This window comes from Croceitalea dokdonensis DOKDO 023, assembly GCF_001306415.1.
Taxonomy (GTDB): Bacteria; Bacteroidota; Bacteroidia; order Flavobacteriales; family Flavobacteriaceae; genus Croceitalea; species Croceitalea dokdonensis.
Window position 1 is genome coordinate 172,062 of the sequence record NZ_LDJX01000003.1, and the last position, 230,686, is coordinate 402,747.

Here is a 230,686-nt window from a genome sequence, read left to right on the forward strand (position 1 = left end):
TAGGGATTCTAATTATGCACAACGCACACCTGCATTAACCGCCTTTACACCTACGCTACCAAGACAACTTGGTTTAGAGGTAAGTGTCGGATTTTAATCTTAAAAGCTACCCAAATGACAAAAATTAGAAAAAGTGTACTCGGAATAATTCTGATAGTACTTCTATGGAGCTGTCAATCTGAAAAAACCAAGCAAATTGAGGCCGATTGGCTTATCGCCAATATTACCGTAATAGATGTGGAAACTGGTGATGAATTACCAAATTCCTATGTCGCGATTATCGGGGATAGTATTTCTGCGGTGCTTGATGAGCAGGTTACAATACAGGATACCACCAAGGTAATAGATGGTACCGGAAAATATCTTATACCCAGTTTTTGGGACATGCATGCCCATGTAAGTTTTAACCACAAGTATCAGCAAGGTCTGTTGGTCGCCAATGGAGTTGCAGGCGTTAGAGAAATGTGGGGCAAAATGGATATCATAGACTCGATTAGGCAAGAAACCAAAAAAGGTAACATGATTGCCCCGGAGATCTACACGTCTTCGGCAATAATTGGGGGAGACCCCCCCTACTGGCCAGGTTCCGACATTGTAGGAAACGCAGAACAAGCAAAATCAGTGCTTCAAAACCAAGCTAATGAGGGTGTTGATTTCTTTAAAATATATAGTCTGCTCAACAAAGATGCTTATATGGCTATTGCCGAAGAGAGTAAGCGTTTGGGAATACCTTTCGCGGGACACGTACCTGAATCGGTTTCGCTCTTCCAAGCCATAGATGCGGGACAAGCAACCACCGAACACTTGATGCGATTTATTCCTTCTTGCTCCACCGCTGAGGAGGAATTTTATGGAACCGCTGGCCTGTCCAGCTTTGTAGCTGAAAAGATTGAGCGTTCTTTGGAGACATTTAGCCAAGAAAAGTATGATAGCCTAGTTCAAAAATTAGCCAAAAGTGACACATGGCTAGTTCCTACCATGGTAACGAAAAGGGGTATCGCCATGGCTACTGATACAATTTTGCTTAGCGTTGATCCAGAAATAAATCCTCTAATCAAATTTATGCCTGCCCATTCCGTAGCGGTATGGAAAATGATGCCACAATTTGCCGAAATGAAATTTGGTGATGGTTTTTTTGAAGCCAATAGGAAAAGATATGAAAAGGAAATGAGCCTACTTGGTGATATGCAAGATAAGGGCGTCAAGTTTTTGGTCGGTACCGATTACGCCAATCCACATTGCTATCCTGGTTTTTCAATGCATACAGAGATGCAGCTCTTGGTCGAAGGAGGCTTTAGCCCTTTCGAGGCATTACAGGCAGCCACTTATAATCCCGCCCTCTTTTTCAAAAAAACAAATGAAATGGGTACGGTCGCAGATGGAAAAGTTGCCAATTTAATTTTGCTCAATGGAAATCCGCGTGAAGATATTGGCAATACCGAAACAATAGAGGCTGTTTTTCTTCGTGGCGTTTACATGGACAGGAATCGTTTGGACGGACTAATTGAAGAATCAAGGGCCTTAGCTGAAAAGGAAATCAATGAAGTGGAGTTACCAGGAGGGATGCCTATTCACATGCACATGCACTAATTTTCGTTGGAAATAACAATAAGTTAAGGATATGGTATTAATGCGTTTTACGCGGCTTATTTGATATTGAAAAAACAAGTTTAAGATATTTCGATGAACTCTTATACCTCTATATCCGCCAGTACCTAAAAATGTTTAAATGGAGAAAAACACCCAGAAAAGCGATTCATTAGGTAATCATCCATACGATTTCCCACTTGCGGCTAAAATACCTCAGGAGGTCTTGGATAAAGAAGTGGAAAAACTGGAAGGGCTTAAAACCGCACCACTACATAAAAAGCTTTTAGGCTATGCAAAAATGGGTGGTCCAGGCTTTATGGGCGCTGCGATTACCCTTGGAGCCGGAACTTTGACCGCTTCTATGTTGTCCGGGGCGGAGTTTGGGTATAAGACACTTTGGATTTACTGGGTGGCTATGGGACTCTCCTTGTTCATGATGGCGGCTATGGCTCGTTTCACATCCTTCGGGAAGGAGCCTTTCATAAGAACCCAAAACCGATATCATGGCCGTATCATTGGTTCGTTCCTAACCGCCTTTATAGGTCTAGGCGCTGTAGCGGTCATCTTCAATTCAGGTCAGTACAGTTTGGGTACCAATATTTTGGAAAGTATGACCCCGCTTATTGGGTTTGAGTTTCCACGGCAATACAATTGGGTTGTTTATATGGGCATAACCACTTGGCTGACCCTTAGCTACGGAAAAGGTTCAAAGGGTACTAGGTTGGTTGAAAATTTCATGAAGATTTGCATAGGTATAATGATTTTATGCTTTGGGGCCACCTTGATTTTGGTAGGAATAGACTGGAATCAATTTTTTAAAGGCGTTTTTGTGCCTTGGTTGCCTTCCGGAAGCGCTGGGATTGACCTGTTCATAGCATCTTCCGCAGCTGCGGTCGGAGTGGCCGATTGGATGTTTTTTCATTATTCAGGATTGGCCCGTGGATGGGGGAAAAAACACGAAAGTTTACAACGTTCCGACTTTTCAATGGGCCTTTTCATTCCCTTTGTATTGATAAATTTCTTGGTAGTGGCGGTTTTCGCGCAGACCCTTTATGGCGAAGGCACCATTCCCCAGACTGCTGCGGAGCTTTCCAAGGCGCTTGAACCTTTATTGGGTGCAGATGCTGCAATGTTGGTATTTTATATTGGCTTCTTATCAGTTCCAATATCCTCTAGTGTGGGCCTCGGTATACTTTCCGGACTTGCGTTTCATGAAGCGTTTGGATGGAAAATGGATACCTCTTCCTGGCGTTGGAAATTAACCGTTTTACTTCCCCAATTTGGATTTTTGGCTGTTTGGTATCCCAATCCTGTTTGGCTGGTCATCATAATAGGTGCTTTTCTGTCGTTGACCAACAATGTTGTGGGTTGGTCGGTCTATCTCCTCTTGAACGATAAGAGGGCTTTGGGAGATAAAAGAAGTTCTTCCCGTTTCTGGAACACGGGGGTCTTGATACAAATCACCTTATTGAACATGGTGGCAATTTTATATGTTTTAAATCGATTGGGATTATGGATTTAGATAAAAAGTACGGCTTGGCCACGTTGAGGGTTTGGGGGTTAATTTTAAACTTCATGATGAATTTCTTGACCTTGTTTGGAGCTGCTAATTATTTGCGCGGTGATACGGATGCAACGGTTATGATCGTGGGGATTATCGGGACCATAATTTGTATAACGGTTCTTTCCAAACCCCAAAATTAAAAATGAATACATGGATTTAAAGAAATTATTGCAGAGCTCTCCCTTTCATCGCTTACTCGGATTGAAATGGATTTCCTCAAATATGAACGAGGTCGTATTAGGTGTCGATTACAAGAAAGAATTGGATGGTAGCGACGAAGGAGTGAACATACACGGAGGGGTTATAGCCTCCCTTATTGACGTATCGGCTTGCTTTGCCATGATGAATGCAATTGGTGGTGATGCTCCAAACATGAACTTGGAGGTACATTATACCCTAATGGCGGCCTCGGGAGATTCTTTGAAAGCCACGGCCAAGACACTTAAAGTAGGACGAACAATCGGAATCGCTGATGTCATAGTGACAAATCAAGATGGAAAGCTGATTGCCGTTGGACGTTCCACACTAGCAAACGCAGCACCATCTCGGGATAAATTAACGAAATAGAAATACTAACCTTTAACAAAAAACATAATGAAAGCGATAGTACTGCACCAACACGGCGGCGTCGAAGAATTCAAATTTCAAGAGGTTCCAACACCAGAATTGGGCCCTAAGGATGTAAAGGTAGCCATTAAAGCGGTGAGCCTTAACTTCCTTGATATTCTCGTCCGAAGGGGTAGTCCCGGACTCCATGTAGAATTCCCGCACATTGGAGGTGGCGACATGGCTGGAGAAATAGTTGCCACAGGGAATGGAGTTTCTGAATTCTACGTGGGTCAACGAATTTTGGTTCAAGCCATATATACCCAAGAAAATGGGAGGCCCGCACTTATGGGCGAACAGGGCAACGGAGGACTATGTGAATACATGGTGTTGCCCAAAGAACACATCATACCCATAGCCGATAGCTTAAGCTATGAAGATGCAGCCTGTTTGCCCGTGGCTTATGGAACAGCATGGCGCATGTTGATGACCCGCGGTAAGCTGACCAAAGAAGATAGCATATTTATTTTGGGTGCAGCGGGTGGCGTAGGTACCGGATGCCTCCAAATCGCAAAAATGGTGGGATGCAAGAAGATTTTTGTTGCGGCAGGATCTCAGGAAAAATTGGAATTACTTAAAGAGCTAGGAGCGCATGAATTAATAAATTATAAAGAGGAACCTGAATTTCACAAAGCAATAAGGTCTAGAAATGATGGAAAACCTGTTGATGTAGTTGTAAATTATGTAGGAGGCGAAAGCTGGGCCACAAGTTTAAAATGCCTTAAAAATGACGGTCGTTTGTTAACCTGTGGTGGTGCCGCGGGATATTGGCCCAAAACAGATCTCAGATATATTTTCGGTAAGGAATTGAATATAATCGGTTCCGATGGATGGACCATGCAAGACCTAAAAGATTTGATTAAGGCTACGGAAGAGGGGCGTATCAAACCCGTTATAGATAGTGTGATGCCCTTCTCCAAAATTGCAGAGGCCCACCAGCGGATTGAAAATCGAGAAGTCATTGGAAAAATTGTGCTCACACCTGATTTTGATTGAATAACATGGATGCGATTCAGTCAAATAATTTAGGCACACTTTTTTATGGAGCAGTCCTACTCTATCCTAATAAGGTCGCCATTGTCCAAGATGAACGCTCAATCACATATAGCGAACTTCAACATCGGACGTTAAGACTAAAATCATATTTGACCGAGCTCGGCATAAGGAAAGGAGATAAGGTTGCTATCTTGGCCGAAAATGATTTTCGTTTCGCTGAATGTCTTTTTGGTATTATGCAGGTGGGAGCAATCGCCGTGCCAATCAACATAAAGATGGGTGAAGAAATTCTGGACTATATTCTCGAGAATTCAGAAACCAAGTATTTAATATGTACCAAAACCTTTGAGGATTATGCGAAACACGCAACATCAAATAAATTAGATTTAATAGGCTATTTGATTCTTGATAATCAGGAACTGTATGAGCAAAAAATATATCAAAAAGCACAACTGGATATAGTTGTAAGGGTTGAACCCGAAGATACTGCATTGATTATGTATACCTCGGGATCCACGGGTAAACCAAAAGGTTGTCAACTAACCCATGGTGGAACCCTTTGGATGATAAAAACAACAGTACACAGTTATTTCGTGGACAACACGGATAGTTCTTTGATTACAGGTCCATTATACCATGCCAATGCGCTTTGGTGTACATTTTATCCCATGATATTTTGTGGTGGAACGGTTTACGTTCGTTCTGGTTTTGAAGCGATGGACGCGCTAAAATCCATTGCCAAGTTCAAACCAACCTATATCGCTGGGACACCAGCTATGTTCGCTTTGTTGTTGCGAAAAATTGCTGAGAAGGAAATCCCAAGTTCGTCAATGGCCTGTTTACGTTTTCTGGTCTTTGGGTCAGCTCCTGTTTCACAAAAATTATTGAATGACATCCAAGCTCAATGGGATTGCGATATATTGGAAGGTTACGGTTCCACCGAGGCAGGTATCGTCAGCTGTTTGCCGCGATGGGGAATGAAAAAAATTGGAAGTATAGGCATTCCTTTTAAGGATGTGGAAGTTAAAATCATTGATACCTCTACAGGGGGAGAATGCAAAGTTGGGGAGGTGGGTGAATTGTATATCAAGTCCCCAGCTCTGTTGTCTTGCTATTACAAAAATCCAACGGCTTTCGCAAAAAAGATGAAATCAGGTTGGTTTACATCGAACGATTTGGTCGTGATGGATAGCGATGGCTATCTCTATTTTAAGGGCCGAACCGATGATATGATCAATTGTGGAGGAGAAAATATTTTCCCAAAAGAAGTTGAACAACTGCTGTTGAAACATCCCATGGTAGCGGATGTCGCTGTTCTTCCGGTTAAACACCCACTGAAAGGTAGTGCCCCAGTAGCATGGGTGGTATATAAAGATAGTGAAGAACCATCCGAAAAAGGCATAAAAGATTATGCCCTTGAAAATGGACCGGCGTACGCACATCCTCGACGTGTGTTTTTTATAGATGAACTACCGCTCAATGGAACAAAAAAGGTGAACTACAAAGAGTTGGAAACACTTACCAAAGAAGAATTGCCACATGGACTTTAGCACAAATATTTCAATGGGATTTTTTTATGGGATTTTTGTTATTCCAATAATGATTCAGAAAATCTGTGAGCTTCCAGATAAGCTTCATATTCACATCACAGGATTATTTATTGACAAAACCCAGGTTGGGTACCAATCTAAATATAAAATAAGATGATAAAATCCTTAGACCATTTTGTGCATTTAGTGCTCAACTTGGATAAAGCAAGAGAACACTATATAAAATTAGGATTCAATGTTAGACCAGCATCACAACATTTAGAACTGGGCTCTTCAAACTGCGTGATTCAATTTCCGAAAACCTATTATGAGCTGGTCGACCTTTCTGAGGGTGAAAAATGGTTGAGCGATCCATATCTGAATCGATTTAAGTTAGGTGAAGGCTTGGCACATGTTTCCCTCGATAGTGAGAACCTCGTTTCGGATAGGGCTCGATTAATTGAATTAGGTTATGAGCCCGAGCCAATTGTAAGTGCTAGGAGAAAGATTACCATGCCAGATGGCGCTGTTGATGAAACCGATAGCGACTGTTTTTATGTATGGAGAAAAGACAACCCTTATTTGTCCCTTTTTACCAGTATTCACAATAAACCCGAGACAATATTCATTCCCGAATTCCGTCAACACCCAAATAAAGCCATTGCCTTAAAGGAATTGGTCTTTATTACAACAAGGCTAGAGGAGGATATTGTTTATTTCACGGACCAATATGGCAAATCTCCAGATGAGATTAGTAATGAGGGTTTTAGCTTGGTTGGTAGACGTGGCGATGTTGCTAAAGTGATGACCCCAAGTGTTTTTGCAAAAGAGTATGGTGACATCGCGCATTCAGAATTGGGTCCGTTATCTGGCATTCCCAAAGTAGTTGTATTCAAAAGCCATGATTTATCAAAAACCCAACAGTATTTTGAAAATAGTGGAATTCCGTTTAAAAAGCTGGCAAGCAGTATTGCGGTGCATGAAGATAATGGGATGGGAGCAGCAATGATTTTTACATAATGGTATGAAGCAAATATTAGACCCATATGAAATTACAGGAGGTGGTACGGCCTATGTCTACTTGGATGGTAAACCTTTTTTGAATTTTGGCGGAAATAATTATCTGGCCCTGAATTCAAGAAAGGAACTTAAGCAGGCAGCTTTAAGGGAACTTGAAAAAACCAACGGCTATTCCATGCACTTACCCGATGCCTACGGTGCCAAAGAAGAAGCTTTTATGTCAGTTGAGGAAAAAGCGGCCCTCTTTTTTGACACCGAAGCAGCTGTCTATTTACCTTCGGGGTATTTCATTGCACACGCTGCGATGTCGGGTCTAGAGGGCCTATATGATGCCATTGTCATTGATGAATTGGCCCATTGGTGTACACAGGATGCTGCAAATTTATCGGGCCATCCCGTTCTCTATTTCAAGCATAACGACCTCAAAGACCTGGAAAAGGTATTAACAGATTTACCAGCTAGTTATAGGCCTCTGATTGCAACGGATGGATGTTTTGCTACAACGGGAGAGATTCCACCAATCAATGTTTATGAAAAACTGGCCAAAGAAAAAATGGGTGTCGTATATGTCGACGAATCACATTCCATTGGCGTAGTGGGGGAAAATGGTCGTGGTGCAAAGGAGTTCTGCAGGGCTGGTGATAGTGTTCATGTTGGTGCTACGTTGAGTAAAGGGATTTGCGGCCAAGGTGCGGTATTCATCGGCACTCATGAAATGGTCAAAAAAGCAAAAACTTCTACGGTTTTAAGGGGTTCTTCAAAAGGGTCTCCCATCTCTGCCGCGGTATCCGCAACGGCCTTGGAAATTGTTAGGAAAAATCCGAAACTGGTAAAAAGTCTTTACGACAAGACCAAATATTTAAAAAGTAAGTTAAGTGTTGAGTTAGTCAGTGAAAACTCCCCAGCACCAATAGTTTCCTTTTCGCTGGGGAGTTTCAAAAAAAACCGTGCACTTCAAGAATTCTTATTCAAGAGAAACATTTACGTATTACATTCTAACTATATCGCTTCAGGACCGTCAGGTATAATCAGACTTTCCATTTTTGCCGATCATCAAACTAAAGACCTAAATATTTTTATTGAAGCCTTAAACGATTTTTTGAACAAAGATTCTTTTACGAAATGACGAAAGCCAAAACACTTTATTTCGATAATGCGGCAACTACGATGATGCGGCCTAAAGTACTATCCTTAATAGCTTATGTAATGAGGGAAAACTATGGAAATCCGTCCTCCGCACATTCTGAAGGTCAAAAGTCAAGGAATATCATTGAGAAGGCAAGAAAAGCCATTGCCAGGGAACTAAGAGCAAAACCTAAAGAAATTATCTTCACATCAGGTGGTACCGAGGCTGACAACATGATTCTTTATACCGCAGTAAAGGACCTCGGCGTTGAAACCTTGATAACAAGCAAGATTGAGCACCATGCGGTTCTAAATACCTGTGAAATGCTGGGGAAGAACTTTGGGGTATCAGTTGAATATGTTGATTTGAATTCCTTTGGAAATATCGACTACAATCATTTGGAACGACTGCTAAAAGCGGATAAGTCGATTAAAATGGTAAGCTTGATGCATGTGAACAACGAAATCGGAAATATTACGGACATTCATGCTGTAGGTGATTTATGTTCAAAACACGGTGCTTATTTTCATTCTGATACGGTACAGTCCATCGGGCATTACAAATTCGATCTGGAAAATACCCCTATTGACTTCTTGACCGCTTCGGCACATAAATTCCATGGTCCAAAGGGAGTTGGTTTTGCATACGTCAGGACGGGTATTCCCATTTCGGGAATGATATTTGGTGGATCACAAGAATCTGATCTTAGGGCCGGTACGGAATCCTTACATAACATAGCTGGCATGCATTGTGCTTTTGACATTGCTTATAAAAATCTTTCCATTGAAAGAGCTCATGTGCAAGGTTTGAAAGAATATTTCATTGAAGGATTGATAACCAACATTCCGGAGATTTCTTTTAATGGCCTTTCTTCTGATATCACAAGAAGTACCTACACCTTGTTAAACGTAAGCCTGCCGTTAGAACATTCAAGAGCGGCCATGGTAATGTTCCAATTGGACATGAAAGGAATTATCTGTTCAAAGGGTAGCGCATGTTCAAGTGGTAGTTCAAAAAGTTCCCATGTCTTAGAGCAAATTTTACCTGAAGGTGAATTAAGCAAGCCATCCTTACGCTTTTCATTGTCATATCAAAATACCAAAGAAGAAATCGATTTCCTTATAAAGGAACTCTCAGAAATTTTAAAATCCATAGCATGATGAAAAAATTAATCGCAGTGTTGATTCTAGGTTATTTGTCCATAAGTGTACGTGGTCAAGACTCCTTAAACTTGAAGATAGCCGAACAGGTTGAAGTAATTGAACACCTTGTTAGGGAGCCCATGTTTGTTGAACATCCTTCCGGGAGTTTATTTGTTAGTGGTTATAGCAATAAGACAGCCACTCCCCACTTGTGGCGCAGTGATGATAAGGGTAAAACATGGAATATATTGGATGTTGGTACCCAATCAGAAGGTGCCGATGGAAATTCGGATGTTGATCTTGCTGTAGATAGCCAAGGTACTCTGTATTTTATCACAATGCGTTACACGACTTTTCCAGAGAACATGGATGATTTTGATTTCATGAAAGCTAAAGGAAAACATATAGCCGTTGGTGTTAGTAAAGATGAAGGCAGTTCTTGGAAATGGAAATATATTTCTAAAGAGGATTATGATGACCGGCCATGGATAGTTGTGGATTCGGACCATGGAGCACATATCATCTGGAACAATAATAAAGGAGTACATTATGTCAAGAGCAAGGATCAGGGAGAAACCTGGTCGGAAAAAATGACCATTTCCCCCAAAGGTGGTTCTAGTCATTTTGCAGCAGGCGAAAATGGTCTTCTTGCTGTACGTGTTTCAGCCTTATCAGCTTCAGCTACAATTTATAGTTCAGGCACTGATTTTGTCAGTATAAGTAAGGACAATGGCGACACATGGAATTCGGTAAAATTACCCGGCAAACGTTCTTGGAAAGGAGAAAGGTCAAATGGGGTGGATCGATGGGTCGATCCATTAGCTTGGGATGATAATGACATACTATATCATATGTGGTCAGAAAATCAAACCCTTTACCTTGGTGTGTCTGAGGACTACGGGCAAAACTGGAATATTATTGAAGTCCTAAAAAATGAAGACCAATTGTATTTCCCCTTTTTAAGCATTAAGAACGGTACTTTGGCTTTCTCATGTCTTTCTGGATATGATAACGATATACGTCATCATGCCGGGGTGATAAATCTCGTTGGAAACGAATACAATGTAAGTGCAATTGAGCCATTAAAATTAGAGAATCTTAAGGGAAGGTTTGGTTCGGATACGCTGTCCCACGGTGGTGAATACTTTCCAATTCAAGTTTTGAAGGATGGTGACCTTGGAATGGTAACTACAATCCAGGACTATGGTAAAAATCAACTTGGGTTCACTTGGTGGAGATTGAAAATAGAATTGGATTGAGGTTTTTTAAGAAATATTGGGTCCTTATCATGTATTTTGCAATGTAAAACATATTGCATAAAAAAAATCGAATGAGGATTTAACTCAAGGTCCATATTTGTTTCTTAAAAAGAACGTTTTATGGAACTACAGAAAATTGGATATTATTTTTCCTATTGCCGATAGATATTTAGAAGAAAGGTTTATAATCAATTTATAAGGAGTTCAATTCTAACTGATAGGAATCGAGTATGTTGTTTGGTAAGGACTTGAGGTAAATTTGTGTTGTACTTAACTTATTGTGACCCATCATAGCGGAAATTGCCTCTAAAGGAACTTTTTTGAACATAGCATGTGTTGCAAAACTATGTCTGGATACATAGGAGGTCAAACGTTCTTCAATACCACACTTTTTAGCTATTTCTTTCAGCCCAACATTATATCTTCTAAGTTCCCATTGAGCATCTTTGTATTGTAACTCTATTGTGTCCCTATAGATTATAGGTAATAAAAAACCAGATGGATTAGGATTTTCCAGATAGTATTGAATTATGGGTTTAATCTGATTTGTAATGATTATATCATAGCGCTTTCCTGTTTTCCGTCTTTGGAATTTAACACGACCATCGATTATATTATCTCTTTTTAGAAATGCCATATCAATAAAGGACATACCCAACATAAGATAGGAAAGAATAAAATAATTACGATAGTGAAAAAAATTGGAACCTATCTCAGTTTTCATTTCAAGTATTTTCTTTATGTTTTCAATCTTAATAGCTCTTTTTTCAGTCGGCTTGGTTTTGATTGTATAGTATTTAAAAGAATATAGAACTTCATCCACCATGCCCTCCTTGATTCCTTTATTATAAATGGCCTTTATCGTTCTCATATATGATGCAATTCCATTAATGGTATTGCCTGGTTTCGATAAATGGTGCCTTTCAAACCGTTTTAGGAATTCAAGATTGAGTTCATTGAATTTTAAATCTCGGTTATTGGTAAACACCTTTAGTCTTCCTATAATTCCGGAATAGTTTCTGGCGGTGCCAATCCTTTTTTCTCTTATAAGCTCTTCAGCCTTTTGAAGACCGAACTCATAGAACGAGTTTAACCTTTTTCTATTAACGATTTTATCGGCAATATCTTTTGCGGTAAGTCTGTCCAATTGGTCATTATCGGCCAGTCTATTAATTACTTCTTGTGCCTTGAGTTGTTTTTTTAATAAAAGGGTATTCAACAAGTGAACCGAATCAACATCTGGAAAATTTCTTTTTACTTTGCATCTGTGATTATCCCAATATTCCTCTGGCACATAATGGCCTGTTTTTATCGAAGTAGTTTTTCTGAAATGGGTAAGCCTCAAAATAATAGGAAAACATCCATTTTGGGTCATTCTACGGGTGTCCAAACTTAGTTTTATACTCGTGTTCATGAACATAAGTTATAAAAAAATTTGCACGCAATTTGCACGCAAAAACTTGGTTTCAATTGATTTGATTTGACTACAAGAATTATTAAATACTTGATATTCAATAAAATATGTAATTTTTAAAATTTGCTTATACCCCATTTGGCGACGCTGTTAAAATTCAACAAAGAGGCACAAATATTATTTTTTGCGACAAAATTCTCCATTGTTTACAGGGGTTTCCTCTCCTTTTGTCGCAATTACTAAAAAATTACATTTTGTTTATTTTATAATTATATGATATTCAGTTAATTAAACAGAGTAACATCGCTTTAGCGTGTTACCCTCTTGCTTTACATTCTTAGTCCTGCAAGTAGGACAAAAATTGCAAACCTAAAGTGCCTTTCACATCAATCATATTAAACCAAAACAGTCAAAATTTCTTTGACTCATAATATTTAGAGAAAATCAGATCAGAAGAAATATTATATAAATTTATTTGGTATTAATTGAAATCAAAATGTGAAAAGAACTAAAATATGCGTATAAAACCATCCTATAAAAGGGAAATTAGTGAAATACTGAAAGAGTCCACGAATAGTACTCTTGACAAAATACCATTTCTACATTTTGAAATTGTTTAATTTAACAATCATTTTAAATCCGACTATGTGATAGTCAATTTTACTACGGAGACTTTCTTCTTATATTAAATTATACTTAGAAAAGATATTTTTTGCATCAAATTGCAAAACCTATTCTGAATCGCTTAATTTGGATTTTTTAGGTTAAAAGATAAAATTGGAAGAAGGTTTTTTAAACATCAATATTTGGTATGCGGCGCTAATAATTGTCTTCTACCTGTTCAGTCAATCGAAACTATTAAGGAGTCATTCTTCGGTAACCAAGTTTATTCCATCAAGTCTCATCATTGGTCTGGTTGTATCTATTGTAATCAATGCTATTCCCTATAAAATTGAATTTGAGTCATTTTCAACAATTGCATTTCATATTTTCAATTTGAGTGTCATTTCAATGGGATTAACATCAACCGAGAATGATGGAACTAAAACAAAACATAAAACTATTTGGGGCGGAATTTGGATGACTGCAATCTTCACCGCTATTTTATGCCTACAGTCAATAACTGGTTTTGGTAGTGTTACCTTGTTCAATGCTTTTGGTGAGAATAGTTTTTTTGAGGGCTACGGACTTTTATCTGGTCACGGGTTTGCACAAGGTTCAGGGCACTCTATGTCTATAGGTAGTATTTGGGAAAGTAAATACGATTTAAAAGGTGCCATCTCAATAGGATTAACCTTTTCAGCAATCGGGTATTTGATAGCTGTAGTAGTTGGCATACCATTCACGAAATGGTTTTTAATGAAAAGTAATCCGAGCTTAATTCATGAGAAAAATGACGAACCCTTAGTACTTGAAAGTGAAATGGAGGAGAATGGTAGAACAAAAATTTCTGATTATACTTCTAATATTCTTGTTCTTGTAATCATCTATATGTTAAGTATTTTTATTGCTTTCTTCTTGAGAGATGTTGTTTTAAAAGATTGGCTTCAAGAATATAACTTCGCCCAAACCCTTGCTAATATTATTATGGGATTAATTTTTGTCATCGGTTTGGCAATGGCCATTATTTTCAAGGCAATTTTATTTAAAATTAAAGTGAATTCAGTTTTAAATAATCAGATTCAAAAAAGATACACGTCATCATTAATCGATTTATTAATTATATCAACATTCTTGTCAATTAAGTATGCAATTATTTCAGATGTTGGTATTCCAATCATAATGGTAATCGTCTTTAATACCCTGATAACCTGTTTCGCATTCTACATGATTCATAAAAAGAGTAGGGCTAATTACTTGAGTGAAAGAGTAGCGGCTTTATTGGGTACTACATTTGGTTCTTTAGCAAATGGCCTAATTCTCTTAAAAATTTTAGACCCAAAAATTAAGTCTCCTGTGTATTATGAATTGGCTTTAATGAACTTTTATTCAGCATTTACCCTCGGTCATATAATGCTCATCATATTTGCAATAGGCGAATGGAATTACTTAGGCGCTATTACTGGAATCTATTTTATTACTTTGATATTGAGTCTAATTGTAGCTCGTTTCGTTGAAGTGAAATTAAATAATTAGGTTATCCTAAATCTTTATGTAGATCTAAAATAAAATGCTAATGAGTCGTTATCTAATCCTCATTGGTAGTTATGCCAGTTCCCCTTCTAGTGATTTTACTTTCTGTCCATTATACATTTTTCTGCTTGATTAAGAATAATGTACAATCTATTCCGAACAATCTACCTTCCTTAAGATTAAGTAATCTTATAGGTTTGTATGGCTTTAAGGAGCACAACACCCAATCAAATACAAGTTATTACCATGGTAGCAAAGAAGGTAAAAATTGCCCAAATTTCTAATCTTAAAATTAAGGCACCTACACACGCATTAGTAAAAAATACCGATTTGGTGATTACGAAACACGAACACGGTATTTCTGTACTTTATGGACATTGTCTTCATAGAGGTGCTTTGATGTCTGATGGTTATGTTGAAGGCCATAACCTGATATGTGGTGTTCATGGATGGGATTATAGGGTAGATACTGGCGTCTCAGAATATAATAACAAAGAGGTGCTTCATAAATTTCAAGAAATTATTGAAGGTGATGACCTTTATGTTGATGAAAATGAGATTCTTGCATTTGAAAGGGAGAATCCACAGCCATTTGACCGTGAATCGTATTTAGGAACTTATGCAGATACACATCCTGAAGATACGGAACCGTATACCGGTTATATTAAGGAATTGGCCCAAAATGGATTAAAGAACATTGGGCATCACGGATTTTCGGCATCTATGGGGGTTGATAGAAATACCTTACCAAAATGGAACGATATCCAATTTCTTCCAGCTCAATTGGCCACAAGGCCTTTATTGGATGAAGAATCCGTAGCAACAAAAGTGGTGATTGGTCCTAACTCCAAAAAACCACTACACCTAGATATACCACTTTTTGTCTCTGACATGAGTTTTGGGGCATTATCCAAAGAAGCAAAAATAGCATTGTCTAAGGGCGCGGAATTAGCAGGAACAGGAATCTGTTCTGGTGAAGGTGGTATGCTACCAGAAGAACAAGCAAGTAACTCTAAATATTTTTACGAATTGGCATCTGCTCAATTCGGATTTTCTTGGGATAAATTGGATAATGTACAAGCTTTTCATTTTAAAGGAGGTCAAGGTGCAAAAACAGGAACGGGCGGGCATTTACCAGGTAGTAAGGTTAGTGCTGAGATTGCTGAGGTAAGAGGTTTAAAAGAAGGAGAGACAGCTATTTCACCAGCTGCAAATCCTAATTTTCATTCGGTTGAAGATTTTAAAATGTTTGCAGAAAAAGTGCGTGAACGCACTGGAGGGATTCCTATCGGATTTAAAATTGCAGCCAGCCATATTGAAAAAGATATTCAGTTTGCATTGGACGTTGGCGTCGATTATATCATTCTCGATGGTCGTGGAGGCGGAACAGGTTCTGCGCCAACAATTCTGAGAGACCATATTAATGTACCAACTATTCCCGCATTAGCTAGAGCCAGAACATATATGGATAAGGTCGGAGCAAAAGATGTTACTTTAATAATTACAGGCGGTTTACGTGTTGCCGAAGATTTCGCCAAAGCCATGATGCTAGGAGCTGATGCCATAGCGGTATCCAATTCGGCATTACAAGCCATTGGTTGTTTGGGTATGCGGGCTTGTGGAACTAATAATTGTCCTGTTGGTATTGCTACTCAAAAAGAATCGCTACGTAGTCGATTGATTATAGATGCATCTGCAAAACAATTATACAACTATTTTAATGCAACAAATAGTCTCATAAAAGTGGTGGCTAGGGCTTGTGGCTATGATAATATTTCGAAATTCAACACTAATGATTTGTCCACTTTTAATAGAGATATTCATGAACTAACAGGTATCAATTATGCTGGCGTTAAATCATAAGACAATATTGATTCTTTTGTATCTCTTTATGAGCTGCAATATGGTTGCACAAGTAGCACCACCAACCATCATGCCTGGGCTTGCGGCTACATATTCTACTAAACTTGATGCCGTAGGAGTTAATGCGAGATTATATTATGCAGCAGACCATCATTATTGTTTCGGACCAGAAGTGTCTTATTTTAAGAAAACCTTTGAAGAAGGTGAATTATCTTTATTTGAAGCGAATGCCAACCTGCATTACATTATAGATTTAAAAGATGGTTTAGGTTTTTATCCTTTAGGAGGAATCAATTATTCTCAAGAAACAGAAACGCTTAATGATGAAATGGAACAACATTCTAAAGATGCCTTTGGATTAAATGCAGGTGCTGGGTTCCATTATGCTAACGGACGTTTTCTGTTTTTCGCAGAATATAAATATGTTATAAGTGAATTAGATGACCATTTTTTATCCATTGGCGCCTTGATTAACTTTTCATTGGCTAAAGAGCCTAAACAAAAACATTAATAAATAGAAAAAAAAGAAGCTGAACAATGCAGGAGAAAAAAATTATTTGGCATAAAGTATTATCAAACAAAAAGGAGTTACCAGAGGGTCGGGTGAAAACAGTTACTGCTGACCACAAAGGTATTTGTCTTACACATTATAAGAGTAAATTCTCTGCGTTGGACAATCGTTGTCCACATCAAGGTGGTCCATTAGGGGAAGGGTCTATTGAGAACGGTATGCTCCGCTGTCCATGGCATGGCTGGGATTACGACCCGTGTACAGGCCAATCACCAGGAGGCCATGACGATAGTATTGCCACCTTTGCTGTCAAAGAAGAAGATGATGCTATTTACGTTGGTGTTGAAGAAGAGGCGCCACATGAGGAAACCATTTCTGATGTCATGATTGAAACCATGGTGAATTGGGGAGTTAATACGGTTTTTGGAATGGTGGGGCACTCCAATTTAGCAGTTGCGGATGCGATGAGAAGGCAAGAAGAGAAAGGAAATCTAAGATTTTTTGGTATTCGTCATGAAGGTGCTGCTGCCTTTGCAGCTTCGGGCTATGCGAAACTAACGGGTAAGCCGGCGGCTTGTTTTGGTATTGCTGGGCCAGGTGCTACAAATATGTTTACAGGAATGTGGGATGCGAAGGTAGACCGAGCACCTATGCTTGCACTTTCTGGGCAGGTAAATACACAAGTGGTTGGTACTGGTGCTTTCCAAGAAGTTGATTTGGTACATGCATTTTCTAGCGTAGCACAATTCAATCATGCGGCACACTTAAATTCCGACCACAGCGAACTGATGTCTTTGGCTATTAAAAATGCGCTTATTAAAAGAGATGTTTCACATATTACTTTTCCTGATGAAGTGGCATTTACTAAAAAGCCTAAACGCGCAAAAGCACAAACTCCAGAAAATAGAATTACATCGTTTAAGATTGCTCCTCCCAAAGAAATGACGGAAAAGGCGGTGAGCCATATTAAGTCATCCAAACGTCCTGTGATTATTGTAGGTCACGGAGCACGATTTGATATGGAAGCGATAATAGCATATGCAGAAATACTTAATTGTCCCGTAATTACCACCTTTAAAGCGAAAGGTTTAATCGCTGATAACCATGATTTAGGCTGTGGCGTTTTAGGAAGAAGTGGAACACCTATTGCTTCTTGGTTTATGAATGAAGCAGATTTACTCATCGTATTTGGCGCCTCGTTTTCTAATCATACTGGAATTACTCCAAAAAAGCCCATTATTCAAGTAGATTTTGACCCAATGGCCTTGAGTAAATTTCATAAAGTAGATGTAACACTCTGGGGAGAGATTTCCGAAACGATTATGCTTCTTACGGAACAAACAGATGGTAAAACAAAAACCACCGACCAGCGTCCAGAAATTGCAAAGCGTTGGAAATTGTGGAAAGAAGAAAAACGGAGTCGATTAGAAGATTCAAGTGCGATGGGTCTAAGTTCTATTGCTGTTTTTGAAGCGATGAACAAGATAACGCCAAGTAACGCAGTCATTGCGGTTGATGTTGGAAACAACACCTATTCTTTTGGGCGTTATTTTGAACCTAAAAATCAAGCTATCTTGATGTCCGGATATCTAGGGTCAATAGGTTTTGCTTTACCTGCCGCCATTGGAGCTTGGGCTGCTGAAGGACATAAGCGTCCTATATGGTCAGTTTCAGGTGATGGGGGTTTAGGCCAGTATTTAACTGAAATTACGACTTTGGTGAAATACAATATGAACGTAAAACACATCGTATTAAATAACTCGGAGTTAGGCAAGATTGCCAAGGAACAACGTGCTGCCAAAGTTGATGTCTGGCATACATCGTTAAAGAATCCAAGTTTTGCTCTGTTTGCTGAAAATTGCGGTGCTTTGGGAATTAGGGTTGATAAGTTAGAGGATTTAGAACCTGCGATGGAAAAACTCACAAATCATAATGGTCCGGCACTACTAGAAATAATAACCGATGTGAACTTAATATAGGTATAGACAACCCTATTACTGAAATTGTAACAGAAGTGGTATACTCCAAACTCAATCATACATCTAGAACATGATCACTATAATCAACATATTTTTAAATGCTCTCGGAATTTATTTTCTATTGGGATTACTATTCGGATTGTACTTTGTTTTAGCAGGTGCAACCAAAATGGACCCCTTAATGCTAGAAACCAAGAAGAAAGTTCGCTTTCTAATTTTACCAGGTGTCATAGCAACATGGCCTTTACTTATTGGAAAAATATTCAAATCAAAAACGCTTTAATTATGACTTCGGGATTACGAAAAGCACATCGATATATTTGGCTGATTTTAGTAGTAGGTATTCCTATAATCATTGTTTTTGCTATAAAGGACCTGCAATTTACAGATACAAATACAGTGCAAATCACTACTGAAGAGTTTACCAAGAAAAACGCAAAACCAGATTTCGAAAATGAAATCTTTAAGGTAGCTTTTTATCAGAATGATATAGAATTGATTTTAAAGAAACCATTGAAAAATGCTTCTTCTGCAGTCTATGCAATTGATGGTAATAATGTGAAAATGGTTTTAGGCCAATTGACTACCCCTGGAAAATATCAATTTGACGTCAAAAATACCCCTAAGAACATTATGGTTTATGATGAGATAAAAGATAGTTTAATCACCAAAACTAATTTTTAATGGGACTTTCTTATAAAGTAGTTCTTTGGAACAATTACAAAAAAAACTACGATAAAATAATTGTGCTTGGCATGCTAATTTATCTTGTAGCATTTGCCGTACTTACAGTAGTTCTTAATCCAGAGACAACAGTAGAAACCCTTATTCTAAGAGCGTTTGGTTCCTTAGCCATTGTCATGCTGCACATTATATTGGTAATTGGACCATTATGCAGATTAGATAGTAAATTTTTACCGATACTATATAACAGAAGACACTTAGGAGTAAGCATGTTTATAGCGGCCCTGGTTCATGGTGTTTTCGCGATAATACAATTCCATAGTTTGGGAAATGTGAATCCGATTTATGCTGTTTTTACTTCTAATATGGACTATGGCTCACTCACAAATTTCCCTTTTCAGGTTTTAGGTTTTTTAGCGCTGCTGATCCTATTTGTGATGGCATCAACAAGTCACGATTTCTTTTTGGGCAATTTGTCTGCCAAAGTGTGGAAAAGACTGCATATGATGGTGTATATAGCCTATGCGCTGATAATATCACATGTTTTTTTAGGGGCATTTCAGCAAGAAACATCACCATTCACTATCGGTATTTTGATTTTGGGTTTTCTTATTGTAGCTCTATTGCATTTAGTTGCAGCGTATAAAGAGCGTAAGGTTGATGTTGAAAATACAGTTGAAAAAGAAGGATGGTTAGAAGTGTGCAAGATTTCTGAAATTGAAGAAGATAGAGCCAAGATTTTTACCATTGCAAATGAACGAGTCGCTATATTTAAGTATGACGGAAAGCTGTCCGCCATAAACAATGTTTGTAAACATCAGGGTGGGCCTTTAGGTGAAGGTAAAATAATTGATGGTTGTGTAACTTGCCCATGGCACGGATACCAATATTTGCCACATAACGGACAATCGCCACCACCATTTACTGAAAAGGTTGCAACTTATCAATTAAAGGTGGCTGATGAAATGGTTTATATACATCAAGAAGCTTTTGAAGAAGGAACCGAAGTAGAACCCTGTAACTATTAAAGCCATGAAGAAAAATGACGAGTTTTACGTTTCGTACATAGAAGGTAGTTTGGGAGAAAAAACAAAGAACAGGCTCAAGAAATTTGTTTTTGCTGCCATACTTTTTATTGTTGGTGCAGCATTGGTGTTTGCACTATCTCAAAAAGAGTTCAAAAATAGTTCATTTGAATTGTCTTCAGACACAAAGATTATTGGTATTTATCATGAGAATCCCTACCCGATGCTTCGGGTACAGCTTGCCGAAAACACCTATAAAAATGTCCTCTTGTTAGGATTTGGAAAATTAAGCGTCAATCCATATTTAAAAGAACTAAAGTCTGAGGTAGGTGATTTGAATGGAAAAAAAATATCGATAGAAGGAAATCTCATTTATTACAATGGGAAAACACTAATCCAAATTACCGATAAAGAAAAAGTTTTCTTGGAAGCACAGACTGCATTTAATATTCCGAAAAATGAATTACTAAGCGAGATGACTTTGGAAGGTGAGGTTGTAGACCCAAAATGCTATTTCGGCGTTATGAAACCAGGTAATGGTAAAATTCATCGCAGTTGTGCGGTCCTTTGTATTTCAGGAGGTATACCACCTGTTTTGGTTGCTACAGATGCCAATAATTTATCCGAATATTATTTATTGACGGATATCAAGGGAAACCCAATTCATAAAGACATATTACCTTTTGTTGGTAAACCTTCAGAAATTAAAGGCGTTGTTGAGAAAAATGAGGATTGGTACACTTTTAAGATAGATGTGTCTAACATAAAATTATTAGATACCCCATCAAACATATATTATGATATTAGTATGCAATAATCAAACAGCGTTCGCTTCACAATGTTTTTAAGCTATTTAAACGAATTAGATAAGGGAAGTTTCCATATTGCAGATTTTTGCTGTAAAGATTCCTTGCCGTTACTCAAGAAAAAAGGGTATTATAAATTTATGTGGGCTTTAGATAATGATGTTCGTCTAAATGTGGACGGGTATGATCTCATTTTAAATAAAGGCCAATTAATTTTTTGTACACCATCTGATAAGGTTACCATGGAGATAGGTCAGACGGGTTGCATTTCTTATGTTTTTAATCGCGAATTCTACTGTATTCGAGACCATGATTATGAGGTATCTTGTTATGGATTATTATTTTATGGTTCGAGTCAGCCGAGGGTTATTTCTTTAAATGAGAAGGACTCCAATAGCTATATAATGATGAATCAAATCATGATAGAGGAGTTTATCACCAAAGATCATGTGCAGGGAGAGATGCTGCGCGTTGTTCTAAAACGAATGTTGATCAAATCAACACGTTTAGCAAGAAATACAATGCCAAATCCAGAATTGCCTGATTTTAAAGTTGACTTAATTCGCCGGTTTAATGTGTTGGTCGATGACAATTTTAAAGAAAAGCACCAAGTCTCTGAATATGCTAAAATGTTAAATAAATCTCCAAAAACATTATCCAGTCTTTTTAAAAAATATAGCGACAAAACAGCACTTACTTTTATCAATGAACGGATTCTTTTAGAAGCAAAACGTCTGTTGTTATACTCTGATAAAACATCCGAAGAGATATCCTATGAACTAGGCTACAAGGAGTCTGGTCATTTTTCAAAGTTTTTTAAAAATCAAGTAGGTAAAACCCCAATTGAATTCAGAAAAGCGGCAAGGTCCAAAGCTGAATAAGAACAATATACAAGGACTTCAGGATAATCTACATGTTATAGAACATGGTTTCAAACTAAATTTGATTTTGTTGAGTAATTCATTGAAGAAAACTGTTGAATAAATGAAAATTTACAAGGCAATATTAATTTCAGCTTTTCTTATCATATGTTCCTGTCAGGAAAAGCAAAAAAAGCCGAACACAAAAACACAGGTATTAGAAGACAATAAAGTTCAAGAGAACAAGGATGACAAGCATTGGTCTTATATGGGCGAGACAGGGCCCGAACATCGGGCCGAACTCGAGAAACAATCTGATTGTAACGGTGATCAACAATCCCCAATTGACATCATTGATTTTGATGTAACAAAAGACCCTTCTTTAAGTCCGATGAGTTTTCATTATTCCAGCAATGTTAAGCTGCATCAGATAACCAATAATGGTCATTCTATTCAATATAACTTTGAGGCGGGAGATTATATTAGGGTTAATAATCAAAAGTACGAATTGGCCCAGTTTCACTTTCACGAAGCCTCCGAACATACCATAAATGGTGTGCGTTACCCTTTAGAAATGCCTTTGGTGCACATTGGTGATGAAAAAAAAATTGCTGTTTTAGCCATTATGGCGCCCGAAGGTGCCAATAGTGAACCTTTTGACTTTCTTGAAAAATACTTGCCGATTAAAATGGGACAAACAAAGCAAATTAATACTGGTTTTAATCTTAGCATGAATTTACCTGAGGATAAAACCTATTACATGCATAAAGGCTCGCTAACCAACACCACCTTGAACCCAAAATGTAAGTTGGTATATATTTAAAAACCCTATTACAATCTCAAAAGAACAGATAAACAAATTAAAGGTCTTAATGCCCAAGAATAATTATAGAACTGAACAAGCCCTTAACGGAAGAAAAGTTAAGATATATACAAAGCAATAATCATAATCTACAAATTAGCTCGATAAATAACGGATAACACTTTAGGCAATAATGACTATAACGACAATTACGATTAATCACTTAAACCAACTAAAGAAGCTGGTAGAAAACCTTACGGATAATCAACTATCGGAAACCCTAACCGTACTAAACAACGCAACGATAGGTGGACATGTAAGACACATTCTGGAATTCTACATGTGTTTGTTTGAATGCGCCAATTCGAAACATTTAAACTACGATAATCGAAAGAGAGATGGAAAGATTGAGATAAGTACTGAAAAATGTGCCTTGACTATCGAAAACCTGTTGAATCAGATGAAAAAACATCAAAAGGACTTTGAGATAAAACTCTCTGCTGATTATGGTACCGGTCAAGTAAGTAAAGCAGTTTCAGTACAAAGCACGTTTTTCAGGGAACTTCTATACAATATTGAGCACCTTGTACACCATTTGGCTATTATTAAAATAGGGATACAATCCTTGGAATCTAAAGTTGAAATATCAGATGATTTTGGTATTGCAGCATCTACAATAAGAAATAGAAAGTTATGTGTACAGTAAGTTACGTGCCTTTGGATGTAGGGTACGTGCTCACCTCTAATAGAGACGAGAATCCCGCTCGCCAAACCAAAGTTCCGAATAGAATTCATTTAAAAAATGGCACGGTCATTTACAGCCCTCTCGATGTTTTAAAAGGGGGATCGTGGATCGCAACCGATGAAGATGGGAGAACCGCGTGCTTGCTCAATGGAGCGTTTTTAAAACACAAACCTGAACTCACTTATAGAAAAAGTAGAGGTCAAATTGTTTTGGATGCTTTTAATGCCAAAGACTTTAATACCTATGTAAAATCTATTTTTTTAGAAGGCATCGAACCTTTTACGCTCTTGTTGATAGAACCCCATGGTATTCAAAAGCTTGTCTGGGATGGTGTTCAAAAGCATATTGATCGGCCATCAGTTAATGAGTACCATCTATGGTCGTCTGTTACCTTATACAATTCCGATGAACATGGTAAAAAAGAGGCGTATTTCTTCGAAGAAATGAGCAGAAGTGGAAGCAGTATAGAGCAAATTCTTCAAGTGCATGGCAAAGATAAGGTCACCCCGTTTATATTGAATCACTCAACCTTACAAACGGTGAGCATTACTCAAGTAATTTATAACGGGCAAAAATCAAGTTTAAAATATGTTTTAAAAGATAATACCAATGAAACATCCAATTCTCTTTCTCTTATTTGCAGTTAGTGGAATCTCCCTTTTAGCGCAAGACACAACGAAAAGTTCAATATTTAATATGGAAGATGGTATCATGGTACAGGGCTATGATATAGTCAGCTATTTTAATGAAAAGCCTTTAGAAGGCAAGGCTTCTATTACTAAGAGATACAAAGGCGCTACCTATCAATTTCACACGGAAACTAATTTAACTGCCTTCAACGCGAATCCTGAAAAGTATATTCCAGAGTTTGGTGGTTATTGTGCCTATGCTATGGGGGCTAGAGGAGAGCTAGTTGATATAGACCCTGAAACTTATAAGATTGTAAACGGGAAGCTATATCTTTTTTACAACGCCTATTTCAACAATACCTTAAAAAAGTGGAATAAAGATGAAACCAATCTTTTGAAAAAAGCGAATACAAATTGGAAAGAACTTTTATAAAATGAAAAATAAAAAAATCTATTATTTGGAAAGAGCAGCAGCTTTTATTGCTGCCATTATTTTTATACAAACCCTGTATTTCAAATTTACTGGCCATCCAGATAGCGTTCATATTTTTACAGAGATTGGCGGAGAGCCATACCTTCGAATAGGGTCTGGTGTAATTGAACTAATCATCGCCTTATTATTGTTTTATAGAAAAACCTCTCTAATAGGTGCTATATTAGGCCTAGGGGTAATGATAGGTGCTATTGGGCAGCATCTGTTAGTGCTCGGTATTGTTGTTAATAATGACGGTGGAACCCTGTTTATACTAGCGCTAGTTACTTTCATTTGCTGTCTTATCGTTATTGTAATCAAGAGAAACGTTTTAATGGAGTACCTTAAAAAAGTTAGAAGCTGAGGATGCTTTCATTAAAATATAAACCTTGGTATATTAAACTATTCAATGTGGAATATTGGCCTAGTTGGTTTTTCTATATTCCGGTTTGGATTCAACATACATGGCTCGCTATAAAAACAAAAAATTTATTCTTCTTTTTAAGCACAAACCCAGCCATTGATGGTTTTATCCTAAGTGATTCCAAGTTCAAAACGCTACAGCTTGTTCCTGAGGCATATAGGCCAAAAATGTTATTCGTAAATACTACCGTTTCTGACAGTGAGCTATTTGAAAGCATGAAGAGTGCTAACATCAATTTTCCAATAATACTTAAACCAGATATTGGTTTTAGAGGATTAAAAGTTAGTAAAATTGACAATATTGACATGCTCAAAGCAGCTTTGACTGATTTGCGCGTTGATTATATTATTCAAGAATATATTGAAGCCCCTTTAGAGGTAGGGATTTTTTACTACAGATACCCGAATGAAATCAAAGGGCACATTCCTTCGGTAACTGTAAAAGCATTTCTAAAGATAACAGGCGATGGAAATCATTCACTTGCTGAATTGGTCTATCAGAATCCTCGTGCTCTTTTACAAAAAGACATCCTTTGCAAAAAGTTTAGCAAAATATGGAATTCTGTTATCCCAAAGGGAGTGGTCCTTACTCTAGAAGAGATAGGAAACCATAATAGAGGAACCAAATTCATCAACGGTAATGATTTGGTCGATGATGCTTTATTGGAAGTGTTTGATAATTTAAGCCATAGTATGAAGGAATTTTACTTTGGAAGGTTTGACATTAAGGTGGCATCAATTGAAGCACTTAAAAAAGAGGGGGATTATAAAATCCTTGAGGTAAATGGGGTAGGAGGAGAACCTACACATATTTATGATTCCAATACAAGTGTTTTTAAGGCTTGGAAAGACTTATGTTTTACTTGGCGTGTAGCAGCAAAAATTGCCGCAATAAATTTTGAAAAGGGTATTGAAAAACCGACTTACCGTAAGGCCAGAGCAAAATGGGATTTGTACGCGTCTTATAAGACAAAGCTTTATTCTTAATGAATTTCCGTAAGGATATAAGTAAAACCCATATTTGCCAAAACTATACTATATGACATTCATAAGTTATTTTCTAATTGGACTTGCAGCAGCTTTAATTGGTGCTTTGCCACTTGGAACGACCAATGTTGCTGTAATTAATACAACCATAAAAGAAAATTTACAGAACGCAATGAAGATTGTTTTCACTGCGGCGCTAGCAGAGTTACTTCTCATTTTAATTGCCATCAATTTTAATACCCAAATAGAACTTTTTATCTATATGAATATATGGATACAATATACAATCGTAATCATTCTACTGATTGTTGGAATCATATTTGTTAAAGGCAGAAAAGAATGTGTAAAAGATGTAAATGAAGAATGTATTTACATTAAAAAAAGAAGATTTCACATTTCAAAGCAACTTTTAGGATTCGTCTTAGGTTTAGTTAATCCATCTGTATTGGTTTTTTGGATACTAGTAATTACTTTTTTGAATAAGCATATGGTTCACCTAACTATGGACATTGAATACACGCTTCTGGTTTTGTTTTTTGCTGGTGCTTTTTTAGGAAAAGTAATAACACTTTATGGGTACGGTAGATTTAGTTATATGTTAAGGGTAAGAGTAAAAAACATTACGACCACTATCAATAGAGTAATAGGGGTTTTATTGATTTGTATTTCAATTTTTCAGGTTACTAAATTAGCTTACTCTTAATTTTAGGTTTCATGTAATTTTTTGAATAAAGTTGTCGACTAGTTGTTTAATTAATTGCTAGTGAAAGCATTAAACTTCTCGCTTATTAAGCGCCGTTAATTGAAAATCAGTGAATTGAACTTCTTTAAAGATTTTCTTATTTCTTTTATGTAGCCCTACAAAACGAACGTTTTATGGAACTACAGAAAATTGGATATTATTTTTCCTATTGCCGATAGATATTTAGAAGAAAGGTTTATAATCAATTTATAAGGAGTTCAATTCTAACTGATAGGAATCGAGTATGTTGTTTGGTAAGGACTTGAGGTAAATTTGTGTTGTACTTAACTTATTGTGACCCATCATAGCGGAAATTGCCTCTAAAGGAACTTTTTTGAACATAGCATGTGTTGCAAAACTATGTCTGGATACATAGGAGGTCAAACGTTCTTCAATACCACACTTTTTAGCTATTTCTTTCAGCCCAACATTATATCTTCTAAGTTCCCATTGAGCATCTTTGTATTGTAACTCTATTGTGTCCCTATAGATTATAGGTAATAAAAAACCAGATGGATTAGGATTTTCCAGATAGTATTGAATTATGGGTTTAATCTGATTTGTAATGATTATATCATAGCGCTTTCCTGTTTTCCGTCTTTGGAATTTAACACGACCATCGATTATATTATCTCTTTTTAGAAATGCCATATCAATAAAGGACATACCCAACATAAGATAGGAAAGAATAAAATAATTACGATAGTGAAAAAAATTGGAACCTATCTCAGTTTTCATTTCAAGTATTTTCTTTATGTTTTCAATCTTAATAGCTCTTTTTTCAGTCGGCTTGGTTTTGATTGTATAGTATTTAAAAGAATATAGAACTTCATCCACCATGCCCTCCTTGATTCCTTTATTATAAATGGCCTTTATCGTTCTCATATATGATGCAATTCCATTAATGGTATTGCCTGGTTTCGATAAATGGTGCCTTTCAAACCGTTTTAGGAATTCAAGATTGAGTTCATTGAATTTTAAATCTCGGTTATTGGTAAACACCTTTAGTCTTCCTATAATTCCGGAATAGTTTCTGGAGGTGCCAATCCTTTTTTCTCTTATAAGCTCTTCAGCCTTTTGAAGACCGAACTCGTAGAACGAGTTTAACCTTTTTCTATTAACGATTTTATCGGCAATATCTTTTGCGGTAAGTCTGTCCAATTGGTCATTATCGGCCAGTCTATTAATTACTTCTTGTGCCTTGAGTTGTTTTTTTTATAAAAGGGTATTCAACAAGTGAACCGAATCAACATCTGGAAAATTTCTTTTTACTTTGCATCTGTGATTATCCCAATATTCCTCTGGCACATAATGGCCTGTTTTTATCGAAGTAGTTTTTCTGAAATGGGTAAGCCTCAAAATAATAGGAAAACATCCATTTTGGGTCATTCTACGGGTGTCCAAACTTAGTTTTATACTCGTGTTCATGAACATAAGTTATAAAAAAATTTGCACGCAATTTGCACGCAAAAACTTGGTTTCAATTGATTTGATTTGACTACAAGAATTATTAAATACTTGATATTCAATAAAATATGTAATTTTTAAAATTTGCTTATACCCCATTTGGCGACGCTGTTAATCAGAGGGTCCTTGGTTCGAGCCCAAGAGGGGGAGCATTGCTACGGAAAGCCTTTCGAGAAGTCGAGGGGCTTTTTTTGGTTTCTGCGTTTTCTGGGCGAGAAGCCTGTCCTGAGCGAGGCACGAGCCGAAGGGAGCCCAAGAGGGGGAGCATTGGTACGGAAAGCCTTTCGAGAAGTCGAGGGGCTTTTTTTGTTTCTGCGTTTTCTGGGCGAGAAGCCTGTCCTGAGCGAGGCACGGGTAGCAGGGTAGAAAAGGGATGCCCGCAGCTATGTGAAACGTATGGAGAAAAAAGGGGAGCACACACGAGTATGGCTCCCTTTCTATAAATCATATGAACGCTATTGTTTGTTCTGCTGATCTCTAATGGTATCCTTTTCGATATCGAATTTGTTGGTATCGATATTCACATTGCCCGTCGGATTGGTAGGGTCACTCTGTTCTTTTTTTCGTTTAAACTTCCTTTTATCTTTAATAATTCCCATAATAGGTATGATTTAATAGTTAATAAATATTTTCATTGTTTCTGACTATTCCATAGTCGATATCATTGGTAGCGTTCTGATTCGCTATTGTGATGGTAAACTTCTCGTTATTAAAATCTTTGACATAAAGCCTATCGTCCTTGGAAAATAGTTTACGCCCTGCTCCATTTAAGGTCTTTAATTTTAGAGGTGTTTCAGTAATTGTAATCAAAGCAATTCTATCTGCTTCGCTCAATGCTGTTGGCACCACCTAAGCCAAAATCCAACGATGGTCATTTTTTTCAGAAGATTCAAGAACCCTAAATTTCTGATTGGCCTTGCGGTATTGAATGGAATCAACTGGTGCAAAAAACGTTGCGCCCTGAAAATCCTCAAATGTTTCTAATAGACCATCATCGACCAAAATAACATCGAGCGGTTGAAATTTTGGATTCCTCCGAATGACATCTCCCATGGAATAAAAATTGCTCGGTACCATGTCAGTTGATACGGTATTCTTAAGGTCCTTTTACAACGTATCCGTTGCTGCGAACCTATTGTTTTGTTTCCTTTTAGTGGTTTGATAACAGCCACTTATTACAAAAAGCACAATTATGGTTAGCATCGAACATTGGCGAAATAGCGGTAACATCTTGTTTGAACCCTAATCAAAAACTTTTACTGCGGTAGCAGAACACTTTCGATGCCATGTACCACCCCGTTTTTAGCTTCCAGATCAAATATTGTCAGTTTGGATTGAAATCCGGTTTCGTCATTAATGAAGACTTTGCCATCTTCTAGGGTCAATGCAACATAGCCTCCATTTAAGGTCTTCAATCTTAAAATATTTTCATTCAGACGTATAGTGGATATGAGGGTTTCCAAATCATATTCTTCCACAATCAAATGATAGTTCAATAAATGCTTCATTTCATCCGTCCCAGCCGGAGTTTGCAAATTTGCCAATTTGGCCTCGGTGATACGATTAAAAGCTTCATTGGTAGGGGCAAAAACGGTCAACTCATCAATACTGTCAAGCTTTGTGGCCATACCAGCTGATTTCAGTGATTTATGAAAGGTGTCAAATTCCGTTCGTCCACTTAAAATACCGAGTACCGATCGGGCATCATCCAAAGTAAAATCGGGCTTCAACCCTAATAGTTCTTCTTCCATAATCGGAGTTTTATCGTCAACGGACCGTGAGATTTCAGTTTTTTTGGTGCGGTTACATGAAATCGTTACAAGTCCAACTATTATCAAGACCATCAGTGATTTCGGAAAATTCTTGTGCATTGTTTTTCTTTTTCTGCCAAAGTAACTTGGATTTGAGGATGGGAATGATGCAAAGCCTTTAAATCTTAGCTCAATTACAACAAGGCGAGATTCTTGTTGCTTAAACAGGTACCGCCATCATATCAGTTTATAATCAAACGGATACAGCACGCCATCGGGCATCTTAGAAATTAACTTTGAGAACAATAGGTGAATAGTTCATCTATTGCCTATAAATCGTAAAAACTTTTAATATGAAACTGGAAAATAAAAGAATAGCCATATTGGCTACGGATGGATTTGAGAAATCAGAACTTTTTGAGCCTTTGAATGCTTTGAGGAACGAGGGGGCCCAAGTGGATATAATTTCCACCAAAGAAGGAAGTATAAAAAGTTGGGATGAAAACAATTGGGGAGAAGCCGTAAAGGTCGACAAATTGGTAGAAAATGCCAACGAGGCCGAATATCATTCATTGGTGCTACCTGGTGGAGTGGCCAACCCCGATAGCCTGCGCACCAATGAGGGTGCCCTAGAATTTGTACGCGATTTTTTTAAAAACAGCAAGCCCGTCGCTGCCATATGTCACGCCCCTTGGTTGCTCATCAGTGCCAATGTGATAGAAAATAGAAGGGTAACTTCATATCACAGCATAAAGGACGATGTGGTGAATGCTGGAGCGAATTGGGTCGATGAAGAAGTTGTGGTCGACGAAGGTTTGGTCACGAGCAGAAACCCCAATGATTTGCCGGCATTTATTGACAAGGTCATCGAAGAAACCAAAGAGGGCAAGCACGAAGAACAAGAGGTGAACGCATAATTTTAAGATTCATGGTTTTCCATGATGTGGTAGTGGTTGGTAACCGATGTGCCCAGTGGCACATCGGTTTTTTGAATTATGTTGGTTTGCATCAACAACAGTTTTAATACGGTCAATGGCAGTGTATGTTTCTCAAGAACTTTACCAAAACGATAAATCTAAATGAAAATAGCGGTATACAGTGCACATGAGTTTGAGATTCCTTTTTTGCGTGAGGCCAATGACGACGGTCACGAGTTACATTTTGTTTCCGAAAAGTTGAACATCCAAACCGTTGGGCAGGCCAAGAATTGTGATGTGGTGGCCGTTTTTTCTTCCGATGAGGCCTCAAAAGAAGTGATTGCCAAATTAGCCGAATTTGGTGTTGAATTAATAACGACCCGTTCTGCCGGGTTCAATCATATTGACTTAAAATCCGCCAAGGAATGGGGAGTTAGGGTGGTCCACGTTCCTGAATATTCCCCACAAGCCATTGCCGAGCATTGTATGGCTCTATTGCTGGCCCTTTCGCGAAAGTTGATACCATCGTATGAGCGCATTCGCACCTATGATTTTTCGCTCAGGGGATTGACCGGGTCGGAAATCAACAAAAAAACGATTGGTGTTCTAGGAACGGGTAATATCGGTTGCAGCTTAATTAAAATACTCAACGGATTTGGGTGTACCCTATTGGCTTATGATGCAGAAGTCAATGACAAGGTAGCTGAAATGAAAAATGTCAACTATGTTGAACTAAACGAGGTGTTCGCCCAAGCGGATGCCATTTCCCTTAATCTACCATTGAACGAGGGCACAAAGCACATCATTGATTCAGCGGCCATTGAAAAAATGAAGAACGGGGTCATCTTGATCAATGCTGGTCGTGGTGCATTAGTTGATACCCAGGCCGTAATCGATGGTATTAAATCAGAAAAAATAGGAGGTTTTGGAATGGATGTTTACGAGCATGAGAAAGGGTTTTTTTACGAAGACCATTCCGAAGAAGTTTTCAAAGATGACCTGTTTGCCCGCTTATTGACCTTTAAAAATGTTGTGGTTACGGCACATCAGGCGTTTTTGACAGAGACCGCTTTGAAAGAAATTGCTGAGACGACCATGAAAAACATCAGCGATTTCGCGAAAGGCCGAATCCCAGAAAATAAAATTGAACATCACCAGTAAATAATAGAAATCATGGTAGCAAATTATGAGAGCTGTATCAAGGCCTGCCAGCAGTGTTTTATCGACTGTCAAAATTGTTTGGCAGAAATGGCCGGAAAAGAAAGTATGAACGATTGTCCACAATGTTGCATACAGTGTATCGAGGCCTGTTTGGTCTGCATAAAGTTCATGGTTTCCGACAGTGCCTTCAGCAAGGCATATTGTGGGCTATGTGCAGAGGTGTGCGAATGGTGCGCCCAACAGTGCAACCAGCACGAACATGAACATTGCAAGGTTTGCGCAGCTTCATGTTTGGTCTGTGCAGAAGAATGCAGAAAACATGCCGCCTAAAGAAGTTCTAATTTTAAAATACAGTACGATGAAAAAAACAGATTATACAAAAGAAGGAAAGGGTATACATAAAGTACGACAATTACTAGGAAGTGCTCGGGTGTTTATGATGGCCACAAATTTGGAAAAGATTCCTTTTTCAGTTTGCCCAATGACTTTACAAGAAATGGACGATAAAGGCGACCTTTGGTTTTTTACGCCCAAAGACAGTGACCATTTTAAGGATATTGAACGGGATAACCGTGTTCAATTATTGTTAGTGAACGAAAATCAACAGCAGTACCTATCCATTTATGGCAATGCAACCCAAGTTATTGATGTAAAAAAATTGGATCGACTTTGGAACCCAATGTTGCGGGCTTGGTTCAGTGGTAAGGAAGATCCGAATTTGGCGCTTTTGAATATCAATATGGAAAGTGCCTACTATTGGAACAGCGACCAGAATAAGTTGGTCTCCCTCTACCATTTAAATGAGACGGCGCGTACCGGAAATCATTCAGAAATGGGCGAAAAAGGGCATATTAATCTACAACAACATTGATTCAATGGCGATATTAGGAAATATCATCAAGGGGGTCATCCACGCTACGGATATGGTTTCCCTGCAATTTGATGCGTCGAAAGACCAGCAATCGGTGCTCATGGATTTGTTGCGTACCGCTCAGGATACTAAATTTGGTAAAAAATATGATTTCAAAGGCCTATTGGAATCCGATACGATTGAAAAGGATTTTAGGGCAAAAGTTCCTTTTTTTGACTATGACCAAATTACCAAAAACTGGTGGCACTGGGTTCAGGCGGGCGAAGAGAATGTTACTTGGCCAGATAGTCCCGATTATTTTGCATTGAGCTCTGGCACTACCGGAAAAACAAGCAAAAGAATACCCGTCACCGACGCTATGGTAAAGTCCATTCGTAAGGCGGGAATCCAACAAGTTCTTGCACTTCGCAATTTCAATTTACCCGCTGACTTCTTTGAGAAAGAAATTCTCATGCTGGGCAGCTCAACCGACCTTGACGAAAACAATGAAGCTTTAGAAGGTGAGATAAGCGGTATCAGTGCCAGTAATATTCCGTTTTGGTTTCAAGGATATTATAAGCCCGGAAAGGAAATCGCACAAATTGATGACTGGGACCGACGTGTAAAGCGCATTGCCGAAAAGGCCCCTGAATGGGATATCGGTGCATTGAGCGGTATTCCTTCATGGATGGAACTAATGCTCCAAAAAGTTATAGCGCATCACAAATTGAACCACATACATGACATATGGCCCAACCTTCAGGTCTATACTTCGGGTGGAGTGGCCTTTGGGCCCTATGAAAAGAGTTTCAATGCCCTGTTGGGAAAACCCGTTACCGTTATTGACACCTATTTGGCTTCCGAAGGTTTTATCGCTTTTCAGCAACGACCGGATACCGATGCCATGAAACTGATTACGAACAACGGCATTTATTTTGAATTTGTACCCTTTAAACCGGAATACATCAATACCGATGGTTCACTAAAGCAAAATTCACCATCATTGACCCTGGCAGAGGTAGAACTGGACCAAGATTATGTTCTGGTCATTAGTACGGTTGCAGGAGCTTGGCGCTATCTAATCGGAGATACCATAGAATTCACTGATATCGAACGTGCAGAAATAAAGATAACCGGCCGTACCAAATTTTTTTTGAATACCGTTGGTTCGCAACTGTCGGTAGCGAAACTCGATGATGCCGTTCAGCATCTTGAAAAGCAGTTTGACGTTGAGATTCCAGAATATACTTTATGTGCCAAGCGCATCGGGAAGGACTTTTATCATTGTTGGTATTTGGGCACCGAATCCGAAACTGATGACAACGAACTGGCCAGAGTATTGGATGCCTTTCTGAAGAATGCCAATAAAAACTACAAAGTGGCCCGTTCCAAAGCATTGGAAGGTGTAAAGGTTAAGACCGTTTCTCCGAACGTTTTTCACGAGTGGAGCGGAAAGAACAAAAAAAAGGGCGGTCAGGTAAAGATGGAACGCGTCATGGGTGAAGAACGTTTTTCTGAGTGGGAAACCTTTGTGAAATCTACTTGATTGTATATGCCACAATAAGTAACCTTTTTGGTTCAAATAAGGACACCAAGGTATTACCATGTAATGATAGAAAATGTATTATAATGATTTAAAAAAGAAAGAAATGAGTGATAAAAAAAGTAAAAAGTCAGAAATAGCAAAAATGAACAATGGTGGAGCCGAGGACAAGGGTCAAAAAAAATCCGAGAAATCTTCAAAGAAAAATGGCAATAATTTTAGGATAAATGATAATATGGTGGGCGAGAATGAATAGAAAGATGAGGGGGGGGTAGCTTTAGGTATTGGTGGTTTGATTTAAAATAATTGCTGCCTAATCACTGCCCTCTTCACGCTCTTTGACCAAAACCATAATTTCATCGGGAGACAAGTAGTATTTCTTGATTCGTTGCTTATAGGTGTCCGATATATCGGCTTGATTCAATATGAAGGCTTTTGTTTTTAAGATATAGTCCTCCATGCCTGAGGCAACCGCGTAGGTGTCGGCTGCACGCTCCGCTTCTTTGATGTAACTGTCAGAAAATAGATAGCGTATGCCGAACCAGATAAGATTTACGCTACTGCGGTTTTGATAATCCCTGATATGGCCCAGTTCGTGGCCCAGCCATCCAATCACAATTTCTTTGTCCACATCAATGGTTTTGAATTTCTTTCCTGAAATTTCAATATAGGGGTCAATTAAAATCAGGTATTTTCTTTTTTGACGCGACTTAAATAGGCTCCAAAAAACGGGCTGGGCCAGCATGGTCGATTTTTTGATGCCGTCTTTGAAACGAAACTCGATTGGGGTATCCTTAAGCTTAGGATAAAAGGACAATGCCATTTTGGCCTCTTTTTCAATAGCTTGGGGTATAAGGTGTTGTGCGCTCATTGATTTTACGCTTATCATGAATAGTATTAGAATTAAATAATTCACTCTTTTTGTGCTTGAATAGCTGTTATAACAATGGGCTGAAAAATTTGGCCATGCCTTCCATAAATCGTTGCCATAGGGGCCTGTTTTTAAATGTTTTATAATCCAGCCTATTGCAATTGGAACAAATACGATCGAATTCGGCTTTGATCTGTTCAGTCAATTCGCCATCATAGAGCAGTGCATTGGTCTCAAAATTATGCTCAAAACTGCGATAGTCAAAATTTCCCGATCCTACAGATGCAATTTCGCCATCAACTATAATCATCTTGCTGTGTGAAAAATCAGGTCTAAGGTGTATTTTCACTCCTACTTCCAGTAATTGTTCAAATCGAGAGAACATACTGAATTTGGCCATGCGCGAATCTGATTTTTCGGGAACCAACAATCTAACCTCAATACCACTTAGTGCAGCAATTATCAAAGCCTGTAGTATAGAAGTACCTGGTATAAAATAAGGATTGGCAATACAAATGTATTTTTCGGCAGAATTGACCATGGCAATATATTGCTGCATGATGGCCGGTTGTTTTGAATCGGGACCCGCGGCGGCAATTTGTACAATATGGCTACCTCGAGGTTCGACATCTGGAAAATAGGTCTTGCTCATCAAAAGGTCTTCATCACTGGCAAAATGATAATCCTTCATAAATATTCGATGAAGGCTGTTCACTGCCGGACCTTCAATTTTTACGTGCAAATCCTCCCAGATTCCGAGATCCGAAATGGGTTTAATGTATTTATCACTGACATTGACCCCACCCGTAAAGCCGACATGTCCATCCATGATCAGTATTTTTCGATGGTTTCTATAATTTAAGGTGAAAAGGAGGTTGCCAAAGCGAATGGGCATCATTGGGTACACCTGAACGCCAATCTCTTGGAACTTTTTTTTGAATTTCCCCCGGAAGGAATAACTGCCGAACGAATCGTAAATCAGACGTACTTCAACCCCTTCTGCTATTTTTTTCTTGAACAGTTCAAAAAAACGTTCGGTCAGCTCACCCTCAGAAAAAATATAGTATTGCAGATGAATGAATTTTTGCGCCTTTTGCAAGGCCTCAAAAATACTTTCGAAGGTTTCCGCCCCCCCATTGAGCACGGTGACCTTGTTACCGTCATAAGGAGTCAAAAAGGTACTGCTCTCAATCAACTTGGCAAGTTTCGCCACTTTGACTTGTTCAGGTTCCTTCCGATTGGCTTGTTCACTTAAGTCTTTGTATTTTTCATCAAACAGTTTTCGTTTTTCGGTCTGTTTGAGGCGAAAGAATTTGAACTTTCTACGATTAACTCCAAAAAGGTAATACAAGATGGGTCCAGCAAAAGGCAATAACAAAATGGCCAACAACCAACTTAACGATTTCGTGGGTCGGCTGCCGTGAAGTATAATGCTGATAATGCACCAGAGCGTCAGTACCGCATATAGAATCCACCAGAACGTATTCATTTATTTTTCCCTTTTGTCTTAATTTGCAAGATAAAGAATCAGTGAGCTACAAATGGTAATCCGGAGCAATTGGGGCAGTAAAGAATCGGATAACGACAATTGAAACAATGATAAAAAATTAATTTGCCAACTAACTTAAAGATATGGGTGTGATTGCAAAAAACAATAGAAAATTGACCATTTACTATCATTCTGGAACGTCTATAGGGGAGCAAACCTTGGCCTATGTGCAAGCTTCCAACAAAAAATTACATGAGGTGGACATTGCAAAGACCAATGTTACCGGTACACAGTGGACAGAATTGGCCAATGGCTTAAATACCAACGTTTCTGAACTTATCAATACGGAACATCCAGAATTCATCAATACCTATGGGAAAGAATCGCCAAGAATGCAAGAGCATGACTGGCTAAAAGTACTAGGGCATGAACCGCAGCTGCTTAAATTTCCTATATTGATTGATGGTGAAACCTACCTACAGATCAAAAGCGCTGCCCAATTCAAGGAGTATCTGGAACCCGATAGTGCAGGTATTGATAAAAAACCGTTGAGCGACCAGTTTACAGATAAAGACAGTGCCTAGTAGAAAAGGTAGTAAACTACTTCAAAAGAGTTTGGGAATGTACTATTGGGGCAAAAATATTTAGCGAACCACGCGTTTTATCAATCGCGTTTTTTAAAACTGGGCCGCTGTCTCCATACATCTTAATTTTTCCTCGACGATGGTGATTTGTACCTCAACATCACCAATATTTTCTAAATCGTGGATGGCTTCTTGGTAGCATTCGCGAAAATAGGTTTCACCTCGGTCAAATCGTATCATATCAATGGCACCATTTACATTTCTGGACAACAGTAGGCCATCTGTCAAACAATTGCAGCTATAAGTTTTGCTGTGCCGTCTAAAGGGAAGCCTTTCGCCTGGCTTCAGGTTAATTTGCCATAATTTAAATTCCTTGTTCTCGAACAAGGGTCTTCCTATTTCTTCACTAATTTGATTTTGATGTACTTCCAATAGCGTTTTTGGGCTCCAGCAATCAAAATTCCCGACAGGATTGATATTGGTTATGACCATAATTTAAAGCATTGATTACGCCTGTCTTTTGTTCAAAGTAAAGCGTCCGTTATTCTTAAAAAAGGCGCAAAACTAAAAAAAAAGCCCTTTCTAATTGTGCGAAAAATTCCTTAAAAATGAAAGTATTAACATTATTTAGTATTTTCAAAGTATGCTTTTGAGCTGCTAGGGCTTTACTTAGAATTTGTTTAGCCTTTAGGGGCGTTATTAATGCAACACTATAGTTGGGTTCTGCCGATGGGATTGCTTTGACTTTTCTACATTTTTGTGCTGTGAATATGTACTAGATGCCAGGTAATAAAAGGCAGCCAGTAGGGCTACCGATAGACCGGCACTAATGGTACTTCCGTTCATGGAAAACAACAAAAAGATACAGCCCAAATACCCAGAGTAGGAAGCAATATGGTTTTTGGAGCTTGGTACCCTGGACCATCCCCTGAAAACGGATATTTTCTGGATGAAACAAGCGCTACGCATATTTGAGCATAACTACCGTCAATTCCTGGAAAGATAAAGATACCGGGTCCGACCATGCTCCCTACCCCAATAAAGATTTTTGCGGTAACCGCCATGTTTCGGTGAAGTTGAGGATTTTTAAAATCGTTTTCCGTTTCCATCGAACGTTGTGAAACTATTTTTCCACCTTTCTATTGGTTGATTTTTATTGAAAATTTTAAAACGAAGAAAGTACATCAACCCGTTGTGCATTTTGAATGCTTTTTAGATTTAAAACCGCCAGTTGGAGTTTTTTCTGGAAGAAAAAGTATCGAGAACAAGGTTCCATGGCTAAAATTCTGATTCTCGATACTATTTTCCGATACTTCGTATCAAAAAATCACTCGAATCGACGAATTTTCATCAAAATGCACAATGGGTTATATCACAACAATACTTGGCATGGATGCAGTCAACCGTTTTTTCTGATTGAATTGTTGGCCGAAGAAGAGCCATGACCCAATTATCGAGATGCCATATCGCTGTTTATCCGAAGGCTGATGCTACCGAACCGCCGTCGATACGTATGTTGCTTCCATTGATGTAACTGGCGTGTTCTGAACAGAGAAATGCCACCACCGATGCAACCTCTTCGGGTTTGCCACGACGTTGCATGGCAATGTGAGGCCGTTTGTTTTGGGCAAACCATTGTACAGCTTCTTCCATGGAGCTATTTTTTTCTTTGGCCAGTTCTTCCATCATGGCATCGGTCATTGGTGTCTCAATAAACGCCGGAGAGATACAATTAAAAAGAATGTTTTCTTTGGAATATGATCGCGACAAACATTTGGACAGATTTATGATCCCCGCTTTGCAAGCATTGTATGGGCTTTCTTCATCATAGGGCTGAAAGGCATTTTCGGAAGCTACGAGAATCATACGGCCCCATCCTAATTTCTGCATTTGGGGAATAAAGGCCCTGGCGACCCTAACGGCTCCCATTAAATCAACTTCAATGGTCTTCATCCAATCATCATCGGTCAACTCCAGAAAATCCCCCGCCGCACCCCTGGCTCCGGCAGAATGAAATATGATATGGGCACCCCCAAATTTTCTAACTACTTTTTCGGCCAGACGCAAAACCTCTTTGTTGTCTGAGATATCACACCCCATGGTTATCACCTCGGCTCCATGTCTACTGCGCTTTTTCACATCTTGGGCCGCATCGATCAGCGCTTGGCCTTCTTCCTTGTCAGTTAATACGATGTTGACTCCTTCATGTATTAGAAATTTTGCAGTTTCCATCCCAATACCCGAGTCGCCTCCGGTAATCAGTGCTGTTTTTCCTTCTATTTGTAAATCCATAGCATTATCTATTATTGTATTGTGCGATTTTCTTAGTTAGTCATGGTTTGGTTATTTTATTGGGCCTACTGGCCAGAATATCTGGCTAGCCGTTCTGTGTAAAACCCGGGTAGCAGGTCATTCCCCCATCTACAAATAGGGTAGTGCCGTTGATGTAATCAGATTCATCGGAAGCTAACCAACTGGCAACGCTGCCAATATCGGAGGGTTCGCCAATTCTACCATAAGGTATCAATTTGAGCATTTTTTTCTTTCCCTCTTCGGTACTCCAGACATCTTTGTTGATATCGGTTTTTATCGCTCCAGGGGCAATACTATTGCACCTTATCTTCTTTGGCGCATATTCTTGGCATATACTCTGCATAAGCATTTTGAGCCCCCCTTTGGATGTAGCGTAATTGGCACGACCGGCCCATGGTATCACTTCATGAACGCTACTTATGCAAATGATTTTTCCCAACGCATTTGATAGCTCTGGGCGCATTCCCCTTTTCAAAAATTCTTTAATGGCAGCTCGGGCGGTCAGAAATTGTCCGGTGAGGTTCACATCAATGACCTGCTGCCAGTCTTCCAATTTCATTTCGTGAAGTGCATGATCTTGTTGAAGTCCGGCGTTGCCTATGCTGATATGCACCGTGCCAAACTCAGCTACGGTCTTTTTAAAAAGTTCAGAAACATCGGCTTCTTTGCTCACATCACCACCAATCACCAAGGCTTCTCCGCAATTGGAATTTTTTGCAATCCAATCTGCCGTTTCTTCGGCGCCTTCTTTGTCACTGTGGTAATTGACCACCACATTGGCACCTTCTTGTCCTATGGCCTTTGCGATGGCCGAACCGATTCCATTACTGGACCCGGTGACGATGCAGGTCTGTCCTGCTAATCTATCGTTGGGTTTTTGCATTTTTTTGTTTTAGGGATAAGATAATCTTAAGAAGGTTCTAAAGAAGAATACGAACCTTTTAGGAGAAGCATTTTGAGTGATTGCGTCAAATAATTTTTAGCGATAAGCAAAAATCTTTCAGGGTTAATCAAAGCGGCTCGGTAAATCTACCTTGTGACAATAATTCACAAATAGAAATCATATTATGGAAACAATGAAGACCGCTATTGGAATCAAGGGAGATAATCGTGAAGCTGTGGTAAATATGCTCAAGCAGTTATTGGCTGATGAGTATATTATGTACACCAAGTACCGTAATGCACATTGGAACGTTGAAGGAATCGACTTTCACAGCAAGCATGTGTTCTTTGAGGAAGAATATGGCAAACTTGAAGAAACCATTGACAGCGTAGCAGAGCGTATTAGAATGCTCGGATTTTACTCACCCGGAACCATGCAACAGTTTTTGGAGCTTTCTGCGCTCAAGGAAAATGGGCCAGAACAAAATGATAGTGCCAGTTTCATGGAGGTATTACTCCAAGATCATCGCACGATCATTACATTTATTCGTAAAAGTATCGGTGAAAATGCTGAAGCTCACAACGACGAAGGTACGGCCGATTTCATTACTGCCATTATGCAAATGCATGAACAGATGGCTTGGATGCTTCGTTCATCGTTGAAAAATTTTGACTAGTGGCATTAGGTAAAAAAGCTAAAACGGCAGAGGAAAACCTTTGCCGTTTTTATATAAAATACACACTATGATCGTAAAACAGTCCAACAAAGGATGGCGCATGATATACCAGGCGGCACACGGTCTGTTGGCCGGAAAAATAGCTAATGAACTGGCGCACCGTTTGCGTCCCGAGCATTGGTTGGAAACCTTGACGGCCATTATTGAACATGACGATCACCAACTTAATTTTGATGAGAAAATGTATTTGAATGAAATAGGTGTGCCCATAGATTTTGTGCCAGAAAATACTCCAAACGAAAAGGTGACGGAACGCGCTCAAAGAATTTATAAAAAGGCACGCATAAAGTCTAAATATACGGCAATGTTGGTGTCCCTCCACTTAGAGTTTCTTTATGGGGACATGGAAGATAAGGAAATGCGGGAATTTTTAAAAACGATTGGTAAAGACCGGCAAAAATTTCAAAAATTGTATGGTCTGGAGGCAAAAAAAGTACAATCTACTTACCAAATATTACGATTTTGTGATCGCTGTTCGTTGATTTTGTGCAAAGAAAGTTTGCCTACCAACCAACGTTCTTTAGAAATTAATACCTCTATAGAGGGCAAGACGTATTACATCTACCAATCAGAAAAAGGGCATGTGATGATCAATCCTTGGCCATTTGAAAAGGAAAATTTCCTAGTAGCGGTGGAGGAATTGTTGTTGCAAACGGCAAAATTTAAAGACAACCAAGAACTGCAGACTGCCCTTAAGGGAGCAAAGACGGTATTGCTTTCATGGAATTTTAAAAAGGAATAATCCATTAACTAGTATAAATGTCCAAATCAAAGGAAGAAATCTATAACGAATTTAACGATGTGGTCAATATGGCCCCCAGCGAGCTTGAAGATTGGTTGCAGACCGATAAATCTAAAGGCGTAGGGCAAGACAGTGGCGACGGAGAGGCCATAGGCCATAAAAGTGGAAAGAAAATCATTGCGATAAAGAAAAAAAACAAAGAAGATTTGACCCAAGCCGACTATGATCACATGAACAAGGTAATCGGTTATGTAAAACGGCATAAAGCACAAGAGCCCGAAGGTAATGTTAGGGAAACTGATTGGAGGTACAGTCTACAAAATTGGGGGCACGACCCTTGTAAGTGAATGGTTCACCTTAAAGAAATAAAAAATGGACAAATGGTTTGAGTTTTCATTGAATGGGTTGTTGTCCATTACATTGACCGCGGTAGGAACTTACGTTGCGGTCATTCTTTTTACCCGCCTAGGGGGTAAACGAAGTTTTTCCAAGATGAGCAGCTTTGATTTTGCCATAACCGTTGCCTTAGGTTCAATGGTGGCGACCACGGTCCTGTCCAAATCGGTAAGTCTTTGGCAGGGTATGACCGGACTAGCCGTTCTTTATATACTTCAATTAGGTACCGCCTACCTACGCAGGTATCCCGTGGTATCGGCCATCACGGATAATCGCCCCATGTTTTTAATGAAGGGGGCGACTGTCCTCCATAAAAATTTAAAAAAAGCCAAGGTTACCGAATCAGATTTGCGGGCCAAACTTCGTGAAGCCAATGTTTTGGAACTTTCACAAGTGCGTGCCGTAATTTTTGAAACAACAGGCGATATTGCGGTATTGCATTCGGCCAATACCCAACAAAAGATACAGGATTGGATTATTCAAGGGATTGAGGAATAACCTCTTCGATATTGTATTTTTCTGAATTTTTTTTAATCACAACAACTGTTTAAACAAAAAAAAACCTGTTACAAACCAGTGGTCCGTAACAGGTTAATTGCTTTGTAAATACTAATCAGTCAGAAGATACCGCAGGATACTCATCAAAAATTTCATCTACATACTGGGTGATTTTTGCTGAGGTGTCATTTTGGTAAATAGCCTCCTCAGCGGTTCCTGACCAGAGTCTGTTTTTGGTCTTGCGGTCAATGATGTCTACGATGAGTGTTCCTACTTCATAATTTGAATAATCAACATCGTACCCAACAAATTCACCGTAATTACTGTACCCATAGTAATAATAGGGGTCATAAAAGGGACTTACTGGATATCTTGTGGTATAAGGATAAGTGGCATAAACTGCGTCAACATCACGCATACGTTCTTTATCAAACTTAGTGGTCAATAACACCAACAAATCCGGATTTTCGCGATTTAGGGTATACCCAAGTTCTTTCATATTGTCATTCATGGCCCTGATCACTGATTTGCCAACCTTATCTTTCTGTCCGGCCAAATTGTCGGGAACTTCAAAATTTGTATTGGGCAAATAGGCAAAGCTCTGGTAATTGCCCAAGTCTTTTTCTGTCATCTTTGTAGTGGTCAGGGTAGGCCCGCAGGCAATTACAATTGCGAATGTGGCCATTCCCAAAACCCATAATTTCATTTTTTTCATAGTACATATATTTTAAGTTAACGTTCCTTAAGATACGCCTGGAGTTTAGCATCACTTGATCATAACGGGATAATTATTGATAATAAAACGTTTTACCTTCCACAGGATAAAAAAATCCGCCCGTTAGGGGCGGATTGGGCGCTCATGCGTGAGTGTATATATTATGCTGTCGCAGCTACCTGGTTTTGGCGGTCTTGATAATATTTAGGACTACAATTATATTTTTCTTTGAATATTTTGGAAAAGTAACTTCTACTGGTCAACCCTACCGTATAGACAATTTCAGATATGTTAAGGTCGGTGGTTTTAATTAGATTCTCAGCGGTTTCTACCCGTACGTTTCGGATATAGTCAGACACCGTGCGGTTATGTAACAATTTAAAGCCCTCTTGCAGTTTTGCTGGTGACATACCCCCTTTTTTGCTCAGGTAGGCTAAACTATAGTTTACCTCGGGATAATTTTGGATAAATACCGATAGTTGATGGATGGTATCCATTTCACTTCTGGTGAGCGATCCGTAATTGTTCTCCGCATTATTCATATCTCTGTTGTGTTGCTCTATTTCTAGGGCCAACATGGTATGTGCAATACCTTTGATCAATAGCCTGCGAACAATGCCATGTTGCTTTATGCTTTCCAAATGCTTTATTTTTTCCGCAATTTTTAAATTGTAAGATCCTATATAGGCAAAGATTTCCGAGTCACCCTTAGGTATAAAGGTTTGTAAAAGCTGCTGTTGTAAAAGGTTGACCGCTTCATTTTCCGCTTTGCTAGAATGCGTATTCACGATAATATTGGAGAGTTGAACGGGCTGGTCCTTTCTAAAAAATAAACAAGAACTTTTGCTGGGTTCACTGGCAAAAATACCGGTCTGAAATTGGTTGAGGGCCCTTTGTTTTCCATATAATCCAAAACTGTGGCTTACTTGGCCCCCGGCGCAGTATAAAAAATAGATAGGGTTGGTCACGGGCGTATTTCTAACCAGTAAGGTGTCTTGTTTAAAAATCACATCATACTGTATGAAAGAAATATTTTTGTTGATGGACATTCCAGTAATTTCCCCATCTACCATTTCATTGTCCATTTTTAAGGTATACTCTTTATCATTGGATTGCAGTGTTCCCCCCAGTTCATTCCCAAGGTGAACTATTAATTGCTCTATGTGTGATGTTTTTAATTCTATTGTTTTCATGTTGTCCTTTATTTTACGGTTAATTGTTATTTTTCTTTTAGTGCTATAATTATGGTCACTGCGGTTGCCAAGAACAGAAACAGGTCTGCATAAATACTTATGTCGCTAATGAAAAAACTGGTTATCCAACATCCAAACAAAAGCAAAGCTGTTATTTTAAGAAATATCAAGAATTTCAATAGATTATGGTTTAGTAAGACAATGGGAAGCTCAAAATTAACTTTAGGAATCTGGGTCACTTCCAATTTGGTTGGTCATGCCCATGATAAAATTGCTGATGGTGACGTCTTCTTGCGTTTTAGAAATTGTTTTTGGCCTCACCTGACCTATGCGTGAATTGGTTCTGTAATCAGTGCTGTTTTTTTCCATGATATTCTGTTATAGGGTTTAACTAAATTTTCTTGTCTTTTTCTTTTTACAAATTTCAATAAATCAACGCTTTAGCTTGTTATACAATTTCTTCATAGTGTTATATGATTCTTAGAAAACTACCTATTTATGACACAATCCCTATAAATGTTAATGTGTTTAAACTAATACTGGCCTCATCATTGCCATTTGCTGTACATTGATGCAATGGCTACGATTGGGCGTAGCATCATATTAGAATTCATGTATTATGGAAATGGATAATTTGGATTACGGGATTATTGGCAACTGTAACAGTGCCGCGCTCATTTCCAAAATGGGCAGCATCGACTGGTGTTGCCTTCCTGAGTTTGATTCGGCTTCGGTGTTCGCAAAATTACTGGACAATAAGATTGGGGGAAGTTTTGGTTTTGACGTAGATGAGGAGTATACCATTAGCCAAGTTTATGAAAAGGATACCTGCATTCTAATCACCAGTTTCAAAAAAGAAGACGCCTCTTTTGAGGTCCACGATTTTATGCCGAGGTATTTCTTGGGGGAGCAGGAGCATTGTTCACCACCAGAAATTGTGCGGTATATTAAACATATAGCCGGTAAGCCCCGCTTTAAGATAATCTACGACCCAAAACTGGAATACGCCCGTGGGGAGACCAAAACCTATGTCAAAAAAGATTTTCTGGCCAGTTTAACAAAGCAGGAAAAGTTTGACACTGTTTTTCTATACACCTCTTTTGATAAGGATAAGGTGGTCAATGGCAAGGAGATTACAATGATGGAAGATGGTTTTTTTCTTCTTGGATATAACGAAAAAGTTCTCTTGCCCACGGTAAAAAAAGCATATGTGGAGCTTGAGCGGACCAAAGCGTATTGGCTCAATTGGTCACAACGCACCGCTACCTACCAAAAGTTCAATACGGAAATTAAACGGAGCGCCCTTACTTTAAAGCTTTTGAGCTTTGACAAATCCGGGGCCGTCCTTGCAGCGGCCACCACCTCCATTCCGGAGGTCATTGGGGAAGAACGTAATTGGGATTACCGGTATTGTTGGATAAGGGACGCCTCAATGATGATTAAAGTCATAAGTGCCTTGGGGCATAAAGGTATGGTAAGGCGCTATCTTGATTTTATTATTAGCCTTATGCCGGATAAGGATGAGAAGCTACAAATTATGTACGGCATCCACCAAGAAAAAAAACTAACGGAAAAGACCTTGGATCATTTTGAGGGTTACAAAGGTTCAAGGCCAGTGCGTGTGGGCAATGCCGCATATGAACAAGTTCAACATGATATATACGGTATACTTATGGATGTTATCCATAAATTAATGACCCAGTTTTCCATTGGTTTAAAAGATGGGGAAAATCTTTGGGGCATCACTAAGGGCATCGTTTGGATCGTAGAGCAACATTGGAAGGAACCGGACAAGGGTATATGGGAGTTTCGGTCAGAGAAAAAGCATTTTACCTTCTCAAAAATTTTATGCTGGACGGCAGTCGATCGCGCTCTGAAGGTGGCCCGTCTACTGAACAAAACCCATAAAATGGAAAAATGGCGGCCCTTGGAAGCGGCCATAAGGCAAGATATTATGGAAAATGGTTGGAATGAGAACAAGCAGGCCTACACGCAGTCTTACGGGTCTGAATACATGGACGCATCCATACTTTTAATGGAATCTTATGGCTTTATTCCGGCCGATGACCCTAAATATATCAGTACGGTACATGCCGTAGAAAAAGACCTTTGCAGGGATGGTTTATTATATCGCTATACCAATAGCGACGACTTTGGTAAACCTTCCTCATCATTTACCATCTGTACCTTTTGGTTCATCAATAGTCTTTTTAAAATTGGGGAGAAGGAGAAGGCGTTGGGGCATTTTGAGCGATTATTGAAACACGGCAACCATTTGGGCCTTTTTAGTGAAGATATAGATTTTAAGACCAAACGCTTGCTGGGCAATTTCCCACAAGGGTACTCCCATTTGGCATTGATCGAATGTGCCGTTAATTTCTCTGAACAAACCAAAGAATCGCTGCTTAGAAAAGAATTGCGCTAGTCCAATATTTATGCCCTGCCCAACCCCACACCTTTACCTGAATATTATCCGGATTAAAACAAAAGCCATTTCGGTCAACCTTGGAAACAGGAACTTTGTAGTTTACCAAAATAAATTAACCTTATGTTTGAAGTCTTTTCCAATGCCGATGCATGGGTAGCCTTGGTGACCTTAACTTTTCTTGAAATTGTTTTGGGTATTGACAATATCATATTCATTTCCATTGCGGCTGATAAACTGCCTGCCGAACAAAGAAATAAAGCCACCAATTTAGGCTTGGTCATGGCCATGGTACAGCGCATTTTGCTATTAATGGGCGTATCTTTTTTAATTGGCCTCGGGGAACCCTTTTATATCCTAGAAACCTCATGGATTTCTATGGGAATTAGTTGGCAAGCCCTGATACTTTTCTTTGGAGGGCTTTTCTTGCTGTACAAGAGCACCTCGGAAATCCATGATAAGTTGGATAACTCTGGGGAAGGGGAACGGCAACTACAGGCTAAGAAAATCACTTCCTTCCGTAGTGCCATCGTTCAAATTATGTTGATTGACTTTATTTTCTCCATAGATTCCATTTTAACGGCAGTGGGCATGACCAACGGTATTGGTGAAAATCCCAATGATGCACTGATTTTAATGATTTTGGCGGTAGTCATTTCTATAATGGTCATGATGCTGTTTGCCAACACCATTCGGGTTTTTATCAGCAAGCATCCCTCCATGCAACTGTTGGCCCTGTCTTTTTTGATTTTGATTGGTTTTATGCTGGTGACGGAAGCGGCACATTTGTCGCATACAATCATCTTTGGTCAATCGGTGGGGGCAATACCTAAAGGGTACCTTTATTTTGCCATTTCCTTTTCACTACTGGTAGAATTCTTAAACATGCAATGGAGAAAAAGAACCGTGGTCACAGAGCAAAATGGGAAAGAGCATGGGTAATGAGGCCCAACAAACAAAATGCAATAGAAAATGGAAATTTTAAAATATCGTTCAGTTTTTCAATCTAAAAGAGGTAACAAAGGCGCGCTACTCATTTTAATGGTCTTAATGTGCGGTTGTGACGCTTCTAGAAAAGTAGTTGAAGAAACCGTTCTTTATATCAATGAGCGTGAAAGCAACCCCATGAAAAATAGCCATGAAGACTTGGAAAGGATACCGTTATTGTGGCAAAATCCTGAGGAGCCATCAACAATTGTTATAGATGCCCCAATATGGAGCAAAAAGGAAGCTCAAAGATTATTGCAACGAAAAAAACGTTCGGCCAAACACAATCGCCAATACGGCACCGCCGTGAGCCCTGTAGCCCTAAAAATCGTGGAGAATTATGAAAATAGTGAAAACAAAGAACCAGGCGGACACTGCTTGGCCGCTTGCAGGTCAAGATTTTTGACAGCTTATAAGGATGTTCACGGTACCTCGGTATATAACGATCTGCCCAGCGACATGGCCACTAAATATTACAGGGCCGATGAGGTCTTTGATCATTTGTATGCCTCTACCTTTGGGGCGCACAAAGGGTGGCGTACCCTTCCCAAAAAATATCGGGGTCGTGGGGGTGCGGGAGCTGTTGCACATGCGGGTATGGGTACCCTTGTAGATTGGTTTGGTATTTGGAGTGGAAAGTTACGCCCGGGTGCCATTATGCAGGTATGGAAACGCAAATCGGACTACAACAAGGTAATCCGTGGTAAACGGGGAAATAATTTTGATCCGTTCGGTCACTCATTTATTTTTTTGGGGTACGAGCGCGACACGGCGGGCAAGATAATAGGCCTCAACATTGCAGACCAGGGATACCAGAGCTATAGGCCATTACGTCCCCGAGATTATGAGGTATGGTGGGGGGCTAACCTAAATGTATAAGTTAAACAATCAAGGAAAAAAGCAGTGATAGAACTATGTATTTAGTGAGTTTTCGCAAGTTGATCAACAGGCCCAGTTTGGTTTTTGGCATATCTGCAACCCTTTTTGCCCTAGCAATGTATGGTCTTTCCTTTCAGTCCATTTTAAAAAGAACGCAATTGGAGACCTATCGGGAGTTCCTTGATTTAGGTTTGCATGATGCCCTTGTAGTATCAGATAGCGTGTGCAGTGCGGAATGGAATGCCCTCGGAATTAAAAAGATTCCAGGTCCAAAATCATATACCGATGCCAAGATAGAGGTTTACACCCTTAAAAAAGAATTGGCCGAGCAACACCGCGCGGGAACTATTTCCTTGGATAGTGTTAAAGGCCTGTTTGCAGAAAATTTATTGAATACGGTCATTCCATACTGGTACGGTACACCATGGAGCTTTGAGGGGCATACGGCCATTCCCAATAAAGGCAAAATTGCCTGCGGCTATTTTATTTCCACCACGCTTAGGGACATGGGGCTCATGCTTAATAGATACAAATTGGCTCAAAAGGGGCCTCTGGAGGAGGCAATGAGCATTGGTTGTGGAGCCCCGGTTACCACTTTGGTCACTAAAAACCACAATGAAGCCATTGCCGCGGTTGAAAGTTTGGTACAAGACGGTATTTATATTATTGGTTTTGGCGCGGGACATGTAGGGTATCTGCTACAAAGAGAAGGGTTATTGTACGTCATTCATTCCAATTACTTATATCCGGGTGTCGTAGAAATAGAATGTTTGCGGAATTCAAGGGTTTTCCAAAGTTTTTCCACCTTTCACATCGTCAATGTATCACACAATGATTTTTTGATACTAAGGTGGTTAAATTCCCTTGCCATAGAGCAGTGAATGCAATAAATGGCCCATACGTTTTGTGCCTTTGCCAAGGCTGCTATTCTTTGGGTTAAAAATGATGGTGTCTCGGTTACCCTCAGCAAATGATTTACAATAATTTCCCTCTATATCTAAAGATGTAAATATGGGATTATGGATATTTATTTTGGGGACTGCGGTTGTAGTCATTTTCATAGTGGTCATCTCCCGGAAACAAAAAAAGGTTTTGTCCAAAAAGAAAACTGAAAAAAATTTGCAACAGTTTAAAACCTATGCCTTTCTACCAGAGCGTATGATAAGTTGGCCAGATTTGGAAAAGGAAAATGATACGGATGTATCAGAACTGGCAGTGAATACGGTAAACAAAAATATGATCAGTTTGGGATATGAACTTAACTTGACCAACCCAGACCTGCTGGTATTGTTAAAAACGGGCAAAGTACGGGCCAACAAACCTGTATATGCCTCCTTTCCATATTCGGCAACGCTACCTACCCATCCCGTCTATTCCGCCTTTTCTTACAGGGGGTATCAAATTTTTAATGAAATTAAAGGGTACAACACCGCTCCTGCTACCGATGGTGTTTGGCTGCGAATAGATATCGTGGAACAAAAAAACAAAGAGGTCCTCTGGACGGCCGCTTCCAACGAGGCCATCTATTTTAAAAAAAAACCAGAGGAACTTATTGCTTATATAAATGAAATGTTCAAAGCTTATCCCCAATCCAAAAATTAAGACGGCCTTTACCTTGTTGTCTTGCTAAAATCCCCTTTTCCGTTGTTAAAAAAAGGGATCAAAAAAGCTGTTTATAACAGCAATTAACTTACAGCTTCCCCAGTATTTGGGGAGTTCAAAATTTTTTTTTATGAAAAATCCCAAAGTTGCCTTTCTTTTATTGTTGGTATTTATCACAATGCATGTCACTGGCCAAAAGGCTAGCAGCATTTACGAATGGAACTGGAGAAAAGATGGTATTTGGTTAGGTACCGGGATGGGTGCGTCCATTGCCGGATTGCTCGTTGGAACCCAAAAAACGCCTTATACAGAAACGGAATTGAACCATCTTGAGAGAAAGGACGTATTGGTGCTAGACCGTTGGGCCGCAGGCTACTATTCAGAATCTGCAAGTGTAGCCAGTGATTATCCATTTTATGCATCCTTTGGGGTACCTTTTTTTTTGCTATTGGACAATAAGGTAAGTAAAGAGTCTGGCACTGTTATTGGGCTTTATCTGGAAAGTCTGTCTACAACATCCGCATTATTTACCCTAACCGCGGGTTTGGTAGATAGACCTCGGCCCTTGGTGTTCAGCGAGGATGCCCCTTTGGATAGAAGGCTTAGAAAAACAAGTAAGCGATCTTTTTACTCCGGTCATGTGGCCGCATCCGCGACTGCGCTGTTTTTTGCGGCGAAAATCTATAACGACTTTTATCCTAATTCCCCCCTAAGGCATTATTTCTGGGTGGCGGCCTTTAGCGTTCCGGCGACCATAGGTTACCTACGCGTAAAAGCTGGAAAGCACTACCTGTCGGATATTGTGCTTGGTTATGCATTAGGTGCCCTAACCGGTTATTTGGTTCCTGAACTTCACAAGAAGACAGACAACCGCTTTAAGTTAAACGGTAGCACAGAAATGACGGCAAACGGGCAACTGTTCACCGGCTTGGTATTACGTTATTCCTTTTAGGCATAGTTTTCCCTTGTGCAGTATTTATACATTTTACCTGCGGATAAAACCGCGCCAATACTAATCGTAAAATAAAGACCAATGAAAAAATCAAATTACCCAGTAGCCTTCTCCCACATAGGAATTACCGTGCCGGATATGAAAAAAGCGGTTAAATTCTATGGGGAGGTAATGGGTTGGTATATCATCATGCAACCGTCTACGGTAAAAAAAGAAAAAAAGACGGCAATAGGCCAGATGTGTATTGATGTTTTTGGCGATGATTGGGAGGAATTTGAAATTGCCCATATGGCTACCTCCGACGGAATCGGAATCGAGTTGTTTTCTTTCCCGCAGGGTCAAAAAGAGGCACCTCAGTTCAATCCGTTCAATACAGGACTTTTTCACTTTTGCATTCAAGACCCTGATATTGAAACCTTGGTGGCCAGGATTGTTTCCTTAGGTGGAAAACAGCGAATGCCCATTAGGGAATATTATCCCAATGACAAACCCTACAAAATGTGCTATGTGGAAGACCCTTTTGGCATTGTGTTTGAAATCTACACCCATAGTTATGAACTCACCTATTCCTCCGGGGCCTATAAGAACTAAATTCTAAAACAGGACACACGCCATGCCAAACAGTGGCTTAGTAAAGCTTCCCAAGCCTGGAAAGCTAGATCTGGTTTTACGGGCAAACATCAATCCTTTAGAGTCAATAGGTTGGTTTACAGTACTTAATTTTGGGGTAATATGGAAAGGCTTAGGGACTAATCAAAAATAACGCGTCCAGAGCGTCTTTAATTTAGGTACCTATTCCTAAACAAAAATAATAACCTTAAAATAGTAATATGATGAAAAAAAGAACACAACAATTAATGATTGCGACACTGATGATATTTCTCTGCACTTTTACGGGTAAGGCCCAAGGCAGTAAGCAGATTTTTTCTGATATAACAAATACAGAAGATTACAGCACCTGGACCTTAACCCACATGGATAGGGACATTTCTACCTTCATCAATTTGGTGGCTTTATCGGGACTGGAACCTTCTTTGTTAATGATAGATAAAGGGCATACTGCTTTTATTCCTACCAATAGCGCTTTTAATGAAATGGAAATTAAGGAGTATTTGCACCTTACAAACCCAGAAAACAAAGATGACTTAATCGCCTTTGTTAAGCTACACTTTTTGCCTAACAAAGTAATGAAATATGATTTTAACGATTCACAGGTAATTGACAAGCAGGGTTCAGAGAACATTTCCGTTAATGTGGACGAACCTTACGGGGCCGTTTATATTGGAGGCGCAAGAATCGTAAAGGAGGATATAGAGACTTCTAATGGTGTGATACACATTGTGGACCGGGTTATTATGCCTTATGGCACCTTAGATATGGGAAAATAAGAGTTTGTCCAATCAACCTAAAGTCTAAAGTCCCATCAGATATTTCTGTTGGGGCTTTTTTTTGCCTTGGGTTTGCAGCCTTTTGGATACCTGGCGCATTTTCACCGTGCCGATGTTATTTAGGTTTTAACAGCAGTACATGCTCCTATGCCATATTTACCCGGATATTACTAATTTTTTTTGCTAAGCGGGCAAGTACACACAAAAAGTGGCCCCTTTGCCCTTTTCACTTTCAGCTACGATATGGCCTTCGTGGGTCTCGGCAATTTTTTTGCAGATGGCAAGCCCTATGCCCGTACCTGAATACTCGTGCTTTTGATGTAATCGCTCAAAAAGGCCAAAGATTTTTTCAGCGTGGACATTATCAAACCCAATACCATTGTCCATTACCGAAACACGGTAATATTTGCTGTGTTTTTTTTCGAATTGTTCGGAAATCTTTTTTCGGGATATCCTTTTACAGTCAACAACAATTTTTGGTGTTTCGCTCGTAGTTCTATATTTAATTGCGTTTGAAATCAGGTTGTTCAACAATTGCTCTATTTGAAAGGGTATTCCCTTGATGACGGGCAACTGGCCAACAGTAATTTCGGTACCCGATTCTTGAATGCGTTCTTCAAGGGTGTCCAACACTTTATTCATTGTTTCACCTAGGTCAAGTTTTTCAAAATCGTCCCTAGTGGTATTGAGCCTTGAATAGGCCAAAAGGTATTTGATTAAGGTCTGCATTCGGTTGGCGGCATTGGCGACCTTTTCAAAATAGGTCTTACCTTTTTCAGAAAGATGCTCCAGTTCGGTATCGGCAATTCTTTCAATGAACAACTGAATTTTTCGAATAGGTTCTTGAAGATCATGGCTTGCTACGCGATTGAACGCCTCAAGCTCAGCATTAGAACGTAAAAGCTCTTTGTTTTTTTGCCTTAATTCTTCTAGTCGGTTGACCCTTTCGGTAATATCCTGGACCACGCCTATGGATATCTCTTTTCCATTGCGTTCCATTTTTTGACCGTTGACATGTACATATTTCACCGTACCGTCTTTGGTGATAATGCGATGCTGGTGTGTTCTGGCACTTCCCAAGCCCAAGGTCTCATCACGTATCTCTCCATAGATCTCTAAGTCGTCTGGATGTACAAATTCAACATATCTTTCGAAGGTCATTTCAAAATCATTGGGTTCATGGCCCAGTATGCGGTAGAAATTGTCAGATACCCAAGCCTCGTTCTTGCTAAGGTACCCCACATAACTGCCGATATTGGCAACTTCCTCTGCATCTTTAAAGATTGAATTTTGTATGGCCAGCTGTTCGTTCAACGATTTAAGCCTCTTGGTTTTTCTTCGTTCTTCGGTAATCTCCCGGGTCGTTACCGTCACCCCATCGTTCAACTTAATGGCCGTGGCCCGGAACCACATTATTTGCCCCTCTTGCTCGTATTTGGTTTCATAGTTCATCTCACGGTCTTCCTCAATGCAAGTCACCAATTTTTCAAAGACGCCACTTTTAAAGATTGTGGGGTATATCTCAGATACTTTCTTATGTTTTACCTCCGCGGGAATGTCACCCGTTATCTCATTGATGGCATCATTGATAAATAAAATCTCAAAGTCCATAATCTTGCCTTCGGCATCACGAATGGATTTAAAGTGCATCACCACATTAGAGGTGCTTTTGAAAATATTTCCCAGAAAGGCACGATTGTCCAAAAGCTCCAAATTCTGTGCTTCAAGCCGTTCTGTAAGTTCCTGTTGTTTTTTCTGTGTTTCGTGGTATATCGTGGTATCGGTCGATGTGGTCAATACCCCATTGTTTAATGGAGTGGCAATAGTTGCAAACCAGGTTTGTTTGCCTTCGTAGTCAAAACGCTTTTCGAACTGACGGATTTGCCTTGTTTTTGCTACCATGGCAAGTTCATCAAAGATGCCATTTTCAAAATTTATGGGTAGTAAATCGGACATCAATCGGTTTTGAACCTGTTTGACATCTTTGTTCAGCACCGTTTCAATGGCCTTGTTACTGAACTCTATATTAAAATCTATGATGTTGCCATTGGCGCCGTACCTTGGCGTAAAGTAACTGATGACGTTGTCTGTATTTTTAAGTACACTCTCCAAAAAAAGCTGTGTCCGTCCACTTTGTTTTCGTTGTTTGTTGATTCGCCAAAACGAAAATAAAAACACCGATAGGGCGAAGATGCCCAAGAGCAGGGTCATTAATGGGGTAAAAAATACCGATTCACGATAGTTCACCTCCCGTTGTTCGAGTCGGAGGTCTTCTTCTTTTAGCATTTGGTCCTTAATGTGCTCCAGTTGTTGCATTTCATCGGATACGGGTGCCACGGCAAAACTCCGGTCCCTCTGTGGGGAATCACTTTTCAGGCTTGCCAAAAACAATTCTTCAAGAGAAAAAAACAATTTTCTTTCCAACTTCTTAACCTCTTCCAATCGTTGCTGTTGGGCGGCATTGTCACTGGTAAGCCCCTTGAGTTTGTTATATATACTATCGTTTTCTTTTTTAAACCTTTGGAAGAGTGCCGCATCTAGCGTATCTAACCTAAGGATACGGTCAAAGGCTTTAGATTGCATCATGGCATAATGGGAAAAAAGACTATTGATTTCCTTTTCCACCGTAAGGGTGTGGGTAATAAGCCCAACAGAGTTGCGCAATTGTGCCATTTGCTTGTAGGTGGTGCTGCCAATATAAGCAAGCAGGGCAATGGAAAGAATAAGCGCGATGATAAAAACTTTAGAAGAAGCGGCCCAACTTTTAAGATTCATAGCCATTAGATTCGTAATAGAAAATTACCCTTGTTGAGGTTAGAAGTATGGTATTGCCAATTAATTTTCAACACTTTTTCAATAGCTTTTTTAAGCGCCCCAAAACTATTGGGCTTATTAATGTATATATTGGCGCCTTGGACGAAGGTTTCCTCAATATCCTTTTCTGATGATGATGTGGAATATATTGCCACGCACAAGTGACGCAGTGTCTGGTCACCCCTAATTTCTTGTAGGCACTGCATTCCATTTTTAATGGGCATGTTTAGGTCCAAAAAAATGATTTCTGGTAGGGCCAACTTAGACTTTTGCAAATGGTCCATGAGCTGCTGGCCATCAACAAATAGGTTCAATTGGGTTTTAATGGCAATACTCTCTATGGCTTCTTCAAAGAGCATACGATCGTCCACATCATCATCTGCCAAGGCAATTTTCATTATATCCAATCCCATAACACTAAGAGCTACTGTTTAGGCACAATATCCTTTTCGCCACGTTTTTTTATGATGCGTTGAAAAGCAGAGGGAGTTAGGCCAGTTGTTTTTTTAAATTGTGCGGACAGATGAGCTACACTGCTGTAATTCAACCTGTAAGCAATTTCCGTCAAGGTAAGGTTTTTTTCGATAATCAGCTGTTTGGCGGCATCTATTTTTTTGAGGATGATAAAGTTTTCAATGGATGTATGGGTAACTTCTGAAAATTGGGAACTAAGGTAGGCATAGGAATAGTTGAGCCGCTGGGTCAAAAAGGTGGAGACATTATGTTTACGGTGTTTTTCACTATCGTAAATCAGTTCCACAATGGCGTCCTTAATGCGTTGTACCATCACTTGCCGTCTGTCTTTGAGAAGGGTAATACCATACGTTTTAAGTGCTTTGCCCATCTCACTTTTTTGATGGTCGCTAAGTGGGCTTTGGAACTGAATTTCCGTCAACTGGTTTAAGGTAAAGTCTAGGCCAATACCGTTAAGTTGATCATGCAACACCTTTTTACAGATAGTATCGTAATCGATTGCGATATGCACTATTTCCATTGATTCTTAATTTTATTTAGGTTTATTCTTGGTAGGTGCTATTACAAATAAAAGTGTACGGCACACCAGACACAAATATGGTTGTTTTATTTAGATGGAACAACCCTTGCAATACTAACAGGATATGAAACTAAGTAGGTACACCAAAAGGGCAATAGTGGGTGGGGGAATCTCCATGATTATCATTTTGCTAGGTACCGTCCTTTTGGGGGAGTTAAGTGGATACAAGGCCAAAGAACTGATTAAAAACTCGGTTGATGGACTAAATACCTTGTGCAACACCATTGCCTTGGCCTCTGCCACCATATTAGCCTTACTGCTCACCCTCTTGGGCGTCAGTTCTTCTTCAGATTCAAAGTTAAAGCGGGATCATTATATGCACCTACTACAGATTGCCAAGTTGGATACTTTTGTTTTTGTAGCCTCCGTGATTTCCTTTTTGTTGTTTAATCTGCCAATTACCGAATCTGAGAACGTTCCCGCAAATTGGTACGATGGCATTTACTATCTTACATTGACAATTTCTAGTGGGCTCAGCGCTGCATTGATTGTGGTGGTGCTCATGCTTTATAATACCGTTGTAAATATTATTAAAATTGTAGGTTTGGGGTTACAAGACCATCCTTTGGCCCAAGTTAAGGAAGAAGAAGTAAAAGAATGACTCTGGCCAAAATAGGATTACCGGTACAAGGTAACATTTATAAAGCTAACCCATGGTGCCTTTTAACTTGCGTAACTAACAAAACAATGGTTCCAATGGTTGTTGCGGAACCAACAATGGTATGGAAAAGATTTTTTAAAGCTACAATTATGAGTTTTGACTTGGCCAGTAATTACCAACAAATTTTACTGTTTACCTCCGTACAATTCACTAGAATTGACATATTTTTTTAAAATGCAGGACCAGTGAAGTTAGAGGTAAGATATGCCTAACTTTTGTATGGCCTATATCTTAAACCAATGCCTATCCATAGGGTGTGCCTTAAAAATATTGGGTGCCTCCCCAACAATGTGGAAAGTCTTGAATTGTGCTATTTCCATTTTGGGGAGCATTTCCTTGGCTTTGAATCCCTGCAAGATTTTGCGCCCTATTTTTAATTTTTAGCTTTGTCTATGTTAGCGTCCTGCGAGATGTTTCTTTTTGGAACGTTGTTAAAAAATTCTGCCATGGCCGTATCACTGGCTGGGCTGTAGTTGGCCAGAACCGTACCTTTTTTACCGTCAGAGGTTTTTAAAACGTAAAGGATGGACATATCGGAGGGGTTGGTCTTACCTTCAAAACGGTGTTCCGCAAATATCTGAACCGCTTCTGGTTCAAATTTTTTCTTGGTTTCCAAGTCTATCAACATATCATCTTGTATGCGATAAGACTGGGTAAAGCCTTTTTCGCTATACGCAGTTATGTAGTCTTTTTCACTTTTTAATCTATGATTTTTCATTTTTTCTATTTTACAAATAAAATGGACGGAGTTTAAAACTACCTAACCTCCGCCCATTCTAACCAAACAAACAAATTCACTTAGCTGTTTTTAGTTATCATCAGTGGCGTCCTCAATTTCATCTTCAACCTCTTCTGCGCCATCTTCAATCTCTTCGCCCACGTCTTCCAGGCGTTCCTCTACATTTTCTTTATCCTTGTCCTCGCGGCAACTGATAACTGCGGAAAAAGCTGTAAAAAAGAATAGTGCCATCACTAGTGCTACAAGTAAATTTTTCTTTACTCCTTCCATCTCATTAGAATTTTAAATTGTTGTATTCTAGGTTATACTTTAGATTGCCTACCCCTGACCAACGAGATGACAAAAAGTACCAGAAATATAAAAAACAGGACTTTTGCGATGCTTGCCGCTCCCGCAGCTATGCCTCCAAATCCAAAAATTGCGGCAATGATTGCCAATATGATAAATGTAATTGTCCAACGTAGCATATGCTATTATTTTTAAGTGTTACAGTGTTGATGCCTTATCAACCTTCTTTTACAAAAATGGTCTTTTCTATTTGGAAGTATGGTCGCAATCCATTTGATGCTTAACCCATTACAGATAAGATTCCCTAAGACAATCCTTTGGGTATGTGGTTGTAAGTCACGGGCTCCAGCATAGAATCATAAGATATATGGTTTTTGTAGAATTCCCGCGCAATGGGGTGGGCTCTTATTTGAAATTCATGGGGCGTTTTCAAAATCTGTTTGATCTCCGACATGTCTACTTCTTCTTGAAGCCACGCGCTGTGCAGGTCTTGATGGAGTATCATGGGCATGGTTTGGCCTACGTTATGCACTTTCCGAATGATGTCATCTGCCTCGCAGGTAATCATGGAAGAGGTGATAAATCCGTCGTCCAGAACATTGTAAATCCCTGCCAAACAAAAAGGAAGTGCATTTTCCCTTGCAAAATAATAGGGATATACCACCCCTTTGGAAAGATAAGAGGTAAAGAAACCGGTAATTGGTATCAAACAACGTTTGTTAAGAAGGGATTTGGCATACCACAGATTACCTTCCATAGAGTTCAAAGGAACATTTAGGGTGTTACAAATGTCTTGGAACGTTGCCCAATCCTCTGCATAACCCTCTGGCAAAATACCCCAAATAGAAAAGCTTATTATTTCCTTTTTACCCATTGCCACTATGGGAATCACAGATTCTTCCAATCCGTTGATCAAGATTTGCCGCTCGTACAAATGCGGATATTTGAACGGCCGGTTCAGGTGTTTTTCCAAAATAGTTTGGCTTGCGATGTTAGAGATCTTATAGTACATAGTTTTGTTTGTTGCCATAGAAAAAGCACTGTTGTTTTACTTAAGCTATGTAATGGTTAAAACTTTTTGGATTAAAGCGAAAATTGAACGGGTCATGCCCACATGAAGACTTTTCTGAGCTGCATAGCAGGGACACGAATTAAGAAAATGACGAATTCTGAGTGCAATCCCATCATTCTTTTAGCCAATTTTAAAAAGTATGAATCCGTTTTAAATAAAAATCCTTAACGGTCCAATCTTATCCGTACCTAAGAATACCCTTGCACATTTTATTTTTTCAAATAGTGAACTAGACGCGTTGTAGGCGTCACATAAAAAAAGGAATGTGATGCCACATTCCTTTTTTTGGGATATTTCTATGCCTTAACCGTCTATTGGTCCATGGCATGGCTTAAAATAAACCTTAAACGTTGGACAATGGGCCAAAAGCTAGCTTAGGTCTTCCAACCGTTTTATTTTGTTGAGGTCATTGTTGATGGCGTTAAGCTGTTGCCTTAATACGGTAGCGGTGCTTGTTGGCAAGTTGGTGTCGTTGAGAACATCTTCATATTCATTGACCGCCGCCTTTTCGCCCCTTATGGATTCTTCCAACATAGATTCTGCTTCATCAGAGGAGAAAAACGCCTTAGTGTCCATCCAGGCCCTGTGCAAGGCTCCAGCTGCGCTTCCGCCCTTGTCCGCCTCTTCTCCAAATTTGTCTATCTCCGTTTTGAGCGCTTGCCCAAAGTCCTTGCGTTGATTACTTTTTTTGAGAAAGAACGTCCTCAAGTTTAAATTGTCCGTGTTTTCGGCCGCTTTTTTGTAACCCTTTTCAGCATCATAGGTTTTTTCTAAGATGTCGTTCAATTTGTCAGCTACAGTCTCTGTGTATGTGCTCATGTCTCTTGTTTTAAATTTAAATGGATTTTTTTCAAGGGAAGTTTTCCCTATACCTTTCAAACAAAATTATGAATAGGCGCCAGAGTTTTTTAATGCTAAAGGATGAAAAATTGCTTCAATTGGTATGGCCCATTTCTCTGGGTAAATGGAGTATTTTTTTATTGGATTGCGACTGTGCCGCGTAACTATTTTCTGCATATTCCTTCATTGTTTGTGATGGGGCTGATAAGGCAGCTAATTACCTTGTCAATGGTATCGCAGTAGCGTAAATTTTTAATCAAAAAAAAGAAAATCAATATGATTCAAAAAGGAACCCAAGTGAAATGGAAATGGGGCGATGGAACGGCCCAAGGAAAAGTACAAGAGACCTTTACCGAAAAGGTTTCCAAGACCATTAAGGGAAGTGAAGTCACCCGTAACGGTGAGGAAGGAAATAAAGCACTCTACATTCAACAGGAAGATGGAGATTATGTGCTCAAAAGTGAAAGTGAAGTAACCCGATTGGATTGATATCGAAAATCTGGTAATGGGAACAATTGTGATAAGGCTGTCTGCCAAAACTTTTGGTTAATTGGGATGTTCAGTGGTGCCAACCACTACTTTTTTTGGAAAATCAAGTGTTCTGATTGGAAACGGAATCGTAATATCGTTTTCATCGAACACTTTTTTAATGGCAATCATGGCCTCGGTCTTCGCCTTAAGGACTTCAAGGGCCGAGGTGGAATCAATCCAGAATCGAACTTCAAAGTTGATGGAGCTATCCCCAAATTCCGTATAGAGAAAGATGATGTCATCAACACTTTCAACAGGGTCAAAATTTTTGACGATGGTTTTGTTGACCAAATCACGAACAAATTCCAAATCTGATTCATAGGCTACACCGCATTCTAGAATGACGCGCGACTGTGCTGTTGTGGAAAAGTTCTTTATGGCATTTTCCAACACTAATTTATTGGGAATGTAGACTAAGTTATTATCAGGTTGTTTTATGGTCACTGCCCTCAAATCTAAATCAACAACTTCGCCTTCGTAGTCATTGGTCTCGATCCAATCACCAAATTTGATCTGTTTGATATACGAGAGTACAATACCGGAATACGTGTTGGCCAATGCACCTTGCAGTGCTAAACCAACCGCCAGACCTGCAACACCGGCACCGGCTAAAATGGCATTCAATGTTTTGCTCAGATCCAAGATGCCAAGAACCAAGAACAAGCCACTTAAAATCACCAAAACAGAGACCAACTTGGCAATGACATTTTTCATCGACGCCTGCAGCTTGCTCTTTTCTAAAAGGCGCAAGGTTAATCTACTGATGTACTTTGAGAGTATGAGCGCCAGAATGAATACAACGATGGATAGGATAATGTTGGGCAGGTTAATGATCAATTGATCCACCCAAGACTCTAAACGGGTAATCATATCATCCCAAGCTTGTTCAAAATTAATGTTCATGGTCTATAGTTTTTAGTTCTGGTTCATAGTTTGATATCAGCTCCAACACGGCATGCTCCGATGGCGAAAAATTTGCAGTGTCGATACTTGGTTGCTGGGCTTTTGCGAAATAGTGTTGCAGCTCTCGGTTTTCATAAGCCATTGGCAGCAAAGGGTGCACATAAGATTTTCTACATACATTTCTTGTATTGCCCAGTGCCTTGGCAGTTGCATCATAGGCCAAGAGTATATTTTTTTTGCGAGCTCGGTCCTCTTGTGCTGGTTCCATCTCCATTAGTGAATTGAAGAACAGAATGCCTCCGGCCCATGTTCTAAAGTCTTTTGCGGTAAATTCTTCTCCGCTACTTTGTTTGATATAGTCATTGACCATCGTACTATCTATTTCATGTTTGTCACCTTTGTCATCATAATAGTGAAATAACTCCCACCCCGGAATTTCCTCACATTGGTTGACCAGCCGAATCAACTTTTTATTGCGTAGCGTTATGGAGTGTTTTTTTCCACGCTTGCCCGTAAAATTGATTTTTAAGCCTTGTTTGATTGTATCGACATGTCTCTTTCTGAGCGTGGTCAAACCATAGGTTTGGTTGCGGTGCGCATATTGTTCATTGCCTATGCGTATATGGGTTTCTTCCATTAATCGAAGGACCAGGGCCAAAACCTTTTCTTTGCACCAACTTGGTCTTTTTAAATCCTTATCCACTTGATTGCGAATGATGGGTAATACATTGCCAAAATGGGCCATTCGGTAAAACTTGGTCTGTTTGCGAACTTTGGTCCATAAGATATGATAGCGATATTGTTTTCTTTTTTTGGCATCCCTACCTACAGCTTGTAAATGACCATTGGTTAAATGGGTAATTTTTACATCTTGCCAAGCTGGCGGAATGGCCAGCCCCTTTATACGTTCAAGCTCGTTTTGGTCTTGCAGCGGCACTTGGCGAAAGCGGTATTCAAAGCTACCCTCTTGGTGAATACGATGTATGGTCATTTTGTCATCGGTCACGTATACCAAGTCCAAATGACTGATTGTGCTTTCTGGTTGGCGCAGTAGCCGGTGCAACTTTGATGGACTCATATGCTTTTAGCAGATTTGTCTTTTTTGGCACAAAAAATGGCCCTGACGTTGAAGTGTGCCAGAACCATTTTTTAACCAACTAACCAACTTGTTTTATTTTTTGTAAATCACCGTATAATCATTAACCATGTCATTAAGGTCATCTTTTGAATTCAAATAGATATACTGTTTATTAAAGACGCGATCAGGCTTTGCTCCAATGATGTAGTGTTTTACGTTTAAATCTGGAGCGTTCATCGTAATCTGGTCTGCGACTCTCATTTTTTTGTTTCCAATGGATTGCGCTGTGGGCTCCAATTGTGACAAAACATATAGGTTATTTTCAGCAGCCCAAATCTCTAAAATATCCAGTTTATGTTCGGTGTCGGTGACCTCGGCCTCAATCATAATGGTCTTTTCAATTTTTTCCCCTCCTTCCGGCATATTTACATCAATGTAGGGTATTTCTACAGTCTCTTCTTCCATCACTATGACCACCTTGGGGATTTCTAAGGTATCCATCCTAGTGCCAACATCTACGTCGGCCCAGTTGACATCATATTCTGGCAATTCCCCGGCATCGGCCGTTACATCCACATCCAATTCTGGCATTTCACCTTTTTCCTCTTTTTTGACATTGCATGCGCCAAAAAGCGTTAAGGACAATACCAATAATACTAACTTTTTCATATTTAGTGTTTTAGGTTTATAAATCATCTGGTACAAATCTAAGGGGATGCCTTTGCAAAGCGGTGCTGTAACCAATTTTAAGTTAACTGGATTCCTTGAGTAGAACTTGGATTTAATGATTGGGTAGCGTTGGTGTTTATATTTCTGCGGATTATGGTTTAGAAAATGATAAGCATTTTACCACTTAAAACAGCGTTGTGCAAAATTTAGTGGGCCCCGATAAAAAATAGTAAAAAAGGGCTACTGGCCTGCTCCGCGTGGTCTTACGTTTTATCCCTTATGAAATTGAACAGCAGCCTGACCGAAGAACAAGAAAGAGTCTTGAATTTTTCCTGTATCATTTCACATGACCTACATAAGGGCAAACACCCACTGCTCAATCTCATTAAACTTATGGAAGTTGCCCTAAGGGCAATGTCTCCCGGTATCAATGACCCCGGAACGGCACTTGATGTGGTACATAAATTAGGGCCCCTATTGGATAAAATGGTTCGCTTGCCGTCATTTACCTCGGTCATCAATGCCCGTAAGGGAATTGTGGTCATAAAAAGCAACATGGTTACTTCACAATTACTGGGCCTTATAGTTCTACCTATTCGCCACTATAGTAAAAATGATATTTCAGTAATGATCGGATTGGTTCGCATGTTAATTTTTTTAAGGGCCAAGACCCATCTTTCCCAAAAGGGTAAAGAGTCATTGAGCACTGAAATCCAGGCTTTGCGAGAAGACATAAAAGGTGGTATTGCCAACCCCAATCATAAAGAGCGTATAAATCGTGCTTTCACTGATTCTATGCCCAATGGAGTTCCTTCCTTTTTCCAACTAAATAATGTTTTGCGGCAATATTTGAATTTATGCTATTAAACGCTTGTAAAACGGTATTGTAGCTTATAGTTTTTGAACATAAAAAACATAAATGATGATAACACCAAAAGAAAAAGTACCTAGTTTACAATTGCCCCTTATCAATGATACCCATTGGAATTTGAGTGAGCAGCGCAGCGATACCTTCACCATGGTCGTTTTTTATAGGGGCCTACATTGCCCGATATGTAAAAAACAATTGGAAGCATTGGCTGGCAAATTGGAAGAATTCAGTCAGCGAGGGGTTCATCTTGTTGCAGTTAGCTGCGATACCGAGGAGCGGGCCAAAAAAGCTGGAAAGGAATGGAATATTGCCGAACTACCGGTGGGCTATGAAATGTCCATCGAGAAAGCCAAGGAGTGGGGGCTATTCATTTCAGAAGGAATATCCGACAAGGAACCCGAACAATTCTCTGAACCTGGGTTGTTTTTAATTAGGCCTAATGGTACGTTGTATGCGAGCACGGTACAAACCATGCCCTTTGCACGGCCAAAATGGGACGACATACTCTCTGCGATAGATTATGTAGAAGAGAACGATTATCCCGCCCGTGGTGGTGCCGTAGCTTACGCATTATAAGAAAATTATTGCAGAACAAAAAAAGGATGGGCTAACCCATCCTTTTTTTTGACCAATTGTAGAACCGCTTATTTAATTATCTTTTTGAGCAATAGCAAGACACCATATTTTTTTACTCCTTTGAGCAAGGTTCCAATCCAGTTTGCGGGACTTAAATCCTCCTTAAATTGATGTCTGGTAGATTTAAGCTCCTCCATTTGAATTTTGCGTTGCAATTGCAGCACCTGCAAATCCAATTTAATTTCTTCTAAAGAAGTGTATTGCTTTTTTTTCATTGGTCAAAAAAGTTTTCCGATAATTTTTGAATCACTTTTTGTTCGATTTTTTTTCGGTAGACAAGGGCAATGCCCAGTATTAAAAAAAAGAGAAGTCCTATACTCAAAAAGCCAAGGGCTGCATTGTTAAAGTATTGGCTCAATGCCAAAGCAGCGGCCACTGCCAAAAAAATAAGGCCCAATGTGCAAAGCCCACCGTAAATGGCCCACTTCGACGCCGAAGAGGAAAAGATGGCCAATTGTTGAAAGACCTTAAGTTCATAATACTTCTTGGTGGTCTTAACATAAGCCTGACCTTTTTCAGCCGCCTCCGAACTGGTATTGTCCAATGCCTCTATAATACCCATTACGATTTCTGCAATTTTTTATTGTTGGCCTTTAACTGTGCTAATTTTTTTTCGAGGGAAGTAATTACATCCTCGGTTTTATGACTCACATCAGATACGATGTTCTCTAATTGATTGTCAAAAGATTCGCGTTTAGATGCTACCGTCGCAGCAGCTCTATCCCTCATGTCCAAAGTGGTTTCTGCAATGGAATCTTTAGTGGCTTCCGCTTGTTCTGCAATCTTTCTTCTGGTGACCGAACCTTTATCGGGGGCAAATAGAATACCTAAGGTTGCCCCAATGGCAGTGCCCGCTAAAATTCCCAAAAATGTATTTCCGTTATCGTTCATTATATAAAGATTTTAAATGTTAAACAATGTTTGCCCAAATATGGCTTTAAGGATTCAATGGTGTTGACGCAATAAAAAGAAATGTTGACCTCGAAGCTCTTTAGGTTTTGGTGATAGTTTTAAACGCAATTGCGTCAATTCTCATAAAACAGATTTCCGATTTTAAACGAAAATGAATTATGATAGACACATCAGAAAATAAGAACACTCAAAAAACAGTGAAACCGCAAGAACATACCCAAAAGCAGTTAGAAGGTATATTGGCTTTGGCCCAAACGGGCTTTTTGCAATGGCGAAAAACTTCCATAGCGCAGCGAACAACAAGTTTGGAATACCTCAGCAATTTGTTGTTGGAAAGAAAAAGGGAATACGCTGAACTAATGACCCAAGAAATGGGGAAACCCATTTCGCAAAGCCTTGCAGAAATAGAAAAATGTGCGTGGGTCTGTGATTTTTATGTAAAAAATGCGACACGTTTCTTAGCAGATGAGCTCATACAGACGGAAGCTGATGAAAGTTTTATAAGCCATGACCCCTTGGGGGTTATTTTGGGGATTATGCCATGGAATTTTCCATTTTGGCAGGTGATTCGTTTTGCAGCCCCAACCTTGACCGCCGGCAATGTGGTTATTCTAAAACATGCTTCAAATGTATCGGGCTGTGCCTTGGCCCTGGACCAATTATTCAAAGATGCCGGTTTTCCGAAAGGTTGTTTTCAGACCATTTTCACCGATTATGACGCTATCGAAGATATCATTTCAGACCAGCGCATTCAAGGGGTCAGTCTTACCGGAAGCGAAAAGGCAGGCAAATCCATTGCATCCATCGCTGGAAAACACATGATAAAAACAGTAATGGAATTGGGTGGTAACAACGCCTGTGTCATATGGGAAGATGCTAATTTGGACAAACATATGGATACCATCGTCAATGCACGCATGCAGAATACGGGGCAAAGCTGTATAGCCGCCAAGCGTTTTATTGTTGTGGATGACATTTATGAAGACTTCATTGAAAAGTTTAAGGAGGCGGTTCAAAAATTGATAGCGGGCGAACCAGAAGATGAAGACACTGAAATTGGCCTTATGGCGCGCACCGACCTCTTGGAAGGCTTGGAAGTGCAAATACGAAAATCAGTGGACCAAGGAGCTAAGGTAACCTTGGGCAACCGCAGTGAGGGCAGTTATTTTGAACCGACCATTTTAGAGCAGGTCAAACCGGGCATGCCCGTCTTTGATGAGGAGGTCTTTGGCCCAGTAGCTGCAGTTATTCGTGCCAAGAACAGACATGATTCGTTGGAAATGGCCTCGAATTCAAAATTCGGTTTGGGCACCATGCTTTTTACGGAGGATATTGAGTCGGCCAGAAAAGCGATTGGTTCCATTCCCGATGGTTCCTTTTTTGTAAACGAAATGGTAAAATCAGATCCTAGATTGCCTTTTGGAGGAACAAAATCATCAGGGTACGGTCGCGAACTATCAAAAGAAGGCCTATTGGAATTTGTCAATAAAAAGACCGTATATATCAATAAATAATAAAATCAATGCTATGTTATGAAGCAAGGTGAAGAAGATGCAAAGTTGGTCAAAGAACCTAAAAAACCTACTCAAAATTACATTTTTCAGAAAACGAAAATAACAAGAAGGGCGCTCTATATCATTATTGGGTTTTTGATCATATCGATTTTGGGCGTTGTGGTCTCGGGGATATCCTTTGAAGTTTAAGAAGTGTATCTAACGAGGTATCGCATTAATCATAAATGTGATGAAGCTAAGGGTTGTCTAAAGGCGACCCTATTTTTATAGTTATAGTTGGGTGCCAAAAAAACTAAATGATGAAAACGATAAAAATCTTGACAATCCCATGTATGGCTTTACTGATTGCGGAGCTGTCCGCACAAAGCTTGACCACGGATTTACAGAACTTTGATGGTGTCAAGGTGTATGATTTAATTCAAGTGACTTTGATAAAATCCAATGAGAATAAAGCCGTGGTCAGTGGCGACAACGTAAATGAGGTCAAAATCGTCAATAATGACGGCAAGTTGAAAATACGGATGGAACTCGATATGTATTTGGATGGGGACGCAACCCAGGTAAAATTATACCACACCCAACCCTTAAGCGTATTGGACGCCAATGAGGGTGCACAAATTTTGTCCGATAAAGAATTGAATGCTACCTATTTGATATTAAATGCCCAAGAGGGCGGTCTTATAGACATTCCTGTGAATAGCTTCAACCTTGATATCAAAGCCGTCACGGGTGGTAAGGTGCGGGTACAGGGTAAGGCCCCAAATTTAGACGTACTGGTGCGTTCTGGGGCCAAGTTTAACGGAAAGAAGCTCCAGACCAAACAAGCTGAGATTAATCTATTTGCTGGCGGCAATGCCTCGGTAAATGCTGATGAATATGTAAAGGCTACCGTTACGGCCGGTGGAACCATAGAAGTGTATGGAAACCCTGATAGTATTCAAAAGAAAAAAACCTTTGGAGGTTCAATTATTGTGAGACAATAGCTGGTTAACGCTTTTGCCTATAAGACGTTGAAGGGGCCGGGGCGGTACCCAACCCCCTTTTTTAAATTAAATCATAATCACTTTATATTTTGAAAATATACCTGATAAATAATTTTTTTGGTGCGCTGTTATTGGTATTCTTATCATATTCCTGTGCAACGCATAAAGTCCAATACGCAAAAACACCAGCGGGGCATAACAACAACCTTAAAACATCCCATACCTTTTATATTATGGGAGGGTTCGGTAACCAAGAGCAACCCATTCGTCAAGATTTATTGAAACGGTTGGGGGCAGCGTTGGCCAATGCCGATGAGAACAGTACATTATTGTTCATGGGTGATAACATCTCAACAAAAGCAAATGCTTGGGCACGGGACACAAAGCTGCTTGATATGCAATTGCAATTGGCAGAAAATTTTAAAGGGCGGGTGTTTTTTCTACCCGGAACCAATGAGTGGAAACAAAAGCATATTGATTCCGTTCAAAGGATGGAAGAATATTTGGATGAATTTGAGACCAAGTATGATTATGTGCTGCCAAACAATGGTTGCCCGTTAGAATATATAGTCATTAATGATTCTCTGGACCTTTTGTTGGTAGATTCCAAATGGTTTATCTCTAATTGGTCACGCATAGAGGGCATCAATAAAAAATGTACCGATATTGTTACCCGAAGACGTTTTGCCGAGGAGCTAGAGGGATACATCAATGATGCCCAAGGCAAAAATTTGGTCATTGCCATGCACCATCCCATTTTTAGTAATGGTACCTATGCTGGGAATGAGGGTATAAAGGCCCATATGCTACCCGCACCAATTCTAGGTTCTATAATAAAGGGAATAAACGATTTAGGGGCATTTTCGCCGGACAATTTGTGGTCTAGGCGGTATAGCCAACTTCGTATCCTGGTCGGGGCCTTGGCCATGTCCTCCGATCGTATTACAATACTTTCTGGTCATGAAGAAAGCCTCCAGTATTTATCGGGTGGCAATATCCATCAATTGATAAGTGGTTCCTTAGGTAATGCCAAGGTAACCAAGAGAACCAAGGGCAGCATCAATGCAGTAGGCGGCAGTCTTCCGTACCAAGGGCACTTTACGCACGGAGAACAAGGCTTCATTGAATTGTCTTATTTTGAAAATGGGGCCTCAAGGGCGCGGTTTATAACGGCGGAGGATGATACCCCTTCCGTAAATATCTTGAACCCCTTTCCCAATAGGCAGGTAAATCCCAATGTTGATAGGCTGAGTACAATGACGGTCAAGAATGCTGTGTTGGAGCCTGCTAAAGAGCGCAAGAAAAGTGCTTTTTTCATATGGTTGTGGGGCCAACGGTACCGAAAGTATTTTTATAAGGAGGTGACTGCTCCCGTGGCCTATTTGGACACCCTGTACGGAGGGCTTAGAATCACCAAAAAGGGAGGTGGCCATCAATCGTATTCCATAAGATTGGAAGATGTGAACCAACGTGAATTTGCCATGCGTTCCTTGCGAAAGAATTCATTAAAATACCTAAAGTACAGCGTACGCGGTGTAGCCTTTACCGAAGATGAGTATATAGGCACATTGCCCGAAGAATTGGTAACGGACTTTTTCACCTCGGCGCATCCGTATATGCAGATGGTAATTAACCCCTTGGCCAAGGCCGTTGATGTAAATCATGCAAATACCCGGCTGTTTCATGTACCCAAACAAAAAGCTTTGGGCAGTTTTAATGAACAGTTCGGCAATGAACTTTACTTCATTGAACAACGCCCCTCTGATGAGCAGTTGAACTATAAAGGATATCGAAGGACCATCGACGAGAAAGGAAAAATCACAGATTTTGAAAGTACCACCGATATGTTGGAAAAAATAAAATCCGACGAATCGTACAGCATAGACCAGCAAAGTTTTGTCAGAGCTAGACTTTTTGATATGCTCTTGGGCGACTGGGACCGACACGAAGACCAATGGCGATGGGCAGAATACGAAAAGCCCAATGGGGATAAGGAGTTCATGCCCGTACCTAGGGACCGAGACAATGCCTTTCCAAGATTTGATGGTACCGCGATAGACGTGATACAGTGGTTTATACCCATTACAAGAGAATGGCAGTCCTATGGTCCAACCATTAAAAACCTGAAATGGCTCAATTACGCAGGCAGCAAATTGGATAGGGCCATATTGACAAAATATGACACTGAGGGTTGGGTGCGTGAGGCCAGGTACATAAAGGAAAACCTATCAGAGGCGACTATCGATAAGGCTTTTTTATGCCTGCCCAAAGAAGTTCGGGACAGTACGGCAAGGTATATTCGCGAGAGCCTCAAAACGCGATTGAACGATTTGCCAAAATACGCGGAAGAATATGGGGCGTTCTTGGAGAAACAAGTGGTGCTCTATGCCTCCGAGAAAGACGACGAGGTGAACGTTGTACGATTGCCCAACGGTAAGACCGAAATTACGATGAGAAGACTACTGTCCGATAGAAAAAACGAAAAATTCTACCAAAGGATATTCAGTGCAGAGAAGACCGATGAGATTTGGATTTATGGTCTGGGCGATAATGACAATTTTGAGGTTGGGGGAGAAGGGGATGCCAAAATATTTATACGCTTAATCGGTGGCTATGGTAAGGATGATTTTAAAATAAACAATACCAAACACTTAAAGGTATATGATTGGACGTATGAAGAAATGGTGCTCGAAGGAAAAAAACCGGCAATGCAGCTTACCGATATTTATAAGACCAACACCTTTCATTGGCGGTATTTTAAACATAACCGAAATATTTTTGTGCCCAATTTTGATTTTAGGACGGATGATGGTTTTTCAATCGGGGTAAAAAACACCTATATCCATAACGGTTTTAATGGTAATCCCTTTCGTCAGAAACATACCCTACAGGCAAAATATTTCTTTGGTTTTGAGGCAACGGAAGTTGATTATAAAGGTGTCTTTGCCAATATCATTCCCAAGTGGAATTTTGAATTGGATGGATATTACTCCTCACAACGTTACGCGCGCAACTTTTTTGGTTTTGGTAACAATTCTGTCAACCAGGAAGATAGCAGGGATATTGACTTTTACCGCGCGCGCACCGAACAGGTTAAGCTCAGTGCAGGGGTAGCCTTTCATACCTTACGTTTTAAGGCGTTGTACGAATCCTTTGATGTGGCTGAAATGGATAGCCGATTGTTTACATCGGCCAATTTTGATACGCCTATTTTTGAACGTCAGCATTATGTGGGTGGCGAGACCTCGTTGTATTATTACAATGATAATGCCGATGATTTTCCTACCAAAGGACTCTACTTTGGCCTCACTGCGGGGTATAAGACCAATCCTTCCCTAGAAAATAATCATTTTGGCTACGCGGCCTTCCGCACCCAAATCATTCAAAAATTGATATCATCGGGCAATCTTGTACTTAGCACAAAGGCTGAGTACCGAACAAATTTTGGTAACGATTATTTTTTCTATCACGCTCCCTCTATTGGCGGGGACAATGGGTTAAGGGGTTTCCGTGATGAACGATTCACCGGCAAATCCTATCTCTACCATTCTTCAGACGTACGCTTGCGCCTAAAACGTTACGTTACAGCGCTAGCCCCGGTTACTATAGGGGCTTATGGAGGTTTTGATTACGGTAGGGTATGGCAGCCCAATGAAGTTTCCAATACTTGGCACATCTCGCAAGGGCTTGGACTATGGGCCAGTGCAGGGAATTACCTGGCCTTTAATTTGGGGCTTTTTAATTCGGTCGAAGGCAATTTTCTACAATTTGGTTTTGGTTTTGGCTTTTAGAGTCAATGGTATTGATAACATGAATTAAAACGGAGAAACATGACAACTATATTGGATAGAGCAGCAACAAAAGTGACCCACTTGCTATCGAGCAAGCTGGGCCCAGAATATCTATATCATAATTTGAGACATACGCAACGGGTGGTTGCCAATGCCAAAGAAATTATGGAGGCCATGGAATTGAACGAAGGTCAGCGGCAGAAAATTCTTTTGGCTGCCTGGTTTCACGATACGGGTTTTATAAAAGGCGCTAAGGGTCATGAGGAAAAAAGTTGTGAAATCGCCCGGGAATTCCTCAAAAGTGAGGGTACGTCCAAAGCGGCCATTGATACGGTTTGCCAACTCATTTTGGCCACCAAAAAAGGTCATGAACCTATCAACGAATCTGAAAGTATTTTGAGAGATGCCGATTCTGGCCACCTGGCAAAGAAAGACTATCGTACCGTATCCGAACTGTTGCGGCAAGAATTGCAGCGAGACCAAGATATCGTCCATACCCCTGAGGAATGGCGAGAAATCAATATTGATATGTTCCGCAGCGAGCATCGCTTCTACACGGCATACGCCAGGGAAAATTGGCAAAGGAAAAAGGACAAAAACCTGCGGCGAATGGTCAAAGACCAAAAAAAGCATAAGCGCCTAATTAAAAAGGAAAAATTAAAGGCCAAGCTTAAAAATCAGATTCCCGATAGGGGTGTGCAGACCTTATACCGTACCACGCTCCGTAATCATATTAAGTTGAGTGATATTGCAGATACAAAATCGAACATCTTATTGTCGGTCAACGCCATTATTATTTCATTGGCACTTTCAAATCTAATTCCCAAATTGGACAACCCCTCCAATGACTATTTGATCGTGCCTACGCTCATTTTTGTGGTGTTCAGTATAATTTCCATGATACTTTCCATACGGGCAACCCGCCCCAATGTGACCAGCGGTACCTTTAGCGAGGAAGATGTAAGGCAGAAGAAGGTCAATCTCTTGTTTTTTGGGAATTTCCATAAAATGGAACTGGACAAATACGAGAAGGCCATTTCAATTATGTTAAAAGACAAGGACTATATCTATAGGTCCTTGACCAAAGACCTTTATTATTTAGGGTTGGTTCTTGAACGAAAGTACCGTATTTTAAGATGGACGTATACCGTGTTTATGATGGGCATCATCCTTTCTGTAATTGCTTTTGGAATTGCCTTTCATTTTTTTGGGCCGGACCGCGTCCTAGAGGCAGTGGTTCCACAATAAAATCGTTCCTTAAGGTATGGTCTTCCAACGTCATCACTATTCAAAGGCAAAAGGAGTTTTCAGCGGATGGTGAATTTACCAGAGATCAAGAACCTATGGGAATAAGAACAATAATTTATAAACTATAACCTCTTGTGAATTTTGAATGCTTTTTAGATTTAAAATGGTCAGTTCGAGTTTTTTCTGGAAGAAAAAGTATCGAGAACAAGGTTTCATTGCTAAAATTCTGATTCTCGATACTATTTTGCGATACTTCGTATCAAAAAATCACCCGAATTGACGAATTTTCATCAAAATGCAAAATGGGTAAACTATAATTTTAAAAACTAACGGTGCGATGAACGAATTTTTTTCAACCTCCAATAGGTCCTTGTTTTATGTTGTTGGGACAGTGCTAGGGATTCTTTTGTTTTATGTCATTTTACAGACCACCTTGAAAAGGTTGGGCAAGAATCCTAAGTACTTAATTCCATCCAATGCGGTAAGGCGTGTCAGTGATCCGGTTTTGTTGATGTTGTTGTCGATATTGGTACGCTTGCCTGTTCTTAGGCAATTATTTGGATTTTCGGACCATGCCTATTGGTTCAAAAAGGCAAGTACACTGCTGTTTATTTTTTCGGCAACTTGGTTGACACTCAATCTCCTTAAACTGGTTAAACAACATGTTTTAAAAAAGTATGATGTTGGAGCTGCCGATAATTTGAAAGCACGTAAGATAACGACCCAATTCAATATTTTGGAGCGAATAATCATTTTCATTGTTGTCTTTTTGGCCGTAGGAATCGCATTGGTCAGTTTTGATGAGATTCGTGAAATAGGCGTAAGCGTTTTTGCCTCAGCAGGAGTTGCCGGTATTATTATCGGATTTTCTGCGCAGAAGATGATCGCTACTTTTCTAGCGGGAATCCAAATTGCGGTTGCCCAGCCCATAAAGTTGGATGATGTGGTTATTGTGGAAGGCGAGTGGGGCAGAATTGAGGAAATTACATTGACGTATGTTGTGGTAAAAATTTGGGATAAACGTAGATTGATTGTTCCGACCACGTACTTTATAGAGCGGCCCTTTCAAAATTGGACAAAGACCTCAGCAGATATCTTGGGTACCGTTTTTTTATATACCGATTATCAAGTACCCATTGATGCCATACGTTCGGAATTAACGGATATTTTAAAAAACACCAGCCTTTGGGACGGTGAGGTCAATGTAGTGCAAATAACCGATTCTAAAGCCAATTATGTGGAGATACGGGCACTAATGAGCGCAAAAGATTCGCCTACTGCTTGGGACTTAAGGGTGCACGTGCGTGAAAAGCTCATCCAATTTCTACAACAGAATTATCCGGAGAGCATTGCGCATACCCGATTGTGGTTAAGGGATAAACAAAAGGAACGGTCTATGGATGCATAGGATTTAAAAAAGGGTGTCACCCTTTTTTTGGAAGAATGGGAGGCTTTTTTAATTCACACCAGAGTTGCTCTAAGCGTGACAGCAGATTTATGCTTTTTGTCCTATGGTGTTATTCGATTTTTTGAACAACTGCATAAAAGAAAGCGTGAGCACCAAGGAGGTGGCAAACCCCATAATTGCCACGGTAAAATAAACGATTCCCTTAAAATTGATATTTCTAAACCACTCTTCTGATAACTGAGGCAAGTAATTTAAATTGATTTCGGTGGTATACAGGGTAAAAAATACAGTAAATAATAAGGTTGCCATAAAGCCGGTGACTATGCCTGTTGAAAAGCCCTTTTCATAATCAAAATTTGACCCTTCGTTTCGTCGGCGGTATTTGATGGCTTCATAGATTCCAAAACCCGTTATGACGATATTGAATAAACTAAAAAAGATGTTGGTGTGGAGATTAAAAAAAGCTAGGGCCAGAAAATAAAGAATCAATGCGGCACTGGTGGCCAATCCAAATCGTATGGGTAAGTTAAATGGTTTCATATATTTTAGGATGTTTTTAAATGATTGATTTAAATGGTATTTGTTCCTGCTGTTGTCCAGAACACTTGGTTGGCAGGTTAAACTTCAAGTGCCAAGTGCGAAGAAAGTGCACATGTTCAACTAAATAGGATTAACGGGTCTTGCTATTGGCTCTTTCTGGTGCCTCAAGGTTTTCTTTGCGTTCTCCGCCTTGACCAAATAACGTATTTTCTTCATCGGTAATTCCTGAGCTAGGAGCTACATTGGCGCTTCCATCGATTGGAATATCCAAATCCTTTCCCGTAAAATCAATTTTTTCTTTCCGGGTCTGTAGAAGACGGTCATCGCCGGTATCCATGCTTAGTCCTTTTTTGGGTAAAGCATCCAAATCGTCTTTTGTGTTTTTTGGTGACGTAGTCATCTTTTCTTTTGTATTATTTTCTTTGGTTTTCATCTTATTTCTTTTTTGGGAGACTGTTTTCATCTCGTTTCTTTCTTTTATGTTTTTTGACCAGTTGATAGCCCAAATAAGCGAACTGGGCCCCAACAAATAAAATTTTATATCTTTTTGAGCGTACGAGTGCCGATGCGACACCGATGAGGGTTGTTGTCTTCATGATCTTGATTTATCTCGCCCCCATTTTTTCCTTTTGCTTGCGTAGTTGATCTTCAAGATCATTAATGGTCTCTGAGATTGCGGCAACAAACGTTTTTGCATTCGTTGAGGCAAAAAGCCTGGGACCTGGCATACTTAGACGTATGTCGCATATTTGTTCGGCATCATCGCTCCTGTTCTGTGTTTTAAAGAAAACATCAGCACGGTGCACGAAATTGAATTTGGTCTGTAGCTCTTGGAGCTTTTCTTTGGCCAATGCTTCCAATCGGTCACTGGCACTTACATCATGGTACTCAAAAATAATTTGCATTGTATTGTTTTTAGTTACTTATCTTTTGTCTTAGAATAACATCTTTTTCCATTAGCCTTAGATGATCATTTTGGGTTAAAAGATTTCCTGGCCCATTCCATGCGGTTAATGCTTCATCCCGGAGTAGTTGACGCATGCTAAAGGTTTTATAACGGTCTTCTTTGTTAGAGGCATAAAACATATCAGAATAGACAAAACCAAAATCTTTGGCATCTTGGGCAGATGCCCCGTAGAAAATTTGCTCCAAACCAGACCAGTAACAGGCGCCTAGGCACATCATGCAGGGTTCACAACTGGTGTAGAGCGTGCAACCTTTTAACTGTTTGCATTGTAAAATGTTACAGGCGGTCTGTATGGCCGATAATTCTGCATGTTGCGTGCAGTCTTGTTGTTGTTTTACCGTGTTGTGCACTTCAGTGACAATCTTACCGTTTTTTACGATGACTGCCCCAAAGGCACTTTGGTCCTTTGCTTTGCCATGTCGAGCCCATGCAATGGCACGGCGCATAAAAAAATAGTGTTGGTTGTGGTTTTCCATAGTGGTCTTCTTAATGAAACATAAAATCAAAGGTTCAGCAGTTTACGAAGTTCATTTTTAGTTGTTGAAATCCCGTATAATTTTTCTTCGGGATCCATGGCTTTCGTATCGCTGAGATTGCCAATATATACCGCATCAAATCCAATATCTTCAATCAATTGCTGAACAATGTGTTTACTTTCCCCATCTTGTGCCGCAAAGGGTATGGCAAGTCTGTCTTGGGTTCTAAAAGCCCTATCCTTTAGATGCTTGGACTGTATGGTGTTGAAGGCTTTGGCCGTTCTTGCCGTGCTAAACTTCATCGCAGTATACTCTGTAGCACAATAATTGGCATCACGAACTTTTTGTGCCATTGCTCCATCGCGCTCAGGGTATGGATTGGTAACATCCAAAATGATACTGTCAGCATATTCGCCGGCATAAAGCTCAGCGATTTTATCAATAGCCTTGAAAGGCATGGCCAACACGTATACATCCGCATTTGCTTCAAACGTTTCCGTTACAGAGCGGGCTTTTGAGTCATGGTTCGCTTCTGCAACCAAACTTCCCAATTCTTCGGGATTTCTGGAGCTGAAGATTACCTCGTGACCTACTTTTGCCCAATGCTTTCCTAAGTTACCACCTATATTTCCGCTTCCTATGATTCCAATCTTCATAACTTGTTTTTTCTTTTACGAGTATACAGCTTATGTGCTAATAGCCTTAACACTTTCCAATCGTATATTGATGCTTTTGAAAAGCCAAAAAGGTCATTAGCGGTCTAAAATAAAAATGGTTTTTAGACGGTAGTTGTTATAGGTCTAATGGAAGTGAGGAGTTTGATTATATTAGGCTTTTACCATTTGATTTTAGTCAAATCGCATTGAATTACTTCTCCTCTTTTTCCAGGCGTCCCCGGATTGTCCGCAGACTCACACAAAAGGGTAGTTCCATAATCATTCCGGCGATCGGCGGCATTGCTCCTCGCCCAAATAGTTACCAGAGCCTTTTCTTCAGGTTTGGCTTCACAGTTTCCGTCTACTTCAAACGCATGTATGGTATTGCGATGAAAGTAAACGAACGGCTGGTTATCAGCTGCTCCCGTACTCCACATCATATACTCTTGTGGTACGTTTGTATCAAATTGTATTCTTCTAAGAGACTTATCCTCATAAACGGTGTTTACAGCCGGATTGTCTTCATCAATGGCAAAGGTTTTGAATTGGTTTACACAAGCGGGTTTTCTAATGGTATGGTACATTTCTGATATGGCATGGTTGTGATATGCATAAAATGTATTTACTGCCTGAACTACCATCCCAATTTCAGCACCTACTTTTTCACCATTAATTTCATCGATTCGGAGTAATCCCCAATGTCCAAAGATTTCACCATAAGCGTAACCTCCTCTTGTTTTTTTGAAATTCCTTACATTGCGCTCACTTTCTTCAGCATACATAGGAACCCAGCCAACTGCTGACCAAAGGTTGGGTAAAGCATTCGCACTAATATCGTATGGAAAATTTGAGGGAAGCTCGATATCGTCTCCAGTGATCATTTTGTTGAAATTGTTTGCAAATGATACACCTGCTTGTCTCACCTCCGGATCTGCTACTTTTTGTTTGAAAAACTCTTCGAGAGTCATTCTATCCAGCCATTGGTCTACTATTGAATTTTCACGCGCTTTTCCACCCGGGCTATACAACCAATCCAAATCTTTTCTTGCAGCAAAGCATTTCTTGGCCTTGTCCTGATTCAATAAAACAAGATAAATGTGCTTCACCATTAGCCGCATGTCTTTTTCATCCATTACGCACAGCTTTTTATGGCCGTCAACAGTTTCGTAAATTGCCTGATCTGAGTCCACGCAGTTTCCTGTGGATGTAGTTAGTGCAATGGCATATGCTTTTAAATATTGGAGAGACTCTTCCCAGAGAATATCGACATACTTTTGCTCTTGTTTTGTATAGTTGACTTCTTTTTCGAGACAATTACAATCAAAATTTTCGATTTCAGCTTTATCTAGAAAATCAGGTATCTTGATATTTTGACCACTGACACTTGAGAAGGTGATGGTAAAGAGTATAAATAGTAATTTTTTCATTGTTTCTTTTTTATGTGATAAATAATCTAATTCTAAATATTTTAAAAAAACCATTCGATGGATATGTTCTGTCGGAACTCAAATTTATTAGGGTTTAAAGAGCCCGCTCCTGGACCGCTGGCATTTTGGGAGTCATTGAAAAACCAAGCGTTTTTTCCCCACATGAAATCAAACCAAATGTAAAGTGGACCAGCTCGTAATACCGCACCGGGATTTATGAGTTCCGAATCTGCAAAAGAAGCCTCGTCTTTATAAACCTTACTATAATCCATGTAAATATTCATATGGTCAAACAGCCACCAATCAAGATCAAAATCTCTCTTGATACTCGCATTAAGAAGATTAGCCTTGGCTGCCACGAGCCTTATATCTGAAAAATACCCTATTAAAACCAATCTATCGTCTACCCCGTCAGGATTCTCGGGCTCATAGACATATCGCGCAAGCTGAAATTTAGGGTGCCATTTTCCATAATTTCCGACATAATGCAGAGCGCCTTTCCACCTTAAACCATTTTTACTGGTTGTTCTGTTTTTAATCTGGCCTATCTCGCCTGAAAATCCTAACTCCGAGGAATTGGATGCGTCATCTTCGAATATCTTGGTTAATCTAATATTTCCTTGATTTCTCTCTTCATTTTGTTGGTCGCCCAAAATAGCCAAATCTGGCGCAAAGCGATTAAGAGCGCTAGCATCGTTGTACTCGGCATTCATGAAATAGGCAAGGTGAAAATCCCACCCATTTTTATTAAAATGATACTTGATACCTGCGTCTCGATCATCTTCTAATCCTACGTAGTAAGCCAAAGAATACCAAAAACTATTAGTAGATCCGGGTAGTGTGCCAAATGGTACTTGGGTAACACCAAGTTTAATGGTATGGTTGTTATTTAATTTTGCACCTACCCACATATGGTGTATCAAGGTTTGATAAGAAAAAAACCGTATTTGACTAGAAAAAATAAGTTTCGTAGCTCCATCAACTCCGTAGTCACCGTCCACAGACATTCTAAATTGATCAATGTAAAATCCTCTTTTATTAGAAGGGGTGTCTTGTAGGTATGGAATCGTAACTCCGCGAAGCCATACAGCCCCGCCAAAGTTTACGTTGGTTTTGGGCGTTGGTTTTATCTTAAATCCTTTTTCCTTTATACTGTCTTTTAGGTTTTCCTCTTGTCCTAAAATTGTTTTAGAGCATAGCACCAGCGATAGAAGAATAATTTGTGAAAGCTTTAGTTTAGATAAGATGTTTCTAATCTTCCGGTCCATTATTTTTTTGATTTTAATAAGTGAATTATATTCTAGGGAGCCAAAAGTCTACCTAGATTAGTTAGGATGTTGCCGGACAACTAGACCTGAATGGATGGTTTAGCCTCTAACTATTTATTGGAAGCACGAAGTTATAGGCAGTAAAGCGTGGGTATTAATTCGTTCAGTAATCTTTTTAATCGGATAGAATTGTTAAAAAGAATCGTTTGGAAAAATTAAAAATTGGAACCAGGAAACTGTAGCGAAGATTCACTTAAAGTAATAAGAATCCTATTGTTAAATTATGAACTGACCATATGAAAAGGTTGATTCAAAACAAGAATAGGTAAGAAGAGTTAAAAACCAGTACCATAAGGAATTAGGATTAATCCTTCTTTTCTAACAAAACATTCGTCTAGGGATGTTTGGAGGTACGATACGCTATCTGAAATAAACTTGAACTTTACTGATTGTTTTACCAAGCTAGGTACAGGCCGTGACCAAAAGACTAAATTCCACGACCCCCAATCCAATCATTAAGTATTTAAAGTTTTTTCTCAGCCTTACCGTATTCATTCTTGTAAATTTTTAGAATTATAAGAAATAGGCTTACAAGTAGAGGGCCAAAAATCAATCCGATAAAACCAAACAGGGGTGCGCCCACCAAGACCCCTACTAGGGTGATCAAGGGGTGCACATTTTCTAACCGTTTTAAAAAATACAGGCGAAAAAGATTGTCCGTGGCCCCAATGGCCACTGTTCCGTAGATAAGAATGCCCCAAGCTTGAAAGGTATTACCATTACTGAGGGCCAAAAGAAAAACCGGAACCGTACCCAAGGCGCTTCCGATAAACGGTATCATGGAGCCAATGGTCACCACGGCTGCCCAAAAGAACGGGTTTGGAATATCAAATATCAGAAACCCGATCAAACCCACAATTCCCTGCCCCAGTGCAACCAAGGGAATACCTAGGGCGTTGGCCTTGACCTTACCATTGGTCTCTTTGCCAATAGTCTTTAAATTTTTATCCTTTATGGGAATATACTCAAACAAAGATGCTTTGAGCTTTGAGCGATTGGTGAGCATAAAGAACAAGAGAAAATACATGACAGTAATCGATATGACCATGGTGAAGGTTCCTCCAGCAAAACTTTGAAGGTTTTCCGAAAGCCATGAGGTAATGGCACTAGTATCGATACTTGATGCCATATCGATATTAAAATAGCCCTCCACTTTTTGGAGTTGTTGTTTGGTAGCGTCAATGACCTTTTGCGAATTGTCAACGGCATATTCTATTTTACTGCCCATCATAAAACCAAGCCCTACCACCGGCACCATGATTGAAATGAAAGAAAGTATCATGAGTACGATTGCGGCCAGATTGGTGTTCCATCCTTTGGAGACCATTTTGGCCATAGGTTTTCTTAGAATCACATAAATGGTAATGGCACCAAGAACTCCGCTGAGGTAAGGTAGCATTTCATTAAATATCAGTCCGCCCATCAGTAACATAAGGAGCAGTACAAAGACCTGCCTAATAATTGTTGGACGTATATATTCCATGCTTCTTAAATGTATTGTTTAGGTGTGTCTAGAACCGCTCAATCCGCTTGTAATCATAGCCTTCTTGTTTGCTCAATTCCATGGCCACTTTGCCCAGCAAAACACCGTAAATGACCTTGGAGCTTACGTCGGCAATGGTATAGGTAATTTGTCTGGCCACTACTCCTGTCTCGTTGAAAAAAGCGCCTTCGATACCGGCAAGATGCGGCATAAGATAGGCTCCGGGATAGAGAAACCATGACACCAAGAACAACATCCAAATTGATTGCAGTGTTTTTTGGGCCGGTTGCGGAATACCCTCCTTACCCTCTTTAATGACTTTGTTCATCAGATAAAGAATGTGAAAAAAGAAAACCGTGGAGATGGCCCCCCAAACAAAGAAAGCCCAAAGGTTTGATACCTCGTAAAATTGGCCAATATATCCGGTCAGAATCATCATTGTTCCAGAGAACCAAAATTGATTTCTGATAGAGGAGAAGCTTGATTTTGTAAGGGATACCACAAACAAAATTTGGAACAGCAACATAGGCACATCTATGAGCCAGTTCAAATAACGATACCCATTATTGAACAAATCACCTTGCTCATTTAGAAAATAACGCCCGGTGGTATTATCGAACACAAAAGACTGGGTCCAGTTGTTCGCTTGGGCGTACAATAATAAAAACGCGGAAACCATGACAACACCTGAAAGAATATTAGACATACGAAATTTTGGTGCCACGGTCCGTATGGTGAGCACAAAATACAGAAGGCCCGCCAACATTACGGCATAGCCCAAAGTCAAGGTATGTGCCACCATTTGATACGCCATTTCGGTAAAACCGTCTACACTTCCTACATAATTCTCAAAATTTGCATTAATTAACTTTTTCATACCACTTTAAATTATTTCACTTGAATGTTTGATTTTAGGTCATGATGGCACTGTCCAAAAAAACCTATTTACAAAAATTTAGATGTTGGTCCATTTATTGGTTGTCCGCTCGCAATGCGTTTATCAGTTCTTGTTTGGTCATGTTTGATCTACCTTCGATACCCACTTTTTTGGCCTGTTCATAAAGTTCCTTCTTAGTGCGCTCTTCGTAAGATGAAGATTTGCCCCCTTTTTTACCGGCATTTTCCGTATTGGCAATACGTGCCGCTTTCTGTTTGCTATAGCCCTCTTCCCTTAGGGCCTCATACTGATCTTCATTTTTAATACTGGGTCTGTCCATGAAAGGAATACTAAAATTATACTACGATGAGATTGACATAAATGAGGTAAAAAGCAACCATTAACATTAGGATGCTGAACATAATAATGTTTCCGTTGGGCGGTCTTCTACGTGGTTGCTTGTTTCCCATTTGACCGCTTTTCCGTATTAGCCCTTTGCTCATAGTATATCATTTAATTGTTGTTATTGCTGTTCCGTTGGCATGATAAAGACATCATTGATATTGGCCCTTGCGGGTTGCCCCAAGGCATAGTAGATAGCTTCGGCAATATCTTCTGCCTCCAAAAAGGTCATTTTTTGCATTTCTTTAAATTGTTCTTTGATATCGTCGTCGGTGATGGTATCCATCAGTTCCGTGGAAACCGCCCCGGGTTCAATGGAGGTGACGTTAATGCCATAGTTTGGAGCCAATTCTTGACGCAATCCCTCAGAAAACATTTTTACAGCCGCTTTTGTGGCACAATAGACCGCGCCCCCGGGGAAATAATTATGCGCAGCACTAGAAGAAATGTTGATAATATGGCCACTATTTTTCTCCATCATGGTGGGCAGGACGGCAGCTACTCCATGAAGCACCCCTTTGATGTTTACATCCACCATTTTTTCCCATTCATCGGTTTTGAATTTATTGATGTAACTCAGCGGCATTAAACCGGCATTGTTGATCAATCCATCTATGGTCCCAAATTCGTTCAATGTTTGGGCAACTACTTTTTCAAAATCGTCTTTTTTGGTGACATCGGCGGTCACGACCAAAGCCTTGCCACCATTGTTCCTAATATTTTCGGCCAATTCGTTCAAGCGTTCTTCACGCCTTGCGGTAAGAACGGTTTTTGCTCCCTTTTCGGCCAGTTTTAATGCTGTTGCTTCCCCTATTCCACTGGATGCACCAGTGATGATGATTACTTTGTTCGTGATATCCATAGCTTTTCTTCCGTTAGAGGATAGGATTGTTCCCATCCATGTACAAAGTTGTGTTTGTTGCCAAAAACTACTTAATGGAATCCATTCAAAAATTAACGTAGAAGGTCTTATCTAGTTACCTTTTTTGCGATTTTGCTGGGAGGGATGCCTTCACCATAGGTTTTGGCATAGATATGGGTAAATTCGGCCCCAAAGAAAAGGATCATCGACGAATAAGAGACCCAAAGCAAAATCAAGACGATGGTGCCCGCGGCTCCGTATGTGGAGCCAGGGTCTGCTTGCGCAAAGTATAGTCCCAATAAAAACTCTCCAAAAACAAACAGGAAAGCCGTAAGAATGGCTCCTTTCCAAACCGTTTTCCAGGCGATTTTGGCATCTGGCAAATATTTGAACATCAGGGCAAAAAGAAAGGAAACAAGTCCCAAGGATAGCAAAAAGTCTAAAGCGTACGCCACATAGAGCAACAAATCTGGAAGCATTTCACTAATATAGTCGGTCAAAATGCTCAAGGCCGCGGTAATCATAAAACTAATGAGCAATAAAAAACCGATGACCAAAATAAAAGCAAAACTTAAGGCCCTATCGGTAACGATTTTCCAAATTTTCACTTTGGGTTTTGGTACTATGTTCCAAATTTCATTGATGGAGACTTTTAACTGGTAGAAAACACCTGTAGCACCAAATAATAAGGTGCCAATTCCAATAAAAGTTGAAATTGCGTTTTTATCAGAAGACCGGGTTTCCCTAATTATGGTTTCAATGGACGTGGCCGCGTCCCTTCCGAGTGCCGCCGTAAATTCATCGGTCAATTTTCCTTGAACGATTTCATAGCCCCAAATGGCACCGACCGTGTTAATGATGATGACCAATAATGCCGGTAAGGAAATGACGGCATAATACGCCACAATAGCACTTAGGCGAAAAGGGTCATCGGCCAGCCAGGCCCTAAAGGTGGTAACGATCAATTGGGGCAGGTCTTGAAACTTGAATGTTTTTGAGGGTATCACCTATAGCATGCTTTTGATGTCGTTACACCAAGTCGGATAGGTGAAAATCATTTTCTTCAATTGTTCGGTGGTCATACCGTTTTGTATGGCCATGGCAAATAGGTTTATGGTCTCTGCGGCTTCTGGGCTCAAAAGGTGGGCACCGAGAAGGCGTTTGGTCCTTTTGTTGGAGATAATTTTATAGGCGTACCCGGTAGCATTGATTCTTTTGGCATTGTACCATTTGGGAACAGATTCGTAGTTGATTACCACATTTTTATATGTTCGCTTTGCTTCTTCTTCGGAAAGCCCCACGGAGGCCAAATTGGGCAGTGTAAAGACCGCAGAGGGAACCAAGGGCTCTTCATAGTCCTTAGTATTGTCGTTAAGGATATTCTCTGCGACTATGGAAGCTTCCAATCCTGAAAGTGGTGTGAGCGGTAGGCCTTTGTTTGCTACATCGCCGCAAGCGTATACCCTAGGATTGGTGGTATTTTGAAGGAATTGGTTTACGATAACCCCCTTTTTGGAATGGGCAACCTTACCTTTTGATAAATTAAGGGCTTGGATAGCAGGAATTCGACCTGCGGTGTTACAAACCAAACGGGTTTTTAGCCTCATTTTTTTGCCATCCTGAAGGTACGAGACCTCATAGTTTTTTCGAAGTCTCTTTATTTTTTCCACTTCGGAATTAAAGATAAAGCGTATGCCCAGCGTTTCTGAGATTTCGGTCAAATGATGGGTCATGTCTGGATCAAAAGCTTTTAAGGGTCTTTGGCCATGTTCCATAACGGTTACCTTACTGCCAGCACGGGCAGCCATGTGCGCAAACTCCATTCCAATATAGCCCGCACCGATAAAGACCATTTTTTTTGGTATTTTTTTTAAACCCAAAAAGTCGTCACTTGTTTTGATAAGGTTGCTCCCTTCAAAATTCAAGGGTTTTGGCACTAGCCCAGAGGCGATTACAATAGTATTTGCGTGTATGGTCTTACCTTCCACCGAAAGGGTATTTTCGTCAATGAATTTTGGACTTTGGTGGTATAATTCAATTCCCAGATCATAAAACCTGCTTTCTGTGGCCGCAGGTACTGCCTTGGTAAAACTGTGCTTGAAGCGTTGAAGTTTTTTCCAGTCAATTGTTTGGGCGTTGATAATTCCTTTTTGCTCAAGGTTTTTGGAGAGCTCATAAGCCTCAGTGGCCGCTAAAAGCACTTTTTTTGGGTCACAACCCCTATTGGCACAGGTACCTCCAAAAATTCTATTGTCGGCAATGGCCACGGTTTTACCGTTTTTTGCACAGGTTTCTGCCACGGTTTGTCCCGCACTCCCACTGCCTATTACAAAAACATCATAATTCTTTGGTTTCATAGTCGTAAGCTACCTTCGTAGGCATTATTTTATGAATGCTATCACGATTTGTTTTGACCCAATTAGCTCTTGGGGATACCCTTAATGGGTTGGATATAAGGCTGTTTATACCAATGGTTTCCTAGCACAAGTGTGCTAGATGGTCCTTGTGATGTTTACCAAAAAAAGTCGGTCTATTAACCGACTTTTCTTTTAAATTCATGTTGGTCTCTAAGCTAATCCATATTTTCCATGGGGGTAAATTCAAATTTCTGGCCACCTACCGAAAGATCTGCCATAACGCCTGCCTTAGGTTTGGCAAATACCTTGACCCCATTACTATAACTTGTGCTCGCCTTAGCACCGCGTTTTAACATAGTGGCCGACAATTCTGCGCCAAGCTCATACTCACCATCTTTAAATATGTCCAAAGCCGCTTCATCCTCAAAAAAAATGATTTCCAGAACGGATTGGCCACCTGCTTGTAAACCAATATCTATTTTCTTTAGGTTTGCCATACCTACAGGATTTCCGTCTTCATAGACCACGCCGTTCCCCGATGCTCCCCCAATGATAAGGGCACCTTCTCCAACATTGGGGAAAATGGCGTACCCCTTGGAGTTATCAAAAAAATACGTTAGTCCATATTCAGGTTCCATGAGCATTTCTTTGGCATCGTTGGCATCTGCCATGACTTTTTGGTCTTTTTCGCTTTGTGCAAAGGTGGTTTCGGCCACGCCCATTAAGGCCAGCACCATAAATAATTTTGTAATTTTCATAATTGTATTTTTAAATGAATAGTCTTTTCGGTATTTCAATCGGCTCATTTCTTATCCGACGTTTCTTGGGCATAAAATTAGGGGAGCAAAAGCGAAGGTCTTATCGTAAAAGCATCGTGTTTTGACTCAAAAATAAATTGCCTTGAGGGGTAAGGCACAATTCTTTTTATTGGCTAAATTAATCAGACAGCCTACTAATCCTTGCAAACGGTAATAGTTTGTCTACCATAATTTTTTCCGAGGATTTCTATGAAATATATCAAGCACCACGTAAATAAAAATTACTGCCTTACGCATTAAGTGTTGACCTCAGGGGAAGAAAGGCCCAAATAATGAAAACCAATTTTCCCAATATGTTTTATTTGCAAAACTCCTTTTTGAAATTTCAATAATTCCGTACTTCTCTCTTGATTGTCCCTCCCGTAGGCTTCCAGTAAATCATCTGACAACAATAGATATTCCTCCAAAGGGACTTTGTTCTTTAATAAACGATGTGCCACTATCACATCTTCCCCCATAAGCTTGATATGGTTGCCTACCGGTACCATGCCAATTTCATTGCTGTAATGAAGTATTATTTTTAATCCTAAGATTTTTGGTATTTGATCGCCTCCTGGTTTGTTGGTTTGGGCTGTCCTCAACTTTTTGAGCTGCTTGTAAAATTCAGAATGAAAGTGTTTGCATTGGTATATTAAGTCCTGAAAATTAGGTAGTTCACCTTGTTTAAAAAAGAGGATGGAATCACCTTCAATCTCACTGACTTTCAATCCAATTTCATTGGAATAGATGATTTTGTTAAGTAATGAAGGAATGATCTTTGAGCTTAGTTCAAATTCGGCCTCGCTCATAAATTGGGTGAAACCGCTAATATCAGGAATGCAAATTAAGGTAGGATAGCCAGCCATTACTAAGGTTTTTACTGGTATTAATTTTTTGTCCACTTCTTTGTTAAAGGCTTTCCAGCGGATCATAATAGGTCAAAAAAGTATCTTTTTCTATACTGTCAGGGAAAATTGCAAAATGAGCTATGCCTTCCCACTGCGCTTTTCCGTCCATAAAAAATCTTTCTTTCTGTACTATGTGTTGTTTTTGGGCATTCATTTTCTACGTTTATTTACATGATGTCCACCGAAAATCTATTAGCCAGCAAATGACTACCTATAAGAAAAATTGCCTTTTCAATCTATCAATTTATTGCCGTGTGAATTTCTGGTTTTAGGCTGTTGCGACCTACTTTTTTTTGAAACAAATAAAAGATGTCAGCGATTTACGATAAAGGCATGGATGACCCCTGGCAACCAAGCCAGTAAGGTCAAAAGAACACTGATAAAAAAGGTGCTGCCAAGGCCATGCTGTAGCAACACGGCTAATGGGGTAATATAACGTTCAGGACAATCGTCAATAGGGACATAATACCATTTTAAAGTTATTCAAGTAAATTTCTCTGTTTTATAGTGGATATAAAGCTTGGATGCGTTATAAAATTGACCCTATCAAATATTCAAGGAATCTATTTGCGTTGAAGAATGAACGCTGGGAGGCTAATTGAAGAAAAGACAACGGTTGATTCTGATTGCGTCAAAAATAGGTTCATAACCGGCAATCCTTTTCTGATCTAAACTTTACTTTTTTGAGTAAAAGATGACCAAAATGGTGCCATGAGGAAAAAAAAGAAATACCCAACCGTGTTGGACGAAAAAGAGGAGATTGATTTAAGAAATGCCACGGATAGAACCGACGCAAAGAAATTGTCATTTCTAGTATTTGTGGCAGCCCTGTTACTTACACTATTTATTGCCCTTATAGTAGTTCTGTTTTAGAGGTCTAGATACGTTCTTGAAAACGTTACCTCTCTGCAATTGCACTGCATTTTTTTCCCTATCAAATTAGGTAATGGAATGTTGTAATAAAGATTAAAAACTGAATAAAGTTGGAATGAACATGCTAATCTTTTCGCTCATGATTTCAATGCCAGTTTAGATTTGATCTAAAATTACTTGTTCATTGCTTGTATAAATGGGTTGGCATGGCGGTTTTTATACCCGTGCCACGCAATGGCCAAAAAGAGAACTGTACCGGCCGCTAATGCTGTATTGGCAATAACTTCATAAGTATCTTGATGTCTTACATAAATGGCTGCCAAGGCCCATATCCCTACCGCGGCAAATTCACGCATATTTCTGTTCACCACCATGAAAATATTGAGCAAGGCAATAGCCAATATCATTAAAATGGTCCAGGCTTCAGGCGACAATGGATATCCTTGCCATCCAATTTTCGTTAAAAAAGTGGTGATGTTTGCTACGGCGGCCACTGCAATCCATCCACTGTAAAGACATATGGGCCACCAAACAAAAACGATAGTGGGCATGGGGGCATCCCAACGTTCCATATTGGTATTGACAATGATCTTTATTAACGAAACAAGAATTCCAAGCATGAGAACCACAGAGAGTCCTATTAAATCGTAAACAAATGCGAGCACCCAAAAACAGTTCAATGCATTGGCCAAAACGAACCAATATCCTGTTTGCTCTATAAAGACAGCGCATTCGGAACTAAAAAAAGCCCGCCTTACCTGATAAATACCATATGCTAAAAGTCCGATGAAAATAAGCCCCCATATGGCGAAGGCATAACTAGCTGGAGTAAAAAGATGGTTATAGGTATCACTCATTTCACCAATGGAGGTATCATTGAAACGCAGTGCTTGTGAAAGATAGTTGATACCAATGGCTGCCAGCGCAGTTATTAGGTTGTAGACGGCTAATTTTTTAATTCGCTTTCTATTGGTCATTGTTGGCATTAGCTTTTTTGGATTCCTGGTTTGCGTGCAGTGCGGTCTTCAGGTACTTTAAGGTAGTTTCCCCTTGTTTGATGTGCACTTTTAATCGGGATTCAATTTCAGAATTTGAAATTTGGCCCCAAACTTTTTGGTACTCTTCCAAACTCTTTTCCTCAACAGTGATTAAATACGTTAAAAGTGCGATGGTATCCTTGTTCTTTGGCGGCAAATCGGCGCACCATGATAGTTTTGGGGCGTCTGTGCGATTGGGAGTACTTTGTACATCACCGCCCATGGTATTTATTATTTGAATAAGTTCATTGGCCTGTTTTTTTCTCCTATTGGCGAAATCCTTTAATTTTAAACAAGTTTCTTCACTGTGCACCTGTTCTGAAAGCGAGCTCAACTCCTTTTTGTACACAAATGTATTGATCAAGATTTGGTTCAGTAATTCTATAGTGGATGCGGACATTGTAAAATTTTTCCCTAAGAAATTAAAAGTATTTTGTTGAGGATAGCCCAATTGCCGTATTTCTTGATGCAATCCAATATGCTCTTTATCGGCTCCAAATAAGATTTTTATCTACTGAAGTTTTTGAAAGCATCAAAAAGTTTTTTGAACGGGACATTCTGCTATTCCTGCGCTACTTAGCTTTTAGATGTCGTAAAATGATATGAAAAACAAAAGAGTATGAAAAAGACAGGAAAAAGAAGAAGTATGCTGCAATGTGGGATTTTGACCCTGTTTACGGGCATGGTGCTCTTTTCTTCCATATCGGTAGTCAATGAAAACCTCTGGAAAGGATTTACCCTAAATTTAGGGTTGGGTTTTTTTCTATTTGAAATTTCTGAACTTGTCAAGCACTACAAAATGGGTAAAGTAGGGGATGATTGAAAGGAATTGGTTACCCGTTTTTTCGTACTGCTCTGGTTATTGGCAATTGGCGAGTGCGATAACCTTGATCAAAGTCCCATTTTTTAATTTTTAAAAATAACTCCAATGAAAAAGAATAATAAATTAAAGGACTACGACTATTTTTTGCTACTAATTTTTATGGTAATTGTTATTACGGGTTATTTGATTAATAGTTAGCCTTTTACAGATACAAAAATTACCGTATTTTAAGGTTCAGCCGGTGGCATGTAATTTTTAAACCAAAAACCTTTAAAAATTGGCAGTAAACGCCCGATAACGCAATAGTGCAACAAAAATTACCCCTCCAAACGCATTTCCAAAAAGTGCTGTTAGTTGAAAAGTCAAATAGGTGTTTGTAGAAATGGCGTCGGTAAAAAATAGACCTGCAAACACTTCGATATTTCCCACAATACTATGATGTAGACCTGAAAATCCAACGATTAGAGTTATCATATAAATCACCACAATTCTACTGATGGTCTCCATTGATGAAGAAACCAACCAAGAAAGGAGTGCCATGAGCCAACCGGCCAATACCGCACTTCCAAATATTACGGGCACAGCTGCTTTGGAGACATGGGTCGCAATGGAAGCAATAGCATCTACGGTAATAATCCCCATCGCTGTACCAATGTAACCAATTATAACGGCCATGAACATTCCTCCGATTAAATTTCCAGTAATCACAATGCCCCATAGTCCCAAAAGTTCTGAGACGGAGCGTTTTTTATGTAAGACTGGCAGTGCAAGCAACGAGGTTTGCTCGGTAAACAAAATCGATTTTCCGAGAACTACGATTATAAAGCCCAACGGATAGGCAAAGGCTGCTACGAACGGGGTATAAGTTTCGTTGATTTTACCTTGAAATAAGGTGTAAATTATGCCGATAACCAGATAGCTGAAACCTAGTTCCAATCCGGCCGTAATAGCACCCAAAAAAACTTTGACCTTATGGTGTTCGTAGGTTTCGATACCTTCACAAAGTTGGTCTACCAAGATTTCTTCCTGCGACTTTTGACCATCGTGACTTTTGTTCAGGTCATTTACCCGCTCTTCTATTTTTTCTTTTTTGCTCTTTTCTTCCAACTTTTTTATGTGTTTCTGGTAACCAGCTAGCTAAATTTTTTTTGGATGTTCATCCTTTAGTTAAAATCTTCGGTTATAATTTTTTGTTTACTAACGCCAAGTTCTTGAAGATGGCTAACTACCGATTCGGTCATTTTCGGCGGTCCACAAACGTAAAAATGTTGTGAAAAATCGGAAACGGTGTCTTGCAAAATTTTTTTATCAATACGTCCATAGGGGTATTCCTTGATTTTTTCTTCCGAAAGAATATTCACATAGTTCCTGCCTAACAGCGACTCAAGTTCATCTTTGAAAAAGATATCTTTTTCAGTTTTGTTTCCGAATATCAGCGAATTGCCAACCATTTTATTTTCAAGCTCCAATGCCCTGAAAATAGAAATGAATGGCGTAATGCCTGCTCCACCTGCTAAAAAGACACCTTTGCCCTTATATGCTATAGCTCCATAAACGTCACCAATGGTGAGTTCGTCATCAACTTTTAATTTATTTAATTGTTCAGTGACGCCATCATGGGATGGGTATACCTTAATAATAAATTCCAAGCAATCCTCCATGGGCAGGTTTGTAAAAGTGAAAGGTCTCTTTTCATCGTTCCAGCCTTCTTTATACATGGCGACATCAGTAGCTTGGCCAGATTTAAAATCGTAATGAGGTGGTTTTTCCGTTTCGATTTTTAGAACGTTATAATTAATGTGTTCTATTGACTTTATTTTTACAGTTTTCCTTTCCATTTTTATTGGTATTAAATATTCGTGAACTAAGAAATGCCCTTAGGAAGCCATTCCTGTCGTACTTTTAAGTCCTAGTAGTTACTTGGAGACTTTATCCAAGGCTTTCCCGATTAGGGTATTGCCTTCTAAAATCTCAATTGTTTTATTTATTGCAGCATCATCATGTAGGGCCCTTACCAAAGTTTGGGCAACATCGTCCCTACTAATAGACCCTTGTCTGTTTAGACTTTCACTAAGGGCAATACTACCTGTCCCTTTATTGTTCGTCAAGCTGCCAGGGCGGACAATGGTGTAAGTGAGATTACTTTTCCTTAGGTACTCGTCTGCATTATGTTTTGCTTTTAAGTATTCCTGCAAGTCTTCTGCCTTTTCGGGCTTATCCGCACCCATGGAACTGAGCATTACAACCTTTTTTATTTGATGCTTTTTAGAGGCATCTACGACTTTTTTAGCGCCTTCTTGATCAACCTCAACCACCTTCTTTCCCCCAGAACCGGCAGCGAAAATGACTTTGTCCATACCTTTAGTGGCTTGCGAAACATCATTTTCGAGGTCTCCTAAAATCGCTTCAATACCATCCTTTTTAAACTGTTCCAATTGTTCCTTCTTTCTAACTAAGGCAAAGGGTTTAAAATATTGGGATGCGTTGAGAAGATGGACTATTTTTTTTCCAGTGGTACCGGTGGCACCTGCAACTAATACGTTTTCCATTTTGGTTTTTATCAAAGATGGAATTCTATGGTCAATCTACCTGCTGTAGAAAAACTTAATGTTGACCCATTCGATAGCTATAGTTTGTTTTCTTGGTCTACCCCAAGCCCCTGCAGAAGTCAGTCGGTCCCTGCTCAAAGGCCTCCCAATAGACCAGGTGCGGGCAGATTATAATGACTTGGCCATTTTTCGCGTTACCTCCTGACCTCTTGAGGCCGCGCAAAGGCACAAGCGGTGAAAATCCGATTGCTGTTTTTTATGCCTGTATAAAGAAGGTTTAAAGATTTCTTTGTTACCTCCCGTTTTTTGATACCGTCACAGGCCTAATAAATGTAAAACCACACCCATTTGTATTGATGCGTTTGAAGCCCAGACGTTGCATTGAGCTTAGCCGAAATGAGGGTGAGCATTGGTGCAGAAAGCCTTATCGTTTACGGTAGGTTTTTTTGTGTCCGGCGTTTCTAGGCACCAAAGACCATAGCATAATATTTCTTACAATTTAATTGGGGGAAGGTTTCTCGTAAGAGCTTTTCTAAGATAGGATGTTTGGATAAGACTTCCTTACTGAAAAGCGTAATTTTCAAAAAATATATATAGAAGTCTTGTCAACCTCCGGTAGTAGGTAAGATTTTCCGATCCAATTCCTCTTATGCGGACACACCATGCTGGTCCACAACTGTCGTCCTTCCGCTACCCGTTGCCCAACCTTTTCGGTAGGCTCAGCAGAAGAAGCCGCGTTAAATGCCCCTTGACCTTTCCTTACCCTCGCCACGAAAATTAATTCCCATAAAATCTAAGGTATCGAATCTAGGTATTTTGACAATGGATTTTGTTTCACCTTGTTTTTGGTATTGCCTAGGGTTTTAATGTTCGGGACTGTCCTGTGATGGTATAATCCTAAGGGTAGATGTAAGGTAGTGTGTTAATTGTCATGTAATTATATATACTTTATTGGAATGATGGACAATATCCAATTCGGACAATCCAAATGAGCCTTCCTAATCCTTCAATTAAGTCCAATCGGCAGGAATCTAAAAAAATACTAACTTAGAGTTCTATTGATTCAAATATGAAAATTACTTTTAGAACAAAGGAAGAAGCTAATAGGGAACAGGAAAGGAGTATCTAGCACTATCGGGAAGTGAGCGTTTCTATAGGTTTTTGGAGTTCATACAACATAGTAAGAAGCTGCCCTCCAAAGTCAAAAAAACCAACGACAAAGGTTTCAAGGTCATCATCAAAACAAACGATTGATGCAACAATGGAAAAAGGACGTTGACTAATTTCTAGAATTGACCAGTAAACACGGTGTACGCATGTTGATGGTGGGAGGGGCGGCCGTCAATTTCCATGGGTACCAAAGACATTCTGCCAATGTCGATTTTTGGTTGGAAACCACTCATGAAAATTTGGAAAAGTTGGGACGGGTCTTTAAGGACATGAGCTTTGATTTTAATGACTTTCCGCAAGAAGTTCAAGAACAGAAACAGAATATTTCCCTAAAATTTTCTCCAGCGGATTTGGATGTAGAGCTAATTACAAAATTCAATGTAGGCCGACCTTTTGACCAAGCTTACGAAGCATCTGAACAGGTTAAAATTGGTGCGAATAAAATTGCCAAGCTTCGTGTATTGACTTTGGATGATTTGATCAGTAGTAAAACCAAGTCAAATAGAACCAAGGATTTGTTGGATATTAAAGGATAAAAACACCTTAAATGATAAGTTACTTTACATAGATTGCAAAAAGTCACGATACCATTTTCCAGAAGTTTTCGGTATCCTTTGTTGGGTAGAAAAATCAGTATATACTAATCCAAATCTAGGATAGTACCCTTCCGCCCATTCAAAATTATCGGTAAAGGTCCATGCAAAATAGCCCGAGACCTTAAGGTTGTTGCTTTTTGCCCTATGTACTTCCTTCAGACAGCGCTGAAGGTAATCCATTCTTTTTGGGTCATCAACTTTACCCCCAATTATAGTGTCCTTAAAGGCAGCGCCGTTCTCGGTGATCATTAGTTTTTTAATCCCTTTGTACTCGTTGAACTTGGTTATCATTTTATATACACTGGGCGGGTAGACCTCCCAGTCCATCAAAGTGGTCTCCACCTTACGCTTAGTGGCCTTTACGATTTTGGCCCTTAAATAAGGGACGGTAAAACTGTGTTTGACAACTTCACGTGTGTAATTCTGAATGCCGATAAAGTCAAAGTCGAAAATGATGTTTTTTTCGTCTTCGGGTCGCTTGTATTTTTCAATTTGCCGCAGTATTCCTATTTTTTCTGATGGATAACCCATTCCCAAGCTAGGTTCCACAAAAAGCCTATTGAGCAGGGCATCTGCTTTTTTTGCCGCAACAATGTCGCGGTTTTTATTGGTATGGGGCGTGATATACGAGCATGAAAAGGTGGTTCCGATTGTGGCGTCTCCAATTTCTGACCGTAATACCCTTCCGCCGGCAGCCTGGCAAAGTGTGGCGTGGTGTACCGCGGGGAGAAAGTTTTTCAACCCTTTTCTCCCGGGTGCGTGGACTCCTAAAAAGTAGCCCGCTCCTGTAAATACCATGGGTTCATTCAAGACTATCCAATGTTTGACACGGTCACCAAATAGGGTTGCGCAGATTTTGACGTAAGCTTTAAACCAACCTAAGATGTCCCTGTTGGTCCAACCTCCTTTGTCTTCAAGTGCTTGTGGAAGATCCCAATGGTAGAGCGTAACCCAAGGGGTTATGTTACATTCAAGGCAAAAATTGATGACACGGTTGTAAAAGTCTATTCCATCTTGACTTATTTGACCTTTTCCTTTGGGAAGAATTCTGGACCAGGACAATGAAAACCTAAAATTCTGAATGTTCAACTCTTTCAAAAGTAAAATGTCCTTTTTATAGCGATGGTAAAAATCACAGGCAATCTGGCCATGCTGCCCTTGAAAGATAGCTCCCTTTTGAGCCGTAAAGGTATCCCAGATAGATGCTCCTTTATCGGCAATGTCATATGCGCCCTCTATTTGATAAGCCGAAGTTGATACACCCCATACAAAATCGGTCCCAAAATCTTTCCGACAAAGGTCAAAATCCAATGGAGCCAAAGGTTTTTGCATTAAAAATGGGGAATTGGCTTGGCAAAAGGCACTTCTTGAAGTATGCGATCAACAATGGTTTCAGTGATATCAGGATAGTGTACCTCTAGTTTGCGGTCGCTTTCTACCCAGTCCCTAATGGTATCCAGTTGTTTTTTCTTAAGTGATTTAAGTGTAGTTACCCCCATTTGTTTTAAGGCAGCGGCATTGCATTGTTGTTCATATTGGCCTTTCATGGGTATGACCAAAAGTTTTTTACCCATGTGCAAGGCTTCTGCAGGCGTTTCAAAACCAGCCCCACATAAAATACCGTTGCTGCTTGCCATACTTTTGATAAAGGCCTCGTTGTTTATCTTACGGATTGAAATGTTATTCCATTGGAAATTAGAAGTTGTATTTTTTGAAAAGACCTCCCATTCCACATGCTTTATCTCCTTTAGCAGCTTAAGAATCTTTTCATCACTATAAGCAGGTAAGTAAACCGTGTAGTGAAACCCCTTGGAGCGGGTAGTTTTTCTAATTTCTTGGCGAATTATCGGGGTGTATATAGTGTCTTCGTACGCTTTAAAATGAAGCCCAAATCGTTCCGTGCCCGGGGCGTACTTTTGAAGGATGAACCTTCCCAATGGGTCATTCTTCTTTGGTTTGGGCGCGTATTTGGATAATACTGCCGTTTGGTGGCTAAAGCTGACACAGGGTTTATCGTTAAGTTTACAAGCCCATGCAGACACCGGTTCAAAATCGTTAATGATCAAGTCGTAATTAGTAACGGGAATACTCCTGATTTCCTTTTGAAGTCTGGCAGAATTGGTCCTCAGATACGTCTTCCAAACATCTACCCCGCCCTTTTTTCCAAAAATAAAGCTCCATCCTTGGAGTCTGTACCTTATTGGATGCGGAATTTGAATATCTGCCTGTGTTCCACTTACCAAAATATCCAGTTCTATGGCATGTTTCCGTAATACGGGAATAATGTCCCTGGCCCGGCTCAAATGCCCGTTGCCAGTGCCCTGTATTGCGTATAGTACTTTCATCTTCGATACAATTTTAGAAAGCGTTTAATGCTTGGCATTGGACATTCCGTTGAACTCTTCCATCAACCGTTCAAAAAGTTCGTTTTTCTCCATTACCTCAACTGGGTCAACTACGTCTATCTCATTGGTGTCCATAATGGCATCTTTGCTGTAATGGTATAGTTTCCACTTCTTCTTGTGGTATTCCAAAGCGGTAAGGTTTTCTATCCAATCCCCCGAATTCAAATACATAACAGAACCTTTATCGGTTTTTATCCTTCTCATTTGAGGTTGATGGATATGGCCGCATATGACATAATCCAACTCTTTTTCTATGGCGATTTCTGCAGCCGTTTTCTCAAAATCACCGATGAATTTTATTGCGGATTTTACCCCGTTCTTAATGCGTTTTGACATGGACACAGGGCCCCTTCCCATTTTTTTGCTCAGGTAATTCACGGCTTTGTTGAGCAGGATTAAAAAATCATATCCTATTGCCCCGAGTTTGGCAATCCATTTGGAATGTTGCATGGTGACGTCAAAAACATCACCATGGAACATCCAAGCTTTTTTGCCGTGAAGATGAAGCAAGATTTTGTTCTGAATACTAAAAGACCCCAACTTAAAACCAACAAACTTTCTTAGCATCTCATCATGGTTGCCAGTGATATAATGGACTTTTACTCCGTTTACCACCCATTCCATGATAAGTTTTACCACTTTCATATGGGATTTTGGCCAATAGCGTTTGCTAAATTGCCAAATATCTATAATGTCACCGTTGAGCACTACCTCCTTAGGTTTAATGGATTTCATATAGTTTACCAGTTCTTTGGCATGGCATCCATAGGTGCCCAAGTGTACATCTGAAATCACTACAAGGTCAACGGGTCTTTTTTTCATGGGTATTCCAAATATTCGATTTTTTATTTTTCTTGAATTTAAAGGGCGAGCAATAAGTACCCAGGCGGGCAACCAGAAAGTAGGCAAGAATTGCCGAAGGTGAATTGATGTTAATTTTCATTCAGAGAAAATCAAGTTGTTCAAAGTTTGGCATTAAAAACGGGAACCTTTGTAAAGTGCCGTTTATTATTTTGTTATGTCAATGTTATAAAAATAATCTGCCAACTTACCATTTTATAACAATCAGATAACCTTTAAAAAATTACAAATAGTAAAATAAAGGAGAACATTGTCTCTAAAGGTTTACCATTAGTAAACTAAGCTCAACAACCTTGAAAATCAGTTTACCAGATATCCGTTTTCTTTCGTTCAGCGCATTCGCTTCCTTTGGCACCTATTTCTGCATGTACGCTTTTAGGAAGCCTTATACCGTTGCCAGTTTTGAAAATGTGGAGTTCATAGGGGTAGATTTCAAAATCCTTCTTATCCTTTCCCAGGTTTTAGGGTATATGTTATCCAAATTTGTGGGCATCAAACTTATTTCCGAAATGCGGGCAAATGTTCGGTTTTCATACCTTATACGTATGATTGTACTTGCGGAGCTATGTTTGATAGCCTTTGGCGTCTTACCTGCCCCGTACAATATTGTTTTTATGTTCGTGAACGGACTTTCCCTAGGAATGATATGGGGTATTGTTTTTTCATACCTAGAGGGAAGGAAATTTACAGAAATACTTGGTGTTGCCCTTTGTTCCAGCTTTATTGTTTCTAGCGGTGCCGTGAAGTCTGTAGGATTAATGGTTTTGAATGAAATTCAAGTTTCGGAAAATTGGATGCCGGCCGTTACAGGTGCCTTTTTTCTTATCCCTTTACTCAGTTTCGCACTCTTGCTCCAACGTGTGCCAAAGCCAACAAAAATGGATATTGTCCTACGTTCAGAAAGAAAACCCATGACCAAGGAAGACCGTATAAAACTAGTGCGATTTTTCTTGCTCCCCATCGTTTTATTGGTTTTTTTCTATACTTGCCTTACCGCCCTGCGCGATTTTAGGGATAATTTTTCAAGGGAAATTTGGGATGCCGTGGGCTACCAAGGCAATGCTTTAATTTATACGCTGTCTGAAATACCTATAGCCATAACCGTCCTTATTTTATTGGGGTCGTTGAGTTTTGTAAAACGGAACAGGAAGGCATTTTTGTATTACCATTATATTCTGGTTTTAGGTGTTGTCATGATTGGGTTGGGTACATTTTTATTCCAGCTAAAAATCATCTCACCTTTGGTTTGGATGGTATTGACAGGTTTTGGGCTTTACAGTTGCTATGTGCCTTTTAACGGCATATTCTTTGACAGGATGATAGCGGTGTTTCGAATCAACGGTAATGCTGGATTCTTGATTTATATCGCCGATGCTTTTGGGTATTTGGGGAGTATAGCCGTTCTACTCTATAAAAATTTTGGCCAAGGCCACCTTTCATGGCTCAAATTCTTTATGAACGCCACCTATATTGTCGCTGCCCTGGGATTGGTAATTTGTGTAACATCATTGGCCTATTTTAAATCAAAGTATAAAAAGGTGCGTATACCACCAGAACCTCAAATACATCTTGTTTAACTATGGACTACGGATATGATCTTGTCGTTGTCGGCGGGGGGGTTCTGGGAACCTTTCATGCCTACCATGCCTTAAAGAACGGCCTTAAAGTGGCCTTGATAGAAAAAGATAGAACGCCACAGGGGGCAACGGTTCGTAACTTTGGGCAGGTGGTACCCTCAGGAATGAATGCTAAGTGGCAGGCTTATGGTAGGGAAAGTCTTCGCATTTATCAAGAGATTCAAGAAACCTTTGATATTTCTGTCCGGCAAGAAGGTTCGGTATATTTTGCCTCTGATGAGGAGGAAGTTCAGCTCTTGGAAGAACTCCATAAAATCAATCAACACAACCAATATGCCTCACAATTGTTGACCAAGGCCAAATGCTTGCAAATGTATAATGGGCTTAGGAATGATTATGTAAAAGCTGGACTTTTTTTCCCGCAAGAACTAATGGTGGAACCACGGGTCATGATCCATAGATTACATTCCTATTTAAAAGCTGTGGGCTTGGATTTGTTTCCCCATAAAACTGTTGTAGAATGCAATAGGCTATCCCAAGGAATTGAGGTCTATTTTTCTGATGGCACATCGCTTTCCAGTGCTAAAGTCATTATTTGCAATGGCAGCGAGTTTAAAACCCTTTATCCACAATTATTTAATGAAAGTGATCTTGAGGTTGCCAAAATACAGATGATGCAAACAAAACCACAGGGAAAGTATGTGCTGCCAAGCTCAATCTTAACAGGACTTTCAATTCGCCGGTACGAGGCTTTTTCCGAATGCCCATCGTACGCGGCCATAAAGGCAAAGGAGGATATGGATTCTCCCGTGAAAAAATGGGGTGTCCACATTCTGTTTAAACAAGCTACAGATAGTTCCGTGATTATTGGTGACTCCCATAAATACGCGGATGCCGACCGTATTGATGAGTTGAGCATGGACTTGAATATGGATATCGATAATTACATTCTTCATGAAGCTAAAAATATTATCGATCTGCCAACCTATGAAATCCAGTACCGCTGGTCCGGAATGTATTCCCAATGTAAAACAGCGGATATTTATCAGCATACCATTGAAAAAGACATTCACATTGTAACCGGAATAGGAGGTAAGGGCATGACAGCTAGTGCGGGTTTTGCCAAGGCAAATATCAATAACATCTTTAATTTACAACATGCATAACATACAACTGGCAGTTTTTGACATGGCGGGTACCGTAGTCAACGAAGACAACGTTGTCTACAAAACCTTACAAAAGGCCGTTAACCAAAAAGGCTTGGGCCTTAACTTGGATTTTGTTCTCGAGCATGGCGCCGGAAAGGAAAAGCACCAGGCCATCAAGGATATTCTAGAACAAGTGGATGCTGAAGGCATAGAATCCGAACCTATTTTTGAAAACTTCAAAGTGATGTTAAATGATGCCTATGACTCGTTGACCGTTACCTCTTTTGAAGGAGTGGAGCCGCTTTTAAAACAACTGCGTTCTAAAAACATTAAAATTGCCCTGAACACGGGCTACGCAACAGTTATTGCCGAAGGTTTGCTGGAAAAAATGGAATGGACCAAAGGAGTCCATTACGATGCGTTGGTCACGGCAGATGACGTACTCTTGGGAAGACCTAATCCTGATATGATTTTTGAGGCTATGGAGCTATTGAACATTTTTGAACCTGAAAACGTCCTTAAAGCGGGAGATTCCATCATTGATATCGAGGAAGGTAAAAATGCAAATTGCGGTATCACCGTTGGTGTCACCACAGGCGCCCATACCAGGTCACAGTTAGAATCTGCCAAACCTACCTACGTGCTGGATTCTTTGCAAGAGTTAATTGAAAAACTGTGGTAAAACAAATGTACTAATTGACCCCAAGCATCTTTAAGATCCCACGGGCTTTTTAGGTGCAATAAAATTCCCGTTCCATGGGCTTTGTCCGGGGTGTTTTTAAATAAAAAAATAGACGACCAACATCTTTGAAGAAACCGGACCCCGATTCACCGGCACATGTGGAACGCGGCCGTCAAAGAAAATAGAATCACCCTCTTTTAGAAGTACTTCTTCCTCACCGATGACATAATAACATTCCCCAGATAGGATATACTTAAATTCAAAGGCATCAGTGGTTACTTTATCACGTTTTGAACCGGGCCTCACCTCAAGCAGTACCGTTTCAAAACCAATGGTTGACAACTGCTTCCCAAAAATATAGGTATACTCAAAGCCAACAGCTTCAACTTCCTTTTCAATGATACTGTTTTCTTGCTTTCTGGAAACGATAAAATTGGCACCGTTAACTTGGGGCATTCCATTGAAGAATTCAGTGACCTCAACATCCAAAGACGTAATAATTTTTAGAAGAACCGGCAAGGAAGGAATCGTTCTCCCGTTTTCAATACGGGAAATCAGTCCGCCCGTAACACCCGCTTTTTGGGCTATATAGCTAATGGTTTGGCTACTTTCTTTCCTGATTTCCTTAATGCGTTTGCCTATACCTATTAGATAATCTTCCATATACCTTGATTATGGTGCAAACATAGTATTAAAATTAAAATTTGGTTTTGAGTAAAAGGAACAAGCTTAACAATGGTTCCGTCTACGTGGGATTTTACACAAGATTAAGCTTCTCCTAAAGTTGAGCATTTGTAAATAAACTGGGTATAACAAAATGATTTTATCTTAATGTTGGCATAGCATTTTCTTTAAAAGAAGAATAGGTTTGGCTAACAATTAGTTGTGATATTTGTTTTGTTTAAAGAATTTTAGTTTTACAAATATGAAAAATACGATTGATATACTACTAGAGATGCCAGTTGCTTTGTTGGCACTTGCCTTGGGCAATGCCCAAATCGTATTTTCAGGTTTTTTTTGTCGATGTAATCAACACAAAAAGTTGGTGGGAAAATTAGGATTGTGGCTACGGTGATAAGAAATTTACGGGTTGATATTAAAAAGGATTATGTATGTTTAAAAGTAAGCTAGCACTTGTCATTACGATATTTATGGGCACTATTCTCAATGCCCAATCAAAAAATTCAAAGGTAGTCCTGATTACGTTGGATGGACTTCGTTGGCAAGAACTTTTTTCGGGCGCCGATTCCCTTTTGGTGGCCAATGAAGCATACGTAAGCGATACGGTACATCTAAAAGAACGCTTTTGGAAAGAAACGCCCCAAGAACGTAGGGAAGTTTTAATGCCTTTTATATGGAAAGAAGTCGCTAGAATGGGACAGATATATGGCAACCGCGACCTTGGAAGTAACGTTGATCTTACCAACAAAATGTGCTTCTCCTATCCAGGTTACAATGAAATCCTATCTGGGAAAGCGGATGATAAACGAATAAACAGCAATAATAAAGTTCCCAATCCAAATAAGACCATTTTGGAAGTCGCAAACAAAGATCCTAAATATAACGGGAAAGTGGCAGCTTTTGGCAGTTGGGATGTTTTTCCTTTTATCATAAACGAACAACGTTCTGGAGTGCCGGTTAATGCTGGCTTTGAAATTGCCCAAGGAAAGGATTTAACCGAGCGTGAAAAGTTCTTGAACGAGTTACAGCCACAAGTTCCGAGTCCGTGGGGTTCCGTAAGATTAGATGCGTTTACCCATCATTATGCCCTAGAGTACATGAAAAAAACGCATCCCGAACTTATATATATCGCCTATGGGGAAACTGATGATTTTGCGCATGACGGTGATTATGATGCCTATTTGAAAGCTGCCCATAATACTGATGCTTTGATCAAGGATGTTTGGGAATTTACACAAAACGACCCCTTTTATAAAAACAATACTCTTTTTATAGTCACCACTGACCACGGCCGGGGGACAAAGCCCTTGGAAAGTTGGATGAGTCACGGTGAGAAAGTTCCAGATTCTGCTGGGGTTTGGATCCTGATTTTTGGAAAAGACGTTACCGCAAAAGGGGAAATCAAACATAATGAACCATTGTACGGTAACCAGATTGCACCCACAATAGCCAAGGCCATGAATCTAAAAATGGGTACTACATCAGGTGACCAAAAGAGTCTGGAAATCCCAACAAATTAGTTGTGATTAAGATAATCCAAACTTCAAGTTTAATTAACCATGAAACAATTGTGATTAGGTAGTTTTAGTTCAATCATTTAAGTTAAGGTGGTTTAAGTTAATTGGGAAAACCGGTGTGATGGCATCGGTTTTTTTTGTTTTAAACGGCATGGTGTTTTAGCGAATAAGCCGCTAAAGATAGCAGGGAAAAAGGATTTAAGACCAACAAAGCAAACCACTACCAACTTAATCGGTAGACGAGATTCAGCTGCCACCAATAGTAATCACTCTTTGTAGTTTTCAAAAATGATTACATCCATTGTGTTATCCAATAAGCTATCCCAATTCTTAAAACCAATAGAGATGGGAATTGGCGCATGACCAATGTAAAGCAAGAAGAATCAACCAATGAAAGAATTGTTGGTAAAAGAAGGTTTTTGGTAAAAGGACTATGACCACTAGCGGTTGTATACTATCCACCAAGTACCTTCAAGGTATTTTATGTTTTGACCCATTCACCAGCGAACAAAATTTACGCACACTTAACAACAGCTGAAGATGAAGTGGATATTAGGATTCCCACGTAATGGCAAACCGCTAGAGTTGTTTTCTTAGGCAATGTTATAAATAAAAATTTCATTGAATGCAGCACGGTCAATGGTGTTATCGTTAGTTACCATGTTGCCGAACCAACCGCGCTAGCGGCAATTGCTTTGCTAAAAGATTTTATATGGACTCCGGCGTGTTGGGAAGAATACAACTCATGGTGCACCAAACCTATAGAATTAAAATGGTTACCCTGTTGAAAGTGAAAATTCTTTGCTTCATAATGGGGGCAAAAAACTCATCGTCCATACTAGAGATACCCAGAATCCTCGGAACTGTGATTTAATAGACGCCCCTGGCACCAAGGGCGACGCGGAATTTGCCCAGGCCGTGGTAACCTCACTAAGTTTCTGATTACTTTTTGTAAACTACACGTTCACCTTTTGAAGGTAGAGGAAGCCTTTCTGTTACCAATGAACCATCCCAATAATGGTAATGCCTTTTTGCGCGGTTTTGTGACCGTTGGGTTTACGCAAGATTCGGCAACCACAAATTACCAATTTCTGAGGTACAAGGCCTCTACGCAGTAGTACAAAATGGTTAAAAAAACAGGGACATTCAATCTCTAAGCCATTAAAAATACCGCATTAGGTTTTTATGATGTTATCTTCAACTTCACTTAACCCCAAAGCTAAAAAAATAAGGGAATTTTATACCAAGTTTAGTTTGAGTTAGTTTGAAGTAGTCTAAGAAAACCGGTGTCTGACTAGGCATCGGTTTTTTAGCGAATGGCTGGCGAAGATGACCTTCTATATGCGCTAAAGAACAGCGGGTAAATATGCTTTGGTAATATCATCCGGCATAAAGGTCATCTGCATACTATTCTTTCGGAAGTTTCATTCTAACAATCCTTAGGAAATATTTTTCAAAGAATCACTGGTCAAAACAGCATAAATAATAGTGAAAATGAAACAATACTGTATTCTTTTTTTTATCATTGTTACCCACTTAACCCTTGCCCAAAAGAATACCGATTTTAGGATACACTCCCACAACGATTACTACCAAAGCGTTCCTTTTTGGAAAGGGGTCTCCGCAGGTGCAAGCTCTGTTGAGGTAGATGTTTTTTTAATTGGAGATTCCTTGTATGTGGCACATTCCAAACAGGAAATAGTTGCTGCACGTACTTTTGAGAAATTATATCTGGAGCCAATGCAAAAACTCGCAGAACTAGGACTCCAAAGACCGGAAAACCTGCAGTTACTCATCGATATAAAATCTGAAGCGTACACAACGCTAGATGCCATAGTTAAAAATCTTAAAAAATACCCTGAGCTTATACATAATCAAGCTTTTACTTTTGTGATTTCAGGGAACCGGCCCAAACCCATTGAATATAACAATTACCCAGATTTCATTCTTTTTGATTATCAGGGTTTGGAGGCGGTAAAGAGCCAGGACATCCGTGATAAGATTGCAATGGTAAGTCTAAGTTTTAGAAATTTTTCTGGATGGAACGGCAAGGGGAGGTTAACTGCGGTGGACTTAGAAAAGGTAGCAACGGCCATACAAAAAGCAAAGAGTTTGGGTAAACCGTTTCGGTTTTGGGGGACTCCAGATTCTAAAACCGCGTGGAACGCTCTACTTCGTTTGGGGGTAGACTTTATCAATACGGACCAACCTTTTGATTGTGCACAGTATCTGAATTCGTTAATGACCAGGGAACATACCAATACGGTTTTTTCAGAGGTCTACCGACCCACATTTGCATCTGACGGAAAACGGAAGAAAGCAAAAAATATCATATTGTTGATAGGTGATGGAAACGGACTTGCCCAAATTTCTGCCACCGCATTGGCAAATAAAGGTGAATTGTCCTTGACCCAATTAAGAAATATAGGTTTCCTAAAAACCCAGTCTAGCGATGATTTTACCACGGATTCTGCAGGCGGAGCTACGGCTATAGCTACGGGCAAGAAAGTCCCGAATAGAGCCATTGGTGTAGACGCCGATGGGAATTCCCTTAAAAATATCACAGAAATACTTGCGGATAAAGGTTTTATATCTGGTATCGTTACCAACGATGGGATTACGGGGGCAACGCCAGCTTCCTTTTATGCCCACCAAAAAGACCGCGGAATGACGCAAGAAATCAAAAACGATTTGCTAAAAAGCAACCTTTCCTTTTTTGTGAGTTCAGCGTCCAATCTTGAACAGAAAAAAAGAATAGGCCATTTTAATATTGTGGATTCATTGAGAAAGTTTGCGGCCACAGAAAAGCAAAAGTTGGCATATTTTCTTTCTCAGGAAGAAGCCTCCTCAGAATTGCCGATAGCGGTCTCAACCGTTTTAAATTATTTAGAACAAAAAGATGCCCCTTTCTTTTTAATGGTAGAAGGGGCAAAAATAGATTCCTATGGTCACGCTAACGATATTGGGGGTGTTATCAAAGAAGGCATAACATTTGATCAAGTGATTTCCAAAGTGCTGAGGTTCGCCGACGAAGATAAAAATACCTTGGTCATCATTACGGCAGACCATGAAACGGGCGGGTTGGCACTTCCGCAAGGAAATGTTTTAAACAATGAAATTGAAGGTGATTTCACTACCGATGACCATACCGGAATCATGGTCCCCATTTTTGCTTATGGTCCCAGCTCCACTATCTTCCGGGGAGTTTACGAGAATAGCGAACTATTGAAGAAAATGCTATGTTCCTTGGGTTTTCTAGAATAGGTGCCCTACCACTAGCGGTGTTGGCCTAAGCCTAATTTTTCTGCCCAAATGTTAACCTATAGTAAATAAATAAATTCAAATATTTATATATAGTAAATATTTGACAAGAATTGCTTAGAATTTTAAAGTCCACATAAGATATACTTAATTCTAGGTTAACCAACATCCAGCCATTCGAAATTAGTTTTATCACTCTAAAAAAAGAGCCTGCTGTCACAGGCTCTCCAATAAAGCGTCGAAAACAATCTGAATAATCCAACACTTAGAACACTATGTATTTAACATGTAAAGTATCAAAAATTACATTGGCCACTGTACTGATGATGGTGTGTGCCGGTTTCTCTAACACCATTCCTAAGATACCGTTTAAAGGTATTGAAAAAGATACAAGCATTAAAAAAACGACGAGTGCTGCGACCCAAGCCCAACTTACCGTCTCCGGTAGAATTACGGATGAGTCTGGTATTCCTTTGCCCGGGGCATCCGTTTTAGAGAAAGGCACTAGCAACGGAACGTCAACAGATTTTGATGGTAATTTCACCATAGAGGTCGCTCCAAACGCCACTCTTGAAATTTCTTATATTGGGTATACCACCAAAGAGGTTGAAGTTAACGGACAAACCAATCTCAACATACAGCTAATGCCTGATGCCACACAACTAGATGATGTTGTGGTGGTAGGCTATGGTATTCAGAGAAAATCTGATATCACGGGTGCGATAGGTTCAGTAAAGAGCGAGAATTTCAACAAAGGGGTGGTAGCCAACCCCGGGCAGTTGCTCCAAGGTAAGGTAGCAGGCGTAAACGTAACCAATGTAAGTGGTGAACCAGGCGCGGCACAAAACATAATTATACGCGGGGTTGGAAGTTTGCGTGCAGGGACTACCCCTCTTTTTGTAGTGGATGGTTTTATCATAGACAATTCTGGTATTGGTATTGCGGCCAGTGCCAACCCCCTTAACTTTATTAATCCGCAGGATATTGAGTCCATCGATATATTAAAGGATGCTTCTGCCACTGCCATCTACGGAGCAAGGGCGGCCAATGGCGTAATAGCGATTACCACCAAAAAGGGTAAGGCGGGAAAGACGGAGATGAACCTATCAGTATCTACGGCATTGGCGACGATTGCAAATCCAATAGATGTTTTCAATGCCAGTGAATTCCGGGAAAATGTGGCTACGGTCGGTGGTATCTTAGAGGATTTTGGTGGAAACACCAATTGGCAAGATGAGCTAACCCGCACGGCCATGTCAAACAATGTTAACTTTTCCATGAGCGGTGGTGTGGTAGATAAGTCCTCTTACTTTGTATCGGTAGGTGCGGATGATCAGGAAGGTACTTTGGAAAATAGTTCGCTCACCCGTTATTCAGGTCGTGTGAACTTGAACCAAAAAGCAGTCGATGGCCGTTTTAATGTAGACTTGAACCTGACCGCATCAAGGACCGAAAACGAACGTCCTGACGATAGAGCGGTCATTAGGGATATGCTTGAGTTGAACCCTACGATTCCGGCATTAACAAACGGAGAACCTACGTTTTTGGAAGAACGCATCAATCCCTTGCAGCGCAACCGGATATTTACTGATTTGGCCAATACAGATCGTATTTTGGCCAACATCTCGCCTTCTATTGAAATTGTTGACGGCTTGGTCTACAAATTAAACCTTGGGGTTGATTATGCCTCAACAAATCGTGACGTACAGCGCACCCCCTTTGTGCAGTTGGAAGGTTTTGAAGAGGGCTTTTTGAACACCAGTTCAACCATCAATACCAACACTTTGGTAGAAAATACCTTAACCTATACGTACAATCAAGATAAGCACAACCTCAACGTCTTGGCAGCGCATTCCTATCAGAACACAAGGTTTGAACAAAAACAGTTTAATTTAGAGTCCTTTGCCAATAATGGTATTGAACCAAGGTTTCAAGACCAGATTAGTACCGATGTCTTTCCAACCAACCTAAATTCTAGGGCATTTGAGAATGAACTACAGTCTTTTTTTGGAAGAATTAATTATACCTACGATGACAGGTATTTGTTTACAGGAACCATGAGGGCAGATGGATCATCCAAATTTGGCTCAAACAACAAATATGGCTATTTCCCTTCTTTGGCTTTAGGTTGGAACATTGGTAAGGAAGGTTTTATGGCCAATAATACCCTGTTCAGCAACTTAAAGCTACGTGCCAGTTGGGGCCAAGCGGGCAACCAAGATGGTATACCCAACAATGTTAGTTTAGCGAGTTTTGTTGATTCACGAGTCAATAATGATACGTATCCGCTTGACGGAAATGAGGTAAGTCTAGAGGACTATCCCTTTGGAACTGTGCCCGTGCGTACCGCCTTTCCGGACTTACAGTGGGAAGTATCTACACAGACCAATATTGGTCTTGATTTTGGGCTCTTTGGTAACAAGGTAACAGGTACCATTGATTATTTTAACAAAGTGGTGACCGATGTGGTGCTATTCGCCAACCGCACAGACCCCATACAGCCCACGGAACGTATCTGGACCAACGTTCCCGATTTGGAAATTATAAATACTGGAGTAGAATTCGCACTAGATTACCGAGGCCAAATTACACAAGACCTAGTCTTTAACATTGGTGGAAATATTTCATATACGGATAACCGTATTGAAAACTCACCTTTTGAAGTTTTGACTACAGGAGGTGCAGTTGGTGCCGGGCAGACCGGGGCAACCATAAATGGGTATATCAACGGAGAGCCAAGCGGAACCTTCTTTATGAAAGAATTCATTGGTATCGGTGACGACGGTCTAAACGAGTTTCGGGATGTTAACGGTGATGGGCAATCTTTGGATAATGACCGTGTAGCGGTGGGTACCGCATTACCAGATATTATCTATGCCTTTTATTTGAACCTTAATTATCAAGGTTTTGATTTAAGCATGAATTTTAATGGGGTTTCTGGAAATCAAATTTACAACCATACGGCAATGACCAGCTTTTCTAACAGTCAACTGAGCAGAAGCCTCAATACCACCGATTTTGCAATTGAATTTCCTAATGAAGATTTGAGCAATTCCAACGAGGTGTCTACCCGTTATCTTGAAAATGGTAGTTTCCTGCGGTTAAATAACGCCACCTTGGGCTATACCTTAAATGCCAACAAAATAGGCATGGGAGATTACCTCAATAATGTTCGCTTGACGTTGACCGGACAGAACCTTTTTGTCATAACGGATTACTCAGGCTTTGATCCAGAGGTGAACACAGGGAATGACATTGACGACGTGCAGACCTTTGGTATTGACCGCTTTACCTACCCAACACCAAGAACCATACTTTTTGGCTTAAACATATCCTTTTAATAAAAATTGTTTCGAAATGAAAAAATACTTAGTACCTGTAACACTTGCGTTTTTAACACTTTTCAACTGGGGCTGTACCGATTTGGAAGAAGAACGCCTAGACGAATCAGAATTTGGTGGCCAGGCGGAGGCCGTTAGCGGTGCTATTGCACCTGCTTATGGCTATGTGTCGTGGGTATGGCGCCATACCAATAATTATGGTCTGCAATTGCTAGCCTCGGACGAGGCCATTTTACCCTTCAGAGGCGGTACCGATTGGTTTGATGGCGGCAAATTCATTGCCGTGCATACCCATAACATGACCCCTACCAATGACCTTATCGGCGATAGCTGGAACGAGCTTACCACCAATATCTCTAGAACATTATCGGCCATTGAGGTATTAACTCCCTTAGCAGAACAAGGGGATGCAGAGGCACAAGGTGCCCTTTATGAAATGATTGCGTTACGGGGCTACCTAAATATGCTCTTATTGGACAGTTGGGGGTTAGTGCTGAGAAAAGATTCTTCAGCGGAGCTGTCCGAAGTGCTAAGAGGACAAGAGGCAGTAGCCTATATTGAGCAAGAGCTGTTGTCCGTTGTTGACCTAATTAATACTGACCGTGGCCCCGGTCGCCTCACTCAATCGGCTGTCTGGGGCTTCCTTGCCAGATTATATTTGAATGCTGCGGTTTACCGCGATCCTTACGGTACACCAAGTTTTTCCCAAGAGGACATGGATTTGGTCATTCAATACACGGATAATATTATCAACTCAGGTGGTTTTTCGTTATCCCCAGAGTATTTTGATCTTTTTAATGACGACAATAATGGTAATCCTGAGCTCATATTTGCACTGGACCAGCGCGGACAGTTAAGAAGAGAACACAGTAGATGGGCATATTGGTCTATAGCGGGAGACATGTTTCCAAGACCGGAATGGCCAAGTGCAGACGGTACCGATGGTCCAGCGTTTAATCCAGACTACATTAGAACTTGGTTTGAGGCCTACGGTACAACAGATCCCGCTGAAGCCGATGCGCGCTTTTATCAACAAAACACCCTTATACCCGAGGCTCAACTGCAGGACTTTGAAAATAGGGACAAGCTTATCGCCACAGAAACAGAGAATAGCTTTTATTGTATTGACCCATTGGCCTTTGAAATGGATAGGGGTATTCTACGCGGCATTCAATGGGGTCCAAGAAAAGGCGAAGATGGTGGATTTTTGACCTGTGACGGTGGACAAGTTAGAATATACCCAGTGCAATTGACCAGGGGGAGTGGGCCTAACCGTGATATTGGGTATGTGGACCATACTTTAGAAGTTAATTTTACAAGTGAAGGCTCGTTGCACAATACCGGTTTTCGCTGCGCCAAATACCAATTTAGCCGTACATCGCCCAATGGCACTAATTTTAGCAGCGTGGATTTGGTGCTAATGCGTTTGGCAGAAATTTATTTGATGCGGGCTGAGGCCAAGCTTAGAAATGGGGACGCAGCAGGGGCGCTGGCCGATGTAAACACGGTACGTACCTCAAGAACCGCAAGGCCGGGACAAACTCCTGAAGCTTTGTCAGCTATTGATTTGGACATTCTTTTTAGGGAACGTGGTTTTGAACTGTATTGGGAAGGTTTTAGACGTAGCGATCAAATCCGTTTTGGAAAATATGAGGATTCCTGGACGGAAAAAACAGACTCCGATCCCAATAAGAGGCTTTTTCCCATTCCCCAAAGCGCAGTGGATGCTGCCTCTGGGATAGAAGGTTTTTTAATACAAAATCCCGGGTATTAAGGGTAGTAAGGCTTAAAAAAGTGGTATTAGGCGGACTATTGCGGTCCGCCTAATTGGTTTAGCTCAAAGAATGATAATACGATGAATGTAGTTTATAAAGCGTTTTTATGTTTCCCCGTGGTTTTTTTGTTTGGTCTAGTGAGCAATGCCCAGCTGCAACCAATCCTTGGTGAAACAAAAATCGCTTTTATGGCGGATGTACATTTTTTGGATGTGCACGGTACTTTGGGCGATGTAGGGTATAAAGGCATACTAAATCCTAGGGACAGTACGTATTCTCTAATCCGCTCAATGGATGCCCAACTGCATTCCACCCGGTTGTTCAATGAAAATTATTTTTCTTTTAAAGCCGCTTTGGACGATGCCGTAAAGCGGGGTATTAAAATCATTGTTCTTCCCGGGGATTTTAGCGATGACGGCCAACCTATTAACATTCGAGGGTTAAAAACAGTTTTGAACAGATATTCCCGGGAATACGGCTTGTCATTCTTTCTCACAACAGGAAATCACGATCCAACAAGACCTTTTGGGGATAAAGGTGGCAAGGTTGATTTTTTAGGCGAAGGAGGTAAAGCGCAGCCTATTATGAGCCAACAAGGGATGTTTAATGCCAATAGGAAAAAAGAACATCCTGTAATCATAAGCAAGGAAGTTAGGGAAATGGGGTACGAAGAAATCGTCAACGAATTAGACCTACATGGGTTCTTTCCTAAAAGTGTTTACCGGTATTGGGAAACTCCATTTTCTGACTATACTTACGAGGAATATTCCCTGGAAAAGGCAACGGCAGCATCCCTTCTTAAAAATCGATGGTATCAACAAGGTTCAAATGCCACTCCGCTACCGGATGTCAGTTATCTGGTAGAACCTATTGAAGGGGTTTGGTTGTTGGCCTTGGATGCGAACGTCTATCTTCCCAAGACAAACCCTTCGGAATATCATGGAGCCGGAATTGGGTACAATCAAGTTTTAAAACATAAACAACACTTAGTTCATTGGACAAGGGAGGTTGCCAAAGAAGCCAAAAGACTGGATAAGACCTTAATTGCATTTAGCCATTACCCAATGGTGGATTTTAACGATGGGGCAACCGAAGAGATGAAACTGCTGTTTGGGGAGAACGGTTTACAGGTCCACCGCGTGCCTGATCAACAGGTTGCCGAGGTCTTTGCTGATGCCGGCTTAAAGATTCATTTTGGGGGTCATATGCACCTGAACGATATCGGGGTGCATACCTCTGTAAATGGAAATACACTGACCAATGTGCAGGTTCCATCATTGGCAGTTTATAAACCAGCCTATACATTCATCAAGCTAAAGAATAATGGAGTACTGAAATTAAAGACGGTGGTTTTGGATACGGTTCCAGATTTCGACTCTTTTTTTAAGCTTTATCAAGAAGAACACAAGTATCTAAAATCCCTTGGAGACCAACAATTGTGGAAAACAGAAATATTGGCTTCCAAAGACTACAAGACTTTTACCCAATGGCATTTAAAAGAATTGATCCGTTTACGCTTGCTAAAGGAATGGCCAGAAAAACTCAGAAAATTACTTTTAAATTTAAATGGTGCACAATTATATGTGCTTTTGCACTCTAGCATCCCATTATCCGATAGTGATTTTGATGATAATTTAAAAAGCCTGGCGAAAACCGCCGTTTGGAAAAAAGCCAGGGAAGCTGCGGAAAATAGGCTTCAAAAAAATGGTCTTCGCTTGCAGGATTTTCTGGCATGGGATGGAAACGATCTCATTTACGATTTTTATAGGATTCGTATGGCGGATAGCCTCGCATTTGAGGATATAAGTAACGAAAGAATACAACAGTATGCGAGCTTTTTTAAAGAAAAAGAAGTACTTCATAACAACCCTTATTTACGGGAGCTAGAACTCTTTTTTATCATATTTTCCAAATCAATGTAGGGTGCCAACCATCAAACGTTTCAATTGGAACCATAGAAAAGTGGTGTATCCAAACTAGAATTGGGCTTGGACGTTTCACTAAAAATGGGTGTACCCATTTAGACTCACTCAGCGATTTTTGATTGGACATTTCAGTTTCAAATTCTTTTGTATTCCTATAACTTGATACGTTTTACAGTCTTTTCCATCGTGTATTTAAAGTGCATTTAAACAGGCATCAGGCTCCATCTTAACCTCAATTGAGGTGTGTTAAGCCTGGTGGTTTAGATGCCAGGTTTTTGGATAAAAAAAGACTATCCTTATAAAAACCCAAAGGACATACTAATACTGTGTTGCGTTCTTCATTAGATAACATTGTTTAAACTTTAACAAAAAAGAATAAACAAAAATGGTACATTTGAATTTATCGAAAAATTATACGTACACTAAATTCTAAAACAAATAGATGGAAGGAAAACATATACTTAGCCAAGGCCTCGTGGAATCTGATACCATGATTACTGAACTGTCCATAGACGAGATTGGTGACGATCATATGTACACCGGACTTGAAACTCCGATCAAGGCAGACGCCTTTAAACTAAGTGATGCAGAAAAAAAAGAGAAGATAGCCGTGCTCTTTGGTGAAATCATGGAGGTGATGGGCTTGGACCTTACGGACGATTCTTTAAAGGGAACCCCTAAACGGGTGGCCAAAATGTATATAGATGAAATATATTCTGGCCTAAATCCGGCCAACAAGCCCAAGGTGGCCTTGTTTGATAACAAGTACCAGTACAACCAAATGCTAGTGGAGAAGGACATCACCTTTTACTCCAATTGTGAGCACCATTTTGTGCCTATTATTGGAAAGGCACATGTGGCCTATATTTCATCGGGCAAGGTCATTGGGCTGTCCAAGTTAAACCGTATGGTACAATACTTTGCCAAAAGGCCACAGGTACAAGAACGGTTGACCAACCAAATTGGGGTAGAGCTACAAAACATATTAGGAACCAAAAACGTTGCGGTTATCATTGATGCCAAACACCTCTGCGTTTCTTCACGGGGCATAAAGGATGATACCTCTGCCACGGTTACTTCGTTTTACGGAGGTCAATTTTTGGAACAGGACAAAATTCAAGAGTTGTACAATTACATTACTAATTAATTGATGTCGTGAAGTTTTTACAGAAAATCAGCAATAAAGCTTTTAAGCCCTCAGAAAAGGAAATGGAAACTGCGCCCTTTGGTATTTTTGATGTGAAAATACATACTTTGGCGGGTAAGCCATTTTCCTGGGATGTGGTCAAGGGAAGGTTTATCCTATTTGTCAATGTGGCCAGTGAGTGCGGTTTTACCAGTCAGTATAAAGATTTGGAAAACCTATTCCAAAAATATAGCGATAAGCTTATGGTTATAGGCGTTCCCTGTAACCAGTTTGGTGCCCAAGAACCTGGGACTGCCGAACAAATTGGTGCTTTTTGCGAAAAAAATTATGGGGTAAGCTTTACCCTGTTGGAGAAAATTGATGTCAAAGGTCTCAATCAGCACCAATTGTATGCCTGGTTGACCCAAAAGCGCTACAACAAAAAAATGAGCAGTTCCGTAAAGTGGAACTTTCAAAAATACTTGGTGTCTCCAGATGGGCAACTGGTAGATTTTTTCTATTCCACCACCTCGCCCTTAAGTAAAAAAATCACCAAACATCTGGCGTAAAAATGGGATAAAAAATTAAAAAGGCTACGGTTCCACGTAGCCTTTTTTTTTGTTACAAAATCCTCAACGTACTTTTGATCAAACTGTAATTCTGCCTTTAAGGCGCTTGTCTATTTTCCGTTTTTTTTCGGTAATGCGCTTCATGGCATCCATAAGTTTGGAATCCTTTGTTTTCTTGTAAATCTCGTTAATGGCAAGAACAAGTTCTTTACCTTTTCTTGAGGCCACAACACGATCGCTAGTGGACATATGGCTCATTTTCATCTTTTCAAACTGTTCTGCCTGCATCAATAAATCCATAAATATTTGTTTAAACATTATTTAAATATATTAAACATAATTGTATTTTTAGCAGTAAATGGGGGGAAGTTTATGGTTTTGTATTCCTTTTAACGCAAATGTTTAAGGCAAGGTACTCAAAGCTCAGGTTTTTGAAAGGAAACAATAAACAAAATTGTACTCTCCCAATGGCCTAGGTAAGCATAATACGTTTACCTGGGACCATAGTGTTTAAACCTTAGGATTGATTAATGGATAAAGAATATACGCAACGTCTTACTTTTAAAGGTCACCCTATCATTATAAGATACCGTCCTTTGGGGAGATGGCAAAAACCAAATTATGAAGGCCTACAGGTGCCCGTTGAGGTAAAAATGGCAGCCAATGAGGTGACGGATAGGCAAGTGTTGGAAACCATCTTTACGGCAATAGAGGATGATCTTCTTTTTATTATCCGTGAGTATCTTAGTACTGTAAAGACCACATATTTTGGTATTTTATTTAAGTATCAGTTTGTGAACAGAGCGATAAAGCTGTCGGAACAAGGTGGGATGGCCTATTATAGGGCAGAACTTAGATGGGAGTATAAGTATTAAGTGTATCTTCTTGTACAGGCCGTACTTTATTTGACCAAATGGTGATCGCTTGTGGGTGTCCTATGCCAAGTTCTGGTCTTTGGATATTTCTTGGAGTTCCTTTTAAAAACAACCTTTAGCGTACAGGCGGCCTTTGTTTTAAACCTACTGCACCAAGTGATGGTAGTACTGTAGTATACATGGGAGGTGAATTTTAACGTAAGTATAGCACCTTGTTGTTTTTTTGAAACCGGCCTAGGATGTAATTTTATGAAACTTTATTTCTAGGAAAATGCCCACTAAAGTCTTTTCAATTGCCACTATTTTTCTAGGTCTTTTTATATCATGTTCCCCTACAACAACAAAGCGGGTTCATAACCTGGAGCCGTTTATGTTTTCTGTATCACAAGAGGATGTTGAGGTTGAACCCATGGCTATTGGCGTCTTAGATGGCTTGCAGCTAAAAGGTGATTCACTTGATCAAGAAATACGTTTTTGGACTGCGGCTTACCCGTCCTACCGTTGGCATCAAATTATGATGGAGGCAAGCCAAAAACATAAGGGCCATAAAAATGGCGGCCGTATGGCCATACTACATCTGGCTATTTATGACGCCTTGGCATCTTGTGAAGGGAACGACCAGCGCAGTGCGGTGGCAGCGGCATCGCACCAAATTATCTCGTATTATTTCCCAGAACAACAAGGCTGGTTAGATAGCCTATTGGTACGGCACCAAATGGTACAATTCACGCTAAACGAGTACGAGCCCATTGAAATTCAAAGAGGTAAGGCTATTGGCAAGGCCATTGCCACAAAATATAAGAATTACGCCAAAACCAACAATACCGATAAAATTTGGGACGGCAAGGTTCCCAACGACCCCAGCTTATGGTCTGGCACCCCATACCCATACGGACCCACCAAAAAGGATTGGGAACCCTTAACATTGACTTCTGCCAAACAGTTTAGGCCTGGCCCGCCTCCAAAAGATTGGTCGGAGGATATGCAAGAGCTTCGAGAATTTTATAAGGCGAACAACAGCAGCGATATTGCCTGGAAATGGAAAAGCGAACCCATCTGGGACCAACTTTTGGAACGTAAGATTTTGGAATATGCTTTGGACGCTGGGGAGGCAGCTTATGTTAGTGCGGTTTTTCATGCCGCCCGCTATGATGCTACCATTGCCGCTTGGGATGGCAAATATCAGTATTGGGGCATTAGGCCCTTTCAATACGATACATCATTTCAACCCATACTTGAAACCCCTAATTTTCCGGGATATCCCGCCGGGCATACTACTGTCGCAGGGGCCTTGGCCAAGGTGCTTTCCCATTTTTTCCCGCATGATGCAAAACAATTTGAGGCCCTGGCCAAAGAATGTTCAGAATCACGGTTCCAAGGTGGTGTACATTTTAGGACAGATAACGAAGTAGGGCTTAAGGTAGGTAATCAAGTAGGGCAACATGTGATTCAGGTTTTTGAAGAACAAACAGGAAAGCACTAGGTTGTAGCTTTTAAAGGGTGGCGGAAAAGGAATAATCCCGCCGCATGGGTAACCCAAGTTGTTTCCTTTTGTGCATATAACCGCTGTTTTTATCAGTATTCTTAAATATCTTGTAGATTTAAATCACAAACATGAAGATTTCCTTTGTTTTAAACAATGAACCCACCACGGTGGACATAGCAGATGGGACCACCCCATTGTTATGGGTCATACGGGATACCCTTAATTTAAAGGGTACTAAATTTGGCTGTGGTAAAGCAGCATGTGGAGCCTGTACCTTACATATAGACGGGGTCGCCATAAGGTCTTGCTCGTATCCGGCCTCTTTTGTGGAGGGCAAAACCATTGTTACGATTGAGGGGCTAGGAACAGCTAAAAATCCGCACCCCGTGCAACAAGCATGGTTGGAGGAAATTGTGCCCCAATGTGGGTATTGCCAGCCTGGTTTTATGATGGCAACCGCAGCACTTTTGCACCAGAATCCAAAACCTACGGACGAAGATATTGACCAAAATATCACGAATGTTTGTCGTTGTGCAACGTATTACCGCATGAGAAAGGCCATACATAGGGCGGCGGAATTGACCCCAGAAAAAGAAGCAACGTCTGACACCCAAAACTCCTAAGCTATGGCCAAGAAGAACATATCAAGAAGAAAATTTTTGGTTCGTGGTGGCTTGGGTACGGCAGGTGTCCTTGCCGTGGGTACCTACCTGTTTAGAAATCCCCTTAGAAGAAAAATATTGGAGCAGGTAGACAGTGGTGAGGCAAGATATTTGGGCGGGGGCATGGAGCCCATGCTCTGGTTTGAAATAACAAAAGTGAATAAAGTAATATTGCATTCTCCAAAAGTAGAGATGGGGCAAGGTACATTTACCGGTTTGGCACAAATGGCTGCCGATGAGCTGGAGGTAGGGATGAACCAAATATCCGTGGTACACGCGGCATCAATGAGCGGTAATATGGATAAGTTTGCCACGGGTGGAAGCAATTCCATTTCCGGACTTTGGCAACCTTTACGGGAGTTGGCAGCGACCATGCGCGAGATGTTAAAATTGGAAGCGGGTAAAAAATCAGGATTTCCCGTGGATGAAATGACGGTGGCAAATGGTGAGGTGAATTTGGGTAGAACAACCATGACCTATGCTGAGATTGCTGAAAACGTGACAGATTGGGAAGTTCCAGATGCTCCCGGTTTAAAATCTTTGGATGCTTATAAATTCGTTGGTAAACCTATACCTCGGGTAGATTTGAATGCCAAGGTTTTTGGCGAACCTATTTTTGGCCTGGATGCCCAAATGCCAGATATGCTTTACGGTGCGGTGGTACGCCCAACAAAAATTGGTGCTAAGTATGTAAGTGCAAATACCAGTAAGGCCGATGCAATGCCCGGTGTTGTCAAGGTAATTCTAGAGGATGATTTTGTAGGGGTCATTGCAGATTCCTTTACCGCTGCGGAACGCGCAAAGGAAGCGATTGAGGTCACTTGGGAAGTTTCCCAAAGTTGGCAGACCAGCGATATCCGTGAGATGACCAAAGTAGGAAAGGGAGATGCTTTTGTGCTCCAAAAAGAAGGGGAAGACCTAAGTACGGAAGACGGCCTAATTCAAATGGAATTTACCAGTCCCCTTGGTGCGCACGCCCAATTGGAACCTAACGGGGTTGTAGCCGCTGTAGATGGGGATTCCGTTACGCTTAAATTATCTACCCAAGTGGTTGCCTTAACCCGTAAAGAGGTGGCGAAGCGATTAAATATCGATGAAGAAAATGTAAATGTCATTCCCACTTTTTTGGGCGGTGGTTTTGGTAGACGGTTACATACGCCACATGCGGTTCAGGCCGCTGTGATGTCAAAAGCGGTGGGGAAGCCCGTGAAGTATTTTTTCTCTCGCAAAGAAGAATTTCAGCACGATTTGTTTCGTCCGCCAACACATCACCAACTCAAGGCAAAATTAACGGATGATGGCCATATCGCTTACTTGCAACACGACTTTTCTAGTGGTGATGTTGCGATAGATGCCGCCATGGTGCCAGGTTTTTTACATACTGTTTTAGGCACTGATGTGGGTGCCATTAGGGGTGGATTCTGTCATTATGGAGCCATTCCCAACCTTAGAACGGTCTCATGGCACGTAGAACTTCCTTTTGCGACAAGTTGGTGGCGTAGTTTAGGTTTATTGGCAAATACGTTTGCTTGGGAAAGCTTTATGGATGAACTCGCGGTAAGGGCAGGTAAAAATCCTGTAGCGTTTCGCTTGGCGCATATCCAAGATGATGAAAAAGGCAAGCGTTTAAAGGCGGTCATTCAGGCAGCTGCGGACAAAGCGGGTTATCAAGACCAGGCGGTTAATGGGCGCGCCATGGGTTTTGCAGCCTCAACCGATGCAGGAACACCCTGTGCCCAAGTGGCCCAAGTATCCATAGAAAGCAATGAGATTATCGTGCACAAGGTAACCTGTGCCATGGACCCCGGAATTGCCGTGAACCCCGATCAGGTTCGCGCCCAATGCGAGGGCGCCATTACTATGGGCATGAGCGCAACATTATACGAAAAAATGGATGTGGTAGACGGAGAACTAACCCCTACCATTTATGGTCCATACCGTATGGCGTTGATGAAACATGCCCCTAAGGAAATTGATGTGGTGCTTTTGCAGGGGATGGATAAACCCGGAGCCGTGGGTGAACCCCCATTAGGGCCCATTGGAGCGGCCATTGCCAATGCAGTCTTTCGTTTAACAGGAAACCGACTTACTGATCTTCCTTTGACCTTGGTGTAGAAATTTTAGCGTTGTTTTATGGAGTTAGCATTAAAAAATAGCTTTGGGGACTTGTTGGAACCTCAACTTTTAACCGAGATTGCAGAGGTAGGTAGCTTGGTGTCTGTAAATCAAGGAAGCAAGATTATAGAAATTGGCCAATATATAAAGGGAATGCCCCTATTGCTTTCGGGCGCCATTAAAATTTTACGGGAAGATGATGAGGGTGATGAATTGTTGCTTTACTATTTGGAACGTGGCGACACCTGCAGCATGACCATGGCCTGCTGTCTAGGCGATATGAAAAGTGAGATACGTGCCGTAGCAGAAACCGATGTGACCTTGGTCATGATACCCATTCGTAAAATGGAGGAATGGACCGGTAAATACCGATCTTGGCGGAATTTTGTCTTTGACAGTTACCACAACCGCCTAAATGAATTGTTGGCAACCGTGGACAGCATCGCCTTTAAAAATATGGATGATCGTTTGGTAGCGTATTTAAAAGAAAAGGCCAGAATTGCGGCATCCAATACCATTGTAAACACCCATAAAGACATCGCCTACGACTTGCATAGTTCTAGGGTAGTGATTTCAAGATTGCTCAAAAAACTTGAACGTTTGGGTAAAATAAGATTGCAGCGCAACCAAATTGAGATTGTTGATTTGTAAGCCTTGTAACCTAAGATACACAGCATCCCGTAAAAGCTAATTACCTTTGTGGGGATGTTAAAGCGTTTTTTTCCTATTCTAGACTGGCTGCCCAAGTACCAAAAAAGGGACTTGGCCGGAGATTTCTCGGCTGGGATTACCGTTGGCATCATGCTCATACCCCAGGGAATGGCTTATGCCTTGATTGCAGGCCTTCCTCCAATTTATGGGCTGTATGCAGCGCTTGTTCCCAATTTGGTCTATGTTTTTACCGGTTCCAGCAGAAAATTGGCGGTTGGTCCCGTTGCCTTGGATTCTTTGATCGTTGCTTCCAGTTTGGCGGCCATGAAGTTGGGAAGTCTGCAAGCCTATATTGGGATGGCCATTTTATTGGCACTTTTTGTTGGGCTTATACAAATGGTCATGGGTTTTATGAAATTGGGGTTTCTATCTAATTTTTTATCCAGGCCTGTGGTGAGCGGGTTTACCGTTGCAGCGGCTTTTGTGATCGGCATCAGTCAATTAAAACATTTTTTTGGATTGGATATTGGTACCACCAATTCCCTAAAAACGCTCAGGGCCATTTTTAATCAATTGGGGGAGACCAATTTTTATGATTTAAGTATTGGTGTCGCCGCAATTTTGGTAATCCTGGGGCTTAAGAAGTTGCATCGTAAACTGCCCGCGGCCATGGTGGTGGTGGTATTGGGAATTATCGGGATTTATTTTTTTATGGTCAATGATACGGATGTACATATCGTAGGCCCTGTACCAAAAGGATTGCCCGGGTTTTTACTGCCAGAGTTAAACAGTGGCCTGTTGATTAAGGCATTTCCCACGGCCATGGCTTTGGCCTTTATCGCTTTTGCGGAAGCCATGACCATTGCCAAATCCATTGAGGAGAAAAGCCAGCAATACCATACCGATCCCAACCAAGAACTACGGGCCTTGGGAGCTTCCAATATCATTGGTTCACTTTTTCAATCGTTTCCAGTGAATGCGGGTTTGTCAAGAACTGCAGTAAATGTGAACGAAGGGGCAAAGACGGGCCTGGCCTCTTTTATTAGCGTAATTGTGGTAGGGCTAACGTTGTTGTTTTTAACGCCTTTTTTTTACTACCTGCCCAAGTCTGTTTTAGGGGCCATTATTCTGGTGGCCGTGTACGGGTTGATCGATGTAAACTATCCCAGGCAACTTTGGAAGCAACAACGGGATGAATTTTACCTATTCTTGGTCACTTTTTTGACCACGCTCTTTGTTGGTATCTCCCAGGGCATCATCTTTGGGGTGTTATTTTCATTGCTGTTGTTAGTCTATCGTATTTCAAGACCTCATATTGCGCTATTGGGCAAAATCCGTGGGTTGGATTATTTTAAAAATATTGATAGGTTTCCAGATGATATTGAGCAGCATGATGAGATTTTATTGTTGCGGTTTGATGCCCAACTGTTTTTTGCCAACGTACGTTATTTTGAAAATGCCGTGTCCAAAGAAGTAGCCAAAAAGGGCAAGGCTGTAAAATACGTCATCCTAAATGCGGAACCGGTGAACTATATTGACAATTCTGCATTAAATGAGCTTCAGAAGATTGTTAGGAACTTAAGGGAAAAAGGGATTGTATTTAAAATAGCCGGAGCCATAGGCCCTATTCGGGATATTTTACAAAAAAGTGACCTTTTGGAAGTGATAGGCAAAGAAAACGTCTATGTAAGGACGGCGGAGGCTTACGAGGATTGCCTTAAAAAAATGGAAAGAACCGCCCTACAAGAAAAAGTGTCTTGGCAACACAGGTAGTGTAACCTAAGTTGCAGGATAGTATGGGGACAAATGATACCTTTGCTTAAAAATTTAGCAAATGCATATAGAACAGATATATACTGGATGCCTGGCCCAAGGGGCATACTACATAGAAAGTGATGGGGAAGTGGCTATTATTGACCCTTTGCGTGAGGTAAAACCTTACTTAGAAAGGGCAAAACGGGATAATGCCCAAATCAAATATATTTTTGAGACCCATTTTCATGCGGATTTTGTGAGCGGTCACGTGACCTTGGCCAAGGAAACCGGGGCCACTATTGTATATGGACCCAATGCCAATCCGGCCTATGAGGTGCTGGTGGCAAAAGATGGGCAGGAATTTCAATTGGGAAAACTTACATTTAAAGTTTTGCACACCCCTGGCCATACCATGGAAAGCACCACGTATTTATTACGTGACCAAAACGGAAGGGACCATGCCATTTTTAGTGGCGACACCTTGTTTTTGGGCGATGTTGGAAGACCGGACTTAGCGCAAAAAGCAGCCACTATGACCCAAGAAGAACTGGCCGGCCTGCTATATGATAGTTTACGAAACAAGATTATGCCCTTGGCCGATGATGTGATTGTGTACCCTGCCCACGGAGCAGGTTCTGCCTGTGGAAAGAATATGATGAAAGAGACCGTTGATACCTTGGGCAACCAGAAGAAGATGAATTATGCACTCAGGAACAATATGACCAAAGAAGAATTTGTGGCAGAGGTCACTGACGGTCTTTTGCCCCCACCGCAATATTTTCCGTTGAACGTTAAGATGAACAAAGAAGGGTATGATGACATCCATGAGGTCATAGAACGCGGCGATACCGCACTTAAACCAGATGCCTTTGAAACCGCGGCAAATGAAACCGGTGCGGTGATTTTAGATGTACGGCATCAGGATAATTTTGCTAAGGGCCATATTCCTCGTTCCATTTTTATAGGGTTAAAAGGAGGTTTTGCTCCTTGGGTAGGTGCCTTAATAGCAGATGTGAAACAGCCCATTTTGCTGGTGGCAGATAAAGGAAAAGAAGAAGAGGCAATTACCCGGTTGTCACGCGTAGGTTTTGATGGTACCCTAGGCTACTTGGAAGGCGGAATTGAGGCATGGAAAGATGCAGGAAAGGAAATTGATACCGTAAGCAGCATTACCGCAGAAAGATTTAAGGAGGCATTGACCAAGGATGTACCGGTTTTTGATGTAAGAAAAGAAACGGAGTTCAGTGCTGAGCATTTGGAAAACGCAAGGTTGACCCCCTTGGATTTTATTAACGACCATTTAGCGGAATTTCCCAATAAGGAAACCTTTTATGTGCATTGTGCAGGCGGTTACCGAAGCATGATCGCCGCTTCAATCCTTAAAAGCCGTGGCATCCATAACGTTGTGGACGTAGCTGGCGGTTTTGCGGCCATTAAAAAAGCGGGAATACCAGTGACCAATTTTGTTTGTCCCACAACCTTAAAATGATGGCATTATGAAGACCGTAGCCATGCAATTGCTTTTATTGTGCTGTAGTGTGCTAGCACTTGCCTGCCAAGATAACCCTAAAAAACAGGTACAGGGTATGGACGGTATCAGCATTATCGATAAAGAAGACGTAAAAACGCATGTTATAGGCAAAGAGGTACAATTGGTAGACGTACGCACAGCCGAGGAATTTGCGGCTGGCCATATTGGCCATGCGGTGAACTATAATATTATTGATAGCCAGACCTTTTTAAAACAAATTGAACGTTTGGACAAAAACAAACCCGTGTACCTGTATTGTAAAATGGGCGGACGCAGCAATAGGGCGGCCCTTTTGCTCAAAGAAAATGGGTTTACAGAGATTTATGACTATTCTGGCGGATATAACAATTGGGTTATAGAAAACTAATTTGGGCGTATGGCAAATTTTTTAGATATCATTTCAGGGGATAAACCGGTATTGGTTGATTTTTACGCGACTTGGTGCGGACCCTGCCAAACCATGATGCCCATCCTTGATAAGGTAAAGCAAGAATTGGGTGAGCGGGCTAAAATTATAAAGATTGATGTGGATAAAAACCAAGCGCTGGCGGCAAAATATCAGGTTCGAGGGGTACCCACCTTAATGCTGTTTAAAGAAGGGAAACAGCTCTGGCGGCAATCTGGCGTGGTGCAGGCCGATGCATTGGTCTCCCTACTGCAGTCTAGTTGATTTTCATCACGATGCATTTTTGTTGTTGAGGTGTTACCATCTTAACAGATTATTTTTTTGATAAATGCAAGAAAGATTAATGGACCAACCCTAATTTTGATGCCTACCTAACGGGAACCATGGCGACGAAAGATTATGATGGGGCGGATAAATTATCCATTTGGTGGTATAACCGGAACATTAGGATTTTTTCGAAGATGCTAGGACGCACCCAAAGTACAGAAGATAGGATATTGGTCATATTTGGCAACGGCCACGCTGCCATACTTAGGCAACTCTTTGAAGCTTCCCCCTCAATACCAATTTGTAGAATTTGATCGTTTGGAAGATTAGCCTTTTCGCTTTCCAAAGCCATGTAAGGACTGTCCCCAAAATCCTTTTGGCATTTTTGTGTCTCCATCATAGCCTAAGGTAATGGTGCCGCTATCTTCGGGCAGGTGGTTGGTCTTAAAAAGATAATCCCATAGACTTAAGCTTATACCAAAATTGACGCCAAATGATCCTTTTGGCAGTTCATAAGCATGATGGTACAAATGCATTACCGGGTTATTTAGGATATACTTTAAGGGGCCATAGGTGAGTTTAATGTTGGCATGGTTTAAATGCCCAATGGTAATGGCGGCAAAATGGACCATATACGCCTGCTCTGGTTCAAACCCACCTAAAAGCATCACTCCAAGGGTCTTAAGGGGTTTGTACAGTATATTTTCCATCCAATGGTACCGTAGATGTGCCGCAAACCCCATTTCTTTGACACTGTGGTGCACTTGGTGAAACCGCCACAATAACGGAAATTTATGCAGGGCAATGTGGGTGAGCCACTGCACAAAGTCCAAGAGTACAAAGAACAGTAACAGTTGTGCCCAAATAGGCCAATGATTTAAATGTAGAACGGCAAAGCTTTGCGCCGTGATTCCCAATTCCCTAAAACCAACTCCCAATAGGTTATAAATACCTTGGATAACAATGGCAAAGACAAAGAAGTTAAAGAACATATAAAAGGCATCCAGCCAAAAATCCGTTCTAAAGACAGACTGGTCTTTACGCCATGGGAATAAAAATTCCAATAGCCAGACTATCAATGAAATAGATATGAGCCCCCAAAAGTAATTGGTATACCAAGGCACCTGAAACAGGATGGACCTCCACGTATAATTTAAGGTGCCGTTAAAGCCATTAATAAAAGCGTCCCAATAGATTTCCATCATCAATCCAGTTCATACCATTCAACACCCTTAATAGGCTGTCGCCGACCTTTTTTGGTAGGGCCGTAATTTTTTGCCAGGTAGGCAATGATCCTTTCTTCATTTTTACCCAAATCCCATAAGTTTTGGGTTTCTTGCATCCATTCTATGGTAGCTTTCCACCCGGCTTCACTTAACCGGTTTTGGGTCACTAGCGTTGACGAGTGGCATTGGGTACAGTGTTGTATCACTTGTGAAACGCCAGTATCGTTTACAAAGCCAGAGCTCGCTATGGTCTTTTCGTCCAATTCAATAATCGTGGTCGCTAAAGGGGTAATCTCTTTTTCAATTTTGTTGGAATTGGTCACCGCTACAAAAAGAACGGTGAGAAACACGGCTGCCAGAAGCAATGAAAGGAAGGTGATAAGGTTTCGTTTTTGCATCGTTTCACTAAATTAGACCACCTTTACCGCAATGCGGTGACAGGCATTGTTTAAATAACCTTTGGGGTTCCAACCCGGTAATACCATGGGTTGACTTTTCCCATGTTCATCCGTGGCTCTGGCCCAAACCTCATAATAGCCTTTTTTTGGAAAAGCAATGGTTGCCGCAAAGTGTTGCCATGCAAGTCGGTTAGCGGGTTTTTCCAACTTACACACCTGCCAAGTACTGCCAAAGTCTATGGAACATTCCATTTTTTCAACTTGTAATTCTCCTGCCCATGCGTGGCCGTTTATCTGCAAAATGTTCTTTTTTAATAGAGCACCGGTTTTAGGATAGGTGATCAAAGATTTCACCGGCATGGACTCAATAATGCACATATCGTTGTCCTTGACCTTACTTCCCGGGGCAACGGCCTCACAAGGTATCCTATAGGAGCTGCCGCCCATTTTGGCCCCATCATGCACTTTATTGCGTACACTTATGCGCTGTAGCCATTTGCCGGATACCGAGGCCGGCCACCCTCCGCAGACCAACCGTAAGGGATGGCCATGGACCAAAGGGATTGGCCCTCCATTCATTTCATAGGCAATCAGGGTTTCGTCCTCTAGTGCCTTTGCTATGGGTACTCCACGGGAAATGGGTTCTTTATTTGGGTCACCGCTTAAATGCGTATCCGCGGAATGATAACCAATATATACAGCATCCGATTGTATTCCCACATCCCTCAAAACATCTTTTAAACGAACGCCGGTCCATTTGGCACAGGATACGGCACCAATGGTCCATTGGTTTCCCTTGGCAGGTGGATTAAACTCACTGCGCCCATTGCCACCACATTCTAGCGTAAGTTGATAGGAGTAGGATGTAAAGTTGGTTTGTAATTCTTTTAAGGAATAGCTTTTCTGTTGTTGTACAGATTCGCCATCAATGGTAAGTTTCCAATTGGAAATATCGATGTTTTTTGGAATCTTTCCGTTGTTTCTAATGAACATGAAGCGGTTTGGCGTCACCCTATCATTAAGTAAATGTGCCTTGGCTTCCATGTTCCAGGGTTTCTCGTTGAGCACCACCATATCCTTGTCTTTCTGGAATAAGGAAAAAGGGTCTGGGTCGTTTAGGCCCAAAGGCAAATATCCTTTTGGCATTTGGCCGGCAAAAACGAGCTCGGCACCTAAAGCTGCCGAGATGGAGGCCAAACTAAGGGTCGAGGCAAATTTTCTTCTATTCATGATATAGGGTTGGAATTTAAAAATACTATAAAAATCGCGATGTATGTGTAACCCAGGTTACCAATAATGAAACAGTGATGGCGTAGTTTTGGTCATGAAATTAAAAAAGTGGCACAAATTGGTATTGGTCTGTTGCACCTGTATTGCATTAGTGTCCCTAACTACGGTTTTAATAGAAAGATTATGAAAAAAAACATGGGCGGTACAGACCGCATGGTACGTTTTATTTTGGCGCTGATAGTGCTTGCGTTGTTTTATTTTAATGTAGTGCAGGGTACTTTGGCGTATGTGCTATTGGCATTATCGGGCATCTTTGTCCTAACCAGTTTAGTAAGTTTTTGCCCCTTATATACCCTTTTTGGGCCAAATACCTGTAAACTGAAAAACTGAGGAATATCATTTTTTCTGGGTTTGGGCCTTCTTACTTTTAATGGCACTTTAAATTAGTTATGATGCTTACAAGGTTTCTACCCTTAGTGGCTTGGGGAAATGGTATTTTTATGATTGGTGTGTTCGCCATCGTGGTGGTGGTGCTCATCATTGCGGTACTCAGTTTGATGAACAGCGGCAAAAAATCTTGAAAATTCGCTATTCTCAAGGCATGGTCTTTCCCTGACCTAGGTCTAGGGAAGTAGCATATCTTTGTTTTTTATTAGCTTAACTTATGATGGAATATATCTTACAACCATGGCCGTGGTACGTTTCTGGGCCATTGATAGCCTTAACCATGGCAATTTTGGTTTTATTGGGCAAACGTTTTGGCATGTCTTCTAACTTACGAACCATTTGCAGCATTGCCGGTGCGGGAAAATCAGCAGCGTTTTTTAGGTTCGATTGGAGAGCCCAACGCTGGAACCTAATCGTTGCGTTTGGCGCTGCGATTGGCGGATATTTGGCACATACGTATATGACTGCGGACACTGCCGTTGCCATCAGTGCTGATACGGTTACGAAACTTAATGCCTTGGGTTTTAAAAGTGCAGGGCAAGCCTATATGCCCACGGAGTTTTTTGCAAATACGGCATTCTCCAGTCCAAAGACCCTTTTAATATTACTTTTTGGGGGTTTTCTAGTGGGCTTTGGTGCACGTTATGCCGGTGGCTGTACTTCTGGGCACGCTATTTCAGGCCTAAGCAACCTGCAAATACCTTCTTTGATCGCCGTTATCGGTTTTTTTGCAGGAGGACTTATGATGGTGCATTTCATCTTTCCTTTAATTTTTTAGCATTATGAAGCATATCATTTACTTGTTGGTTGGGGTATTTTTTGGGATAGTCATGTTAAAATCAGAGGCTGCCTCATGGTTTCGTATTTATGAGATGTTTCAGTTTAACGCGTTTCACATGTATGGTATCATCGGGTCAGCTTTGGGTTTGGGGATAATTTTTACGCAGTGGGTAAAACGAAAAAAGCCAAAGTCTGTATTTGGTGAAAACATCATCATTGCAGACAAGGAAAGGTCATTTGTCCGCTATGCGGCCGGCGGAACCTTGTTTGGGCTGGGTTGGGCACTGGCAGGTGCATGTCCTGGCCCTATGTATACCTTGATTGGCGCGGGTTTTTTGCCCATTCTAGTGGTTATTTTTGGAGCCCTACTGGGAACTTTTGTGTATGGCCTTTTGAAAAAGCAACTTCCACATTAATCAATTGTTATACACCAATTACCGAAAAGTAGTGTCGATTGAGCGATACAAAGATACTTTTGACCGAAAGTCGATAATTCATGGTAGTTTTTGCTGTACGTATTTTCTTTGTATTCGTTAAAGAAAACTAAGTCTGTTATGATGGCCAAAACAACGTGGATTATTGATGACGATATTGTTTCCCAATTTGCGACCAGGTATTGTTTAGAACAATCAGGGAACGCATTGTCCATTGAAACATTTTCCAACGCCGAAGAGGCCATAGCGCAATTAGAAGTCCTGTTAACGGTAGAACAGCCTTTACCGGAACTGATTTTTTTGGATTTGATTATGGATGAGATGGATGGTTGGGAATTTATTGAACACTTAAGAAAATTGTTGAACGGTAACCGCTTACCTAAGATTTACATTCTATCGGCCTTTGTGAAGTCCAAGGATAGAAAAATTGCCAAAACCCATTCCGCCGTATCGGGCTATTTTGACAAACCCTTGTCTCGGGTAAGTTTATCAAAAGTGTTTGCCAGTAGTTCCATCAATTGATTCCCATATTTCTGATTTCACTATTTTTTGCATCTTACATAAAAAGTATATTTTTGCATTCCATTTGATATGGATAGAATGCCCAAATGTTGGCCCGTATTTTAGAGCCATCAATAGCATGGGTTTTTTCTGACATAGTGATATTGGCCCCGTAGTTCAATGGATAGCATAGCCCCGAAGCGTCGGGGTCCTAAACTTTTGGGCAGTTTTTTTTTGACATAGTGGTATTGGCCCCGTAGTTCAATGGATAGCATAGCCCCGAAGCGTCGGGGTCCTAAACTTTTGGGCAGTTTTTTTGACATAGTGATATTGGCCCCGTAGTTCAATGGATAGCATAGCCCCGAAGCGTCGGGGTCCTAAACTTTTGGGCAGTTTTTTTTTGACATAGTGATATTGGCCCCGTAGTTCAATGGATAGCATAGCCCCGAAGCGTCGGGGTCCTAAACTTTTGGGCAGTTTTTTTTGACATAGTGATATTGGCCCCGTAGTTCAATGGATAGAATAGAAGTTTCCTAAACTTTAGATGCAAGTTCGATTCTTGCCGGGGCTACAATTAAGTTTTCCGCAATGCCACTAATATCCCGTTACTACTGTTTTTCTTTTCTAAACCAAGCGTCTACTTCCTTAGTATAATTTTAAAGGGGATTGTGCATTTCCAAGAAACCAAAAAACCATAGCCTTGTTGGCTATGGTTTTTTGATAGCGTATATGTATTTGGTTTACAAAACCTTGCCTAAGTAAGGTTTTTTAGGCCTCACAGCTAGCGCACTCCTTCTTTTGTTTGAATTTTTGCGCTGCGTTCATACTGTGTTGATAGTACAGTGATTTAAGCCCGAGTTTCCAAGCCGTAACATGTATTTTATTGATTTCCTTAACGGGCATATCAGGATGCACGATAATGTTTACGGATTGCCCTTGGTCTATATGGTTTTGACGGTTGGCCGCTTGGTACACAATATCTAACTGATCAATCTCGGAATAGGTTTTAAAGACATCCTTTTCCTGGTCGGACAAGAAGGTTAAATGTTGCACAGAACCATCCCTTTCGCGGATACTTCTCCATACCTCTGTAGTGTTCATGCCCTTCTCTTCCAAAAGCTCAAATAAGAACGGGTTTTTTATCGTGGTTTTTACCTTCGCAATATCCTTTACATAAATGTTCGACCAAATAGGCTCTATACCTTGGGAAACTTGTCCCAAGATAAAAGCGGATGATGTGGTTGGCGCAATGGCGTTTAGGGTAGTGTTTCTTCTACCGTACCCTTTAAGAACTTCTGGTTCACCAAATTTTTGTGCCAATGTCTCGGACGCTTGGTAGGATCTCTCTTTTATTTCCCGGAAAATTTCACTGTTAAGGTCATAGGCTTTCTGGCTGTTAAACGGTAACATCTTGGATTGCAATAAAGAGTGCCATCCTAAAACGCCCAGACCTAAGGCACGGTTGTCCTTGGCAAAATTGTAGGCGCGCTCCATAAATAGAAAGGTCTGCCTATCTTCCCTGCTATCAGAATCACGGTAAGTTTCCAGTTTTTCTAGGAACTCTGTGATGACTGCATCCAAAAAGTACACCATGGTCTCTACCGCATCGGTATTTTTCCAGGTATCATAGTGCAATACGTTAACCGATGACAGGACACATACAAAAGACCAGTTATCGTTGGAGGGCAACATGATTTCCGTACAGAGGTTACTGGCGTGTATAGGTAGTTGTTTATCCTTATAAACATCAGCGGCACTGTTATTGGCGTTGTCCGTAAAGAAGATATAAGGGTAGCCCATTTCTCCCCTTCTTTGGAGAACCTTGGCCCAGATAGAACGTTTTGCCGTATCTCCCGCAACCATTTCTTCCATCCATTGGTTGGTGACCGTAACACCGTGGGTAAGCTCTTGTATGGGGTTTCCTTCCGTTCCAATTTCAAGAAACTCCAAAATGTCTGGATGTTCTACGGGTAGGTAAGGGGAAAAACGCCCTCTGCGCACGGAGCCTTGGCTTACCACATCTACCATGGACTCAAACAATTGCATGATGTGCACCGCCCCGGAAGCCTGTCCATTATTTTTGACCTCGGCACCGCGATGACGTATTTTTCCAAAATATCCTGATGTGCCCCCACCTAATTTGGACATCATTCCCACCTCTGATTGAGTATATAGAATGTTTCCCATATCATCGTCAATATGGGAACCAAAACAACTGATCGGCAGTCCTCTTTCCTTGCCAAAGTTAGACCATACCGGTGAGGCCAGCGAGTAAAAACCTTCCGACATATATCCGTAGAACTTATCTGAAAACCCTGGCATTTGTAGCAATTGCTCTGCCCTGTCCGCAATTTCACGGATGCGGTACTCTGGGGTAACCCCTTCTGTAAGGTAGCCAGAGTTTAAAAAGTTACGACTGTGTTCCGTTAGCCATTTAAAACCGCCGTCCGCCGCGGATTTTTGATGTTCCAATGCCTGCTTTCTGGCATTGATCAGCTTGTCACTGGTTGAAATTGTTTCCTGTACTTTCTGGGTGGGAGTTGTTTCGTTCATTTAAAAAAGGTCGTCGCTAGTTATACTTTGTGTTCTTTTACTATAGTTGATGGAGCGCTTAACAAAGAAATCACCGTGCTTGGTTCCTATGATTTCATCGTCAAACCATTCGGTTTCCGCAAGTAGCTCTTGGTCCACCTCAAAGATTTCGGCGATTCCAATGCTTGCAAGGGAATTGTTGAACCTTTGTTTGATGAATTCGTTCACTACATTTTTTGGGAGAAAATCCAATTCGCCCTTTTCAAAAATCCAATCAATGATTCTGCTTTCGGCCACAAAGGCATCTTGGCACATTTGTTGGATCATGCCATGGTATTCCGAAGTGAACCAGTCTGGATTTTCATCTTTGATAATTTTAATTACGTCTATTCCAAAATCTCCATGAATTTGCTCTTCCTTAGAAGTGGCCTCCACAACGTTGGAAACTCCTTTAAGCATATTCTTATGCTTGTTAAAGGCCATGATGATCAAAAATTGGGAGAATAGAGAGACGTGTTCTATAAATAGGGAAAATAATAAGATGGCTTCTGCATACTCCTTATTATCTTCACTTTTAGCGTTTTTAAGGGCAGTTTCCAAATACTGCACACGCTTCATCATCACCGGCTTTTTCTTTAGGGTTTTGAATTCTGCATTCAAACCTAAAATTTCCAGTAAATGGGAATAAGCGTCTGCGTGGCGAACTTCACTTTCTGCAAAGGTGCTGCCTACGGCACCAATTTCTGGTTTGGGCATTTTGTGGTAGATATCTCCCCAGAAACTTTTTACGGCAACCTCTATTTGGGAGATGGCCAACATGGTGTTTTTAATGGCACTGCGTTCTGCTTCCGTTAAACGGGTTTTAAAATCTTGGATATCACTGGTGAAGTTAAATTCCGTATGTATCCAATAAGAGTGGCGTATAGCGGGAACGTACTCATAAAGCTGTGGATATTCGTACGGTTTTAGGTTGATGCGCTTCTCAAAGATGTTGGATTTTCTTTTCTGTGCCTGCTCATTTCGGTACAGGATATACCCTTTGGCCACATCAAAGAAACCACCTTCCATAAGACTGTTTTCCACCAAATCCTGAACTTGCTCCACCGTAGGCACATATTCTGCATCCTGCGCCTTCCTTTCCAAAAGGGCGTTAAGTACATTATCGGCTATACGTTGGGCATCACCCACGTCCCCGTGGTCTGCCGCTGTCATTGCTTTTAGGATAGCATCGGTGATTTTCTCTAATTGAAAAGGTCTTTTAGAAAAATCTCTTTTAATTAAGTGTGTTATTTGCATAAAGTTGGATGTTGTGAATGTTGAAAACAAGGACTGTAAAGTTCTTAGTTTATCCCATTTCCTTTTTGGATGATGCATCTAGGTTATCCACATTTTATCAACAGAAGTATTAGCGATGACGTTGCTTAATCGTAATCTTCTGATATATCAAGAGATACGTATAGGCGGCGTAAGCAGGCACAAGCAAGGCATGCACAAAACATAGAGATGGTAAAATGCCTTTTTTTAATGAGGTTGATAGGGGGGTGTAGGGAAAGGACCGAGAATTCAAGTTCTATTTCTTTCTTACCTTAGTTCAAAAATCCTATTGATGGACAAGAAAGTCAAAAACGTTTTTATTCAAGGGCCCATAACCCCTGATTTTATCGCAAACGCCATTGCAAAACATCAATCCAAAACCACCATTGGTGCACATGATATCTTTTTGGGCCAAGTACGGGCAGATAAGATAGAAGGCAAAAATGTTACGGCCATTGAATATACGGCTTATGAAGGTATGGCCAACCAAAAGTTTCATGAAATTAGGGAGGCTACTTTTAAAAGATTTGACCTCACTTGCATGCACATTTACCACAGTTTGGGCCGGGTTGCGGTTGGGGAGATCTGCCTTTTTGTATTTGTGTCATCACCACATCGTAAAGAGGTTTTTGAGGCATTACATCATGTAGTGGAAGAGATTAAGAAAGAAGTTCCGGTCTTTGGTAAAGAACTGTTTGAAGATGATTCTTACCAATGGAAAGTAAATACATAATACATGGTTGACATTACCCAAAAAGAGAATACCCATAGAATGGCCATGGCCCAAGCCGTAGTCCAGGTGGGTTCCTTGGATACCATCGCAGCCATTGAGCACAATACTGTTCCCAAGGGAGATGTTTTTGCTATGAGCCGTGCAGCTGGTTTTCTAGGGTTGAAAAAAACTCCCGAATTATTGCCTGATTGTCACCCCTTACCCATTGAGTTTGCAAGTATTGAGTATGCCATTAATGGCTTGCAGATTACCGTAATGGTGACCGTGAAGACATTTTACAAGACCGGGGTAGAGGTAGAGGCGATGCATGGGGCAAGCGTAGTGGCCTTGAATATGTATGATATGCTCAAACCTATTGATAAAGCCATTGAAATACAGCAGATTAAGCTGATCAAAAAAACAGGGGGGAAGTCGGATATTGGTGCGTAAAAAAAATGTAGTTTTTTTTAAAATTTTGTTGCACGTAATGTTTTTTTGATTTCATTTGTACCGTTTTAGCTGAACAATTGAAATCTGTTTGTTTGTTCGGGTCTTTGGCAGTTAGGAAGTCAATCGCCAAGACAGCCCTTAGATGGGGTAACCGAAAATTAAAGCTAGCTTCCGTTTTTTTATTTGCTATTGTGGGTAGCCAACACCCATACTTTTTTGTTCCCACAACAGAGAAGCAGATAATGATTTGATCAAGGTTCTTTGACCCTGCAAGAAACCATTTATCAAATCTTTTTTCCCTTAATTAAAAATGAACACAAAATACAGTGACCTAATCGGTCAAACCTATGAATTCCCGCAGTCGGAATTCACCACCAAGGAAGATACCCTAACCTTTCATGGTATTCCTTTGGAACAGCTGGCCGTGCAGTATGGTACGCCATTAAAATTCACCTATCTGCCCAAAATATCAGAAAACATCAATAGGGCAAAGGACTGGTTTAACAAAGCAATGACGGACCTAAACTATAAGGGAACGTATCAATATTGCTATTGCACCAAAAGTTCCCACTTTAGCCATATCTTACAGGAGGCGTTGAAGAATGACATCCATTTGGAGACCTCGTCCGCCTTTGATATTGAAATCATTGAAAACTTAAAACAACAAGGTTTTGTCACTAATGACACCTATGTGATCTGTAACGGGTTTAAACGGGAGCGTTACATTGACAATATTACCAGATTACTTAATAATGGCCACCACAATTGCATCCCGATCATTGATAATTACGAGGAGTTGGACCTGCTTACGGATGGTATAAAAGACACCTTTAAAGTGGGTATACGTATTGCTTCTGAAGAAGAGCCCAAATTTGAGTTCTACACCTCAAGACTGGGCATTGGGTACAAAAACATTGTTCCGTTTTATGAGCAACAAATCAAGAACAATGATCAGGTAGAATTGAAGATGTTACACTTTTTTATCAATACCGGCATTCGTGATAACGCTTACTATTGGAATGAACTGATGAAGTGCCTCAAGGTATACATTCGCTTAAAAAAGGCGTGCCCCAGCTTGGACAGTTTAAATATTGGTGGTGGTTTTCCCACTAAAAATTCCTTGGCCTTTGAGTTTGATTATGAGTACATGGTTTATGAGATCGTAAACCAGATAAAGCTGGCCTGCGATGAGGCAGAGGTTGCCGTTCCCCATATTTTTACCGAGTTTGGTAGCTTTACCGTTGGTGAAAGTGGGGGTGCCATCTATGAGGTGCTCTATCAAAAACAACAAAACGACCGTGAAAAGTGGAACATGATCAATTCTTCCTTCATTACCACCTTACCGGATACTTGGGCCATTAACAAACGTTTTATCATGTTGCCCATTAACCGTTGGAACGATGAGTATGAGCGGGTGCTTTTGGGCGGGCTTACCTGTGATAGTGATGATTATTACAATAGTGAGCAGCATATGAACGCCATTTACCTACCCAAGTTCAAGAAAGACAAACCGCTTTACATTGGTTTTTTCAATACCGGTGCCTATCAAGAATCAATTGGAGGTTTTGGGGGCTTACAACATTGTTTGATTCCCCATCCAAAACATCTTTTGTTACAGCGTGATGAACAGGGGGAACTGCAGGTATCCGTATTCAAGGAGCAGCAGACCGCTGCGCAATTATTGGATATTTTGGGATATGAACGCCAAGAACAAATAAAATCCATTCAAGAAAAAGAGCAGGAGATTGCCTCCTAAGTTAAAGTATAATGCATACCACAGTGAAAACAACAAAAAACTATGCTGGCATTTCCAATGAATTTGCCCAGCAAGAAACTGCTAAAATCGTATTGATTCCCGTTCCCTATGATGGCACCAGTACTTGGGGGAAAGGGGCGGACAAAGGTCCAGAAGCTTTTTTGGAAGCGTCGGAGAATATGGAGCTTTATGATATTGAGACCCAATCAGAAGTGTATCGGCAAGGGGTGTATCTGGCAGAGGCCATCACGGAAAAAGGTAGCCCAGAGACAGTGGTGAACAACGTGCACCAAACCACCAAAAAATATATTGGCCGCAATAAGTTCGTGACCTTGATTGGTGGGGAACATTCCATCTCCATAGGGTCCATCCGTGCGTTCAATGAGCATTTTGAAAACTTGACCGTACTACAAATAGATGCCCATGCGGATTTGAGAAAAACCTATGGGGGCACCCCATACAACCATGCCTGTGCCCTACATGAGGCGAGCAAGACTACAAATTTGGTGCAGGTAGGTATACGTAGTATGGATGCCATTGAGAAAACCTATATGGATACGGAAAAAGTATTTTTTGCCCATGAAATGGTAGCAGATGAATTTTGGATGGACAAGGTAGTTGAGGCCTGTACGGAAAACGTATTCATCACCTTTGATCTAGATGCATTGGACCCCTCCATTATGCCATCTACCGGAACCCCTGAGCCGGGAGGGCTGTTATGGTATGAAACCTTGGAGCTGTTAAAAATGGTTTTTGATGAAAAGAATGTCGTAGGTTTTGATATCGTAGAGTTGTGTCCCAATTCCCATGACAGGTCGTCTGATTTTTTGGCGGCCAAACTGTACTACAAAATGCTATCCTACAAGTTCCGGGAAGATGCCATTGACGATGAATATGTGAGCGGTTTTGCACCCAAGGAAAATAACCTAACCAAAAATAAATTTGAAGATGAGGACTAAAGGCGCCATTAGCGATTTTATTCAAAAGTATTACCTCCATTTTAATGCAGCAGCCTTAGTGGATGCTGCTAAAGGGTACGAGACCCAATTGGATAAAGGTGCCAAGATGTTGGTTTCTTTAGCGGGTGCCATGAGTACCGCAGAACTGGGCAAGATTTTTGCCGAAATGATCAGAAGGGACAAGGTGCACATCATCTCATGTACAGGGGCCAATTTAGAGGAGGATATCATGAATTTGGTGGCACATTCCCACTATAAGCGTGTACCCAACTATCGTGACCTGACCCCACAAGATGAATGGAATTTGTTGGAAAAAGGCCTAAACCGCGTTACCGATACCTGTATACCGGAAGAAGAGGCCTTTAGAAGGATTCAACAGCATATTGTGAAAATCTGGAAGGATGCGGAGGCAAAGGGTGAACGTTACCTGCCCCATGAATATATGTACAAATTACTGCTTTCCGGTGTTCTGGAGGAGTATTATGAAATTGATTTAAAAGATTCTTGGATGTACGCTGCCGCAGAAAAGAATTTACCCATCGTCTGCCCTGGTTGGGAAGACAGTACCATGGGCAATATTTTTGCCTCGTACGTCTTAAAAGGGGAGCTCAAGGCCAGTACCGTAAAATCCGGTATTGAGTACATGACCTTTCTGGCGGATTGGTATACCGATAATTCCGAAATGGGAATAGGATTTTTTCAAATAGGTGGGGGTATAGCGGGAGATTTCCCTATTTGCGTAGTGCCTATGCTCTACCAAGATATGGAACGTACGGACACCCCTTTTTGGAGCTATTTTTGTCAAATAAGCGATTCTACCACCAGTTATGGTTCGTATTCTGGGGCGGTACCCAATGAAAAGATTACCTGGGGAAAATTGGATATGGATACCCCAAAATTTATCATTGAAAGTGACGCAACCATTGTGGCACCTTTGATTTTTGCTTACCTTTTAGACATGTAATTATGGACAGGCACGCACATTTAAAAAAAGTAATCGTCGATTTTAAAAAACTGACCCCAGAGGTCTTAAAATTAACGGTAGAACGCTACCCGGACGGCTATGATGATGACGATATCATCTCCTTTAGAAATGCCCGTGGGGAGCGGGTAGAAGCCGTTGAGGTAATCACTTCCGATACCAAATATTTGGTCAAGATCAGTGAGAAATTGGAAAAGACAATGGCCAATTACGATGAAAGTGATTATGAGGCATTTGAGGATGACGACCCTGATGCAGTGGTAGATCCCTTCCAAGAGCCCGAAGGTTCGGATGATTAAGGTTGGCCCATCTGCCATTTTCGCGCAAAAAGGTTGCCAGAAGCCTAGTTATCGTATTAAAGTGTTTTTAAAAAAAGGCCTTTTTGGCCATCCACGCCAAGCAGCGCAATTCCTTGTCCATGAACGTTGAAGAAATAGAAAATATAGCGTTAAAGTTTTTAGATCTTGATGATTATCAAGAGCTAAAGGAGGCTATGGTCTCTGCCTACACCAATATGCCCGGTGCCTATTGGAAAGAAGGGCAGATCAAGGCATTGATCCAAAAGTTTCCCGAAGGTCAAGTAGTCATAAAGATCAATGGAGAATTGGCAGGCGTGGCACTGTCCATTATTGTGAATTATGATGCTTTTGATGACAATCACACCTATCATCAAATTACCGGCAACTATTCTTTTGATACCCATGATGCTGCCGATGGTGATGTCCTTTACGGTATAGAGGTTTTTATAAAACCCAACTTTAGGGGACTTCGTTTAGGGAGAAGGTTGTATGACTACCGTAAGGAGCTATGTGAAAAGTTAAACCTAAAAGGCATCCTTTTTGGGGGCAGAATGCCAAATTACCATAAGTATGCCAATACACTGACCCCAAAAGAGTATATAGACAAGGTAAAAAGAAAGGAGATTCAAGATCCTGTCCTTAATTTTCAAATCAGTAATGATTTTCATCCTGCCAAAGTAATGAAAGGGTATTTGGAAGGTGATAAGGCCTCCAATGACTTTGCCATTCTCATGGAATGGGATAACATTTACTATCAAAAACCATCCAAGAAGGCTGCTACCAAGAAGACGATTGTCCGTTTGGGCCTCATCCAATGGCAAATGAGACCATATAAAGATTTGGATGCCCTTTTGGAACAGGCAGAATATTTTATAGATGCGGTCTCAGGGTATCGGTCGGATTTTGCGTTGTTCCCTGAGTTTTTTAACGCACCGCTAATGGCCAAGGACAACCACTTGTCCACACCGGACGCCATTCGGGAACTTGCGAAACATACGGATGCCATTGCCCAAAAATTTTCAGAGTTTTCCATTTCGTACAACATTAACATCATCACTGGCAGTATGCCCCAAATTATTGATGGGCGTTTGTACAATGTAGGGTATTTATGCAGACGCGACGGCAGTATGGAGCGTTATGAAAAATTACATGTAACACCAGACGAAGCCAAGGTTTGGGGTATGCAAGGAGGGCACCAGTTAAAAGCCTTTGATACCGATTGCGGTAAGATAGGGGTATTAATTTGTTATGACTCGGAGTTTCCTGAGTTGAGCCGTTTATTGGCAGATGAAGGTATGGATATTTTATTCGTTCCTTTTTTGACGGATACCCAGAACGGCTATTCCAGGGTACGTAATTGTGCCCAGGCTCGAGCCATTGAGAATGAGTGCTATGTTGCCATTGCGGGTAGCGTTGGAAATTTGCCAAATGTACAGAACATGGACATACAATTTGCGCAATCCATGGTGTTTACCCCTTGTGACTTCTCCTTTCCCACAAACGGGATAAAGGCAGAGGCTACCCCCAATACCGAGATGATCCTCATAGCCGATGTAGACATAGACCTGCTCAGGGAACTCAACCAGTTTGGTGCCGTACGTAACCTAAAGGATAGGAGAAAGGATATTTTTGAACTTAGAAAAAAATAGCTATGGAAAAAGCCGCTTTTCATTTGTCGTTGCCCTGTAGGAGCATCTCATTGACCAAACATTTTTATGTAGATATTCTTGGGGCTAACACCGGTAGGAGCACCCAAGCTTGGGTTGATATTGACTTTTTTGGCAATCAAATCACCTTTACCAAGGCAGGAGATTTTAAATTTGACTACCGCAGCTATAAATTTGAGGATTCCGTGTTGCCAGCCTTCCACTTTGGAGTTATCGTAGGCCAAGCTAGTTGGTTGGAGGTTTTTAAACGTTTACAGGAAAGTGACTATGAAATTACCAATGAACGTACTTTTTTGAAGGATAAAAACGGGGAACATAGGTCATTTTTTTTGGTAGACCCCAATCATTATACCATAGAGTTTAAAAGTTTTGCAGATAAAAAGGGGATATTCGTATAGCAATTACCAAGCTTTGGCACCACACCCGGCGGGTTGGTAAAATACTAATGTAAATTTAGGTTTCTTACCGGTACTTAAGGAGAATTTGCTGAGCACCATAAGGGAATCAACAACCATATAAAATAGAAGGACAAGAATGGACAACGAACCAAAAGGGGAATTACAACTTATAGGTAGCGAAGAGTGGTGCGTTTTTGAAAAGCTGGGCATACCGGCCATAAAAGCGCGGGTAGATTCTGGGGCCAAGACCTCCTCCATCCAAGCCGCAAATACCAAAGTTTATCTCAAGGGGGGTCATGAATGGGTAAAGTTTGAAGTAAACCCGCTACAGGAGAACCGGAGTATCTCCATAGCTTGTGAGGCACCCTTGTTGGACCGTAGAATGGTCAAGAGTTCTTCTGGCATTTCCGAAGAAAGACTGGTGGTCAAAACCATGCTGACCTTAGGTGGGCAAAAGTTTGATATTGAACTTACCTTGGCCAACCGGGACACCATGGAGTTTAGAATGTTATTGGGAAGGGAGGCCCTAACCAACCGGTATATCGTTAACCCGGCCGAAAATTATCTGCAGCAAGGGTTCACGGATACGGACATCAATACCAAGTACGCACCTTTTTTTAAAGAAAAAACAGGTTTAAATATTGCGCTTTTGGCCAGTAACCCCCAATTGTACAGTAATAAGCGAATCATAGAAGCGGCGGAGGCCAGAGGTCATGAAATCCAATTCTTAAATGTAGAGTTGGCCTACATGAAGTTGGATGCCCACTCCCCTGAAATTCGCTATCGTGGCGGAAATATCCTCAATGAGTTTGATGCGGTTATTCCTAGAATAAAGCCTTCGGTCACGTTTTACGGATGTGCTTTGATACGGCAGTTCCATAATCTGGGGGTCTATTGTCAAAATTCTGCGGAGGCCATTACCCAATCCCGAGATAAACTATTTGCTTCGCAACTGTTCTCAAAGCATGATATCCATATTCCCATCACGGGTTTTGCCAAATCGCCCATGGATACCAAAGACCTCATAAAAATGGTCAACGGAGCACCATTGATCATTAAGCTATTGGAAAGTACACAGGGCAAAGGGGTGGTGCTGGCAGAAACCAATAAAGCGGCAGAGAGTGTGATCAATGCCTTTAAAAGTGTGCAGACCAATATTTTGGTACAGGAATTTATCAAAGAGGCCAATGGCCAAGATATCCGTTGTTTTGTGGTCAATGGCAAGGTGGTGGCCAGTATGCAACGTCAAGCGGAAAAAGGGGAGTTTAGGGCCAACATCCACCAAGGGGGCAAGGCATCCACCATTAAAATTACACAGGAGGAGAAAAAACTGGCCCTAAAGGCGGCAAAAGTCTTAAACCTCGCTGTGGCTGGGGTAGACATCATCCGTTCCAACAAAGGGCCGTTGCTGTTGGAGGTCAACTCTTCGCCCGGTCTGGAAGGTATAGAAAACGCCACGGGTAAGGACATTGCCAATGAGATGATCGTTGCCATTGAAAAGAAACTCAAGTTTGTATAACCATAAATTAGTTGTCACTACTTTTGGCGTATGAAGATTTTGCATTATCCCATTTTTGGCTTTTTGTTTCTTTCCATTTTTTGGAGCGCTGCACAGGAAAAATTTACTTTTCCACCATTGAGTCCCAAGGGGTCTATTTCACAAGTGGTGGGCAACACCACAATTTCCATGGTTTACGAACTTCCCGCCGCTCGCGGAAGGACTGTGTTTGGAGAATTGGTTCCTTGGGGAGAAGTCTGGAGAACCGGTGCCGGGAATTGTACTAAAATAAGCTTTGACAAGCCGGTAAAGGTTGGGGGAAAAAACATATCGTCAGGTATATATGCATTGTTCACAATTCCCGATAAAGAGCAGTGGACCATTATCTTTAACAGGGATACTACCTTATATGGTGCTGGTTTTTATGATTCAAAAAAAGATGTGGTGAGGTTCACGGTAATGCCCAATACAACCGAAAGGTTTTATGAAACCTTGGACTTTGATATTGAAATTATACCCAATAATGCAGCGGTCTATATTTCTTGGGCCAATACCCAAGTTTCATTTCCCATTACGACCACTACCGATGAATTGGTGGAGGCCTTTATTAAAGAGGAGTTGTTGACTGGCAGGAATCAGGAATATGAGAATTATGTATTTGCGGCTGACTATTATTACTTTCAAAACAAAAATTTGGACCAAGCTATATGGCTGGCAGATAAGGCCATTGAAACGGGAAAAGACGGGGGCTGGGCGCGCCATGTCAAAATTGATGTCTATGAACGTTTGCAAGAATATGAACAGGCCATTGCGGAGCTAGAGCTGGAGATCGCGGCAGAACGCCAGCGGGACTATGAAAAGGAATTAGATCGGCAGCAAAGCATGCAGTTTCTTCAAGACCGTTTGTCAGAACTTCAACAAAAAGCCAAAGAGTAGTTTACTTACCTTTCAAGCTTTTCAACATCACATCGGTAGTTTTTTCCAAATCAAAAGCGGGTTCCCATCCCCAATCTTGGCTTGCTTTGGAGTCATCCACGCTTGCTGGCCAGGTGTTTGCGATTTCTTGTCTAAAATCAGGCGCATAGAATATCTCAAAATCCGGGATATGCTCCTTGATACAGGCGGCCAGTTCCCGGGGAGCGAAACTCATGGCACCCAAGTTATAAGAGGAACGTATCTGTAAATGCTCTGGTTCTGCTTCCATCAAGTTAATGGTTGCCCTAATGGCATCATCCATATACATCATCGGTAATTTGGTCCATTCCGTAAGAAACGAGGTATATTTTTTATCTGATAGTGCCTTATGGAAGATTTCCACCGCATAATCCGTAGTGCCCCCGCCGGGTTGGGTTTTCCAGCTGATCAACCCTGGGTACCTCACGCTCCTTACGTCTACTCCATACTTTTTATGGTAATATTCGCACCAACGCTCACCAGATTGTTTGCTTATCCCATACACCGTACTGGGTTCCATCATCGTGTGCTGTGGGGTTTCATCCTTGGGGGTATTAGGGCCAAATACCGCAATACTGGAAGGCCAAAATACCTTGTCTATCTTTTTATCCTTGGCCAAGTTCAAAACATTAAAAAGGGAGTTCATGTTAAGGTTCCATGCGCGCATGGGAAACTTTTCTGCCGTTGCGCTGAGCATGGCCGCCATGAGGTACACTTCTTCAATTTCATAGTGCATCACCACATTTTCTATGGCCTCATAATCAGTGGCATCCAACAGTTCAAAAGGTCCAGAATCCATGAGGGTTTTGCTGCCTTCACGTATATCACTGGCAACAACGGAACCACTGCCGTGTTTTTCCCTGAGTGCCATGGTAAGCTCCGTGCCAATTTGCCCACAGGCACCCAATATCAAAATAGATTTTTGCATTAAAACCAGGTTAATTTTTGCTTCCCGTAAATATAGGCCATCCTAAAATGTGTATTTTCGTTTTATGCGAAATTTATTTTTGTGCTGTAGTCTGCTGTTGGTTTTCAACAGTTGTAAGGACGGGGAGGAAATAGCCCGGGAGACGCCAACAGAAGCTGTTTTTGTGTCCTTTCAAGACATGCCGGACGAACCTAAGATGAACCCAGAAGCATTGGAGATACTCGCCTCTTGGCCAGAATTTAAAGCCTTGGAAACAAGTTTTCAAGTCCTGTATCAATCCAGTAACAATGAGGATTTGGCCTTGGCCGTAACTAATGTTTTGGAAAAGGAAAAAGCGTTGGCAACTAGTCCATATCCCGAGCTATATGATGTACCCCAAATAAAAAGTCGCCAACGGGTGCTGCGTACTTTTTTGTTAAAGGTAAGTGCCAGTTTGGCTCAGCGGACAGATGTAAACCAACCGTTGGAGCAGATGTTCTTGGCCAACAACGCATGGCTTAATCAATTTAATGTATTGGTAAACAACCAATTGGATTTAAATCAAATTTTAGATGCGCAATAAACTACTTGGAATTCTTACGTTAACCATGCTTGTTGGGACAGTACCTTTTTTAAGGGCCCAAGAACAAGAAAAGGAGCAGGTCTTTGCCGTTTTGGAGGCATGGCACCAAGCGGCCGCCGAAGCCGATTTTGAAACTTATTTTGGGCTCATGACCGAGAACGGGGTCTTTTTGGGCACTGATGCTACCGAAAATTGGCAGAATAAAGCCTTCAGGGCCTTTTCTAAACCGTATTTTGACCAAGGAAAAGCATGGAGCTTTACCGCTGTACAACGTAACATTTATTTAAACAAAGCCAAGGATATGGCTTGGTTCGATGAGCTTTTGGATACACAGATGAAGCTTTGCCGGGGCTCTGGAGTTTTGCAAAAAGTAGCGGGAGAATGGAAAATAGCCCATTACGTGCTTTCCATTGCCGTACCTAACGAAAATGTGGCTGCACTGGTAGCACTCAAAAAAAATACCGATAGTGTTCTAACGGAACAATTACGGCGTTCCTTTACCAACTAAACTGTTTGGGCAGCAACCGCTTATTCGGCCGCTTTGCCTTCGTTTTTTCTTGAGGAAAGGGCTTGTTTGCTAAGGCTGGCCAAATTAAAGTTTGGGTCTAGTTCAAGGGCTTGGTCCATAAAGGCAATGGCCTCATCAATTTTAGCTTTGTCATTATTGTAAACCCTAAGGCCCTTTAAATGCAAAAAAGCGGCTTTTAAAGGAACTTCATACGGTTGTTGACGTTCATAAAATGCATATTTCATGTCGGCGGTAGCGTTTGCCATACCGTACTCGATGTCTGCCTCGGCTCCTTCATTATCACCCGTTTGTAGTTTTAAATCCGCTAGTTCGTAAGCGAGATAGGCACTTGGGGTTCTTTTAAAAAGCACCTCAAAATGTTCCAAAGCGCGTTTTGGTTGGTTCAATGCCTTTAGGGATACGGCCTTTACTTGTACAGCAAGGCTGGAATCATCATCCTGCTTATCAATACCAATGGTATTTAAGGCTTGCACATGTTGGTTATTGTTCATGTATACATACGCCAAGGTGTCCTTTCTCTGTTTGGAGGGTGAGATGACATTTAAATGCGTCAAAGCATGGATAACTCCATTCACGTCTCCCTGTATCCGCATTTCACGGTAAAAATCTTCATAGTGTTTCTGCATTTCTGTTTTGGTCTGTGCCATGGCAACACAACCAATTGCGCATACTACAATAAAAAGTAATTTTTTCATTTTGATTCTTATTTTGAATGCGGCAAAACTAAAAAAATTAACTGACTATGTATGTTAAAGAAAGTAGTAAGACCCATAAACCACAAAAGGGGCAAAAGCCCCTTTCATCGCATGGATTCTTGTATTAATGTACCAGCAATTCTTGTAGCGGTCTTTTTTTGAGATTGGAAAGCAAAGTTGCGTAAAACGCTATGCTTTTGTTGTCCTTCTGCAAACAGGATTTTAAGAAGGAACCAAAGCTTAGAAAAAATAGATTTACCGGTACCATGGGTAAATTTACGTTAGCCGTCCTTGCTTGGTAAAGGGATTCATCAAGGATTACGTTCATTTTTACACGACGGCGATGATAGTCAATCTGCACATCGGTGGCATTGTAGTATTTTTTTATAATTGCGGTATAAAAATCTTCCATTTTTTTGGAAATTTTTTGTTGGCTACTACCCTTGGAAATGATGCGCTCCACTTCCATCAAGATTTTTGATTTTAAACTAGAATTTTCCATGACTATAACTATTTTGATATATTTAAAGTTATGTATTTTGTCGATAAGCCCTTTAAAATCAAACAGTTGATTAACATAAAATCATCTTAATTGTTGCAAGAAATGTAAAAAGCGTGGTGAATTCTTCTTAGATAGATGTCAAAAAAGGATGCCTTTTAACATAAAAATCGGCGGTTTTAACAATTTTCGGTTGCTTTTTGGCTCTGGTAGACACATAACTTGGAGGTGGAATACCCAGTTCCAATGCTTTTTTGGTATAATATTCTTTTTTGGTGGGATGATGTGGATACACACCATTAAGCGTCCTATTCCAATACCCTTTTTTTAAGATGTTGATTATCATGGCAATACAATCATCCAAATGGATAAGGTTAATGGTGTCATTTCCATTCTCAAGCCCTGTTTTGCCAGATAGGGTGTTAACAGGATGTCTTTGGGGTCCAATAAGCCCACCAAACCTTAAAACGGTAGTTTCCAAAGTTGTTGTTCCTCGTAGGAGCTGCTCGGCCGCCAATATGTGCTTTGCGGACAAAGTTTGGGGTTGAGGTTCCGTTTGTTCCGTAATGATGCCCGTTACATTCCCGTAGACCGATGTGCTGCTCACAAAAAGCACTTTTTTAACTGTCGAAGCCCTTACTGCTTTCAGCAGCAATTCCATTCTTTTAAAATAACTGCCCTTGGCAGGATTTCTAAGGCCGGGAGGAACGTTTATGATGAGCACATTCACGTCCATAAGAAAATCTACCAGGTCTCCCTGGATTTCTTCCTCCATTAGCCTGATGATATAAGGTGTTATCCCAAGCTTTTGCAATGATTTAATTTTGGTGGTGGAGGTGGTGCTTCCTTTCACCCGGTAACCTTCCTTTGAAAGGGACACTGCCAATGGCGTACCCAACCAGCCACAGCCTAAAACACCTACGCTTGTTTTCAGAGCTTTAGTTTTTTGGTGATAAGAATGGCGTCATTGAGCACAAAGGGCATGGGGATGCTATTTTCTGGCCTATCCGGTACCGAGAACAACGCATGTTCCAATAAGTCATTGGATGCCTCAAAAAACGTAAGTTCCAAGCTATCATTGGGGGTAATGAGCAGTTGTAGTTCTGTATAGTCATTATCTGTGATGTAATGGGTCACCAGTTTTCCGTTCCTACGGTTGGCCAAATAATGCTCAGACAATACTATCTTGTTTACTGATGCTTTAATGAGGTCAATATCATTGGTGAACACCTCTAGCCGGTTAACGTTTCGCTTAGGGGTAAAACAGATGTTCAGGTGTCTTAGGCCATCCATTATGGTGTCTTGTACGACCTCAATTTCTGGTTCGGCAAGGGCTTTTGTCTCCGCTTTGGAGACGGCCCTAAACCCCGTGTTGTACTTGCTGCTAATGGTGTTGTTGGACAAGTTGTCCTCTGGAAGCGATTCATTTTCTCCTAAAAACTGGCGGTTCCATGGGATAAGCACTTTGTCATAACTTGCCCATTTGGCGGTATTGGCATCCGCATCGTAAACATATAATAAACTACTGGGCTTAGGTTGCTCTTTAGAGAAGCTGGCGTTTTTGTGCGCACCGATACTAAACATCAAACAGACCAAAAAAGTGATCACTGCAAAACGCATTTTATGGTTCGTCAATCCCAAAAGGGGAATCAAAAAGAAATAAATTAAGGTAACAAAGACTGTTGTAGCAATTAACAGTTTGAGCCCCAATCCAACAGGAAACATTTTAATAAAGGGCGTAAGAATCAATAGGGCGGGCAGCGCCAAAAACAATAGGAGATAAGGGCTTGGTTTTTCTTGGTTGACATGCACCAGTAAAGCTACCAGTAGGCCAAAAACCGGAACAACAAAAAAGCTGGCACCTTGAAGTTTGGAGGCGACAAGACCGCTAATAAGTAACCAAACCAAGGTAGGCGCAACCAATAAATTGGCTGTTGAGATACTACGGAACCTGTTGTAAATAAGGAAGCAGATTCCAAGGGCCAGTAAAGAAAATGCCCAGATATAGGAATGTCCGTTATAAGTGAACCCATGGAGCATATCACCAAATGCAGGATATAATTTTGTTAGCGTGGGCCATGCAATATATCCAATGCCTCCGTTTATGAGCAATACTAAAAGCACGGGAATAAAACCTTTAAATAGTTGGGTCGTTTGAAGACTTTTCTTTTTAAACCCAATGAGGATTAAAACGATAAAGCTAACCACCGCTAGACCAAACATGGGCCAAATCCATTCAAACGGGTAGGAAACCAATCTAAAAAAGGGTACGTTAAAATACACATGGTCGTTTAAACTCTTTAGATTACCTAAATCTGCATTGCTAAAATGATTCAAGAGCGGCATTAGGTAACTACCTTGGTGGGCCAAGGTATTTCTGTCTAATCGCTCATAGGTATCCAAGGCAGTGTGGTAATCAAAATGATCGTCAATAAAAGCAAAGTTGAAGCCTTCAATATCAGCATCTTCCCTAAAGACGGTAAGATCGGTATCGTTGGGTAGCATCTTGTAAATGCTGTAGGCCAAAGAATTTGCCACCGGATATTGGGGATTTGCTTTGGTAAATTCCTCAATGAGGCGTGTATTTCCCCTATTGGTCTCTATGAGCATGTAACTGGGACCACCGCTGCCACGGGCCTCAAAATTCAACACCAGCTTCACATCCTTTGTCCAGGGATGTTCCTTGACAAAAAGATCGGCCCCGTTAAGTCCCAATTCCTCCGCATCGGAAATTAAGATGATGATGTCGTTTTTGGGTTTAGGATTGTTGGCCAGAAATGCACGTACCCCTTCCAATATGGTGGCTACCCCACTTCCTGCGTCACTGGCGCCGTAGGAGGAATGTGGATTACTGTCATAGTGCGACAACAATAACAGGGCTTCGCCTGCTTGGCTGCCTTTGATACGGGCCATGATATTAACGGCACGGCTAAGGTTGCCCCAGTCTCCTGCGGTATACCCATCTTGTAATTCTACCTCTAGTCCCAACCCTTTGAGTTCTCCCGTAATGTAAGTTATTACGCGTTGGTGTCCTTTAAAACCAACGGCATGGGGCTCCAAGCTCAATGCTTTTACATGTTCTAGCGCGCGTTTGGTGGAGAATGACCCTATTTCTGGGGTCTCCTTGCTATCGTACTTGGGCATTAAGGCCTTAAAACTGTAATAAGCGGCAAAAATGGCCAGTAGCAGGCATAAAGTTCTTGAAAATCGCATGGGCATCCGTGTTGAAGGATAAATGTATAAAATCTATACGGAACCGGTAGAGCTGCAACTACTTTCATAATTCATTAAAATTCACTATCTTAGGAAATCAACCTAAAAATAAACAGTTATGGCAATCAAGAGTTTTCAGGGCCAAAGGGCAAAAACAGATGCAAAAAAAACTGGTGATGCACCTATTTTGGTCTCGGATTATATGACCAGAAAGTTGATCAAATTTGCTCCAGACCAATCTATCCTTGCGGTGATGGAATCATTTGCAAAAAATAAGATTTCTGGAGGCCCGGTGATTGATGACAACGGATTTTTGGTTGGGATTATTTCTGAGGCAGATTGCATGAAGACCATTTCTGAAAGCCGTTATTTTAACCAGCCCATTTTGGACAAAAGCGTGGAACGGTTCATGACCAAGAATGTAGAAACCATCCCGCACGACATGAGTATTTTTGATGCCGCTGGAATTTTTGACCGTCATAACCGTAGGAGGTTGCCCGTGATGAAAGATGGTATACTGGTAGGGCAGATCAGTCGTAAGGACATTGTAATCGCGGCTTTAAAGCTTAGTGGGCAGAATTGGTAAATGTCCGTAAGCCTCAATGGGCAAATGGATGTTTACGGTCATGAAAAGATTATATTTCCCAAAAATAGAAGCGTACACATCTCCCTTTACCTTGAAGGGAAAACGTTTCTGGTTTGTCTATTAAAGAGTTGGGATGGCAATATGCAGATTTGAAACGCATATGGAGCTGGTGACCACCTAGCGGTAAAATAGGACAACTTGGTCAATAGAGGTTAAGATATTGGGATTTCATAAAAAAATGATGTTCTAATTCTCAATTATGAAATGGAAACTCAGAACTAACCAAACAGTTCCGTAAAAGGTTCCTTTTAAAGCACAATCAAAAAAGCCGAAAATCATCATAGACCCCCGGCTTTCGAATCAAACTAACTCAAACTAAAATCCGTAGAGCCCTTCAATGGCTTTTTTGAACGTTTTCTCTTTTTTCTTCGACCCCACCAAATATAAAACCCTGTTATGGGTAAACTGGCCGCAATCAACCCTGCAAAGAATGCGAGAATTTTTCCGGGTAATCCCAATATGGAACCTACATGAATCTCATATTGAAGGTCGACTATCTTTTGTGCGGTGTTACGGTCGTTCCAGAAATCTTTTTCAACAATCTGTCCTGTGCTGATATCGAATATGACTTTGTTCCTTGCATAGGATTGTTCGGTGACGAACATCAAAGCTTCCGAAGAGCCTTCTTCCGGTAGGCCGATAAAAATGTCCCGAGAATCAGGCGATATTTCCTTGGCATAGTCCAATATCCCCTGAAGGGGTTGACGGGTGTCGATTTCCTTTTTGCCATAAATCCGTTTCTGCGATTCATCGTTCACTGTTTCGAAACCAGCAATTTCCCTTACCCCGTCATCCATCCACTCAAAGGCCCACATCAAGCCCGTAATGGCCAGAATCAAAAAGATAAAGGAGAAATAAAACCCTAAAATGTTGTGGAGGTCATAGTTCTTTCTTTTCCATTTGGTGGTTGGTTTCCATCGGAACCAAACCCTTTGTTTTGTCGCGCTCTTGTTTTTTGGCCACCATAATATGATTCCAGAAATTAGTATAATGACAAAAATCAAGGTTGCAATCCCTATAATGTTCTGCCCATATCGATCCACCAGCAAAAGGCTCCAGTGAATCCCCAGTACCAACCTAAAAAACTCGAGTTTGGTATTTTCAATATCGAGCACTTTACCCGAATACTGATCTACAAAAGCCGTCCGATTGTCCTCTACTTCCCCAAAATAAGTCAAGACTTCGCTGTCATCGGCTTCATAGGTAGTAAATGAATATGTCCTATCAGAATCGCCTTGAACCTGAAGATACTTAACGGGATAGTTATCCCCCAGTCCTTTTTGGGCAACCAACAAAAGGCTATCTAGCGCAATGGTTTGTTGCCCGTCCTGATCTTCAACAAAAAACCGGTCGTGGTAAACGACCGGCTTAATCTCGTCAATAAAGGCATAGATACTACCAGTAATGCCCAAAATTACTACTATCAATCCCGAAAATAGGCCAAGCCACAAATGAAGTTGCCCAACGGCCTTTTTAAATCGAAAAGAAGTTTTTTTGGACATATTCCCCCTCCTTTATCTAACCTTTACAATATTATAAATAAATCCAGGCACCTTGGCGATACCGTCTTGGGGACCTCCAGGTGCAGTGGTACGGAGCAATCTACTGTTCACATCGTCCCAAATAACGAGATAGCCTTCACCGCCCGCTGGAATAGCACCTCCAAATGGGATTCCCTTAGCATTGGTATTGGCCGTGGACACGGAAGGCCCTGAAGTATCAAAATCATACCAATCGAAAGGAAAAGCCCCAAATTCAAAATTCTGTTGCACTTCGGCCACGCCCTCTCCATCTTCTGGAAAGGACTGAATAAAAATATTACCATCGGCTCCTTGGGTACAACATCCCCATAGGACAGATCCGAGATCATCCGTAGGGTCGTAGGACCAATCAGGGTCAAAACTGGTCTGACCTGCCAACATTCGCAATATCACAGGTTTTGCAGAATCATCCGGCGTCAGGAAATGTTGGCCCGAAGTATTGTCATTGGGGCCAAAATAACGGTTGCCATTGGCATCGATGGCCGATGATGACATAAAGGTGGTCCTGTCATCGGTAGTGGTGCTGTCAACGTTGTTCGTCGCTATATCGATAACAGTTACATTTACCCCTTGTCTTCTGGCAAGGAAGTTCTCATCGACCAAGCCTGTTATGAGCACGGCTTTGCCGTCAACAGTAAAAAAGTCGCCCTGTATTAGGTTATCTCCCGCTGGTACGGTGATACCCAACGGTTTTGATTCAATGATGGACATATCCTCTGGATTCCAAACAATTAGTTCAGATGTCTGTCTACTGAATACAAAAGCCTTGTCATTTGCCACATGGAGCTTACTTCCAAAGTTAGCATTGGTCACTCCAAGCCCGGCAAAGGAGACTTCACGTCCTAGGGATACCGTATTGTCATCGGCAAAAAGTAGTTCTGTCACCGTGGCATCTTCACCTGAATAATAATAAGCCACTTTTTGTTCAGGTAGGGCATGCACCGTTCCTACGCCTGAAAATTCCACAAATTGTGATAAGTCACTGGTCTCGAACTCCACGGAAGTATTGTCAAGATCGGTCACGGTGGTAACGTAAGATGTATTCACGTCGGTACCGAAAACGGAATGACTTAACACAAATAGGTCGCCTGGTTCTTCTCCCCCGGCATCAGGATTATCAGGATTGTCTCCGCCCTGTTGCGGAGGTGTAGGATCAGGGTCGTCATCACTACAAGAAACAATGGTGATCGCAAGTGCCAGCAGACATATGGTAATCCAACTAAATCTATTCATTTTCATAATCATGGTTTTTAAATTGTACATATTTATATTGAAAAATTCATTTTAAAGAAAAATGCCCTGCCCGGTCTTTGCACCCCGAAAAAGTCGAATGCCTTTTCGTCGGTAAAATTCTGGACTTCGGCAGTGAAAGTAGATTTCACTTTTTGCCAAGGAAAACTATAGGTGAACCCGGCGTTGTGTATAAATTGTTCGGGTACGGTATCCTTGAACTCCCGTATGCCAGAGCTTTCCCATCCCCGAAAAAACTCGTTTACGTATCGCGCATTCCAAAACAGGTTAAGACCATCGTCAATATCGAACAACTTGGGAATTGTATAGCCCGCATTGCCATTGAAAAAAACATAAGGTCGGTTCGGAATACGATCTCCGTTGAACCCTGCCAAAGGACCATCCGTTGAAATGTTTCTGAAATCTTGAAATGTACCGTTGAAACCAAATTGAAAACGGTCGTTCGGTGAACTTGTCCTTACACCGGATTCAACACCCAGTGACCTCGCCTCAAAAACGTTGTTGTAGGCAAATATCCTATCGGTGCCCAAAAGAAGAATGAGGTGCTCCGCTTCCCTAAAAAAACCGTTGGCATTGAACTGTAAATTCCACTTGTTCAAATGTGTTGTTCTGTAACTGAACTCCAAATTGGCATTATGGCTCCTTTCAGGCTCCAAGGTCAGGTTTGGCCCTATCAGCACCCCGTCGCCAAAAATTTCTTGGGTATTCGGAAGGCGCGTGGCCCATTCATAAGAGGCCTTCAGGTCGATTCGTTCACTTACCCTATACCTAAAACTGTTACCGAATCCAATATTGTGCGAGTTGCGGTCGCGGTTGATATTCCCTCCAAGATTGGGCTGTTCAGCCTTTACATCTTGGTAATAATCCTTAAAGAACAATAGGTTTTGGAACTTTTCATTGGTAGAGTTCCATTCGAACTCAAGGCCGTTCACAAAAGCGAAATTTCTTTGCTCTGCCGACAGAGGGTCTATGGCATCGGGGTCGGCCTGAATACGTTGGTCACCAGTTCTGGTGGTATGTGTTATTGCAGAGGCAAATACCAGTTTACTGTTGGTACCCAATTGATAATCGAAGGTTATTCTTCCATACACGACATTATCCCAAATCAATTGGTCACTGGGACCTCCAATCTCTCCGGGAACCGTACGCTCTCGAATACAATTGCCGAACCAGTCATATACACATTCGGAAACATCCAGAAAACGGGTCTCATCATAGGTATACCCTAAAACACTGTTTGTTGAAAGGCGTTTTGACAGATTCTTCACGAAACGAAGCTGCGCACCATAATTCGCACCTTCAGATAGTACCTCCCCATAGGGGATGGTCATGATCAGATTGTTTTGTATATCCTGCTCATTATCGTTGGCAAAGGCACGAACAGAAACCAAACCGTCGGTCTTGAACTGCCATCCCGCCTTTACGTCCAACCCCTTGGCCTCGTAGGTGTCGTGGAACCGCTCGACGGTAGCTGGTTGCAACCTACCCAGTTCGTCGGGCACTTCGACATCAATTTCATAATTATTATTGGTGAAATCATAAAAGGCGTTCGCACCAAAGAAAAATCGTGAGCCCTCTTTTTGACGGTTGAAGGAAAATGTGGCACGATGGGTGCCGAAGGAACCTGTCTGGTAGGATGCTTCCAGTCTTGAACCCTTCATATTTTGGGTGCTGTTCAAGTTAACTGCACCGCCAAGCGCATCGGAGCCAAAACGCACGGGAACGACACCTTTGAAAATATCGACACGGTTAGTCAGATTGACTGGTACATTGGCGATACCAAAGGGATACCCCGCAAGTCGCAAAGGCACACCATCGAGAAAAAATCGTATCTGTTCATCGGTAAGGCCGTTCAAGGAGAATCGTGTCTGGGAACCCAGTCCCCCACTTCTCCTGACATTCACCCCTTCAATCCTCGATAACGCCAGACCGAGGTCCGCAGTCTGTAGTTTTATCTCGGCGGTTTCCAAAACGGTGACGGCCTGGGCGGAACGCTCCATTTTATCCTTCACGGATTCTCCTTGGACTATAACTTCGTCCAATTGCTCGGTATCCTCTACAACACCTATTGAACCTATTTCGACGATTTTCTGGTTTACTTCAATCGCAATCTTCCGGGTTTTATAGCCAATCAGTGAAACAATGAGGTTGTACTCTCCAAATTCTACTCCTGTTAATTGGAACGTGCCATTATTATTGGTAACGGTATTATCGGGTGTATTTTCCAAATAAACAGTAGCAAAAGGAACGGGGTTTTTATTTTGGTCCATTACCTTTCCATTAAGCGTCGACTTATTGGTTTGAGCAATGATTTGAATTGGAGCTGTTAAAATTAAAAGAAGAAAAATTCTTATCATTATTTAGACTTAATATAAATAATGGCGAATATAACTCACGAACGATCAACATCCAATTCTGTTCAACTTTTTCTTTTCTTTTAGAATTTTAAGAAATGGTTAAGGAGTGTACATTTCTACATTCCCTAAAAACGGCCGTTTTACGGAACAGCTTAAGTGTAATCGAAAAATATCTTATTTCAGTTCCATTTGTCGTTCTTTTTAATAGGTCCCCTTGTAGCGCTTTTATGGAACTTAAAACTGGGGTGTTTTTAACACCAAAAAGATTGGTCTTGCTGTTTATGGATTTTCCCATATAAGCCTTTGGTTTTTGCAGCTACGAGGACAATGCCCCAGAGCAAAAGCCTATGCCTTTGGTGTCTAAAAAAAAGTGCTTCTCCTTATTTTAAGGCTGATTTACCTGGTATTAAAGCCGCTTGTAAAAACTTCCGGTTTTGGCACTAAGCGCCGTCCCTCTTTACGATCATATAGTAGTCATTGTCCAGGGGCAGGTACCCTAGGTCATAGACAAAATAATACGTGCTCCCTTTCTTGGTGGTATAGATGCCGGTGATGTATTCAAAATGGAACCCCTTATTGGTCAGTTGGGATTTTGTGGTGCGTGTCTTCCCCTCTTTAAGTTCATAGCTGTCCAACACCCGGTAATTTTTGCGAAGTCTGTTATTGATGTTTCTGATAAGGTTTTTGCTATCCTTGTTGAGTTTGTTGTTATAGGCATTACGGCAGTAGTCAGAACAGAATTTTTTGTCTATTCTTCCTCTTAACTCCTCATTACATTCCAAACAGGTTTTCATGGTTATGCTTTATTGTAATGAAACACCATTTCTGAAGTGGTACCATCCTCATTTCCCATACGTCCGTAAATGTTAATTTCCGACTCGTTCACTTTTTCAAAAGTAAAACCTTCAAAATAGACCCGGTTTCCTTCCGCTTTGATAAACGGGAATTGCTGCACTTCATCCTTGGCTTCCCATCCCTTAAGGTCTGCACCAAAATGTTTTAGCTCAAAAACCAAGCTGTTGTTACGTTTGCGAATATGGCCAATTTCGTAAAAGTTTACCTTACCATCCAATATGTGCTTAAATACAAACATCATACTTCCTGCTGCCGGGGGGCTCCAGATTTCCTCTGTTTCCCCTCCAAATGCGGTCCCAACCCACCGGCCTTCCATAAAACTGACCAAATCCAAGTGGGCCTTGGGAGATTCTTGGCCTTTGGCCAATTGTAGGGTATTCTGTCCCAAGCACAACTGGGAAAGTAGCAAGGCTCCAAGCATCAATAGTTTCATGGCTGGTGTTTTGGTGTTATTGAACTACAATATCGTATTTTTTCAATAAACCCATTAGGCCCTCCTGTGCAAACTTGGCCTTGCTTACCTGATTCTTTTCAGGATCAATGTTAAAATGATGTGCTTTTGTAAAGTCTGCTTTTTTTAAGGAAGTACGTTCAAAAATAGCTCGGTCTAGATTACAGGAAGCGAAATTGGCCTCTGTTAAATCCGTTTCGGTAAAATCTGCATGGCTAAGGTTGCAGCCCGGGAAGCTTGTTTTTAAGAGTTTTAATCCGTAGAAGACCGCTAGTGTCAAATTGCAATCGGTAAATTGTACTTGGAGCAGGCCTTTTTCGGCTTTATCAAACTGAACGCCGAGTAGTTTGCAGTTTTGGAAGTGAACACCATTAAAAATGGTGTGTGCCACATTTGCGTTGGTCATATCACAATCCATAAACGTGCAATCCACAAAGTTCTGGTTGTCTAGATAGCCCGCTTGAAATTGGCAGTCTACGAAAGTACATGCTTCATAGTCTGCCTTAGGAAGGGCCGTTTTTCTATAATCTTCCTGTTTAAAAACGGTATCGGCCACAAATGGCTTATTCATCAGCAAGGATTAAGGCGGGCAGGTCCAAGGTTTTGAACAGTTGGTTGAATTCTCTCATCTCCTTGCCCACAATGTCATCTTTTTCTTTTTTGTAAACTCCCCAATCGGTGAGTAGGTCCTTAAGTCTTTGTTTGGCACCACTGGTAACCTTGGGCTCGGAAACGTCCACAAACCCCTTTAAGTGCAGCAAATCTGCATTAAGCTGGTTGTTGAAGTTGATGACGTCCTGAAATGTTTTTTGCTTGGGTTGGATCAGGTTTTCTTCCCAGCTTGTGATTCTTTTTTTGAGGTCTTTACTTTTTTCTAGCAATTCCTTAGCTGGTTGATGCTCTTCTAACAGTTTTTCGTAATGAATCAATTGTTTTTTGGCAGAGCGCATCTGGTTCACCGCCTGGTGCATTTCTTTTACGGTGGCGTCAATGGTCTGTAGCACGTTTTCCTGTTCAAGGTAGTCGGCCGGAGTGCCCGAAATTTTTGGGTCGGCCAATACAACGGCAGTCGTTTCCACCACTTCTTCCTTGAGTGTCATCCTAATAGTGTAACTTCCGGGTCCCACCCGATACCCGTTGGAATTGCCAAATACAAATACATTTTCAATACTGGGAAGGGCAGCTGTCCTTAGGTCCCAGGTAAAGCGATTGTATCCTTTTTTGGTGGGCAGTACCGCTGGTTTGGACGGTCCGCCCGCCCATGATTTGAACGCCTTTGGTTTGGTACTGCTGTAAGAACGTATCAGCTTTCCATCCTTGATGATATCCAATACCAATGTTGTAGTGTCCAATTTTTTTGGTAGGAAGTAGTCTATGGTTACCCCAGATTTTGGATTTTGCCCTAAACCGGGTTGCGGCTTATCTTGACTGCCCCCAAAAATACGATAGCTTGGTTTTGGGGTGACGAGCCTCAGGCTTTGAGTATTGTCGAAACTATCCTGTATGGCCCCTAGGTCGTCCAAAATCCAAAAAGACCTTCCTGCCGTTGCCGCAACTAAATCGTTGTCTTGTATGATCAGGTCATTAATGGGTACCAGCGGAAGGTTTAATTGCAGTTTTTGCCAAAACTGCCCATCGTCCATGGAAACGTAAAGACCGGTTTCCGTGCCTGCGTATAGCAGTCCCTTTTTCTTTTTGTCCTCTCTGACCACACGCACAAAGGTGTGCTTATCTGAAATGCCATTGGTGATTTTTGTCCAGGTTTGTCCGTAATCAGCGGTTTTAAAGATATAAGGTCGTAGGTCCATGGATTTATAGCGCATTACGGCGATGTAGGCCGTTGCCGCATCGTGTGGGGAAACCTCTATACTATTGATGATTCCGTTGCCTATATTGGGCGGGGTCACGTTTAACCAATTTGCACCACCATCCTTGGTGATATGCAGCAGGCCATCATCGCTACCAGCATATAGGACCCCTTTTTCATGGGGAGATTCTACCAAATACATCAAAGTATTGTAATTCTCACCTCCAGCGGCCTCATTGGTAAATGGCGCCCCACCGGGACCTTGTTTGTCTTTTTCGTTTCTAGTCAGGTCTGGGCTTATTACCTCCCAGTTTTGGCCGCCATCGTTGGTTTTAAAAACTACATTTCCGGCGTGGTAAATGGTGTTTCTGTCATGCGGTGAACTAATGATGGGCGCGTTCCAATTGTATCGGTATTTAAAATCCCTTGGCACTTTGCCCAGACCCAGTTCAGGATATTCTTTTATAGGTTTGCCCTCCCGTGAGGCTTTCACCCATTTTTCTATGATGCCTTGGTAACAGCCCCCATAGACCACTTCTGGATCATCTGGGTCAAAAGCGAGAAAGGCACTTTCACAACCGGCTACCGAATACCAATCTTTCCAGTCGATGCCGGCATCATTGGTACGGCTAGCAATGGCGATGGCAGAATTATCTTGCTGGCCACCGTACACATGGTACGGCACTACATTATCTGTGATAACGCGGTAGAACTGTGATGTTGCCTGATTTTGTTGTGTACTCCAGCTTTTACCACCATTGTTGGACACATTGGCGCCCCCATCATTGGAATTGATCATTTTTTGGTTGTCGTAAGGATGTATCCATAAGTGGTGGTTGTCCCCATGTGGTGTTGGTATGGGCGTAAAAGACATTCCGCCATCAATGGATTTGGTCATAGGAGCGTTAAGCACGTATACGATGTCCTCATTTTGTGGGTCGGCAAAAATCTCCATATAATACCAAGAGCGTGTAATATTAATGCGGTCTTTGTTCACCTGTTTCCATTTTTTACCGGCATCATCACTGCGGTAAACCCCGCTTTTATCCCCCTCTGCCTCAATCACGGCAAAAACGCGTTCTGGATTTGCCCTAGAGACTGAAATGCCCATTTTGCCCATGACTTTGGGCAAGCCTTCCTTAAGTTGTTTCCAGCTGCTGCCACCATCAACCGATTTATAGATACCAGAAGACGGTCCACCAGATTCCATTAACCATGGATAGCGTCTGTGCTCCCACATGGTGGCGTATAAGATCAGCGGGTTGGTCATATCCATGGACAGTGAAGAAGCACCGGTATGTTCGTCTATATAAAGTACCCGTTCCCAATTTTCCCCACCATTGGTGGTTCTGTAAACGCCCCGTTGTGCACTGGGGCCATACTGTGCCCCTTGCACGGATACAAACATGATGTCTGGTTGGGTAGGGTGGATGATGACATCAGAAATATGTCGGCTTTCATCAAGCCCCATATGTTTCCAGGTTTTGCCGGCATCCGTAGATTTGTAGACCCCGTCACCCATGGAGGTCATGACCCCCCGTGCGGCATGTTCTCCCATGCCTGCCACCACAATGTTGGGGTTGCTTTCCGCCACCGCAATGGCCCCTACCGTTCCAGTGTTTAACTGTCCGTCGGAAATGTTTTTCCAAGTAATGCCATCGTCAGTAGTTTTGTAGATTCCGCCGCCAGTGCTCCCCATGTAATAGGTCATTGGCCGGCCTACAACCCCTGTTGAGGCAACGCTTCTACCACCGCGAAACGGACCTATATTACGCCATTTGAGACCCGTAAACATAGAATCTGTAACAATGATCGCAGGTTGGTCAGATTTCTTTTTTTTGCGCTGCGCCTCACCGTTACCAGGCAAAAGCATAAGAAGGGAAACAAGGAAGAGTAGTGTTCTCATAAGGTTGGATTTTCGTGTCTGTGAAAGATACTAAAATCCAGTCCAAAATCAATTCACCCCAATAACTTTAAAAGGGAGTTCAACTATCCAGTCGTCATGCCCAAGTTCCTTTGTAAGACGCTGTGCAATTTGAAGATTATGGGATTCGGTTGTGTCCATATTTAGAATTAGGCATCCAGCATTGGTGAAACCCACCTTGTATTTTTGGGTAAATGATTTCATCTCGTCAGTAATGGTAGCAACAATGCCATAATATATAAAACTATCCAAAGTTGTTATTGTAGGTTTAGTTTCCATTTTATAGGCAGCGATTGTTGGTAGGGGAGAGGCCAACAAAAGAAACCCTACTAGCATTATAAGGTTAAAGCGTTTCATTCTTATTTTCTTAAAAAGTCGATATGTGATTCTAAATGTCACAAGAATTGTTCTAAGGTTGGTTATTACGAAATATTGATACCTTTTAACACCAAGGATTTCCACTCAGGGTGCCGTTTAACATACATGGCGACAAAGGGACACATGGGCACCAAAGTCAAATCCTTAGCTTTGATATCCTCTAAAACCTGTTGTACCAGTTGTGAAGCAATGCCTCTACCTTCCAACGCTTGGGGAACTTCGGTATGGGTAAGATAGATTTTGTCCTGTGCTTTAATGTATTCAATTCTGGCCACCTTATCTTCTATGTGAAATTCATATCCTTTTAAAGATGGGTTGTCTATCAGGGTATAGCGCATTGCGGTGTTATTTTGGTTAAATTACAATTTTTTTATTTTCTTCAACTCTGAGTTAACTGTATGTTTTTTAATGTTTTATAATAAATTGTAAACGACTACAAACGTTTGTAAACGAAAATAAACAATTCCTAACCGAATTTTTTTTAAGGGTGGAAGTAGGTTTGCCCTGTCGAATCAAGGTGGTTCGATAGTATGAACTGTTAACCCGTAAAATTAAAAAAGATGAACGCATTAAAAAACAAAGTACAGTTGATTGGTAATTTAGGACAGGACCCAGAAATCGTAAACTTGGAGAATGGGAACAAAGTGGCCAGGTTTTCCATTGCCACAAGCGAAAGTTACAAGAACGCAAAAGGTGAAAAAGTGGATGATACGCAATGGCACAATGTTGTGGCCTGGGGCAAAACCGCAGAAATTGTAGAGAATTATTTGAACAAGGGAAAACAAGTTGCCTTAGAAGGTAAACTTACCCACCGCAGTTATGAGACCAAAGAGGGGGAGAAAAGGTACATCACGGAGGTTCGCTGCAATGAGCTGTTGATGTTGGGGAAATAAGATTGGATGGTTTTTGGTTGTGCTCAGAATGACATCCGGATACTAGGTTAACCAGGATGTCAGTCTGAGTGCGGCCCAAGACTCTTGCCCATTAAAATACCAAATTACAATCCCTATTTTTGTACCAATGACGATACCCACGGCAAAGGCCTTACTACCGCTTTTAAAAACCCATTTTGGGTACGATAGTTTTAAACCCAACCAATTAGCGATTATAGAGGATGTTTTAGCCAAAAAAGACGTGCTTGCCATTATGCCCACAGGCGGCGGTAAATCGCTCTGTTTTCAATTATCTGCCATGGCTTTTCAAGGCACGGCCATTGTGGTATCCCCGTTGATTGCCTTGATGAAGGACCAGGTAGATATGCTACAGGCCAACGGTATTGCCGCGGCTTATTACAATAGCTCACAGTCTACGGACACCCAAGCTGCCATTTTTGAGCAACTTAAGAACGGGGAGCTAAAGCTGTTTTATGTGGCACCGGAAAGCATTAAGCTGGTATCAGCTGTATTGGAGACCATTGACATTAGCCTTTTTGCCATTGATGAGGCGCACTGTATCTCCTCATGGGGACATGATTTTAGGCCCGCCTATACCCAGCTGGGCAGTTTAAAGGACACCTACCCCAACGTCCCCATTATAGCCCTTACCGCAACAGCAGATAAGACTACCCAGGATGATATCGTAGATCAGTTGCATATTCCCGCTGCGGAGCGGCATTTGGCATCGTTTGATAGACCCAATATTTATTTGGAGGTTAAACCGGCCCAGGACCGGATGAAACATATCTTGAATTTCTTGGCAGACCATCCTGCCGAAAGCGGTATTGTGTACTGTTTGAGCCGTAAAAGTACCGAAGCCATTGCGGGTAAATTGATAGCTGCTGGTTATAAGGCCAAAGCCTACCACGCGGGCCTTCCTCCCGACGAGCGCAGCGGCGTACAAGAAGATTTTATAACGGATAGGGTACCCATTATTGTAGCCACAATTGCCTTTGGAATGGGCATAGATAAAAGTAACGTTCGTTGGGTAATCCATTACAACCTTCCTAAAAATATAGAAGGCTACTACCAAGAAATTGGCCGTGGTGGCCGGGACGGTCTACCTGCCCACGCCCTATTGTTTTATAGTTTTGGTGATGTGGCCCAATTGCGAAAATTTATTGCGCAGAGTGAAAATGCCATGGTAGAATACGCCAAGTTGGAACGTATGCAGCAGTTTGCGGAAGCGCTCAGTTGTCGCAGGATTGCGCTGTTGAATTATTTTGGCGAACATTTAACGGATGCTTGTGGCCATTGCGATAGGTGCCAAAAGCCCCCCGCCTATTTTAATGGTACGGTTTTGGCCCAGAAAATTTGTTCCGCAGTGGCGCGCCTAAGGCAAAAAGAAGCCATGGGAATGGTCATAGACGTGCTTCGTGGGGCACAGAACGCACAGGTGTACGCAAAGGGGTATCAACATATTAAGACCTTTGGGGCTGTAACCGATGTCTCTTGGTCAGATTTGCAGCAATATATGGTCCAGTTGCTTAACCAAGGCGTATTGTATGTTGATTTTAAAGAGGGTTCAAGGATTGGGCTGACACCCCTGGCCAATAAGGTGCTGTATTCCAACCAGTCCATACAACTTGCCCTATTGGGAAAAGAGCATGTCAAAACCAAGACCGTCAAAACGGCAAAGGTCAAAAGTTCTGCATTATTTGAGAAGTTACGGGCATTGCGCCACCAAATTGCCATTGCGGAAGGCGTTCCGGCCTATGTTATTTTTGGTGATGTCAGCCTTAAGGATATGGAAGCAAAAATGCCCCAGAACCACAAAGAGTTTTTGGAGATCAGTGGGGTAGGGCAGGCTAAATTGGAAAAGTATGCAGAGGCTTTTCTAAAGGAGATAAAAAAACATACTGTTGCTGGCAAGGCAAAAGTTACAACCCACCTAAAAACGTACCAATTGTTTAAGGAAGGATTGTCTATTACTGATATTGCAGTGCAGCGTGGTTTGGCCGAGAACACAGTTTACGGGCATTTAATGAAAGCGGAAGCAGAGGGCAAAGCCGTTGATTTAAACCAGTTTGTAACGGCCAAAGAACTAGATTTGCTGGCTGATGCAAAAGAAGACCTACCCCATGCAGAGGGGCTAAAAGCCTATTTTAAATATTTTGAGGAACAAATGCCCTATTGGAAAATTAAAATAGGCTTGTATCTATTGGACGTTTAGCTTTTTAAATATCATCTAGGTAGTGCTATACCACCTAGTCTACCGCTCCTAAAACCAAATGCCCGCCTATTACCGAAGGAATTGGCTAGGAGGACTATTTTTTGATGTGCACTGATAAATCCACAGTATATTAAGGATGCTAGTGTTACGCGAGCAAACCAAATAGCGTTTTAATTACGTAAGTAAAAACATGAAGGTAAAAATGTTCAACATATTGTGGGTGGTTTTTCTAGTTCCGGCTTTAGGGTTTGGGCAAGGCAATCATCAACCTTCCTTGTCCTTCTACCAGCAATTGGCAAAAAAAGATGCCAGCTATGAACAAGGGTTAAACTTGCCCTCTAGTGTGGATGATGACGATTTTTGGAAAGACCAACAAATTTTTGAGGAGCAGCTATTGGCCAAAAACCCGGAGGGGTATCGCACTTACATCAACAAAAAGGCCGAACTGTATCGTATTCACGAACTTTCATGTGATGAATCGTGTAGGCATGGGGAGCGGTTTGTATTGAAATCCCAATTTTATAAAGAACATGCCGCTACCGCTCAGTATGCTTCATTACCACAAACAAAAAAGCCCCAGATTAAAAACTGAGGCTTTTTTCTATGCGACTTTCTTTGCCAAATCGTAGCAAGGACAGCGTTTGCAGCGCTTGGACTCACTTTTCTTGTATTTTTTACAGCAGTTGGTCTTACAACCTTTTGGGGCCAACGTTTTGAGTTTACCCTTTTTATGGTTGTTCGATTTCTTTTGCTTTTTGCCCATCCTTAAATTAGAATGAAACAAAAATATATTATTTTAAATTAATCTAAATAAAGGCAATTGTTAAAATTACTCTTCCATGGTTTCGGAAGCGGCACTTTCCACCGTAAGTTGTTGAATGTCGCGATCAAACAAATACAATCCGCCCTTATCGTCACCAATGAGATTGATTTTGTCCAGCACTGTTCTTGCCAATGCTTCTTCTTCCAGTTGTTCTGCAACGTACCATTGCAAAAAGTTATGGGTGGCGTAGTCTTTCTCTTCTAGGGTAACGTGAACCAGTTCATTGATGCTTTGGGACACAAAGACCTCATGGTCATAAAGGGCTTTAAGCATTTTTGGAAGGCTGCCAAACTCAATTGGAGGCGCTTTTAAGTCAGAAACGATGGCGTGGCCGCCACGTTCATTTACGTATTTCACCAGTTTTAACATGTGCATCCGTTCTTCATGGGAATGTCCGTACATGAAGCCTGCGACACCTTCAAGTCCTTTTACCTCTGCCCAGCAGGCCATGGATAGGTACACTTGTGAGGATTCTGCTTCTATGCGTATTTGCGCATTGAGCGCTTTCTCTAGTTTTTTTGATAACATCTGTGCTAATTTTTAGGTAAAGTTACGAAAACAAAGGGCCTAAAGTATTAGCGTTTTGTTAAGTGCACGAATTTGGAAATAGATTAAATAAGCACACATTAAAATCTACATTACCATGGAAAGCACCATAAACAAAGGTTTATAACCCGTTGTGCATTTTCGATGCTTTTTAGATTTAAAACCGTCAGTTCGAGTTTTTTCTGGAAGCAAAAGTATCGAGAACAAGGTTTCATTGCTAAAACTCTCATCCTCAATACTATTTTCCGGTACTTGGTATCAAAAAATCACTCGAATTGACGAATTTTCACCAAAATGCACAATGGGTGTTTATAGTCTAATGGTCTTGATTTCCGATACCAATTGATTTCCATTGACCACCCCTTCTATGAACATCTGGGCTTGGTCCAGTCCTAAATTTGGGATTTTAAAGGAAACATTGCCCTGCCCATCCGCGCTCAAGTTGGGGTGCCAATCTATGGCGCCAAATGCTTTATAAACAGCATCACTATAGTTGTTGTATTTTGGGTTATAGAAGCGTTTTGGCCTTGAAAAGGCCAAAGGTACCTGTACTTCATTGTAAGGGTTTTGTTTGCTGAAATTAACCCGGGCAAGACTAGGGTCGGTATAGACACGTATTTCACCACTGGGATGCAAGGCTCCTGTTCTTCTTCCAAATCTATTGATTTCAATATAATCCACCTCGTCCATACGCCACATGTCAAGGTTGTCAAAATCGTTGAGTATCATGTCGTTGACATAAAGTAGTGGTATGGTACCGTCTGTGGCAGAGGTAATTGGTCCCTGTTGAAAACCTCCTCCAAAACCAAAACCTATACGGCGTAAATAATCATCTAAAAACAAATTTCGCCTAAAGTCATTTTCACCGAAAATAAATACCTGACCAGAAGAACGGTCCCTTATTTTTTTTAAGCGCTCCATTCTTCTATTTGCGGTGACATTAACTTCCTCTAACGTGATGATTTCCTGAAATCCCTGAAACCCCGACAATAGGCTTTGGGCTTGGAGCACCGTATACATGTTTTTAAGCCCGTTGTAGGTGTCGTTCTGCCAGTTTGCCTTTGGGATTGCATTTGGCTTAAATCGTAAATAAACGGCTGCTGCTTTTGCCAAGCTCTGCCCACCGATATCCGATACCCTGATTACCTCATCCTCGTACGGGAATAGCAAATCCCCTATAAACGTATTGGATTCTTCGTCTACAGAAAATATTTTGAAATCGTTGTTTTCCAAAGGATGCAAGAATAGTTCCTTTGAAATTTTTTGATTGTCTTGGCCAATGACCGAAAGCCCTTTTTCAAAATCGAACAAATATTCTGGTTTTTTGTTTTCTATGCTGAACCAATCATAGCTGCTCCAACCTTGGGTGAGCAGCAAATTGTCAAATTGGAACTTCTTTTTGTTGTCTGGATCGGTAAAATAGTAACTAGCGTCCTGGACGTTGCCCCTAACATACGGAATAACATGAAGGTAAGATGCAACGGTATGGGGACTTCCGTAAGCCAGGGATTCGTTGGGAAGCACGGAAATGCTCAACCGGGATAATTTTTCCAGATTTATATCATCCATGGCAAGTGTTATCTCTATGGAATCTAAATCTTTTTTGACTGCAGGGGCTTTTATTTTGGTAAAGGAATAATCCTTGAGTGCATCAAAATTAAAATATAGGCGTTCTAATAGCGGATTGCCCTTATTGTCAAAGAGCGTGAAAATATTGATGCCTTTATGCAGGTTTTCCTTCTCAATTAAGATGATCTGTTTAGGGTTGGATGCAAAGTCAACCTCAATAACATTAATGTTTAGGCCATTGTGAATGGCAAGGTCAAACGTTTCATCTTGGAATCCAGATTTGTTGAATACAATACCTACCGTTTTTTCCAGTTCTGTGACTTGCAGGTTGATTCCCTTAGACCTAAAAGGGCCAAGTTCAAAACGGTGGGTTTGGTCATCTACATCTACAAACGCCATATATTCCGTGTTTGGCCTTGGTGTCATCAAGAAACGCCCTATGCCAAAATTATCTACCTTAAAGTCAGCGATTATTCTATCGTTTTTATCCTTAATCAAGCCTTTAGCATTAGAAACCCCATAGCCGTTACTGTCTCTTATAATCACTCCAAAAGTATTTTCCACGCCGGCAAGGGCATGGCCGCCTTCCGGTAAAAATTGGGCATCTATACCCTTATCCTTGTCTACCATGTGATTGGCTAAGGGTGTATTGGTGTCAATTAGGTGGATTTGCTGACTGTAATGGTTTTTTTCAGAAAAGTTCCTCATCCAATTGGTAAAGGCCTCGATTCTATAGTCACCTACTTTAAGGGTTTTGTCCAATGTAAAAGTTCCATGGCCAAATCCGTTTTCCATTAAGACCAATTTCTTTTTTACCACACTGTCTTTGGCGTTTAAAAGCACCACGTACAGGTTTTTGGTCTGTAATGATAATTCGTTGGTGCCTTTTTCAAATACATAGGCTTGGAAACCTATTTCTTCACCTTTTAAAAAAACAGTTTTATTTAAATGTAGCGTAACCACCTCCCTTGGCATTGCCGTATACGATTCGAAGTTGTCAATAAAACTCTTGTCCTGACCTAAAATGGCAGAAGTAAAGAGCAACATAATGCAGCTGATTTGAAGTGACTTGCCCATATTGTTTCGATTTTAATTGTTATAGTTCTTTTGTGAATTCACTTTTGTATTTAGCTGAATCATTTTCTTATTTGCCTCGGCAGCCTTCCGTACTCTACCGGGGGATAAAAATGTTTCTTTTAAAAATCTACAATTTTCATTTCAGATACCAATTGATTTCCATTGACCACCCCTTCTATGAACATCTGGGCTTGGTCCAGTCCTAAATTTGGGATTTTAAAGGAAACATTGCCCTGCCCATCCGTGCTCAAGTTGGGGTGCCAATCAATGGCGCCCAAACTTTTAAACACGGCGTCTTGGTAGCTATTAAATTTGGGTGTGTAGAACCGTTTTGGCCTGGAAAACGCCAAAGGAATAGCTACCTCATTGAACATTGGTGCTTTTTTTGAGGTTTTATAAGCAAGTTGTGGGTCGGTAAAAATTTTAATGATACCACCACCTCCCAGAATACCGCCGCCTAAGCCAGAACGATTAATTTCGATGTAATCAATAACATCCATACGCCACCTAGCCAAAACATTGTAGCTAGACAGTAGAATGTTGTCTAAATAAATGAGCGGTTGGTTATTGTTGGGGGAGTTAGGATTGATGGTTGCAATGTTGAACCGTCCGTCTGCCTCTGAAACATAAAAGCCAAATTGACTCAGGTAATCCCCTAAAAACATCCTGCGCCTATAATCATCTTCTTCAAAGGCAATAACTTGGCCCATAGACTTGTCCTTAAGTCTTTTAACGCGTTCTTTCCGTGGATTCTTTTGAACCATCACCTCATCCAACTCCGTAATTTTTTCAAACCCTTTAAATCCTTCGTAAATATCAGTGGCATTGGTGACTAGAAATTGATTGTTAATCTTACCGTTCGTCTTTCCATTAAACCTTAAAATGGGTATACTACTGGGTTTGAACCTTGCATATAATGGGACGCTCTTGGCCACTGCTTCCCCCCTTACTTCAGAAAATCGTAATAGCTCGTCTTGGTAGGGGTATAGCTGGTCTTGGGTAAATTCAGGTTCCTTTGCGGATACGGAGAAAGACTCAAAACTGTTGTTTTCCAATGGAGACAATAAGATTTCTGTATCCTCTTTTTTGTTTACTTGCCCTATTAGGGTAATGCCTTTTTCAAAATCAAAAAGATATTGGGGCGGTTTTGTGGTAATGGTATGCCAATCATAGCTGCTCCAGCCTTGGGTGATTAGCAAATTGTCTAATTGGAACTGTTTTTTTCTTGTAGTTTCCGTGAAGTAATATGGTGCGTCTTGCACATGGCCCCTCAAATAAGGATTTAGATGTAATTGCGATAGTATGTTCTGTGAACTGGCATAAGCTAACGTTTCTTTGGGTAAAACGGAAACGCTAAGCCTGGTAAGGGCGCTGGTCGTTAGCTTGCCCAAATGCAACTTTACTTGAATGGAGTCATTGGCATGGGTGATGCTGTAATCGTTACCAAGGCGGAATCGTTCCACGTCTTGGAAGTTAAAATAGAGCCTTTCCAGTAGAGGATTACCATTCTTGTCAAAAACGGTGATGATATTTAAGCCATCAAATAAATCCTCTTTCTTTAAGACCTTGATTTGTTTTGGATTGGAAGAGAAATCAATATCTATCATTTTAATGTCAAGACCGTTGTGAAGGGCCATCTGATATTTTTTTTGTTTGCTGCCTACTGAATTCAACACAATGCCAACTTCGTTTTTTAAATCCGTTAGTTGTAGGTTGATACCTGCTTTGTTAATGGTGCCTATACTTCGTTTAAATCGTTGTTCACCAATTTCAAATTCAGCGTAATAATTAACATTGTGCTTTGGAATAAGGATAAATCTCCCGATGCCAAATTGATCAAGCTCAAAACTACTGGCTTGGTGTCCCTCATCTGTAGTAATGATTCCCTTAAGGTTTTTTACCCCTAGGCCATTTTGATCCTTTATAATGACCCCAAAGGTATTGTCCACCCCAGCCAAAGCGTGTCCGCCTTCGGGTAAAAATTGCGCATCAACCTTAACACCCTTTGATTTTTCGACTATTTCTGGCTTATTAACATCAACAACCACGATTTCTTGGCTGTAACCATTGTTTTCTGAGAAATTGCGCATCCAATTGGTAAAGGCCTTAAACTTGTACTTACCCTGTACCATAGAACTGTCCACTGCAAAGCTACCATGCCCAAATCCGTCATTGATCAAAACCATTTTTTGTTTTACTACCTGGTTCTCTTCATTTACTAGCATGCAGTAAAGGTTGCGGGTCTCTTGGGAGAGTAATTTTGTTCCTTTTTCAAAGACATAGGCCTGAAAACCTATTTCTTCTTCTTTAAAAAATATGGTTTTGTTTAGATGGACAGAGACCACCTCCCTAGGTAATTCCGTATACGTCCCAAATGCTTCTATGATAGCATCATTTTGCGCAAATACTGGGATATTAACGAAATAGAATAAAGCGAGTATTGAAATAAAACCCTTTTTCATATCCATGGAATTTTTGTAAGAATTTACAATAAAACGGGATATTGTGCAATTGCTTTAACATCTGTTTGTGAATCAAAAGAATATTTCTTGGGCCAACCTAAAGGTGTTGGCATGCGCCTCTACAATAGTCTTGATATCAGGACTATACCCACCGCCCATACTACATTGCACTGGGAGTTTTGCGTCTTTGCAGCATTGTAGTACAAAACGGTCACGTTGATAGCAGCCCTCCATACTCATTGCAAGCGTTCCCAATTTATCCGTGGACAACACATCAACCCCACAGAGATAGAAAATAAAATCAGGTTGTACCTTGTTCATCAATCGGGGAAGGGTTTCTTTTAAAATGGTAAGGTAGGTGTTGTCGTTGGTACCTTTTTCTAAGGGAATGTCCAAATCCGAAGTTTCTTTTTTAAAAGGATAGTTGGCCGCCCCGTGCATGGAAAAGGTAAAAACGGATGGTTCGTTCCTAAAAATCTCTGCTGTTCCATTGCCTTGGTGTACATCCAAATCAACAATCAAGATGCTTTTGACCAATTCTTTCTCTAGCAAATAACGCGCGCCAATGGCTTGGTCATTGAGCATGCAGAAAGCTTCCCCACGGTCTGTAAAGGCGTGGTGTGTTCCTCCGGCAATATTCATGGCAATACCGTGCTCTAGGGCAAATGTGCAGCCGCTTACCGTGCCATCTGCTATGATTTGTTCGCGCTCTACCAATGCTTTGGATAAGGGAAACCCTATTTTACGGGCCAAGCTAGGTTTTAGCTGCAGATTTTTCAGTTCATGAAAATAAGATTCCTTATGCACGGCCAATATGGGTTCTTCACTAGGTATTTGCGGCTCAAAAAAATTATCCACATTACAGGTGCCTTCATACAGAAGTTGCTGTGGTAGAAGGTCATATTTTAACATGGGAAACCGATGTCCTGCGGGCAATGGATGCTTGTAAATGGGGTGAAAGGCAATTTTTAGCATGCCAGCCAAGATAGGGGATTTCACTTAATCCGAGAGCAGAAATGTCTTAAAGGTAGTTCCCCAGTCATTGTTGTTGGTATCATTGGGAAGGCCGTCATTGGTAAGTAGTGCATTTTGGTCCATGGTGTTTTTGTTCCAGAGCCAGGCCAACGCACCTACACGATTTACCTTGCAAGCCTCTAAAAAATTTGTGGCATTGCTTAATGGTGCCCCTTCGGTAATTACGCCAACCTCCCCAAAAATAATGGGAAGTTCCGCATCTTGTAAGGCCGTTAAACGTCTTGTGATACTGGCTTGGGTCGCGTTTTCATGCCATTTGCCATAGGCATGCAGATCAAATACTATTTGGGAATCATGCTCCAACAAATCCTTGCCTTTTTCTAACAACACCTGCTCTCCTTGACCTTGTTCATTTCCGGCAATTAGGATGATATTATCAAACCCCTCCACATTTCTAAGATTGTTGATCATTTCCACATGGTCTTTGTACCAAAGCTGGTGGGAGTAGTTATTGCCATTGCCAAAACTGTAGGGTTCGTTCCATACTTGCAGCCAAACATCGTCTTGACCTTTAAAGTAGTCAGCAATGGCGGCCATTTTTATCTTGTACGCTTCAAAGAAATCCTGCTCGGATGGGTTAAGTCCCGTAAATAATTGGCGCTCACCACTGTTGTCCACCCATCCGAACGGACAGAGAATTACGGTTCTTCCCTCACTGCGATGTTGTTTTACGATGTTATTAAGTGAATGTAAAAAGACTCCTCTACTATCTTGTATGGCAGGGCCCTCAATAGGCTGTTCCCTTAAATTACCAATGAATTCCCGGACTATCCCTATGTTCCAAGTCGCCATGAGGCCGCTGTTGTCTATACCAAAGGTATTCAGCGCATTTACGCCCTTTGGGGCAAAGGGCTTCCCATTTTTTAGCAATTGTCCGTCTTGCACCATATACCCCAGGGATTGGTTGCTGATTGCCTCATTAATTTCATCATCGTTTGCCCCACACCCCACTAGCATCAATAAAAGGACAATGTGCGCACAGCGCTTTAACCTATATGACATGGCTACTTAGTTTTATGGGATAACGTTCTCTCTGGTTTAAAATTTGAAGAGCGCCATCAATTTTTAGGAAACAGCTAGCTTTTCCCATCTAAGCGGGCCATTAAAAAGGAATATATGACGATTCTTTTTACATAGTGGTCCATTAGTGGCATACCCTAAAACAAATTGGGAATGTTTTTTATCCCAACGCTGTAATTACCTATGAATGGGTATTGTCTCCGTTGTGCAATGGCGCTACATTGCCACCTAAATACTCCCCCCTCCCCTAATGTTCACTTGTACTGGCGGTAGATGGCTACCGGCCAAGGTAATGCTGTATGTAAACCATTAAAACTATATAAAAATGAAAACCAAAATGATTTGGGCCTGTTGTTGCCTGTTTGTAGTACTATTAAGTTGTGGTAAGGATGAAACCCCTGTAGTAGATCCGGATACCAGTCAAGAAGAAGAACCAATCACGGAAGAACCGTCCGGACCAGAGGTGTTGACAGGTGTTTTTAAGGATGCTGAGGTAGAGGGCCTATCCTTTGAGACCGCTACCCAATCTGGCATTACCAATACCAATGGTGAGTTTACCTATGTCAGTGGGGAGGAGATTACCTTTAAAGTGGGAAACATTATACTTGGTAAAGCCATGGGGCAGGCACTGATTACCCCAATTACCTTGGCACAAAATGTGGATGCCAATGCCACTATAGCATCTAGGCTTGCCCAGAACATCGCGGCTTTTTTACAAACCTTGGATGCGGATGGGGATGAGTCCAATGGCATTAAGATCACCATGGATGCAGTAACTAACTTGGGCGTAACCTCAATAGATTTTAATGCGCCAATAGAAGCGGTATTGGCAGATATTGTTTTAAACGTTGCCCAAAATTCCAGTTTGGAACTTCAGGTGGTTTACCCAGCCCAGGCGGCCAACGCCATGGCCAGTTCATTGGGCATTACGTATGAGGCTCCGGAAAATTTGGTCATAACCCATTTGTTGCCCGCGTTAAAGACATATTTTGAAACCTGGGACGCCAATTATACCTCCTCTGTTGCCATGTATAGAACCACTTTTGATGGTCAGGGCAATTTGGTGGCACTGGACATCATCTCAAGATATTCCGGCAAGGTTTTTTACACCATGGACTTTAGCTCCTTTTTAGCAAACGGTCTTCCGGAAACTGGGCAAATCACGGAGTTTGCTTCCAATTCATTAGTGGGTGCCACACCACGTTTTGCCCAGTTTACCAATGCCATTTCATTTACCTATAACCAAGACGATCAGTTAGCCTCCTTAGGTTTTGTGGACGCCAATGGTTTTGCCTTCAATACCAATCAGTTTACCGCCCATGATGATGAAAACAGACCTTTGGAATACTATAGGGATTTGGCCGCTGACAATCCAGATAGGGATTTTACCATCTCCTGGAGCTTTACCTATGAAAATGGAGTGATCGCTACCGCTAGGCGCGTGTTTTTTGACCTACAGACTCTTGACGCCAACAATAGTTTTCAGTTTGTTTCTACCCGGAATTTTAGGTATGAATATGATGCTTCTGGTAAGGTCAGCAGAATTGACTATGATCGGGTTTTTCAAGACGATATCATAAGCGGTGGCGTACTAGAAACTTTCGTTACCGAGTCCTTGGTCACGGACGTTTTTACCTATGATGGAGACCAAAAATTGGTAGGTTATAGCACTAATGAAGAAGTAAACCCAAGTAATGGCGAACCCTATACGGCAACGCGCACCAGAACGTATGACGGTAATGAGCTCTTGGTGTCCGTCTCATACGCTGCCACCAATGGCCGTGAAAGTACGCAGAACTACCAAGAGGGAATCGCCACTACCTCAGAGGATTTTAACAATGGGTTATTGTCTTTTAGCAGCGAGTATTTTGCAGATGGCTCATTTGTCAACATATCCTATCAATATGATGCCAATGGCATATTGGCCTATAAAGAAACCAATGAGTATGGGCCCAGTGGTATTGAATTTAGGACCCAGGAGTTTTACTTTGATGGTGTTTTGGATTTTTATACCGAGGCTGAATTTGACCAAAATGGTTTTATTGCCACCATCACTTATTTTGATAGCCAAAATGTACCTTTCCAAATCAATAATTATACCTATGACTCCCTTGGAAGAACTGCCACTGTTGAGGTGTTGTTTGGTGATGGTAGCCCTTGGTTCAATGAAACTTGGGAATACGATTCCAATGGCTTTTTGTCTAGGGTGGTTCAGGTCTTGGTAGACGGGTTCACCAATATTTATTACTATGAAAACGGCCAGTTGGTACGTGGGGAGTTCTATGATGACAATGGCGTGCTATATGATACCATTGACTATACCAACAGTGGAAAAACTCCTGTTGGAAAAGCCTTGGGCAGAAGGATAAAGATGCCTACGACCCATCAGGCCGGTAAGCAAGGACGTACGGTATTGCCAACCCAAACCCCTTTGCTCCATAGAACCTCAAAGAAGGGTGCTTTGCAAACGGCAGCAGATTTGATTCCTAAAGCGACTTTATTTTTACAATAAGGTAATTGGTTATTTTAGTGTAAAAAGCAAATCCCTGGACCTGCGTCCGGGGATTTTTTTGATTTAAGGTTGTGAAAGCAGGAATCCGCCACTGCGTAAGCTTTTATACATTTTGGCAAATCAGGATTGGTGCAGCTTTAACTGTATCCGTTTTCTGGTGGTATCCACTTCCAGAACCTTTACAATAAGCTGTTGTTGCAAACGCACATGGGCGTTGACATCGCTTACGAAACCATCGGCCAAATTAGAAATATGGATAAGCCCGCTCTCCTTTATGCCAATATCCACAAAACAACCAAAATTGGTAATGTTGTTCACGATGCCAGGCAACAGTTGTCCGGGTCTAAGGTCTGTGATCGTGCTGATGTTTTGGTCAAAGGTGAAGACTTTTGCTCTTTCCCTGCTGTCTAGACCAGGTTTTTCCAGTTCCCTTAATATGTCTTTCAGCGTAGGTATCCCGATTGTATCGGTAGTATATTTTTTTAGGTCGATATTTTTTAAAAGGGCTGTATTGTTCAATAATTGGTTTACGGTAGTCTTTTGATCTGTTGCCATTTGTAGGACTATGGGGTAGCTTTCTGGGTGGACAGCGGAATCGTCCAAGGGATTTTCCCCATCTTTGATTCTTAGAAAACCGGCAGCTTGCTCAAAAGCTTTACTGCCAAGTCGGGCTACTTTTTTTATGGATTCCCTGTTTTTAAAGGCGCCGTGTTCATTGCGGTGCGCAACCATATGTTCTGCCAGTTTGGGGCCAATGCCAGAAACGTAGCTCAGCAGGGGAATACTTGCCGTATTAATGTTTACCCCAACAGCATTTACACAGCTTGCTACTACGGTATCTAGTGAAGTTTTTAATTTGGCTTGGTCCACATCGTGCTGATATTGCCCTACGCCAATGGACTTTGGGTCAATTTTCACCAGTTCTGCCAAAGGGTCCGCTAGGCGTCTGCCAATGGAAACAGCACCTCTTACGGTTACATCGTAATTGGGAAATTCTTCTCGTGCTATTTTTGATGCTGAGTAAACGGAAGCACCGGCCTCACTGACCACAAAAACCTCAGGGGGATTTTTAAAAGCGATTCGTTTAATGAGCCGTTCGGTTTCTCTTGATGCCGTTCCATTGCCAATGGCTATGGCCTCAATTTTATAAGCGTCTGCAAGGGAACTTATTTTTTTGATGGCTTCTGCAGATTTGTTCTGTGGGGCATGCGGATAAATGGTTTCGTTATGTTTTAAATCGCCCTGAGCATCTAAACAAACCACTTTACAACCCGTTCTAAATCCGGGGTCAATGGCCAAAATACGCTTTTCCCCCAATGGTGCACCAAGCAATAGTTGCCTTAGGTTTTTCGCAAATACCTGTATGGCGGTATCATCTGCTTTTTCCTTGGCAGCCTTTAAAACTTCATTGGATAATGCGGGCAGTAAAAGTCTTTTGTAAGCATCTTTTATGGCTAAGGCAATTTGTCCTGCACATGCGTTATTTGATGTAATGAGTTTGCGCTGTATGTTTTCCAGGGCGCGCTCATCATCAATTTCGATTTTGACTCTAACATACCCTTCTGCCTCCGCACGTTGTATGGCTAAAAACCGATGCGAAGGGCACTGGTTTAGCGGTTCGCTAAAGTCAAAATAATCCCTATATTTTTGAGCTTTTTCGCTGGTCCCTTGCTGATTGGAAGTAGCTTCTTTTTTAGCTTTTACCACCTTTGTGCTAATCATTGCGTAACGCTCCAGTTGTCTGCGTAATTGATTTCGAATACTACTACGTTCATTGATCCATTCGGCAATGATGTGGCGGGCCCCTTCCAAGGCATCATCTTCGTTTTCAATAGGATGATTCAAATATTTTGAAGCGATAAACTCAATGTCATCTGCCCGTTGTGCCATGATGATTTTTGCCAAGGGTTCCAACCCGTTATTTCGGGCGGTCTCCGCTTTGGTCTTCTTGTTTTTTTTATAGGGAAGGTAAACATCTTCCAAGCTGGTCATATCAGCGCAATTTTCAAACTTCGTTTTAAGTTCCGCTGTCAATAGTCCTTGTTCACCAACGGCCTTGATAATTGCTTTTTTGCGTTTTTCCAAGGTTTCAAACTCAGCCTTGAATTTTACAATAGCGCCAATTTGCACTTCATCCAAATCTCCTGTGCGTTCTTTTCGGTAGCGCGAAATAAAGGGCACTGTACAGTCTTCGTTTAAAAGGGCAACCGTATTTTCAACACTTTTTTGCGGGAGTTGGGTATGTTGGGTGATGTAGGGGATGAGGGTCATTGGCAGAGCACTTTAACTTATCGTCCCTCCATTACCAACCCCATTCTCATCCGGGTTCACAAATACCAATTTCCCCGCTTCATTTTCTGTCATCAAAATCATGCCCTCACTTTCAACACCGCGCAGCTTTCTTGGGGCTAGATTTACAAGCACGGTTACTTGTTTCCCTACAATTTCTGCTGGCGTAAAGCTTTCGGCGATGCCGGAAACAATGGTTCGGACATCAAGGCCCGTATCTACCTTAAGCACCAAAAGCTTGTTAGCTTTCGGCATTTTTTCCGCTTCAATAATAGTACCTACACGCATATCCAATTTAGAGAAATCTTCAAATGTGATGGTTTCTTTTTGTGGAGTCACTTCTTTGTCCATCTGCTCGTTACGTTTTTTGGTGGCTTCCAATTTTGCCAGTTGTGCTTCTATTTCTTTGTCTTCTATCTTACGGAACAATAGTTCGCTTTTATCAATGTTATGGCCTGAATGGAGTAACGTTTCTTTTTGGGAAACATCGTTCCAAGTGTTCTCGATACGATTCGCTTCTGGCGAATCACTCGAACTGACATTTAGAATGTGTTTTAACTTATTGGAAGTAAATGGTAGAAAAGGCTCGCTCAAAACTGCTAACGCAGTGGCTATTTGTAAAGCGACGAACATCACGGTTTTGGTGCGCTCTTCTTCTGTTTTAATGGTCTTCCACGGTTCTTCATCGGCCAAATATTTATTGCCCAAACGGGCCAAGTTCAACAATTCTTGGCTGGCTTCCCTAAAGCGGTAGCGTTCCAACGAGTCCGTTAGGGTCTGTGGATAGGTTCTTAAAGCTTCCAAAGTAGCGGTGTCCGTTGCATTGAATATTGAAGGCTCCGGAACCACGCCATCATAATACTTGTGGGTAAGCACGGTTACCCTGTTTATGAAATTGCCAAAAATGGCGACCAACTCGTTATTGTTTCTCGCCTGAAAATCCTTCCAAGTAAAATCATTATCCTTGGTTTCGGGTGCATTGGCCGTTAAAGTGTAACGCAATACGTCTTGCATATCCGGAAAATCCAACAAATACTCATGCAGCCAAACCGCCCAATTCTTTGAAGTGGATAATTTGTTGCCTTCCAGGTTCAGGAATTCATTGGCTGGTACGTTTTCTGGTAAAATGTAATCTCCGTGCGCTTTTAACATGCATGGAAAGATGATACAGTGAAAAACGATATTGTCCTTGCCAATAAAATGTAGCATTTTGGTATCGCTATCCTTCCAGTAAGGTTCCCAATCCTTGCCTTCCCGTTCTGCCCATTCTTTTGTGGAAGAGATGTACCCGATAGGGGCATCAAACCAGACATATAAGACTTTGCCTTCACCACCGTCAACCGGCACGGGGATCCCCCAATCCAGATCGCGGGTCACGGCCCTTGGCCGTAGCCCTTCATCTATCCAAGATTTGCATTGGCCGTAGACGTTGGGTTTCCAGTCGTTTTTATGGCCTTTAATGATCCATTCTTTCAAAAAACCCTCATAGCGGTCTAGCGGTAAAAACCAATGTTTGGTACTTTTTAACGTGGGTACGCCTCCGGTTATCGTTGATGTTGGATTGATGAGGTCTGTAGCGTTCAATGATGATCCGCAATTTTCACACTGGTCCCCGTATGCTGCTTCAAAACTGCATTTGGGACAGGTTCCCGTTACAAACCTGTCTGCCAAAAACTGGTCTGCCTCGGCATCGTACAATTGTTCAGTGACCTCTTCCATAAAGTCACCTTGTTGGTAAAGTTTTTTAAAGAATTCTGATGCGGTTTCATGATGCACTTTCGCAGAGGTTCGCGAGTAATTGTCAAATGAAATGCCAAATTCCTGAAAGGATTTTTTAATGATTCCGTGATACTTGTCAATGATATCTTGTGGGGAGACCCCCTCTTTTTTTGCCTTCATGGGGATGGCAAAACCATGTTCATCACTTCCGCAAATAAAAGCCACGTCATTACCCTGTAATCGCTGGTAACGCGCATAAATGTCCGCAGGGACGTAAACACCGGCCAAATGGCCTATATGGATTGGCCCGTTGGTGTATGGCAGTGCTGCGGTTAAGGTGTACCTGCGGGCCAAAGGCTTTCTTTTAAACGTTGCTTCTTGAGACATAGGTGTGCTTATTGAGGCCTCAAAAATACAAGAAATAGTCTGTTAACCGTCCATGACCATAAGGGATAAATAGGACCGGTAAAGCTTAAGGTTCCACTAAGGGGTATTGGATATAAAAAACCTCCAATTAGCGCGTCCCAAAATTGGGGTGGGGGCTGCGCCAACGGAGGTTTCCATTGGGGTATTTTATGGTGTTACATGATCATTACGGATTTGCTCATTTTCTGGTCACCCACCTGTATGCGGTAGATGTACTTACCGGTGGACAGGCTTCCACGAACACGTTCCCTGATGTTTATTTCCGCGGTACCTTCCAACATCATTTCGTTAAACACGGTACCGACGTTCTGTCCCAGAATATTGAATAATTGAATATCCACATGGGCGCTAAACGGCATTTCCAAATAGATATGCGGGTTACGTTCCGATGGATAATAGGGCTTATGTACCACTTCAAAGCCCATTTCCTCGCTAGCCACTTCACCTTCTTCGTCCCGTGGTGGGGTATCTGGTAAAGTAGGTGGATCGTTATCATAGGCAATATCATCAAAATCCACGCCGCTACAATTAAATCCTAAATCTACTGGCGTATACGGGGCGCTGGTATCAAAATACAAGTGTTCCACAACCTTGTCCATGGGTACGCAGAGCCATTCTCCCAAAACCGTGGCATACAGGTTCCTAAAGTCCATGGTGTATTCCAGGTTGCCACGTCCATTTGGGGCATCTAAAGAGGGGTGTTCCCCCACAAAGGCGCTTCCGTTTAATCCTGAGCCAAAGAAAAGGGTTGGGGCTGCCTTGCCGTGGTCCGTCCCGTTAGATCCATTCTCAAAAATCCGTCTTCCGAATTCAGAGAAGGTCATACTCAAAACTTTTTCATCCTGCTGTGTAAAGGCCAAATCTTCATAGAAGTTGTTCACTGCTATGGAAAGATTGGACATAAGACGTTGGTGCGCCTCTGGTTGATTTCCATGGGTGTCAAATCCGCCCATGGAAATCATGTAGACTTTGGTTCCCAAATTTCCTTTGATCAATCTAGCCAATAATGCCAATTGACGGGCAAAGCCATTGTCCTGGTATTCTACCTGGTTTTGTCCGCGCTCATAGGCCTCATTGATTTTCCCTGCGTATTCATAAGTGGTATTGGCCACACCTCGTAAAAAGCGCAGTTGGTCGCCGTACATACAGTCATCAAAAGGGGCGTTGGCAATGTCATAAAATTGGCCAGTGGCCGCAATTTCCTCTAACTGGTCAATGTTATTGGTCACAAAGGCATAATTGGTCTCTTCGCCTTGGAAAACAAGGTTAGAAATATTTCCAATCTGCACCGCTGCCGGTGCCTCTGGTGGATTAATCAAATAATCAGGGTAGAGATCTTCAAAATGTCTTCCCATCCAGCCTGTGTTAAGCCCGGTGAACCCGGTTGAGGTCAAATCTGTGTTGGCATAGATGTCAGAACCTGTAAAGTGGGAAAGGCTTTGGTTTTGGTAACCAACCCCATGTACGGCTTTAAACTGGCCATTGCCCCATAAAGGCTCAAGGGCGTCCATATAGGTAGGAATGCCAAAGTCATCCGTTAATTTTAGGATTTTACTTTCAGGGATGTAAATGTTGGGTCTTTGGTTGGCGTAGGTATCGTATTGTTGAATGGGTATTACCGTGCTTAAACCGTCATTACCTCCGTTAAGACGGATTAAAATAAGGATATTGTCCGTTTCCGCAGCTGCAATGGCAGAGGTTAGCGGTGATGGGCCAGAGGCGGAGAGCATATTGCTTCCCAATAGCATGGAGCCGGAGCCGGCAATGCCAAGGGCCTGTAAAAAAGACCTTCTGCTCCATTGTTTGTGTTCTAGATCATGGCCTTCATGTTCTAGGCCTTTAAAAGGATCTTTATCGTGATGGTTATGGGTATCGCACATAATTGTAGGTTATTTGAGTTGAAATTCAGGTTCTCTTACCAGATGTAACAGCAATAGGTATACTTGGGACGGGGTGTCTTCCAACATCATGTTCCAGCTACCGGTTTCATAAATATTGTTGTCTTCGTAGGGCTCTCTAAATACTACAATGGCCCTCTCATAATCCGCGTCTGTGAGTAGGCCTTTAGGTAGGAATTTGTCAATAATGGCCCGGGCCACCACATTAGGGTCGCTTTCCGCAGCACCGGCGGCCGCGATGCCCAACTGCCTAAACTGTTCCGTATTGGCAGCGAAAAATTGCTCTAAGAACACCTCCATGGTCAACCATCTACCTATAATGTAGTTGGTGTTTATCCATTGGCGGTCCCGTTGCCAGCCAGCAACATCCACTGGGTCAAAAACTTCCTGGCCAATCATGGAAGCTGCGTCTATGGCGTTTACCACGGTACCGTCCGTGTAGGCAAAATTACTTTCCTTAATAAAATTGAGATAAAGGTCCAACGGACTTTTGATGATGACCCCAATGGCGGTATCATCAAAAAAGTGCTCACTTTTTAACAGTTCTGCCAGTACCGGTGCAATTTCAAAATTATTGGCCAAAAATGTTGCGGCCATACCGTTGATGATGGGTTGTGCCTCGGCGGCCAACGCATCAGGGTGTACAAAGAACATGTATAATTTTTTACTGATGTAAAATGCAATCTGATCTGCACGTTGATCAAATAAAATATCGATGACGTCCTCATAACCCCAGTTGCCTGTTTGCCCCATAATGGTCTTGGGGTCGGTATCATGTCTTTCAGGATTAAAGGTAATCTTGGTACAGCCAACTTCTCCCCTGTTCACATAACCGGTGAGGGCCCTTGCTGCCTCAATAATGTCCTCTTCCGTATAGCCCACGCCTTCACCTAGGGTAAAGAGTTCGTATAGCTCACGTGCATAGTTTTCATTGGGTCTGTTACGATTGTTAAAGGCACCGTCCAGATAGCGGAGCATGGCACTGGTAAGGCCAATTTCGCTTACAAAGGTCTTAAAGTTGCCCAAGGCATTGCGCTGCAAACAGTTTACATATTCATACAAAAAGGAGTTACAGTCGTAAACCCCATATTCGGTCACAAAATGGTTGCTCCAGAAGAAACTCATCCGGTCCCGTAGATTATTGTTGAGTAACGCATTCCCATAGGCGGTATATAATTCTTCCCTTTGGGCACGCCGTAATTGGCGCCGTAGATCATCATCCTCTGGATAATTGGCATTGGTCCACTCGGACCATGCTGGTGGTGGAATCACCGGGGCATTTACCGCTTGGCCTACCAAGGTGTCTACCAATGCATTGGCAGATTGGCCAACACCTTGGTTGATGACATCAACAGAGGCGCTAAAGCCCAGTCTGCGGTACAAATGCCGTACTTTTGAAGCGTCTAATGGAGTGGTATACGGAGCTAGGGAACCCGTATTACAATTAACGAATGGTTGCATAATAGATTTGGGAATTTAAAAGTATCATAGTCTTAACATTCACTATGTGCTTTTGGTAGGTGTGGTTCATTTGAGCTGGTAAATTACAATGTAAACGTCACTTTTCGGATGAAACACCAAATTTTTCGACGAAATGCATTTAATTTTCAATATTTTAAGAAACTATGGGAAAACATAATGAGTTGGGGAAGCTTGGAGAGGAGAAAGCCATTGCATACCTCCAAAAGAAAGGGTACACTATTAAATACAAAAACTACCGATATTTAAAAGGTGAAATTGACATTATTGCCCAAAAAGAAAACATTTTGGCCATAGTGGAGGTAAAGTCCAGAACCAACGCTTTTCTGGAGGATTTATCTGAAACCGTAAACCCTAAAAAAATTAAACTTTTGGTGGCTACGGCAAACCAGTACGTAATGGAGAATAATTTGGATCTGGAGGTACGTTTTGATATTGTGACCGTGCTGCAAAAAGGAACACAATTTCAACTGGAGCACTTGGAAGATGCATTCTATCATTTTTAACTATTTGTGTTATTTGTAACAATTAGTTATTTTTACGGCAAAAGTATGTCCAATGAAGACGATTTCTGCCGTAGTGGAAAACTACATTAAAAAGAAACCCTTTTTACAAAGCGCATTGGCCCAAGGGATTATTAATTTAACGTCCCTCTCCAGAATGGTAAAGCCAGAAATAGAGGAGGAGCTGGGCAAGGATATCCGCAATGGTGCCATAGTGATGGCCCTAAAACGATTGTCCGATGATCTGGAGTTCCGCGCAACCCATAAAATTGTAAAGGTCCTAAAGAATATAGGGGAGATTACGGTGCGCTCCAACCTTAGTGACTACACCTTTCTGTCCTCAGAAACCATATTGGCCAACCAGGCGAAATTGTTGGAAGAGGTCAATAAAAATCAGGATATTTTCTACACTTCTTCCCGCGGGGTAAATGAAATAAATATAGTGGTAAGCAATACCCTTGATAAGACGGTGGAAGAACTGTTTGTAAACGAGCGTTGTACCCAAAAAGCGGAAAACCTGTCTTCCGTAACGGTAAAACTACCAGCGGAGAACGTATCCGTGCCCGGAATTTATTATTTTATCTTTCAGCGATTGGCCTGGGAGGGCATCATACTTTATGAGGTGATTTCTACCACCAATGAGTTTACCATTTTGGTAAACGATGACCAAGTGGATGTCGCCTTTAAAACCATTAAGGATTTAAAGACCCTGTAATAAACGAAAGCGGCTTATTTTTCGTTTACTAGGGTGAATCTATTGTGGTTATGACAAAAAGAAAAATCCTTTTTGGTGCACTTGCCGTTTTTACCTGCTATCTTTTCTATTTGCTCTACCTCTTTGTTATCTCTCCCAAAACCAATTTACAGTCCATTTATTTGATTCCCGATGATGCGGTTTTTGTCATGGAGTCCGATAGGCCAGTTGCCAGTTGGTCCAAGATCAGTGAAAGTAGGGCCTGGCAACACCTTAAGAACAACACCTATTTTGCTGAACTTACGGAGAACATCCAACAAGTAGATACCATCTTCAATTCCAAACGAACGCTTTTTGAGTTTTTTGATGATCGTTCGCTCTTTATTTCCATACATACCATTTCTAAAAAGGACTATGGTATTTTTTATGTGCTGGATTTAAAACGGATTGCCAAGCTAAAACTGCTAAAAACCTATTTGGACACGCTATTGGATGAGGGCTATGTGCTGAGCAAACGCAACTATCATGAGCACGAAATTTTAGAGGTGTATGACAGGAGCAGTAAAGAAACCATGTATCTGGCCTTTATCAAAAACCAGTTGATAGCCTCATTTACGCACAGTTTGGTAGAAGCTTCCATAGACCAGCACCAAGAACCAGTTTTGGGCAGGGACCATAATTTTATTGAAATCAACCAACAGGTAGGCTATGAAAACCTTTTTAGGCTCTATGTAAATTACAGTCAATTTAATTCCTATTACTACCAGTTTACGGATACACCCACAGATTGGGTAGATGCGATGGGCAACAATTTTTTGTTTTCCGGTTTTAGTTTTGATATGGATGCGCAAAGCACCTTAACCGCAAATGGCTTTACCAACATAGACTACAAGAATGAGAACTACTTAGAGGCACTACAGCGGTCAGGTAAGGCCAAGCGTACCATACCTAGCATTGCACCTAAGAGCACGGCACTGTATCTCAGCTATGGCTTTGATAGTTTTAGCGAGTTTTACCAAAATTTTATGACGGTACAAAAGGCGAATAACTCAGCCGAATTTAGAGGGTATGAAGCCGGGATTAAAAAGGTGGAAAAATTTTTAAACATCAATGTCCAAGATAACTTTGTAAGCTGGGTCGGGGACGAAATTGCCATATTGCAGATTAAATCTAGCTTATCCAACAAAGAGAATGACTTGGCATTGGTACTTAAAACCAATGATGTTGACCAGGCCAAAGAAAACTTGGATGTATTGCTAAGGCAGATTAGAAAGAAGACCCCGGTAAAGTTTAAGGCGGTGAGCTATAAAGGGCATGAGATTCACTTTTTGTCCATTAAAGGCTTCTTTAAAATGGTTTTGGGCAGTAGGTTCAAAGAGTTTGACAAACCTTATTTTACAATCATTGGGGCATATGTTGTTTTTAGTGACAGCCCCAATACCATTAAGACCATCATTAATGGGTATCAAGATGGCAGTACCCTGGCAACAGACCCCGATTTTTTAAGTTTTGACAGGCGGTTGGAAAAAGAAACCAGTCTCCACGCCTACGCAAACACGCCATTGCTTTATGATACTTTTTATACCATGGCCGATAAAGCAACAAAGTCCAGTTTGCGCCAAAACAAAGATTTTATCATTTGCTTTCCGCAAGTAGGGTTTCAGCTTACCCCTGAGGACGATCTGTTCCGGAGCCGATTGGTGGTTGGTTATGAAGATGTAGCCCAGGTCAAGAAAAAGTATGTGGCAGAAAAGCCAGAGGCTACGGTATCCAAAACAGGCGGAGCCAACGAAATAACCGAAACAGTTTTTAATCTACCTCCAATATATCCAAATGATTTAACGGCCAAAGTGTTCGTCAGCAACTATGGGAACGGCAACATCCGCTTTAAAGTGGACTTAAAGAACGGAAGGAAACATGGTCGTTATAGTGCCTACCATCCCAATGGAAAAAAGAAAATCACAGGTCGTTTTAAAGAAGACCAACAAGTAGGTACTTGGCGCTATTTTGATGAGGAGGGAAATCAAATGCTAAAGAAGAAGTTCTAGTTTTGCTATTCGCTATTCGCTATTCGCTATTCGCTATTCGCTATTCGCTATTCGCTATTCGCTATTCGCTATTCGCTGTATGCTTTGCCCGCTAGCACTGCTATTTTTTGAATAAAACGGTATAATGTCATTACGCCATGATGCTGCGGTAAGATGGCGCCGATGCATGCTTAGATAACTATGATTAGCGTACCGCAAATGGCTTTATCTTACTACGGGTACACCACAGGAAATAAATTTGACCTATCATAAGGTTGCGTGGCTCCAATTATAAAAAAGGTACAGACGTATAGTGTAAACTTTAAGAAACTACCTAAACTCCTTTAATTTCTTGTTCATCACCCAAAACCAAAGCGGTTGCATTACCGCCAAGAGCATCATGCCCGGATAGCCTGTAGGCATTTGCGGACTCTTTTCGTGTGATTTCAAAACCTGGTATTTTTTGCTACCATTGTAATGATGGTCAGAGTGTCTTGAGAGATTAAATAAAAGGGTTCTGCCTATTGGATGGTCTGAGTTCCAAGAATGATTGTGCCGAACGGGGGCATATCTACCCTGTTCGTTCTTTTTACGCAGCAGACCGTAGTGTTCAATATAATTTACAGTTTCTAAAAGTAGTATTCCGAATGCTGCTGCACCCAAAAATGCAATCAATACCTTGGTTCCAAAAAGAGAATAGATAAGAACTAACAGGGCAATATTGGCGATGGAATAGACCACCATACGATTTTGAAGAGAGAACCAATGCCTACTGCTGGCCCGTAGCCTTTGGTTTTCTAAACGCCAGGCTTCAATATAGCTCCCAAAGTGTGAACGGAACCAATAGACAAAAAGCAATTCATTTTTTCTAGCGGTCGCCGAATCTTCCGGAGTGGCTACGTTTCTATGATGACCTGCGTTGTGATAGGGCAAAAAGTGGGTGTTTAAGGACGTGAGCAATAATATTTCTCCCATCAATTGTTCCCACCTAGTATGGCGATGTCCCAGTTCATGGCCTACATTGATACCCACAACGCCGCACATAAAGCCCATTGCGGTAATACGGCCAATATATTCCATTGTGCCATAAGGCGTCTCCCCGATGATATAAAAGAAATAGATTAAAAACCCGATTTGAATGGGTAAGGTTGCGTAGAGAATGTAATCATACACTTTTTGATTTTTTTCGTCGTCAGCTATTTTTTTATCAAAGTTGGCACGGTCGGGCGGAAGCAACAATTCCAGTAAAGGGACTAAACCAAAAAAAACAACCAAGGTAATGAAGGTCCAATAACCTTCTAAGTTAAAAGCAAAGAGCACGGTTAGTGGTATGGTATAAACAAACATGTACTTTAGGCGTTGTATGGTCTTCATTTTGATATTCCTTTAGTGATGATTTGGATGAGGTTGTCAAAATACGATTCCAGCCGGTCATATTCCCCCTTAAGGTAAAAGTTGGGTTCCAGCCCTTGTAGTAGCATTACCAAAACTTGGGCGTATACGGTGATGTCACCTGGAAGCTCAAGTTCTTCCTTCATTAGGCCCTGTTTTAAAAGTTTACTGATTTGCATTACCTCCCATTCCGTTATTTGCGTTTTTATTTGATCTAAAAAGGTATAATGCTCGTAAAAACTTGGGCGTAGGGTTTCTTGATAGTTAGGCGCATTGCGCAGTACCTCCATACGTTTGAGCATATATAGTTTTAGTACTTGCCTGCTATCCAAGTCAGTTTTGTCAAAAATGGGCTTAAGCGCATTGGTAAGTCTTTTCAGTTCTTCAAACACCACGGCCTCAAACAACAGTTCTTTGCTTCCAAAATGGTAATAGAGCGATCCTTTGGATTTCTGGGCTTTTTCGGCAATATCTTCCATGGATGTTTTATAGTACCCAAATTTGCTAAAGGTAAAACCTGCCGCTTCCAACAATTTATCTCTCATGTAATTCTGACTTTCTGACTAAAAACGAATAATAGTCAAATATAGGTTTTTGATGATTCCGATACCAACAGTAATACTTTTAAAAAAATACGTTTTCTAAAATGCCGCTTAAATGTCGGGTGAAATCCAATGAAATCCCTTGGGCTTGTTTTATCTTGATGCTAACATTGCTTCCAGTTTTAAAAGTTAAATGTTATGAAACAGCCAGAATTAGGATTAAAAATCACGGAATTAAGAAAGCAAAAAGGGTATACCCAAGAAGAGTTGGTAGAACAGTGCAACATCAACGTAAGGACCTTACAGCGCATTGAGAATGGCGAGGTATCGCCAAGAAGCTATACGGTAAAGATGATTTTATCTGCCTTGGATTATGACTATGAAAGCCTGCAAGCAGAAAAAAGGGAAGCAACACATACCCTTGCCCCCATCCCATCTGCGGAGGCAAAGTCCATCCACAGTTTATTGACGATGGCTTGGATGGCCGGTATTGTCTTTTTTGTGCTTTCCATTTTTAAAGGTTTTACGGATTATTACCAGATGTATGAAGATACCTTTGTCTTTGGACAAGCAGGGCATGTGGCCATTAAAGCGCTCATTATGGTGTTCAATGGACTGGTTTTGTATGGGTTTCTTATCGCGGGCAACGTCTTAAAAAACCATGTAATGAAGATTGCCGCCATGTTAATGTTCCTTGTGTTGCTAGGATATTATGCGTTTGACATTGCATCCGTATTTAGCGAGAAGATAGATATTGAAGTTGTTTTACTGGTAGGTGCCATAGGCTTTGGAGCCACGGGAATTATTTTTGGCATTTCCGTATTACAGTCTAGGAAAATCATCGGTGGTTTGGCCTTGGCGTTGGGTGTCCTTGAACTGGTATTGGCAGCTTGTTTACTGTTGATTTTATTGGCACCATTGGCTTATTTGCTACTGATGCCCGTTATTATCCTTGAAATTTTGTTCCTATACAAGGTAGCCTCTTTGGTCAAAGCTCAGCTTTGACCTTTGGCCTTGCTAGTTTCAAAATTTCGTTCATAGGCGTTGTGTATCGCCAAAATTGCAAGCCCAAACAAGACGGCAAAAACAATCAATACGGTATTCACCAATCCGTCCACGGAAAACGATAATCGGATTAGAATGGTGGAAATAACAAAACCGGAATTCCGTATCACTTGGTGGTATTTGTCCGTGTAGAAAAAGGAGACCAGCAAAAGCAGCACGTCCACAATGATAAGGACAGAGAAAAATTCGTCAAAGAAAATGTTGTTGATGTTCTTTAGCTCTTTAAGGCTATTATCGGCGTCTGTAAATTCCAAGTAGCCCCATTTGCCAAAGCTAAAGATGACCATGCCCAGCAGTAAGGGCACTAGGCCCACCGCAATGGTTTTTTTAAATCGGATAAAGCGGTTCAGCTGCGGGCTTGTTTCATTGCTCTCGGAGTTGAGCTGTTTTCGGCTTCTGTTGAGCTTATAAAACCAGAACAATACATAAAACAAGATCACACTGGCCAAGATATCATAGGTAAACTGCAGATCGCCCTTTATGCTAAACCAGTCGCTGCTCAGTTTTAGATTGGCCATATCCTTAAAAAGCCTCCGAATAATGATAAGGCTAATAATCTCATATTGCTTGCTGATGTATGTGGTAATGGAACGGGGCAAATAATAGATTAACAGGTAAACCTCATATACCAGAATAAAGGAAAATGGCGTGTATACCGCAGCTATGGGATTGCCTAACAAGGAACTGTCCGTATTTAGAAAGGGAAACCAAGGCGTAAAATAGATAAAGATCAGGTGGACAATAAAACTGAAGATGGCCAAAACCAGAACAATGCGTTCCAAGCGTTTTTTTGCTTTAGGAGATAAAAACAAATCATTTAAGGCGTTTAACCCAGTTTTCAGTAGCGTCATTGTTAAAGTTAGCCAATATTTGGCACAATAGACCGTAGAGTTAATATTTTCGCCTTGCTAAATAATTAGACCGTACCATGAGCAAACACTTCACTTTTGATGATATTATGCAACTGCCCAGCCGTTATCGGGGCAATTTAATGAACAAGGTGTCTGGTTTTAAGCCGGCAAACCTAATCGGTACAAAATCAAAAGTAGGACAGACCAATTTGGCCGTTTTTAATAGTGTGATGCACATTGGTGCCAATCCACCTTATCTAGGCTTTATTTTAAGACCCACTACGGTGGAGCGTCATACCTATGAAAATATAAAAGAGACAGGAGTTTATACCATCAATCAAATCACTACAAAAATTCATCAACAAGCGCATAAAACCTCCGCAAAGTATGGTCGGGATGTTTCGGAATTTGATGCTGTGGGATTGACCGAATTTTATCAAAAAGAATTTCACGCTCCTTTTGTGGAGGAAAGCCGTATTAAAATAGGACTTTCCTTTCAAGAAGAGCATTTGATGCAATGCAACGGAACCCGCCTAGTGATTGGTAAAGTAGAGCATCTGATTCTACCTGAAGAAGCGATTTTAGAGGATGGTGATGTGGTGTTGGAAGATTTGGATACCGCTGCTGTCGCTGGATTGTACAATTACTACAAGCCAGAGCATTTGGGAAAGTATGGGTATGAGAAGCCTTGATATTTAGAGCTGCTTACCGTAGTTTTAACATTAAAACTTACCAATCAAAAAACGAAGCAAGACTTTCTTCACTCAAGGATTGTACATATTCATAAGCAAATTTAACATTCCAATATAGCGGTCCACTAACACTTTCTTCCTCCCTATTTCCGGAAGGTACTCTTGATGTAATTTGGTTTAAATGGTCCATAGCTCCTTTTAGACCTAATAACAAATTAGTTTTGTTTTGGGTTTCAGGAAGTTCTAGAGCATTGATTTTTGACTTGTCCTGGTAATCCCATTCCTTGAGCCGAATTTTTATCTCGCTAGATTCTCTATCTGTTGTGGCCAAGCAAAATATCTCTGGTTTCCCATTTCTATAAATATATCTTCCAAAACCGCAAATAGCTATTTTTTTAATGTCCTTTTCTTCGATGTTTGATTCTTCACGCAGCTCCCTTTTGGCTTGTTCCAAACAATAATCAGTGAATAATTGTCCAGATGTAGGGCGCACAAAGTCAAAAGAACCAGAGCCTGATGGCGCCCATCTTTTCTTGTTCTCGTTGGTGCCTTTGCCCTGCATTAAAAAAACTATTTTCTTATCACCCGTAACTAAGAGTGTACTGGCCCCAAGTTGGTTAGATAATTTAGATTCGTTTAGAGGTAAAACCTCATTGTTTTGTGGGTTTAAAAACTCATCCCGAAGGTTTAAGATTACATGTCGGTTTTGTACCAATTTATAATTGGCCAGTGAGTTGGAAAGCCTATCCCTGTAGTAAGACGTTTTTTGCACGTTGATGGATTTGGTAGACCGTAATAAACTTTCTGTAAGCTCTTGCGTTAGCCTAACTTTTGTTTGGTCAAACGTTTCTGAGCTAAAATCGGGCATTTTTCTGAACAGATAGATGAGATTTTTTCTGGCCACTGGATGAATGTCAAAAGAATCTTCTTGCAATACAATGGTATTTTTGGCATCGTTCAACAAGAGGTTTACTTTTGGATTGTAGATGATGGCCTGAGTGTTTTTTTGGTAGTCAATTTCAAATTCATCCAGTTGAAAATCTATTGGCAAAACAAGGTCATCAGTACTGATTTTTGGATTTGGGGTAAGGTGTAAATCTAATCGATAGCTAAAGAATAACTTTAGAAAGGAAATAAATGCACCGATGAGCCCCACTAAAAATGGCAGTACTTCTTTTCCAACGGCAATCATGGTCACCTCTTGGTTTTTTATTACCTCAAAAAGCTCAAGAATAGAAACGATGGTCAATGCTATGAACACAACAAAGCTGATGACCTCAGAACGTAACCATTTCATCCGGTCTAACATTCCACGAAGCTTTTTTACGCTGACCAAAATAAAATAGAATCCTTTGTTCATGGAATTAGACTTTAAATACGCTATAGCTGCTTGTAAGCAATCGTCAAGTGGAAATCAAAAGTACATTTAATATTAGGATCAACTTACTACATGCTCTAACAATTTGGGAAATATGGCTTAAAAAAAGGCTTTAATTCTTAGAACTATTTGCGCGGGTCTAACCGTATTCCTAATCCGTGGTCAATCTGTTTTTAAGACATTAGCTCTCCTACCTTTAAAGTAGGGGAATGTATTCCTTTTTGTAGTAAACGAGGGAAGTGTAGGTTGGCTATGTGCAGTATGCTTTGGGCCTGTTAATTTTTAGCAAAAGGAGCTAACGCCTTTAACGCCTTCTCCACACTAGTAACCCCATCTAAAACCAACAACAATCGTAATCCGTTTCGGGTCTGTTTTTCTTTAAGTTGGCAGTGATGTGGATGGCTTTGTACATACTGCAGCACCTTGGTAAAGGCAGGTGTTTGGTAAAAAGGCGATTGCTGGTCGGCCAAGAAGTAGCCTATAAACTTGTTCTTTTTGAGAATCACTTTTTCCAATCCAATACTATTCGCCGCCCATTTAATACGAACGGAGTTGAAGAGGTCCACGGCCTGCGTGGGCAGTTCCCCAAAACGGTCTACAAGTTCAGCTTCAAATTGTTGTAATCCCGCTTCATCTTCCACGGCATTGAGTTGGGTGTATAAATTGAGTCGCTCTGTGATATTATTGATATAATCATCTGGGAAGAGCAGTTCAAAATCGGTATCCAATTGCGTTTCCTTTACAAAGACTTTTGGTTTGTCGCCTTCCACTTCTTCATAAAGTTCCTTAAACTCGTTCTCTTTGAGTTCTTCAATAGCTTCGGCCAAGATTTTCTGGTAGGTTTCAAAACCAATTTCATTGATAAATCCACTTTGCTCGCCACCTAACAAATCCCCAGCACCACGAATTTCCAAATCTTTCATGGCAATATTAAATCCGCTACCCAATTCTGTAAATTGCTCTAGCGCTTCAATGCGTTTACGGGCATCTGTCGTCATCACCTCATAGGGTGGCGTGATAAAATAGCAAAAGGCCTTTTTGTTGCTTCGCCCAACGCGACCACGCATTTGGTGTAAATCGCTCAAGCCAAAATTATTGGCATTGTGGATGAAAATGGTGTTCGCATTGGTGACGTCCAATCCACTTTCCACAATAGTGGTGGAGACCAAAACATCAAACTCCCCATTCATAAAAGAGAGCATTAGGCTTTCCAGTTTCTTTCCGTCCATTTGGCCATGGCCAATACCCACTTTGGCATCAGGCACAAGACGTTGGATCATACCGGCAACCTCTTTAATATTTTCAATACGGTTGTGGATGAAGAACACCTGTCCCCCACGTTGAATCTCATAGGAAACCGCATCACGAATAATTTCTTCATTAAACCGAATCACGCGGCTTTCAATTGGGTAGCGGTTGGGAGGCGGTGTAGTGATTACCGATAAATCTCGTGCAGCCATCAGACTAAATTGTAAGGTCCTCGGAATAGGGGTAGCTGTTAAGGTCAATACATCCACATTCTCCTTAATGGACTTCAATTTATCTTTAACGGCCACACCAAATTTTTGCTCCTCATCAACAATCAACAAGCCTAAATCCTTGAATTTTACGTTTTTGTTCACGAGTTGATGGGTGCCTATAATGATGTCCACTTTGCCCTCTGCAAGGCGGTCCAAGGTTTCCCGTTTTTCTTTGGACGTCCTAAAACGGTTGAGGTAGTCCACCGTTACCGGCATATCCTTTAAGCGCTCGGAAAAGGTGCGGTGGTGCTGAAAGGCCAAAATGGTCGTAGGCACCAAAACGGCAACTTGTTTGCCATTATCCACGGCTTTAAAGGCCGCACGAATGGCAACCTCGGTTTTTCCAAAACCTACATCGCCACAGATAAGACGGTCCATGGGCCTTTCGCTCTCCATGTCCTTTTTAACGTCTGCGGTGGATGTTTCCTGGTCTGGGGTGTCCTCATAAATAAAAGAGGCTTCCAGTTCGTGCTGTAAATAGCTATCGGGCGCATACTGAAAACCTTTTTCGAGCCGTCGCTTTGCGTAGATTTTAATAAGATCAAAAGCAATTTTTTTGACACGGCTTTTGGTTTTGTCCTTTACCTTCTTCCAAGCTCCAGAACCAAGTTTATAGATTTTTGGTGGCGCGCCATCTTTACCATTAAACTTTGATATTTTATGTAGGGAATGAATGCTGACATAGAGAATGTCCCGTTCGCCGTACATTAATTTTATGGCCTCTTGTTTTTTGCCTTCGACATCTATTTTTTGTAGTCCGCCAAACTTGCCAATACCGTGGTCTATATGGGTAACATAATCCCCAATTTCCAATTTATTGAGTTCGTTAAGGGTAATCGCCTGCTTTTTGGCATAGCCATTTTTCAAATGGAATTTATGATAGCGTTCAAAGATTTGATGGTCCGTGTAGCAGACCAATTTTAAATCTGGTGCTACAAATCCTTGATAGATTGGAAAAACTAAAGTTTTATAATGAACTTCCTTGGCAACATCATCAAAAATATCATGAAAACGTTTGGCCTGCTGTTCTGTAGAACAGAAGATATAGTTGCTAAAACCAGCAGCATGATTCTCGTTGAGGTTTTCAATCAATAAATCAAACTTTTTATTGAATGAAGGTTGTGGTTTGGTATCAAATGTCACCCTGAGCGCAGTCGAAGGGTCATGTGGCGCATTGCCAAGCTCAACCAAGCAAAATTGTTGAAGTTGCTCTTTAAAACGGGCGGAATTTAAAAACAGTTCTTCAGGTTGAGTGTGTTTGATATCCTCACTTAGTTTGTCAAAGTTCTCTTCCGCCTTTGCAAAATTGGTATCAAGTCGGTCATAGACCAAATCCAGATTTTTGGTAAATATGACTGTATTTGAGGCGATATATTTTAAGAAACTCTCACGAGTTTCATGTACCAACTTATTGGCAACATTAGGTATGATGGTGATTTTCTTGACTTTCTCTGTGGATAATTGGGTTTCCACATCAAAGGTGCGAATGCTATCGACTTCATCACCAAAGAATTCGATACGATACGGTTCATCATGGGAAAAGGAAAAGACATCAACAATACCACCACGAACTGAAAACTCTCCAGGTTCTGTAACAAAATCTACACGCTTAAACTGGTACTCAAAGAGCACTTCATTTAGAAAATCCAATGATAGCGTATCTTCCAGTTTTATTTTGAGGGTATTTTTATCCAGTTCTTTTCGGGTAACTACTTTTTCAAAAAGTGCATCAGGATAAGTAACTACAACAGCTGGTTTTCTGCGAGAATTTATACGATTCAATACCTCGGCACGTAACAAAACATTGGCGTTATCGGTTTCTTCTATTTGGTAAGGCCGTCGGAAACTCCCTGGGTAAAACAGCACATTTTGCTGTCCTATGAGCTGCTCCAGGTCGTTGAGGTAATAGGCAGCTTCCTCTTTGTCAGTGAGCAGCACCAAAAATGGTCGTTCACACTCTTGGAACGCATCGGAAATTACAAAGGACAACGATGAGCCAGAAAGTCCTTTTAAGGTGATATAGGGAGGTTCATTTGTATGCTTTCCCTGTTTTTGGGCAATAGCTTCCCGCAATTTCCCGAGGTTGGGAGATTGTTTAAAAACTTCTTCAATTATGGCTTTGGGCAAGCTTAAATTTTTGCTGCAAAGATATACTGTAGTGCCGTACGTGGCAATGGATGTTTAAATTTTTACAACTTGGTCCTCTACAAGAACAAACACTTCATCCATTTTGCTGGGTTCCAATGCAAAAGTTCCTGTAAACTCACCAAATGCGGGTAAAATCAATTGGCTTGGCTTTTTAAAAAAGCAGGGGAGTTTAAGGCGTTGTCGCCCTGAGCCGTGAAGCCTTACCGCGGGATGGATATGGCCACAGAAATTAAAAAAACCTTTGCGTTCCATCGGATGGTGAGACAACAAGAAACCATCAATTTCCAGTTCTTGAATAATCTCAATATCCAAAACTTCAAATTTTTCAGGGGCGATAATATCGTGGTTGCCCGCAACCAAGACTATTTCTGAGGGTGTTTTTGAAACCCAATTTTCAAACAACTGCCACTCCTTGTTTAGGGAAGAGTGAAATAAATCACCCAAAAAACAAACCTGAAACGGTTGAAAATGATGGACAATCTCATCTAGCAAAATGAAATTTTTATGAATTGCTTTTTGCGGCACTGCTGCACCGAATTTTCTAAAATGAGCCACCTTTCCTAAATGGACATCACTTATTAAAAGCATTGATTTTTCAACCCAAAAAATGCCACCATGAGGGTGGAGCATAAATTCTTGATGGTTGATGTGGATGGTCAAGCGCGACTTGTTTTTGAATTGGCAAAGATACGTTTTGGTTTTGTCATTCTGACGATAGGAACTAGCCTGTCGGCAGGTAGGGAATCCCACGAACTGTAATGCTGAAAACTAGCTAAGGATACTTGAGTTTATTCCTGTGGGATGCTTCGTTCCTCAGCAAGACATTAATTGAATTTTCTAATTTCCAATGCCTTATAGTAAATTGTTAAAGTCTTTAGTCCATGAATAAAAATTCCCCCTTTGGGGGCTAGGGGGCTTTTATTTCATCAAAACCTTAGTCATTCTCTTAATTCGGTCTGCTAATTTTTCACTCGATAGTTTTTCGCGTAATCTATCGGTAATGATGGGAAAAGAAAATGGCGTGGGCTTGGTACATTGTTTCCAAACAATCTCTTGTTTTGCAATACGTTCCAGTGCCATACGCAATCGGCCTTCTTCTAATTGATGTTCAAAAGTTTCCGTAAAGGCCTGTTGATAAAGAAGGTTGTCCGCTTCAAAATCCTTAAAAACGTCGAACAGCAATTGAGAGCTGCTTTGTAAGTGTTTCATCTTGATGCCCTTATCAGGATAGCCAGTAAACACCATACCACTAATGACCGCAATATCCCTAAACTTACGCCTTGCCATTTCGTTACTGTTTAGGCTCTTTTGAAGATCGGAGCGCATATAATCCACAGTGAACAGATTGTTGTCCAAAACTTCTTGAATGTCAATGGGCTTATCAGAAAGCAGTTCAAATCCGTAATCGTTATAGGCTAGAGAACAGGTGATGGGGGTAAGCAAACTAATACGATAGGCCAATAAACTGCTCATGGCCTCATGCACTCCACGACCTTCAAAGGGATAAAACAAATGATGGTACCCATCCCTGGTCTTAAAAGTTTCTATTAAGAACTCATCTGGCTTGGGGACCTTACTCTCTTCCCGTTGTTTGTCGAACATGGGTTTCAACGCTCTGATTTCTTCACTTTGCTCCCCTCCTTTGGAGGGGTTGGGGGAGGCTGCCGTATACAATTCTTGTCTTAAGAGTTCCGACATTTGCGCCGAAAAGCTAAGTCTACCACCCATCCAACTGGGCACTTTATTGGTGCGTTTGTTTGAATTGCGAACATGGGCTTGCATGCCTTTTATTCTTATGAATTCTAAATTTCGACCAGCAAAAGTAAATACATCACCAGGGGCCAACTTTGAAATGAAAAACTCTTCAATAGAACCTATGTATCCCCCCTTCTGATAGCGAACTTGAATGGAGGCATCGCCAACAATAGTACCAATCTGAAACCTGTGGCGCATGGCAATCCCCCTATTGTTAACCTTGAATTTTCCATCCTCTTCCACTTCTACTTTTTGGTATTCATCATAGGTTTTTAGGCTTTGACTGCCCATTACCAAAAAATTCAGAAGCCATTGCCAGTGGTCTTCGGTAATGGCCTGATAACAAAAGGTCTGTTTCACCTCCCTGAAAATTTCGTTAGGATAAAACCCATCGGAAACTGCCAAAGTGGTGAGATATTGCAGCAACACATCAAAGCTGTTCAAGTATGGAATTCTATCTTCAACAGCAGCGTTTTGGACGGCTTTTTGCATGGCCGAGGCCTCAATCAGTTCCATGGCATGCGTAGGTAAAAAATGAATCACACTTTCCTTGCCGGGTTGATGACCACTTCGGCCCGCCCGTTGCAGAAAACGTGCCACTCCTTTGGGTCCGCCTATTTGGACAACCGTTTCTACAGGGGCAAAATCTACCCCTAAATCCAAACTAGAAGTACACACCACTGCTTTTAAACTTTCATTGCGGATGGCCTGTTCTACCCAAAGTCGGGTTTCCTTGTTGACACTTCCATGGTGCATGGCAAATTCGCCCGCATATTCTGGATGTTGTTCCAGTATTTTTTGAAACCAGATTTCGCATTGGCTACGGGTATTGGTAAAGAGTAGGGTGGTTTTACTGTTGTTAATGATGGGCACTACATCTTCTAAAAGTCGCAAGCCTAAATGACCCCGCCATGGAAAGGTCTCCATTTCTTTGGGGATGATGCTTTTTACCGTGATTTTTTTGTTGAGTTTGGCCCTAATTAATACCGAGTTGTCATAGGCTTTGGTTTCGGGTCCTAAAAGCACCTGTCTCGCCTGTTCTAGATTACCAATGGTTGCTGAGATTCCCCAAATGCGTAAATCTTTGGAAACAGTTTTCAATCGCGATAAGGCTAATTCCATCTGCACTCCGCGTTTGGTGCCCAAGAGTTCGTGCCATTCGTCAATCACAATAGCAGAGCAATCTTTAAATACCTTGTCATATCCTTTAGAAGAAAGCAATAACTGTAAACTCTCTGGAGTGGTTATTAGCAAATCTGGCATTTTGTTTTTCTGCCTTGCGCGTTCTTTGGTGGAGGTATCCCCCGTTCGGACACCCACGGTCATCTGGGTTCCTAAATCTTCTGTGATTCGCTCTGCGGATTGCTTGATTTCCTGGGACAATGCGCGAAGCGGGGTAATCCAAATTGCCTTTAAACCCTTTTTGTGTTTGGTCTTGTAATCTGGATTGTTTTTGATGTAATTGAGTACAATAGGAAACCAAAGCGCATAGGTTTTTCCGCTTCCGGTTGGTGCATTCAGTAGTCCATGTTTTCCCTGTAAAAAAGCCGTCCAACTCTCTTTTTGAAACGCAAAGGGTTTCCAGCTCTGTTGCTGGAACCAGTCTTGAGCGATTTGGAAAAGCCCCTCCCTATCCTTCCCCAAAGGGGAGGGTATTGTCTTCTTTCTACTGCTCATTCTTTGGTGTTTTTGGCTTCCTCTTCCTTTTGGGGAGTGGACTGTGGAGAGGGGCTTATTAGTGCTTTTAAATCTTCCAAACCATTGGCTTCCTCAATCTTTTTATCCTTTCGCCATCTCAGTATTCTAGGGAACCGAGTGGCAACCCCACTTTTATGCCGTTTGGAAAAAGCAATGCCTTCAAAAGCAATCTCGAAGACATGATGGGGGGTAACGCTGCGCACAGGACCAAAACGTTCCAAAGTATTTTTTTTAATCCAGGCATCAACTTCCTTAAATTCTTTGTCCGTTAGTCCCGAATAGGCTTTGGCGAAGGTGACCAGTTCTTTTTTGCCTTCATTATTTTCTTGCCAGAGGGCAAAAGTGTAATCGGTAAATAAATTGCTTCTTCGGCCATGACCACGCATGGCATACGTAAGTACGGCATCAATAGTCAAGGGGTCTACTTTCCATTTCCACCAATCCCCTTTTTTTCTTCCGACTTGATAGGGGGAATCTTTCCGTTTGAGCATGAGGCCCTCGCTTCGCATTTCTCTTGCCCGGTTTCGTTCTTGGGCGACTTCCTCCCAAGACTTGAACTCCATTCGTTCCGATAATAATAGTGGTAACTGTTCAGTCCGGTCTTGCTCGGCTCCCCCGGAAATGACAGGTATCGTACGGAAAAGTTGTTCAAGAATCTTTCTTCGTTCTACAAAAGTTTTTGTCCTGATATCCTTACCCTTCCATTCCAAGACATCATACGCTTTTAGGATTACTGGAGTTTTGACCAACAGATTTTTGGATACCGTTTTTCTACCAATACGAGTCTGTAAATCATTAAAGGTGCCTAGTTCCCCGTTGACATAAGGCAGCAGCTCTCCATCGAGTACTGTGCCGTTGGGTATGGGGCCAACAAATTTTTGAAACTCAGGATACTTATCGGTCACCAGTTCTTCACCACGGCTCCAAACAAAAAGCTCATCATTTCTAATGATGACTTGACAACGGATACCGTCCCATTTGTGTTCAAAAGACCAGTTGGATACTGCTCCCAAATCTTCGACTTCCCCCTCCACCGCATAGGCCAAATAAAACGGATAGGGTTTGGAGAGGTAATCGCTTTCTTTTTCCTCCAGCACCAAGTCTTGAAAGGAAATGGTATTTGGGTCCCAATTACCCATGAGCTTATAGGCCAAAACATCTTCATCAATTCCGGTAGCTTTTGACAGCGCTCTGGTCATTAATTTTTGACTCACCCCAATCCGGAAACCTCCGGTAATCAATTTGGTAAAGACAAAACGTTCATAGTAGTTCAATTGCCGCCAATTTTCAAAGAGATAGGCTTTTTTATCAGCTTCTTCTTTGGGTTTAAGCGCAATCATTTCTTCCAAAAAAACAGTTAGGCTTTTTTCTGATGAGGTTTCACCAGCTGGCACAACTAGTGCAATGGTCTCCGCTAAATCACCTACAATATGATAACTTTCTTCAAACAACCACAAAGGAATATTTGCCAATTCTGCCGCCCATTCCCGGAGCAGGGTGGTATTTACGGGACGTGGTGGCCTGCGATGGGATAGGATGGCAATGGTCCATACCTTGTCTGCATCCTTGGCCCGTGCAAAATAATTGGCCAGTGCCTCCACCTTTTTAGTGGTCTTATTGGTACTGTCAAGGGTTTTTATGAGGGTCGCAAATTGTTTCATAGCTTCAACCCCATTCCCTCTGCAGGGGAGGCGGGGAGTTTTGATTTGTTTTATTGATTAGCATGTTCACCAGTAAGTTCCGTGTTACCCTCCTCCAAGGATACCGGGCCCTCTTCTTCCCCATATTGCGTTTGTTCCGTTCTTGCATCATACCCTAATTCCCTTAGGTATTTTGAAAAGATGTCTGTATACCCGTGGGTGCAGATAATTTTTTCGGCCCCTGTATTCTTTATGGCCTTTAACAAGTCTGGCCAATCACAATGGTCGCTTAACACGAAACCTTTATCAATGGCGCGTCTTCTTCTTGCACCTCTAAATGCCATCCAACCGCTGGCAGAGGCCGTGACAAAGGGTGTCATTTTGCGTATCCAAGTGCTGCCATGGGCAGAGGGCGGGGCAATGACCATGTTCCCTTTAATGTCTTCCTTTTTAGTGTCACGGGTAATTAGTTCCGTTTGGGGAAAAGTTGCGAGCGGCCTTAACACCGCTGTCATATTTTCAACGGCACCATGGGTATAAATTTTACCAATGGAGGGGTCCAAATGCTTTAGGAGGCGTTGTGCTTTTCCAAGGGAGTAGCCAAAGAGTACGGAGGTTTGTCCGTTTGCCTTATTTTCTGCCCACCATTGGTTGATATCTGTAAAAACCTCTTTTTGTGGTGTCCAAAGAAACGCAGGCAGTCCAAAGGTGCATTCTGTTATGAACGTATGGCATTTGATGCTTTCATAGGGAGTAGCAAGGCCGTCGTCCTCCAATTTATAATCGCCCGTAAACACCCATACCTCACCTTTGTGCGCTACCCGAATTTGAGAAGAGCCTATAATATGCCCGGCTGGGTGCAGGCTAAATGTCACCCCGTTGATGGTGAAGGTTTCTCCCCATGCCTTACCAGTGATGTTAACGTCTCCCAGGCGGTGCTTTACTATGGGGACATTCTTGTGATGTGTGATGTAGCTTTTATGTCCCCAACGGCTATGGTCTGCATGGCCATGGGAAATAATGGCCTTGTCCACAGGTTTCCATGGATCAAGGTATACCTTGGCTGGGGCACAATAAATACCACGATGGGTAAATTGGAGTAAGGGTGTGTTCATAGCTGCGTGAAGATACAAATTTACCACGGGCCCGCGTTAGCGATAGCAGTGGAAAACCCGCAGTGCCGCGGCAGCGGCACGAGGATTTGCAACGGATAGCGCGGTGCTCCGCAAACGCCCAAATAAATGAATTAAGGTTTTAGCGGTTCAATGTTAAAATTTATATTTGCTGCTCAAAAACCATCATATGCCCATTATTGATTTGTACGAGCACAGTGAACAACGCCATAATCTGGCGCATTTTGCCACTTTGGCCAGTTTGGCTGCGGTAGACGGAGAAATTAATCCAGAGGAAAAAGCGATACTGGATAAATTTGCCTTTAAGTTGAACATTACCGATGCCGAGTACAAAGAGGTGATGAAAAAGGACAATAAGTATCCAATCCAAACACCGCATAGTGGGGAAAAAAGATTAAAACGACTTTTTGAGTTCTTTCAAATGGCCTTTGCCGATAAATCCGTTGGCGAGGATCAAATGCGTTTTATTGAGCGCTATGCCATTGGATTGGGTTATGCGCCAAAAAAAGCTTCTGAAATCGTACAAAAATCATACGACATCTTCCGTGGTAAAATTGCCTTTGAGGATTACCAGTATTTAATGGAAAAATAAGCTTACTGGTATTTTGCCAAAAACTCCTGTAGTTTTTTTACCATGTTTTTGCTCCCACAAAAGAAAGGGACCCGTTGGTGCAGCTCCGTGGGCTGTATGTCCATGATACGGGTTTTGCCTCCTATGGCAATACCATTGGCCTGCTCTGCAAGGAATGCCATGGGGTTGCACTCGTAGAGCAATCGTAGTTTGCCACTTTCCGTAACGCTGCTTTTGGGGTACATATAAATGCCGCCCTTGATCATGTTGCGGTGAAAATCAGAGACCAATGAACCTATGTACCTAGAGGTGTACGGCCTATCTCCTTCTTCTTGTTGGCAGTACTTAATATAGTCCTTTACACCTTGTAGGAAATGCACGTAGTTGCCCTCGTTCACGGAATAGATCTTGCCATCCTCAGGAAATTGCATGTTGGGATGGGACAGGTAAAAGGTGCCCAAGGCCGGGTTTAGGGTAAAGCCGTTGACCCCATCACCCGTGGTGTACACCAACATGGTAGAGGTTCCGTAGACCACATACCCCGCGGCCACCTGTTGGTGTCCAGGTTGCAGAAAATCTTCTAGTTGTACCGGAGTCCCCACAGGGGTAATTCTCCGATAGATGGAAAAAATGGTGCCCACGGAAACGTTCACATCTATGTTGGAAGAACCGTCCAGTGGGTCTATCAACACCACGTATTTGTTTTGGTGCTGTTCATCATTACTGTTAATACTGATAAAACTATCTTCCTCTTCCGATGCTATACCGCAGACCACGTCACGGTTGGTGAGGGTGGATATAAATTTGTCATTGGCAAAAACATCCAGTTTTTGCTGATCTTCGCCTTGGATGTTGGTGTCCCCCGCAGCGCCAATGACGTCTACAAGGCCCGCCTTGTTCACTTCGTGGTTCACCACTTTTGCGGCAAGCCTTATGGCATTGATGAGCTTGGAAAGTTCTCCGGAGGAATATTGGAAAGAAGTTTGGTTCTCAATGATAAACTCACCGAGGGTCTGATGTTTACGGGTCATGGATAGGTTTGTTTTAGGCGCTAAATATCGGTATTTCTAATAGGACTACAACGTTTTCGTGATGTGAATGTTGTTTTGCGGGATGAGATTGTTGGAAGCGTAAAAATAGCCTTTCCTTTTTGCTGAATTAATAAGTGATGTTAGGTGCGCTGGTGTTGGTTGTTCCACAAATTGAGGCGTTTGTGTTTAAATCTTAAAAAAGCTATTGAAAATATATAACTTATTGTTTTATTTGTAACAATTATGAATTATACCATACGTAACGCCCAGAAGTCCGACGCCGTACATATGCTGGCCCTAATCCAGGAACTGGCGGATTTTGAGAAAGAGCCAAACGCCGTACAGGTAACCTTGGAGGAATTGACAGAAGCCGGTTTTGGCGAACGCCCCTGCTACCATTGCTTTGTGGCCGAGGTAAACCAGCAGGTGGTTGGCATGGCATTGGTCTATCCAAGATATTCCACATGGAAAGGGCCGGTCCTTCATCTGGAAGATTTGATCGTAACCAAGGCCATGCGGGGAACGGGAATAGGGTCCGCCCTATTGAAAAAGGTGGTGACCTACGGCAAGGAACAAGGTGTGCGCCGTATTGGTTGGGAGGTGTTGGATTGGAACGAGCCGGCCATTGCTTTTTACGAAAGTAAGGGTGCCAATGTAATGCGTGATTGGGACGTGGTACAGCTGAATGAAGAGGGAATTGAACGATTTTTAGAACAATAGGGTAGTGGAATCCCAGAAAAATCAAGAGTAAAAACAACGGAACAATGCGGATATTTAAGTTTGGTGGGGCCTCTGTAAAAGATGCGGCAGGCGTCAAGAACGTGGTACAAGTGCTTAAGGAAGTGGGCCATAAAGATACCTTGTTGGTGATTTCTGCCATGGGCAAGACCACAAATGCCATGGAGCAGGTTGTGGATGCCTATTTTAAACAAAAAAATGGGTTGGAGGAAGCGATTCAGATAGTGGTGGATAACCATAAGGCCATTATGGACGAGCTATTTGAGGTTAAAAACCATGCCGTACATGGGCAAGTCAATAGCCTCATAGAGGAGTTTAGGGGTTTTTTAATGTGGAACAAATCTCCCAAATATGCTTTTGTTTATGATCAGGTGGTGGGCTATGGGGAACTGCTATCCACCACTATCGTAAGTGCGTATTTAAATGAGGTAGGCCTAACCAACCATTGGCTAGATGTGCGTGAGCTCATTAAAACGGATAATAGTTACCGTGATGCCCAAGTGAATTGGGAACGCACGGAAGAAGAGGTAAAACAACGGGTAAACACGGGAGAGCTTAATATTACCCAGGGCTTTTTGGGAAGTGATGATAACAACTTTACCACCACTTTGGGCCGGGAAGGCTCGGATTACACGGCCGCTATTTTAGCCTATTGCCTAAAGGCAGACTCCGTAACCATTTGGAAAGACGTCCCCGGGGTGTTGAACGCAGATCCCCGTCATTTTCAGGAGACACAGCTGTTACACGAGATTTCTTATCGGGAGGCCATAGAACTGGCTTTCTACGGAGCATCCGTAATCCACCCTAAAACCTTACAGCCATTACAGGGCAAAGGCATACCCCTTCATGTAAAATCGTTTTTAAATCCTAAGGCCAACGGTACTACCGTAGGTAAGGGAACTAAAATTACGCCAGAGGTACCCTGCTTTATTGTAAAGAAGAACCAAGTCTTGTTAAAGCTTTCCTCCCTAGACTTTTCCTTTATTGTAGAGGAAAACATGAGCGAGATATTTAAACTTTTTCATGAACATCGATTAAAGGTGGATTTAATACAGAATTCTGCCATTAGCTTTTCCGTTTGTATCGATAATAAGTTTGGCGGACTCCATGACCTTCTTCCAATTTTGGAAAAACGCTTTAAAGTTACCTGCCATACTGATGTTGCTCTTTACACCATACGCCATTTTGATGAGCATTCCGTAGAGAAAATATTGAATGGATACACCGTACTGGTAGAACAACGAGGCAAGGAGACCGTGCAGTTGGTAGTGAACTAAAACGCTATAGGACAATCCCGCTATTTTTCTATATTTACCGTTGGTAGCGTTTCCCATTTTTAGCTGGGTTAAAATAGGCAAGCGCTCCAAAAACCTAACGCGATATTATGGGGCTGGTTACGGCGAAGGAGGTTGCAAAAGCAATTCATCTGGATAAATACGGATTTTTAGGGACAGCCGCCGGTTGGTTGCTCTTGCGAATCACCAAGATTTCTGCCATTAATAGGTTTTACAACAACCATAAGCATTTGGAGGGCACCCACTTTTTAGATGCTATTTTGGCCCATTATGAAATAGATTTTGACATTCCGGAAGAGGACTTTAAAAGGTTGCCAAAAGAAGGGCCATTTATTACCATATCTAACCATCCGCTGGGCGGGATGGACGGGGTATTGCTCTTAAAACTTTTATTGGAAAAGCGGGAGGACTATAAAATTATGGCCAACTTTTTATTGCAAAGGATAGCCCCAATGAAGCCTTACATCTTGCCGGTAAACCCGTTTGAAAACCGCAAGGATATAAAAAGCAGTATAGCGGGTTTTAAAAATGCCATAGCCCATATTAGGAACGGCCATCCCTTAGGGATCTTCCCAGCAGGGGAGGTGTCTACCCATAGGGATGGAAAATTGGTCGTGGACAAGCCTTGGGAAGAAGCCGCGATTAAGCTTATCCGTAAGGCAGAGGTACCGGTGGTCCCCATTTATTTCCACGCTAAAAACAGCAGCCTTTTTTACCGTTTGTCCAGATGGAATGATGCGTTTAGAACCGCCAAACTGCCCTCTGAGGTATTGACCCAGCGCCGGCGCCCCATTAAAGTACGTATAGGCCAGCCCATTTCTGTAAAAGCACAAAAAGGAGAAGGGGATATGGAGGGTTTTACCGCACTGTTGAGAAAAAAAACCTATTTATTGGCCAACGTGTTTGAAAAAGAACGCTTGATCGATAAAGTACCCACTACCTTAAAAATTCCAAAGGCGCCTAAAAAGATAGCCTCTGCCATTAGGACCGAGGTTATCGAAGGTGAAATAGAAAAGTTGCGGGAGAAGGAATGTCGCCTATTGCAAAGTAAAAACTATGAGGTGTTTTTGGCCCAGGAGCCGGATATGCCTTTTATCCTGCAAGAAATTGGCCGGCAACGGGAAGTTACCTTTAGGGCCATTGGCGAGGGAACCAACAAGTCTATTGACCTGGATAAGTTTGATACCTACTACCATCATTTATTTCTGTGGGACGACACGGAGAAAAAAATAGTAGGGGCATACCGCATGGGAATGGGAGCGGATATTTTTAAGACCTATGGCATAGATGGTTTTTATCTGCAAGACCTTTTTCGGTTTGAACCTGAACTTTTTGCGATGATGTCCAAATCCATAGAAATGGGACGTGCGTACATCACTGCGGAATACCAACAGAAACCCATGCCTTTGTTCTTATTGTGGAAAGGCATTGTGCATACTACGTTGCGTTTTCCTGAGCATAAATACTTAATTGGTGGGGTAAGCATCAGCAACCAATTTTCCAATTTTTCAAAGTCCCTCATGATTGAGTTTATGAAATCCAATTATTGGGACCCTTACGTAGCCCAATATGTTTATCCTAAAAAGGAGTTTAAGGTGAAGTTGAAGGATGCCGATAAGGAGTTTGTTTTTGATGAGACCAAGGCAGACCTGAATAAATTTGATAAGCTGATTGAAGAAGTGGAGCCCGGAAGTTTGCGTCTGCCGGTATTGATAAAAAAATACATTAAGCAAAATGCCCGCATGGTGGCCTTTAATGTAGACCCGCTATTTAATAATGCGGTTGATGGGTTGATGTACATTAAAATTGCCGATTTGCCTGAAAGTACGGTTAAACCAGTAATGGAAGAATTTCAGGCAGAGCTGGAACGAAAATTGGCCGAAGCCTCCCAGTCCGGTGAAAGTTAGATGGCTATACATCCTCTGGATGCTCTACGTATGCCAAGTTGATGCCCAAGAACAACTGCTTACTGGAGAAGTGTTGGCCCAAGAAACCAAAGAGCCCATTGTTGGTGCGGTCGTATTTTATGACGGAAGCTCCATAGGCACTATTACGGATATTGACGGTAAATTCCGGTTACTATCAAAAACGCCAACCAATTCCCCTTTGGTGATCAGGTCGCTCGGTTTTGAAACCATCACACTCCCAAAATTGGACAGTGATGTTATTCGGGTTTTTATGAAACCTGCGGCGATACAACTGCCGGAGGTTACTTTGGAGCCAGATACTTGGTCAAGAAAGAAAAAGCTTAAAGTCTTTAGGCGGGAGCTTTTAGGGGTTGGCCACAAGTGCGACATACTAAATGAGGATGACGTTCGCCTTTATTACAACAAGGGCAAGAAAACGTTATATGCTTTTGCAAACCGCCCCTTAAAGATTAAAAATAAGGGATTGGAGTATCTCCTTGTCTATGATGTTACAGATTTTGAGGTTAATCTATATGAAGATTCTGCTAGTCCAGAGGCGGTAAAGCAAGTATTTTATGCCGGAAACACCCAATTTATTGATGAAAGCAATGGTAGTGCCAGCGCTTTGCGGCGAAGGAAAAAAGCTTATTTTGGGTCCTCCTTGCATTTTTTTAGGGCGTTGTACAGTAATCGTTTGGAGCAAGAGGGTTTTCAATTGTTTAAAAAACGTTTTAAAGTACCTGCACAGGAACTATTTGGCTTTAAAACCGTAGATGCTACTTTGTACGTTTCCAAACTAGATGGTTTGGGTAGGATAAGTATCTTATATGGAAAAAGGAATCAGTCATTTTTAGAGGTTAAAACAGCACAATTCATCATAGATCCCCTTGGGAATTATGCGCCAACCAATGCACTATTGTTTGGAGGTGAAATGGGTAAACATAGAATAAACACCATGTTGCCCATTGACTATGAGGTTAAGGATTGACCAGCTCCTCTTTTACAAAAACCTCACAAAACTCCTTAATTTGATTTCTGGTTTTGAGAAAAGCCTCGTGCTTTTCCCTTTTGTTTCCTTTTACCTTGGAGGGGTCAAAAAAGTTTTGGTGAATCCGCTGCGCATTTTTTGAGGGGATAAAGGGACAGTTTTCCTTGGCATGGTCGCAAACGGTGATGATATAGTCCCATTCCGTACCATGATATTCGTCCACATGATTTGAGGTATGGTGACCAATGTCAATGCCATCTTCTTTCATAATGGCCACTGCACCAGGGTTAAGTCCGTGGGTTTCAATACCAGCGCTATAGATGGTGGCAAGGTCTTTTTGGTAATGTTCCAAGTAGCCGTGCGCCATTTGGCTTCTACAAGAGTTGCCTGTGCATAATACCAATACGTTTTTCATTTTTATCCTTTTTTATTAGTGTATACCAATACGTTTACTTCGTCTTTCAAAGAGTAGGTTGTCTTTCCAAATCCCGTCTACGGTTCTTCCTACCAATTCCCGTTTTCCCACGAACCGAAACCCCATTTTTTTATGTAGTGCGATACTTGCTTCATTTTCCGGAAATATACCGGACTGCAAGGTCCAATACCCCGCTTTTTGACTTGCTAGCGTAAGCTGTTGCATCAATGCTTTGCCAACGCCCTGTCCCCTGTATTTTGCTGAGATGTAAATACTGACTTCCGCAACACCACGATATACAGGTCTGTTTGATACTGCTGATAAAGCTGCCCAACCTACTACGGTCTTATGGTTTTCTGCTACCAGTCGGCACTCTTTAATATGGGTTTTGTCCCAATGGGAATAGGGGGGTACGGTGCTTTCAAAAGTGGCATAACCGGTTGCAAGGCCTTCGGCATAAATCTCGGAGACGGAATTCCAATCGTGGAGTTGCATTGTTCTGATGACCATGGCTAGAATTAGCAACAACGTATTTTAGTTCTATGTACCTCCCACAGGTTCCTAGGTAGTGTAAACAAAAGAGCTACATGGACCATGGCCAAAACTACTGCTCCAGGAATGGCGTTTTTGGCCATAAAAGCTAAAAGTACCGTGGAGAACGCGTCTTGGTCTAGCTGCACGGGGAGGTAAACAAGGGTAGTCCCAACAATGGAAAGTTTAAGCACCAATGCCAAGGCTATGATGGCAAAATGAAAACCATTGGCAAAAAGATGCAAGATGTATTCCTTCCTAGGCAGGCCTCCCATAATTGTTCTACTGTCCTTTTCCGAGTAGGCATCAACCGTAAGCACTACAAGATCCATGGCAGTTAGGGCCAAACCGATGAAAAAAAAGATTTTATCGGTTTGGATGAGTAAACTCCATACGATCAACGGAAACAAGATGGCCCGCACCGTGTGGGTCTTGTGTTCAAAAATACTTTCTGGCTGTTGGTATAGTTTGTACTTCCAGATATGGAGGATAAAACCATCGTAGGTAGCCAGCGCCATAAAGGCAAATAGGCAAATACTAATGGTATAGTTTATAAGATCCATGCAAAAAGTAATTTAACAGCAACCACTGCCTGGGGCACAGTTATTTTGGTGGGTGACAGCCTGTGGCTCCGTTATACCGCAGGTTTCTTTGGCCTTGCAGTCGGTTTTCTCCACAGCGAGCTTAAAAATCAATTTTTCATCGTTCCAAATGGTATCGGCAACAAACAACTGTGCGGTATGAAATTGTGGGTTGCTGTACTCAAATTTAATCTCTGCCTCCCTCACCATTGGTTTAACCGCATCAACACGTTTAAGAATGTCCGCGGCCTTTTGCACCGTCATAAAGTCCGTTCTGTCCAGGTCGTCCGGGTTTTCATAAATCTGTACAATGGTTTCCTTCCAGAAATCTGGGTTGCCGCCACAGTCCATGGCATCCACGGTAATGTTCTTAACCTCCGTAATATGGTAGTTGGGCCGTATGTACTTGCCTGGTTGGTATTCCAACACCAATGCTTTTTGGCTATGTTGGCCAAGGAGGTCTAATACTTCTTTTGTTTTCATCATCTTATGGTTAACAGCAATTGCTTTTAGTGGTATTAAAAAAAGTGTTCAATGTTTTTTGGATGGTGGCCCAAGTATCTAGGTTAATGCAGTAGCACACTTTTTTGCCCTCTATTTCACCTTGTATCAAATCAATACTTTTTAATTCTTTTAGATGTTGTGATATGGTGGGCTGCGCCAGTCCTATTTCATCAACAATGTCATTACAGATACAAGCCTCTTGCTTGCTGATGTACTGAAGAATGGCAATACGCGCCGGATGTGCCAATACCTTAAATATAGCCGCCATCTGGTTTTGACTGGAGTTGAATATTTGCGATTTGGTGACGCCCATACTAATATTTATATATTGCAATATTACGATTATAAATTCAAATAAAAAAGGTCAGTTTAAAGTTTCTGACCTTTTCAAGTTTTTTAGAACCAAGGTTTTTTACCGACTTGGTAGGTGTTATAGAATTCCTCATCTGATTTGGTGAGGTAAATAATACCCTCGATTAACCCTATCAAACTAGGAATCCAAATAAAAAGTAAGCCCACCGCTAAACATGAAAGTATGTAAGCAGCGATAGATACACCCAATAGAATAAAACCTTCTTTTTGATAGCCAAGAATAAACTTGTGAACCCCAAGGGAACCCAATATTATGGCAAGAATACCTGCCAATATCTTTTTGTTCTCCCCACCACCGACAGCTTTGTTCAAACCGTCACTAAATTCATTGGCTGTTTTTTTGGCTTCATCGGCAAAGTCACCTGCCGCTTCTTTTGCGTCACCTGCCGCTTCTTTTGCGGCTTCTTTTGCTTTGTCAAAGGCATCTTCGGCCTTATCGCCCAAATCTTTGTTTTCTTCTGACATGATTTTTTATGTTGATTGGTTAACTCGGGTTAAATTTAGTAAAATATTCTATGCTAAAAACCAGGGATTGTATAGATGGTTTACTTGGGCTTATTATCATATGTTATCACAGTTGTTTCCGGTATTCTCCCGAGGATAAAGTCAATTAAGAAAATTACCTAAAGCCAAAGCTCAAAAGCGTTATCCTGCCTAAGAACCTTGAGAAATTGACCTCCTCGCATTAAGCCAGACAGTTTAAAACTAGAGCATTACGGGCAACTAAATATTTAAACAAGTATTTGCGGATGAAACGATGAAACTATTCGCAGTCGCGGATAGTATTTGCAATCAATCAGGTAGAGACTGGGACACGTAACCAAAAGCTGTGCCGCAAGATGTGCATCAGCATAGCCAATTTTTACCATCGTAAAAAGAAATATGGGTGCCCATTAAAGAGGGATGATTGGGCAGATAGTACTCTAAAAGTAATTCAGTATGGCACTTATCATATCTTACCCGGCTTAGAATCATTTATTTTTCTCTTGAGCGGCAAATTCTAACAGGTCCATCCAATATCCTTTTACCACTTTCTTTTTCGGATTGTAACAAATGATTTGTAATGCCTACTCATAACAGTATCTTATGTTGAACGTATGTGACCCAGAATATCCATCACCACCGCAGTGCAAACAGATATCCAGACTATGATAGATGGTATAAATTCGTACAATCTAACAAAACACCTTGCCCAAGCCCCTACTTGGACTCCCTTGGAATTTGCCACTAAAGACATTAATGGAACCCTCTTAGGTGGGGTTTAAGCGGTATTGGCTATTGGAATGGTCTTGAAATCAAGTTACTATGGGTCACCAAAACCTATCGAAAATAGGGTTTGGGCACCTAGCTCCTTATGCATTTGGAGCAAGTTGCCATTGCAAAGGGTGCCGTCATATCCATGTTGGATATCTTTGATTTTCAACCGGAAGGCTTTTATCTAAAGCATAGTTATGAACCTATCGGGGAAATTAAGGGATTTCCAGAAGGGCACCGAAGAGTTTATTTTTTAAAAACGATTGGACTAAGTATTTCTGCTATTGTTCAATAGAAATCCCTAAAATGTCGTTATAGTCTTAAAAAGTGTGCTTTATGAAGGAAAAAATGACTCTCACGGTATTCCTTGGACTAGTCCTGTTGTTCATTCTAGGGTGTTCCAATGAGGATACGACCGAAACCAATGAAACTTCGGAACCAACCGGTAGAAGCTTTTCTATGGGCTTTACCACCTGGAGTTTTGGCCCTGAACTACAGGATGTTGATGATACCTATGCCTTTATTGCCAACAATGCGGATGTGTATGTGGAACATTTGGATAACCAAATTCCTTGGAACGCTTGGATCAACGGGCAACCCCTGCCGCAGGCTTTTACCGATGACGTTGTAGGGAGGGCTACCAGAAAAATACCGAACACCGAATTAGTGTTATCCGTAGGTCTGCTCAATACCAATAGGGGCGATTTAATTAAGGATGTTGATGGCAGCATTCCCAACTATTCCAGTTTAAACGATGCCCATATTCAAGAGGCCTATACCCAGCATATTCGGTATTTGACTACGCTGTTTTCCCCAGATTATTTGGTGATAGCCATTGAGGTCAACGAACTGTGGTTGCGCAACAATGGGCTATGGAATGGCTATGTGCAGCTCATTAATGAGGTGATGGCACAGACAAAGTCCACCTTTCCCAACCTCCCGATATCCGCATCCATTTCACTTCATAATTTATACGAGGCCGATATCCCCAATGAAGACACTTATGTGAATGAGGTGTTAGGTCATATCAACCAAATGGACTTTATCGCGGTCAGTTATTATCCCTTCTTAAAAAACCAAAATACCGTTTCTCAATTTCAAGAAAATTTAGACTTTTTGCATAGCAAAACGACAAAACCCATCGCTTTTGTGGAAAGTGGACACCTTGCGGAAAATTTGGTTGTCCCGGGTCTTGGTGTTTCCATTGATGGAAATTCCACAGAACAAAAGCTATTTTTGGAAACCCTTTTGACCAATGCCCAAACCAATGACTACCTTATGGTGAATTGGTGGGCGCATCGTGATTACGATGCGCTTTGGGAAGTATTTCCACCCGAAGTCCGGGATATTGGGCAACTTTGGCGAGATACGGGACTTCTGGATGAAAATGGAGGGGAACGCCCCGCCTTTCTGACGTGGCAAACCTACTTTTCGGAATAGAAAAACGCAACCATCATACGGCATAGCGATTCCTTCAATTACTGTATCTTCCCTGTTGAATTAGTTTCCTTAAGCCGCTTTTCAAAACGGGATACCATGTTTACAAACAAGAATATACATTTAGGCCTTTCCGCCATCATTGTCTTTTTTGCCGCCTTGATTTACGGGGGAAACCCAAGTGCCATACTACCTTATTTTTTTGACTTTGAGGTTCAAAATTTGGAACTGAAAAACATCTTCCGGGCCATTATGGGCGTATACATGGGCTTTACGGTATATTGGGTGATGGGCATTCGCAAGCCTGAACATTGGAAAGGGGCCACCATCAGCAATATCATTTTTATGGGCGGATTGGCCTTTGGCCGATTGGTCAGCACGGTATTTGACGGTATCTCCATCCAATATACCATCGGGATGCTATTGGAATTCGGCATGATGCTTTGGGGAATGTACAACCTTAAGCGTTACCGTTAAGGTGATGGCTTTATCTAAAAATGATTTACAAAGATTTTGAATCTTTTTACAATTCCACCTGGGCGCTTTGCCTAATATCCCTTGAAGAAGCTCCTACCTTAATTTTATAGGCTCCTTTTTCCAAAGTCCAGCCGTTGGTAGCCTCGTTCCAGTACCGTAATTCTTTAACGGGAATTTGAATTAAAATACTGTCTACGGCTTCGGGCTGTAGCAACGTAGTTTTGGTAAAACCCTTCAATTCTTGAATAGGTCGGTCGATGATTGAATTCAGTTTTTCAGCATATATCTGTACGATTTCCTTCCCTGGAACTTTACCCATATTTTTTACGGTCATGGCAATGTTTAAGGTGTCATTTTCAGTCACTACCTCCAAATTCCCATATTCAAAATCGGTATAACTCAAACCGAATCCAAAGGGGTAGGACACGTCTAAATTGGCTTTGTCAAAATGGCGATAGCCCACATAAATACCTTCCCTATATTCGGTATAATCCTCATCTTTTACCCATTGCGCTTCCGATTTTTCGTCTGGTGGAAATATTAAGTTTTTCATCATCCCTGGAACGCTCATCATCTTAGGGTTTTTAGGGAAATTGGCATGGGAGGCATGGTCGCTCAAATTCACGGGAAAGGTCATGGGAAGCTTTCCACTAGGGCTTATGTTACCACTTAAAATGTCGGTCACGGAATTCCCTCCCTCTTGTCCTCCCTGCCATGCCAGCAGGATAGCATCCGGTTGGTCTTTCCAAGAGGCCGTTTCAATCACCCCGCCAATATTTAGCACAACGATCAGCTTTTTGTCCGCTGCATGGTACGCTTTGGTTAAAGAGGTAATTAAGGCTTTTTCAATATCGGTCAGTAAAAAATCGTCAACCTCTTTCCGGTCACCGCCTTCTCCGGCATTCCGCCCCACGGTAAAAATCCCTACATCAGAGCTGGATACGATTTCTTCCAGTTGCTCCTGGGTATACCTTAACTCTGGAGGTGAAAAGGGAGTGAAAATGGCATTCACGCCCTCTGGTTTTTTGAACCCCTCGGCATTGGCATTCCTATGGGCTTCAAAAGCTTTTTTACCTGCTAGGTTAATTTCAAAACCCGCGTTTTGCAAGCCTTGTTCCAAAGAAATGGAATACGCTTCATTCACGTCTCCGGAGCCTGTTCCACCGGCGATAAACCCATAAGAGGTAACCCCAAGAAGTGCCACATTTTTAATGTTCTTTAGGGGTAGGGCATCGTTGTTTTTTAAAAGGACCATCCCTTCTGTCGCTGAATTTCTGGTAATTTCAGCATGCTTTTTTAAATCGGGATTTTCTTGATAGTTATAATCCTGCATTTTTTTCGATTTAAAGATTAAGGTCAAGATTCGTGTTGCGGCACGGTCAATATCGGCCTCACTCAAACTTCCATTTTCCGAGGCCTCGATTAGGGCATCCCATTGGCGTTTGGTGCCAGGCTCCAATAGATCATTACCGGACGCAATCTGTGCAGGTGGATTTTTGCCTCCGAACCAATCGGTCATGACCAAGCCCTTAAATCCCCATTCATCCCTCAAGATTTCAGTCAACAATTCCCTATTTTCAGAGGCATAGGTGCCGTTGATTTTATTGTAAGAGGACATCATGGTCCAAGGTTGTGAACGCTCCACGATATGCTCAAAACCTTTTAAATAGATTTCGCGTAAGGCACGGTCAGATACCCGTGCATCGTTTACAAAACGTTCTGTCTCTTGATTGTTCACCACAAAGTGTTTTACGGAAGTACCCACACCGTTGCTTTCAATACCGTTGACAATGGCCGCCCCCATAAATCCAGAAAGCAATGGGTCTTCTGAAAAGTACTCAAAATTACGTCCACATAATGGGTGTCTATGGATATTGGCCCCTGGCCCTAAAATTACGTCAATACCATATTCCAACGCTTCATTTCCCATGGCATTTCCTACCTCATAAATCAAATCTTCATTCCAAGAGGAAGCCAATAAGGTGGCAATGGGGAAAGCGGTGCAATAATAGGTGCGTTCTTCTCCTTCCCGCTCAGGAAGAATACGTAGACCTGCTGGCCCGTCTGAAAGATATAACGTGGGGAGCCCCAAGCGTGGGGTTGGAACAACAGTTCCCACAGCTCCCGGAATACCACCCGGTTCCCCCTGCCCCATGGCCGAAGCAATGCCGGAACCTTTGAGCAAGTGTATTTTTTCCTCAAGGGTCATTTGGGACAGGGCGTCTGCCACGCGAACATCCAAAGGGTTACGGTGGTCTTCGTAGCGGTCTAGGGTTCCGTTTCCATTACGGTCCAAAAAAGACTGGCCGCCAACGTTTATTTTACTGAAGTCCCTGACTTCTTTATATTCCTCCTCAAAAGTTAAAAAAGTGCTGTTGAAGTATTGATAGCCGATAAATGCAGTTAGTACACATAAGAGGAGTATGGTTCCAATAATCTTAAGCAATACTATAAATCTTCGCTTCATCTTGGTTGTTGGATTGATTTGGTTAAAATTCGATCTGCCTCATGGCCTACTAAGATACTTGTTTCTTTTGGTAAGCCATTTCATTTTTTATGGGGCGGTAACCTAAGGGTGTACAGGAAGCTGATTAAAGTGATTTGGAGGGAAATGCATATTGTTTGTGAGTCTTGTGGTTTTGATGCGTATCTTGATTCCGAATAAATATAAAGGTTGAAATCACAAAAATATACCCTGCCCATTATTGTTTTGGCGCAGTTTTGCTGTACCTCTTTATGGTTTGCAAGCAACGCGGTGATTTTGGAATTGGGGAGTGCTTTTGGTTTGGAAAATAGTGCATTGGCCAACTTAACGTCTGCCGTACAGTTGGGATTTATCCTAGGCACCTTGGTTTTCGCCATTTTTATGATAACGGACCGTTTTTCACCTTCAAAAGTTTTTTTTGCCTGCGCCAGTATTGGGGCCTTGTTCAATTTGGCGTTACTGTGGAATGGAAATGAACTGACCACGCTGTTGGGTTCAAGATTTGCAACTGGATTCTTTCTTGCGGGCATTTACCCAGTAGGGATGAAAATAGCTGCGGATTACTTTGATACCGGTTTGGGGAGGTCACTAGGGTATTTGGTAGGTGCTTTGGTGGTAGGCACTTCCTTTCCGCATGCATTAAAGGGGCTGGGTGTGGACATTCCTTGGACGTTTGTTGTGGCAACAACCTCTGGTTTAGCGGTATTGGGTGGGTTGCTCATCTTGTTTGTGCCAAATGGACCGTACCGAAAACCAAGTCAAAAACTAAATTTCAGTAGTTTTTTCTCTGTTTTTAAGCTGCCTAAATTTAGGGCTGCGGCCTTTGGTTATTTTGGACATATGTGGGAGCTATATACGTTTTGGGCCTTTGTTCCCTTACTATTGGCTTTACATTCAAAAACACATGGAAACACTTTTTCTATCTCTTTTTGGAGTTTTATCGTTATTGCCGTGGGCGGATTGGCCTGTGTCCTTGGTGGCTATCTTTCCCAACGTTTTGGAATAAAAAAAGTGGCATTGGTAGCACTTGCTTTGTCTGGTCTTTGTTGTTTACTTTCGCCGGTAATGCTAACCATGGCAAATAGTATTGGTTTTTTACTGTTTCTATGTTTTTGGGGAATGGTGGTCATTGCAGATTCCCCACTATTTTCAACCTTAGTGGCAAGCAATGCGGACCCTAGGCTAAAAGGAACGGCACTCACCATTGTGAATTGTATAGGTTTTGCCATAACTATTGTAAGTATTCAATTCATGGGTGTGGTACAACAGTTGCTGCCAGAAATGTACAGTTATATGGTTTTGGCAATAGGGCCTGTGCTGGGATTTAGAGCCGCTATCAAGTAGGACGGGCCTAAGCTTAAAGACAATACGGCCTACATCAAGTAGGTATGGAAATCAATCGTTTCTTTAATTATTGAATGATTTATCATGCATTAAATCTATTTATATCCATTAATGATTGATATTTCATACTTAGAATTATTTTAATTGATTACATTTGAATGATATTTCATACGTTATATAATTTATTAGCTCATAATGACTGATATTTCATATAAAATAAATAATAAATTAAGTGATGTAGCCATTGAAAAGGCTATAGGCCATTTTATTCGCCATACCAGAAAGCAGCAACACAGGAAACAGGCCGATGTTGCTAAAGCCGCACAAATCAGTAGGTCTACCCTAAGTTTACTGGAACGAGGGGAAACCGTTACCCTAAGCACCTTGATAAAGGTTTTGAGGGTATTGGATGAGTTGCAAACGTTGCAAGCCTTTGAAGTAAAGCAGCAGCTTAGTCCGCTTGCCTTGGCCAAACTTCAGAAAAAAGAACGGCAACGTATTCGCGAAAGTGGCACCAACCTAAACGATAACGGAACAACTTGGTGATTATGGATACTGCATTTGTGAAAATCTGGGGAGAAGTTGTGGGCGCCGTTACCTGGGACACTGCCCAACAATTGGCATTTTTTGAATACGAACCCAATTTTTTATCCAAAGGCTGGGATTTGGCGCCTATAAAGATGCCATTAAAACAAGGTTCACGCGTTTATAGTTTTCCGGAACTTCGCAGTAGGACTGATGCCCTAAGTGATACCTTCAAGGGCCTTCCAGGTTTACTTGCGGACAGTCTGCCCGATAATTATGGAAATCAGTTGATCAATATATGGCTCGCCCAACAGGGAAGATTGCCAGAATCCATGAACCCGGTGGAGAAACTCTGCTTTATAGGTATCCGTGGTGTAGGTGCCCTAGAATTTGAACCTGCCACGCCAAAAACCAAGAAAACCAGTTTTGATATTGATATGGAAAGTCTGGTGACCATTTCCCGTGAAATGTTGGAAAAAAGAGAGGCGTTTACCACGGACTTGACCAATGAAACGCAACAGGCCGTGACCGATATTTTAAAAATAGGGACTTCTGCCGGAGGTGCGCGACCAAAAGCGGTTATTGCGTACAATGAAAAAACCGGGAAAATACGATCGGGACAGGCCAATGCACCACAAGGTTATGAACACTGGCTCATTAAGCTGGATGGGGTGAGCGAAGTACAATTAGGGGATACCCAAGGATACGGAAGGGTAGAGATGGCCTATTACCTTATGGCCAAAGACTGTGGTATTGAAATGACGGAATGTCGTCTGCTTGAGGAAAACAAACGGGCACATTTTATGACCAAACGGTTTGACAGGGCGGGCGGGCGCACCAAACACCATATGCAAACCTGGTGTGCCATGGAGCATTACGATTTTAACGACATAAGAAGTTATAGTTACGAGCAGCTTTTCCAGACCCTAAGAAAGCTGGGACTTCATTATGATGCCGCAGCGCAGCTTTTTAGAAGAATGGTCTTTAACGTTATGGCAAGGAACTGTGACGACCATACCAAGAATTTTGCCTTTATCTTAAAAAAGGGCGAAGCTTGGAAATTGGCCCCAGCCTATGACATTTGTTACGCCTACAGACCGGATAGCTATTGGGTAAGCCAGCATACGTTGAGTATTAATGGTAAACGGGATAACATAACCCCAACGGACATGCTCACCATTGCCCGGTCCATGAACATTAGAAAGGCAAAGGAAATTATAGAGGAAGTACGTGATGTAGTCTCCAATTGGATGCATTATGCCAACCAACTGCAGGTGGCTCCCAACAAGCGGGACATGATTGCAAGGAATCTGTCCTTGCCCTAGGGTGTGCCCCTATTTTTTGGTGGATAGGGGAATCTTGTGCCCAAACCTAACTGCCTTCCATTCCAAGGTATTCCATAAACTAAAAAAGGCCTTGTTTAACACAAGACCCTTTTACGAGAACACTATATGAAAATGAAAAAATTTACTTTCTGATTTATTACGTGGTAAATGTAGGCAGGGAACCCGTCCTTTTGAAATTATTGTTGTGAAGTAGGGCAGGTTTGTGGTGACGGGTAACTTTTGGGTTGGCATGGAGCTAAAAGGCCTTGCAATTACCCTAGAGCACTACGCTTATTTTGGCCATAAGGCATTTACGTTGGTTATGGTAGGTTTGGCACGTGAAGTTATAAACGCGGACCTTCCATAAGAAAGGTTAGCCAGCCACTGCCCTAAGGGCATTTACCAAATAATCAATATCCTGTTTTGTAATGTAAATGGCAAAGGACAATCGTAACGCATTGAGCCCATGGCTCCCCATGGGCCTGCAATCAATTCCGTAGGCCTCCCAAAGTTCTTCTTTGACATCCTTCACTTTTTTGCCTTTGACCTCCACCACTTGGATGCCTGCTGACAATTGGTCGGGCGCTGGTGTTTTTATGAGGAATCTAGCATCATCCTTAATTTTTGACCGGAAATAGTCTTTGAGTTCATAGGTACGCCGGTGTATTTTTTTGGTGGTTAAGGTATTGTGGAAATCTACGGCAGCCCCTAGTCCCAAAACTTCGGGTAAATTCCTGGTGTTGTAATTCTCTAGCCTTCGGATACTGGTGTCCATATGGCCGCGGGCCACCATAAGGGGTTTTAACTTTCTCTGAGATTCCTTTTTTGCATAAAACACCCCAATTCCTTTAGGTGAAAATAGCCATTTATGGGCGCTGGCAGTATAAAAATCACAGCCCAGTTCATGCAGGTCAATAGCAAACATTCCGGCGGTTTGTGCGCCGTCCACGGCCACTAAAATTCCTTTTTTGTGCGCCATTTCCGCCACTTGCCTAACCGGTAAAATCATCCCGTTGGTATTTACCATATGGCACATAGAAATTATTTTGGTTCTGGGGGTGATGCTTTTTTTATACACTTCTACCAGCTCTTCAACAGATTTGGGGATGAGCGGCAGGATGGGCCTTACCAGGGTAATGCCTTTGGTCTCCTGCCAGACCTCCCAGGGAATTCTACCGCTGGAATGTTCGTGATCGGCAAGAATCACCTCATCCCCGGGCTGTAGGTCAAAACTTCGTGCGATGAGGTTCATCCCTTCGGTGGTATTGTGGATCAACGCAATTTCTTCGGCATCAACCGCATAATTCTGCCACTTTTTGTCGTACCTCTTCCTTCGCCTCATCCCAACCGCCCCACATATATCTGGAAGGAAAACCGTCTAAGGTGTTTCTAAAGGTATTGGTAGCTTGTTGTATGTGGGTTGATGAAGCTCCGAGCGAAGCATTATTGAAGTAATGAAGTCCTTCTGCTAGCTTAAATTGAGACCTTACAAGTTCCCAGTAGGGTTCGTCACTGGCAGGGGAAGTAATTCCGGTGGTTTCCCAAATGGAACCAAGATCTTTTCCAAACACAGGCAAGGCCATTGTGCCAACAGCGGCTTTTCCAATGCGTTGCAAAAACGTACGTCTAGAACTTTGGTCCATAACAATTTTTAACGGAGAATATCCCTAAAAATACATGGAATTGATGGAATACGGGGGTGGAAAGTTAAAAACCTGAAATAGGGTACCTTTAACGATGTTGGTCCTTAGGAAGCTTAAGGGTACGCAAAAAACTCCCGATAATGTACAACGGAAAGGATAGGAATTAGCATCCAAAACCCTGCAGTTGGCCCTATACTATCCAGCAGTTTATTTCTAAAGGCACTCAAAGCTACCCAAAGGCGGTTGACATGATGTTACTTAAATGCCTGATGCCCGGTAATATCGGCGCCTGTAATCAATAAATGGATGTCATGGGTACCCTCGTAGGTGATTACACTTTCTAGGTTCATCATATGGCGCATGATGCTATACTCACCGGTAATACCCATACCTCCCAATATTTGTCTTGCCTCCCTGGCAACCTTAATGGCCATTTCCACATTGTTGCGTTTGGCCATGGAGATTTGTGCCGTGGTAGCTTTTCCTATGTTCTTTAATTGTCCCAAGCGATATGCCAATAGTTGTGCCTTGGTAATTTCGGTTATCATTTCGGCCAATTTTTTCTGTTGTAGCTGAAAAGCTGCAATAGGTTTTCCAAATTGCATACGCTCCTTTGCATAGCGCAAGGCGGTGTCATAGCAATCCATGGCAGCACCAATGGCTCCCCAAGCAATTCCGTATCGAGCAGAATCTAGACAACCAAGAGGGGCACCCAAACCAGATTTATTGGGGAGTAAATTCTCTTTAGGAACTTTTACATCCGAGAATATAAGCTCTCCAGTAGCAGAGGCACGAAGCGACCATTTGTTATGGGTCTCTGGAGTGGAAAAGCCTTCCATACCCCGTTCCACGATTAGACCATGAATTCGGCCTTCCTCATTCTTTGCCCACACCACGGCAATATCCGCAAAAGGGGAGTTGGAAATCCAGAGTTTGGCACCGTTCAGTAAATAATGGTCTCCCATATCCTTGTATTTGGTTTCCATACCACCAGGGTTGGAGCCATGGTTGGGCTCTGTTAAACCAAAACAGCCCATCCATTCCCCTGTGGCCAATTTGGGTAAATATTTTTTGCGTTGCTCCTCCGTACCATAGGCAAATATAGGATACATCACCAAAGATGATTGTACCGAGGCAGTGGAGCGTACACCGCTGTCCCCACGTTCTATTTCTTGCATGATGAGTCCGTAGCTTATTTGGTCCAATCCTGCCCCACCATACGCCTCCGGTATGTATGGGCCAAATGCCCCGATCTCCGCCAAGCCGCCAATAATCTGTTTTGGAAATGCTGCCTTTTGTGCATACTCCTCTATGATGGGGGAGACGTCCCTTTTTACCCATTGGCGGGCCGCATCGCGCACCAACAGATGTTCTTCTGATAATAAATCGTCTAGATGGTAATAGTCTGGGGCTTCAAACAGGTCTGGCTTCATGGCAATGGATTTTTATCAAAGATACTAACGAAAACTAACTTTTAACGCAAGTGTTGTGATATGCCTGTAAGGTTTGTATCACCTAATCTATGCGCTCATAAATCAATCCTGGACCGTCACAAGCCAACCATGTACTGCGTAAACGTTTCTCGTCGTTGTCTAAGATCAGGGTTTCGTTTGCTGTTCCAAAACAGCTACCTACAATACCGTTGGCTTCCGTATAATTGAGCAATAGTTGTTTTTCCCCGTTCATTTCCTTGCGCTCAAAACTTCCTGAAGCATTGAGGGTACCGCCATCTGCGGTCCTTGATTTGGTAAATGTCCCATCTGTACGAAATAGGTAGGATTCTTGCCACTCCATGGATTCTCCTTGGGTAACGCTGCCATCGGAACCGGACATGGATACCAAGCGCCATTCTTGGTTGGTGCTGGCGTCAAAAACCAAACGATCTTCCTTGGAACAGGAAACGATAAAAAATAATAGTAGCACGGTAATGTATCTCATAACAACATACTTTACCCTAAGATACCGCATTTGCCAATTTGTTGCGTTAACATTACATTTTTAGGTAGAATGCTTTGGTAAGGCCTATATAATCTGCCGTATACTGGTGGCGATCGGTCTCTATGACAAGTAAGTCTGTCGCCGCCTGCTGTTCCTTAAAGCTAAATTCCAATAAACATCGCTTGATATTAGTGGTTTTTTTGCCTTTGACCCGGGTGACACGGACCGGGAACAGACTGTTTGTCCTAGCTAGGGAAACAAATCTTTGTTCTTCCTTAAACGGAATAATGGTGGCAAATTTCCCTGTTTCGGAGAGTAAATGGCCTACTCCAGACAAAAGCTCCTCAAAAGGCAAGGAGTTATAAAACCGTGCTTTTTTTCGGTTTTCTGGGATATCTTTTTGCTGATGGTCAAATTCTGAGGGAGCTTCGTAAAAAGGTGGGTTGCATAAGATGAGGTCATACGGCTCTTCCAAAAGCGTTTGATCTTCCATGGATTCTTCTAAAAATTCTCCAAAACTGGCGTGATAACAGAACAGTCTATCCGCCCAAGCAGAAGCTTCAAAATTATCCACACATTGTTCATAGGCATCATTGTCCAATTCCAGGGCATCAATGGTTTCTGCATGGGAACGTTGGGCCATTTGGAGTGCCAAAAGCCCTGTGCCCGCGCCAATATCCAGAATGCGTTGTGGTTGATGTTCAATGGATGCCCAAGCCCCTAAAAGCACCCCATCTGTCCCCACTTTCATGGCGCATCTGTCTTGCTGTACGGTGAATTGTTTGAATTTAAATGGTTTGTTCATCTATGGTGGTCTAGAAACAAAAGTATAGTTTGCTGTTTTGATGGTTATCAGCATTGATGTAAAAATAGGAATCGGACATTGGCCCAACCGAGTTTGATACTAGATTACCATCAACGCTACAGGTAAGATTTTTTAAAAATCATCATCCTAGATATAATTCCACCAGCCCTTCCGGTGTGCTTACGTGGATGGTCCTGTTCTGGCGGTCTACCTTGGAAATGATGGCGTCGGTTACGGGAATCAACAGTTCTTTGTCTCCTTTCTTGGCTTCAAAAAGCACTTGGGAAGATGAATCGTTTACGGAAACAATAGTGCCAATAGGGCCATGTTGTGCATCCATCAATTCAAATCCGATCACTTCATGGTAGTAAAATTGGTTTCCGGAAAGCTGCGGCAAGAGCGTTAAGGGCAGGTAAAGTTCAGCCCCTAGGATGCGGTCTGCGGCCGCTTCATCTTTAACCCCTTCAAAATCTATCCGCAATAGGGCAGATTTATGGAGACGGCATTTGTCAATAAAAAATGGAACCAGGTTGTTTCCTAAAGAAACAAGCACTGATTCCATGTTTTCGTAAAGCTCAGGTTCATCGGCATCAATTTTGGCCAATACCTCACCTTTAAAACTGTATTTGGAAACCACTTTGCCCAAGTAGAAACAATCTTCCTTGCGCATGGTGTTCAATTACTCTTTTGGAGATTCTTCTTCGGTGGCTTCTGGCGCAGCTTCTTCGGCTACGGGAGCTTCCTCATTTGCTTCAGCAACCGCCTCCTCAACAACAGGAGAGGTCTCCTCAACAACCTCCTCCGTAGCTTCTTCTACTTCTGGCATTGCCGCAGCGGCACGTTTTTCGCTGAATTCTTTTTCCGCTTCCAACGCTTTTGCCTTGGCATTGGCCTCTTCCTTGCTCAGTCCATCACGTTTGGCCTGCACGGCAGCTTCTTTTTCAGCGATCCAGGCATTGAATTTTTCCTCGGCCTGCTCCTCTGTCAATGCACCTTTGCGTACACCGCCCAATAAATGGTGCTTTAAAAGCACGCCCTTATAGGATAAGATGGCTCTAGCGGTATCCGTTGGCTGTGCCCCGTTGCTCAACCATTTTACGGAATTGTCCACATTAACGTCAATGGTGGCAGGATTGGTGTTGGGATTGTAGGTTCCTAATTTTTCAAGAAATTTTCCATCTCTTTTAGCCCTTGCATCCGCTGCAACGATCCAATAAAATGGTTTTCCTTTTTTACCGTGTCTCTGTAATCTAATTTTAACTGGCATATCACATTAATTTGTAGGGTGCCCGACCCAGGTTATTAATTCTTTTTAATTCGCCCATCGATTAGGCGGCTGCAAAAATACATTTATTTTTACAATAGTCCTTACAATGGGATAAAAAGTTAAATCCCTTAACATGCGCCGTTTAGGACCATAAATCTATGTTAAAGCAGGCCCTAGGCTTGACTTTCTGCTTAAAACCTGTATATTAACGAGTGTAAGTTATTGAAAGACAATAACATTGGAATTAAAAATGAAGATAGATAGAATGAAGTACACCGTAGAAATGTCAAACAAATTGAATGAATTGTTGGAAAGAACGTATGATGCTGAAAAAGGATTTAAACAAGCAGCCGACAAAGTAGAGAACCCAACGTTAAAGAAATTTTTTAAAGAGCGGGTAAATCAGCGATATGAATTTGGTCATGCACTCAAAGATGAAATCAAATCCTTCGGGCAAAGCCCAGATAAAGGGGGAAGTACTAAAGGCACACTCCATAGAAATTGGATAGACCTCAAAACATTTTTCTCCAATAACAATGAGGAAGCTATGTTAGAAGAGGTCAATCGTGGAGAAAAAGAAGCGATAGAAACCTATAATGATATCTTGCACGATAAAGAATTTGTATTGCCCCCAACGACGGAAAGTCTGTTGATGAGACAGCGCAATGCCATACGGGAAACTTTGGAAACTGCAGAAATTTTTGAAAGTGCCGTGTCCTAAGACACTACTATTTAGTTAATAAAAAGTCGGACACCTGTCCGACTTTTTTTATGGTTGATAACTCCTTACAATTCTATTTTCTCCCAAAAGGCCTTTTGGCTATTTTTATTCTTTTCAATACTAAAAAATAGTTTTAATGTCAGTTCGAGTAAAATCCCTTTGGGATTTTGTATCGAGAACCGACTTTCCAAAACCTATTCTCGATATAATTTGGAATGCCCAAAAACACTCGAATTGACGGTTTTTAATTGACATCCATATATGTACCTGATTTTTGACACAGAGACCACAGGCTTGCCCAAACGTTGGGACGCCCCCATTACAGATACGGACAACTGGCCACGTTGCATACAAATAGCATGGCAGTTGCATGATGATATGGGGCGCTTGGTAGAGCACCAGGATTATTTGGTACGGCCAGAAGGCTTTAATATTCCGTATGAGGCGGAACAGATACATGGGATTTCCACCGCATTGGCAGAACAACAGGGAATCCCCTTGGCCACTGTGCTTCAAAAGTTTAATGCGGCCATGGAAAGGACCACGTTTATTGTGGGTCAAAACGTGGGTTTTGATGTCAATGTCATGGGAGCGGAGTTTCATCGCATGGGCGTGGAAAACCCTTTGCAATCGCTTCCTGTTTTGGACACCTGTACGGAGCATACCGCCCAACTCTGCCAAATTCCCGGAGGGCGGGGTGGCAAGTTTAAACTGCCCACCTTAACCGAGCTCCACCAATACCTTTTTAATAAGCCCTTTGCCGAAGCACACAATGCAACGGCGGACGTAGAGGCGACCACAAGGTGTTTTTTAGAGCTGATCAGAAGAAAGCAGTTCACAAAAGAACAGCTAGACGTCCAACCTGGTTATTTTCAAAAGTTTTCTGAGGCTAATCCACAGGAGATAGCGCTCATCGGCCTAAAACATATCAACCTTAAGAAAGCGTCCAAAAAAATTGCCGATGCCCTTTGGGATGCGGATACGGGAGGGGTTTCCCATGAGGAGCTCAAGGAGAATAAGGCCTCCTTGGAACAGGTTCCCTTTGCCCATCTGCACAACCATTCCCAATTCTCCGTGCTACAGTCCACCATCAACATCAAAGCATTGGTAAAGGCTACCGCAGATCAGCGGATGCCCGCAGTGGCGCTTACGGACCATGCCAATATGATGGGGGCCTTTCATTTTGTAAAGGAGGTTAACGCGCACAACAAAGCCGTAAAGGCGGCAAAGGAAGAAGCGGAGGCCAACCCGGGGGAACATGGGCAAGACGTGGGCCAAGAAATCACCCCGATTATTGGCTGTGAATTCTTTGTATGTGAAGACCATAGCAACAAAAATGTTAAGGATTATGGCTATCAAATTGTGCTTTTGGCCAAAAACAAGAACGGCTACCACAATTTGGCAAAAATGTCTTCTTTAGCCTACACGGACGGGTTTTATTACGTACCGCGCATCGATAAGAACATCATCAAAAAATACAAAGAGGATATTATCGTACTCACGGGCAACCTTTATGGTGAAGTGCCGGGCAAGATTCTAAATGTGGGCGAAAACCAGGCCGAAGAGGCCCTTTTGTGGTGGAAGAAAGAGTTTGGCGACGATCTGTACATTGAACTGATGCGCCACGGTCAAGAAGATGAGGATCGGGTGAATGCCGTACTGCTAAAGTTTGCCGCCAAGCATGATGTTAAGGTCATTGCCACCAATAATACCTATTACTGTGCCAAGGAAGATGCGGAGGCACATGATATCCTACTTTGCGTAAAGGATGGGGAAAAGCGTGCCACCCCAATAGGGCGGGGACGTGGTTACCGGTATGGCCTGCCCAACCAAGAGTATTATTTTAAGTCCCAAGAAGAAATGAAGGCCCTATTTCAGGATAGGCCGGATGCGATTTTTAACATTCAGAAAATCATTGATAAGATAGTGCCTTTTGAACTGGCGCGTGACGTACTGCTTCCAAAGTTCGACATTCCGGAGGAGTACAAAGACCCGCAGGATGCCATAGATGGAGGCAACCGTGGGGAAAATGCTTATTTGCGGCACATTACCTATGAAGGGGCCAAAAAACGCTATGGTGAAATTACCGATGAGATACGGGAACGGATTGATTTTGAGTTGGATACCATTAAAAACTCTGGCTATCCTGGGTATTTTTTAATTACGGAGGATTTTATCCGCGAAGCTCGAAATATGGACGTTTCCGTAGGGCCAGGGCGTGGTTCTGCCGCGGGTTCGGTAGTGGCATATTGTCTGACCATTACCAATATTGACCCGCTGAGATACGATTTGCTTTTTGAGCGGTTCTTGAATCCGGATAGGGTATCCATGCCCGATATTGATATTGACTTTGATGATGAAGGCCGTGGACGCGTGATGGACTATGTTATCAATAAATATGGAGCCAACCAGGTAGCACAGATCATTACCTACGGTACCATGGCGGCAAAGTCGTCCATCCGAGATACAGCAAGGGTATTGGATCTGCCGTTAAATGATGCGGATAGGATTGCCAAGCTTATTCCCACCATGTCCAAATTGGGTAAGATTTTTGGGAAATCTGAAGCCGAACTAAAGAAAAAGTTTAGGGCAGAAGATTTGGAAAAAGTAAATGAACTGCTCAATATTTCTGAGGAGGAGGGACTGGAGGCCCAAACGATAAACATGGCCAGGACCTTGGAGGGTTCCGTCCGTAATACCGGTATACATGCCTGTGGGGTCATCATTACCCCGGACGATATTACCAATTTTGTACCCGTGGCAACCGCAAAGGATTCCGAGCTGTACGTGACCCAGTTCGACAATTCCGTGGTGGAGAGTGCCGGCCTTTTAAAAATGGATTTCTTGGGATTAAAAACCCTGACCCTAATCAAGGATACCGTTAAAATAGTAAAGGCCAAACATGGGATTGACTTGGTTCCGGATGATTTTCCGCTGGATGATGAAAAAACTTATGAACTTTTTCAGCGGGGTGATACGGTAGGGATATTCCAGTATGAATCTCCCGGGATGCAAAAGCACATGAAGGACCTGAAGCCCACGGTGTTTGACGATCTCATTGCCATGAACGCACTTTACCGTCCTGGGCCCATGGAATACATTCCCAAGTTTATTGCCAGAAAGCACGGCAACGAGGAAATCACCTATGACCTGCCAGATATGGAGGAGTACCTAAAGGAAACTTACGGGATTACGGTCTACCAAGAGCAGGTGATGTTGTTGTCCCAGAAACTGGCCAATTTTAGCAAGGGTGATGCGGATATGCTCCGTAAGGCCATGGGCAAAAAAATCTTTGCCCTACTACAAAAATTAAAACCCCAGTTTTTGGAAGGGGGCCAAGCCAATAGACATCC

Annotated in this window: 229 protein-coding genes, 1 tRNA gene and 1 pseudogene (2 of these 231 only partly in view); 120 read left to right on the top strand and 111 right to left on the bottom strand. The window is 41.4% G+C overall.

Annotation, left to right across the window (positions count from 1 at the left end; all coding sequences use genetic code 11):
- From I595_RS07750 to I595_RS07800, 11 genes are all read left to right on the top strand, one after another.
- Positions 1 to 97: the final stretch of a TonB-dependent receptor gene (locus tag I595_RS07750; RefSeq protein WP_172675920.1), read on the top strand. 2,387 nt of this gene lie to the left of the window's left edge; the window shows 97 of its 2,484 coding nt (coding positions 2,388-2,484); its start codon lies beyond the left edge, outside the window; its stop codon occupies positions 95 to 97.
- Between the two features lie 17 nt (positions 98 to 114).
- A complete protein-coding gene (locus I595_RS07755; RefSeq protein ID WP_054558862.1) occupies positions 115 to 1,590 on the top strand; it encodes an amidohydrolase family protein in 1,476 nt (491 codons plus the stop codon).
- A 139-nt stretch (positions 1,591 to 1,729) separates the two neighbouring features.
- Positions 1,730 to 3,112 (top strand): NRAMP family divalent metal transporter, encoded by a 1,383-nt coding sequence (locus tag I595_RS07760; RefSeq protein ID WP_054558863.1) that lies wholly within the window; start codon positions 1,730 to 1,732, stop codon positions 3,110 to 3,112.
- A complete protein-coding gene (locus I595_RS07765) occupies positions 3,103 to 3,294 on the top strand; it encodes a hypothetical protein (RefSeq protein WP_054558864.1) in 192 nt (63 codons plus the stop codon). The genes I595_RS07760 and I595_RS07765 overlap by 10 nt, the downstream gene beginning before the upstream one ends.
- Positions 3,295 to 3,304: 10 nt before the next feature.
- On the top strand, positions 3,305 to 3,721 hold the full coding sequence (locus I595_RS07770) for a PaaI family thioesterase (RefSeq protein ID WP_054558865.1): 417 nt from the start codon (positions 3,305 to 3,307) through the stop codon (positions 3,719 to 3,721).
- 27 nt (positions 3,722 to 3,748) lie between these two features.
- Complete coding sequence (locus I595_RS07775; protein WP_054558866.1) at positions 3,749 to 4,756, top strand: zinc-binding dehydrogenase; 1,008 nt, start codon at positions 3,749 to 3,751, stop codon at positions 4,754 to 4,756.
- 5 nt (positions 4,757 to 4,761) lie between these two features.
- Positions 4,762 to 6,306 carry a class I adenylate-forming enzyme family protein gene (locus I595_RS07780; RefSeq protein WP_054558867.1) on the top strand — a complete coding sequence of 515 codons (1,545 nt, stop codon included), beginning with the start codon at positions 4,762 to 4,764 and terminating at the stop codon, positions 6,304 to 6,306.
- Between the two features lie 153 nt (positions 6,307 to 6,459).
- Positions 6,460 to 7,305, top strand: a complete 846-nt coding sequence (locus I595_RS07785) for a VOC family protein (RefSeq protein ID WP_054558868.1) — start codon at positions 6,460 to 6,462, stop codon at positions 7,303 to 7,305.
- A gap of 4 nt (positions 7,306 to 7,309) precedes the next feature.
- Positions 7,310 to 8,431, top strand: coding sequence for an aminotransferase class I/II-fold pyridoxal phosphate-dependent enzyme (locus I595_RS07790; RefSeq protein WP_054558869.1), 1,122 nt, complete (start codon positions 7,310 to 7,312; stop codon positions 8,429 to 8,431).
- Positions 8,428 to 9,591, top strand: coding sequence for a cysteine desulfurase family protein (locus tag I595_RS07795; protein WP_054558870.1), 1,164 nt, complete (start codon positions 8,428 to 8,430; stop codon positions 9,589 to 9,591). Before I595_RS07790 ends, I595_RS07795 begins: the two co-directional genes overlap by 4 nt.
- Positions 9,591 to 10,832, top strand: a complete 1,242-nt coding sequence (locus tag I595_RS07800; RefSeq protein WP_172675922.1) for a sialidase family protein — start codon at positions 9,591 to 9,593, stop codon at positions 10,830 to 10,832. Before I595_RS07795 ends, I595_RS07800 begins: the two co-directional genes overlap by 1 nt.
- 193 nt (positions 10,833 to 11,025) lie before the next feature.
- On the opposite strand, the gene I595_RS07805 is transcribed toward I595_RS07800, so the two are convergent.
- Positions 11,026 to 12,246: a site-specific integrase gene (locus I595_RS07805; protein WP_054559105.1), complete on the bottom strand. Its 1,221-nt coding sequence runs from the start codon at positions 12,244 to 12,246 to the stop codon at positions 11,026 to 11,028.
- A gap of 777 nt (positions 12,247 to 13,023) precedes the next feature.
- On the opposite strand from I595_RS07805, the gene I595_RS07810 reads away from it, so the two are divergent.
- The 16 genes from I595_RS07810 (at position 13,024) to I595_RS07880 (ending at position 26,868) form a co-directional block, all read left to right on the top strand.
- On the top strand, positions 13,024 to 14,382 hold the full coding sequence (locus tag I595_RS07810; protein ID WP_054558872.1) for a sodium/glutamate symporter: 1,359 nt from the start codon (positions 13,024 to 13,026) through the stop codon (positions 14,380 to 14,382).
- Positions 14,383 to 14,625: 243 nt separating this feature from the next.
- Positions 14,626 to 16,242, top strand: coding sequence for a glutamate synthase-related protein (locus tag I595_RS07815; protein ID WP_054559106.1), 1,617 nt, complete (start codon positions 14,626 to 14,628; stop codon positions 16,240 to 16,242).
- A gap of 40 nt (positions 16,243 to 16,282) precedes the next feature.
- A complete protein-coding gene (locus I595_RS07820) occupies positions 16,283 to 16,753 on the top strand; it encodes an outer membrane beta-barrel protein (RefSeq protein WP_054558873.1) in 471 nt (156 codons plus the stop codon).
- A gap of 26 nt (positions 16,754 to 16,779) precedes the next feature.
- Positions 16,780 to 18,732 (top strand): thiamine pyrophosphate-binding protein, encoded by a 1,953-nt coding sequence (locus I595_RS07825; protein ID WP_054558874.1) that lies wholly within the window; start codon positions 16,780 to 16,782, stop codon positions 18,730 to 18,732.
- Between the two features lie 237 nt (positions 18,733 to 18,969).
- Positions 18,970 to 19,416 (top strand): hypothetical protein, encoded by a 447-nt coding sequence (locus I595_RS07830; RefSeq protein ID WP_054558875.1) that lies wholly within the window; start codon positions 18,970 to 18,972, stop codon positions 19,414 to 19,416.
- Complete coding sequence (locus tag I595_RS07835; RefSeq protein WP_054558876.1) at positions 19,416 to 20,444, top strand: Rieske 2Fe-2S domain-containing protein; 1,029 nt, start codon at positions 19,416 to 19,418, stop codon at positions 20,442 to 20,444. Before I595_RS07830 ends, I595_RS07835 begins: the two co-directional genes overlap by 1 nt.
- Before the next feature lie 4 nt (positions 20,445 to 20,448).
- The gene (locus I595_RS07840) at positions 20,449 to 21,258 is read left to right on the top strand and encodes a hypothetical protein (RefSeq protein WP_054558877.1); all 810 of its coding nucleotides are present in this window, start codon (positions 20,449 to 20,451) and stop codon (positions 21,256 to 21,258) included.
- Positions 21,259 to 21,279: 21 nt separating this feature from the next.
- A complete protein-coding gene (locus tag I595_RS07845) occupies positions 21,280 to 22,128 on the top strand; it encodes an AraC family transcriptional regulator (protein ID WP_054558878.1) in 849 nt (282 codons plus the stop codon).
- 103 nt (positions 22,129 to 22,231) lie between these two features.
- On the top strand, positions 22,232 to 22,930 hold the full coding sequence (locus I595_RS07850) for a carbonic anhydrase family protein (protein WP_245628250.1): 699 nt from the start codon (positions 22,232 to 22,234) through the stop codon (positions 22,928 to 22,930).
- A 28-nt stretch (positions 22,931 to 22,958) separates the two neighbouring features.
- Positions 22,959 to 23,051, top strand: a complete 93-nt coding sequence (locus I595_RS17730; protein WP_262485534.1) for a hypothetical protein — start codon at positions 22,959 to 22,961, stop codon at positions 23,049 to 23,051.
- Positions 23,052 to 23,102: 51 nt separating this feature from the next.
- Positions 23,103 to 23,615, top strand: coding sequence for a hypothetical protein (locus I595_RS17525; protein WP_054558879.1), 513 nt, complete (start codon positions 23,103 to 23,105; stop codon positions 23,613 to 23,615).
- Positions 23,616 to 23,626: 11 nt separating this feature from the next.
- Positions 23,627 to 24,301 (top strand): NRDE family protein, encoded by a 675-nt coding sequence (locus tag I595_RS07860; protein WP_172675923.1) that lies wholly within the window; start codon positions 23,627 to 23,629, stop codon positions 24,299 to 24,301.
- Complete coding sequence (locus I595_RS07865; RefSeq protein WP_054558881.1) at positions 24,264 to 24,716, top strand: YHS domain-containing (seleno)protein; 453 nt, start codon at positions 24,264 to 24,266, stop codon at positions 24,714 to 24,716. Before I595_RS07860 ends, I595_RS07865 begins: the two co-directional genes overlap by 38 nt.
- Position 24,717: 1 nt before the next feature.
- Positions 24,718 to 25,119, top strand: a complete 402-nt coding sequence (locus I595_RS07870; RefSeq protein WP_054558882.1) for a DoxX family protein — start codon at positions 24,718 to 24,720, stop codon at positions 25,117 to 25,119.
- A 2-nt stretch (positions 25,120 to 25,121) separates the two neighbouring features.
- Positions 25,122 to 26,165 carry an ATP-grasp domain-containing protein gene (locus I595_RS07875; RefSeq protein WP_054558883.1) on the top strand — a complete coding sequence of 348 codons (1,044 nt, stop codon included), beginning with the start codon at positions 25,122 to 25,124 and terminating at the stop codon, positions 26,163 to 26,165.
- Positions 26,166 to 26,217: 52 nt separating this feature from the next.
- Positions 26,218 to 26,868 carry a LysE family transporter gene (locus I595_RS07880; protein WP_054558884.1) on the top strand — a complete coding sequence of 217 codons (651 nt, stop codon included), beginning with the start codon at positions 26,218 to 26,220 and terminating at the stop codon, positions 26,866 to 26,868.
- Positions 26,869 to 27,114: 246 nt separating this feature from the next.
- On the opposite strand, the gene I595_RS07885 is transcribed toward I595_RS07880, so the two are convergent.
- The 6 genes from I595_RS07885 to I595_RS07910 all read right to left on the bottom strand — a co-directional run bounded on the left by I595_RS07885 (position 27,115) and on the right by I595_RS07910 (position 30,125).
- Complete coding sequence (locus I595_RS07885; protein WP_054558885.1) at positions 27,115 to 28,068, bottom strand: tyrosine-type recombinase/integrase; 954 nt, start codon at positions 28,066 to 28,068, stop codon at positions 27,115 to 27,117.
- A gap of 54 nt (positions 28,069 to 28,122) precedes the next feature.
- Positions 28,123 to 28,341: an Arm DNA-binding domain-containing protein gene (locus tag I595_RS17835; protein WP_054558886.1), complete on the bottom strand. Its 219-nt coding sequence runs from the start codon at positions 28,339 to 28,341 to the stop codon at positions 28,123 to 28,125.
- Positions 28,342 to 28,829: 488 nt separating this feature from the next.
- Positions 28,830 to 28,973 carry a hypothetical protein gene (locus tag I595_RS17530; protein WP_172675925.1) on the bottom strand — a complete coding sequence of 48 codons (144 nt, stop codon included), beginning with the start codon at positions 28,971 to 28,973 and terminating at the stop codon, positions 28,830 to 28,832.
- A 19-nt stretch (positions 28,974 to 28,992) separates the two neighbouring features.
- On the bottom strand, positions 28,993 to 29,208 hold the full coding sequence (locus tag I595_RS07900; protein ID WP_157449687.1) for a hypothetical protein: 216 nt from the start codon (positions 29,206 to 29,208) through the stop codon (positions 28,993 to 28,995).
- A 15-nt stretch (positions 29,209 to 29,223) separates the two neighbouring features.
- Positions 29,224 to 29,427, bottom strand: coding sequence for a hypothetical protein (locus tag I595_RS07905; protein ID WP_054558889.1), 204 nt, complete (start codon positions 29,425 to 29,427; stop codon positions 29,224 to 29,226).
- Between the two features lie 203 nt (positions 29,428 to 29,630).
- Entirely contained in the window at positions 29,631 to 30,125 is a 495-nt protein-coding gene (locus I595_RS07910; protein ID WP_054558890.1) for a fasciclin domain-containing protein, read from the bottom strand.
- Positions 30,126 to 30,478: 353 nt separating this feature from the next.
- On the opposite strand from I595_RS07910, the gene I595_RS07915 reads away from it, so the two are divergent.
- The 6 genes from I595_RS07915 to I595_RS07935 all read left to right on the top strand — a co-directional run bounded on the left by I595_RS07915 (position 30,479) and on the right by I595_RS07935 (position 34,852).
- Complete coding sequence (locus I595_RS07915; RefSeq protein ID WP_054558891.1) at positions 30,479 to 31,042, top strand: type 1 glutamine amidotransferase domain-containing protein; 564 nt, start codon at positions 30,479 to 30,481, stop codon at positions 31,040 to 31,042.
- Between the two features lie 162 nt (positions 31,043 to 31,204).
- Positions 31,205 to 32,203 carry a 2-hydroxyacid dehydrogenase gene (locus I595_RS07920; protein WP_054558892.1) on the top strand — a complete coding sequence of 333 codons (999 nt, stop codon included), beginning with the start codon at positions 31,205 to 31,207 and terminating at the stop codon, positions 32,201 to 32,203.
- Positions 32,204 to 32,215: 12 nt separating this feature from the next.
- Positions 32,216 to 32,533 (top strand): four-helix bundle copper-binding protein, encoded by a 318-nt coding sequence (locus tag I595_RS17855; protein ID WP_083467537.1) that lies wholly within the window; start codon positions 32,216 to 32,218, stop codon positions 32,531 to 32,533.
- 28 nt (positions 32,534 to 32,561) lie between these two features.
- Positions 32,562 to 33,074 (top strand): pyridoxamine 5'-phosphate oxidase family protein, encoded by a 513-nt coding sequence (locus I595_RS07925; protein ID WP_054558893.1) that lies wholly within the window; start codon positions 32,562 to 32,564, stop codon positions 33,072 to 33,074.
- Positions 33,075 to 33,078: 4 nt separating this feature from the next.
- Entirely contained in the window at positions 33,079 to 34,599 is a 1,521-nt protein-coding gene (locus I595_RS07930; protein WP_054558894.1) for a GH3 family acyl-acid amido synthetase, read from the top strand.
- Positions 34,600 to 34,702: 103 nt separating this feature from the next.
- Positions 34,703 to 34,852, top strand: coding sequence for a hypothetical protein (locus I595_RS07935; protein WP_157449688.1), 150 nt, complete (start codon positions 34,703 to 34,705; stop codon positions 34,850 to 34,852).
- A 57-nt stretch (positions 34,853 to 34,909) separates the two neighbouring features.
- Here I595_RS07935 and I595_RS07940 read toward each other — a convergent pair whose 3' ends face one another.
- A complete protein-coding gene (locus tag I595_RS07940; protein ID WP_083467538.1) occupies positions 34,910 to 35,467 on the bottom strand; it encodes a hypothetical protein in 558 nt (185 codons plus the stop codon).
- A 67-nt stretch (positions 35,468 to 35,534) separates the two neighbouring features.
- The gene (gene cls, locus I595_RS07945; protein ID WP_054558897.1) at positions 35,535 to 36,956 is read right to left on the bottom strand and encodes a cardiolipin synthase; all 1,422 of its coding nucleotides are present in this window, start codon (positions 36,954 to 36,956) and stop codon (positions 35,535 to 35,537) included.
- A 143-nt stretch (positions 36,957 to 37,099) separates the two neighbouring features.
- On the opposite strand from cls, the gene I595_RS07950 reads away from it, so the two are divergent.
- On the top strand, positions 37,100 to 37,540 hold the full coding sequence (locus tag I595_RS07950) for an arsenate reductase family protein (protein ID WP_054558898.1): 441 nt from the start codon (positions 37,100 to 37,102) through the stop codon (positions 37,538 to 37,540).
- Positions 37,541 to 37,633: 93 nt separating this feature from the next.
- Here I595_RS07950 and I595_RS07955 read toward each other — a convergent pair whose 3' ends face one another.
- The 3 genes from I595_RS07955 to I595_RS07975 form a co-directional block, all read right to left on the bottom strand.
- Entirely contained in the window at positions 37,634 to 38,032 is a 399-nt protein-coding gene (locus I595_RS07955) for a hypothetical protein (RefSeq protein ID WP_054558899.1), read from the bottom strand.
- Between the two features lie 981 nt (positions 38,033 to 39,013).
- Entirely contained in the window at positions 39,014 to 39,832 is an 819-nt protein-coding gene (locus tag I595_RS07970) for an SDR family NAD(P)-dependent oxidoreductase (protein WP_054558902.1), read from the bottom strand.
- An 85-nt stretch (positions 39,833 to 39,917) separates the two neighbouring features.
- A complete protein-coding gene (locus I595_RS07975; protein ID WP_054558903.1) occupies positions 39,918 to 40,736 on the bottom strand; it encodes an SDR family oxidoreductase in 819 nt (272 codons plus the stop codon).
- 184 nt (positions 40,737 to 40,920) lie between these two features.
- Here I595_RS07975 and I595_RS07980 point away from each other — a divergent pair, with 184 nt between their 5' ends.
- From I595_RS07980 to I595_RS07995, 4 genes are all read left to right on the top strand, one after another.
- Complete coding sequence (locus I595_RS07980; RefSeq protein ID WP_217997186.1) at positions 40,921 to 41,412, top strand: Dps family protein; 492 nt, start codon at positions 40,921 to 40,923, stop codon at positions 41,410 to 41,412.
- Between the two features lie 67 nt (positions 41,413 to 41,479).
- Positions 41,480 to 42,214 (top strand): DUF3891 family protein, encoded by a 735-nt coding sequence (locus tag I595_RS07985; protein ID WP_054558904.1) that lies wholly within the window; start codon positions 41,480 to 41,482, stop codon positions 42,212 to 42,214.
- A 17-nt stretch (positions 42,215 to 42,231) separates the two neighbouring features.
- On the top strand, positions 42,232 to 42,561 hold the full coding sequence (locus I595_RS07990; RefSeq protein ID WP_054558905.1) for a DUF3140 domain-containing protein: 330 nt from the start codon (positions 42,232 to 42,234) through the stop codon (positions 42,559 to 42,561).
- A 25-nt stretch (positions 42,562 to 42,586) separates the two neighbouring features.
- Positions 42,587 to 43,108, top strand: a complete 522-nt coding sequence (locus tag I595_RS07995; protein ID WP_054558906.1) for a DUF421 domain-containing protein — start codon at positions 42,587 to 42,589, stop codon at positions 43,106 to 43,108.
- Positions 43,109 to 43,223: 115 nt separating this feature from the next.
- Here the strand turns inward: I595_RS07995 and I595_RS08000 are convergent, their stop codons facing one another.
- The 3 genes from I595_RS08000 to I595_RS17360 form a co-directional block, all read right to left on the bottom strand.
- The gene (locus I595_RS08000) at positions 43,224 to 43,823 is read right to left on the bottom strand and encodes a DUF4136 domain-containing protein (protein ID WP_054558907.1); all 600 of its coding nucleotides are present in this window, start codon (positions 43,821 to 43,823) and stop codon (positions 43,224 to 43,226) included.
- A 161-nt stretch (positions 43,824 to 43,984) separates the two neighbouring features.
- Positions 43,985 to 45,016: a helix-turn-helix domain-containing protein gene (locus I595_RS08005; RefSeq protein WP_054558908.1), complete on the bottom strand. Its 1,032-nt coding sequence runs from the start codon at positions 45,014 to 45,016 to the stop codon at positions 43,985 to 43,987.
- Between the two features lie 222 nt (positions 45,017 to 45,238).
- Positions 45,239 to 45,385 carry a hypothetical protein gene (locus I595_RS17360; protein ID WP_157449690.1) on the bottom strand — a complete coding sequence of 49 codons (147 nt, stop codon included), beginning with the start codon at positions 45,383 to 45,385 and terminating at the stop codon, positions 45,239 to 45,241.
- Positions 45,386 to 45,641: 256 nt separating this feature from the next.
- Here I595_RS17360 and I595_RS08015 point away from each other — a divergent pair, with 256 nt between their 5' ends.
- From I595_RS08015 to I595_RS08055, 8 genes are all read left to right on the top strand, one after another.
- On the top strand, positions 45,642 to 47,441 hold the full coding sequence (locus I595_RS08015) for a glycoside hydrolase family 15 protein (protein WP_054559108.1): 1,800 nt from the start codon (positions 45,642 to 45,644) through the stop codon (positions 47,439 to 47,441).
- Between the two features lie 123 nt (positions 47,442 to 47,564).
- The gene (locus I595_RS08020; protein WP_054558910.1) at positions 47,565 to 48,383 is read left to right on the top strand and encodes a TerC family protein; all 819 of its coding nucleotides are present in this window, start codon (positions 47,565 to 47,567) and stop codon (positions 48,381 to 48,383) included.
- Positions 48,384 to 48,413: 30 nt separating this feature from the next.
- Positions 48,414 to 49,307, top strand: coding sequence for a hypothetical protein (locus tag I595_RS08025; protein ID WP_157449691.1), 894 nt, complete (start codon positions 48,414 to 48,416; stop codon positions 49,305 to 49,307).
- Positions 49,308 to 49,351: 44 nt separating this feature from the next.
- Positions 49,352 to 50,188 carry a hypothetical protein gene (locus tag I595_RS08030; RefSeq protein ID WP_157449692.1) on the top strand — a complete coding sequence of 279 codons (837 nt, stop codon included), beginning with the start codon at positions 49,352 to 49,354 and terminating at the stop codon, positions 50,186 to 50,188.
- Positions 50,189 to 50,318: 130 nt separating this feature from the next.
- Positions 50,319 to 50,909, top strand: a complete 591-nt coding sequence (locus I595_RS08040; RefSeq protein WP_083467539.1) for a DUF4136 domain-containing protein — start codon at positions 50,319 to 50,321, stop codon at positions 50,907 to 50,909.
- A gap of 130 nt (positions 50,910 to 51,039) precedes the next feature.
- Complete coding sequence (locus I595_RS08045) at positions 51,040 to 51,861, top strand: phosphatase PAP2 family protein (RefSeq protein WP_083467540.1); 822 nt, start codon at positions 51,040 to 51,042, stop codon at positions 51,859 to 51,861.
- An 81-nt stretch (positions 51,862 to 51,942) separates the two neighbouring features.
- The gene (locus I595_RS08050; protein ID WP_054558916.1) at positions 51,943 to 52,452 is read left to right on the top strand and encodes a VOC family protein; all 510 of its coding nucleotides are present in this window, start codon (positions 51,943 to 51,945) and stop codon (positions 52,450 to 52,452) included.
- Between the two features lie 242 nt (positions 52,453 to 52,694).
- Positions 52,695 to 53,249 carry a fasciclin domain-containing protein gene (locus I595_RS08055; protein ID WP_054558917.1) on the top strand — a complete coding sequence of 185 codons (555 nt, stop codon included), beginning with the start codon at positions 52,695 to 52,697 and terminating at the stop codon, positions 53,247 to 53,249.
- A gap of 183 nt (positions 53,250 to 53,432) precedes the next feature.
- Here I595_RS08055 and I595_RS08060 read toward each other — a convergent pair whose 3' ends face one another.
- The 3 genes from I595_RS08060 to I595_RS08070 are packed head-to-tail and all read right to left on the bottom strand — an operon-like array spanning position 53,433 to position 57,057.
- A complete protein-coding gene (locus I595_RS08060) occupies positions 53,433 to 56,024 on the bottom strand; it encodes an ATP-binding protein (RefSeq protein ID WP_172675926.1) in 2,592 nt (863 codons plus the stop codon).
- Between the two features lie 5 nt (positions 56,025 to 56,029).
- Entirely contained in the window at positions 56,030 to 56,476 is a 447-nt protein-coding gene (locus I595_RS08065) for a response regulator (RefSeq protein ID WP_054558919.1), read from the bottom strand.
- 11 nt (positions 56,477 to 56,487) lie between these two features.
- Positions 56,488 to 57,057, bottom strand: a complete 570-nt coding sequence (locus I595_RS08070) for a helix-turn-helix domain-containing protein (protein WP_054558920.1) — start codon at positions 57,055 to 57,057, stop codon at positions 56,488 to 56,490.
- 124 nt (positions 57,058 to 57,181) lie between these two features.
- Between I595_RS08070 and I595_RS08075 the strand changes: the two genes are divergently transcribed.
- Positions 57,182 to 57,718 carry a hypothetical protein gene (locus tag I595_RS08075; RefSeq protein ID WP_054558921.1) on the top strand — a complete coding sequence of 179 codons (537 nt, stop codon included), beginning with the start codon at positions 57,182 to 57,184 and terminating at the stop codon, positions 57,716 to 57,718.
- Positions 57,719 to 58,151: 433 nt separating this feature from the next.
- Here the strand turns inward: I595_RS08075 and I595_RS08085 are convergent, their stop codons facing one another.
- The 5 genes from I595_RS08085 to I595_RS08100 all read right to left on the bottom strand — a co-directional run bounded on the left by I595_RS08085 (position 58,152) and on the right by I595_RS08100 (position 60,696).
- A complete protein-coding gene (locus tag I595_RS08085) occupies positions 58,152 to 58,496 on the bottom strand; it encodes a hypothetical protein (RefSeq protein ID WP_054558923.1) in 345 nt (114 codons plus the stop codon).
- Positions 58,497 to 58,586: 90 nt separating this feature from the next.
- Positions 58,587 to 58,787, bottom strand: a complete 201-nt coding sequence (locus tag I595_RS08090) for a hypothetical protein (RefSeq protein ID WP_054558924.1) — start codon at positions 58,785 to 58,787, stop codon at positions 58,587 to 58,589.
- Between the two features lie 32 nt (positions 58,788 to 58,819).
- Entirely contained in the window at positions 58,820 to 58,984 is a 165-nt protein-coding gene (locus I595_RS17110; protein ID WP_083467542.1) for a DUF1328 family protein, read from the bottom strand.
- A 125-nt stretch (positions 58,985 to 59,109) separates the two neighbouring features.
- Positions 59,110 to 59,817, bottom strand: a complete 708-nt coding sequence (locus I595_RS08095; protein WP_054558925.1) for an SOS response-associated peptidase — start codon at positions 59,815 to 59,817, stop codon at positions 59,110 to 59,112.
- Between the two features lie 429 nt (positions 59,818 to 60,246).
- Positions 60,247 to 60,696 (bottom strand): ferritin-like domain-containing protein, encoded by a 450-nt coding sequence (locus I595_RS08100; RefSeq protein ID WP_054558926.1) that lies wholly within the window; start codon positions 60,694 to 60,696, stop codon positions 60,247 to 60,249.
- A gap of 297 nt (positions 60,697 to 60,993) precedes the next feature.
- Here I595_RS08100 and I595_RS08105 point away from each other — a divergent pair, with 297 nt between their 5' ends.
- On the top strand, positions 60,994 to 61,206 hold the full coding sequence (locus I595_RS08105) for a hypervirulence associated TUDOR domain-containing protein (protein WP_054558927.1): 213 nt from the start codon (positions 60,994 to 60,996) through the stop codon (positions 61,204 to 61,206).
- 57 nt (positions 61,207 to 61,263) lie between these two features.
- On the opposite strand, the gene I595_RS08110 is transcribed toward I595_RS08105, so the two are convergent.
- The 3 genes from I595_RS08110 to I595_RS08120 all read right to left on the bottom strand — a co-directional run bounded on the left by I595_RS08110 (position 61,264) and on the right by I595_RS08120 (position 63,898).
- Complete coding sequence (locus I595_RS08110; protein WP_054558928.1) at positions 61,264 to 62,151, bottom strand: mechanosensitive ion channel family protein; 888 nt, start codon at positions 62,149 to 62,151, stop codon at positions 61,264 to 61,266.
- Positions 62,141 to 63,229, bottom strand: a complete 1,089-nt coding sequence (locus I595_RS08115) for a DNA topoisomerase IB (protein ID WP_054558929.1) — start codon at positions 63,227 to 63,229, stop codon at positions 62,141 to 62,143. Before I595_RS08115 ends, I595_RS08110 begins: the two co-directional genes overlap by 11 nt.
- 93 nt (positions 63,230 to 63,322) lie before the next feature.
- Positions 63,323 to 63,898 carry a hypothetical protein gene (locus tag I595_RS08120; RefSeq protein WP_054559109.1) on the bottom strand — a complete coding sequence of 192 codons (576 nt, stop codon included), beginning with the start codon at positions 63,896 to 63,898 and terminating at the stop codon, positions 63,323 to 63,325.
- Between the two features lie 279 nt (positions 63,899 to 64,177).
- Between I595_RS08120 and I595_RS08125 the strand changes: the two genes are divergently transcribed.
- On the top strand, positions 64,178 to 64,765 hold the full coding sequence (locus I595_RS08125; RefSeq protein ID WP_054558930.1) for a DUF2254 family protein: 588 nt from the start codon (positions 64,178 to 64,180) through the stop codon (positions 64,763 to 64,765).
- Between the two features lie 55 nt (positions 64,766 to 64,820).
- The gene (locus I595_RS08130) at positions 64,821 to 65,345 is read left to right on the top strand and encodes a peroxiredoxin-like family protein (RefSeq protein WP_054558931.1); all 525 of its coding nucleotides are present in this window, start codon (positions 64,821 to 64,823) and stop codon (positions 65,343 to 65,345) included.
- 68 nt (positions 65,346 to 65,413) lie between these two features.
- Here the strand turns inward: I595_RS08130 and I595_RS08135 are convergent, their stop codons facing one another.
- The 3 genes from I595_RS08135 to I595_RS08145 are packed head-to-tail and all read right to left on the bottom strand — an operon-like array spanning position 65,414 to position 66,296.
- Positions 65,414 to 65,620 (bottom strand): DUF6327 family protein, encoded by a 207-nt coding sequence (locus tag I595_RS08135; protein ID WP_054558932.1) that lies wholly within the window; start codon positions 65,618 to 65,620, stop codon positions 65,414 to 65,416.
- A complete protein-coding gene (locus I595_RS08140; protein ID WP_054558933.1) occupies positions 65,617 to 65,967 on the bottom strand; it encodes a hypothetical protein in 351 nt (116 codons plus the stop codon). The genes I595_RS08135 and I595_RS08140 overlap by 4 nt, the downstream gene beginning before the upstream one ends.
- On the bottom strand, positions 65,967 to 66,296 hold the full coding sequence (locus I595_RS08145) for a YtxH domain-containing protein (RefSeq protein WP_054558934.1): 330 nt from the start codon (positions 66,294 to 66,296) through the stop codon (positions 65,967 to 65,969). The genes I595_RS08140 and I595_RS08145 overlap by 1 nt, the downstream gene beginning before the upstream one ends.
- Positions 66,297 to 66,475: 179 nt before the next feature.
- On the opposite strand from I595_RS08145, the gene I595_RS08150 reads away from it, so the two are divergent.
- From I595_RS08150 to I595_RS08170, 6 genes are all read left to right on the top strand, one after another.
- Positions 66,476 to 67,831, top strand: coding sequence for an NAD-dependent succinate-semialdehyde dehydrogenase (locus I595_RS08150; RefSeq protein ID WP_054558935.1), 1,356 nt, complete (start codon positions 66,476 to 66,478; stop codon positions 67,829 to 67,831).
- Positions 67,832 to 67,849: 18 nt separating this feature from the next.
- Positions 67,850 to 68,020, top strand: coding sequence for a hypothetical protein (locus I595_RS17365; protein ID WP_157449693.1), 171 nt, complete (start codon positions 67,850 to 67,852; stop codon positions 68,018 to 68,020).
- Positions 68,021 to 68,130: 110 nt separating this feature from the next.
- On the top strand, positions 68,131 to 68,814 hold the full coding sequence (locus I595_RS08155) for a head GIN domain-containing protein (protein WP_054558936.1): 684 nt from the start codon (positions 68,131 to 68,133) through the stop codon (positions 68,812 to 68,814).
- 89 nt (positions 68,815 to 68,903) lie between these two features.
- Entirely contained in the window at positions 68,904 to 72,605 is a 3,702-nt protein-coding gene (locus tag I595_RS08160) for a hypothetical protein (protein WP_157449694.1), read from the top strand.
- Positions 72,606 to 72,644: 39 nt separating this feature from the next.
- On the top strand, positions 72,645 to 73,853 hold the full coding sequence (locus tag I595_RS08165; RefSeq protein ID WP_054558938.1) for a Pycsar system effector family protein: 1,209 nt from the start codon (positions 72,645 to 72,647) through the stop codon (positions 73,851 to 73,853).
- Positions 73,854 to 74,190: 337 nt separating this feature from the next.
- Positions 74,191 to 75,261 carry a mechanosensitive ion channel family protein gene (locus I595_RS08170; RefSeq protein ID WP_054558939.1) on the top strand — a complete coding sequence of 357 codons (1,071 nt, stop codon included), beginning with the start codon at positions 74,191 to 74,193 and terminating at the stop codon, positions 75,259 to 75,261.
- An 87-nt stretch (positions 75,262 to 75,348) separates the two neighbouring features.
- On the opposite strand, the gene I595_RS08175 is transcribed toward I595_RS08170, so the two are convergent.
- The 19 genes and pseudogenes from I595_RS08175 to I595_RS17115 all read right to left on the bottom strand — a co-directional run bounded on the left by I595_RS08175 (position 75,349) and on the right by I595_RS17115 (position 88,805).
- Positions 75,349 to 75,801 (bottom strand): DUF4199 domain-containing protein, encoded by a 453-nt coding sequence (locus I595_RS08175; protein WP_054558940.1) that lies wholly within the window; start codon positions 75,799 to 75,801, stop codon positions 75,349 to 75,351.
- A 130-nt stretch (positions 75,802 to 75,931) separates the two neighbouring features.
- Positions 75,932 to 76,234 carry a hypothetical protein gene (locus I595_RS08180; RefSeq protein WP_245628251.1) on the bottom strand — a complete coding sequence of 101 codons (303 nt, stop codon included), beginning with the start codon at positions 76,232 to 76,234 and terminating at the stop codon, positions 75,932 to 75,934.
- A 1-nt stretch (position 76,235) separates the two neighbouring features.
- Complete coding sequence (locus tag I595_RS17535; RefSeq protein WP_172675927.1) at positions 76,236 to 76,397, bottom strand: hypothetical protein; 162 nt, start codon at positions 76,395 to 76,397, stop codon at positions 76,236 to 76,238.
- Between the two features lie 9 nt (positions 76,398 to 76,406).
- On the bottom strand, positions 76,407 to 76,706 hold the full coding sequence (gene hpf / locus I595_RS08185) for a ribosome hibernation-promoting factor, HPF/YfiA family (RefSeq protein WP_054558941.1): 300 nt from the start codon (positions 76,704 to 76,706) through the stop codon (positions 76,407 to 76,409).
- Between the two features lie 10 nt (positions 76,707 to 76,716).
- Entirely contained in the window at positions 76,717 to 77,244 is a 528-nt protein-coding gene (locus I595_RS08190; protein WP_083467545.1) for a nucleoside deaminase, read from the bottom strand.
- A 26-nt stretch (positions 77,245 to 77,270) separates the two neighbouring features.
- Positions 77,271 to 77,900, bottom strand: a complete 630-nt coding sequence (locus I595_RS08195) for an NADPH-dependent F420 reductase (RefSeq protein ID WP_054558942.1) — start codon at positions 77,898 to 77,900, stop codon at positions 77,271 to 77,273.
- A 179-nt stretch (positions 77,901 to 78,079) separates the two neighbouring features.
- Positions 78,080 to 79,327 (bottom strand): dimethylsulfoniopropionate lyase DddY, encoded by a 1,248-nt coding sequence (gene dddY / locus I595_RS08200; RefSeq protein ID WP_054559111.1) that lies wholly within the window; start codon positions 79,325 to 79,327, stop codon positions 78,080 to 78,082.
- Positions 79,328 to 79,368: 41 nt separating this feature from the next.
- The gene (locus tag I595_RS08205; RefSeq protein ID WP_054558943.1) at positions 79,369 to 80,595 is read right to left on the bottom strand and encodes a hypothetical protein; all 1,227 of its coding nucleotides are present in this window, start codon (positions 80,593 to 80,595) and stop codon (positions 79,369 to 79,371) included.
- A gap of 523 nt (positions 80,596 to 81,118) precedes the next feature.
- On the bottom strand, positions 81,119 to 82,138 hold the full coding sequence (locus I595_RS08210; protein WP_054558944.1) for an AI-2E family transporter: 1,020 nt from the start codon (positions 82,136 to 82,138) through the stop codon (positions 81,119 to 81,121).
- A 28-nt stretch (positions 82,139 to 82,166) separates the two neighbouring features.
- On the bottom strand, positions 82,167 to 83,015 hold the full coding sequence (locus I595_RS08215; protein WP_054558945.1) for a bacteriorhodopsin: 849 nt from the start codon (positions 83,013 to 83,015) through the stop codon (positions 82,167 to 82,169).
- 94 nt (positions 83,016 to 83,109) lie between these two features.
- A complete protein-coding gene (locus I595_RS08220) occupies positions 83,110 to 83,355 on the bottom strand; it encodes a DUF7218 family protein (protein WP_054558946.1) in 246 nt (81 codons plus the stop codon).
- A gap of 16 nt (positions 83,356 to 83,371) precedes the next feature.
- Positions 83,372 to 83,518, bottom strand: coding sequence for a hypothetical protein (locus tag I595_RS17540; protein ID WP_172675928.1), 147 nt, complete (start codon positions 83,516 to 83,518; stop codon positions 83,372 to 83,374).
- Between the two features lie 20 nt (positions 83,519 to 83,538).
- The gene (locus I595_RS08225; RefSeq protein WP_054559112.1) at positions 83,539 to 84,279 is read right to left on the bottom strand and encodes an SDR family oxidoreductase; all 741 of its coding nucleotides are present in this window, start codon (positions 84,277 to 84,279) and stop codon (positions 83,539 to 83,541) included.
- 107 nt (positions 84,280 to 84,386) lie between these two features.
- Positions 84,387 to 85,286, bottom strand: a complete 900-nt coding sequence (locus I595_RS08230; RefSeq protein ID WP_054558947.1) for a YihY/virulence factor BrkB family protein — start codon at positions 85,284 to 85,286, stop codon at positions 84,387 to 84,389.
- Complete coding sequence (locus I595_RS08235) at positions 85,287 to 86,636, bottom strand: dihydrolipoyl dehydrogenase family protein (RefSeq protein ID WP_054558948.1); 1,350 nt, start codon at positions 86,634 to 86,636, stop codon at positions 85,287 to 85,289. It lies immediately after the preceding gene.
- Positions 86,637 to 86,851: 215 nt separating this feature from the next.
- A complete protein-coding gene (locus I595_RS08240) occupies positions 86,852 to 87,394 on the bottom strand; it encodes a lipid-binding SYLF domain-containing protein (protein WP_054559113.1) in 543 nt (180 codons plus the stop codon).
- Positions 87,395 to 87,690: 296 nt separating this feature from the next.
- Positions 87,691 to 88,299: a DUF2652 domain-containing protein gene (locus I595_RS08245; protein WP_054559114.1), complete on the bottom strand. Its 609-nt coding sequence runs from the start codon at positions 88,297 to 88,299 to the stop codon at positions 87,691 to 87,693.
- A gap of 43 nt (positions 88,300 to 88,342) precedes the next feature.
- Positions 88,343 to 88,495 (bottom strand): hypothetical protein, encoded by a 153-nt coding sequence (locus tag I595_RS17370; RefSeq protein WP_157449695.1) that lies wholly within the window; start codon positions 88,493 to 88,495, stop codon positions 88,343 to 88,345.
- A gap of 158 nt (positions 88,496 to 88,653) precedes the next feature.
- Positions 88,654 to 88,805 (bottom strand): annotated as a pseudogene (locus tag I595_RS17115) (YqaE/Pmp3 family membrane protein).
- 247 nt (positions 88,806 to 89,052) lie between these two features.
- On the opposite strand from I595_RS17115, the gene I595_RS17375 reads away from it, so the two are divergent.
- Positions 89,053 to 89,214, top strand: coding sequence for a hypothetical protein (locus I595_RS17375; protein WP_157449696.1), 162 nt, complete (start codon positions 89,053 to 89,055; stop codon positions 89,212 to 89,214).
- Between the two features lie 173 nt (positions 89,215 to 89,387).
- Here the strand turns inward: I595_RS17375 and I595_RS08250 are convergent, their stop codons facing one another.
- Positions 89,388 to 90,191 carry a hypothetical protein gene (locus tag I595_RS08250; protein WP_054558949.1) on the bottom strand — a complete coding sequence of 268 codons (804 nt, stop codon included), beginning with the start codon at positions 90,189 to 90,191 and terminating at the stop codon, positions 89,388 to 89,390.
- Positions 90,181 to 90,651, bottom strand: coding sequence for a hypothetical protein (locus tag I595_RS08255; RefSeq protein ID WP_054558950.1), 471 nt, complete (start codon positions 90,649 to 90,651; stop codon positions 90,181 to 90,183). The genes I595_RS08250 and I595_RS08255 overlap by 11 nt, the downstream gene beginning before the upstream one ends.
- Before the next feature lie 219 nt (positions 90,652 to 90,870).
- Here I595_RS08255 and I595_RS08260 point away from each other — a divergent pair, with 219 nt between their 5' ends.
- Positions 90,871 to 91,074 carry a hypothetical protein gene (locus tag I595_RS08260; protein WP_054558951.1) on the top strand — a complete coding sequence of 68 codons (204 nt, stop codon included), beginning with the start codon at positions 90,871 to 90,873 and terminating at the stop codon, positions 91,072 to 91,074.
- Positions 91,075 to 91,344: 270 nt separating this feature from the next.
- Here the strand turns inward: I595_RS08260 and I595_RS08265 are convergent, their stop codons facing one another.
- The 3 genes from I595_RS08265 to I595_RS08275 form a co-directional block, all read right to left on the bottom strand.
- The gene (locus I595_RS08265; RefSeq protein WP_054558952.1) at positions 91,345 to 92,181 is read right to left on the bottom strand and encodes a formate/nitrite transporter family protein; all 837 of its coding nucleotides are present in this window, start codon (positions 92,179 to 92,181) and stop codon (positions 91,345 to 91,347) included.
- 56 nt (positions 92,182 to 92,237) lie between these two features.
- Entirely contained in the window at positions 92,238 to 92,912 is a 675-nt protein-coding gene (locus I595_RS08270; protein ID WP_054558953.1) for a ferredoxin reductase domain-containing protein, read from the bottom strand.
- 78 nt (positions 92,913 to 92,990) lie between these two features.
- A complete protein-coding gene (locus I595_RS08275; RefSeq protein ID WP_054558954.1) occupies positions 92,991 to 93,623 on the bottom strand; it encodes an SDR family oxidoreductase in 633 nt (210 codons plus the stop codon).
- Between the two features lie 1,292 nt (positions 93,624 to 94,915).
- Between I595_RS08275 and I595_RS08285 the strand changes: the two genes are divergently transcribed.
- Positions 94,916 to 95,329: a hypothetical protein gene (locus I595_RS08285; protein ID WP_245628252.1), complete on the top strand. Its 414-nt coding sequence runs from the start codon at positions 94,916 to 94,918 to the stop codon at positions 95,327 to 95,329.
- A 24-nt stretch (positions 95,330 to 95,353) separates the two neighbouring features.
- Here the strand turns inward: I595_RS08285 and I595_RS08290 are convergent, their stop codons facing one another.
- The 3 genes from I595_RS08290 to I595_RS08300 are packed head-to-tail and all read right to left on the bottom strand — an operon-like array spanning position 95,354 to position 98,616.
- Complete coding sequence (locus tag I595_RS08290; RefSeq protein ID WP_054558956.1) at positions 95,354 to 96,721, bottom strand: GH1 family beta-glucosidase; 1,368 nt, start codon at positions 96,719 to 96,721, stop codon at positions 95,354 to 95,356.
- Complete coding sequence (locus I595_RS08295; RefSeq protein WP_054558957.1) at positions 96,721 to 97,734, bottom strand: glycosyltransferase family protein; 1,014 nt, start codon at positions 97,732 to 97,734, stop codon at positions 96,721 to 96,723. The genes I595_RS08290 and I595_RS08295 overlap by 1 nt, the downstream gene beginning before the upstream one ends.
- A gap of 24 nt (positions 97,735 to 97,758) precedes the next feature.
- Positions 97,759 to 98,616: a UDP-2,3-diacylglucosamine diphosphatase gene (locus I595_RS08300; protein ID WP_054558958.1), complete on the bottom strand. Its 858-nt coding sequence runs from the start codon at positions 98,614 to 98,616 to the stop codon at positions 97,759 to 97,761.
- 332 nt (positions 98,617 to 98,948) lie between these two features.
- On the opposite strand from I595_RS08300, the gene I595_RS08305 reads away from it, so the two are divergent.
- The 3 genes from I595_RS08305 to I595_RS08315 are packed head-to-tail and all read left to right on the top strand — an operon-like array spanning position 98,949 to position 102,062.
- On the top strand, positions 98,949 to 100,232 hold the full coding sequence (locus I595_RS08305) for a DUF5690 family protein (RefSeq protein ID WP_157449697.1): 1,284 nt from the start codon (positions 98,949 to 98,951) through the stop codon (positions 100,230 to 100,232).
- Between the two features lie 2 nt (positions 100,233 to 100,234).
- Entirely contained in the window at positions 100,235 to 101,398 is a 1,164-nt protein-coding gene (locus tag I595_RS08310; protein ID WP_054558960.1) for a TIGR03364 family FAD-dependent oxidoreductase, read from the top strand.
- A complete protein-coding gene (locus I595_RS08315; protein WP_054558961.1) occupies positions 101,391 to 102,062 on the top strand; it encodes a phosphonatase-like hydrolase in 672 nt (223 codons plus the stop codon). Before I595_RS08310 ends, I595_RS08315 begins: the two co-directional genes overlap by 8 nt.
- A gap of 96 nt (positions 102,063 to 102,158) precedes the next feature.
- Here I595_RS08315 and I595_RS08320 read toward each other — a convergent pair whose 3' ends face one another.
- Positions 102,159 to 102,725: a helix-turn-helix domain-containing protein gene (locus tag I595_RS08320; protein WP_054558962.1), complete on the bottom strand. Its 567-nt coding sequence runs from the start codon at positions 102,723 to 102,725 to the stop codon at positions 102,159 to 102,161.
- Positions 102,726 to 103,174: 449 nt separating this feature from the next.
- Between I595_RS08320 and I595_RS08325 the strand changes: the two genes are divergently transcribed.
- The 7 genes from I595_RS08325 to I595_RS08355 all read left to right on the top strand — a co-directional run bounded on the left by I595_RS08325 (position 103,175) and on the right by I595_RS08355 (position 116,257).
- Positions 103,175 to 104,263 (top strand): alkaline phosphatase family protein, encoded by a 1,089-nt coding sequence (locus I595_RS08325; RefSeq protein WP_054558963.1) that lies wholly within the window; start codon positions 103,175 to 103,177, stop codon positions 104,261 to 104,263.
- Between the two features lie 1,491 nt (positions 104,264 to 105,754).
- Complete coding sequence (locus tag I595_RS08330; RefSeq protein ID WP_054559115.1) at positions 105,755 to 107,524, top strand: alkaline phosphatase; 1,770 nt, start codon at positions 105,755 to 105,757, stop codon at positions 107,522 to 107,524.
- A 272-nt stretch (positions 107,525 to 107,796) separates the two neighbouring features.
- On the top strand, positions 107,797 to 110,862 hold the full coding sequence (locus I595_RS08335; protein WP_054558964.1) for a SusC/RagA family TonB-linked outer membrane protein: 3,066 nt from the start codon (positions 107,797 to 107,799) through the stop codon (positions 110,860 to 110,862).
- Positions 110,863 to 110,878: 16 nt separating this feature from the next.
- Positions 110,879 to 112,636, top strand: coding sequence for a RagB/SusD family nutrient uptake outer membrane protein (locus I595_RS08340; protein ID WP_054558965.1), 1,758 nt, complete (start codon positions 110,879 to 110,881; stop codon positions 112,634 to 112,636).
- A gap of 189 nt (positions 112,637 to 112,825) precedes the next feature.
- Positions 112,826 to 114,559: a metallophosphoesterase gene (locus tag I595_RS08345; RefSeq protein WP_172675929.1), complete on the top strand. Its 1,734-nt coding sequence runs from the start codon at positions 112,826 to 112,828 to the stop codon at positions 114,557 to 114,559.
- A gap of 493 nt (positions 114,560 to 115,052) precedes the next feature.
- Positions 115,053 to 115,709, top strand: a complete 657-nt coding sequence (folE, locus tag I595_RS08350; RefSeq protein ID WP_417926338.1) for a GTP cyclohydrolase I FolE — start codon at positions 115,053 to 115,055, stop codon at positions 115,707 to 115,709.
- 62 nt (positions 115,710 to 115,771) lie between these two features.
- Positions 115,772 to 116,257 carry a glutathione peroxidase gene (locus tag I595_RS08355; RefSeq protein ID WP_054558967.1) on the top strand — a complete coding sequence of 162 codons (486 nt, stop codon included), beginning with the start codon at positions 115,772 to 115,774 and terminating at the stop codon, positions 116,255 to 116,257.
- 78 nt (positions 116,258 to 116,335) lie between these two features.
- Here I595_RS08355 and I595_RS08360 read toward each other — a convergent pair whose 3' ends face one another.
- Positions 116,336 to 116,557 carry a hypothetical protein gene (locus I595_RS08360; RefSeq protein WP_054559116.1) on the bottom strand — a complete coding sequence of 74 codons (222 nt, stop codon included), beginning with the start codon at positions 116,555 to 116,557 and terminating at the stop codon, positions 116,336 to 116,338.
- Positions 116,558 to 116,787: 230 nt separating this feature from the next.
- Here I595_RS08360 and I595_RS08365 point away from each other — a divergent pair, with 230 nt between their 5' ends.
- The 10 genes from I595_RS08365 to I595_RS17640 all read left to right on the top strand — a co-directional run bounded on the left by I595_RS08365 (position 116,788) and on the right by I595_RS17640 (position 126,319).
- On the top strand, positions 116,788 to 117,132 hold the full coding sequence (locus tag I595_RS08365; protein WP_054558968.1) for a hypothetical protein: 345 nt from the start codon (positions 116,788 to 116,790) through the stop codon (positions 117,130 to 117,132).
- 370 nt (positions 117,133 to 117,502) lie between these two features.
- On the top strand, positions 117,503 to 118,615 hold the full coding sequence (locus I595_RS08370) for a vanadium-dependent haloperoxidase (RefSeq protein WP_172675930.1): 1,113 nt from the start codon (positions 117,503 to 117,505) through the stop codon (positions 118,613 to 118,615).
- 131 nt (positions 118,616 to 118,746) lie between these two features.
- Positions 118,747 to 119,241, top strand: coding sequence for a (2Fe-2S)-binding protein (locus I595_RS08375; protein WP_054558970.1), 495 nt, complete (start codon positions 118,747 to 118,749; stop codon positions 119,239 to 119,241).
- A gap of 3 nt (positions 119,242 to 119,244) precedes the next feature.
- On the top strand, positions 119,245 to 121,395 hold the full coding sequence (locus I595_RS08380; RefSeq protein WP_054558971.1) for a xanthine dehydrogenase family protein molybdopterin-binding subunit: 2,151 nt from the start codon (positions 119,245 to 119,247) through the stop codon (positions 121,393 to 121,395).
- A gap of 18 nt (positions 121,396 to 121,413) precedes the next feature.
- Positions 121,414 to 122,046 carry a Crp/Fnr family transcriptional regulator gene (locus I595_RS08385; RefSeq protein ID WP_054558972.1) on the top strand — a complete coding sequence of 211 codons (633 nt, stop codon included), beginning with the start codon at positions 121,414 to 121,416 and terminating at the stop codon, positions 122,044 to 122,046.
- Positions 122,047 to 122,100: 54 nt separating this feature from the next.
- On the top strand, positions 122,101 to 123,819 hold the full coding sequence (locus tag I595_RS08390) for a SulP family inorganic anion transporter (RefSeq protein WP_054558973.1): 1,719 nt from the start codon (positions 122,101 to 122,103) through the stop codon (positions 123,817 to 123,819).
- A 61-nt stretch (positions 123,820 to 123,880) separates the two neighbouring features.
- Positions 123,881 to 125,290 (top strand): MBL fold metallo-hydrolase, encoded by a 1,410-nt coding sequence (locus I595_RS08395; RefSeq protein WP_054558974.1) that lies wholly within the window; start codon positions 123,881 to 123,883, stop codon positions 125,288 to 125,290.
- Between the two features lie 7 nt (positions 125,291 to 125,297).
- Positions 125,298 to 125,699 carry a rhodanese-like domain-containing protein gene (locus tag I595_RS08400; RefSeq protein ID WP_054558975.1) on the top strand — a complete coding sequence of 134 codons (402 nt, stop codon included), beginning with the start codon at positions 125,298 to 125,300 and terminating at the stop codon, positions 125,697 to 125,699.
- Between the two features lie 9 nt (positions 125,700 to 125,708).
- Positions 125,709 to 126,002 carry a thioredoxin gene (trxA, locus tag I595_RS08405; protein WP_054558976.1) on the top strand — a complete coding sequence of 98 codons (294 nt, stop codon included), beginning with the start codon at positions 125,709 to 125,711 and terminating at the stop codon, positions 126,000 to 126,002.
- 119 nt (positions 126,003 to 126,121) lie between these two features.
- Positions 126,122 to 126,319, top strand: coding sequence for a DUF5694 domain-containing protein (locus I595_RS17640; RefSeq protein ID WP_054558977.1), 198 nt, complete (start codon positions 126,122 to 126,124; stop codon positions 126,317 to 126,319).
- A gap of 12 nt (positions 126,320 to 126,331) precedes the next feature.
- Here the strand turns inward: I595_RS17640 and I595_RS08415 are convergent, their stop codons facing one another.
- From I595_RS08415 to I595_RS08425, 3 genes are read right to left on the bottom strand one after another with little or no spacing between them, the layout of a single operon-like run.
- A complete protein-coding gene (locus I595_RS08415; RefSeq protein WP_054559117.1) occupies positions 126,332 to 127,207 on the bottom strand; it encodes a sterol desaturase family protein in 876 nt (291 codons plus the stop codon).
- 2 nt (positions 127,208 to 127,209) lie between these two features.
- Complete coding sequence (locus tag I595_RS08420) at positions 127,210 to 127,629, bottom strand: hypothetical protein (protein WP_054558978.1); 420 nt, start codon at positions 127,627 to 127,629, stop codon at positions 127,210 to 127,212.
- A gap of 12 nt (positions 127,630 to 127,641) precedes the next feature.
- Entirely contained in the window at positions 127,642 to 128,859 is a 1,218-nt protein-coding gene (locus tag I595_RS08425; protein ID WP_054558979.1) for a sulfite oxidase, read from the bottom strand.
- A gap of 183 nt (positions 128,860 to 129,042) precedes the next feature.
- Between I595_RS08425 and I595_RS08430 the strand changes: the two genes are divergently transcribed.
- The 6 genes from I595_RS08430 to I595_RS08450 all read left to right on the top strand — a co-directional run bounded on the left by I595_RS08430 (position 129,043) and on the right by I595_RS08450 (position 131,592).
- Positions 129,043 to 129,249: a YgaP family membrane protein gene (locus I595_RS08430; protein ID WP_054559118.1), complete on the top strand. Its 207-nt coding sequence runs from the start codon at positions 129,043 to 129,045 to the stop codon at positions 129,247 to 129,249.
- Positions 129,250 to 129,311: 62 nt separating this feature from the next.
- Positions 129,312 to 129,440 carry a hypothetical protein gene (locus tag I595_RS17735; RefSeq protein WP_262485532.1) on the top strand — a complete coding sequence of 43 codons (129 nt, stop codon included), beginning with the start codon at positions 129,312 to 129,314 and terminating at the stop codon, positions 129,438 to 129,440.
- A gap of 86 nt (positions 129,441 to 129,526) precedes the next feature.
- Complete coding sequence (locus I595_RS08435) at positions 129,527 to 130,084, top strand: YeeE/YedE family protein (RefSeq protein WP_054559119.1); 558 nt, start codon at positions 129,527 to 129,529, stop codon at positions 130,082 to 130,084.
- Between the two features lie 4 nt (positions 130,085 to 130,088).
- Complete coding sequence (locus I595_RS08440) at positions 130,089 to 130,502, top strand: DUF6691 family protein (RefSeq protein ID WP_054558980.1); 414 nt, start codon at positions 130,089 to 130,091, stop codon at positions 130,500 to 130,502.
- A 141-nt stretch (positions 130,503 to 130,643) separates the two neighbouring features.
- Positions 130,644 to 131,042, top strand: a complete 399-nt coding sequence (locus I595_RS08445; protein ID WP_054559120.1) for a response regulator — start codon at positions 130,644 to 130,646, stop codon at positions 131,040 to 131,042.
- A gap of 478 nt (positions 131,043 to 131,520) precedes the next feature.
- A tRNA-Arg gene (locus tag I595_RS08450) sits at positions 131,521 to 131,592 on the top strand.
- A 197-nt stretch (positions 131,593 to 131,789) separates the two neighbouring features.
- On the opposite strand, the gene I595_RS08455 is transcribed toward I595_RS08450, so the two are convergent.
- Entirely contained in the window at positions 131,790 to 133,574 is a 1,785-nt protein-coding gene (locus tag I595_RS08455; RefSeq protein WP_054558981.1) for a ribonucleoside-diphosphate reductase subunit alpha, read from the bottom strand.
- The gene (locus tag I595_RS08460; protein ID WP_054558982.1) at positions 133,575 to 134,849 is read right to left on the bottom strand and encodes a ribonucleotide-diphosphate reductase subunit beta; all 1,275 of its coding nucleotides are present in this window, start codon (positions 134,847 to 134,849) and stop codon (positions 133,575 to 133,577) included.
- A gap of 310 nt (positions 134,850 to 135,159) precedes the next feature.
- On the opposite strand from I595_RS08460, the gene I595_RS08465 reads away from it, so the two are divergent.
- The 10 genes from I595_RS08465 to I595_RS08510 all read left to right on the top strand — a co-directional run bounded on the left by I595_RS08465 (position 135,160) and on the right by I595_RS08510 (position 144,524).
- Positions 135,160 to 135,600, top strand: coding sequence for a molybdenum cofactor biosynthesis protein MoaE (locus tag I595_RS08465; protein WP_054558983.1), 441 nt, complete (start codon positions 135,160 to 135,162; stop codon positions 135,598 to 135,600).
- 3 nt (positions 135,601 to 135,603) lie between these two features.
- The gene (gene moaC, locus I595_RS08470; RefSeq protein WP_054558984.1) at positions 135,604 to 136,029 is read left to right on the top strand and encodes a cyclic pyranopterin monophosphate synthase MoaC; all 426 of its coding nucleotides are present in this window, start codon (positions 135,604 to 135,606) and stop codon (positions 136,027 to 136,029) included.
- 310 nt (positions 136,030 to 136,339) lie between these two features.
- Positions 136,340 to 137,785: an arginine decarboxylase gene (locus I595_RS08475; RefSeq protein WP_054558985.1), complete on the top strand. Its 1,446-nt coding sequence runs from the start codon at positions 136,340 to 136,342 to the stop codon at positions 137,783 to 137,785.
- 23 nt (positions 137,786 to 137,808) lie between these two features.
- Positions 137,809 to 138,744, top strand: a complete 936-nt coding sequence (gene speB, locus I595_RS08480) for an agmatinase (RefSeq protein WP_054559121.1) — start codon at positions 137,809 to 137,811, stop codon at positions 138,742 to 138,744.
- Positions 138,734 to 139,708: a deoxyhypusine synthase family protein gene (locus tag I595_RS08485; RefSeq protein WP_054558986.1), complete on the top strand. Its 975-nt coding sequence runs from the start codon at positions 138,734 to 138,736 to the stop codon at positions 139,706 to 139,708. The genes speB and I595_RS08485 overlap by 11 nt, the downstream gene beginning before the upstream one ends.
- Positions 139,709 to 139,710: 2 nt before the next feature.
- Positions 139,711 to 140,025: a hypothetical protein gene (locus I595_RS08490; protein WP_054558987.1), complete on the top strand. Its 315-nt coding sequence runs from the start codon at positions 139,711 to 139,713 to the stop codon at positions 140,023 to 140,025.
- Between the two features lie 119 nt (positions 140,026 to 140,144).
- On the top strand, positions 140,145 to 141,674 hold the full coding sequence (locus tag I595_RS08495; RefSeq protein WP_054559122.1) for a carbon-nitrogen hydrolase family protein: 1,530 nt from the start codon (positions 140,145 to 140,147) through the stop codon (positions 141,672 to 141,674).
- A 2-nt stretch (positions 141,675 to 141,676) separates the two neighbouring features.
- Entirely contained in the window at positions 141,677 to 142,090 is a 414-nt protein-coding gene (locus tag I595_RS08500; protein WP_054558988.1) for a VOC family protein, read from the top strand.
- 136 nt (positions 142,091 to 142,226) lie between these two features.
- Entirely contained in the window at positions 142,227 to 143,609 is a 1,383-nt protein-coding gene (rimK, locus tag I595_RS08505) for a 30S ribosomal protein S6--L-glutamate ligase (protein ID WP_054558989.1), read from the top strand.
- Positions 143,610 to 143,639: 30 nt separating this feature from the next.
- Positions 143,640 to 144,524 carry a DUF2911 domain-containing protein gene (locus tag I595_RS08510; protein ID WP_054558990.1) on the top strand — a complete coding sequence of 295 codons (885 nt, stop codon included), beginning with the start codon at positions 143,640 to 143,642 and terminating at the stop codon, positions 144,522 to 144,524.
- A gap of 1 nt (position 144,525) precedes the next feature.
- Here the strand turns inward: I595_RS08510 and I595_RS08515 are convergent, their stop codons facing one another.
- Positions 144,526 to 145,470, bottom strand: a complete 945-nt coding sequence (locus I595_RS08515; protein WP_054558991.1) for an NAD-dependent epimerase/dehydratase family protein — start codon at positions 145,468 to 145,470, stop codon at positions 144,526 to 144,528.
- A gap of 64 nt (positions 145,471 to 145,534) precedes the next feature.
- Between I595_RS08515 and I595_RS08520 the strand changes: the two genes are divergently transcribed.
- Both I595_RS08520 and I595_RS08525 read left to right on the top strand, forming a co-directional pair.
- Positions 145,535 to 146,032, top strand: coding sequence for a hypothetical protein (locus tag I595_RS08520; RefSeq protein WP_157449698.1), 498 nt, complete (start codon positions 145,535 to 145,537; stop codon positions 146,030 to 146,032).
- A complete protein-coding gene (locus tag I595_RS08525) occupies positions 146,022 to 146,540 on the top strand; it encodes a nuclear transport factor 2 family protein (RefSeq protein WP_054558993.1) in 519 nt (172 codons plus the stop codon). The genes I595_RS08520 and I595_RS08525 overlap by 11 nt, the downstream gene beginning before the upstream one ends.
- A 20-nt stretch (positions 146,541 to 146,560) precedes the next feature.
- Here the strand turns inward: I595_RS08525 and I595_RS08530 are convergent, their stop codons facing one another.
- The 4 genes from I595_RS08530 to I595_RS08545 form a co-directional block, all read right to left on the bottom strand.
- Positions 146,561 to 147,256, bottom strand: coding sequence for a hypothetical protein (locus tag I595_RS08530; RefSeq protein ID WP_054558994.1), 696 nt, complete (start codon positions 147,254 to 147,256; stop codon positions 146,561 to 146,563).
- A 124-nt stretch (positions 147,257 to 147,380) separates the two neighbouring features.
- Positions 147,381 to 147,758 carry a hypothetical protein gene (locus I595_RS08535; protein WP_054558995.1) on the bottom strand — a complete coding sequence of 126 codons (378 nt, stop codon included), beginning with the start codon at positions 147,756 to 147,758 and terminating at the stop codon, positions 147,381 to 147,383.
- Positions 147,759 to 147,885: 127 nt separating this feature from the next.
- A complete protein-coding gene (locus I595_RS08540; RefSeq protein ID WP_262485533.1) occupies positions 147,886 to 148,653 on the bottom strand; it encodes an NAD-dependent epimerase/dehydratase family protein in 768 nt (255 codons plus the stop codon).
- A gap of 32 nt (positions 148,654 to 148,685) precedes the next feature.
- The gene (locus I595_RS08545; protein WP_054559123.1) at positions 148,686 to 150,968 is read right to left on the bottom strand and encodes a M28 family peptidase; all 2,283 of its coding nucleotides are present in this window, start codon (positions 150,966 to 150,968) and stop codon (positions 148,686 to 148,688) included.
- Positions 150,969 to 151,086: 118 nt separating this feature from the next.
- On the opposite strand from I595_RS08545, the gene I595_RS08550 reads away from it, so the two are divergent.
- Positions 151,087 to 151,554 (top strand): CBS domain-containing protein, encoded by a 468-nt coding sequence (locus tag I595_RS08550; RefSeq protein WP_054558997.1) that lies wholly within the window; start codon positions 151,087 to 151,089, stop codon positions 151,552 to 151,554.
- Positions 151,555 to 151,919: 365 nt separating this feature from the next.
- Here I595_RS08550 and I595_RS08555 read toward each other — a convergent pair whose 3' ends face one another.
- From I595_RS08555 to I595_RS08600, 10 genes are all read right to left on the bottom strand, one after another.
- On the bottom strand, positions 151,920 to 153,116 hold the full coding sequence (locus I595_RS08555) for a PepSY-associated TM helix domain-containing protein (protein ID WP_054558998.1): 1,197 nt from the start codon (positions 153,114 to 153,116) through the stop codon (positions 151,920 to 151,922).
- Between the two features lie 12 nt (positions 153,117 to 153,128).
- Positions 153,129 to 154,394, bottom strand: a complete 1,266-nt coding sequence (locus I595_RS08560) for a hypothetical protein (RefSeq protein WP_157449699.1) — start codon at positions 154,392 to 154,394, stop codon at positions 153,129 to 153,131.
- A gap of 26 nt (positions 154,395 to 154,420) precedes the next feature.
- A complete protein-coding gene (locus I595_RS08565; RefSeq protein WP_054559000.1) occupies positions 154,421 to 156,763 on the bottom strand; it encodes a TonB-dependent receptor in 2,343 nt (780 codons plus the stop codon).
- A gap of 88 nt (positions 156,764 to 156,851) precedes the next feature.
- A complete protein-coding gene (locus tag I595_RS08570) occupies positions 156,852 to 157,058 on the bottom strand; it encodes a hypothetical protein (protein ID WP_054559001.1) in 207 nt (68 codons plus the stop codon).
- 145 nt (positions 157,059 to 157,203) lie between these two features.
- Complete coding sequence (locus I595_RS08575) at positions 157,204 to 157,557, bottom strand: hypothetical protein (protein WP_054559002.1); 354 nt, start codon at positions 157,555 to 157,557, stop codon at positions 157,204 to 157,206.
- 2 nt (positions 157,558 to 157,559) lie between these two features.
- Positions 157,560 to 158,051, bottom strand: coding sequence for a DUF6265 family protein (locus I595_RS08580; RefSeq protein ID WP_054559003.1), 492 nt, complete (start codon positions 158,049 to 158,051; stop codon positions 157,560 to 157,562).
- Between the two features lie 16 nt (positions 158,052 to 158,067).
- Positions 158,068 to 158,640 (bottom strand): pentapeptide repeat-containing protein, encoded by a 573-nt coding sequence (locus I595_RS08585; RefSeq protein ID WP_054559004.1) that lies wholly within the window; start codon positions 158,638 to 158,640, stop codon positions 158,068 to 158,070.
- Positions 158,633 to 161,782, bottom strand: coding sequence for a VPS10 domain-containing protein (locus tag I595_RS08590; protein ID WP_054559005.1), 3,150 nt, complete (start codon positions 161,780 to 161,782; stop codon positions 158,633 to 158,635). The genes I595_RS08585 and I595_RS08590 overlap by 8 nt, the downstream gene beginning before the upstream one ends.
- A 48-nt stretch (positions 161,783 to 161,830) precedes the next feature.
- Positions 161,831 to 162,157: an FEKKY domain-containing protein gene (locus I595_RS08595; protein ID WP_054559006.1), complete on the bottom strand. Its 327-nt coding sequence runs from the start codon at positions 162,155 to 162,157 to the stop codon at positions 161,831 to 161,833.
- Between the two features lie 65 nt (positions 162,158 to 162,222).
- Positions 162,223 to 162,516 (bottom strand): GNAT family N-acetyltransferase, encoded by a 294-nt coding sequence (locus I595_RS08600; RefSeq protein WP_054559007.1) that lies wholly within the window; start codon positions 162,514 to 162,516, stop codon positions 162,223 to 162,225.
- A 222-nt stretch (positions 162,517 to 162,738) separates the two neighbouring features.
- Between I595_RS08600 and I595_RS08605 the strand changes: the two genes are divergently transcribed.
- The 3 genes from I595_RS08605 (at position 162,739) to I595_RS08615 (ending at position 165,878) form a co-directional block, all read left to right on the top strand.
- On the top strand, positions 162,739 to 163,071 hold the full coding sequence (locus tag I595_RS08605; RefSeq protein ID WP_054559008.1) for a single-stranded DNA-binding protein: 333 nt from the start codon (positions 162,739 to 162,741) through the stop codon (positions 163,069 to 163,071).
- 127 nt (positions 163,072 to 163,198) lie between these two features.
- On the top strand, positions 163,199 to 165,286 hold the full coding sequence (gene recQ / locus I595_RS08610; protein ID WP_054559009.1) for a DNA helicase RecQ: 2,088 nt from the start codon (positions 163,199 to 163,201) through the stop codon (positions 165,284 to 165,286).
- 202 nt (positions 165,287 to 165,488) lie between these two features.
- On the top strand, positions 165,489 to 165,878 hold the full coding sequence (locus I595_RS08615) for a hypothetical protein (RefSeq protein ID WP_157449700.1): 390 nt from the start codon (positions 165,489 to 165,491) through the stop codon (positions 165,876 to 165,878).
- Positions 165,879 to 166,115: 237 nt separating this feature from the next.
- On the opposite strand, the gene I595_RS08620 is transcribed toward I595_RS08615, so the two are convergent.
- The 5 genes from I595_RS08620 to I595_RS08640 form a co-directional block, all read right to left on the bottom strand.
- Positions 166,116 to 166,637, bottom strand: a complete 522-nt coding sequence (locus I595_RS08620; protein ID WP_054559011.1) for a ferritin — start codon at positions 166,635 to 166,637, stop codon at positions 166,116 to 166,118.
- Positions 166,638 to 166,964: 327 nt separating this feature from the next.
- The gene (locus I595_RS08625; RefSeq protein ID WP_157449701.1) at positions 166,965 to 169,301 is read right to left on the bottom strand and encodes a hypothetical protein; all 2,337 of its coding nucleotides are present in this window, start codon (positions 169,299 to 169,301) and stop codon (positions 166,965 to 166,967) included.
- A gap of 119 nt (positions 169,302 to 169,420) precedes the next feature.
- Entirely contained in the window at positions 169,421 to 171,763 is a 2,343-nt protein-coding gene (locus I595_RS08630) for a hypothetical protein (RefSeq protein WP_157449702.1), read from the bottom strand.
- Between the two features lie 72 nt (positions 171,764 to 171,835).
- Positions 171,836 to 172,738 carry a histone deacetylase family protein gene (locus tag I595_RS08635; protein WP_054559124.1) on the bottom strand — a complete coding sequence of 301 codons (903 nt, stop codon included), beginning with the start codon at positions 172,736 to 172,738 and terminating at the stop codon, positions 171,836 to 171,838.
- Positions 172,739 to 172,762: 24 nt separating this feature from the next.
- A complete protein-coding gene (locus tag I595_RS08640) occupies positions 172,763 to 173,800 on the bottom strand; it encodes a cellulase family glycosylhydrolase (RefSeq protein ID WP_245628253.1) in 1,038 nt (345 codons plus the stop codon).
- Positions 173,801 to 174,143: 343 nt separating this feature from the next.
- Here I595_RS08640 and I595_RS08645 point away from each other — a divergent pair, with 343 nt between their 5' ends.
- Positions 174,144 to 176,330 carry an RHS repeat domain-containing protein gene (locus I595_RS08645; protein ID WP_054559014.1) on the top strand — a complete coding sequence of 729 codons (2,187 nt, stop codon included), beginning with the start codon at positions 174,144 to 174,146 and terminating at the stop codon, positions 176,328 to 176,330.
- Between the two features lie 120 nt (positions 176,331 to 176,450).
- Here the strand turns inward: I595_RS08645 and I595_RS08650 are convergent, their stop codons facing one another.
- The 4 genes from I595_RS08650 to I595_RS08665 all read right to left on the bottom strand — a co-directional run bounded on the left by I595_RS08650 (position 176,451) and on the right by I595_RS08665 (position 184,123).
- A complete protein-coding gene (locus I595_RS08650) occupies positions 176,451 to 178,601 on the bottom strand; it encodes a Tex family protein (protein ID WP_054559015.1) in 2,151 nt (716 codons plus the stop codon).
- Positions 178,602 to 178,613: 12 nt separating this feature from the next.
- Positions 178,614 to 180,725, bottom strand: coding sequence for a methionine--tRNA ligase (gene metG / locus I595_RS08655; RefSeq protein WP_054559016.1), 2,112 nt, complete (start codon positions 180,723 to 180,725; stop codon positions 178,614 to 178,616).
- 194 nt (positions 180,726 to 180,919) lie between these two features.
- Positions 180,920 to 182,644 carry a DUF1501 domain-containing protein gene (locus I595_RS08660; protein WP_054559017.1) on the bottom strand — a complete coding sequence of 575 codons (1,725 nt, stop codon included), beginning with the start codon at positions 182,642 to 182,644 and terminating at the stop codon, positions 180,920 to 180,922.
- A 9-nt stretch (positions 182,645 to 182,653) separates the two neighbouring features.
- Entirely contained in the window at positions 182,654 to 184,123 is a 1,470-nt protein-coding gene (locus tag I595_RS08665) for a DUF1800 domain-containing protein (protein WP_054559018.1), read from the bottom strand.
- A 164-nt stretch (positions 184,124 to 184,287) separates the two neighbouring features.
- Here I595_RS08665 and I595_RS08670 point away from each other — a divergent pair, with 164 nt between their 5' ends.
- The 3 genes from I595_RS08670 to I595_RS08680 are packed head-to-tail and all read left to right on the top strand — an operon-like array spanning position 184,288 to position 187,386.
- On the top strand, positions 184,288 to 184,647 hold the full coding sequence (locus I595_RS08670) for a YraN family protein (protein ID WP_054559019.1): 360 nt from the start codon (positions 184,288 to 184,290) through the stop codon (positions 184,645 to 184,647).
- A gap of 52 nt (positions 184,648 to 184,699) precedes the next feature.
- Complete coding sequence (locus I595_RS08675) at positions 184,700 to 185,359, top strand: hypothetical protein (protein WP_054559020.1); 660 nt, start codon at positions 184,700 to 184,702, stop codon at positions 185,357 to 185,359.
- Positions 185,360 to 185,409: 50 nt separating this feature from the next.
- Complete coding sequence (locus I595_RS08680; protein ID WP_054559021.1) at positions 185,410 to 187,386, top strand: DUF3352 domain-containing protein; 1,977 nt, start codon at positions 185,410 to 185,412, stop codon at positions 187,384 to 187,386.
- 309 nt (positions 187,387 to 187,695) lie between these two features.
- Here the strand turns inward: I595_RS08680 and I595_RS08685 are convergent, their stop codons facing one another.
- Positions 187,696 to 188,739, bottom strand: a complete 1,044-nt coding sequence (locus I595_RS08685) for an alkane 1-monooxygenase (RefSeq protein ID WP_054559022.1) — start codon at positions 188,737 to 188,739, stop codon at positions 187,696 to 187,698.
- Entirely contained in the window at positions 188,736 to 189,302 is a 567-nt protein-coding gene (locus I595_RS08690) for a TetR/AcrR family transcriptional regulator (RefSeq protein WP_054559023.1), read from the bottom strand. Before I595_RS08690 ends, I595_RS08685 begins: the two co-directional genes overlap by 4 nt.
- Before the next feature lie 195 nt (positions 189,303 to 189,497).
- Here I595_RS08690 and I595_RS08695 point away from each other — a divergent pair, with 195 nt between their 5' ends.
- Positions 189,498 to 190,304, top strand: coding sequence for a helix-turn-helix domain-containing protein (locus tag I595_RS08695; RefSeq protein ID WP_054559024.1), 807 nt, complete (start codon positions 189,498 to 189,500; stop codon positions 190,302 to 190,304).
- Here I595_RS08695 and I595_RS08700 read toward each other — a convergent pair.
- Positions 190,295 to 191,215, bottom strand: coding sequence for a hypothetical protein (locus tag I595_RS08700; RefSeq protein WP_054559025.1), 921 nt, complete (start codon positions 191,213 to 191,215; stop codon positions 190,295 to 190,297). The two genes, I595_RS08695 and I595_RS08700, sit on opposite strands and share 10 nt — an antisense overlap.
- 77 nt (positions 191,216 to 191,292) lie before the next feature.
- On the opposite strand from I595_RS08700, the gene I595_RS08705 reads away from it, so the two are divergent.
- Complete coding sequence (locus I595_RS08705; protein ID WP_054559026.1) at positions 191,293 to 191,907, top strand: flavin reductase family protein; 615 nt, start codon at positions 191,293 to 191,295, stop codon at positions 191,905 to 191,907.
- 37 nt (positions 191,908 to 191,944) lie between these two features.
- Here the strand turns inward: I595_RS08705 and I595_RS08710 are convergent, their stop codons facing one another.
- The 3 genes from I595_RS08710 to pdeM all read right to left on the bottom strand — a co-directional run bounded on the left by I595_RS08710 (position 191,945) and on the right by pdeM (position 197,583).
- Positions 191,945 to 193,267, bottom strand: a complete 1,323-nt coding sequence (locus I595_RS08710) for a hypothetical protein (RefSeq protein WP_054559027.1) — start codon at positions 193,265 to 193,267, stop codon at positions 191,945 to 191,947.
- A gap of 293 nt (positions 193,268 to 193,560) precedes the next feature.
- A complete protein-coding gene (gene mfd, locus I595_RS08715) occupies positions 193,561 to 196,932 on the bottom strand; it encodes a transcription-repair coupling factor (protein WP_054559028.1) in 3,372 nt (1,123 codons plus the stop codon).
- Between the two features lie 54 nt (positions 196,933 to 196,986).
- Complete coding sequence (gene pdeM / locus I595_RS08720) at positions 196,987 to 197,583, bottom strand: ligase-associated DNA damage response endonuclease PdeM (RefSeq protein WP_054559126.1); 597 nt, start codon at positions 197,581 to 197,583, stop codon at positions 196,987 to 196,989.
- On the opposite strand from pdeM, the gene I595_RS17545 reads away from it, so the two are divergent.
- On the top strand, positions 197,569 to 197,712 hold the full coding sequence (locus I595_RS17545; RefSeq protein WP_172675914.1) for a hypothetical protein: 144 nt from the start codon (positions 197,569 to 197,571) through the stop codon (positions 197,710 to 197,712). The two genes, pdeM and I595_RS17545, sit on opposite strands and share 15 nt — an antisense overlap.
- 159 nt (positions 197,713 to 197,871) lie before the next feature.
- Here I595_RS17545 and I595_RS08725 read toward each other — a convergent pair whose 3' ends face one another.
- Genes I595_RS08725 through I595_RS08735 form a run of 3 tightly spaced genes read right to left on the bottom strand, consistent with a single transcriptional unit; the run spans position 197,872 to position 203,161 of the window.
- Positions 197,872 to 200,385 (bottom strand): ligase-associated DNA damage response DEXH box helicase, encoded by a 2,514-nt coding sequence (locus tag I595_RS08725; RefSeq protein ID WP_054559029.1) that lies wholly within the window; start codon positions 200,383 to 200,385, stop codon positions 197,872 to 197,874.
- On the bottom strand, positions 200,382 to 202,067 hold the full coding sequence (locus I595_RS08730) for an ATP-dependent DNA ligase (protein WP_054559030.1): 1,686 nt from the start codon (positions 202,065 to 202,067) through the stop codon (positions 200,382 to 200,384). Before I595_RS08730 ends, I595_RS08725 begins: the two co-directional genes overlap by 4 nt.
- A 50-nt stretch (positions 202,068 to 202,117) precedes the next feature.
- The gene (locus I595_RS08735) at positions 202,118 to 203,161 is read right to left on the bottom strand and encodes a ligase-associated DNA damage response exonuclease (RefSeq protein ID WP_054559031.1); all 1,044 of its coding nucleotides are present in this window, start codon (positions 203,159 to 203,161) and stop codon (positions 202,118 to 202,120) included.
- Positions 203,162 to 203,348: 187 nt separating this feature from the next.
- On the opposite strand from I595_RS08735, the gene I595_RS08740 reads away from it, so the two are divergent.
- A complete protein-coding gene (locus tag I595_RS08740; RefSeq protein WP_054559032.1) occupies positions 203,349 to 203,771 on the top strand; it encodes a hypothetical protein in 423 nt (140 codons plus the stop codon).
- A gap of 2 nt (positions 203,772 to 203,773) precedes the next feature.
- On the opposite strand, the gene fbp is transcribed toward I595_RS08740, so the two are convergent.
- On the bottom strand, positions 203,774 to 204,781 hold the full coding sequence (gene fbp / locus I595_RS08745) for a class 1 fructose-bisphosphatase (RefSeq protein WP_054559033.1): 1,008 nt from the start codon (positions 204,779 to 204,781) through the stop codon (positions 203,774 to 203,776).
- Positions 204,782 to 205,024: 243 nt separating this feature from the next.
- On the opposite strand from fbp, the gene I595_RS08750 reads away from it, so the two are divergent.
- The 4 genes from I595_RS08750 to I595_RS08765 all read left to right on the top strand — a co-directional run bounded on the left by I595_RS08750 (position 205,025) and on the right by I595_RS08765 (position 209,709).
- Positions 205,025 to 205,501 (top strand): GNAT family N-acetyltransferase, encoded by a 477-nt coding sequence (locus I595_RS08750; protein ID WP_054559034.1) that lies wholly within the window; start codon positions 205,025 to 205,027, stop codon positions 205,499 to 205,501.
- Positions 205,502 to 205,545: 44 nt separating this feature from the next.
- Positions 205,546 to 206,796 (top strand): aspartate kinase, encoded by a 1,251-nt coding sequence (locus tag I595_RS08755; RefSeq protein ID WP_054559035.1) that lies wholly within the window; start codon positions 205,546 to 205,548, stop codon positions 206,794 to 206,796.
- A gap of 107 nt (positions 206,797 to 206,903) precedes the next feature.
- Positions 206,904 to 208,721, top strand: coding sequence for a GNAT family N-acyltransferase (locus I595_RS08760; protein WP_054559036.1), 1,818 nt, complete (start codon positions 206,904 to 206,906; stop codon positions 208,719 to 208,721).
- Positions 208,722 to 208,740: 19 nt separating this feature from the next.
- Entirely contained in the window at positions 208,741 to 209,709 is a 969-nt protein-coding gene (locus I595_RS08765) for a carboxypeptidase-like regulatory domain-containing protein (protein WP_054559037.1), read from the top strand.
- Here I595_RS08765 and I595_RS08770 read toward each other — a convergent pair.
- The 6 genes from I595_RS08770 to I595_RS08795 all read right to left on the bottom strand — a co-directional run bounded on the left by I595_RS08770 (position 209,699) and on the right by I595_RS08795 (position 212,577).
- Complete coding sequence (locus I595_RS08770; protein ID WP_054559038.1) at positions 209,699 to 210,124, bottom strand: arsenate reductase ArsC; 426 nt, start codon at positions 210,122 to 210,124, stop codon at positions 209,699 to 209,701. The two genes, I595_RS08765 and I595_RS08770, sit on opposite strands and share 11 nt — an antisense overlap.
- Before the next feature lie 15 nt (positions 210,125 to 210,139).
- Entirely contained in the window at positions 210,140 to 210,652 is a 513-nt protein-coding gene (locus I595_RS08775) for a GNAT family N-acetyltransferase (RefSeq protein WP_316934162.1), read from the bottom strand.
- Positions 210,643 to 211,218, bottom strand: a complete 576-nt coding sequence (locus tag I595_RS08780) for a hypothetical protein (RefSeq protein ID WP_054559039.1) — start codon at positions 211,216 to 211,218, stop codon at positions 210,643 to 210,645. Before I595_RS08780 ends, I595_RS08775 begins: the two co-directional genes overlap by 10 nt.
- A gap of 12 nt (positions 211,219 to 211,230) precedes the next feature.
- The gene (locus I595_RS08785; RefSeq protein ID WP_054559128.1) at positions 211,231 to 211,719 is read right to left on the bottom strand and encodes a DUF6428 family protein; all 489 of its coding nucleotides are present in this window, start codon (positions 211,717 to 211,719) and stop codon (positions 211,231 to 211,233) included.
- A 10-nt stretch (positions 211,720 to 211,729) separates the two neighbouring features.
- Complete coding sequence (locus I595_RS08790; protein WP_054559040.1) at positions 211,730 to 212,053, bottom strand: ArsR/SmtB family transcription factor; 324 nt, start codon at positions 212,051 to 212,053, stop codon at positions 211,730 to 211,732.
- Positions 212,054 to 212,136: 83 nt separating this feature from the next.
- Complete coding sequence (locus I595_RS08795) at positions 212,137 to 212,577, bottom strand: TM2 domain-containing protein (RefSeq protein WP_054559041.1); 441 nt, start codon at positions 212,575 to 212,577, stop codon at positions 212,137 to 212,139.
- Positions 212,578 to 213,702: 1,125 nt separating this feature from the next.
- Between I595_RS08795 and I595_RS08805 the strand changes: the two genes are divergently transcribed.
- Both I595_RS08805 and I595_RS08810 read left to right on the top strand, forming a co-directional pair.
- Positions 213,703 to 214,806: a glycosyl hydrolase 53 family protein gene (locus I595_RS08805; protein WP_054559042.1), complete on the top strand. Its 1,104-nt coding sequence runs from the start codon at positions 213,703 to 213,705 to the stop codon at positions 214,804 to 214,806.
- A gap of 96 nt (positions 214,807 to 214,902) precedes the next feature.
- A complete protein-coding gene (locus I595_RS08810; protein ID WP_054559043.1) occupies positions 214,903 to 215,280 on the top strand; it encodes a DUF4345 domain-containing protein in 378 nt (125 codons plus the stop codon).
- A 46-nt stretch (positions 215,281 to 215,326) separates the two neighbouring features.
- On the opposite strand, the gene I595_RS08815 is transcribed toward I595_RS08810, so the two are convergent.
- Positions 215,327 to 217,747, bottom strand: coding sequence for a glycoside hydrolase family 3 C-terminal domain-containing protein (locus I595_RS08815; protein WP_054559044.1), 2,421 nt, complete (start codon positions 217,745 to 217,747; stop codon positions 215,327 to 215,329).
- Between the two features lie 207 nt (positions 217,748 to 217,954).
- Between I595_RS08815 and I595_RS08820 the strand changes: the two genes are divergently transcribed.
- The 3 genes from I595_RS08820 (at position 217,955) to I595_RS08830 (ending at position 220,959) form a co-directional block, all read left to right on the top strand.
- A complete protein-coding gene (locus I595_RS08820) occupies positions 217,955 to 219,109 on the top strand; it encodes an MFS transporter (RefSeq protein WP_054559045.1) in 1,155 nt (384 codons plus the stop codon).
- Between the two features lie 195 nt (positions 219,110 to 219,304).
- Entirely contained in the window at positions 219,305 to 219,655 is a 351-nt protein-coding gene (locus I595_RS08825) for a helix-turn-helix domain-containing protein (RefSeq protein ID WP_054559046.1), read from the top strand.
- 2 nt (positions 219,656 to 219,657) lie between these two features.
- Positions 219,658 to 220,959 carry a type II toxin-antitoxin system HipA family toxin gene (locus I595_RS08830; protein WP_316934163.1) on the top strand — a complete coding sequence of 434 codons (1,302 nt, stop codon included), beginning with the start codon at positions 219,658 to 219,660 and terminating at the stop codon, positions 220,957 to 220,959.
- Between the two features lie 373 nt (positions 220,960 to 221,332).
- Here the strand turns inward: I595_RS08830 and I595_RS08835 are convergent, their stop codons facing one another.
- From I595_RS08835 to I595_RS08865, 7 genes are all read right to left on the bottom strand, one after another.
- On the bottom strand, positions 221,333 to 222,301 hold the full coding sequence (locus I595_RS08835) for an aminotransferase class V-fold PLP-dependent enzyme (RefSeq protein WP_217997187.1): 969 nt from the start codon (positions 222,299 to 222,301) through the stop codon (positions 221,333 to 221,335).
- Positions 222,252 to 222,602, bottom strand: a complete 351-nt coding sequence (locus I595_RS17575) for a hypothetical protein (RefSeq protein ID WP_054559048.1) — start codon at positions 222,600 to 222,602, stop codon at positions 222,252 to 222,254. Before I595_RS17575 ends, I595_RS08835 begins: the two co-directional genes overlap by 50 nt.
- Positions 222,603 to 222,856: 254 nt before the next feature.
- The gene (locus I595_RS08845; protein ID WP_054559049.1) at positions 222,857 to 224,035 is read right to left on the bottom strand and encodes an acyl-CoA dehydrogenase family protein; all 1,179 of its coding nucleotides are present in this window, start codon (positions 224,033 to 224,035) and stop codon (positions 222,857 to 222,859) included.
- Between the two features lie 82 nt (positions 224,036 to 224,117).
- Positions 224,118 to 224,540: a hypothetical protein gene (locus tag I595_RS08850; protein WP_054559050.1), complete on the bottom strand. Its 423-nt coding sequence runs from the start codon at positions 224,538 to 224,540 to the stop codon at positions 224,118 to 224,120.
- A gap of 52 nt (positions 224,541 to 224,592) precedes the next feature.
- On the bottom strand, positions 224,593 to 225,345 hold the full coding sequence (locus I595_RS08855; RefSeq protein WP_054559051.1) for a tRNA1(Val) (adenine(37)-N6)-methyltransferase: 753 nt from the start codon (positions 225,343 to 225,345) through the stop codon (positions 224,593 to 224,595).
- A 142-nt stretch (positions 225,346 to 225,487) separates the two neighbouring features.
- On the bottom strand, positions 225,488 to 226,015 hold the full coding sequence (rimM, locus tag I595_RS08860) for a ribosome maturation factor RimM (RefSeq protein ID WP_054559052.1): 528 nt from the start codon (positions 226,013 to 226,015) through the stop codon (positions 225,488 to 225,490).
- A gap of 9 nt (positions 226,016 to 226,024) precedes the next feature.
- Positions 226,025 to 226,612 (bottom strand): 30S ribosomal protein S16, encoded by a 588-nt coding sequence (locus I595_RS08865; RefSeq protein ID WP_054559053.1) that lies wholly within the window; start codon positions 226,610 to 226,612, stop codon positions 226,025 to 226,027.
- A gap of 265 nt (positions 226,613 to 226,877) precedes the next feature.
- On the opposite strand from I595_RS08865, the gene I595_RS08870 reads away from it, so the two are divergent.
- On the top strand, positions 226,878 to 227,333 hold the full coding sequence (locus I595_RS08870) for a ferritin-like domain-containing protein (protein WP_054559130.1): 456 nt from the start codon (positions 226,878 to 226,880) through the stop codon (positions 227,331 to 227,333).
- Between the two features lie 261 nt (positions 227,334 to 227,594).
- Positions 227,595 to 230,686, top strand: the 5' portion of a protein-coding gene (dnaE, locus tag I595_RS08875; protein ID WP_054559054.1) for a DNA polymerase III subunit alpha. It continues 1,303 nt past the right edge of the window; 3,092 of the gene's 4,395 nt are visible here — the first part of the coding sequence; the start codon lies at positions 227,595 to 227,597; its stop codon lies beyond the right edge, outside the window.

Excerpts from the sequence above, each read along its gene's own strand:
- I595_RS08090 (WP_054558924.1), bottom strand. The coding sequence starts at position 58,787 with ATGGAAGGAGTAAAGAAAAATTTACTTGTAGCACTAGTGATGGCACTA.
- hpf (WP_054558941.1), bottom strand. The coding sequence starts at position 76,706 with ATGCAAATTATTTTTGAGTACCATGATGTAAGTGCCAGTGACCGATTG.
- I595_RS08845 (WP_054559049.1), bottom strand. The coding sequence starts at position 224,035 with ATGAAGCCAGACCTGTTTGAAGCCCCAGACTATTACCATCTAGACGAT.
- I595_RS08100 (WP_054558926.1), bottom strand. The coding sequence starts at position 60,696 with ATGAGCACATACACAGAGACTGTAGCTGACAAATTGAACGACATCTTA.
- I595_RS08830 (WP_316934163.1), top strand. The coding sequence starts at position 219,658 with ATGGATACTGCATTTGTGAAAATCTGGGGAGAAGTTGTGGGCGCCGTT.
- folE (WP_417926338.1), top strand. The coding sequence starts at position 115,053 with ATGATTACTGAACTGTCCATAGACGAGATTGGTGACGATCATATGTAC.
- I595_RS17360 (WP_157449690.1), bottom strand. The coding sequence starts at position 45,385 with ATGGAAAAAAACAGCACTGATTACAGAACCAATTCACGCATAGGTCAG.
- I595_RS07875 (WP_054558883.1), top strand. The coding sequence starts at position 25,122 with ATGCTTTCATTAAAATATAAACCTTGGTATATTAAACTATTCAATGTG.
- I595_RS08295 (WP_054558957.1), bottom strand. The coding sequence starts at position 97,734 with ATGAAAGTACTATACGCAATACAGGGCACTGGCAACGGGCATTTGAGC.
- I595_RS08245 (WP_054559114.1), bottom strand. The coding sequence starts at position 88,299 with ATGGCTGGCTATCCTACCTTAATTTGCATTCCTGATATTAGCGGTTTC.
- I595_RS08615 (WP_157449700.1), top strand. The coding sequence starts at position 165,489 with ATGTTCAACATATTGTGGGTGGTTTTTCTAGTTCCGGCTTTAGGGTTT.
- rimM (WP_054559052.1), bottom strand. The coding sequence starts at position 226,015 with ATGCGCAAGGAAGATTGTTTCTACTTGGGCAAAGTGGTTTCCAAATAC.
- I595_RS07865 (WP_054558881.1), top strand. The coding sequence starts at position 24,264 with ATGAAACATCCAATTCTCTTTCTCTTATTTGCAGTTAGTGGAATCTCC.
- I595_RS08395 (WP_054558974.1), top strand. The coding sequence starts at position 123,881 with ATGCATATAGAACAGATATATACTGGATGCCTGGCCCAAGGGGCATAC.
- I595_RS08570 (WP_054559001.1), bottom strand. The coding sequence starts at position 157,058 with ATGGGAAAATCCATAAACAGCAAGACCAATCTTTTTGGTGTTAAAAAC.
- dddY (WP_054559111.1), bottom strand. The coding sequence starts at position 79,327 with ATGAAAAAATTACTATTTATACTCTTTACCATCACCTTCTCAAGTGTC.
- I595_RS08770 (WP_054559038.1), bottom strand. The coding sequence starts at position 210,124 with ATGAAAAACGTATTGGTATTATGCACAGGCAACTCTTGTAGAAGCCAA.
- I595_RS08680 (WP_054559021.1), top strand. The coding sequence starts at position 185,410 with ATGACAAAAAGAAAAATCCTTTTTGGTGCACTTGCCGTTTTTACCTGC.
- I595_RS07840 (WP_054558877.1), top strand. The coding sequence starts at position 20,449 with ATGAAGAAAAATGACGAGTTTTACGTTTCGTACATAGAAGGTAGTTTG.
- I595_RS08590 (WP_054559005.1), bottom strand. The coding sequence starts at position 161,782 with ATGAGAACACTACTCTTCCTTGTTTCCCTTCTTATGCTTTTGCCTGGT.
- I595_RS08070 (WP_054558920.1), bottom strand. The coding sequence starts at position 57,057 with ATGGAAATAGTGCATATCGCAATCGATTACGATACTATCTGTAAAAAG.
- I595_RS08170 (WP_054558939.1), top strand. The coding sequence starts at position 74,191 with ATGAACGAATTTTTTTCAACCTCCAATAGGTCCTTGTTTTATGTTGTT.
- I595_RS08250 (WP_054558949.1), bottom strand. The coding sequence starts at position 90,191 with ATGACCAATAGAAAGCGAATTAAAAAATTAGCCGTCTACAACCTAATA.
- I595_RS17855 (WP_083467537.1), top strand. The coding sequence starts at position 32,216 with ATGGTAGCAAATTATGAGAGCTGTATCAAGGCCTGCCAGCAGTGTTTT.
- I595_RS07995 (WP_054558906.1), top strand. The coding sequence starts at position 42,587 with ATGGACAAATGGTTTGAGTTTTCATTGAATGGGTTGTTGTCCATTACA.
- I595_RS08495 (WP_054559122.1), top strand. The coding sequence starts at position 140,145 with ATGAACGTTGAAGAAATAGAAAATATAGCGTTAAAGTTTTTAGATCTT.
- I595_RS08000 (WP_054558907.1), bottom strand. The coding sequence starts at position 43,823 with ATGAAAAAAATGAAATTATGGGTTTTGGGAATGGCCACATTCGCAATT.
- I595_RS08315 (WP_054558961.1), top strand. The coding sequence starts at position 101,391 with ATGCATAACATACAACTGGCAGTTTTTGACATGGCGGGTACCGTAGTC.
- I595_RS07770 (WP_054558865.1), top strand. The coding sequence starts at position 3,305 with ATGGATTTAAAGAAATTATTGCAGAGCTCTCCCTTTCATCGCTTACTC.
- I595_RS08310 (WP_054558960.1), top strand. The coding sequence starts at position 100,235 with ATGGACTACGGATATGATCTTGTCGTTGTCGGCGGGGGGGTTCTGGGA.
- I595_RS07780 (WP_054558867.1), top strand. The coding sequence starts at position 4,762 with ATGGATGCGATTCAGTCAAATAATTTAGGCACACTTTTTTATGGAGCA.
- rimK (WP_054558989.1), top strand. The coding sequence starts at position 142,227 with ATGGACAACGAACCAAAAGGGGAATTACAACTTATAGGTAGCGAAGAG.
- I595_RS07760 (WP_054558863.1), top strand. The coding sequence starts at position 1,730 with ATGGAGAAAAACACCCAGAAAAGCGATTCATTAGGTAATCATCCATAC.
- I595_RS08520 (WP_157449698.1), top strand. The coding sequence starts at position 145,535 with ATGCGAAATTTATTTTTGTGCTGTAGTCTGCTGTTGGTTTTCAACAGT.
- I595_RS08300 (WP_054558958.1), bottom strand. The coding sequence starts at position 98,616 with ATGAAAAAAAGACCCGTTGACCTTGTAGTGATTTCAGATGTACACTTG.
- I595_RS08825 (WP_054559046.1), top strand. The coding sequence starts at position 219,305 with ATGACTGATATTTCATATAAAATAAATAATAAATTAAGTGATGTAGCC.
- I595_RS08865 (WP_054559053.1), bottom strand. The coding sequence starts at position 226,612 with ATGCCAGTTAAAATTAGATTACAGAGACACGGTAAAAAAGGAAAACCA.
- I595_RS17575 (WP_054559048.1), bottom strand. The coding sequence starts at position 222,602 with ATGGACCAAAGTTCTAGACGTACGTTTTTGCAACGCATTGGAAAAGCC.
- I595_RS08580 (WP_054559003.1), bottom strand. The coding sequence starts at position 158,051 with ATGAAACTATTGATGCTTGGAGCCTTGCTACTTTCCCAGTTGTGCTTG.
- I595_RS08385 (WP_054558972.1), top strand. The coding sequence starts at position 121,414 with ATGGAGTTAGCATTAAAAAATAGCTTTGGGGACTTGTTGGAACCTCAA.
- I595_RS08460 (WP_054558982.1), bottom strand. The coding sequence starts at position 134,849 with ATGCAAATAACACACTTAATTAAAAGAGATTTTTCTAAAAGACCTTTT.
- I595_RS08190 (WP_083467545.1), bottom strand. The coding sequence starts at position 77,244 with ATGGAAAACCACAACCAACACTATTTTTTTATGCGCCGTGCCATTGCA.
- I595_RS07815 (WP_054559106.1), top strand. The coding sequence starts at position 14,626 with ATGGTAGCAAAGAAGGTAAAAATTGCCCAAATTTCTAATCTTAAAATT.
- I595_RS08225 (WP_054559112.1), bottom strand. The coding sequence starts at position 84,279 with ATGGATATCACGAACAAAGTAATCATCATCACTGGTGCATCCAGTGGA.
- I595_RS17110 (WP_083467542.1), bottom strand. The coding sequence starts at position 58,984 with ATGCTACGTTGGACAATTACATTTATCATATTGGCAATCATTGCCGCA.
- I595_RS08695 (WP_054559024.1), top strand. The coding sequence starts at position 189,498 with ATGAAACAGCCAGAATTAGGATTAAAAATCACGGAATTAAGAAAGCAA.
- I595_RS08810 (WP_054559043.1), top strand. The coding sequence starts at position 214,903 with ATGTTTACAAACAAGAATATACATTTAGGCCTTTCCGCCATCATTGTC.
- I595_RS08730 (WP_054559030.1), bottom strand. The coding sequence starts at position 202,067 with ATGAAACAATTTGCGACCCTCATAAAAACCCTTGACAGTACCAATAAG.
- I595_RS08635 (WP_054559124.1), bottom strand. The coding sequence starts at position 172,738 with ATGCTAAAAATTGCCTTTCACCCCATTTACAAGCATCCATTGCCCGCA.
- I595_RS17525 (WP_054558879.1), top strand. The coding sequence starts at position 23,103 with ATGACTATAACGACAATTACGATTAATCACTTAAACCAACTAAAGAAG.
- I595_RS07795 (WP_054558870.1), top strand. The coding sequence starts at position 8,428 with ATGACGAAAGCCAAAACACTTTATTTCGATAATGCGGCAACTACGATG.
- I595_RS08045 (WP_083467540.1), top strand. The coding sequence starts at position 51,040 with ATGAAAAATCCCAAAGTTGCCTTTCTTTTATTGTTGGTATTTATCACA.
- I595_RS17735 (WP_262485532.1), top strand. The coding sequence starts at position 129,312 with ATGCTTACAAGGTTTCTACCCTTAGTGGCTTGGGGAAATGGTATTTTT.
- I595_RS07825 (WP_054558874.1), top strand. The coding sequence starts at position 16,780 with ATGCAGGAGAAAAAAATTATTTGGCATAAAGTATTATCAAACAAAAAG.
- I595_RS08095 (WP_054558925.1), bottom strand. The coding sequence starts at position 59,817 with ATGTACTATAAGATCTCTAACATCGCAAGCCAAACTATTTTGGAAAAA.
- I595_RS08870 (WP_054559130.1), top strand. The coding sequence starts at position 226,878 with ATGAAGTACACCGTAGAAATGTCAAACAAATTGAATGAATTGTTGGAA.
- I595_RS08485 (WP_054558986.1), top strand. The coding sequence starts at position 138,734 with ATGAGGACTAAAGGCGCCATTAGCGATTTTATTCAAAAGTATTACCTC.
- I595_RS08180 (WP_245628251.1), bottom strand. The coding sequence starts at position 76,234 with ATGAAAACCAAAGAAAATAATACAAAAGAAAAGATGACTACGTCACCA.
- I595_RS08725 (WP_054559029.1), bottom strand. The coding sequence starts at position 200,385 with ATGAGCAGTAGAAAGAAGACAATACCCTCCCCTTTGGGGAAGGATAGG.
- I595_RS08340 (WP_054558965.1), top strand. The coding sequence starts at position 110,879 with ATGAAAAAATACTTAGTACCTGTAACACTTGCGTTTTTAACACTTTTC.
- I595_RS07790 (WP_054558869.1), top strand. The coding sequence starts at position 7,310 with ATGAAGCAAATATTAGACCCATATGAAATTACAGGAGGTGGTACGGCC.
- I595_RS08685 (WP_054559022.1), bottom strand. The coding sequence starts at position 188,739 with ATGAAGACCATACAACGCCTAAAGTACATGTTTGTTTATACCATACCA.
- I595_RS08515 (WP_054558991.1), bottom strand. The coding sequence starts at position 145,470 with ATGCAAAAATCTATTTTGATATTGGGTGCCTGTGGGCAAATTGGCACG.
- I595_RS08325 (WP_054558963.1), top strand. The coding sequence starts at position 103,175 with ATGTTTAAAAGTAAGCTAGCACTTGTCATTACGATATTTATGGGCACT.
- I595_RS08105 (WP_054558927.1), top strand. The coding sequence starts at position 60,994 with ATGATTCAAAAAGGAACCCAAGTGAAATGGAAATGGGGCGATGGAACG.
- I595_RS08240 (WP_054559113.1), bottom strand. The coding sequence starts at position 87,394 with ATGAAAATTACAAAATTATTTATGGTGCTGGCCTTAATGGGCGTGGCC.
- I595_RS08120 (WP_054559109.1), bottom strand. The coding sequence starts at position 63,898 with ATGAAAAAGTTAGTATTATTGGTATTGTCCTTAACGCTTTTTGGCGCA.
- I595_RS07880 (WP_054558884.1), top strand. The coding sequence starts at position 26,218 with ATGACATTCATAAGTTATTTTCTAATTGGACTTGCAGCAGCTTTAATT.
- I595_RS08690 (WP_054559023.1), bottom strand. The coding sequence starts at position 189,302 with ATGAGAGATAAATTGTTGGAAGCGGCAGGTTTTACCTTTAGCAAATTT.
- I595_RS08430 (WP_054559118.1), top strand. The coding sequence starts at position 129,043 with ATGAAAAAAAACATGGGCGGTACAGACCGCATGGTACGTTTTATTTTG.
- I595_RS08155 (WP_054558936.1), top strand. The coding sequence starts at position 68,131 with ATGAAAACGATAAAAATCTTGACAATCCCATGTATGGCTTTACTGATT.
- I595_RS08665 (WP_054559018.1), bottom strand. The coding sequence starts at position 184,123 with ATGCAACCATTCGTTAATTGTAATACGGGTTCCCTAGCTCCGTATACC.
- I595_RS08555 (WP_054558998.1), bottom strand. The coding sequence starts at position 153,116 with ATGTCCAAAAAAACTTCTTTTCGATTTAAAAAGGCCGTTGGGCAACTT.
- I595_RS08370 (WP_172675930.1), top strand. The coding sequence starts at position 117,503 with ATGTTTTCTGTATCACAAGAGGATGTTGAGGTTGAACCCATGGCTATT.
- I595_RS08500 (WP_054558988.1), top strand. The coding sequence starts at position 141,677 with ATGGAAAAAGCCGCTTTTCATTTGTCGTTGCCCTGTAGGAGCATCTCA.
- fbp (WP_054559033.1), bottom strand. The coding sequence starts at position 204,781 with ATGACCCGTAAACATCAGACCCTCGGTGAGTTTATCATTGAGAACCAA.
- I595_RS08140 (WP_054558933.1), bottom strand. The coding sequence starts at position 65,967 with ATGGGTATTATAGAGGCATTGGACAATACCAGTTCGGAGGCGGCTGAA.
- I595_RS07835 (WP_054558876.1), top strand. The coding sequence starts at position 19,416 with ATGGGACTTTCTTATAAAGTAGTTCTTTGGAACAATTACAAAAAAAAC.
- I595_RS07990 (WP_054558905.1), top strand. The coding sequence starts at position 42,232 with ATGTCCAAATCAAAGGAAGAAATCTATAACGAATTTAACGATGTGGTC.
- I595_RS08015 (WP_054559108.1), top strand. The coding sequence starts at position 45,642 with ATGGATAATTTGGATTACGGGATTATTGGCAACTGTAACAGTGCCGCG.
- I595_RS08530 (WP_054558994.1), bottom strand. The coding sequence starts at position 147,256 with ATGAAAAAATTACTTTTTATTGTAGTATGCGCAATTGGTTGTGTTGCC.
- I595_RS08755 (WP_054559035.1), top strand. The coding sequence starts at position 205,546 with ATGCGGATATTTAAGTTTGGTGGGGCCTCTGTAAAAGATGCGGCAGGC.
- I595_RS08565 (WP_054559000.1), bottom strand. The coding sequence starts at position 156,763 with ATGATAAGAATTTTTCTTCTTTTAATTTTAACAGCTCCAATTCAAATC.
- I595_RS08365 (WP_054558968.1), top strand. The coding sequence starts at position 116,788 with ATGGATAAAGAATATACGCAACGTCTTACTTTTAAAGGTCACCCTATC.
- I595_RS08235 (WP_054558948.1), bottom strand. The coding sequence starts at position 86,636 with ATGAAACCAAAGAATTATGATGTTTTTGTAATAGGCAGTGGGAGTGCG.
- I595_RS08735 (WP_054559031.1), bottom strand. The coding sequence starts at position 203,161 with ATGAACACACCCTTACTCCAATTTACCCATCGTGGTATTTATTGTGCC.
- I595_RS08020 (WP_054558910.1), top strand. The coding sequence starts at position 47,565 with ATGTTTGAAGTCTTTTCCAATGCCGATGCATGGGTAGCCTTGGTGACC.
- I595_RS17835 (WP_054558886.1), bottom strand. The coding sequence starts at position 28,341 with ATGTTCATGAACACGAGTATAAAACTAAGTTTGGACACCCGTAGAATG.
- I595_RS08740 (WP_054559032.1), top strand. The coding sequence starts at position 203,349 with ATGCCCATTATTGATTTGTACGAGCACAGTGAACAACGCCATAATCTG.
- I595_RS17545 (WP_172675914.1), top strand. The coding sequence starts at position 197,569 with ATGAGGGTGGAGCATAAATTCTTGATGGTTGATGTGGATGGTCAAGCG.
- I595_RS08355 (WP_054558967.1), top strand. The coding sequence starts at position 115,772 with ATGGAAACTGCGCCCTTTGGTATTTTTGATGTGAAAATACATACTTTG.
- I595_RS08175 (WP_054558940.1), bottom strand. The coding sequence starts at position 75,801 with ATGAAACCATTTAACTTACCCATACGATTTGGATTGGCCACCAGTGCC.
- I595_RS08415 (WP_054559117.1), bottom strand. The coding sequence starts at position 127,207 with ATGGAAATCTATTGGGACGCTTTTATTAATGGCTTTAACGGCACCTTA.
- I595_RS08165 (WP_054558938.1), top strand. The coding sequence starts at position 72,645 with ATGACAACTATATTGGATAGAGCAGCAACAAAAGTGACCCACTTGCTA.
- I595_RS08065 (WP_054558919.1), bottom strand. The coding sequence starts at position 56,476 with ATGGGATTGGATATAATGAAAATTGCCTTGGCAGATGATGATGTGGAC.
- I595_RS08585 (WP_054559004.1), bottom strand. The coding sequence starts at position 158,640 with ATGAATAAGCCATTTGTGGCCGATACCGTTTTTAAACAGGAAGATTAT.
- I595_RS08050 (WP_054558916.1), top strand. The coding sequence starts at position 51,943 with ATGAAAAAATCAAATTACCCAGTAGCCTTCTCCCACATAGGAATTACC.
- I595_RS07955 (WP_054558899.1), bottom strand. The coding sequence starts at position 38,032 with ATGGTCATAACCAATATCAATCCTGTCGGGAATTTTGATTGCTGGAGC.
- I595_RS07845 (WP_054558878.1), top strand. The coding sequence starts at position 21,280 with ATGTTTTTAAGCTATTTAAACGAATTAGATAAGGGAAGTTTCCATATT.
- I595_RS08440 (WP_054558980.1), top strand. The coding sequence starts at position 130,089 with ATGAAGCATATCATTTACTTGTTGGTTGGGGTATTTTTTGGGATAGTC.
- I595_RS08640 (WP_245628253.1), bottom strand. The coding sequence starts at position 173,800 with ATGTCATATAGGTTAAAGCGCTGTGCGCACATTGTCCTTTTATTGATG.
- I595_RS08220 (WP_054558946.1), bottom strand. The coding sequence starts at position 83,355 with ATGGACAGACCCAGTATTAAAAATGAAGATCAGTATGAGGCCCTAAGG.
- I595_RS07935 (WP_157449688.1), top strand. The coding sequence starts at position 34,703 with ATGAGTGATAAAAAAAGTAAAAAGTCAGAAATAGCAAAAATGAACAAT.
- I595_RS17365 (WP_157449693.1), top strand. The coding sequence starts at position 67,850 with ATGAAGCAAGGTGAAGAAGATGCAAAGTTGGTCAAAGAACCTAAAAAA.
- I595_RS08600 (WP_054559007.1), bottom strand. The coding sequence starts at position 162,516 with ATGCGCTATACCCTGATAGACAACCCATCTTTAAAAGGATATGAATTT.
- I595_RS08850 (WP_054559050.1), bottom strand. The coding sequence starts at position 224,540 with ATGAGATACATTACCGTGCTACTATTATTTTTTATCGTTTCCTGTTCC.
- I595_RS08380 (WP_054558971.1), top strand. The coding sequence starts at position 119,245 with ATGGCCAAGAAGAACATATCAAGAAGAAAATTTTTGGTTCGTGGTGGC.
- I595_RS08625 (WP_157449701.1), bottom strand. The coding sequence starts at position 169,301 with ATGGGCAAGTCACTTCAAATCAGCTGCATTATGTTGCTCTTTACTTCT.
- I595_RS07755 (WP_054558862.1), top strand. The coding sequence starts at position 115 with ATGACAAAAATTAGAAAAAGTGTACTCGGAATAATTCTGATAGTACTT.
- I595_RS08660 (WP_054559017.1), bottom strand. The coding sequence starts at position 182,644 with ATGTGCGATACCCATAACCATCACGATAAAGATCCTTTTAAAGGCCTA.
- I595_RS17375 (WP_157449696.1), top strand. The coding sequence starts at position 89,053 with ATGAGGAAAAAAAAGAAATACCCAACCGTGTTGGACGAAAAAGAGGAG.
- I595_RS08115 (WP_054558929.1), bottom strand. The coding sequence starts at position 63,229 with ATGAGTCCATCAAAGTTGCACCGGCTACTGCGCCAACCAGAAAGCACA.
- I595_RS08650 (WP_054559015.1), bottom strand. The coding sequence starts at position 178,601 with ATGACCCTCATCCCCTACATCACCCAACATACCCAACTCCCGCAAAAA.
- I595_RS17530 (WP_172675925.1), bottom strand. The coding sequence starts at position 28,973 with ATGGGAATTATTAAAGATAAAAGGAAGTTTAAACGAAAAAAAGAACAG.
- I595_RS08815 (WP_054559044.1), bottom strand. The coding sequence starts at position 217,747 with ATGAAGCGAAGATTTATAGTATTGCTTAAGATTATTGGAACCATACTC.
- I595_RS07850 (WP_245628250.1), top strand. The coding sequence starts at position 22,232 with ATGAAAATTTACAAGGCAATATTAATTTCAGCTTTTCTTATCATATGT.
- I595_RS08435 (WP_054559119.1), top strand. The coding sequence starts at position 129,527 with ATGGAATATATCTTACAACCATGGCCGTGGTACGTTTCTGGGCCATTG.
- I595_RS08085 (WP_054558923.1), bottom strand. The coding sequence starts at position 58,496 with ATGAAAAATCATAGATTAAAAAGTGAAAAAGACTACATAACTGCGTAT.
- I595_RS08145 (WP_054558934.1), bottom strand. The coding sequence starts at position 66,296 with ATGAACGATAACGGAAATACATTTTTGGGAATTTTAGCGGGCACTGCC.
- moaC (WP_054558984.1), top strand. The coding sequence starts at position 135,604 with ATGGTTGACATTACCCAAAAAGAGAATACCCATAGAATGGCCATGGCC.
- I595_RS08545 (WP_054559123.1), bottom strand. The coding sequence starts at position 150,968 with ATGCGATTTTCAAGAACTTTATGCCTGCTACTGGCCATTTTTGCCGCT.
- I595_RS08360 (WP_054559116.1), bottom strand. The coding sequence starts at position 116,557 with ATGGATTTATTGATGCAGGCAGAACAGTTTGAAAAGATGAAAATGAGC.
- I595_RS08675 (WP_054559020.1), top strand. The coding sequence starts at position 184,700 with ATGAAGACGATTTCTGCCGTAGTGGAAAACTACATTAAAAAGAAACCC.
- I595_RS08510 (WP_054558990.1), top strand. The coding sequence starts at position 143,640 with ATGAAGATTTTGCATTATCCCATTTTTGGCTTTTTGTTTCTTTCCATT.
- I595_RS08750 (WP_054559034.1), top strand. The coding sequence starts at position 205,025 with ATGAATTATACCATACGTAACGCCCAGAAGTCCGACGCCGTACATATG.
- I595_RS08150 (WP_054558935.1), top strand. The coding sequence starts at position 66,476 with ATGATAGACACATCAGAAAATAAGAACACTCAAAAAACAGTGAAACCG.
- I595_RS08595 (WP_054559006.1), bottom strand. The coding sequence starts at position 162,157 with ATGAAACGCTTTAACCTTATAATGCTAGTAGGGTTTCTTTTGTTGGCC.
- I595_RS07975 (WP_054558903.1), bottom strand. The coding sequence starts at position 40,736 with ATGCAAAAACCCAACGATAGATTAGCAGGACAGACCTGCATCGTCACC.
- I595_RS08215 (WP_054558945.1), bottom strand. The coding sequence starts at position 83,015 with ATGAAAAAGTTAATTAATGCAAATTTTGAGAATTATGTAGGAAGTGTA.
- I595_RS08330 (WP_054559115.1), top strand. The coding sequence starts at position 105,755 with ATGAAACAATACTGTATTCTTTTTTTTATCATTGTTACCCACTTAACC.
- I595_RS08670 (WP_054559019.1), top strand. The coding sequence starts at position 184,288 with ATGGGAAAACATAATGAGTTGGGGAAGCTTGGAGAGGAGAAAGCCATT.
- I595_RS07930 (WP_054558894.1), top strand. The coding sequence starts at position 33,079 with ATGGCGATATTAGGAAATATCATCAAGGGGGTCATCCACGCTACGGAT.
- I595_RS08705 (WP_054559026.1), top strand. The coding sequence starts at position 191,293 with ATGAGCAAACACTTCACTTTTGATGATATTATGCAACTGCCCAGCCGT.
- I595_RS08260 (WP_054558951.1), top strand. The coding sequence starts at position 90,871 with ATGAAAAAGACAGGAAAAAGAAGAAGTATGCTGCAATGTGGGATTTTG.
- I595_RS08110 (WP_054558928.1), bottom strand. The coding sequence starts at position 62,151 with ATGAACATTAATTTTGAACAAGCTTGGGATGATATGATTACCCGTTTA.
- I595_RS08790 (WP_054559040.1), bottom strand. The coding sequence starts at position 212,053 with ATGGGCGTCACCAAATCGCAAATATTCAACTCCAGTCAAAACCAGATG.
- I595_RS08130 (WP_054558931.1), top strand. The coding sequence starts at position 64,821 with ATGATAACACCAAAAGAAAAAGTACCTAGTTTACAATTGCCCCTTATC.
- I595_RS08620 (WP_054559011.1), bottom strand. The coding sequence starts at position 166,637 with ATGTTATCAAAAAAACTAGAGAAAGCGCTCAATGCGCAAATACGCATA.
- I595_RS08535 (WP_054558995.1), bottom strand. The coding sequence starts at position 147,758 with ATGGAAAATTCTAGTTTAAAATCAAAAATCTTGATGGAAGTGGAGCGC.
- I595_RS08025 (WP_157449691.1), top strand. The coding sequence starts at position 48,414 with ATGGAAATTTTAAAATATCGTTCAGTTTTTCAATCTAAAAGAGGTAAC.
- I595_RS08700 (WP_054559025.1), bottom strand. The coding sequence starts at position 191,215 with ATGACGCTACTGAAAACTGGGTTAAACGCCTTAAATGATTTGTTTTTA.
- I595_RS17640 (WP_054558977.1), top strand. The coding sequence starts at position 126,122 with ATGGCGACGAAAGATTATGATGGGGCGGATAAATTATCCATTTGGTGG.
- I595_RS08420 (WP_054558978.1), bottom strand. The coding sequence starts at position 127,629 with ATGCAAAAACGAAACCTTATCACCTTCCTTTCATTGCTTCTGGCAGCC.
- I595_RS07920 (WP_054558892.1), top strand. The coding sequence starts at position 31,205 with ATGAAAATAGCGGTATACAGTGCACATGAGTTTGAGATTCCTTTTTTG.
- I595_RS08455 (WP_054558981.1), bottom strand. The coding sequence starts at position 133,574 with ATGAACGAAACAACTCCCACCCAGAAAGTACAGGAAACAATTTCAACC.
- pdeM (WP_054559126.1), bottom strand. The coding sequence starts at position 197,583 with ATGCTCCACCCTCATGGTGGCATTTTTTGGGTTGAAAAATCAATGCTT.
- I595_RS07950 (WP_054558898.1), top strand. The coding sequence starts at position 37,100 with ATGGGTGTGATTGCAAAAAACAATAGAAAATTGACCATTTACTATCAT.
- I595_RS08550 (WP_054558997.1), top strand. The coding sequence starts at position 151,087 with ATGGCAATCAAGAGTTTTCAGGGCCAAAGGGCAAAAACAGATGCAAAA.
- I595_RS08195 (WP_054558942.1), bottom strand. The coding sequence starts at position 77,900 with ATGAAGATTGGAATCATAGGAAGCGGAAATATAGGTGGTAACTTAGGA.
- I595_RS07910 (WP_054558890.1), bottom strand. The coding sequence starts at position 30,125 with ATGGAAGAAGAACTATTAGGGTTGAAGCCCGATTTTACTTTGGATGAT.
- I595_RS08475 (WP_054558985.1), top strand. The coding sequence starts at position 136,340 with ATGAACACAAAATACAGTGACCTAATCGGTCAAACCTATGAATTCCCG.
- I595_RS08780 (WP_054559039.1), bottom strand. The coding sequence starts at position 211,218 with ATGGATCTTATAAACTATACCATTAGTATTTGCCTATTTGCCTTTATG.
- I595_RS08060 (WP_172675926.1), bottom strand. The coding sequence starts at position 56,024 with ATGAATCTTAAAAGTTGGGCCGCTTCTTCTAAAGTTTTTATCATCGCG.
- I595_RS07765 (WP_054558864.1), top strand. The coding sequence starts at position 3,103 with ATGGATTTAGATAAAAAGTACGGCTTGGCCACGTTGAGGGTTTGGGGG.
- I595_RS17540 (WP_172675928.1), bottom strand. The coding sequence starts at position 83,518 with ATGAGCAAAGGGCTAATACGGAAAAGCGGTCAAATGGGAAACAAGCAA.
- I595_RS08375 (WP_054558970.1), top strand. The coding sequence starts at position 118,747 with ATGAAGATTTCCTTTGTTTTAAACAATGAACCCACCACGGTGGACATA.
- I595_RS07985 (WP_054558904.1), top strand. The coding sequence starts at position 41,480 with ATGATCGTAAAACAGTCCAACAAAGGATGGCGCATGATATACCAGGCG.
- I595_RS08005 (WP_054558908.1), bottom strand. The coding sequence starts at position 45,016 with ATGAAAACAATAGAATTAAAAACATCACACATAGAGCAATTAATAGTT.
- I595_RS17370 (WP_157449695.1), bottom strand. The coding sequence starts at position 88,495 with ATGAATGCCCAAAAACAACACATAGTACAGAAAGAAAGATTTTTTATG.
- I595_RS08855 (WP_054559051.1), bottom strand. The coding sequence starts at position 225,345 with ATGAACAAACCATTTAAATTCAAACAATTCACCGTACAGCAAGACAGA.
- I595_RS08795 (WP_054559041.1), bottom strand. The coding sequence starts at position 212,577 with ATGTCAGAAGAAAACAAAGATTTGGGCGATAAGGCCGAAGATGCCTTT.
- I595_RS08345 (WP_172675929.1), top strand. The coding sequence starts at position 112,826 with ATGGCGGATGTACATTTTTTGGATGTGCACGGTACTTTGGGCGATGTA.
- I595_RS08425 (WP_054558979.1), bottom strand. The coding sequence starts at position 128,859 with ATGAATAGAAGAAAATTTGCCTCGACCCTTAGTTTGGCCTCCATCTCG.
- I595_RS08400 (WP_054558975.1), top strand. The coding sequence starts at position 125,298 with ATGAAGACCGTAGCCATGCAATTGCTTTTATTGTGCTGTAGTGTGCTA.
- I595_RS08630 (WP_157449702.1), bottom strand. The coding sequence starts at position 171,763 with ATGAAAAAGGGTTTTATTTCAATACTCGCTTTATTCTATTTCGTTAAT.
- I595_RS08335 (WP_054558964.1), top strand. The coding sequence starts at position 107,797 with ATGTATTTAACATGTAAAGTATCAAAAATTACATTGGCCACTGTACTG.
- I595_RS08255 (WP_054558950.1), bottom strand. The coding sequence starts at position 90,651 with ATGTCCGCATCCACTATAGAATTACTGAACCAAATCTTGATCAATACA.
- metG (WP_054559016.1), bottom strand. The coding sequence starts at position 180,725 with ATGTCTCAAGAAGCAACGTTTAAAAGAAAGCCTTTGGCCCGCAGGTAC.
- I595_RS08785 (WP_054559128.1), bottom strand. The coding sequence starts at position 211,719 with ATGAAAACAAAAGAAGTATTAGACCTCCTTGGCCAACATAGCCAAAAA.
- I595_RS07980 (WP_217997186.1), top strand. The coding sequence starts at position 40,921 with ATGGAAACAATGAAGACCGCTATTGGAATCAAGGGAGATAATCGTGAA.
- I595_RS08320 (WP_054558962.1), bottom strand. The coding sequence starts at position 102,725 with ATGGAAGATTATCTAATAGGTATAGGCAAACGCATTAAGGAAATCAGG.
- I595_RS08210 (WP_054558944.1), bottom strand. The coding sequence starts at position 82,138 with ATGGAATATATACGTCCAACAATTATTAGGCAGGTCTTTGTACTGCTC.
- I595_RS07785 (WP_054558868.1), top strand. The coding sequence starts at position 6,460 with ATGATAAAATCCTTAGACCATTTTGTGCATTTAGTGCTCAACTTGGAT.
- I595_RS08125 (WP_054558930.1), top strand. The coding sequence starts at position 64,178 with ATGAAATTGAACAGCAGCCTGACCGAAGAACAAGAAAGAGTCTTGAAT.
- I595_RS08490 (WP_054558987.1), top strand. The coding sequence starts at position 139,711 with ATGGACAGGCACGCACATTTAAAAAAAGTAATCGTCGATTTTAAAAAA.
- trxA (WP_054558976.1), top strand. The coding sequence starts at position 125,709 with ATGGCAAATTTTTTAGATATCATTTCAGGGGATAAACCGGTATTGGTT.
- I595_RS08205 (WP_054558943.1), bottom strand. The coding sequence starts at position 80,595 with ATGGACCGGAAGATTAGAAACATCTTATCTAAACTAAAGCTTTCACAA.
- I595_RS07925 (WP_054558893.1), top strand. The coding sequence starts at position 32,562 with ATGAAAAAAACAGATTATACAAAAGAAGGAAAGGGTATACATAAAGTA.
- I595_RS08290 (WP_054558956.1), bottom strand. The coding sequence starts at position 96,721 with ATGCAAAAACCTTTGGCTCCATTGGATTTTGACCTTTGTCGGAAAGAT.
- I595_RS08765 (WP_054559037.1), top strand. The coding sequence starts at position 208,741 with ATGCTCTACGTATGCCAAGTTGATGCCCAAGAACAACTGCTTACTGGA.
- I595_RS07805 (WP_054559105.1), bottom strand. The coding sequence starts at position 12,246 with ATGAACACGAGTATAAAACTAAGTTTGGACACCCGTAGAATGACCCAA.
- I595_RS07775 (WP_054558866.1), top strand. The coding sequence starts at position 3,749 with ATGAAAGCGATAGTACTGCACCAACACGGCGGCGTCGAAGAATTCAAA.
- I595_RS07800 (WP_172675922.1), top strand. The coding sequence starts at position 9,591 with ATGAAAAAATTAATCGCAGTGTTGATTCTAGGTTATTTGTCCATAAGT.
- I595_RS08275 (WP_054558954.1), bottom strand. The coding sequence starts at position 93,623 with ATGGAAAACGTATTAGTTGCAGGTGCCACCGGTACCACTGGAAAAAAA.
- I595_RS08835 (WP_217997187.1), bottom strand. The coding sequence starts at position 222,301 with ATGAGGCGAAGGAAGAGGTACGACAAAAAGTGGCAGAATTATGCGGTT.
- I595_RS07830 (WP_054558875.1), top strand. The coding sequence starts at position 18,970 with ATGGCCTTTACTTATTGGAAAAATATTCAAATCAAAAACGCTTTAATT.
- I595_RS08760 (WP_054559036.1), top strand. The coding sequence starts at position 206,904 with ATGGGGCTGGTTACGGCGAAGGAGGTTGCAAAAGCAATTCATCTGGAT.
- I595_RS17535 (WP_172675927.1), bottom strand. The coding sequence starts at position 76,397 with ATGAAGACAACAACCCTCATCGGTGTCGCATCGGCACTCGTACGCTCA.
- I595_RS08525 (WP_054558993.1), top strand. The coding sequence starts at position 146,022 with ATGCGCAATAAACTACTTGGAATTCTTACGTTAACCATGCTTGTTGGG.
- I595_RS08135 (WP_054558932.1), bottom strand. The coding sequence starts at position 65,620 with ATGAAAAAAAAGCAATACACTTCTTTAGAAGAAATTAAATTGGATTTG.
- I595_RS07915 (WP_054558891.1), top strand. The coding sequence starts at position 30,479 with ATGAAACTGGAAAATAAAAGAATAGCCATATTGGCTACGGATGGATTT.
- I595_RS08605 (WP_054559008.1), top strand. The coding sequence starts at position 162,739 with ATGAACGCATTAAAAAACAAAGTACAGTTGATTGGTAATTTAGGACAG.
- cls (WP_054558897.1), bottom strand. The coding sequence starts at position 36,956 with ATGAATACGTTCTGGTGGATTCTATATGCGGTACTGACGCTCTGGTGC.
- I595_RS07940 (WP_083467538.1), bottom strand. The coding sequence starts at position 35,467 with ATGAGCGCACAACACCTTATACCCCAAGCTATTGAAAAAGAGGCCAAA.
- I595_RS07870 (WP_054558882.1), top strand. The coding sequence starts at position 24,718 with ATGAAAAATAAAAAAATCTATTATTTGGAAAGAGCAGCAGCTTTTATT.
- I595_RS07820 (WP_054558873.1), top strand. The coding sequence starts at position 16,283 with ATGGTTGCACAAGTAGCACCACCAACCATCATGCCTGGGCTTGCGGCT.
- I595_RS08645 (WP_054559014.1), top strand. The coding sequence starts at position 174,144 with ATGAAAACCAAAATGATTTGGGCCTGTTGTTGCCTGTTTGTAGTACTA.
- I595_RS08575 (WP_054559002.1), bottom strand. The coding sequence starts at position 157,557 with ATGAAAACCTGTTTGGAATGTAATGAGGAGTTAAGAGGAAGAATAGAC.
- I595_RS08390 (WP_054558973.1), top strand. The coding sequence starts at position 122,101 with ATGTTAAAGCGTTTTTTTCCTATTCTAGACTGGCTGCCCAAGTACCAA.
- I595_RS08560 (WP_157449699.1), bottom strand. The coding sequence starts at position 154,394 with ATGAAAATGAATAGATTTAGTTGGATTACCATATGTCTGCTGGCACTT.
- I595_RS08710 (WP_054559027.1), bottom strand. The coding sequence starts at position 193,267 with ATGAACAAAGGATTCTATTTTATTTTGGTCAGCGTAAAAAAGCTTCGT.
- I595_RS08055 (WP_054558917.1), top strand. The coding sequence starts at position 52,695 with ATGAAAAAAAGAACACAACAATTAATGATTGCGACACTGATGATATTT.
- I595_RS08805 (WP_054559042.1), top strand. The coding sequence starts at position 213,703 with ATGAAGGAAAAAATGACTCTCACGGTATTCCTTGGACTAGTCCTGTTG.
- I595_RS08270 (WP_054558953.1), bottom strand. The coding sequence starts at position 92,912 with ATGGAAAGGAAAACTGTAAAAATAAAGTCAATAGAACACATTAATTAT.
- recQ (WP_054559009.1), top strand. The coding sequence starts at position 163,199 with ATGACGATACCCACGGCAAAGGCCTTACTACCGCTTTTAAAAACCCAT.
- I595_RS08040 (WP_083467539.1), top strand. The coding sequence starts at position 50,319 with ATGGGATTATGGATATTTATTTTGGGGACTGCGGTTGTAGTCATTTTC.
- I595_RS07970 (WP_054558902.1), bottom strand. The coding sequence starts at position 39,832 with ATGGATTTACAAATAGAAGGAAAAACAGCACTGATTACCGGAGGCGAC.
- I595_RS08465 (WP_054558983.1), top strand. The coding sequence starts at position 135,160 with ATGGACAAGAAAGTCAAAAACGTTTTTATTCAAGGGCCCATAACCCCT.
- I595_RS07905 (WP_054558889.1), bottom strand. The coding sequence starts at position 29,427 with ATGGGAGATGTCATTCGGAGGAATCCAAAATTTCAACCGCTCGATGTT.
- I595_RS08075 (WP_054558921.1), top strand. The coding sequence starts at position 57,182 with ATGAAACTAAGTAGGTACACCAAAAGGGCAATAGTGGGTGGGGGAATC.
- I595_RS08445 (WP_054559120.1), top strand. The coding sequence starts at position 130,644 with ATGGCCAAAACAACGTGGATTATTGATGACGATATTGTTTCCCAATTT.